Here is a 230,686-nt window from a genome sequence, read left to right on the forward strand (position 1 = left end):
ACACGGCTGCCGAAGGCGTTGCATTCGTGAAGGATGTTGGCAAGTCCAACGTCAAAGTCATGCTCGACACGTTCCACATGAACATCGAGGAAGACAGCTTTGGCGATGCCATCCGCACTGCGGGCCCTCTTCTCGGTCATTTTCACACCGGTGAGAGCAACCGCCGTGTCCCGGGCAAGGGCAGAATGCCATGGCATGAGATTGGCGCAGCGCTACGGGAGATCAACTATGCCGGCGCAGTCGTCATGGAGCCCTTCGTCAAAACCGGCGGCACGATCGGCTCCGACATCAAGGTCTGGCGCGATCTCACCGAAGGGGCCAGTCCTGCAAAAATGGACGAGGATGCAAGGAATTCCCTCGCCTTCTCACGCTTCGTGTTGGGTTAAACTCGCATACACAAAGCCAGCTTTGCCAAGAATTCTCGACGCATCTAGGCGTGGCTCTTCTGTATGCCTAGACGGCGCACGACGCCAAGCCAGTATATGTTCATGGCTTAGTGATCGCGATGAAGCCGACCAGATGTTTTCGGCTTCATCGACTGCTCTCAATTAAATTGCGGGTCTGAATCTGCCAAATGCACAGGATGCTGTCATTTCCCGATTTTGGGGCCCTTTAGGGGAGATATCACAATCACGTCAAATCCTAACGCGATGTCTTTAATATCTACTCACACAAACCAGAGATGCCCACCGCGGCTCCGGGGCTTTGCACTCCTTCTACTTCTCAAATAGCCGACAGTTGGAAACTATACAGCTGGACCGCGCTTATCCTTTCAAAAGCCACTGCGTTTCAACGCGATGCGACGGGTCCAACGGTGGCATCACCAAGAAGGCCGTGGCGCGATGTCTTCGATGGCTCGAAGCCAACGGGTTCATGACGCGCTCTGTTGTGAGCACGGCACCGTTGCGGTCGTTTACAAAAAACCTTAGACGCGCGTTTGCTACCACCGCATCTAAGGCCAATCCTAAACGGGGCAACGAGCATTCCGTTAGGTCTCAGCCCGAAACGAAGCTTTTGGGGCGAGAGCAGAGTTGTCCCGATTGTCTTCGCGTAGAATCATTGAGCAGAAGCTCTTGAGCGAAGGAGAAAGGATTTTGATCAAATTATAAAATTTTACTCAGGGGACCGCATCGTAATCTGAAAGAAAGTCCGAGACCGTCTTTAGGCAAAGCTCCTTTTCCTCGACATGCGGCATGTGGCTGGACTCCTCGAAGAGCACCCAGCGGATGTCCGCAACGCGCTCGCGATAGGGACGCACGACTTCCGGTGTGGCTTCATCATAGGCACCGGAAATCAAAAGTGTCGGGGCCTTGATCCGCTCAAGCCGGTCCTCGATCGTCCAGTCTTTCATCGTGCCTATCACGTGGAACTCGGTCGGGCCATTCATGTTGCGGTAGACGGTGTTGTCCTCCTCCATGGCAGCGAACGTACGCGCAACGTCTTCGGGCCAGGGTGTCACCCGGCAGACATGGTGGTCATAGAAAACGCGAGAGGCGGCAACGTAGTCTGGATGCGTCAGCGTGCCGGCCTCCTCATGGGCAAGCAGAATTTCCTGTACGTCGACCGGAAGATCGCGGCGCAGACGATTGGCTTCCGCGACCCAGGTATGCATGTTGGCCGGCGAGTTGGCGATGACCAGCGCCTTTAATCCCTGGGGCTGGCCCACCGCATGTTCCGCGCCAAGCATGCCGCCCCAGGACTGACCGAGGAAAGCGTATCGATCCGCGATGCCAAGATGGGCCAGTAACGCATCCAGCTCTTCGAGAAAGAGAGACACTGTCCAGAAATCAGCACCCTTTTCCGGCAGACGGGTCGATTTGCCATTGCCGAGCTGGTCGTAGTGGATCACAGCGCGCCCGTCGAGCGCCGCAATGTCTTTGAAACTATCAACGTAGTCGTGCGTGCAGCCGGGACCGCCATGCGCGACGACCAACGGCAGCCTGGCTGCTTTCAGGTCACCGGTAACGCGATACCAGGTCCGATAGTCGCGGAATGAAAGATAGCCTTCACGAGTTTGAACGGATGTCAGTTTAGCGCTCCCTAGATGCGATGATCATGGAGCAGTACGATAGGCGAATGACGCCCGGGGCGGCAGCTATCACAACTGATAGGGTTGGGGTGACCTACAGCATCGGCCCAAAATCGTAATCGATTTTCGGATTAGCACGATGCGTCGATTCAAAGAGCTAGAGCGCTGTGCATCCAAACCGACGCACAGCGCTCTATGCGCGCGGTTGGTCGAACATGCGAAGATGCGCCGCGCGAGCGACCGCCTGCGTGCGGTTCCGCGCGCCGAGCTTGCGGGTTGCGGCATTGAGATGCATGACCACAGTCGGCACGGCCCTGTCGATCAGGCGGGATATCTCCTTGGCCGAATACCCTTCCGCCGAATAGCGCAGGCATTCGCGCTCGCGCGCGGTCAGGCGCGGCAGGCTGGACAAAGCCCGTTCCCTGCCGATGCTTAGCGCCGCGGTGCGCTGAAAGAGATGTGCCACCAGATTGAAATCGCCCATACAAAGCTGTATGTCGCGCTCCAGCCGCACCGGGTCGCCTGCACGAATGCCGGTTACGGTGGCGTAATCGCCGCCCGGCAGATGGATCGGCACAGTCACTCCCGCCGTCAGTCCTCGTTCCCAGAGAAATTCAGCGACGGGCACGGTTTCTTCGTTCATGAAAGCGTGAATAAGCGTCTTCGCCTTTGGGTCATAGTTCCAAAAGAATGGCCCTGTCGTGCTAAGCGCCACATGCTGCACGGGGTCGTGACGGAAGTAGCCGCGTTGGCACCAATAATCACGCATCGTCTCGTCGACGTTGCGCAGTTCCAGCACAGTCGGGATTATCAGTTGGCCGCTAAGATCATAGCGACCGGGCGTATAATCGTAGATCAGCGTATCGAAGCCATAGTTCTGCATGGCTAGGAAAAGTTGATCGATCTGATCGTCTAGGCTCGTTGCCGCAGCAAACCGCCCTTCGACATCTTTAACGTCCATGCCGACCTCTCGTGGCTCCACGCCGAATTTTAAACCTGCCATTTGGACATCTTCACCCTATCACTTCTGATAGCTAGTGTAGAGCCCGAATTGCTCTAGAAATAATCCTGCATAAATGTTGTGCAGACGCGAGAAAAATCATGTGGCGCAAGATCGAACCGGACGAGAGACACGAGCTGACGATCCAGGGTTATCGCGTCGTAGCCTATGTCTTCGGCGGCGGTCCAGAAACCGTGCTTTGCTTGAACGGTGGACCGGGTCTACCTTGCGACTATCTGCGTGAGGCGCATTCCTGTCTGATCGACAGCGGCTTCCGCGTGGTCGCCTTCGACCAGCTCGGCACTGGCGCATCCGAGCGTCCAGAAGACAAAGGCCTCTGGACCATTGAACGCTACGTTGAGGAGACGGAAGCAGTGCGCCAGACGCTGGGGCTCGGGCGGGTCCACCTGCTCGGCCATTCCTGGGGCGGATGGCTTGCCATCGACTACACGCTGACCTTTCCGGACGCCGTCAAGAGCTTGATCCTGGCCGATACCGTTGCCGACATGCCGCATCTTGCCAGCGAATTGGAACGTTTGCGTGCTGCGCTCGGATCTGAGACCGTTGCGATGATGCAGGCGCATGAGGCAGCAGGGTCCTATGATCACCCGGAATATCTCGCGGCCATTACCCTTTTGAACTATCGCCATGTATGCCGCCTGTCCGAATGGCCAGCCCCTGTCAACCAGTCGCTGCAAGACTGGAATATGGAACCCTACATGGCCATGCAGGGGCCGAACGAATTCCTCTATATCGGCAATATGAAGGACTGGAACCGCATTCCGGACTTACCGAAGATCAAAGCGCCGGTGCTGATCGTCGTCGGCGAGCATGATGAGCTCACGCCGGCATGCGCGCTGCGTATGAAGAACGCCCTGCCCGACGGCGCTCGGATCAATGTCGTGCGCAATGCCAGCCATATGCCCTTCTACGAAAATCCGGAGGGTTACTACCCGCCGCTGCTCTCCTTCCTGGAGGATGTAAAAAGCTGATGCTACACCGCTATCGCTTCATTCTAGCAAGACCCTTGCAGTTCCTGCCGGTGATCTTCGGTGTTTCCATCATCACCTTCGTCCTGGTCCGGTTGATCCCTGGCGATCCGGCACGCGTTTTGCTCGGCACCAAGGCGACGCCGGAAGCCATAGCCAATATCCGCTCGCAATTCGGCCTCGATCAACCGATCTGGCAGCAATATTTCTACTTCATCAAAAACCTGATGCATGGAGAGATGGGCCGCTCGATCACCTTCAAGATCGATGTGCTGCAACTCATCGCCAATCGCATCGAGCCGACGCTTGCGCTTGTGTTCTCTTCGGTGCTCCTGTCTGTCCTGATTGCCGTGCCACTGGCAGCTGTCGCTGCGCGTAACGAAGGCCAGCTTGTCGACCACACGGTGCGCGTCGTATCCACTTTCGGGATCGGCCTTCCATCCTTCTGGCTGGCGCTGATGCTGATCCTGCTGTTTTCGGTGAGCATTCCGCTTCTGCCCGTTTCAGGCTACGGCAATACACTGTCAGACAAGCTCACACATCTTGTGCTGCCATCGCTGACTATCGCTTTATCGCTGTCCACAGTGCTGATGCGCTCGCTGCGCGCATCGATGATTGACTGGCTAAAATCTGATGTCGCAACCGCGGCCCGAGCCCGGGGCATGCCCGAGCATGTCGTTTTTTGGCGCCATGTCGTGCCGAATGCCGTGGTTCCGACGATCAATCTTCTGGCCGTCAATATCGGCTGGCTGATCGGCGGAACGGTCGTCGTCGAAAGCGTCTTCGCTTTGCCAGGCATGGGCCAGTTACTGGTGCGGGCTATATTCTCGCGCGATTACATGGTTGTCCAGGGCGTGGCGATGGTGTTCGCCTGTGCCACCGTCCTCGTCAACTTCCTGGCTGACATCGCCACCGTCGCTGCAGACCCGCGGGTGAAGCTATGAGCGGGGGCACGCTCACGGCCCGCAACGACACGCTCTACGCCGGGCTCGCCATCCTAGGCCTGTTCGTGCTGATGGCACTCTTTGCGCCGCTTGTCGCGCCCTACGATCCGATCTTTCAAGATGCTGGGGCACGGCTCATGGCCCCCGGCCTTGCTCACCCCTTCGGCACTGACAATTTTGGCCGCGATATCCTTTCGCGCGTCATCCATTCGGCACGTGTCGATCTCCAGATGGCGTTGATCGGGGTCGCCTTCCCTTTTGTCATCGGCACGGTCATCGGCGCTGTTTCCGGTTTCCTTGGCGGATTGGTCGATGCAGTCCTGATGCGGCTGATCGACGTGATCCTCGCCTTTCCTTTCCTGGTGCTTATGCTGTCCATCATCGCCATTCTCGGACCGGGCCTCGGCAGCTTCTATATCGCTATGGCGCTGGTCGGCTGGGTGTCATATGCGCGCCTCATCCGCGCGCAGATCCTTGTGCTCAAAAATAGCGATTACGCCATGGCTGCGGAGAGCCTTGGCTTCTCGCGCCCACGCATCCTTTTCCGCCACCTCCTACCTAATGCGATTGCGGGATCGATTGTCTTTTCCATGTCCGATGTGGTGCTGGTTCTGCTGTCTGGCGCAGCGATCAGCTATCTTGGCCTGGGCGTTCAGCCACCTACGGCCGAATGGGGGGTGATGGTTGCGGAAGGCCAGAGCTTCGTGACGCAGGCCTGGTGGATAACGCTCTTCCCTGGACTTTCCATCGTCGTACTGGCTTTCGGCTTCTCCCTCATCGGCGATGGGCTGGCCAGGCAACTGGGAGTGAACGGATGACCACACACGTGCTCACCCAACCCCCTCTCCTCTCCGTTTGTGACCTTTCGGTTGCGGTCGAGACGACCGAGGGAACACGCTCCCTTCTCGACCGGGTTTCCATCGATATCGCGCGTGGAGAGGTTCTAGGGCTCGTCGGGGAAAGTGGTTCGGGCAAGAGCCTGCTCTGTCGCACGCTTGTAGGTTTGATGCCATCGCGCACTATTCACCGCACCGGCGGCTCGATCCTGTTCGACGGACAGGAGCTCGCCGGCACAGACGAGAAGACGCTGCAAGCAGTCCGTGGCGCCCGGATCGGTATGATTTTCCAAAACCCGGCAAGCCATCTCGATCCGGTCATGCGCATCGGCGACCAGATACTTGAAGGCATAGTCTATCATCAACATCTTTCGCGTGAGGCGGCGAAGTCGCTGGCACTCGACATCATGGGCCAGGTTGGCTTTACCGATCCGCCCCGCCAGTTTGGCAGCTATGCGCACGAGTTCTCGGGCGGGATGCGGCAAAGGGCGATGATTGCGATTGCGCTTGCCTGCAACCCGGATATCCTGATCGCCGATGAGCCGACGACGGCACTTGACGTTACAATCCAGGCGCAGATCCTTCATCTTCTGCTGGACCTGCGCGATAAGCGTGGGCTCTCCATCATTCTTGTCACGCACGATCTCGGTGTCGTCGCCCAGACGTGCGACCGTGTCGCTGTGATGCGAAACGGTCGTATTGTCGAGACCGGCGAGAAGCGGCAAATCCTGAAGACACCGCAAGCCGAATACACCAAGATGCTGATATCCAGCCATCCGTCCATGCTGGTTGAAGCGGCCAAGGCTATGGATGACGTCGCACGACATGCAGACATTCGACCGCTGATCGAAATCGACGATCTTTCCGTGTGTTTTCCTGCCGGTAGCGGGCTGTTTTCGAAGCGCAAGCACTTCAGTGCCGTAGATGGCATATCGCTCCAAATCTGGCCGGGGGATACTGTCGGCATCGTCGGAGAAAGCGGATCAGGCAAGTCGACGCTGGCTCGGGCTATGCTCGGACTGACGCCTGCCTCGTCCGGCCATGTCAGCTTCGCCGGCGCAAGCCTCCGCCTCCATCGTACAGAGGCATTGCGCGCGCTTAGAACCCAGGCTGCGATGGTTTTCCAGGACCCTTACAATTCCCTCAATCCACGCATGACGATCGGTGAGACGCTTTCCGAAGTCTTTAAAGTCCAGAAGAAGATCCCCCCCGCCCAGATACCGGAGAGGATAAATGAACTTCTCGATCTCGTGGAACTAGACCGCAGCTTCGCGCAACGCAAGCCGCGCACGATGAGTGGTGGGCAGTGCCAGCGTGCCGGCATCGCTCGCGCACTCGCCATTGATCCGCGCGTCATCGTCGCCGACGAATGTATCGCCGCTCTAGACGTCACGATACAGGCCCAGATCGTCGCCCTTTTCCGCAAGCTGGTTGCGACGATGGATCTGACACTGGTGTTTATCGCACATGATCTGCCGGTCGTCCGCTCGCTCTGCCAGCGGGTCGTCGTCATGCACCGAGGCCGCATCGTAGAGGAAGGTTTGTCTGAAGATGTCTTCGCCAGACCATCCGGAGCCTATACGGCCGGTCTCATAGAGGCCATTCCCGATATCGACCCGGACAAGCCGCTGTCGAGACACTCCAAAATATAATAACCACCAGAGGATCGTTCACATGCAGTTTAAGATGACAAAAGCCAAAATCGCCGCCTTCGCCGCCATCCTCTCCTTGTCGGCCTCCTACGCAGAGGCCGCGGGTGTCCTGACCATCGGTCGCAATGAGGACTCCACCACTTTCGACCCGATCAAGTCGGCACAAAACGTCGATAACTGGGTCTTTTCCAACGTCTTTGACGTGCTCGTACGTGTCGATGCCTCGGGGACCAAACTGCTGCCCGGCCTTGCCGAAAGCTGGACTGTTTCCGACGATGGTCTGACCTACACGTTTAAACTGCGTGACGCGAAATTCTCCGATGGCAGCCCAGTTACGGCCGACGACGCTGCTTTCTCGCTGACACGCATCCGTGACGACAAGGGCTCGCTTTGGGCTGACAGTTTTAAGATCATTGATACCGCCACGGCTGCAGACAACAAGACACTGGTCGTCAAGCTGAAAAGCAAGTCGGTACCCTTTATCACCATGATGGCGCTGCCAAATGCTTCCGTCCTGCCGAAGAAGATCGTGGAAGCCAATCCCGACGCCTTTGCCGAAAAGCCAGTCGGCTCCGGTGCCTTCGCGGTTGAAGACTGGAAGCGAGGCGATCGCATCATCTTGAAGAAAAACCCGAACTATTGGGATGCAGGCCATGTCAGCCTCGACGGCGTCGAATGGATCGTTATTCCCGACGACAATACGCGCATGCTGAACGTCCAAACCGGTCAGATAGACGTGGCGATCACCGTTCCCTTCTCCCGCGTTGCGGAGATGAAGAAGAATCCGGACCTGACCGTGCGCATGGATCCGTCCACGCGTGAAGATCATCTGCTGATCAACCACGAGCACGGCGCACTTGCCAAGAAGGAAGTGCGCGAAGCGCTTGATCTTGCAATCGACAAGAAGGCGATTGTTGAAGCCGCCACGTTCGGCCTCGGCGAAGTCGCCAACTCCTATATTCCGAAGGGTGCGCTTTATCACTATGCCGACAATCTCCAGCGCCCGTATGATCCGGAAAAGGCCAAGCAGATGCTGAAAGCGGCAGGTGCCGAAGGCTTGACGCTGAACTACATTGTCAACGCCGGTAAGGAGACCGACGAGCAGATAGCGGTCCTCCTTCAACAGCAACTCGCCAAAGCGGGTGTGACGGCCAATCTGCAGAAGGTCGACTCCAGCCAGAGCTGGGATATGTTGATCGCGGGCGATTACGACATTTCAGTCATGTACTGGACAAATGACATTCTCGACCCTGACCAGAAGACGACCTTCGTACTCGGCCACGACACGAACATGAACTACATGACGCGCTACAAGAACGACAAAGTTAAGGATCTGGTCGCCGCCGCGCGTCTCGAAACGGACCCTGCCAAGCGCGAGGCCATGTATGTCGAGCTACAGAAGATGGCCAAGGCAGACGTGAACTGGATCGACCTCTATTACAGCCCCTATATCAACGTGATGCGCAAGAACGTTTCCAACTTCTACCAGAACCCACTCGGCCGCTTCTTCCTCGAAGACACAGTGAAGAACTGAGCAGATCACAGGTTTGTCCGCGGAGACTTACTTCTCCGCGGACGACAAATTATGTCCAAGACAATTAGGGCATCAGTATCTGCTCCGAAAAAGGCCCTTGATATTCCGATCGATGTCCTGCGAGCCCTGAGCGTGGCTTTCCAAGATCAACGTCGCAAGCAAGCAGATGGTGGCGACAATAGACGTGACATTGCGTCACGCGACGCCATGCGTCCTTGGAAGCTCTTGAGATGAGCTTACTATGCACTCCATCGACTCTATGAAGTGGTAATGCCTGCCCGGAACATCGGGCTACATTGCTAAGTTCGAGGGTCCTCAGTGATGGAGTCACCATGACCTTCCTCGGCCTCGAAGCAGAAATGCTGGCGCGAATACAGTTCGCGTTCACCGTCTCATTCCATTTTCTCTTTCCCGCGTTCTCGATCGGGACGGCGAGCTACCTCGCCGTTCTAAACGCACTATGGCTGTGGAAGCGGGACGAGGCCTACCTGAAGCTCTTCGAATACTGGAAGACTATCTTCGCAGTGACCTTCGCGATGGGCGTCGTGTCTGGGATCGTCATGAGCTATCAATTCGGCACGAACTGGTCCGCGTTTTCAGACAAAGCCGGACCAGTTATCGGACCGCTGATGGGTTACGAGGTCTTGACGGCGTTTTTCCTTGAGGCGGGCTTCCTCGGTATCGCGCTGTTTGGCCGCAAGCGTGTTGGCGACACCGCGCATATGGTGGCGGTCGCCATGGTAGCTGTAGGCACGCTGATTTCCGCAACGTGGATCACGTCGGCCAACAGTTGGATGCACACGCCAGCTGGCTTCAGCGTCGACGCGAACGGCATTTTCGTGCCTGAAGACTGGTGGAGGATCATCTTCAACCCTTCCTTCCCCTACAGAATGACCCATACCGTGCTGGCAGCCTTCCTGACCACGGCCTTTGCCGTGGGCGCGGTCGGCGCTTGGCATTTGCTGAAGGATCGGACGAACCGCCAGGCCCGCATCATGTTCTCGATGGCGATGTGGATGGCGGCGATTGTCACGCCCGTTCAGATTTTCGTCGGCGACCTGCATGGCCTGAACACGCTCGAAAATCAGCCAGCGAAGATCGCAGCTATGGAGGGACACTACGAGACTCATAAGGAAGGCGCCCCTCTTGTCCTCTTTGGCATACCGGACGACGAAGCAGAGACCACTCGCTACGCGATCAAGATTCCCAAGCTCGGCTCGCTGATCCTGACGCACTCGTTGGACGGCGAGATCAAGGGTCTGAAGGAATGGCCGCGCGACCAACGTCCCCCGGCGCTCATGCCGTTCATGACCTTCCGGATCATGGTCGGCCTCGGTTTCCTGATGCTCGGTGTCGGGCTCTGGTCGGTATGGGCCCGCTGGAAAGGAACGCTGTATGACACGCCATCGCTTCATCGTGTCGCGGTGGCCATGGGCGGCTCCGGTTTCGTGGCCGTCCTTGCCGGCTGGTACACGACTGAGGTCGGTCGTCAGCCTTGGACGGTCTATGGGCATCTGCGAACTGCCGAGAGCCTGTCGCCGGTTTCCGCTCCCGCAGTCGGGACCTCGCTGCTCATCTTCATCGCGGTGTATTTTGTCGTCTTCGGCGTGGGCGTCTACTACCTGCTGAAGCTTATGCGACGTCCGCCAACCCCGCTCGACACGGATCAGGAACTTGACGCCGGCCCGATCCGGACGGCAGGCATCGTGCCCGGCGCAACGCAGGATCATTCGCTTGGAGGCCGCCATGGACATTGATCTTTCCTTCGTATGGGCGGGGATCATCGCCTTCGCCGTCCTCGCCTATGTTGTATTGGACGGTTTCGACCTCGGGATCGGCATCGTCTTCCCGTTCTTCCGAAAGCGTCGCGACCGCGACGTCATGACGAATTCGATAGCTCCCGTCTGGGACGGCAACGAAACATGGCTGGTTCTCGGGGGCGGCGGCCTCATGGCCGTGTTCCCGCTCGCCTACGCAATCATCATGCCAGCGCTCTATATGCCGATCATACTGATGCTGGTCAGCCTTATCTTCCGAGGAGTCGCATTCGAGTTTCGGTGGCGAACCCACCATGAATCCCATCTCTGGGATTTTGGTTTCTGGATCGGATCTTCGGTAGCAGCTCTCATGCAAGGCATTTCTCTCGGCGCACTTGTGCAGGGCGTTGCGGTCACCGGTAGGCAATACGCAGGCGGCTGGTGGGACTGGCTCACACCCTTCTCAATCCTGACCGGCGTCGCCGTTCTCACAGGCTACGCGCTACTCGGCGTTACATGGCTCAATCTCAAGACTTCGGGCGATATACAGGCGCGGTCGGCCAAGCTCGCGCGTCCCCTAAGTCTGGCGCTTCTGGCTCTGATTGCCATCGTGTCGCTCTGGACACCGTTCATCAACCGGATTTACTTCGAACGCTGGTTCGCCTGGCCCACCGCCTTTTTCTCGGCCTTGGTACCATTGCTGTTAGCGGCTTGTGCTTTTGCGCTCTGGAGCGGGCTGACCCAAGGCAAGCACCTGCAGCCGTTCTTGTCGGCGCTCGGCGTGTTCGTGTTGAGCTTTGTCGGACTTGGGATCAGCTTCTATCCGTACATGATACCCGGTGTCCTGACGATCAAGGAAGCGGCCGCACCAGAGAGTTCGATGAAGTTCCTGCTCGTCGGCGCCATGATACTGGTCCCAATGATCCTTGCCTATACCGCTTACGCCTACTGGGTCTTCCGCGGCAAGATCAATCCAGAAGAAGGATATCACTGATGGCCGAGGCCCTTCGCAAGACGGCCTGGTTTATCGCCCTATGGCTGGCCGGCGTCGGTACTGTCGCGGTGATCGGGCTCGTCATCCGCCTGTTTTTGAAGTAGCTCAGCTGCCCTCTCAGTGAAGCATGCGGAAACAGGGGCGATGAGCCACGAGCGAGCTCTAAGGCGACCAGCCGTTTCTGAGAAACGCCGAAGCGCTCCGGCGCTCGACCTCTGCAATAATAGGTACATTGCAGCGGCGGCCTGGCTTAAAGCCCCCGGACCGAGCGCGATGGGGGATGGGATAACGTCGCTTGAGCGATCTTCTCACAAGAAACGTGATCTAGCGCTTTCACGTTTTAGCCTTACGCGCTCTGCAGCATCGGCGCTAAGATCTGAAGCGAGCTTCGAAAAATCGCGATGGGTACACTGAATTGATCACATCGCGCTTTCAGCGCCTTGAGGTGGCGCGAGGTTCGAGTGCATCCAGTGCATCAGCATTATCCCTCCCCCAGCCATAGAGCATCTCTACGGGCTCGACGAAACGATTGCCTAAATCGGTCAATCGATATTCGACGGCCGGTGGTCTTGTGGAATGCACATGGCGCGAGACCAGACCTGAACGCTCCATCTCCTTCAAAGTTTGCGTGAGCATTTTCTTTGAGATGCCCGGCAGGCTGCGTTCCAGCACGCCGGTCCTGGCTGCACCTTGGTGAAGCTTGTGCAGCGTATGCAGGATCATGCTCGTCCACTTCGTCGAGAAAAGTTCCAGCACCCGGCGGGGTGCGCAGTCCTCGCGCCACTCTTCCTCATCGCTGCCCGGCCTCATGTAGTCACCTCTTGGTATCTATGTCCCCAATCGGTGCCGTCTGGATGTCGAGCGACTGGATGCCCAACTCTAACGAGATCGCAAGTGGAGTATCATCATGGTTAGAACAGCATTGGTCGTTGGTGCAAGCGGGATCGTCGGCGGCGCGACCTCAGAGCTTTTGCTGAAAGAAGGCTGGAAAGTCTATGGTCTGGCAAGACGTCCAAAGGATCACGCGCAGATCATTCCCGTCGCTGCCGACCTGCAGGATGCGCGCGCAACAGCACAGGCGCTGAGCGATGTGGAGCCTGATGCCGTCTTCATCAGCACATGGGCGCGTCAGGAGACCGAGGCAGAAAATATCCGCGTGAACTCGTCCATGGTCCGGAATCTGCTGGATGGTCTGAGCCCGAGCAATCCCAACATGCACGTGGCGTTGGTCACCGGTCTCAAGCACTATCTCGGTCCCTTTGAGGCCTATGGCAATGGCACCTTGCCGCAAACCCCATTTCGTGAAGAACAAGGCCGGCTTGATGTCGACAACTTCTATTACGCGCAGGAAGATGAGCTTTTTGCTGCCGCCAACCGTGATGGGTTTACTTGGAGCGTGCACCGTCCGCATACAGTCATAGGGCAGGCCGTCGGCAATGCCATGAACATGGGAACAACCCTTGCCGTCTATGCTACCATCTGCCGAGAGACGGGACGTCCTTTCCGCTTTCCCGGGTCTTCGGCCCAATGGAACGGTCTGAGCGACATGACAGACGCCAACCTCTTGGCGAAGCATTTGCTGTGGACGGTAGAGACACCTCAGGCCCACAACGAGGCGTTCAATGTGGTCAATGGAGACATATTCCGCTGGAAGTGGATGTGGGAGCGGATCGCCAACTGGTTTGACATTGAGCCTGCCGAATTCGATGGCACCATGAGTCCTCTTCTAGAGCAGATGAGTGAGGATGCTGCGATCTGGAGCGACATCGCGAAACGCGAAAGCCTGGCGGAGTCCGACATCGACCGCCTCGCATCACCATGGCACACCGATGCGGATCTGGGTCGTCCCATCGAGGTGGTCACCGACATGGGAAAAAGCCGACGTCTGGGCTTCAGAGAATATCAACCCACAGACGATGCGTTTTTCGCCCTTTTCGAGAGCTTGCGTAAAAACCGGCTTATTCCGTGAAGGAGCGGATTGCGGCTAGAGCGCCGGGCGCCCTATTGGACGCCGAAGGGAGGCTTACCCTTTTTGAATCGACGCATCGTGGTTTCCGAACATCGAGTCCGATTTCCGGGCCGATGCTGTCGCTCGACCGCGAGGTTCTACCGCGCCTTCAAAACTCACGACAAATTAGTCGAGTGGAAAAGTAAGGCCGCGGTGACCAGCCATTGGGTGAAGGATAGATCGTGCCGAGGTTAAGCGGAATTGATGAAACTCCGGCAGTTGGAGCTGAACTTTCTTGACCTCTGGTGCTGCCGTCAGTTGTGGGACAGTGCCTGCTTCAACATAGATCATTTCCACCCAACAGGGGTGACGGGAACAAACCCGCGACGCCCGGTGTGATGGATCAATCTTTTCTCGCTGTCCTTCGTGCACACGAGCCTATCAAGACAAACGCGGTTTAGCCCGTGCTTAAATTTCCCGACGACAGGAACGAATGTTGGGGGTTCCAGTTAGGTCTTAGGGGAAACACGAAACGCAACCCCCACGAGAGGAAACCATCATGAAAAAGATCATCCTAGCAGTGGCGCTGCTGAGCGCCACGGCGATGTCTGTTGCTGCCCAGACGTCGGCTCCAGCAACCAGCACAGATGGTAACACGCCTGCAGTCGCGACTCCTGAAACCAAGAATCCGACTGCTCCTGTCGAGGGTGCTAACAGCTTCACCGAAGCGCAGGCAAAAAGCCGCATAGAAGAAGCCGGCTATTCCGACGTCAAGGACCTCAAGAAGGATGACAAGGGAATCTGGATGGCCGCTGGAATGAAGGACGGCAAGTCTGTCATGATCTCCATGGATTACCAGGGCAACATTGTCGCCAAGTAAAGCGGCGTGCATCCGGCGGTGATCTCAAGGCCAGACCTTGGATCACAACTATTTACGCAATCGAGGACAACCCGATGAAAACTGTAACTGGACTATTCGACGACAATGCGGATGCGCATTCGGCATTGACTCAACTAGAAGCAGCAGGCGTGCCATCGAATGACATCAGCATCGTCTCGAACAACGCTCATCACCACGATGGCAGCGAATCCAAGGCCGCAGAAGGCGCTGGAACGGGCGCTGGCATAGGTGCAGTTGTGGGCGGTGCAGGTGGCCTGCTGACCGGCCTCGGCCTCATGGCCATCCCGGGTGTCGGCCCCGTCGTGGCCGCCGGTTGGCTCGCAGCAACCGCTGCTGGCGTCGCCGCTGGTGCCGTGGCGGGTGGTGCGGCAGGTGGCATCGTAGGTGCCATGACGGACTCAGGTGTCTCTGAAGAAGACGCTCACGTTTATGCGGAAGGCGTACGCCGTGGCGGCACTATCGTGACCGCAAAGGTGGACGACGGCATGGTTCCGGAAGCGGAAGCTATTCTCAAGCGATCGAACTTGGTCGATCCAGCAGCGCGCCGTGACGCTTACAAGAAAGAGGGTTGGAACCGCTTCGACGACACGCTTGATCCCTATGACGCCGACCAGATCAAGACCGAGCGCGATCGTTATAACCGTCCCGCTCTCTGAACTGACATCGGTAGGGGCTCTTGCCGCTGCCCCCCTGGTTTGCGGGTACCTGCCGCACGCCGGAAATGATTTGGGCCGCTTTCGGGCGGCCTTTTTCCTTAGGGGGGGAACTCACCACTCCTAAAATGGGCGCCGTCCAAAACCACTCGTGCGACATTGGAATACGTTCGCGATGAGAGAAACTCAAACACTCAGACGCCTCGTTGTGATCAGCGACTTCCAGGACGGGGATGCCTTTTCGGGCGTCGTGCCGTCTATTGAAGAGTTCCAAATGCAATGGCAGAGCGGCGAACGCGGCAAACCCGCATCGCAATGCACAGAGTTGGCTGATGTTCGCGTCGAAGGCGGTTATATTGAACGCCTGCCCCTTGCTTGCGTAAAAGCGGGTCTGGTCGATGTCGTGGAAATTTGGACACATTGGCGCGGTGAGAGCCCTCCCTCGCCGGACATGCGCCAAGCGCCCCTTATCATCCGCCGTGCGTTTCAGATGAACGGACCGGATGCGCCGTTTCACTCCAATGATATGGTGGCCCATCTTGCCACTTTCGGCCCGCCGGAAATCCTTTGCATATGGGGCCTTGGCGTCTCACAGGACATATTGAACGCCTGCGGGCCAAGCTATAAAATATATAATTCCATTGATGCCCCTTCTCTACGCATTCCACCAGAGGTGAGTCAGTGCTTCGATCTGATTTTGACTGGAGCTGAATGGCAATCACAGGAGGTGAGGCAACGCCATCCGCAGATGGCAACCACGGTTTTGCCGATCGGACCTGAATTCGCATCAGAAACGCAGTTCTATCCCATTGTTGGACCGAAGCCCTACGACATCGTCTATGTCGCTGCTGCCCAAGCCTACAAACGTCACGACATCCTGTTCGACGCTTTGGAAAAGCTGCCGCGATCGATCCGCAGTCTGTGCGTTTTCGGCTATGGGGAACTGGGCGATGACTTGCGCCAACGTGCGCTTGACCTCGGTATTGACGTTGACTTCATCGGCCCGCCAGGTGTTCCCTTCGCAGAGGTCAACCAACTGATGAACCTCGCCAAGATCGGCGTCGTCTGTGGCATTGATGACGGTGCCCCCGCGATCCTCACTGAATATATGCTGGCCGGTCTTCCTGTTCTCGCCAACAGTCGGCTGCGCTGCGGATTGCAATACATCACTCCCAAGACGGGATGGGCCGCACCGGCAGAAAGCTTTCACGAAGCGATTTTGTTGATGCTGGAAAAACTCGATGATTTTTCTCCCCGGCAAGCCGTGATCGACAATTGGACGTGGCCGCACTCCGTTGAAAAACTGCGCAAAATCATGCGCAGGTCAAAGAGTTAGAAAGTTTCCCCTCGTCCGGAACAAAGCTAATTGCGTCCGGTTCGGTTACGTCCTCAAACCCGGATGCCTCAATGAACCTTTCTAGTTCGATCTCCTCGCAGTCACTTGCAATCAACGAGCGGGAAGCACCGCTCATCTGTTTTTCGCATTTGCGGTGGGATTTCGTCCTACAGCGTCCCCAGCATTTGATGGCCCGCTTTGCGAAGCAGAGAGCTGTCTTTTTCTTCGAAGAATATATACCTACAGACCACCATCTCGCTTACTTTGAAATCCATCCATTCGAGGGCACTACCGTCAAATCGATACGCCCGCGTGTTCCTCATTGGTGGAATGCAGCCGAGCGTAACCTGGCCTTAAGTCGACTTCTGGATGAGTTTCTAGCAATGTCAGGCGCACGACGGCCAATTCTCTGGTTCTACACGCCCGCGATGTACGAGTTTGCGCGTCATATCGATGCGGCCGCGGTCATTTATGATTGCATGGACGAGCTTGCGAACTTCAGGTTCGCACCGGACCGCATGAAGGACATGGAAGCTGCATTGATGGCGCGGGCCGATGTTGTCTTCACCGGCGGCTACAGCCTTTATGAGGCGAAATGCAAGCAGCATAGCAACATCCACCCGTTCCCATCTGGTGTCGATGTCGATCATTTTCACCAAGCCCGGCAAAGGGTTGTTGAGCCGACCGATCAGCAAGCCATCTCCGGCCCAAAGCTTGGTTATTACGGCGTCATCGATGAGCGTCTGGACCTCGAACTCATTGCATCCCTGGCTGCGGCAAGGCCGGATTATTCCTTCATTTTCATCGGACCGATCGCCAAGATTGCGCCGGAGGATTTGCCGAGGGCAAAGAATATCCACTATCTCGGACAGAAACATTACGGCGAATTGCCAGCCTACGTCTCAGGCTGGGACGCTGCCCTCATGCCTTTCGCATTGAACGGTTCCACCCAATTCATCAGCCCTACGAAGACACCAGAATATCTGGCCGCCGGTCGTCCTGTGATCAGCACGGCGATCAAGGATGTCATCCGTCATTATGGAGCGGTGGAAGGGGTTTTTATCGCCAGCGATCCGCAGCATTTTGCGCAAGCCTGCGACGATGCTCTGTTGCTGGCAAGAAGCAGCAACGCATGGTGGAAACCTGTCGATCAGATGCTGGAAGGTTCGTCCTGGGACAAGACATTCCTGGCGATGGAGGGGCTCGTGGACGGCGTCATTTCCAGCACCGGTTTTGCCCATATGCAGGCTGCTAAAGGCACCTCGCGGAAGACAGCTGCCAGCAAACCAATGATCCTCGGCGAAGTCGTAGGCGTGCCCGGTCTATGAGCGAAAAACCTCGCAGGATCGTCCTTGCAACCGATAGTCTCGATCCATCCGGCATGGGCGAGCACATGCTGACACTGGCCCGTGCTCTTGACGAGGAGTGGAGCGTAACCGTTGCGGCCTATGCCGACACCGAGGGCGATCTCCTGTCGCGAGCCGCACGCTCCGGGCTAGCCATCAAGGCCATCGATGATATCGAGACATTCGGGTATTGGCTGCATGCCACCGGCACATCGCTCCTGCACGTCCATGCGGGTATCGGCTGGGAGGGTCATCACATTGCAACGGCGGGTCTTGATGCCAACATAGCTGTCATCAGAACCGAACACCTGCCCTATCTTTTGACGGACACGGACCAACAGCAGAACTACGCCCGCCAGTGCGCATCGCTTTCCCACCGCATCGCCGTATCACAAGCCGCCCTCGACAGCTTCGAGGATAATGGTGTCGATCCAGAACATATCAGCCTTGTCCGCAACGGTATCTTCGCACTGAGACCGGATGGGGAGAGACAAGCGCCTCCAGTCAACGGACTTGACGGTAAAACCGTTCTTCTGTCCGTTGCTCGCTTTTCCAGGCAGAAAGACCATGCAAGCCTGATCGCGGCCATGCCAGCCGTTCTAGCTGCCCACCCGGATACTGTCCTCCTTCTGGTCGGCAGGGGCGAAGAACTGGAAACGATCAAGGGTCTGGTAGAGGCAGCGTCCCTCCAACAGCAGATCCTGTTCCTGGGCCACAGAACCGATATCGGCTATCTCATGGCGCTGGCCGATCTCTTCGTTCTTCCTTCCAAATTTGAAGGATTGCCGCTGGCCGTGCTGGAAGCCATGTCCATCGGGCTCCCGGTCGTCGCGACCAATATCGGTGGAAATATCGAAGCGCTCGGCTCCTGCCATCCCTTTCTCGCCGACCCCGGCAATCCTGCCTCGCTGGCGGAGGTCCTTATCAGCGCGCTTGAAGATCCCGCAGCGGCAAGGGTCGCCGGGCAATCCGGCGCGCAACGTTTTCAGACACTCTTTTCCGCCCAGCGCATGGCGGCCGAGACCGCCTCCGTTTACCAGCGCGTTCTTTCGCACGCCGCACCCCTCACACAAGGACACGCTTCCATGGAAAAAACGCGTATCGGCTTTATCGGCGCGGGCGGCATTGCCAACCGCCATCTGGATATTCTCAGCCGTTTCGAGGATGTCACGCTCGTCGCTTTTGCTGATCCGGATTTCGCCCGCGCCGAACAGGCCGCCAGCCGCTTCGGTGCGAGGGCCTTTGAGAGCCACCGCGACATGCTGGAAGCACAGCCGCTGGACGCCGTGTATATCTGCGTGCCACCATTTGCCCACGGTGAGGCCGAGCGGGATCTGATCGCCAAAGGCATCCCGTTCTTCGTTGAAAAGCCGATCACCCTGGATCTGGCATTGGCGGAAGAACTGAGCGCCGCCGTCACGGCTGCCGATCTGATTACCGGCGTCGGCTATCACTGGCGCTACCTCGATACAGTCGAGGAAGCTCGCAACCTGCTCCAGGATAATCCCGCCCAGCTTCTTTCGGGCTACTGGCTGGACCAAACCCCGCCGCCGCAATGGTGGTGGAAGTCGGAGATGTCCGGTGGACAGATTGTGGAGCAGACCACCCACATCATCGATCTGGCTCGCTATCTTGTCGGGGAAGTCACCGATGTCTATGGCCGTGTCGGTTTCAAGGATCGGAGTAATTTTCCCGGTTTCGACGTGCCCGGCGTCACCACCGCAAGTCTCACCTTTCAGTCCGGGGTCATCGCCAACATCTCATCCACATGCCTGCTTGGCTGGAGTCACCGCATCGGTCTCAACATTTTTGCGGATCGTTTGGCCATTGAGCTGACCGACCATGATATCATGGTCGACGTTGGTGCGGGGCGACCGACCCGCCGTGCGGATGGCGATCCCGTCTGGCGTGAAGACCGCGATTTCATCGACGCGGTACGTGGAGGTGAAAACCATATACGCTGCACCTATCAGGATGCGCTTGCCACACATCGCATCGCACTCGCCGTTGTGCAATCGGCCCGCAGCGGCGAGCCCGTGGCGGTCGACCAACCCACCGTCACTCGCAACCCTGCTTCACCGCTCCATCATGAGCCGCGAAATGACCCGCCACCTGGGCTGGCGCCTGGTCACCGCATCATCCGTTCGCTCGGCATCGAGGCACCGGGAAAGGCTTTTTTCTTTGATTACGAGGAGGGTCCTCCCGGCGACGGTCAAGTGCGGATGGACACGCTCTATACCGGTTTTTCGGCAGGTACCGAACTCACCTTCATGAAAAACACAAATCCTTACTTTCACTCCCGGTTTGATCCGGGACGCGGCGTATTCCTGCAAAACGAACCGGACCTGAATTATCCGGTCCCCTTCCTCGGCTATATGGAAGTAGCACGTGTTGCAGAATCCCGCGCCTCCGGTTTTGGTGAAGGCGATATTCTCGCGACCACCTATGCGCATAAATCCGGTCACACGGCGGACCCGTTTCACGATGTGCTGGTGCCGATGCCTGACGACATCGACCCCATGCTCGGCGTCTTCGTTGCGCAGATGGGCCCAATCGCTGCCAACGGCATTCTCCACGCGGATGCGGATGCGCTGGGACAGACGATATCCAACTTCGGTTCAGGAATTGCGGGTCGCCAAGTTGTCATTATTGGTGCAGGCACGGTCGGTCTGATGACGGCGCTATTTGCACAAAGGGCAGGTGCACTCGATGTCATCATCGCCGATCCCTCGGAATTTCGCCGCAACAAGGCGCAATCAATGGGATTGATGGCCATGACAGAGGATGCTGCCTGGCAGCACACCAAAGCCCGTTGGCACAATGGCGGAGGGGATCGCGGTGCAGACTTCGTGTTCCAGACCCGGGCGCACCCCCAAAGTCTGCACGTCGCGCTTAAAGCGCTTCGTCCGCAGGGCACGGTCATCGATCTCGCCTTCTATCAGGGTGGGGCTGACGCGCTGCGGCTTGGCGAGGAATTCCACCACAATGGCCTCAACATTCGCTGTGCCCAGATCAATCGCGTCCCGCGCGGACTGGATGGCCTGTGGACAAGGCGGCGCCTGGCGCACGAAACCATCGGGCTCCTCCAATCACACGGCAAGATCATTCGCGAGCACATGATCACGCATGTTGTCCCTTTCGCAGACGGCCCGCAATTCCTGGCAGACCTCGTCACGAACCGCCCGGATTTTCTGCAAATCATCTTCGCGGTCAACGAATGACGCTTCACGAACAACCCATTCGCATTCTATTCGTCTTCGCATGGCTGGTCGTGGGCGGCGAGGAGACGGAAGTCAGGCTTCTCGCCCGGCATCTGGATCGCAGCCGCTATCGTCTGGATGTCGTCGCCTGTTTCCACAAGCCGAACATGCCGCACCAGACGCACGAGCAACTGCGAGAACTTGGAGTAGAGGTGGATACCACCCCCTACCACCTTTCATTTGAAGACACTGTTGCCTATCTCGCCAACAAGATACCAGGTTATGACGTCGTCATATCCTGCCAGAACGTCGCCGATATCTATCCTGCGCTGGAACGGCTGCACTGGCGCCCGCCGCTTATCGAACATGGCGGGCTGGTCTCTGAGGCGCTTGCCGGACCGAAGCATTTCACCAGTCGCTATGTCGGCGTATGCCGCTCTATCCGAGACGCAGCCGCATCTGTCATGCCGGGGCGAGAAGGTGATGCCATCGAAATTCCGTCGATGGTAGAACTGTCGGATTTCGAAGTCCCTCAAAGGGCCGCCATAAGAACATCGCTTGGCGTGAACCCGGACGAGACCCTTATCGGCTGGGTCGGCAGGCTGGATCCCAAAAAAAACGTCGAGGATTTCATCGAAGCTGCGGCACTGGTTCATGCCCGCGATCCGAGAACCCGCTTCGTGATCATCGGCGGACCGGACGCCTTCCTTCCAGACTATGCTGTACACCTGCAGTCACTCACAACGAGCCGAAATTTGGACCGCGTGTTGCGCTTTCTGGGTGATCGAAAGGATATCCCGACCCTGCTATCGGCGATGGACATATTTGTTTGGTTGTCAAAGGGCGAAGGCATGCCACATGTCATCGCGGAAGCCGGCGCTGCCGCCCTCCCCGTCATTGCCACACCCGACAACGGCGCGATGCAGCAGATAGAAGGCGGTGTGAGCGGTATTTTCGTGCCGTATAACAATCCCTCCGTCGTTGCCGAAGCCATGGAACGTCTGGTCGCAAGCCCGGCTTTGCGTGAGACCCTAGGACAAGCGCTCCGACGGAAGGTGGAAGCCACATACAGCGTTACAGCTGTCCTTCCTCAATGGGAAAAGCTGTTTGCTGAGGTGCTGAGTGGGCGAAAGCCTTCCGGACCGACGGGTCTGTTCAAGTCTTTCTTACAAGGCGGCTTCGAATGCTCGACGCACCGGCTCCGCTCTACCGGCTCAGCTGAAGGTCGACGTCTCGACATGATTGCTGCGGTCGGTCACGACGTGCATGCGGCTCCAGATTACAACCAGCTTGCAGACTTCAACATTCGAACCGTTCGCGATGGCTTTCGTTGGCATCTTATCGAAAGACAAGGCGGCTATGACTGGTCAAGCATTCGTCCGATGCTAAGGGCGGCCCAATCAACCGGAACGCAGGTGATCTGGGACTTGCTGCACTATGGATGGCCGGACGATCTTGACATTTGGTCGCCGCAGTTTGTGGATCGATTTGCCCTGTTTGCCGGCGCATGTGCCCGATTGGTGCGTGAGGAGAGCGATGATGTCCCGTTCTATTGCCCCGTCAACGAAATCTCTTTCTTCTCCTGGGGCGGCGGAGATGCCGGCTATCTCAACCCCTTTGCGAATGGCCGCGGATACGAGCTCAAGGTACAGCTTGCCCGAGCGGCGATTGCTGCGATGGAAACGATCCTCATGATCGAGCCGCGAGCGCGTTTCGTTCACTGTGATCCGGTCATCAACGTCGTCACCGATCCCGCCCGACCGTGGGAAGCGGGTGCCAGCGAGGGCCACCGGCAAGCGCAGTTTCAAGGCTGGGACCTGATTGCCGGAAGAATGTGGCCCCAAATCGGTGGTAGGCCGGAGCTTCTCGATATCATCGGCGTCAATTACTATTTCAACAATCAGTGGATCCACGGCGGTCCTCCGATCGATATCGGCCATCCACTTTACAAGCCGCTGAGCAAGATACTGGCTGAAACCTATGCCCGATATGGCCGACCTATTCTGATTGCCGAGACGGGTATCGAAGACGAGCGGCGCGCGGAATGGTTCGAATATGTGGCTTCGCAAGGAGCGAAAGCGATGCAGGCAGGTGTGCCTCTCGAGGGCATCTGCCTTTATCCCATCATCAATCATCCCGGTTGGGACGATAACCGACCTTGCTTCAACGGACTTCTTTCCAGCGATATCACCGCGGAGAATGCCCGCTCGGTCTACCAGCCCCTCGCCGATGTATTGAGATCGAACCAGATGCCAGACGGAGGTCATCTTCACTCACACAGCCCTCTCCCATCTTTAGTATGCAATGGAAACGAAAAACGCCCCTAGGTCGCGCTCTCTCCGGGTTTTTTCTGAGCAGGAAGACGACGATCGTCGCCGGTTTCCCGGACGCCTGGACACTGGCCGCCAATCCAATCTGGTGGCGCTAATAACGCAATCGTGCCCAACCGAGCCGCTGGTTACGGTCATGCCAGTTTCCCTCTTCCAGTCGAGACGCTGGATGAGCGTCGCCATGCTCTGGGCTCCAGGATGGAGAGCGACCCTGCACATGCGTGGCTGGGCGAAAGAGGCATCTCCATTTGCGGCCCAGCGTCGGTAGCGTACGGAAAAACTTGAAGTTGAACGCAACAGTCGATATTGCGGCAGTTTCCAATCGATAAAACGAGGACAACATGGCAACTGGTACTGTTAAATTTTTCGCACAGGATAAGGGCTTCGGCTTCATTACTCCAGACAACGGCGGTCCGGACGTCTTTGTTCACATCTCCGCGGTGGGCTTCGGTGGCGCTTTGACCGACGGACAGAAGGTTAGCTATGATGTCGGCCAGGACCGTAAGACGGGCAAGGCAAAGGCAGAGAACGTAACTGTTCTGTAATTACGCTATGGCCCCGTCTCTATTGCCGGGGCCACGCACAACCTGACAAACCGCCGCAGCCTCGTTGTGATCGCAAAAATGGTAGCCTCAACGAGAGCGCATGTTTGGGCGTAAAATGCCCCCTCCACCCAGTCGCTGCATGCTGCCCGCGCCTCGCCGGATCACAAACTCCCGTCCCTGACCGCTTCACCAACAGTGTCAGCAACATAAGCCCCACGCTCCCCCATTGGCTTCGGTGAGCCGGTTGTCGAATCCTTGCGCGTTTGATGCTCGAGTTCGGCGTTGATCTCTGCTCCGACGATCAGGATAACGACCGAAATCCACACCCACACCATCAGCCCAATGAGGGCCCCGAGAGTGCCGTAGGTCGCATTATAGTTCGCGAAATTCTCAAGGTAGAACGAAAACAAGACGGAGGCGACCAGCCAGAGCACCGTGCTGAAGACGACGCCCCAGCTTAACCATTTGATCTTTGCTTCTTCGCGGCTCGGACCGTACCGGTAGATCATTGAAATTCCGCAGCCGAAGACAAGGATGATGAATGGCCAACGCGCTAGACGGGCAAGAAACTCCTGCCAATCATCAAGCCACAGATACTTCAGAACTGCGGGCAGCACGCCAATAGCTGCAATCAGAATGATTGCGACGACAAGCGCGCAAAAAGTGAACCCCAGGGATAGAAGGTTCAAACGAACAAGACTGCGCTTTTCATCTTCTTGATACGCGACATTCATCGCGTCGAACAATGCCTTCATACCGCTGTTGGCGCTCCAGATCGCTACGAGCAAGCCGCCAAAGAACGCCAGACTTCTTGTCGATGTCGCCTGCTGCGTGAGAGATGTCAGCTGGTTCATTATCAAATCGAACGATCCAGGTGGGAAGACACCTGCAAGGAAACCGATGTGGGCCATAATCGCCGTGGGATCTGCGACAAATCCGTAGAGTGCCACCAAGGCACCGAGTGCCGGAAACAGCGACAGCAACATGAAATAGGTGACGCCAGCAGCAATCAACGTCACGCGATCAGCCATGATCGCCTTGACGACGCGCCAGAACACATCCCTTAAACCCTTTGCCGGAATGTCCTGTGGTGCCTCGGCGTCACGGCCGCGATCGCCCCCAGTGTCGTCGCTCATTGATCTCTCCAGCATGCTCGTTCTGAAACCGCATCATAAACGAAATAGCTAACGTTTATCGCCTGTTAAGTTGCTTTTCCCCATGCCATTCCGAACAGAATTTGTCTCTTCTTCAAGAAAATCGGCACCGGCAATTGCATCACGGTTTGTTTCAGGGCATCATAATCCGGCAGTACCAGCTGCATATTCTTCATTTGCAAATCCCGAGGAGGTACAAATGGAAGGTGCACCCGTACGTTTTAGAGCAATAGAGGACTGTGAGGCTTCAGGAATTTCCATCCCGGCCGGTCCATACATCGGTCGAGAAAAAATCCAGGCGACGGATAACGATCCGGCTGGACGGGAATTTCTCTACAGCCTCGACATGGCTGACAAAGGTACAAGCCTAGACGTCACGCCGCTGGTTGAACTTGGCAAAATCACCGTTGTTCGGCAAAGCGCGCTCTAACCAAACAATCGAAGATCGCGTTTTCTGCGAAACCCTCCAAGTTGGAGGGTTTCCTTTATCCTCATCCGAACAGATCCGCGATCGCGCTGATTTCGTGCTTACAAGGTAACGTTTCTGGCTGAGAACGTTCCTCGCTCCGAAGGCCCTCAGCATACCCCTTGTCCGTGGCACCGAGAGCGTTGAACATACCTAGGCGGCTTCGCGGACCCTAAACGTGCTGATCGGTCGAGAGATATTTTTGACCTGCTGGAAACCAGCGTCTTCAAACTTTAGTTTTCTCTGCTTCCTGATGTGATCCCTGACGGACCGGGAGACACATATGCCTCCGGGCTCAGCGATGCCCTCAAGCCGAGCGGCGATGTTGACGGTGTCACCGAATATGTCTCCGTTATCTATGATGACGTCTCCGACATTCATACCTATTCTAAATAGAAGGCGATCGTCGTTTGGCCTGTCGGCATTGTGCGTCACCATAAATTTCTGGATCTGGAGCGCACAGTCGATCGCTGAGAGCGCGCTTGGAAATGCCGCAACGATGCTATCGCCCGCTGTCGTTATGATCACACCACTATTGTCTTCAATTATCGTGTCGATGACGTCTCTTGCCGCCTTTAAACGCTCGAGAGTGTCGGCCTCATTGTTTTCCATCAGCCTGCTGTAACCAACAAGGTCGGCTGCCATGACCGCCATCAGACGCCGATCCGCATGTAAAAGAAGTTCATCTCTCGTCCTTTCAGCCGCTTTCGCCCGCGTGACCGTGGCGCGCACGACCAGTATCGCCATACCGCCGACCATTATGGCGAACAACAAAAGGAGAAAGTGCATCCGCGTCTTCGCAGCGCTGGCTGCGTCGGAACGTTTCGCAAGCTGCTCCAGTCCATCCTTCTCCATCTGAGCCAAAACAGACCGGATCCCATCCATGAGGATTTTACCCTGCCCGGTTTTGACAAGCGCAATCGCGCCGCTGTCGTCCCCATTGCGGCGATATTCCACGCTTTGTTCGAGCTCGGACTTCTTCTGGGCAACCAGACTCCGCAGGGTCGGGATGCTCCCTGTTTCGACAGATACGTCTTCCGCCCCCGCAGCAAGCTTATCCAGCATCCCATCAAGCGACTCCATCGCGGTGGTATATGGCTTAAGGTAAAGCTGGTCGCCCGTGAGGAGGAACCCTCTCTGTCCGATTTCTGCGTCTTGAATGTGGGACATGAGGCTGGAGACATCTGTGAGATATGCGACGTTTCTCCGAACGGCCTCGTCTGCCTTTTTGTCTTCTGACGATATCCAGAACGACAGGTAAATGGTCATGCACACACCGATCGCAACGACTGAAAGCGCGATTGGCATTGCCTTCTTTGCGAGCTGTTTGGAAATACTGTTTTCTATAGATGAAGTTCGGCGCATGCGTGCGGCTCCGCCAAGATAAAGGACTTTGAAAAGCAATCGGGAGGTTCAATCCGCAGCTTGCGGAGACAAACGAACGATGACGAACATTGTTCAACGTCCCGCCCGTTAACATTCGCTTGGATTGACCTTTTGTGTCGCCCCAGCGGAAATGCCGATCCTTACGGGCTCGCACGCGCCCACCCATCTTTTGATCGAGGACTTTCAATACTATTAAAGCACCGGTTACATATTATTCGTAAAGTCTCGGCAGCGCGGTCCACTGCAGTGCTTGAACTTACCCCAGGAAATCCGATGATCGATGCTTTAGAGTCCGATATCTTCAATCTTGCGCCGATCGCCATGTGGATCGAAGATTTTAGCGGAGTGCAGGCGCTTTTCGATGACTGGCGCTCCAGGGGAGTGACCGATATCAAAGCCTTCCTGAGAGAGGATCGCAACCGGATTCATGCCTGTTCGACGCGGATCCGCGTTACCGCTGTCAACGCCAAAACTCTCGACCTTTTCGAAGCGGATAGCCTCGAGCACTTGGTCGCCAATATCACTTCCGTCTTCCGCGATGATATGCTGGACACTCATATCAATGAACTGTCCGCGCTCTTCGATGGCGAAATGTCTTTTTCGAGCACGACCGTCAATTACACAATTTCCGGGCGCAGGCTCGACATCCAGCTGCGAGGAACAGTTCTACCAGGTCATGAAGAGACGCTCGGCAGGGTTCTTTTGACTACCGAGGATATCACCGACCGCGAAAACGCCCGTCGTGCGGAAGCCGAACAAAGGCGTCAGGCGGAGGGCATTTTCCAGCATTCCCCGGTATCGCTATGGATTGAGGATTTCAGTCGCATCCGCACGCTGATTGAAGACATTCGTGACCGCGGCATTACCGACTTCCGCACATTCATGGACGTTCACCCGGAATTTGTGCGCCAATGTATGAGCGAGATCAGGGTTATAGACGTCAATCAGTCAACACTCGATCTGTTTGGCGCCAGAGATCAAAACGATCTTCTGCACCGGCTTGGCGAAATTTTCCGTGACGACATGGAGAAACCCTTTCGAGAACAACTGATGGAGCTTTGGAACGGCAATCTCTTTCATCACCGCGAAGTGGTGAATTACGCGCTAGATGGTTCAATGCGTCACATTTTGCTGCATTTCTCCGTGTTCCCGGGTCACGAAGGCGATTGGTCTCGCGTACAGGTGGCGCTCGCCGACATCACGGCACGCAAGAAGGCAGAAGCCTATCTCGAATATCTCGGAAAGCATGACGTCCTCACCAAACTCTACAATCGCGCCTTCTATGCCGACGAGATGAACCGCCTCGAGCGCAAATCGCTGCGCCCTGTCTCAGCCGTCATCATTGACCTTAATGGCTTGAAGGAGGCTAACGATCAACTTGGGCACGACGCAGGCGACGGACTCTTGCGCCGCTTCGGCGAGATCCTCAATGGCGCGGTGGCGGCGCCGAACCATGCCTGCCGGATAGGCGGGGATGAATTTGCGGTCCTGTTGCCCGGCGCAGATGCAAAATCCGCTGCCACAATGATGGAAACAATCCTTGAACTTCTGCGGATCAACAATCAGTTTTACTCGACTGCTCCTCTGAGCATGTCCTACGGCGTGGCGACCAGTGAAGCAGACGAGACAATCGAGTCTGTCGTCAAACGTGCTGACGCCCTCATGTATGAAAACAAGAAAGCGCATTACGCCTCTATCAATCTCGGTGGCGCGCTGACCCGAGCGGAAGCTCGGAGACGATAATCCGCGGCAGAATCGCACCCTGACTCCAGGCGGTCACGTGTCGAAGACGTTTGGGTACTAGTGATTGGTGCCTCTAGGCCACACCAAGCATCATCGGTTATTTAAGTCGCTAGAGTTGGCGCACTGATCGCGCAATTGACAGCCTGAGCGCCGCCGCCAAAACTTGCGCATGCTTTGAAAATCAAAGGCGCATGCTCTTAAAGCGAGCCGCATCGGATTGTCGTCCGACCATTCTCCTGCTCTTCTGGAAGAAATCATCGCTCGATGGCATGAGAACCTTCCATACAGCTCAAGAGTCACGTATGTTCAGTCTTTGTTCCTCATTCCTCCTTTGCAATCTGAGCATTAAGTAAGATCTTATGGCCGTCGCCTATCTCGAGAAACTAAATGAGCAACAGCGTAAGGCCGTCGAGCACGGCGTTGGATTGGCTGAGGGCGAGACGGGAGGACCACTGCTGATCATCGCCGGTGCAGGCTCCGGTAAGACAAACACGCTGGCGCACCGCGTCGCTCATCTCGTCGTCAATGGTGCCGACCCTCGGCGCATTCTTCTCATGACCTTCTCACGCAGAGCAGCATCGGAAATGTCCCGCCGCGTTGAGAGAATCTGCCGCAATGTGCTGGGCTCTAACTCTGCGATCTTGACGGACGCACTTGCGTGGTCCGGCACATTCCACGGTATCGGCGCAAGGCTGCTGAGAATGTATGCCGAGCAGATCGGTCTGAACGTGGACTTTACGATTCACGATCGAGAAGACAGTGCGGACCTGATCAACCTGGCGCGTCATGAGCTAGGCTTTTCAAAAACTGAAAGCCGATTTCCCACCAAGGGCACCTGTCTTGCGATCTATTCCCGTACGGTAAACTCCCAGACACCGTTGAGCGAGATACTGCGCCAGCACTATCCCTGGGTGGCTATGTGGGAAGAGCAGCTTAAGGAATTGTTTGCGGCCTATGTGGAGGCAAAGCAGAACCAGAACGTTCTCGACTACGACGATCTCCTCCTCTACTGGGCGCAAATGGTCGGCGATCCGGATCTAGCCGATGATATCGGCAAGCGGTTCGACCACGTTATGGTTGACGAATATCAAGACACCAACAGATTGCAGGCCTCCGTGTTGATGGCGCTGAAGCCGGGTGGTCGCGGTCTGACTGTGGTTGGCGACGATGCCCAGTCGATCTATTCCTTCCGCGCTGCGACGGTCCGTAACATTCTTGACTTCCCGACGTCGTTCACCCCAGCCGCTGACATCATCACGCTCGACCGCAATTACCGCTCGACGCAACCGATCTTGGCGGCAGCGAACAGTGTCATCGAACTTGCACGCGAGCGTTTCACCAAGAACCTGTGGACGGAGCGGGAGTCGCTCGAGCGCCCGAAACTTGTCACAGTCAAGGACGAGACCGAACAGGCTAACTTCATCATCGATCAGGTGCTTGCCAATCGCGAAACGGGAATGACGCTCAAGCAGCAGGCTGTTCTCTTTCGAACATCAAGCCATAGTGGTGCACTTGAGGTTGAGCTTACCCGACGCAACATTCCTTTCGTCAAATTTGGCGGTCTCAAGTTTCTCGACAGCGCCCATGTAAAGGACATGCTGTCCGTCCTGCGTTTCGCGCAAAACCCGCGCGATCGGGTTGCCGGATTTCGCCTGCTGCAGATGCTCCCAGGCATCGGTCCGAAGAAGGCTGGTGTTATTCTCGATACTATCTCGTCTGATCCTGAACCGATCATGGCACTTGCGGAAATCCCGCCGCCACCAAAGACGGGTGCAGATTGGACATCTTTTGTGACGCTCCTCGCTGGTCTCGGGAAAACGCAGCAAGGGTGGCCCTCGGACATAGCTCAGGCCCGTCTTTGGTACGAACCCCATCTTGAGCGGATGCATGAAGATGCCGATACGCGTAAAGCTGACCTTCTACAGCTTGAGCAAATCGCTGGCGGATACGCGTCCCGCGAACGGTTTTTGACCGAACTGACCCTTGATCCTCCAGATGCTACGAGCGACCAGGCAGCAGTCCCTTTGCTCGATGAGGACTACCTCATCCTCTCGACAATACATTCTGCGAAAGGCCAGGAATGGCGCTCAGTGTTCATGCTGAATGTTGTCGATGGCTGCATACCGTCTGATCTAGGCACGGGGACGACACAGGAACTCGAAGAAGAGCGGCGTCTGCTTTATGTAGGAATGACACGCGCGAAGGACAGCCTGGCGCTGATTACGCCGCAGCGATTTTTTACCCATGGGCAGAACTCGCAAGGCGATCGACACGTCTATGCATCACGTTCCAGGTTCATCCCAGCAACTCTGCTTCAATATTTCGAAACTATGACTTGGCCCAAAGTTTCGGCTGCGGCATCTGAGCGTAGTGCACAGCAAATTCGCATCGATGTCGGCGCGCGGATGCGCGAAATGTGGAAGTAGTATTGCCAGGGCGCGCCCTTTAAGCGACCGCGGACCCGTTACCGTTCGGAAAGTATGGATGCGCGCACACAGCATCTTGCCCGTAGACCGGCGATCGACCAGAAGGGTTAAAGGTCCTCAAGTCCATTAAGCAAAGCGATATGGTCTCGTCCACTGATTGCGTCTGCATCTGTTTGAACGACATACTCTATCACAGCCGAAATGCCACTGAGATGGCGTCTGAGCAAAGTCACGGCCTCATCCTCGTCACGGGCCTTTATGGCCGTAGAGAGTGCTACGTGCTCTGCGATCACCTCATCGAAGTAACCGATCTTTGGAAAGCCGCGACGGCGCACGCGATCAAGCTGACCGGTCGCATTGTGGATTGTCTGCCAGATGTCTGGAAAGCCTGAAATCCTGCACAAGAGACGATGAAATTCGTTATCGACGTTGAAGGCCTCATTCACATCGCGCCGCTTGGCCGCGTCATGCTGGCGGAAAATCAAAAGGTCAAGGTCGCGTTCATAAACCGGATCGAAGTTGCGCGCCGCAAGCCTTATTGTGCGCATCTCCAGGCTTGAGCGAACCAGATGGCCTTCGATGACCTTTTTCATGACGATCTTGTTGATGAAGGTGCCGCCGCTGGGAACGATGTTGACCAGACCTTCTTGAGCCAAACGCAAGACTGCTTCGCGCATCGGGGTGCGCGAGATACCCAACTCTGCACAGGTATCTTTTTCGCTAAGCGTCTCTCCAGGTGCCAGCTTCATGGTAATGATTGCGTCGCGGATGACATTATAGGCCCACAGTGCCTTGGGTAGGCCCGCGCCTTCGGTCACGCTCGTGTCACCTAATCCCAGTTTCGTGTGTAAGTTCACCCAATGCCTCTTTCGCGCAGTTCAATAAGTACAACATAGTATCACATCGCCCGTTTCCCGTACCATGGGATGATGTCTTGCCGCTGAGCGTCAGAGCTCGTTGCCGATCTTAAGGGTCATGTCGAGGAGAACTCTGGCACCCGCTGCAACTTGATATGGTTCACACCACTCTTTCTCACTGTGCGAGATGCCACCTTTGCAGGGGACGAAGATAATGGCGGTGGGGCATATCTGCGTCATCGATAGGGCGTCATGCGACGTCAGCGTCGGCAGCGTCATGGATGGATAGCCACGGTCCGCTGCTGCTTCCAGTGCCTGTCCGCAAAGCTCACTCGATAGATCCAGCCGTTGGCGATAATGCGAATTGGTGTTGTGTATAGATAGCCCAGTCTCATCCGCAATTCGTTTTACAGCAGACTCGATGCGATTGATAATCGCGGCCCGACCCGGCTCCGTCGCATGAACGACGACATATGATAGCTTGGTCAAGTGTGGAATGTTTACGCGGTTGTTCGGCCAATTCCGGATGACTGTGGCGCTCACCATCCCATCGGGCTCGTTCTCCGCGCCGATCGCCTCGATCTCTATAATGAGTTGAGCTGCCGCAACCAGAGCATTCCGACGCTTTGACATCGGTGCGGTCTGCGAATGGCCATTCTCGCCTTTGATATCGATGAATCCGCTGCAACCCCAGGAACTATTGGAAACGGCGGCGATCGTGACACCGGCCGCCTCCATCTCTGGTCCCTGCTCGATATGCAGTTCTAAATATTTATGCACTGGTCGACCACCGACTGGACGGGATCCCGCATACCCGATGCGAACAAGCTCGTCGCCGAGAAGCGTTCCTTCATCGTCCTTGCGTGACAAGGCTTCATCGAGCCGCGAGAGCCCGGCAAAAACGCTGGACCCCATGATGCCCGGCTGAAACCGCGCGCCTTCCTCGTTGGTAAAGTTGACGATCTCGATTGCCCGTCTTGTCGCAATGCCTCCGTCATTCAACGATCGGACAACAGCAAGTCCAGCGAGCACGCCGAGGACGCCATCGAACTTGCCGCCGGGCATCTGGGTGTCGAGATGGCTGCCAATCATCAGCGGCGGCAAAGACGGGTCTTCACCTTCCCGCCGTGCAAACATGTTGCCGATCTCGTCTACCGTGACTGTGAGGCCAGCCTCCTGCGCCCAGTAACGAAACAGGTTGCGGCCTTCCCTGTCCGCGTCAGAAAGGGCCGGGCGAAAGCTGCCGCCGCCCTCTGTGGCGCCGATTGCCCCCATCGTCATGATATCGGCCCACAAGCGTTCGGCGTTGATGTCAGGTGACGCTGTCATGGTCTATCCTTGGATGGTCTAAAAGCAATTCTCGAAATCAATTCGTTTCGTGCAGCACGGATTCGAGCGTATTGAGGAAGATATCGGCGTGTTCGCGCCCAAAGGGCAGCGGTGGACGGATCTTCAGCGTGTTGCCGTGAATGCCTGCAGCGCTGATGAGGACGCGATGTTCACGCATACGATTGACCACCGCCAGCGAGCGGGCACCATCCGGAGTGCGGCTCTTGCGATCGCTCACGAATTCGAGGCCGAGAAAGAGGCCCGCGCCCCGAACATCTCCGATGCAGTCAAATGTCTGCTGTAGCTGACGCATACTCTCCAGCATGTAGTTGCCCGTCGACAACGCATTGTCGGTCAGCCCCTCGTCTTCGATGATGTCCAGGACGGCATTGGCGGCGGCGATCGACACATGGTTGGCGCCAAAGGTGTTGAAATAGCGGATGTCGTGACCAAAACGCTCCTGCACCTCGCTCTTCATCACCGCAGCGGCGATAGGCATGCCGTTGCCCATCGGCTTACCCATCACAGTGATGTCCGGCACAATGCCATGGCGCATGAAGCCCCACATGTGAGAGCCTGTACGACCGAAGCCCGGTTGCACCTCGTCGGCGATGTAAAGCGCCCCGGCCTCATGCACAACCTCCAACGTCTTTCTCAAGAAGCCAGCTGGCTCCGAGAATATCCCGTCGGTCGAAAAGATACTGTCGGCGATGAAGGCGGCGGGCTTGATCCCACGGCGGCGCATGAAAGCAATCGCCTTGGAAACCTCCTGCGCAAACATATCGCCGACGTCTCCGCCATCGGCACGATAGGCATCGGGTGCCGGCACGGTGACCACATGCATGCCAAGCGGCATGTTGGGGCCCAGCGATGGAGAGATGGCGGCCGTTACAGCTGTCGTGCCGTGATAAGCGTTTTCGGTGATGATGATACCGGTTCCACCGGTTTGATAGCCGGCAATGCGTAGTGCCAGGTCAACAGCTTCGCTACCGGTGCAGCAATACATGACCCGGTTCAATTCCTCGGGGAATGTTGCAAGCAGTCTCGTCGAGTAAGCAAGGATCTTATCGTCGAGATAGCGCGTATGTGTGTTCAATACTGCAGCTTGTTCGGCAATCGCAGCAACCACGCGGGGATGGCAGTGGCCGACCGAGGGCACATTATTATACGCGTCAAGATAAGCATTTCCGTCAGGGTCATAGAGCCAGACACCGTCTCCGCGCACAAGGTGTAGAGGATTTTCGTAAAACAATCGGTATGACGGGCCGAGCAACGCCTGACGACGTTCGATCATCGAACGCTCCCGCTCCGGCAGACTGGCCAGACGCGACGCGTCGAAGCCGTTGATCATCGTCGTTGCTGGCTTGTTCATGCCGGTCTCTCCACGGACGTGCGGCAAGCCGCTGCTAGTCGCGCAATAGTATCATCCTTTGGCAATGCATCGAGGCGAGCAAATTGTGCCCAGACGGTGGGACTATTTCGGGTGTAACGTTCCTTATGTTCCGGAAATAGTTTGGCTTGCCATTCCTGTATCGCAAGTCGCATCAGCATGCGTGTCAAGATTGCCGGATACATCAGTTCGAGTTCCTGATCGGACAGCGGCTTTTCCGTCGCATATCCTTTGAGGAAATCGCACATCGCTTCGACGGGGTCCACAGCGTCCCCCATCTGGTAGGCCGCACCCACCGCAACATCGAATAGGACCGGTGCATGCACCATGTCACCGAAATCGATGATGCCGCTGATCGCGTCTGGATTCTCCTCTCTGACGAGAATGTTTTCCATGTTGAAATCATTATGGATAACCTGCGCGGGCAGTTGCGTTATGGGCGGCAGGATCAGGCTTTCGAAGTCGGTCATCGCCGCCTCCAGCCTCCTTCGTTGCGCCTCGTCGCCGAAGATGGACAGCAAGTCCCGCAGCCCCGCTGCGTGAGACATGTCCCAGGTGATGCGATGATGGGCGGCTTCATGTGTGAAACCTTGAAGAGCCTTCTGCATCCGACCCAACAACGCACCAATGCGATAGCGCTGGATCGCAGAATGCGGCTGCGATTTCTGGGATTTCCCCGGAACAAACGTAACCAGGCGCACCCCACGGGTGGCACCTTCATCATCGGTCATTCGGAAATCCGCCTCGCCGTCGAGCGTTCGAATGATCCTCTGGATTGGAATGCCAGGATCGGCAGCTTCGACATGCAAAAGCGCCTGACTGTGCATGCTGGTCATGGCAGGATTTTCGGCCGGGTTGAGGATCTTGAGGAGATATTCCGAACCGTCACCGAGCGTCAGGCGGTAATTGCTGTCTTTTTCGCCCCAGAGCCATTCCGCCCTTCCAACGAAGCCGTATTTCTCCCGCGCGATCTGCTCTGCCTGATCCGCAAGCACGGTGGTTGCGCTTGTCTTCAGCTCCGCGCCAAGCGCACTTGCCGCTTCCTGGTGTGCCGTGGAAGCCATGTTCCCGTTCCCCGATATTGCATTGAATGATAGGCACGGGGCCATCGTCGGTCCCCGCACATTGTCTGATGTCAGACGAGCCTCGGCGCGCTGATCGTCTCCTCCGGAAAGGCCGATTGGTAGGCCGCGGCCAGCGCGAGCACGATGTCATCGCGATAGCGCGGACCAACAAACTGCAAACCAATAGGCAGGCCGCCTTGATCGAAGCCGCAGGGTACCGACACGGCCGGTTGGCCGGTCATGTTGAACGGATAGGTGAATGGCGACCAGTCAGACCAGTCCTTGCCTTGGATGCCGCCTGGGAAATCCACACCTGCCTCAATTGCTGTCGTCGGCATGGTCGGCAGCATGAGCGCGTCATAGGTCTGATGAAACAGCGCCATCGTCACTTTAAGATCAGCCCTGACCTGCTCGGCCGCGACATAGTCCCGCGCGGTATAGGCACAGCCTTTCTCGTAAATGCGGATCAGGCCCGGATCCATAAGCGCTTTTTGCTCTTCCGTTGGATTGATCAACTCTACAGTTCTGGCTTCGGCGGCGTACCAAAGGGCGAGAAGAGCATCCTGCGGATTGGAGAACCCCGGATCGACCTCTTCGATAATGGCACCCATGTCGGCCAGCCGCTTGGCGGCGCGCTCGACGGCGGCGGCCACGTCCGGCTGGACCTCGGCGTAGCCAAGATTGCGACTGTAACCGATCTTCATGCCCTTGATGTTGGCAGCCTTGGTTCCTTCATGCCAGTTCGGCACGGGAGTGGGGCAGTAGCCATACATCGCCTTCGGGGTTGGACCCGTTGTTGCATTCATGAACAGCGCCGCGTCTTCAACCGTCCGAGTCAGCGGGCCGCGATGCGCAAGCTCGAAGAGCGGCGTCGGCGTGTCGGAAGGGATCCAGCCATAGGTCGGCTTGATACCGAATGTTCCGCAGAAAGAGGCCGGAATACGGATCGAGCCGGCGCCGTCAGACCCCTCATGCAGGACACCCATATTGAGCGCTGCTGCAACGGCTGCACCGCCAGACGAGCCTCCGGAGGCGCGATCTGTACGCCATGGATTGAGCGTATTTCCAAAGGCCGGGCCGTGGGTCACTCCCTTCCAGCCAAACTCCGGCGATGTTGTTGTGCCAAGGACGGTGACGCCAGCGCCACGCAGGCGTTCCATGATGAGAAACTCCTTCTCCGATGGCGTTGTCGAACCCAGTGCTGACCCTCGTCGCCAGGGAATACCCTTCACGGGGGTCAATTCCTTGATTGTTGTCGGCGCACCATCGATGGGGGAAAGTTGCTCTCCTTTCTTCCAGCGCGCTTCCGATGCTTTCGCTTCTGCCAGTGCCAGTTCCGGCACGACGTAAGCGAATGCATTTACGCTTGGGTTGAATTTCTCGATCCGTGCCAGCGATGCCTTGGCGGCCTCCACGGGGGACGCCTGGCCCGAGGCGAAGAGCTGCGAGAGCTGCACGGCCGTCATCTCGCCGAGGTCGGTTTTGTTCGTCACATCCATATCTCAATCCTCAATGCTTAGGCGCGCGTGGCTTAAACGGTGGCCAGTGCGCGACTGACGGCACCAAACATGTCGTCGATCTGCTCGGCAGTGATAATCAACGGTGGGCAGAAGCAGATCGCCTCTCCAATATTGCGGATGATCAGGCCTTCGTTCTGGCATGCCGCCGCAACCGCCGCAGCGGCGTCTCCGGCATTTGCATCCGCCCAGGGGTTGATCTCCAGCGCGCCAAGAAGGCCAATGCCGCGCGACGAATGCACAAGCGGATGTTCGGCAAGTGCCTCTAGTCCGTGGAGGAACTTTTCTTCGAGGCGCGCGACATTGCCGACAAGGTCGCGTTCCTGGATGATCTTCAGATTCTCGAGACCGACGGCTGTCGCGACGGGATGACCGGACGCGGTGAACCCGTGACCGAAGACGCCGATCCGATCCGATTCATCGGCGATCGGCTGATAAAAGCGATCGTTCATGATAATCGCGGAAAGCGGCATGTAGGACGAGGAGATCTGCTTCGACACGACCAGCACATCCGGCTCAATGCCGAGCGTTTCGCACGCAAACATCTTGCCAGTGCGGCCGAAGCCGCAGATCACTTCGTCAGCGACAAGAAGAATATCGTATTTCTTCAGGATCTCCTGAACGCCAGCCCAGTAACCATCCGGCGGCACCAGCACTCCGCCAGCGCCCATCACAGGCTCACCCCAGAAGGCGGCGATCGTTTCCGGACCTTCCTTCAGAATGAGCTCTTCCAAATCATTTAGAATGCGCTTGGTGAAATCGGTTTCACTCTCGCCGTCCAAGGCGAAATGCACGTAGGATGGACATGACGTGTGGATCATCCGGTCGAGCGGCAGATCGAAGCTTTCATGATTGCGAGGCAGACCCGTGATTGAACCGGAAGCGATTGTCACACCATGATAGCCCTTGATCCGGCCGATGATCTTCTTCTTGTCTTTCTTGCCAAGCGCATTGGAACGGTACCACACCATCTTGCAGGCAAGGTCGTTGGCTTCCGAACCCGAGGATGTAAAATGCACTTTCGACATCGGCACGGGAGCGAGCTTGATTAACATCTCCGCCAGATCGACCGAAGGTCCGTGAGTCTTGTAGGCGAAGCTATGATAATAGGGCAGCTTCTCCATCTGTGCCTTGGCCGCCTCCACCAGACGCTTTTCGCCGAAGCCCAGCGCCACCGACCACAGCCCGGCTAGTCCCTCGATGTAACGCTTTCCCGTATTGTCGGTGACATAGATCCCGTCGCCGCTCTCGATCACGAGACCGCCTGATTTTTCGTATTTTCGAAGATTGACCATCGGATGCATCTGATAGGCCATGTCGCGGGCTTCCACAGAATTCGGCATAATCGTCATGTACTGCTCCACAAACGGGCTCTTAAGCCCCCAACTTGGTTGATATCGACCGGACGAGTGGTCTGATTTTGACATTTCATCATCAAGGCCGGCTCACGTCGGCATAAAGTGTCAAATTCATTCCACTAGGCCGTCATGAGCGCTTCCTTCGCCCGACCGGGAATGGCCTCGATCAGGCTCTTCGTGTAGGGGTGCTGGGGTTTATCGAAGATCGTGTTCCCGTTGCCGAGTTCGACCACCTGGCCCTTCTGCATCACCATTACACGGTCGCAGATCTTTGCCGCTACTCGAAGGTCATGAGTGATGAAGACGAGAGAGAGATCGAGGTCTTTCTTGAGCTGGCCCAACAGTTCCAGGACCTGGGCCTGGATCGACACATCAAGGGCTGAAACGGCCTCATCGGCGATGATGATCTCAGGTTCGAGCGCCAGCGCCCGCGCAATGCCGATACGCTGGCGCTGACCGCCGGAAAACTCGTGCGGAAAACGGTTCGTCGCCTTCGGATCGAGACCGACCATCTCCATCAACTCGGCCGCGCGTGCCAACGCCTTCTTTTCATCTTCGCCGTAAGCAATAGGCCCTGAGGCAATGATGCGCCCGACTTTTTCGCGCGGATTGAGCGATGAGTAAGGATCTTGAAAAATCATTTGCATCCGCCGGCGCATGGTCCGCAGTTCTTCGCCTTTCAAATGCGCCATGTCTTGACCGCCAAGCAAGATGCGCCCGCTGCTGGGATCTTGCAGCCGTACGAGACAACGTCCCACTGAGGATTTACCGGATCCGCTTTCCCCCACAATGCCCAGCGTTTCGCCACGGCAAAGTGTGAAGGACACATTCTTGACCGCGTTCACCTCGCGCACCTTGGAGAACAGCCCCGTGCCCATACGATAAACCTTCGAAAGGTTCTCGACAGTGAGCAGTGGCTCCCGGTCGTCAACGTGCTTGACGCCCTCGCCAGCGCGGGGAATGGCAGCGATCAGCTTCTTCGTATAGGGGTGTCTCGGCGAGAAAAGGACTTCTTCCGCTGTCCCCTGTTCGACTATTCGACCGAGCTGCATGACGCTGACATAGTCGGCGATCTCGGCTACGACGCCGAAATCATGGGTAATGAACATGACCGCCATATTGCGCTCCTTCTGGAGCTTGGCGATCAGTTTCAAAATTTGCGCCTGCGTCGTCACATCGAGCGCGGTGGTCGGCTCGTCTGCGATCAGCACCTCCGGTTCCAACGCCAGCGCCATGGCAATCATAACGCGTTGGCGCTGACCGCCGGAAAGCTGGAACGGGTAGCTGGCTGCAACGCGCGGCGGATCTGGCAGGCCGACTTCCGTAAGAAGCGACAGTGCTTTTTCTTTTCGCTCCTTTGGTGTCAGCAACCCATGCGCTTCGAAAACCTCCTCGATCTGCGCCGAAACCTTCATCAGCGGGTTGAGCGCAGACATCGGTTCCTGAAAAATCATCGCAACGCGGCGCCCTCGAATGGCGTAGAGCGCGTCGGCTGGCATAGTAACGAGATCTGTTGTGCCTAGGAGGATGCGGCCCTGCGCCACGCGCACCGTATCCGGTAATAGTCCCATCAGCGCATTGGCAGACATCGATTTGCCTGAGCCACTTTCGCCGACCACGCAAAGCATTTCTCCAGGAAAGAGCTTGAAGCTGACACGGTCGACTGCAAAGGGCCGGTCTGCGCCATCCGGTAATGCGATGCTCAGCCGGTCGATATGGACGACCGGTTCCCCGCGCCCTTCTTTCTCCAGCGCTCCCGGATGAAGAACGGCCGCAGCAGTCCCTTCAAAGCTCACGTCATCGGTATCTATGGTGTCGGCCATATTTACTTCCCCTTTCGCGCAAGGCGAGGGTTGAGGGCATCGTTCAGCCCCTCCCCGACTAGGTTCAGCGCCAGCACAGTCAACAGGATTGCAAGGCCGGGGAAAAAGCTCACCCACCAGGCCTGACGGATCACGGTGCGACCGGCGCCGATGATGTAACCCCACGACATGATGTTACGATCGCCCAATCCGAGAAACGAAAGCGAACTTTCGATCAGGATCGCCGCAGCCACCATCATCGAGGCAAGCACGATGATCGGCGAAAGTGTATTCGGCAGAATTTGCCGCCAGATAATCGTGGAGTGCCTTTGGCCGGAAAGAACAGCTGCCTCGACAAATTCACGCGACCGGAGCGACATCACCTCGCCGCGCAAAAGGCGGGCGACAGGAGGCCAGGAGACGATGGCGATCGAGATCACGATCGAATAGATGCTCGGCTGAAAAATGGCCACCAGTACCACTGCAAGCGCGAAGCTCGGAACGCTTTGGAAGAACTCGGTGAACCTCATCAGCACATCATCGACCCAACCGCCGAAGTAACCGGCGATCGCACCGATCGGAATACCGATCAGCAGAGAGACCACGGTCGAGACAAGACCAACGAGAAGCGACACCCTGGCACCGTAAGCGAGACCTGCAGCGAGATCACGCCCCATCGGATCCGTACCGAGGAAGAAGGCATCCATGGTGAAAGGCGGAATGAACGGCCGCTGGACCATTGCCCAGGGGGATTTGGTGTAAAGGAAGGGAGCAACGATCGATACAATGACGACCAGGAGCAAAATAACGAGGCCGACGACAGCACCGCGATTCTGCGAAAAGCGTTTCCAGAAATCCTTCATGACGCCACCTTGATGCGCGGATCGACGAGGCGGTAAAGCACGTCGGTGATGAGGTTGAAGAGCAGGACCATCGCGGCGGAGACGACAAACACACCAAGCAAAAGATTATAGTCTCGTTGCGACAATGCATCGAACATCAGCCGGCCGATGCCCGGCCACGCGAAGACAGTCTCGATCAGCACGGCTCCACCGACCAACTGACCTGCCTGCAAACCGGCAAGGGTTACGACCGGCAAGAGAGCGTTGCGCAGCACATGGCGGCGCTGGATGATGCCTGGACGCAGACCCTTGGCCTTCGCAGTCTTGACGAAATCGAGCCTGCCAACCTCCAACATCGAGGCGCGGGTCATGCGGGCATAGACGGCCATGAAAAACAGGCCGAGCGTCATTGCGGGTAAAATAAGGTGCCGCAATATGTCCAGCATACGGGCAACGCCGGTGTAGTTGGCCCCGACCGTTTCGTAACCGAAGCCGGGTAGCCAGCCGAGTTCGACGGAGAACAATAAGACGCCCATCAGCGCCAGCCAGAACAGCGGTGTCGCGTAGAAGATCAGCGCCACCAGCGAGATAATCGTGTCGGCCCACTTTCCTTGCCTAGCAGAAGCAAAAGCGCCAGCCGCAACACCGAGACCGAGCGAGATCACAAAAGCGGAGAGTGAGAGAAGCAACGTCGCCGGCAAACGTTCGCTAATGAGCTGAAGCACCGGTAGCTGCTGACGGTAGGAGTAACCGAGATCAAGCCGAAGGACCGAAGACACATAGATCCAAAGCTGCACATAAAGTGGCTGATCGAGACCAAACCGTTCTCGGAGCTGTTGAAGGAAGGCGGGATCGGCATCACCTGCTTCTCCCGCCATCACCGAAGCCGGGTCTCCCGGCGCAGCATGAATGAGAAAGAAGTTGAGCACGGTGATACAGATCAAGATCACGGCTGCCTTTAACAGGCGCCCCGAGATGAATCTGAGCATGAGCGTGGCTCCGACTAGGGTTTTCGGTCTGAATGATTGGCGGAGACTGATCTCCGCCAAATATCGACTTACTTCTTGATCCAGGCGTCGCGCATGGATTCCGGAAGGCCTGACGCCGTCGTGACGATGTCTTGAACCTTGCAGTTATAGATCGTCGGGAAACCGAGCTCGAGCAGCCAGGCGACCGGCACGTCTTCCTGAAGCTTCTTCTGGACTTGATCGTAGAGTTCCTGACGCTTGGAGGCTGGATAGGCGACGGCCGCCTGTTCGAACAGCTTGTCGAGTTCCGGATTGGAATAGCCCTCGACATTGTTGAACGGATTGCCCTTTGCGATCTGAGAGGTCTTGTAGTTGCGATCCACGCCTATGGCCGGATCGCCATTCTGGTAAAGATATGTGAAGGCGATGTCGTAATCCCAGTTCGACGTGCGCTGATTCCAACCCGCAACGTCCGTCGCTTCGATCTCGATCGGAATACCGACTTCCTCAAGATTCTGCTTCACCGCTTCTGCCCAGCGCTGCCATGTTTCACCGTATGGGAGCGGGAGAAGCTTCAGAGGTTTGCCGTCATAGCCGGCCTCCTTAAGCAGTGCTTTGGCCTTATCAACGTCGTGTGGATAATGCGGTTCAACATCCTTGTAGAAGGGCAATTTTGACGACAGTGGACCGGTTGCAACCTTTCCATAGCCGTTCCACAAAACGTCTTTGGCAAACTCGCGATCGAGCGCGTACATAACTGCCTGGCGGAATTTCACATTATCCATCGGTGCCTTGCGGTTGTTCAACCATAGCCACGATAGCGGAGCGAAGTACTCCCAGCCTTTTTCCGTTATGCAGCTGTTGGGCAAATCCTTCAGTCTGGGAATGTCGAAATTCTCAACCGATCCGCCCGGTAAGACATCGACTTTGCCTGTCTCGAATGCAACGGACCGCGACGCACCGTCTGGAATGACCTGATAGTACAGCTCATCGAGGTAAGGCTTACCCTTAATGTAATAGTCATTGTTCTTGACGAGATGGATGTAGCTGCCACGCTTCCATTCGTCGAACTTGAAAGGGCCCGTTCCGATCGGCTTGTCGTTGGCTGGGTTCGTCGCGTAGTCGGTACCTTCATAAATGTGCTTGGGCACGATCGGCATCGTGTAGAAGGCCAAACCGCGGATAAAGGCTTCGAAAGGTTGCTTCAGCTTGAACACGACGGTCTTTTCGTCCGGCGCGGTCACGCTTTCCACATGGGTCATCAAGTTGCGATGACGCGGCTGCATCTTCATAAGATAGTCGTTGGCGGAGAACAGAACGTCAGCCGATGTCATCGGCTTGCCGTCGTGCCACTTCACGCCATCCTGCAACGTAAACGTATAGGTCAGGCCATCGTCGGAAATGGTCCAGGATTTGGCGAGCGATGGTTCGGGCTTGAGGTTTTCATCGTAGCGGAGCAAGCTTTCGTAGATATTGCCACCGACCAGTAGGGCCGGCCCATTTGTTGTGGTGCCGATCATAACGCTTGGCGGTTCGGGCTGAACGATCAGGTTCAGTTTACCCCCTGGAACAGCTTGCGCTGATGCAGCGGTTGTCATCATGAAAATGGCTAGGGATGCAGAAATCAGTCGTCGCATGAAGTTCCCCTTATGGATTTTCGTTTCTTGCAGACGTCACTTTGCGATCTCATCGCAGTAACAATATACCAATATATTGGTACATCATCTTGACTCCCTTGAGCGCGAGGTGTCAAGCAAGACCGCGCCATTTTTGCATAAAAGTTGAACTCACTAAAATGTGGATCAAAAATTAAGCGGATGGCACGCATTTGCGGCTTTGTGCCAAAAATGCGCTACCCCGGAACGGGCTTGGACAGGATTGAGACGATGAATGAGGCACTAAATCACAAGCCGCACATAGCTCTAATCAGTAGCACTCTCGACCTCAGCTTTCTGAAAGACGCCTTCAAAGCGTCCGGGCTGGGCGCGAGACTCAGCATTTATCCAGAGGCCGGATTTGAGACCGCCGACGTTGCGGTCGCCTGGAATCCGCCTCACGGGCTTCTTGCTACTATGCCCAACCTTAGATTGGTCCATAGTATCGCTGCCGGCCTGGACAACATTTTCGCCGATCCAGGCCTCCCTTCTCTCCCCGTTTGCCGTGTCGTGGACGACCGGCATGCGCTTGGCATGGCAGAATATGCCATCTGGTCGGTCCTGTTGTTTCATCGCGAGATGGACCGACATTTGCAAAATGCCACACTGAAATGCTGGGAACGCCCTTCGCAGATCCCAGCACGCGATTACTCGGTGGGCATACTAGGATTTGGTGCGATCGGACGGACGGTCGGACGCAGCCTTCTTGCCCTCAACTACAACGTCCGCGCATGGGCACGCTCACCCAAGGAAGAAGCGGGTATCATCACCTATTACGGCGACGAGCAACTGCCGGTGTTTCTCTCCGGTTGCAACGCGGTGATCTGCCTGCTTCCCCTCACCGGCGCCACGCGCGGAATTATGAATGCCAAACTGTTCGCCCAACTCCCGAAAGGTGCTGCAATCATCAACATGGGCCGCGGTGAGCACCTGGTCGAAGCTGATCTGATCGAAGCAATCGACAGCGGCCACCTTCGCGGAGCGATGCTGGATGTTTTCACGAAGGAGCCACTTGCCGAGGACAGCCCCCTGTGGGATCATCCCAAGATCTTCACAACGCCTCACATCGCGTCCATGCCAGATCCCAAAGATGTCGTCGCGCAGATCTTCGAGAATGCGACACGCGTGTTGGCGGGAATGCCGCCACTCAATGAAGGTAATCGAGACAGCGGATACTAAAAGGCACGCCTCAGCCGATGCATAGACTCTGAAAAGAGAGAGCGCTTATGCGTGTAGACTGACGCACGGAGCCTCAGTGCTGGCTGTTGCCGAAATTGCCCGAGAGGCGAACAGCGACACTCCCATGGCAAGAACGTTTCGCAACATCAGACGTGCTGTCCGCCGTTGATGTGGATTTCTGCGCCATTGATGTAGGATGACTGTTCGGTACAGAGAAAGTAGATGGTCCTGGCAACTTCGTCCGTCGTGCCGAGCCTCCCCAGCGGCACCTCGGCCTCAACTAGTTCGTCTGTGCCGGGAGATAGAATTGAGGTGGCAATCTCGCCCGGAGCAATCGCATTGGCTCGCACACCGCGGGGCCCGAATTCGTGCGCAAGTTCACGGGTAAGCGCGGCCAGCCCGGCCTTGGACGCGGCATAGGCAACCCCGGCGAAGGGATGGACGCGAGAGCCCGCAATCGATGTCACATTGACGATTGAACCCCGCGCAGCCTGGAGTTCAGGCAGTAGAGCGCGAGCGAGGAGAGCGGTGGAAACCAGGTTGACATTCAGAATTTTTGTCCAGGTCGCCGCATCGGTTTCGGCCACCCCAAGGCGGCTGCCTTCAGGCCCCTTCGGCGAAATACCTGCATTGTTTACCAGCGCCGCCAGCTTGCCATCAGGAAGACGGCTGCGCACCATTTGGACCAATTCGTCGATACCGGAAAGATCGGCGAGATCGGCCTGAATATGGCTTTCGCGAGCCGATGGCCAGCGGCACTCCTCCGAAAATGGCTGCCGCGACACCGTCAATACTCGCCAGCCGTGCTGCAAGAACAGCTTGACCGTAGCGTGCCCGATCCCGCGACTAGCACCCGTCAAAAGCATATAGGGTAAGTCTACCAAGGGCGGAACTCCAATCATTTCGCCGCATATGGCACGCGCGATATATCGCTAGGTTAACGTCTACCAAGAGGTTTGCAAGCGATTTGGGGACATAGATAGGCAAGCAACGGTCCACGGTCATCGAGACCTCCCATAGAGTTGTCTCCACTCTCATGCGACGGATGGCTAGCTAAAACTGGAGTTAGTACCTTGCTTGCCTATCCCGGCAACCGCCATCACGATTAGAAAAGGACGCTTTGCTCGCAGGGTAAACGGTCAGGCCATAGGGCCACTTCAGCCATTTTTTTCTCACCTTCACCCGCCCGTGTTTGACATAGGACGAGCAATTTTGGGGCGTTGACATTTGGTCGAGAACGAAGTCTTGGCCTCTCGGTTTGCTTCGGCCCATGTCTGTGTCCAACAGGTCTTGAACCGTAAGTTTCCAACGGCGCTGCCACCAACTCCATATTTGTTTGTGCAGGCGTTAGGCCGCTTTCGTTGCCTCATGTGAGGACGAAGTATTCTCCTGCAGCGCCAACTGACGGGCAAATGTCGTAAGAGGGGTTCGTGCTAAGGCACGTTCAAGGGCGCTGATGCAGATGGGATCATGTGATCGGCCCGCGCCGTCCCAAAGTATCGAGAATGCCTCCTGCAGTGGCATAGCCTGCCTGTAAGGTCGGTCTGCAGTCAGTGCATCAAAGACATCGGCGGTGGAAACGATCCGAACCTCCATCGGGATTTGCTCTGCGCTCAATCCTCGCGGATATCCTTTTCCGTCCAGACGCTCGTGGTGAGCGCCACCGATCAGGGCCGCGTTGGCAAACGCTCCAATCGCAGAAAGAATCTGCTCTGAAAATTCCGCGTGTCGCTTCATCTGGCTCCACTCTTCATCATCGAGTTTCCCAGCTTTGTCCAACACAGTACTGCTGACACCAAGCTTGCCGATGTCATGCAGCAAAGCCGCTCTTTTCAAAACCCGCCGGGTTTCGAAATCTATGTCCATTTCTTCCGCTATAAGATCGGAGTATAGCGCAACGCGCTCGCTATGGCCCGATGTGTACGGACTTTTGGCGTCGATCACCTTCGCAAAACCAGCGGCGATATCATCAAGATAATCATCGTCGGCCAAGACCCCGTGCTGCCCGGGCTCGGAATCAAGAACAATTCTCTCTAAGTCGGGCGAGGCCAGCTCCTCCCAGAATTCTCGCTGAGACGCGATCCTTACAAAGACATCAACGAGAGCAGGATCGAACCAATCTCCCTTGCGCTTTGCAACCTCGTCAAGAGCGGCTTGGGGGCCGCTGCTGGCCTGGAACACGTCGATCACCTGGGACAAGAGCGCTATTCTCGAAAAAAGCGGGATTTCTTCTCCGGCAAGTCCGCTCGGCTTTCCGCGCCCACTCCAATGCTCATCCAGACCAATGATGCCCTCCGCGACGTTTTCTGAAAATCGCATTTGTCGCGCAATGTCCGCGCCGCGCTGACACCGCGTCTGTATAAGATCCGTGGAAATCTCGCCCCCATTTTTAAGAATATTGAGGAGGCTGCGAAAACGTTCAGCAAGACCGGCCTTTGCCCCGGTGTGGCTGATCACGAACTTCAGGACCTGCCCCAGGCTTCCATCGACCAGCTTGAAATCATTCTTAAAGCTGATGTCGTCCGCCAGATAAAGCTCGCAAATACGCGAAGCGTTGCTGCTGCAGCCGAGATCCTTCAACAGAAGTGTGTAGTAGAGGTCGTGCAGCTCTAGCTCACTCAGGCCGATCTCTCGTCCAATGCTCGTTCCGATGTAACAGCAGCGGATACAATGCCCGTCTGGTTGGCCCTCGGTCATATCGAGCGCCTTGCTGAGGGCTTCGATAATCTCGGCCAAACGTATCTGTACTTGCATCATAACCGAACCCTGGTTGAAGGCTGACGCTATCAAATGAGGGTTTCAGAACAGTTATGAGCCCAAACGTTTTGTGACTGAAATTTCTTCGGAGCGTATGATGAGCGTCATCGATGAAGACAAACATGAGCGCGTGTGCCCATGCGGCCATCACTATGACCACGCGTCGCCGTCAGCTGGCGCACCCCGTACAGGTGCGCCATTTTTAAAATATCGTCGGCTAGACATGCTGCAAGGTCCGCATGCGGGTGATGGATAGAGCGGGTGCTCAGATCTCCCTGGAGAATTTTAGAAAAGCGTCTCATCACCTGGCCATCGCGGCCCGAGACCGAACCCTGTCGAAAGCCATACTCCGCTCACCTGCAGAGACGCGGCGATCGTCTCGAGGTACTCACGACCCGGCTCGCTCCGGTCATTTTCCCACGCGCTCCAAACGTCGCTCTCCACGCCGACCATCTTCGCAGCATTATCGAGTGACAGCGCAGATGCATCACGCGCCAACGAGATGCGTCCTCCGAGCGTGTCGGTATCGGTCAGCGCTTTGTGATTGGTTCCTTGCATCATATCCCCTACCCCGGCAATGAACCGGCCTCCTCGACTATCGTCTGAGGAGGCCGGATTTCATTAACTCTGTTCTCCAACCCAGGCCTTCACCTGATCTGGATGATCCTTAATGTATTTTTCGATCGCAGCCTCGTAAGAGGTCTCCTGGGCTGTGAACATTGCCGCTTCCAGGTCGTTGAGCGGCACCTTCATGCGTGAAAGAAACTCGGCAGCCTTGGGGTTTTCTTCCCTGAATTTCTTCGATGCGAGGATGTCGACATGCTCCGCCTGACCCAAGGATTCTTTCGGGTCTGTCAGATAGCGGAGCTTGTACTTTCCAAACATCCAGTGCGGGCTCCAGGACGTGGCGACGAACCACTTTTCACTTCTCATCGCCCGGTCAACTGTCGTTAGCATGCCTGCTTCGCTGGAAATCTGCAGCTTGTATTCGCCGAGGTCATAGTCCTTGACCGCCTGCTGTGAAAGGCGGGTCAAACCAGCACCCGGATCAATGCCCTGTATAGTGCCGGACAACTTCTTCTGAACGTCGGGTTTCTTCAGGTCCTCGATCGAAGAAATCTCTGCTTCAGGAACATAGGCCGGCACCACCCAACCCAGCTTCGCGCCGTCATAGACTGTGCCGAGCGTTTCGACCTTGTCCTTTACCTTCGCAAAGTAATCCGCATGGGTTGCCGGCAGCCACGCCATCATCATTGCATCGATGTCGCCACGGCTCACGCCCTGGTAAAGCGGGGCGACATCCGTCTGGACAAGCTCCACATCCTGGCCGAGCTTTTCCTTGATCAGCTTGGCAGCAAGTTTAGTGACGAACTCAGCGTCGGACCACGGGGCGAAGCCGAGCTTGACGGTTTTTGCATCTTGCGCCATCGCCGGCGCTGTCGAGCCAAAAAGCACAGCGGCAGCAAAGCCAATGGCGCCACCGAGTGCGGCCCGGCGGGTCGAGGAAAGTATCTTGAACATATGTTCTCCTTTTGGGAGGTTTGAATTTGCGGATTCAGCATCCGCATCATTGGGCGGCGCAGGCGCTCAGGCGGTTGCCGGAAACAATTCCTTGCGCTCGCTCTTTCTCTTGAAAAGCCCCGACCAAATGGCAGATTGAGGCTTTCCAAGGCTTTGGGTAAGGCGATCGAGGATCACCGCGAGGATGACGACAGCAAGACCGCCTTCGAAACCGGTTCCCACGTCGAGACGCTGAATACCGGTGAGAACCGTGTTCCCAATGCCGCCTGCGCCAATCATGGATGCGATGACAACCATGGAAAGCGACAGCATGATCGTCTGGTTGATGCCCGCCATGATCGAGGGCATGGCGTTCGGCAACTGAACCTTGAAGAGCAACTGCGCAGGAGTGCAGCCAAAGGCGTTTCCAGCTTCGATGAACTCAACATGCACCTGGCGAATACCAAGATTGGTGAGCCGCACCACCGGCGGCATTGCGAATATGACGGTCGCAATAGCACCGGGTACTGCACCAAGGCCAAAAAACATTGCCGCAGGAATGAGATAGACGAATGCGGGCATGGTTTGCATGAGGTCGAGGACCGGTCGGACGAGCGCAGCAACGGAATCCTTTCGCGCCATGGCGATCCCGAGCGGAAGACCGATGATCATAGCCATCAATGTTGAAGCTATGACAAGTGACAGCGTTTCCATCATCGCTGTCCAGAGTCCCATGTGGTCAACGAGCCAAAGCGCAAGTCCAGCTAACACACCACAAGCTGCGCCGACCCGCCAAAACGACAGAATGACAAAGATGAGAATGCCCACAGGCATGGGAATGGCAGTGAGCGTTTCCTGGATGGTACTTGTCACGAACCCGATCACAGTGGCGACGAAGTCCAAGAAGGGCGAAAAATTGTCCAGAACATAATTGACGACGGCATCGACGCCGTCCCCTATATCGAAATTCATAGTCAAACTCCGGTTGTTGGCCGGTTGGGGGAAATGCTGAAATCAGCTCGCGCGGTCGAGCGTTTCAAGCAGTGTCGATTTGCTGATGGAGCCGAGGTAGCGCCTGGAGTTGTCGACAACTGGAACCGGCCATGGGCTCGCAGCGACACGTCCGAGGACGTTCGACAACGGCTCGTCAGCTGGGATCGGTTCGATCTCGGATAGAAACGCTGCCCTATAGGGGTCCGAATGTCCGGAACGCATATTTTCGACGAGCGTGGTCTGGCTAACAACGCCGTGATAGGTTTTGTCACGCCCCAGGATAATTGCGTATTCGCGGTCGAATGTTTTCATTCGCTCGAGCGCTGCGGCAGCGGTTACACCTTGCCGATCGATGATCGTAACCTGCGTTTTTCGTGCGACGTCGCCGGCCTTGAAGACGTGTGTCACGTCAACGTTTCTAAAGAAGGAGCGCACATAGTCGTTTGCCGGGTTCATCACGATTTCGTCTGGCGTGCCGACCTGAACGACATCGCCGTTTTGCATGATGCAGATTCGGTCGCCGATGCGCATCGCCTCGTCGAGGTCGTGACTGACAAAAACGATGGTTCGGCTGTGCTCTGCCTGAAGGCGGACAAGTTCGTCCTGCATTTCCATGCGGATCAATGGATCGAGAGCGGAAAATGCCTCATCCATGAGCAGGATTGTGGGTTCACTGGCAAGCGCGCGAGCCAAGCCAACGCGTTGTTTCATCCCTCCTGAAAGCTGATCAGGCATGCTGTCTGCGTAACCGGCGAGACCGACAGCTTCCAGCGCCAACAGCGCCTTTGCGTTGCGTTCAGCTTCTCCCATACCGGCAACCTCAAGTCCGAAGGCGGCATTGTTGATCACTGTGCGGTTGGGCAGAAGCGCGAAGGATTGGAATACCATGCTGATATCGCGCCTGCGCACCTCGATCAGGTCGCGACGGGACATTTTAGTGATATCTTGGCCATCGATCTCGATCGAACCCGCCGTGGGCTCGATCAGCCGGTTGAGCAATCGCAGGAGGGTGGACTTGCCTGAGCCTGAAAGGCCCATGATAACGAAAATTTCGCCGGCTTGAATATCAAAGCTGGCCTTGTTGACGCCGACCGAACATCCAGTCGAGGAGTGGATTTCAGATTTCGTCTTCCCGGCGCGAACCATATCCAGCGCCTTGTCGGTGTCCTCACCGAATATCTTATAGACGTTATTGAGACTGATTTTGGTCGTAACCGGCGGAGCCAGTGCGTCATTTTCAGTTTGAGAATTCATAAATTTAATTCAGCCCAGCATAGAGCAAGGGCATTCTCCTTCTTTATCGCAGTGGGACCCCGACAACCTCACGGTTCGAGAGGATCGGGACATCGACAGGATTACAGCTTGTTTGCGACATCACCGCTACCGCAAGCTTTGGAACGAGGGCTCAGATCCGTGATGATGCTTTCGCATGCTCGTTATCTAACCCGAATGAAAATACGGAGTGGCGAGCGTGAAGCTTACCAAGGCGGACAATTTACGGCAATTTTTTTCCAATGTCCATAAAAAAACCTCAAATATTTTTCGCGAAGTGGTCGGTACTTGCGTTCAGACGCTGCATGAGACGCAAATGCACTGCCGTGTCGTACCAAAAAGGCACTTCGTAAAATCCACGTGATCGCGAGATTCGGGGGCAGACATCCCCAGCCAGAATCCGTCTATTTGCGACATGCCACACGTAAAAACGCACAGGGAGCTTAGTATGATCGCCGGACTCTCGCAAAGCTCCACCGACCACGAGCCCCTTGATCGCCCTGACATTTTTCAGGCGCATCGGATGCCACTCGGCTAGAGAGCTGTACCATCCTGCGAGCTGGCGACGCTTTAGAAGCACTGCTTGACTACTTCGACTTGATACAACATGCGTAAATTCAAATTATGAGCCGGAAACTTAAGCACCGCACCCAAAAGTCTTAAAATGCGACCGGTTCCTGCAGCGGCATTAAATAATTGTTACACATAACATAATACCGCAATCGAATAAGATTGAACACAACGAAACTTGAGGTAAGGCTTGGCAATCAAATTGGGGATGATCCATGCCAACTCGCCGACACGTTATTCGTTTCTTGACCGGGCTGATGCTTGCTGGTGTTGTTGGCGGTAATACTGCACATTCTTCAGAACCAATCTTGAAGATTCAGGGACTTGCTTCTGGGCAGCCAATTTCGATCGCTCTTGATCTGCCGGCAATGGACAAGATGCCCCAGACCAGCTTCTCGACCACGACGCCTTGGCATAATGGCGTGACGGAATTCAGTGGTGTGTCGCTGAAAGATTTCCTGTCTTCTACGCAGCTCAGCGGCACGAAGTTACAGATCATCGCTTTGAATGACTACGAAGTGGAAGCGGATATATCCGAGCTGCAAGAGGCCGGTGCGCTCCTAGCGACCCGCCAAAACGGCACGATTATGCCGGTCAGTGACAAGGGTCCGGTGTTTCTGGTTTTCCCATTCGATAGCCGCCCCGAATTGCAGCATCAGACCTATTACAGTCGTGCTGTGTGGCAAATTGCGGAAATCAACGTCCAGTGAGAGCGATCGGGGACACAATTGACCTTCCAGTCCGCTACCGGCGTACCAAGATAACGTTGACACTTGTCACGGCGGCACTTGCGTTGATCGCTGTTGCGAGTTCTTTCCTGGCTTTCAGTTACCAACGCCATATCGTCGAAGCATCCCGCTATAATCGCACCTTCGATCTAGGCCAAACCGCGGTCGAGTTGCTGCGCCTCCAGTTTGCTCTCCAGCAAAGTCAGACATCAGGCGAAATCGGTGATGTCGCGTTTCGGCTCAGCATCATCAATAACCGGTTGAAGATCCTGTCATCCAGTTCGTCTAGCAGCGACCCCAAGCAGAAGGCGATGCTGGAAGACCTGAAAACCGTTGTATCGACGCTTGCGCCGCTGGTCTCCGAGCCGCATTCTCCGACGGCCATGCGCGAAGGCGTATCAAAACTTCAGCCTTTCATCGCGCCCGTGCTGCGACTAGGTTCGCTTTCGCATGCGACTGTCGGAGACGAGATTCAACAGAACCAGAGCCAGCTCAGCATCATCTTTGCCACGATCTGTTTTGTCACGATGACATTCGTTGCCTTTGGCGCCGTTCTGCTGGTGTTTGTTTTCCGCCAAAATGCCAAGTTGGACCGCGTCGTACGAATAGACTCTTTGACGGGTATCGCAAACCGGATTGGCTTCCACGCTTCGATTTCGGGTAAACAGAATGTCGAACAGTCACTGATCATCCTCGACGTCGATCACTTCAAGATGATCAACGACACGCTGGGGCACGCCTCTGGCGATCGATTGCTTGTCGAATTGTCTAAGCGACTGAGCACATCGTGCATCGGCGCCAGCGTCATTGCACGAATTGGCGGTGACGAATTCGGCATTCTATACACTGGCTCGAACGCAGCAAATGAGGCCGTCGAATGCAGCAAGCGGATTTTGCAGGAAGTCCGTGCACCTTTCGACATCGATGGCAGGCTCGTCACCTCAAGCGTCAGCCTCGGTGTCAGCTCAAGCGACGTTAATTCCGATCGCGGCTCAACCCTGTTCAGACACGCCGATATCGCACTTTACGAAGCAAAGAAGGCTGGACGCAACCAGTTCATGATCTTTCACCCGGACATGAACCAACACCTGACACGTTGGCAATGTCTGCAAAACGATCTCGCGACTGCTACGGAAACAGGACAGCTATTTCTGCTTTTTCAGCCGATCGTCGATCTTGCCACCGACACGACGCGAGGCTTCGAGGCATTGTTACGCTGGCAACATCCTGAACTCGGTCTCATCTCCCCTGTGGAGTTCATTCCGATCGCTGAAGAGAGCGGCCAGATCGGCCCTATCGGATCTTGGGTTATCGAAGCCGCTTGCCAGCAGGCAGCCCTTCTTCCGACCAACACCTTTATTGCTGTCAACGTGTCCGCAGCTCAGCTGACGAATCCATCCCTTGTGCTCCATACGCGCGCATCTCTGACAAAAAATGGCGTTTCACCCGAGCGCCTCGAGATCGAGATCACGGAGAGCACGTTGATCGAGAATGACGAACGCGCGCTCTCCGTTCTTCATGAACTCCGGCTCATGGGTTGCCGAATTTCCCTTGATGACTTTGGCACCGGCTACGCTTCTCTCAGCTATTTACGTCGCTTCCCCTTCGATAAAATAAAGATCGACCAGTCATTCCTGCGCGGCGCATCACATTCCGAGGAAGCCGCCGCAATCATTGCCGGGACATGCGATCTTGCCCACCGGCTGAAGTTGACGATCGTCGCCGAAGGCATCGAAACCGAAGAACATCGTGAAATTGTGCGTTCCGCAGGATGCCACTTGGGTCAGGGCTATTTGTTCGACAAGCCGTTGACCGCCGAAGCATCCCTATCGAGGCTCACCTTCGAGGCAGGACCGGACGCTTTCAAGAAGCGCGGATAGAGGGGCGATCCTAGGCGGGCCTACGGTGCCTGATAAAACTGCTTAAGCGTCGACCTAGCTTCTGACACCGTAGGCACAACATTTCGTCGGCAATTTTCGCAGGAAACTCAAATCGAGTTGCCGTGGAAGGTCGTAAAATCATCCAAGATCGGCACCCTTGAAGCTATGGCGGGCAAAAAAGCGGTCGAGATCGCGCTGCTGGGGCGCGATACCGGTATACACCTCGACGTAGTGAGGAATGCGTTTCATGCGCAAAGAAATGTTCTCTTTCGTGCGCATCGAAACGTAGCCGATTTGAACGAGATAGGTCGTGCGGGCCCGAACATCCGCGTCCAGCTCGGCGTGGCCAAACCGCATGAACATATTCTGTAGCGCGGAGAGCCTTGCGCGGTCGGCATTTTCTATCTCTGTCGAAATGTCCTCAGACTGCAGGGCCCAACTCCGAACCGCAAATTCAAAGCGTGGATCGAACAGTTCGGGGCTAATCCAACAATCAAAGACGTTGAACATCGCCTCAACGATACTCTCAGCATAAGCCTCGCACTGCTTGACCAAATTGCCAGTGTTCTTCTCCCGCCAGCGGGTGAGAAGCGCCGACAGAAGCTCTTCCCGGTCCTTGAAGAACCAGTAGAAGCTCGTGCGGGACAAGTTCAACTTTTTTCCAAGCGGCAGGATTTTCACCGACTCGACGCCGGTTTCCAACAAGGCTTCATAGGCAGCCTGCAGCCACACCTCTTGCGATCCGCGCCAACCGCTGTCGTGAGAAATCTCTGTCATGGTCGGTTCCTATCAAACCGGTGGATCTCAAACAATTGCCTGATCACACATGCATCGAACCAATGTACTGCCATGCTCTTAATATTGACACCTATGTACATTTTTTTTAGTTTGACGACAACCCTCTTGCGGAGAAAGCCGATGTCGAACGATCCCCTCCTCCAGCCTTTTCAACTTAAGCACCTGACGCTCCGAAACCGCATCATCGTCACAGCGCACGAACCGGCCTATCCGGAAGACGGGATGCCAAAGGAGCGATATCGCGCATACACGGTGGAGCGGGCGAAAGGCGGAGTTGCACTGACGATGACGGCCGGATCAGCAGCCGTATCGAAAGACAGCCCTCCGGTTTTCAACAACCTGCTCGCTTATAAGGACGAGATTGTTCCCTGGATCCGGGAAATGACCGATGCCGTGCATGAGCAGGGTTCGGCGATCATGGTTCAACTCACCCATCTTGGCCGTCGCACGCGATGGGACAAGGGCGACTGGCTCCCGGTCGTCGCCCCATCCCATCATCGCGAAGTCGCGCACCGCGCTTTTCCCAAGAAGATAGAGGACTGGGATATCGAGCGGATCATCAAGGACTTCGCCGACGCCGCAGAGCGGATGCAGGCAGGCGGCATGGATGGCGTGGAACTGGAGGCATACGGCCATCTCCTCGAGCAGTTCACCTCGCCTCGAACCAATGAGCTGGATGCCCCGTATGGCGGCTCGCTCGACAACCGCATGCGGTTCTGTCTCGACGTGCTTGGCGCGATTAGAAAGCGCGTTGGCAACGAATTCATTCTCGGCATTCGTTACACGGCAGATGAGCGGGTAGCGAATGGCGCGGGCTCGGAAGAAGGTCTTGAAATATCGCGACGCCTCAAGAATAGCGGCCTTATCGACTACCTCAATGTCATCCGCGGCCATATCGATACAGACCCGGGACTGACGGATGTCATTCCGATCCAGGGGATGGCCAATTCGCCGCATCTCGATTTCGCCGGTCAGATCCGGTCAGCAACCAATTTCCCGACGTTCCACGCCGCAAAAATTCCCGATGTTGCAACGGCTCGGCACGCCATCGCTTCCGGCAAGGTCGATATGGTTGGAATGACGCGCGCCCATATGACAGACCCCCACATTGTCCGTAAGATCATGGAAAAGCGGGAGGATGACATACGACCCTGCGTCGGGGCGAATTACTGTCTCGATCGCATCTACCAGGGCGGCATGGCCTTCTGCATCCACAACGCCGCAACGGGACGAGAGGTCGACATCCCTCACACCATCCCCAAAGCCACGCGACGTAGAAAAGTGGTCATCGTTGGGGCGGGACCCGCGGGGCTTGAGGCGGCCCGGGTGTCTGCCGAACGCGGCCATTCGGTTGTCGTCTTCGAGGCCGCCAACAACGCCGGTGGGCAAATCCGTTTGACGGCTCAAAGCGAGCGCCGCCGGGAGATGATTAGTATTATCGACTGGCGGATGAGCCAGTGCGAAAAGCTCGGCGTTCAGTTTCACTTCAACACCTGGGCGGATGTGGAGACCGTAGAGGCTGAGATGCCAGACGTGGTGATCATCGCCACGGGCGGACTTCCCCATACCGATGTACTGGTGGCCGGCAACGAACTCGTGGTGTCTTCATGGGACATCATCTCGGGCGACGTCAAACCCGGCACGAACGTCCTGATCTACGACGATGCCGGCGACCACGCAGCCCTTCAAGCTGCCGAGATTGCCGCGAAGTCCGGAGCGAAGGTGGAGATCATGACACGCGACCGCGCCTTTGCGCCGGAGGTCATGGGCATGAATCTCGTCCCCTATATCAGAGCATTGCAGAAGCTCGAAACCACGTTCACGGTGACCTATACGTTGACGGCAGTGGAGCGAAGCGGAAACCAGTTGCTGGCCCACATCGGCAGCGATTATGGTGGTGTCGACAAGCGCAAGCTCTTCGACCAGGTAGTGGTCAACCACGGAACACGGCCGCTGGATGAACTCTACTTCGAGCTCAAGCCGCAATCGATCAACGGTGGTGAAGTCTCCCACGATCAGCTTATTGCAGGCGATTCCCAATCCGTGACGCGAAACGAGAATGGCACGTTTCAGCTTTTCAGGATTGGCGATGCAGTAGCGGCGCGTAACACCCACGCCGCAATCTACGAAGGTCTGCGTATTGCAAAGGATCTCTGATCGTTCAAATCCAATCGAAGCGAAAATGGACGCGTCCTCGACGGCTCGCTAAAGGGCCGTCACAATCGTTCATCCGCACGGGCTCACGCGCTGCAAAGATGACGTTGGCAAGGAACAAGCTGTTGGGAACTTTGTTCTCGATGGCTGGTGAAATTGCTTATGAAAGAAATGCGAATGGATGTGAGCGCGTCTAGACCTAATAAGAAAAGAGCCGCCGCATCTAACAACGCCCCTGAGCCGATCCAGCCACCAAAGCTACCGCCAGGATTCGTTGCAACGAGGCTTGCTGCTTTGCTTGCCCAATCCGAAACGTCACTCTGCTATGTTGCGGCGAGCGAGGGAGAGGCTGACCGGATAGCAGAGGCCATCACTGCTCTTTTCCCAGAGATAAACCATATTGTCTTTCCTCCATGGGATTGCCTTCCATACGACCGTGTTCTCCCGTCTCGTCACTGCATGGGCCGGAGAATGGACGCGCTGCGACTATGGATTAGTGGGCGTTCCAGCCGCCGCCTGATGCTAACGTCATTGGAAGCAATCCTTCAACGCGTCCCGCCAGCGGACGCGATCTCCGAGAGCGTTTTCCAACTTGCGGTAGGGACATCGTTCAACCGCGATGCGTTCATGAATTTCATCGCACGCACGGGATATACAGAAGAAGGCGTTGCCGACGATCCGGGGGAATTGGCTGTCCGTGACTGCGTCATCGACATCTACCCCGCCGGTGCTCCGGGGCCCATGCGGATTGTCCTTGATGAGAATGACAACCTTCTGGAGTTGCACGGCTTCGACCGCCTATCGCAGCGCACGGAAAGTTCTTTGGAGCACGTATCGATTGGCCCCGCTTCGGAACTTATTAAGGGTGATGACGCTTCTCAAGACGCCGGTCCATCTACAAGTACCATCGAGAACTTTCTCATTCGCCAGTACGATCTCATGCCGAGCGTGTTTGATCTCCTCGGTGATACGACCCTGATCCTGGGACAGGGCATCAATCAGCGGCTCGAACACTATCTGGATATCATCGACGACGCGCAGCAGGCCCATGTTGATTTCGGCGCAGCGGATGCAGCGTCGCGTCAGTCGCTCTATCTCGACCGCGGCGAATGGGACGAGCAGACCGGTCGTATGGGGTTGGAGACCCTAAAAATCGACGATGGTGAGGATCTGCCGACGAAGCCCTATGACGCCGATTACCGAAAGTCGATCACCAGATTCGCGCAGGACGCCCTTCAAGAGCATAAGAAGGTTCTGATCGCGGGTAACGGCAAGCGCGCCGAGGCCCTTTATCGGCGACTGGAGAAGGGAGCGGACGCTCCCAACGGTACGGTCGCCCGATGGGATGATATCTTGAGAGCGACGCCTGGCAGTCTCATGAAGATTGCCAGCAATCTCCAGGAAGGTTTTGTCGATACGAGTGAGGGTATCGTCGTCGTTGCTGCACCCGATGCACCGATGGCCGACACCAACTCTCATCAATTGCTAACCGAGCCCGAGCTTCGGATCGGTGATGTGGTTGTGCACGAAGATCATGGCATTGGCGTCCTCAAAAATCTCGAGACGATCCTTGTCGAAAACGTCGCGCGCGACGCAGCCCGATTGCAGTATCGCGATGGAGATTCCATCCTCGTTCCCATGCGAGAGTTCGACAAGCTCTGGCGTTATGGTTCCGAGCCTGACGCTGTTTCGCTCGATCGTCTCCACACCGAGGCATGGAGCAAAAAGAGCCAGAAGATTGCGCAGGACATCGTTTCAACCGCCTGTCACCTTTCGAAGATTGCCAAGCAGAGGCAATCCTCACAGGCGCAGACATTCATCCCTCCTCGCACTCAATTTGCAGCCTTCACGCGCCGTTTTCCTTTTGCCGAGACTCGCGATCAATCAAAAGCGATCAACGATGTTTTGTCTGATCTCGCATCGGGAAAGGCAATGAACCGCCTCGTGTGCGGAGATGTCGGCTTCGGCAAGACGGAGGTCGCGCTGCGCGCCGCGGCGGCGGTGGCCCTCTCTGGGGGACAGGTTGCCGTCATCGCGCCCACCACCGTTTTAGCGCGTCAGCACTTCCAAACCTTCCAGCAACGCTTCGAAGGGACAGACGTCTCTGTCGGGATGATGTCGCGGCTGGTTAAGCCAACCGAAAGCAAGCAAACCAAAGCGGCTCTGGCTGAGGGCAAAATCGGGGTCATCCTGGCGACGCAGGCGATCTTCGCAAAAGATGTGCGTTTCGCGCGCTTGGGGCTGTTGATCGTGGATGAGGAGCATCGTTTCGGGTTGAAAGAGAAGACTGCGATGACCAAGCTCGCGCCTTCCCTTCACACGCTTATGATGTCGGCGACGCCAATTCCGCGAACACTGCAATCGGCTATGGTTGGCGTTCAGGAGGTTAGCCTTCTCACCACGCCGCCATCGCGAAGGCGTCCGGTGCGTACCTCACTCGCTGCTTTCGACCGCGCATCGATGCGAACGGGTTTGATGCGGGAGCATCGCCGAGGCGGACAGAGCTTCGTCGTCGTTCCTCGTATTGAAGACATCGAAGGTGTCGAAACCATACTGAAGGACATCGTTCCAGAACTGTCGGTCAAGGTGGCGCATGGCAGGATGCCGGCGGCAAAAATCGACGAGACGATTGTCGGTTTTGCGGGAGGCGATGGAGATGTCCTGCTCGCCACCAACATCATCGAGAATGGGCTGGACGTGCCGCGGGCTAATACCATGTTCATATGGCACCCAGAGCGCTTCGGGCTTGCTCAACTTCATCAACTGCGCGGACGCGTCGGCCGTTCTGGCGCGCAGGGCAGAGCGACCCTCTTGTTGGAAGAGGGGGCAGATCTGGGCGAAGACGCTTTGTCGCGGCTTTCCACGCTTGTAGAGAGTGACCGGTTGGGGTCCGGTTTGGCGATCAGTGTGCGAGATCTCGATCTGCGTGGCGGTGGCGACATCGCCGGTGATGATCAGGCTGGGCATATGAGGGTGATCGGCGTCGGACTGTACCAGAAGCTTTTGGCTGGGGCTGTCGCGGAACTGGGCAAGAAGCCATCACCTTTCCCGCAACAGACGATCCTTCAGCTCGACACAGCGGCGACGATACCGGCGAACTATGTGTCCGATCCCGCCACCAGACTCAATCTCTATGCCAAGCTCTCCCGTGCCTCCAGCCTCCTCGAGATAGATGATCTGAAAGAAGAGTTTGAGGACAGGTTCGGTGAATTGCCTTCGGAGGTACTCATCCTGCTGCGAACAAGCCGCGTTCAACTAAGCGCGGCGCGATTGGGCATCTCAAAGCTCGAGGCGGGACCGAAGGCGCTCGCCTTGACCTTCACACCAAAGACCCCTGCCAAGGTGCTCGCACAGCTCACGAAAAAGGCAGGGGCAGTGCGACGGGATGACAGGCTGATCTTCCAGGTTTCAAGCGGTACAGGCGAAAAGCAACTGGAACAGTTCGAACAGATTCTGGCGAAAGCCAACACGAGCACGAGGTAGCAGCGAAACGCTTTATGACCGACCTAGAGTCGAGCAGCCATATCGGGTTAGGTTACGCGGAGAACCTCATGATTATGAAACTGAAACCGGCTTCGACCTTATCATGCTGGCCGTCGCAGGATCAGCACGACGGCAAAGCCTCGGTGGAAGCCCTTTCATGATGAGTTCAGCATCCGCGACGGCCATCGAACCCAAAGCATAGAAGGCATCGCGTGTACCGCCAGTCCTGTGAGCAGAGAGAAGGATGCCAGGCGTGCTCCTGACCGGATCGTCTGCCTTGACTGGTTCCTCCGGAAACACGTCGGTTGCCACCCTAATATGGCCTGATGCCGCAGCCTCAAGCATCGCCGGGAAGTCTACGACGGCGGCACGGCTCATCAACAGGAAAGCCGCACCCGGTTTCATCGAGGCGAATTCCTTCTTGCCGAGGAAACCTTCGTTCTCGCTTGTGACACTGGCAAAGACGAAGACGACCTGGCTTTCTCGCAGGAGCTCATCAAGCGTCGATGGCAGGCAATCGAGCCGCTCGACGATCTCCTTCGGTAGCCAGGGATCGAACACGCGGACCGTGTTTCGGAACGGCCGAATGAGCTCACGCAGTTCACGACCAAGATCGCCGAAACCGATGATGCCCACCGGGGCTCCGGCAAAGCGGAATGTCTCCGAATTCCCTTCCAGTCCATAACGCTCGGTGCCCTGCCTGAACTCACGATCCGCTGCGGTAATGCCGCGTGCGAGGTCCAGCGCCATGGCAAGCGACGCTTCCGCAACCGGTGACGCGAAAGCGGACGCCGGTGTGATCACCCATATGCCTCGCTCGACGCAGGCCTGGTAATCGACATTGGGCAGAAAATTCGATTCAACATTGATGATCGCCTTCAATCGCGGCGCGCGATCCAAACGCTCTCTTGGCATGTCAGTCTGGCCGAAAATCAAAACCGTGTCGGGAAGGTAGCGCTCCACCTCTTCGGCGGGCATCTGGCGGTCTTCGGATACGACCACCTCGCCGAGCGCCTCCAGACGGGCTCGAACGGAAGGCTCCATGATCAGGTCCAGCGTTCTCGGCAATGGATCGACCAGAATGATGTTGCGGCTCATCGTTTCCTCCCTCGAGAATCGCGTGAGCGGCAGATTAGCGTGAATACCCCCTCGCCGGGCAAGCTCAATTCGGCAATGATGACAGTCAAGAGACGCAAGTACCCGGCGTCACGCTCCACAGTCTACGAGATGGATGGAGGCAGTCGGCGTCGGCCGCCTGCCTCCTCGTTCCTTACATCGTCGGCAGAACGGCGATATCTCTCACTTCATTCTCCACGCCGGTGATCGCGCCGACTTCGGTCGCCTTGCCGGTCTCGAGATTGACCGTATAGAGCATCTTGTTTGCAGCAAGGTAGGCCGTGTTCTTGCCACCTTCCATGCCCTGAATATCGAAGGCGTAGGTCGCCGGCTTATCCTTGAGGCCAAGCTTACCGATCGCCTTCAGCGTCCCATCATTCGGCTTCGTTTGCTGGATCAACGCGCCAATGGTGGCGTCGATATTGTACATCGCCGTCTTTTCCGGCTTTCCGATCGAGTTCGTATAGGCGGCCGCGACGATATTCGGCGTTTCGCCCTTGTGCATATCGCCCTCTTCGAAGGCGAGCGTACCGTCAACCGTTACCGCACCCGTGTCAGGGTGAACCCGGTGGTTGGTGGTTCCGCTCATGAAACGCAGACGATCCGCCATCGGGTTGAAGTCGACCACCACCGGAGCATCGGTGATCGTCAGCATCTTGTCCATTTTCGCTATATCGCTTGCAGCGCCCGTTTCCAGATTAATGCTGACGATGCGATGATCGGGCGTAACGCCAACAACGGTCTTGTTGCCGGGGCGATAATCGATGCCGACAAGCTTATCGACGCCTGTGACCTCCATCGTCTTCGACACCGCGGGCTTTTCCGTGTCGAACATGACGAGTGTCTTGTCGCCGCTCAATCCCAATACCGGCGCTGCCAGCGCGGATGTCGCCGTAGCGATGACGGATATGGAGGCTGCCAAAGCAAAACGAATGGTCTGCATATTCTTCTCCCGTGCGTTTAAAATCGAAGAAGGTTTCGCCACATGGCTTTCAACCCTCCATCTTCAGACACCACGGGGGATGCGATTGGATGCAGCCGGTGAAAATTTTTTTGAAAGCTGCATCTAAGTGCCCGCGACCCGGGTATAGATGGCAAAGACAGCGGATTTCCCTTTCCGGTCCGAGGAGATGAGTTTGACAGCGATGGGCTCTTTGCCGGTTGATCTAGAAAAAGCGCTCAATGGCTGCGCCAACGGCGACCGGCTGGCCTTGCGTCAGATATTCGATCAGGAGGCAGGCAAGCTAATCGCCGTGGCCCAACGTATCGTTCGGCGTCGTGAGCTTGCAGAAGAGGTGGTGCAGGACGCCTTCATCCGCATCTGGACGCACGCCCATCAGTACCGCTCCGATAGCGGTTCGGCACGCGGCTGGATTTATGCCATTGTTCGCAACAGAGCGCTCAATCTGCTTCGTGACGGCAGACGAGAGCATGTGGTCGAAGACGTTGAGACGCTTCGCGACGATCAGCAGGCAGATGAGATCATGGCGGCCTGGCATCGCTTGGACCGCAACTCCCGACTCTATGAATGCCTCGGCTCTCTTGAGGACACGAAGCGGCAAGGCATTCTGATGGCGTATGTCGGCGGTTACTCACACGGCGAAATAGCCGGTCGCCTGAGAATTCCGCTCGGTACTGCCAAATCATGGATCCGGCGTGGACTGTCGGCACTGCGGGAGTGCCTGGCATGAACTATGACCGCAAGGACGTGCCTCATCTTGCCGACGAGTATGTACTGGGATTGCTCGACGCGGTTGAAGCCAGAGAGATCGAGGATGCCATGAAACGTGATCCTGAACTCAAGGCCGCGATCGCGGCAAGCAGGGATCGGTTCCTGCCACTCGATACGAGCCTGGCTCCTCAATCGGTCAGCGAAGACCTCTGGCGGCGCATCGAGTCTGCTCTGCCCCGTCAAGACCATCGCGCCCCTGACCGGCCAGTCGCAAACGACAACAGTCTAAGGCGCTGGAAGTTCGCAGCGCTCACCTCTCTCGCCGCGTCACTGCTTCTGGCCGTTGGGCTCGTCTACAGCCTGACCAGAACGGTAGAACCGCTGGTCATCGCGGTGCTGGTCAATGATGCCGGCGAAGTCCAGGCGGTCGTGGAGGATTTCGGCAATGACGAAGCCTCTGTCCGGCTGCTGGCCGATTTCACCGTTCCGCGCGACAAGACGATCCAGGTCTGGACCCTGCCATCGCGCGATGTGGGGCCTATCTCGCTTGGTCTACTTGACGGTGTGCATTCGGCTCGCCTTCAAGGACCAGCCCTTCCGAAACCACGCGCAGATCAGCTTTACGAGCTGACGCTTGAGCAAGCGGGCGGTTCGCCAACAGGGCGTCCAACGGGACCGATCCTGGCGAAGGGATTTGCACGCATGCCGCGCTAGCTTTCACTCTTTGAGGGCACGCTCAACAACTGTCATCTGTATGACCTCGTGCGCCTGCGTCACAACGGTGTAGGTTGAACACCTCGTACCGCGCAAGATCATAAGAGCGAAACCCCATCATTGGGAAGGCCATGAAAAGCAGCACATTTCCTTCTAAAGCAGATTGCTGCGTCGAACCGCCAAGCCGCTGCGGTCGATCTAGGCAGATGGAGTGACAATGCGCAGATGGTCGTTCTGGCTCTGGCTCGCGGCGCTTGCCGTTCCGGTTTCCGTACTGATCTCGCTTCAGATTGATCTGTCTGCCGGGCCTTCCATCGGCGGGGGCGGATACGATCTCGGACCCTTCATCTACTCATGGCTGTTAATGCTGACGACGGGTATCTGGACAGTGTGCACGTTCATTGCGGCGCTGGCATATCGAGACAAGGAGGCCTGGAAGAAAGCACTGATCTTGACGGCGATTGGCTGTCTGACGTTTCTAATAGCGTTGCAGGTCTACGGCAGAAACCTCTCCTAAGGGCAGGTGTACCACCATGCATCTAGGCCGCAGGTGCCGCTCACCAGCTTGTCTTGTCCAAGCCTGATTTCCGCGTAGATGCCTTGTCGGCCTGTGAAAGCCCGCGTTCTTCACGCGTGACGTGTTGCAACGCAGCATCCACAAACAATTCTATTTTCCCTAATCAAAGGCGCAGAACGTCCAGCGCTTGCTATCACCCGCAAGTTTGACCAAGACGTCTTCATGATTTCCATTTCTGATCTTTCCACCCGTATCGCCGGACGCCTCCTCCTTGATAAAGCCAACGTTACGCTTCCAAGCGGCACCAAGGCAGGCCTTGTCGGCCGCAATGGTGCCGGCAAGTCCACGTTGTTCAAAGTCATCACAGGCGATCACGGCGCCGAAACCGGGTCGGTCTCGATCCCAAAGAATGCCAGGATTGGTCAGGTGGCTCAGGAAGCTCCAGGCACTGAAGATAGTCTCATCGAGATTGTCATGGCTGCCGACAAGGAGCGTGCTGCGCTGATGCTGGAATCGGAAACAGCGACCGATCCGGAACGCATCTCTGACATCCAGATGCGGCTCGTTGATATCGACGCGCATTCGGCCGAGGCGCGCGCATCCAGCATCTTGGCAGGCCTTGGGTTCGATCAGGAGGCCCAGCTTCGCCCCGCATCATCCTTTTCCGGTGGATGGCGTATGCGCGTGGCGCTGGCATCGGTGCTGTTCGCCGAACCTGACTTGCTACTACTCGACGAGCCGACAAACTATCTCGATCTGGAAGGCTCGCTTTGGCTTGAGGATTACATTCGCCGCTATCCTTACACAGTCATCATCATTAGCCATGACCGCGACCTGTTGAACAACGCCGTCAATGCGATTGTCCACCTAGACCAGAAGAAGTTGACCTTCTACCGTGGTGGATACGACCAGTTCGAACGCCAGAAGGCCGAAAACGACGAGCTGCAAAACAAGGCCAAGGTCAAGAACGAAGCAGCGCGCAAGCACCTGCAGAGCTTCATCGACCGCTTCAAGGCCAAGGCATCGAAGGCCAAGCAGGCACAATCGCGCGTCAAGGCGCTGGAGCGGATGGGTACCGTGTCTTCTGTAATCGAAGACCACGTTCAACCCATGACATTTCCTACCCCGGAAAAGCAGCCTGCTTCGCCGATCATTGCCATCGATGGTGGTTCGGTTGGCTATGAGCCGGGAAATCCAATCCTCAAGGGTATCGATCTGCGCATCGACAATGATGACCGCATCGCGCTGCTGGGATCGAACGGCAACGGCAAATCGACGTTCGCCAAATTCATCTCCGGCCGTCTCGCGCAGGAGACTGGAGATCTGCGCACAGCGCCTTCGCTGAAGGTCGGTTTTTTTGCTCAGCACCAGATGGATGACCTGGTGCCTGAGGACTCCGCAGTCGATCATGTGCGCAAGCTGATGCCGCAGGCGCCTGAGTCCAAGGTGCGTGCACGCGTCGCGCAAATGGGTCTTGCCACCGAAAAGATGGCAACCGCGGCCAAGGATCTATCCGGTGGAGAAAAGGCGCGTCTGCTGATGGGGCTTGCGGCATTCCATGCGCCCAATCTGCTCATCCTCGACGAACCCACGAACCATCTGGACATCGATAGTCGTCGAGCTCTGATCGAGGCTCTCAACGACTATGATGGTGCGGTCATCCTGATTTCGCATGATCGTCATCTCATCGAAGCGACTGCAGACCGCCTGTGGCTTGTAAACAATGGCACTGTCACCACCTTCGAGGGGGATATGGACGAGTACCGGGATATCGTCGTCTCGTCCGGCAAAAAGAAAAAGAAGAAGAAAAACTAAGGTCCAATCGCCTTCATATCCGAGCGACCCCAGCTTGTGCCATCGGACAAGATATCGACGCGCTATCGAGTATCGAGTGACGCGGCGGTTTTGCACGTCGTATTTTAGGGTGCTGCCTGATAGACAGGTAGTTCCAAGAGCAATTTCGCCTGAGCGAAGGAACGCCGATGGGTTTTAGAACGCCGAAATTTGAGTACGTGAATGGCTACAAGATCGCTGAGGTCGATGGTCCAACGTTCAAGGTGCTCGATGGCGATCGTCAATTGGGCGAAGATTTCCCTTACTCCGGAGAAGCCGCCGCTTATGCAAGATCTCTGCCGAGCCGCGATCCCCAGAAGTAGGCGAGACAACAGTTCATGACGACTGCGATAACCCCGTCTCTCGAGCAACTCGGTTGGTCCCCTTTCTTTGCCGATCAAGTGAGCGAGAAAGACTCCGGCTTGGCGCCAAGACGCATATCATCGGTTCACCGCTCACGCGTGGAGGCAATCGATGTAGCGGGGTCTGCTGCGTTGGAACTACCAGCCAACAGCAACACGGCAGACTTTGCAGTCGGCGACTGGATCCTCGCCGATCCGCTGACCGGAATGTTTGTCGCCAGACTTGCCAGAAAAAGCCTGTTTCAAAGACGCCAGGAGGGCGGACGTGGCCAGCAACTGGTTGCCGCCAACATCGATACATTGTTGATTGTGACCTCATGCAATGCGGACTTCCATCCCGCCCGGCTGGAGCGTTATCTGATCATGGCAGACCAGGCCGGAAGCAAGCCCGTGATCGTGCTGACCAAGGCGGATACGACGGCAGACGTTGGCGATTTTCAGTCAAAAGCAGAGGCATTGCAGCGCGATCTCCCTGTGATTGCGCTGAATGGGCGTTCTGCAGATGCTGTCGTCTCGTTGATGCCATGGTTAGGCATGGGTCAAACCGTTGCACTGGTGGGATCATCCGGTGTTGGAAAGTCAACGCTGGTGAACACACTGACCGCCTCCGATTCTATGCAGAAAACCGGAACCATCCGTGAGTACGATGCACAGGGCCGGCACACCACGACGGCGCGGTCCCTGCATGGGGTTCAAGGCGGTGGCTGGGTCATCGATACGCCGGGCATAAGGACGCTCTACGTCAGCGACATCACCGATGGAATAGATACGCTCTTCGCCGAGATCACAGAGTTAGCGCCTCTGTGTCGGTTTCGCGACTGTACCCATGCGCATGAGCCTGGATGCGCGGTACGAGACGCGATAGCAAAAGGCGATGTCGATGCCGATCGCCTCGAACGTTGGAGAAGCCTGTCTGCCGAAAACAGCAGCCGTACTCCAGTGCTGAGCGGACCGCGCGGCAACAAGACGATCAAGAAAAAGCGTTAAAGCATGGTCCACACAAAAGTGTGCAGCGGTTTTGCGATAACGACATACGAAACAAGAACGACCTGAAGCGGGGGGGAGGCTCACGCATCAACGGGAAAAGAGGCCAATGGCGGATCCGCATTTGGACCCGCCATCATTTTTACGTCGTGGTCAGACAGGCCGAGCCTACCTTGTCACATAGCGCTTCCAGGGATGCTCTTCCTTGAATCCCAAAACTTCTCGCGCCTTACGATTGGACAGCGGTGCTTCGTCCCTTCCCATTTCGCGCGTCACCGGCGTATTGGGGGCATATTTGGCGAGGAATTCGGCGGTCGGAAGATCGGCCGTGATCGTGTCGTTGACCGCGTTGAACACCTGAAAGCCCAAGCCGTCCTTCTCGATACACAGATGAACAATCTCGCCGAGATCGCGCGCGTCGATATAGCTCCAGGCATTGCGTTTGCGAGACATGGGGTCATCAATGAAGGCCGGGAAGTTTCCGTATTCGTGCGGTTCGATCACGTTGCCGATGCGCAGGGCGTATATATCGGCTTTGTATCGCATGGCGAAGGCACGTGCCGTCTTCTCATTTACGAGCTTGGAAAGACCATAGCTATCCATTGGGTCGCTATCGTAATCCTCTTCGAGAGGAAACGAATGGAAGTCCTTGTCTCCTTCCGCAAAGCACACACCGTAGGTGGTCTCGCTTGAGGCGATGATGACCTTACGGACGCCGAGCTTCATCGCAGCTTCAATGACATTGTATGTGCCGACGACATTGGCCTGGAATGTTTCATTGTCCGGCTCGATCAACACCCGAGGGATCGCCGCGAAGTGCACGACGGCGTCGGGCGCAGAAGGCGGAGCGCCGTTTTCGAAACCATCGAAACCGAAATGGGTCGTCAGGGCATTGAAGACCTGACCACTGTCGGTGATATCCGCGATCAGCGTATTCACTCCGGGCAAGTCCAAGGGCTTCAAATCGATGTTCAGGACGGAGTATCCCTTGTCCAGAAGCTTGGGAACGGCATGGCGCCCAGCCTTGCCTGTGCCCCCGGTGAAAACGATACGTTTGCTCATGTCTTGCCTCCTCTTGAAACGCGCGCGCTTGGTGATGGTCGATCGTTCTGAATTGATCGCTGACACCACTTGCGCCTCCTTATCCATACGACAGCAAATCCATCATTGACGCAACGAAGGAAATGATAACGAGACTGTATCTCACGTTTTTCAGTCGTTTAAAAAACTTTATGAAAGTAAATCATAAAGTTCCCAATGCGCTTCTGTTCAGCAGCTTTGCCACCCAATCAACGAAAACACGAACCTTGTTCGTCACATGTCTGGTCTGTGGGTAGACGATGTAGATCGGCATGGGCTCGCTTTTCCATTCGGGAAGAACACGCACCAGCTTTCCCTCCTTGATCTCGTCCCTTATCGAGAACGGTACCAATTGTCCGACGCCCATTCCGGCAACAACGGCATGCTGATAGGTCCTCGCATCGTTCGCCGATACGATGTATCGCGGGCTAATTTCAACGGAACGGGTACCGTCGTCGAAGGCCATGCTCATTACTTGTCCCGCATTGGCATTCAGGTAACCGACACAGTGATGATCGACTTCCAGATCTTCCGGCGTCTTTGGCATGCCGAAGCGCTCGATGTAAGCGGGTGAGGCAACCGTAAGAAAGTCGAGTTCCGAGACCTTTCGCGCGATAAGCGACTGGTCACGCAGTGTGCCCACGCGCAAGGCACAATCCACGTTTTCGGCGATGTAATCGACAAGACGGTCTCCGACACCGATGTCGAGCCGGATTTGCGGAAAGCGCTGGTAAAAATCACAAAGATTCGGAATAATGATCTTATCGGCGAACATCCCGGCCATCTCCACACGCAGGCGACCGGAAGGCTGGACGTTGGCGCTCGAAACGCTACCATCCAACTCGTCGATTTCCGCCAGGATTTGCGTTGCACGCTCATAGTAAAGTGCACCGTCTGTGGTCACCATGACGCGGCGCGTCGTTCGGTTCAGTAGCGTCGTACGCAGATGCGCCTCTAAACCCTGCACCATATTGGTCACGGTCGTCTTGGGGATATTCAGGGCATTGGCAGCCTTGGTGAAGTTTCCTGTCTCAACGACCCGTGCGAAGACGCGCATCGCCGCTAGCTGGTCCATCTGTCAACCTCGCTCGATTGTCCGTGAATTTGGAATAGTGTTTTCGAATTTGGATGCTTGCGCAACTTATCCCGAACAATATATCCATATTAGAAAGCACTACAAGAGACGTAGACAGAGTCTCTCGAGGAAATGATGATGGACACCCAGTGGCACGAGATCGAGACGAGCGGCACAATGTGCACGCCCCTGTCCGTGCGTGTCTACAGCAACGAAGGCAAAGTGCGGACGCCTCCGCTGGTCCTTTATCTTAGGGGTGGCTCTTTTCTGGCAGAAGGGGCTCAGTGCGAGGAGCTACCGGTCGCGAAAGCGCTTGCCGAAAGTGGAGCGGTGGTCATCGAGGCGGATTACAGCACCGGCTCCTGCAATGAGTTTCCGGCGGTGATTGATCGGGCTTTCGATGCGCTCGATTGTCTGAGCAATAGCCGCAAGCAGTATGGTAGCGCCAAATCCTTGCTGTTCGTGGCAGGAGAAGAGGCTGGCGGGAATGTTGCCGCAGGCCTGGCGCTAAAGGCGCGTGATCGGATGCCTGGGAAACTGGCAGGACAAATCTTGCTATCACCAATGATCGATCCGCTGATGGCATCGACCTCCTTTCGGGATGCCGACAAGATCGGCATGCGGCAGCGTTGGGCCGAAGGCTGGAGCCGGTATCTGGCAAAGGCCTGTGGGGTAGCGCACCCTTACGCGGCACCGTGCCAGTGTACACGGCTCGACCGTGTGGCCCCAGCTTTGATTTTTACCGCCGAGGACGACCCTCTGCGTGACGAGACAGTGAATTATGCCGCGCGCCTGCGTGATGCAGGAATACAGGTTCGGCTGCATGTTTTCCCTGCCGGCTCCGGCTGGACAGGGCTTTATCGAGGTGAAGGTGGCAAGTGGCTTTCGGCTGTTTGCGACGAGTTTTCGGGTTTTGTTCAAGACCTCAAGAATTAGCATTTTAGACAATCACTGATCGGCTTCCTTACGAAGCCAAGGAGTATCCCATGACGCTCAAGAACAAGCGCCGTGCCCTTGCGGGTGCCGGCATAGGACTTGCCATGTCCGTAGCAGCCGCAGCGCTGCTATTCGATCTTCCCATGACGACGGGCGCCGTTGCTGCGGCTCCGCAGGCGGAGGCGCCTGCGGTTCCAGTGACGGTCGCAGTTGTGCAAAGCAAAGACATCACCCACTGGGAGCAATTTTCCGGCAGGCTCGAAGCTGTCGAGCGTGTTCAGGTCCGCTCCCGCGTTGCTGGCCAGATTCAAGCGGTTCACTTCCGTGAAGGCGCACTGGTAAAGGCTGGTGATCTGCTCTTCACCATCGATCCAGCTCCCTACCAGGCAGCGGTTGCGGGTGCGGAGGCACAGGTTGCCTCGGCGGACGCAAAGATCGGCCTTGCCAAAACCGAACTGGAGCGCGGTCGGCGACTTTCCGACAACCGCACTATTTCGCAAAGCGATCTTGATCAACGCCAAAGCAATGTGGCGGAGGCCGAAGCGCAACTGCGGGCCGCCCGCGCAGCACTGACGACGGCACAGCTCGATCTCAGCTACACGGAGCTGCGCGCACCGATTTCAGGACGCGTCGGCAAGCTTGATGTGACGGTCGGCAATCTGGTTGCCGCCGGCTCCGCATCCCCTGCTCTCACCACGCTTGTGTCTGTCGATCCGATCTATGCAAGCTTCAATGCCAGCGAGGAGATCGTCGCCAAGGCGCTGTCGCAACTGCCCACCTCAAACGGGGCACTTCAGGCGCTGGAGCAGATCCCCGTTGAAGTCGGCACGCTCGCCGATGAGGGCACGCCCATCAAGGGTACCCTGCATCTGATCGACAATCAGGTAGACGGTGCGAGCGGCACCATCGGCGTCCGCGCGGTATTCGCCAACACCAATGGGCATCTCATTCCCGGTCAGTTCGTTCGCGTCCGACTGGGCGAGCCGAAGTCGGAAAAGCGCATCGTGATCACCGACCGCGCGATTGGCACCGATCAGGACAAGAAGTTCGTTTTTGTCGTCGATAAGGACAACAAGGTGAACTACCGCCAGATCAAACCCGGCCCATCGGCCGAGGGAATGCGCGTCGTCGAAAGCGGCCTTGAGGTCGGAGACAAGATCGTCGTCAGCGGCTTGCAGCGCATCCGCCCCGGTGCGGTCGTGGCTCCGCAGACCGACGACAAGCTCGCCGCAGCCCAATAATTGATCCGACGGGCCTTCCTCGGCCCTTCCTATTCCCAATCGATGCAGAAAGATCCCTGCCGGTGGCGACACGCCACCGGGGTGGTCTCCCGCGTTCAGAATTCACCCGGAGAGGGCTAATCCATGAACATCTCCAGATTTTTCGTAGACCGGCCAGTTTTTGCTGGCGTCCTATCGGTTCTTATTGTCGTGGCAGGCCTGATTGGCATGCGCGCCTTGCCGATTTCCGAGTATCCGGAAGTCGTGCCACCTTCCATCGTCGTTCGTGCCACCTATCCCGGCGCGAACCCGAAGGTGATTGCCGAGACGGTGGCGACACCGCTCGAGGAACAGATCAACGGCGTCGAGAACATGCTCTACATGTCCAGCCAGGCGACCTCCGACGGTGTCATGACGCTGACTGTCACCTTCAAGCTGGGGACCGATCCGGACAAAGCGCAGCAGCTTGTGCAGAACCGCGTTTCGCAAGCCGAGCCGCGTCTTCCCGCTGAAGTCAGAAGCCTCGGCGTTTCCACCGTCAAGAGTTCTCCCGACCTGATGATGGTCGTGCATCTCGTCTCTCCCGGCAATCGGTACGACCTCACCTACCTGCGCAACTACGCCGTCCTCAACATCAAGGACCGGCTGGCGCGCATCGAGGGTGTGGGCCAGGTACAGATCTTCGGTGCCGGCGATTACTCCATGCGTATCTGGATCGACCCGCAGAAGGCCGCCGAGCACGACCTTGCCGCCAGCGATATCAGCAACGCCATTCGCGAACAGAACGTACAGGCGGCAGCCGGCACGATCGGCGCTTCGCCAAGCCCGAATGGCGTCGACTTGCAGCTCAACGTCAACGCACAAGGTCGGCTTTCCACTCCGGAAGAATTCGGCAACATCATCGTCAAAAGCGGCTCGAATGGCGAGATCACCCGCCTGCGTGACGTGGCGCGTGTCGAACTCGGCGCAGCCGATTACGCCTTGCGCTCGCTGCTTGACGGCGAATCCGCTGTGGCTATCCCGGTCTTCCAGGCTCCCGGTTCAAACGCCATCACCATTTCAGACCAGGTCGCTGCGACCATGCAGGACCTGCAGAAAGCGATGCCCGATGGCGTGAAATACGAAATCGTCTACGACACCACCGAGTTTGTCCGCGCCTCGATCGACAAGGTCATCGACACACTGCTGGAAGCCATCGCTCTCGTCGTCATCGTCGTCATCCTGTTCCTCCAGACATGGCGCGCCTCGATCATCCCGCTGATTGCCGTTCCGGTGTCGATCATCGGCACATTCGCCGTCATGTATGTCTTCGGCTTTTCCATCAATGCGCTCAGCCTGTTCGGGCTTGTGCTGGCGATCGGCATCGTCGTGGATGACGCGATCGTCGTTGTCGAAAATGTCGAGCGCAACATCGAGAACGGTCTTTCTCCGCGCGAGGCGACCTATCGCGCCATGAAGGAAGTCTCGGGTCCGATCATCGCGATCGCCCTGGTACTCGTGGCCGTCTTTGTGCCGCTTGCTTTCATCTCCGGGCTCTCGGGACAGTTCTACCGTCAGTTTGCATTGACGATCGCGATTTCGACGGTCATCTCCGCCATTAACTCGCTGACATTGTCTCCTGCACTGGCAGCCCTGCTTCTCAAGGATCACCACGCGCCGAAGGATTGGCTGACCCGCGGCATGGACAAGGTGCTGGGTGGCTTCTTCAGGGGTTTCAACCGCGCCTTCGGAGCAGCCTCAAACGGGTATGGCAAGGGCGTCGGCGGATTGCTCAATCGTAAGAGCATCGTCATGGTCGTCTATATGCTGCTCGCAGGCGCAACCTATGCCATGTTTAATGCGGTGCCCGGCGGCTTCGTGCCTGCGCAGGACAAGCAGTATCTGATCGGCTTTGCGCAGTTGCCGGATGCTGCAAGTCTCGACCGGACGGAAGACGTCATCAAGCGCATGAGTGATATTGCCATGCAGCAGCCAGGCGTCGAACATGCAATCGCGTTTCCGGGTCTCTCCATCAACGGCTTCACCAACAGCTCGAACGCGGGCGTCGTTTTCGTCGCCTTGAGCCCATTTGAAGAGCGCACCACACCGGAGCTTTCTGGCGGCGCTATTGCCATGGCGCTCAACCAGAAATTCGGCGCGGTTCAGGATGCCTTCATCGCCATGTTCCCGCCGCCGCCCGTCAACGGACTTGGCACCACAGGCGGCTTCAAAATGCAGATCGAAGACCGCGCAGGCTTCGGTTACCAGACGCTCGACGAGGTCACCAAGGCCTTCCTCGGCAAAGCCTATCAGACGCCCGAACTGGCTGGCCTGTTCTCAAGCTTCCAGATCAATGTGCCGCAGCTCTACGCCGATCTCGATCGTGCCAAGGCAGAGCAACTGGGTGTCTCGGTAACGGACGTGTTCGAGACGCTGCAAATCTATCTTGGCTCTCTTTACGTGAACGACTTCAACGCCTTCGGTCGCACCTACAGCGTGCGTGTGCAGGCCGATGCCAAGTTCCGCTCCCAGGCGGAAGATATCGGTCAGTTGAAAGTTCGCTCATCGAATGGACAGATGATACCCCTGTCCGCATTGTTGAAGGTGAATGCCACGACCGGCCCGGAGCGCACAACGCGGTACAATGGCTTCCTGTCGGCTGATATCAATGGCGGCCCAGCGCCCGGCTTCTCTTCCGGCGAAGCCCAGGCAGCCATCGAACGCATTGCCAGTGAGACCTTGCCATCGGGCATCTCTTTTGAGTGGACGGATTTGACCTATCAGCAGATCCTTGCCGGAAGCTCAGGTTTGCTGGTGTTCCCGTTGGCGCTGCTGCTGGTCTATCTGGTTTTGGCCGCACAGTATGAGAGCCTCACTCTGCCGCTCGCGATCATCATGATCGTGCCGATGGGCGTGCTCGCCGCCATGACCGGCGTCTGGCTGACGGGCGGAGACAACAACATCTTCACCCAGATCGGCCTCATCGTCCTTGTCGGGCTATCGGCGAAGAATGCCATCCTGATCGTGGAGTTTGCTCGGGAACTGGAGTTTGAAGGCCGCTCACCGGTTGCCGCGGCCATCGAAGCCAGCCGCCTTCGCCTGCGTCCGATCCTGATGACATCGCTTGCCTTCATCATGGGCGTGGTGCCGCTGGTCATCTCTACGGGCGCCGGAGCCGAGATGCGTGCAGCCATGGGCGTCGCGGTCTTCTCAGGCATGATCGGGGTCACGATCTTCGGCATCTTCATGACGCCGGTTTTCTATGTGCTCGTTCGCAAACTCTCCGGCAACCGCCCGCTGATCCAGCACAAGCAAGAGCCTGCAAACACCGACTACAAAATGAGCGAAGCGGTGTGACGGCGATCACAATATCGTCAAACCACAAGCCCCGAGGACGATTGTCTTCGGGGCTTCTCTACATTGTCTGGAGTGTTCCAGGCCTCAGCCAGCGGCCCATCGATGTTCTCAGCCTTTGGTTTTGCACAACCCGCGAAAACCAACTGTCATAATTTCGTTGCACGTTCACTTGTTTTCGTTTTCTATATGACACGCTTCGAATGAAGCGAGTTGCCGCTGGTTCTGGGAGGTTCCGGCGCAAAAAAAATCCTGGACAGCTTGTTGCTGGACCATGCGTAAAACTAGGGAGGCATCATGTCCACGAAACGTCTCGCTGCATCCGCGGCGGCATTTGCTATTTCGCTTTCTTTTGGCACCTCTGCCTTTGCCGCGACCGAGCTGCAATGGTGGCACGCCATGACCGGTGCGAACAACGAGGTGGTCGATCAGCTCGCCAAGGAGTTCAATGAGAGCCAGAGCGAGTACAAGATCACACCGGTGTTCAAGGGCACCTATCCAGAAACCCTGAATGCGGGGATCGCAGCCTTCCGGTCGAAGCAGCCTCCAGCCATCATTCAGGTTTTCGATGCTGGCTCTGGTGTCATGATGGGTGCAGAAGGCGCCATCATGCCGGTCGCCGATGTTCTCAAGAAGGGTGGATTCGATTTTAACAAGGCCGACTATCTGGCGGGAATCGTTGCCTATTATTCCAAGCCGGATGGCACGATGCTGTCCTTCCCCTACAACTCGTCTTCGCCGATCCTCTACTACAATAAGGATGCCTTCAAGAAAGCGGGCCTCGACACGGAGAACCCTCCAAAGACCTGGCCCGCAGTCTTCGAAGCGGCTCGCAAGATCAAGGAAAGCGGTGCGGCACCCTGTGGCTTCACCTCGACCTGGCTGACCTGGATCCAGACCGAGAACTTCGCCGCCTGGAACAACGTCTCCTACGGAACGAACGAGAACGGCCTCGGCGGCGGCAAAGTGGAGTTGAAGATCAACGCGCCTCTCTTTGTCGAGCATTTCCAGTCGATAGCCGATATGGCCAAGGACGGGACCTTCCGTTACGGCGGCCGCACGTCAGAAGCGAAACAGCTTTTCCTGTCGGGTGAATGCGCGATCCTGACCGAGTCTTCCGGCGGTCTTGGCGACATCGTAAAGTCGGGAATGAATTACGGCATCGGCCAGCTTCCCTATTACGAAGGTCACGGACCACAGAACACCATTCCAGGCGGCGCGAGCCTCTGGGTCTTTGGCGGAAAGTCTGATGAAGAATATAAGGGCATTGCCCAGTTCTTCCACTTCCTGTCGCAAACGCCGATCCAGGCACGCCTGCATCAGGTTTCCGGATATCTGCCTGTAACCAATGCCGCTTACGAAGCCACGAAGGCTTCCGGCTTCTACGAAAAGAATCCGGCGCGTGAAACGCCGATCCTTCAGATGATGGGCAAGGCACCGACGGAAAACTCCAAGGGTGTTCGCCTGCCGAACCTGCCACAGGTCCGCGACATCATGAACGAGCAGTTCGAAGCCATGCTGGCTGGTAAGCAGGATGCCAAGACGACGCTCAACCAGATCGTCGAGCGCGGCAATGCAGCCATCGCGGCTGCCTCCAAGTAATCACCATAAGCTGAAGCCGCTGCCCGCATCTTTGGATGCGGGCAATGCTTTTTCCCTGGCCGGCTGAGGAGCATCACCCTTGCACACGGTTCACTTCCCGAACAAAATCCTGCCCTACCTCCTGTTGGCACCCCAGATCATCCTGACCGCGATTTTCTTCTTCTGGCCCGCAAGCCAGGCGATCTATCAATCGGTGCTGCAGGAAGATGCATTCGGGCTTAAAACGACGTTCGTCGGTCTCGCCAATTTTTCCGATACACTTTCGGACCCGAATTATCTCCACGCGCTTCAGGTCACGATCGTCTTCAGTGCGTTGACGGCCCTGGTTTCCATGGCCATAGCATTGCTGCTTGCAACGGCCGCCGACAAGGTCGTGCGCGGACAGACCTTTTATCGCACGCTGCTTATCTGGCCTTATGCCGTGGCACCAGCGGTTGCCGGCATGCTGTGGCTCTTCATGTTCAACCCTGCCATGGGAACGCTCGCCTATCTGCTACGCTCGACCGGCTTCCAGTGGGACCCGTTGCTCAAGGGAGACCAGGCGATGGCGCTGATTGTCGTCGCAGCCGCCTGGAAGCAGATCAGCTACAATTTCCTCTTCTTCGTGGCCGGTCTTCAGGCAATCCCCAAATCGCTCATTGAGGCCGCAGCCATCGACGGTGCTCGTGGGAGCCGGCGCTTCTGGACCATCATCTTCCCGCTTCTGGCCCCCACCACCTTCTTCCTCTTGGTGGTCAATACCGTCTACGCCTTTTTCGACACGTTCGGCATCATCCATGCCGTAACCGGAGGCGGTCCCGCCAAGGCGACCGAAACGCTGGTCTACAAGGTCTACAATGATGGCTTCGTCAATTTGAACCTTGGCTCATCCGCGGCCCAGTCCGTGATCCTGATGATCATCGTGATCGGCCTGACTGCCTTCCAGTTCCGCTTCGTCGAGAAGCGGGTCCATTACGGATGAGGACCGGACATGATTGAAAAACGCCCCATCGCAAATGGCATTGGCCATCTCATCCTCATCATCGGCATCATCATTGTCGCCTTCCCGATCTACTACACGTTCATTGCTTCCTCGATGACGTCGCAAGACATCATCCGCCCGCCCATGTCGCTGCTCCCGGGCGGACATCTGATAGAAAATTATCGGGAAGCCGTGGCGGGTGGCGTCGAACGTGTGGTCGGCGTCAGTCTTGAACGCCTGCTCTTCAACTCCTTCGTCGTGGCAATGGCGATTGCCGTCGGCAAGATCATCATCTCGTTCCTCTCCGCCTTCGCCATCGTCTTTTTCCGCTTCCGCTTCCGGATGTTCTTCTTCTGGATGATCTTCATCACGCTGATGCTTCCGGTCGAGGTGCGCATCCTGCCAACCTATAAGGTGATCGTTGATCTCGGTTTGATCGACACCTATGCGGGCCTGACCCTGCCTCTGATGGCATCAGCGACGGCAACCTTCCTGTTTCGGCAGTTCTTCTTGACCATCCCGGGAGAACTGGTCGAAGCAGCGCGCATCGATAATGCCGGACCCTTCCGCTTCATGAAGGACATCCTTCTTCCGCTCTCGACCACCAACATTGCGGCGCTCTTCGTGATCCTGTTCATTTATGGCTGGACCCAATATCTCTGGCCGCTTCTGGTCACGAACGATGCCAAGATGAACACGATCATCATCGGCCTGCGCCGCATGGTCGATTTCACTGACGCCTCCACCCCCTGGAACTACGTCATGGTAACCGCGATCCTCGCTATCATCCCACCTATCATCGTCGTTGTTTTGATGCAGCGATGGTTCGTTAAAGGTCTTGTGGAGACAGAAAAGTAATGGCCCAGATTGTTTTGAACGATGTCCGCAAGATGTATGGCAATATCGAAGCCATCAAAGGTGTATCCCTGCAGATCGCCGATGGGGAACTGGTTGTACTCGTAGGCCCATCCGGCTGCGGCAAGTCCACCTTGCTTCGCATGATCGCGGGCCTTGAGAGCATCTCAGGCGGTGAAATCTCGATCGGCAATCGGGTGGTCAACGACTTGGAGCCGTCCGAGCGCGATATCGCCATGGTGTTCCAGAACTACGCGCTCTACCCGCATATGACGGTGCGGCAGAACCTTGCTTACGGGTTGAAGAACCGCAATACGCCGAAAGACGAGATCGATCGCCGTATCGAGCAGGCAGCCAAGGCGCTTGAGATCGAACAGTTTCTGGAGCGCAAGCCGAGGCAACTGTCCGGCGGCCAGCGCCAGCGTGTGGCGATGGGCCGCGCCATCGTGCGCGAACCCGCCGCATATCTCTTCGACGAGCCTCTATCGAACCTCGATGCCAAGCTTCGCGTCCAGATGCGCGTCGAGATCAAGCGGCTTCAGCGCTCGCTTGCGACGACAAGCGTCTATGTCACGCATGATCAGATGGAAGCGATGACGCTGGCCGACAGGCTGGTGGTTTTGAATGCAGGGCGCATCGAACAGGTCGGCACGCCGATCGAACTCTATGAGCGCCCGGCAACGACCTTTGTCGCGACCTTCATCGGCTCGCCATCAATGAACTTGCTTGCGATCCCGACATCTTCCGGCAATTGGTCGATGACGCAGACCGCGGCAATTCCGGCCACAGCAGCCACTCTCGGCATCCGTCCGGAAGACCTCCACCTGATCGCAGACGCTCACCAGGACGAGGCTTTTACCGCCTCCGTCAAGGTTGCTGCGGTGGAACTGGTCGGCGCGGAAAGCTACGTGCATGGCATATTGGCAGATGGCAGCGCCATCGTCTTTCGTGTGGCCGGACGCTCGCGCATCGAGATGGACGACGTCGTGCAGATCGGCGCAAAGGCGGCAGATTTGCACTTCTTCAACGCCAGCGGCGCTCGTATCGACTGACTGCAAGAATGAAGCGGGACCTCCGAAGGTCCCGCTTCAACCATTCGGTAGACCGAAACACCGCCTAAAGACCGAAGCGCTCGATGTCACGGCGTATGTCTTCCATCCCCAACCCGGATCCGAGAAGCAACGCCAGAAGAACGCGCGCCTTTTGCGAACTGAGATCCCCTGCAAAGATAACACCGCCTTCCGCAAGGGTCTTGCCGCCACCATTTCCGTAGATTGGCTTGACGCGACCGCGTTGGCACCGGCTCGTCATGATGACCGGAACACCGCTCTTGACGAGATCGATAGCGGCAGCCGTGACGGCAGGTGTGGCGTTGCCACGGCCAAAGCCCTCGATCACGATGCCACGCATTCCCTCCGAGGCGGCGAAGCGCAGGAACCTGTCGCTCGTGCCGATTCCGAGCTTGACGATCTCGATATCCGTCTCGACACGTGTCGCAGGAATTTTGCCCGGGGCCACCGGGCGCCGGTGCACGATGACCAAGTCACCATCGACTTCACCCAGCTTCCCATGTTCGGCAGAGATGAACGTGTCGGTGCGAGAGGTGTGGGACTTAGTCACGTCGCGGGCTGCATGAAACTCCTGCTCAAAACACAAGAGGACGCCCAGACCGCGGGCGGTCTCAGATGCAGCGATGCGAACCGCGTCGGCAATGTTGCGTGGACCATCGCCATCCGGTTCATCGGCTGCGCGCTGCGCACCGGTAAAGACGACCGGCTTCCCGCTATCGATGAGAAGATCGGCCATATAGGCGCTCTCCTCCATCGTGTCGGTTCCGTGCGTCACGACGACACCGTCGATCTTGGGGTCGGCGAGATGGTCTCTTATCCTGCAGGCGAGAGCAAAAGCGTCTTCGAGCGAGAGGGCAAAGCTCCCGACCGTCATGAATTCATCGACCACCAGCTCGACACCGGTGAGACGGCTTCCCAACGACGCCCGAAGCTCGCTTCCGCCAAGCTTCGCCGTCACATGGCCTGTGCTCGCATTTTTCTGCGACGCAATCGTACCGCCCGTGGTGATGAGGCAAACAGTTTTCGTCATGATCTTTCCCCTAAATCTTTACGTCAGCTAACTTGGTCTGACCAAGATTGTCAAATGGCGAAGAATTGGGCACCAAATGCCTATTCTTTGACGTTGACGGCCTGACCGAAATCCGATCTTCTGCATTGAATGGAACTCTTGGTCAGACCAAGATGGAGCGCACACTTGGTTGAAACAGCGATCGGGAAAAAAGCAGAAGCGGGAAGCGCAGGCGGAAGCGCTGTCGCGGCAACGGTGAGAGCACTCGCCTCGATGATCGCTGAAGGCCACTGGTCGCAGGGATCCGCGCTGCCACCGCAGCGGGAGCTCGCAAGGCTGCTCGACATCAGCAGAGCGACGCTTCGTGAGGCCATCTCCGTTTTGTTGACCACCGGCAAAATCAAAGCTCAAGACAATGGTCGCGGTTTCGTTATCGCCGATGGTAACGATGAGACGAACGGTGCCTGGCCGCAAGGCGCACCCTATTCTCTTCGCGAGGTTTACCAGTTGCGGCATGTCGTCGAAAGTTATGCTGCGCAACTTGCTGCGATGTCTCGCACGGAGCACGATCTTGCTGCGTTGCGAAGCGCGCTAGCCGCCTTTCGCTGCGCGGCACAGGACGCAGATCTGGGCGGTTACGTGGAGGCTGATACCGAGTTTCACCGCCAGATCCTGGCGATCTCCGGCAACCGCCTCCTCGTCGATATGCATCGAACATTCGCCGGCGTCATGCAGGAGAGCCAGCGCATGCCGGTCCTGCACCCTGGCGATCTTTGGCCTGCGGTCAAGGAGCATGAGTTGATCTTGGAGGCGATCGAACGCGGCGATCCGGACGGTGCGCTTTATTACATGCGCAAACATATCAGCATGGGGGGCAGCCGCTCGGGCCTCTCTCCAACCGAACTGCCCTGAATTCAATCAGGCCGACCCGGCCATTACAGAAGGAAGCGATCATGGCGAAGGAAATACTGGTGTCCTATGGTGTCGACGTCGATGCCGTCGCGGGCTGGCTTGGCTCTTACGGTGGCGAAGACAGCCCCTGCGATATTTCCCGCGGCGTCTTTGCAGGCAAGGTCGGCTCTGTGCGTTTGCTCCGTCTCTTCGAAAAGTGGGGCATCAAGACCACCTGGTTCATTCCCGGGCACTCGATCGAGACATTCTGGGATGAGATGAAGCAGGTTGCCGATGCCGGTCACGAAATCGGCATGCACGGCTATAGCCATGAAAACCCGATTGCCATGACGCCCGAACAGGAAGAAGCGATCTTCGACAAATGCGTCGATCTCATCACCAAGCTTTCCGGCAAGCCGCCGCGCGGTTATGTGGCCCCCTGGTGGGAGTTCGGCTCCAAGACCAACGAACTGCTGAAGCAAAAGGGTATTCTCTACGATCACTCCCTGATGCACAACGACCACCACCCCTATTATGTCACCGTCGGTGACGAATGGACGAAGATCGATTATTCCAAGCATCCGTCGCACTGGATGAAACCCTTTACCCAAGGTCCCGAAACCGACCTGATCGAAATCCCTGCGTCCTGGAACCTCGACGACCTCCCGCCGATGATGTTCATCAAGGCCGCGCCCAATAGCCACGGCTTCGTCAACCCGCGCGACCTCGAGCAAATGTGGATCGACCAGTTCGAGTGGGTCTATGAAAATTATGACTATGCCGTCTTCCCGCTCACCATCCACCCGGATGTTTCCGGCAAACCCCACGTCCTCAAGATGCACGAGCGCATCTTCGACCACATCCGTCAGTTTGAGGGCGTGAAGTTCGTCACCATGGAAGAAATCGCCGCTGACTTTGCCAAGCGTTACCCGCGCAGCGGCACGGCGCGTCCCCAATCATAAGTCTCAAGGCATAAGGGAGAAAGCGAATGTGCGGCCTGTGCGGTGCGCTTGGCGCGGCGGATCATTGGAGCAGCGGCGGCAAAGGCGTTGCGTCGATGACGCCCGCCGCCGAGCGTTACCGACAGGCCAGCGCCGTCAATGCAGTCCTTGGTCATTATGGGCTGCGGTTGAAGGTCTGGAATGATCGATATGTTCTCTCCGGCCGCACGGGAAAGAGTGCGGTCGTAGACCATCTGGGCCAATTGTGGCCATTGGCTGAGGCTTTTGCCGGCAAGGTGATCGACCCTCTCGATCCAACGCTTCTGTCGAAAATGCGGGAGGCGTGATGCCATCTGGCGCTCAACCACCCATCGTCGTCAACGTCCTCACAGGCTTTCTGGGCTCAGGCAAGACGACCCTGCTTAACGCGTTGCTGTCGGGTCCCGATCTTTCCAACACCGCCGTGATCATCAACGAATTCGGCAGCATCGGCCTCGATCACCTGCTGGTTGAGACAATCGAAGACGATACTGTCCTTCTGCAGAGTGGGTGCATCTGCTGTACAATCCGCGGCGATCTGAAGCAGGCGATCCTGTCGCTCTTCGAAAAGCGCAAGGCAGGTCGTATAGGGTCTTTCACCCGGCTCATCATCGAGACAACAGGACTTGCCGACCCAGCACCGATCGTCGCCACGCTGACGGCTGATCTGATGTTGAAATATCATTTTTCGATGGGCAACATCGTCACCGTCGTCGAGGTTCCGAATGGCCAACACAACATTGAGACCTATACCGAAAGCGCGCGGCAGGTCGCCGTCGCCGATCGACTTGTCATCACCAAGACGGACATTGCCGAGCCCGATGCGGTAGCTGCGCTCATCGCCAAGCTGTCGACCATGAATCCGACGGCCAGCATTGAAATCAGTGATCCTGCCAATCCTGCTGCGAGCCTGATCCTGACGGAGGACATCCACGACCTTTCAGCCCGGCCAGCCGAAGCACGGCGTTGGGTCGCAGCGGAGCGCTACCATGACCATGCGCATGCACCGTCGCAGGACGTCAACGCGCATGGGGCGATCCGCGCCATATCCCTAACCACGCCCAACGCCGTCTCATGGCCGCGGTTTTCGACATGGCTCTCCTTGCTGGTCAACAGGCATGGCGAGAAGCTCCTGCGCGTAAAGGGTATCATCGGCGTCGACGGACACGAGACACCGGTGGTGATCCACGGCGTTCAACATCTCATCCACCAGCCCGTCCACATGGCCGCCTGGCCCGCAGAGGATCGCACAAGCGTTCTCGTGTTTATTGTCGATGGCGACATCGGGAATATCGCCCAATCCTTTGCCGCCTTCGTCGAGGCCGATCCGCTTGCAATAACAGACTCTCCGAAGCAGGCGGAGCAATAGTCGCGCCTCGCTCATAGAACGCCAAGCGCGCGGCTTCGCTGCGGATCAGCTTCGCAAAACCGCCGATCAAACAGCGAGGAAGCCACCGTCGATCGGCAGTATGGCACCGGTAATCATCTTGCTGTCGTCGGACAGCAGAAGTGCGATGCTCTCCGCCACTTCCTCCGCTTCTGCGAAGCGATTAAGCGGATGGCGAACCATCATCGGCTGGCTCTTCACCGGATCGTTCCATGCTTCCGCAGCAAGTTCGGTCAGCGTGATGGTGGGGGCGACCGCGTTGACGCGGATGCCATGTGGACCAAGCTCCTTGGCGAGCACGCGTGTCGCGCCCTCAAGCCCCGCCTTGGACGCGGCATAGCAAAGATGATCCTGAAACCCGCGGTGACCGGCAATCGACGTGATGTTGACGATCGCACCACCACCGCCTTTTGCGACGCGTGCCCGGGCAAACTCCTGGCAGGTGATGATAGCGGCGCGCAGATTGATGCCGAGCACAGCTTCATAGCCTGCATCGGTCATATTCAATACGCTTTCCAACACATTGATCCCGGCGCTGTTGATCAGAAAATCGCAGGTGCCTGCCTCTGCCATCGCAGCACGAGTGGCGACGGCATCGGCGAGATCGGCACGGATCGAACGTCCACCAATTTCGGCTTTCAGGCTGTCGAGATCGGACTGCGTCCGGCTGATAGCCACAACCTCTGCACCGCGTGCCGCCATGAGGCGGGCGCAGGCGCGTCCAATCCCTTTGCCGGCTCCGGTGATGATGACGGACTTTCCAGAAAACTGCATGATATCCTCGCGTAATGCGGCCGCGTTGGCCTGCTGATCTTTGACTTCGACGGTATTCAGGAATGGGTATTGGAGCGAATGGCGCGGGCTGCCTTCTGCAACGCCAGGAACGCTTCGTAGCGCACGTCATGCACCTCGCGAAACGCGGCCTCTGGCGAGGCAAGGTTTTTAACCCGAGACATCTTCGTCATGGCCGACGAAAGATCCGGGAAAGTTCCCGCCGCAACTGCGCCAAGCATAGCCGAACCAAGAAGAACCGGCTCTTCGCATTCCGTCAACTCGACGGGCATGCCGGTTGCGTCAGCCAGCAATTGCTGGGCAAGCGGATGGGCACCGGCGCCGCCGCTGACGCTGATGGTTTCCACCGGGGCACCGTGTCGGGCCTGCGTCTCGATGATCTGGCGAAGCCCGTATCCGAGGCCAAGAAGTCCAGCGACATAAAGCGCAACGAGCGAATCCACCCCTGTCTCCATACCGTAACCAGCGATGACCGCGCGCGCGTGAGGATCGGCGAACGGTGCGCGGTTACCGAGAAATTCCGGCACCACATGAAAATCCCTGGCGATATCCACTGCGGCAGAAGCCGACGTAGCTAAGCTCAACGCGCGATCGGCGAGCCAGACCGGCAAGGCCTTGCCATCATTGTTTGCGCGCTCTTTCGCCTCCGTAAACGCCGGGTGCAGTTGCACCAGATAATCAATGGCAGCACCTGCGGCGGACTGGCCGCCCTCATTCAACCAGGCGCCTGGAACCATGGCAGAATAATACGGACCCCAGACACCTGGTACAAAAGCGGGTTCGGCGGTGGTCGTCATGGTGCAGGATGAGGTGCCAAACACATAACCGAGGCATCGCGAGGCGTCTCCGCCTGCCGCGACCGTCCCCACCCCGCCAGCATGCGCGTCGATCAGACCGGCGGCGACAGCGGTGCCGGGGCGTAACCCCATTGCCTTCGCGGACTCATCCGTCAGCCCAGCGCCGAGCGCAGTGCCTGGATGGACGACGTTTTGACCAATGCGACGGAAGCCCTGCTCCGCCAAGTCCCCGAGACCGATGGCATTGAAATAATCAGCGTCCCACCGATCCTCATGGGCAAGATAGGTCCATTTGCAGGTCACGGTGCAGGCAGAACGTTCGAGCGATCCGGTGGCCTTCCATGTCAGGAAATCCGTCAGATCGAAAAAGTGCGCAGCGCGAGCGTAAACACGGGGGCTGTTTTCTTTGAGCCATAGGAGCTTGGGCGTCTGCATCTCCGGCGAAATGCGCCCGCCGACATATTGCAAGACGGCATGGTGGCCGGCATTGATCCGCTCAGCCTGCCCAACCGCGCGGTGGTCCATCCAAACGATGATGTCCCGCTCAGGATGGTCGGGGTCGCCAACCGGAAGCGTCTCACCGTCCGGACCGCAGACCACAAGCGAACACGTTGCGTCAAAACCGAGACCCGTCACGTCAGCCGGGTCGATACCGGCACGCGAAACGCTTTCCCGGATGCTCTCGCAAACCGCTTGCCACACCTCACCGCTTGTTTGCTCGGCAATACCGCCATCTTGCCGGTGCATTGAGATCGGCCGTTTGGCCGTTGCGAGAAGCTTACCTTCCACATCGAAGACACCTGCCCGAGCAGATCCGGTGCCGACATCGACGCCAATCAGGTAGGAAGCCATTTGCAATACTCCTCGAGCGGATCACACAACACATGAGAGAAGCGGCTGAACCCATTGATGGGCCAGCCGCCACTCGATTATCAGACGCGATCGAAGTTGGTCGGCAGAACCAGCATGTCGCGGATGGTGACGGTGCGCTTGCGCGTTAGCATGTAAACGATGGCATCGGCCACTTCGCTCGCGTCGATGAGGCTACCCGATTCCTTGGCCTTGCGAAGGTTTTCCTCCGGCCAGTCTGCCAACAGCGCGGAGACAACCGGACCGGGCGAGACCTGGGCGACACGTACGCCGTGCGGGATCATCTGGCGGCGCATGCCCTGGACGAAGCTGGTAATCGCCCACTTGGAACCGGAATAGACAGGCTCCCAATAGGTGGGGAAGTGTCCGGCAATCGAGCAGGTGACGATGATATCGCCAGTCTTGCGCTCAGACATATGCGGCACGACGGCGTGGACATTCTTCATGACGGCGTTGACGTTGAGGTTCAACATCTTGTCGATGGCTTCCGGTGTGGTCTCCGTCAGGTCACCGCCGATGTAAGTCCCGGCATTGCAATAGAGAATGTCGATGTGATCGACCTTTGCCAGGATTTCGGGGATCATGGCATTGCAGCTGTCGGTATCCAGAAGATTGGTGACCTGCGCAATGGCACGCTCGCCAAGCTTTGCGACGAGCTCATTCAAGGCCTTCTCGTTCCAGTCGACCATGACCACGGTGGCGCCCTGCTCCAAGAGCGCTTCGGTGGTAGCAAGCCCGATACCGGAGGCGGCACCGGTGATGACCGCGATCTTGCCTTGCAGCGATTCAGACATTTAGTTCTCCTGCGTTTATGAAGATGTTCCGGATGACCTAGCGCCACTCGCGCCCGATATAGATGGCCAGCAGAATGATGAAGCCCTTGATGACGTCCTGCAGATAGGGGTTGATGCCCATCAGGTTGAGGCCGTTATTAAGAATGCCAAGCAGCACGGCGCCGATCAAAGTGCCGAGGATAAGTCCCCGGCCACCGGCGATCGCCGTCCCCCCAAGCACCACCGCAGCGATCGCATCCAGCTCGAAGCCAACCCCGGCATTGGGCTGACCGCTCATCAGGCGGCCGGTCAGAATGAGTGCGGCAAGTGCTGCGGTGACACCTGAAATGCCATAGACGGCGAGCTTGACGCGCTGCGTTTTCACTCCCGAAAGCCGGGCTGCAAGTTCGTTGCCACCAAGGGCGTAGACGTGGCGACCAAAGGCGGTTCGCTGGAGAAGGACCCAGGCGATGGCGTAGATGACGACCATGATGACAACGGGGACTGGGACGACACCGATGCGACCGACACCGAACCAGGAAATCCAGCTCGGAATGCCGCTGACCGGATATCCGCCTGAATAGATGAGGCCAAGACCACGCGCCATTCCCATTGTCGCCAGCGTGACGATGATGGCTGGCATTTTTCCCCAGGCGACGAGTGCGCCATTGAATATGCCGATACCGAGCCCGATGAACAGCCCGGCAGGCAGCGCGATCGAAGCCGGCAATCCGGTATTGACCATCAATCCCGCCGAGAGCGTTCCCACAAGCGCCATGACCGCGCCGACGGACAAGTCGATGCCACCGGTCAGGATGACGAAAGTCATGCCGACGGCAAGAATGCCAACGACGGACACCTGCCGAAGCACGTTCATGATGTTGTTGACGCTGAAGAAATTGTCGCTTGCAAGACCCATCAGGATCGAGACGACGATCAGACCGGCGAGCGGCAATACCAGCGGCGAATACAGCAGGCCGCTCAGTTTGAAGCCGCCCGTCTTCGCGGCAACGCCGGTGTTAGCATCAAGCGACATGTTCAACTCTCCCGGTGGTAGCGTTTGTCATTATTGTTTCGGAATTGATATCTTCGCCCTCAAGCGTGGCGACGATGCCGCCGGAGCGGAAGACGCAGACCCTGTCGGACATGCCGATCACCTCAGGCAGTTCCGACGAGATCATGATGATGGAGTGGCCGCTTGCCGCGAATGCCCGCATCAGCGCGTAGATCTCGGCCTTCGCACCAACGTCGATGCCGCGCGTAGGCTCGTCGAAGATCAGCACCCGCATGTCATGGTTCAGCCAGCGGGCAATCACGATCTTCTGCTGATTGCCACCGGATAGGGTGTCAACGCGGGCATAGGGTCCCTGCGCCTTGACCTGAACCTGCGCCATTGCTTTCTTCGTGTGTTCCAGCTCCTTCTTCAGGTCTAGGAACCAGTGGGCTTTCCGATATTTGCGGTAGTTGTTCAGCGAAATGTTCTGCAGGATGGAGAAGCTGGTAATCAGCCCCTCTTCCTTTCGGCTTTCCGGCAGCAAACCGATGCCGCGGATCAGCGCATCATCAGGACCGGAAAACCGTGTTTCCGAGCCATCAAGTTTTATTCTGCGCCGTGAAGCCGAGTGCGCGCCAAGCATAGCGAGCACCGTTTCCGAGCGACCCGAGCCAACCAGCCCCGCAAAGCCGAGGATCTCTCCTTTGCGCAGTGAAAACCGCGAGACAGGCCCGCCCTTCTTCAGCTGGAGTTCTTCAACATCGATCACCACCTCGGCCGATGGATCAAGCTTCGGCTTTTGCGGGAAACTCGCCTCGATGCGCCGGCCCACCATCATTTCAACCAGGCGGTCGTTGTCCACCTCGGATGTCATGCAAGACCCGATGAGCTCGCCGTCACGCAGAACGGTGATGCGGTCACAGATTTCAAAAATTTCCTCGAGATGGTGCGAAATGAAGATGATCGCCACACCCTGACGACGCAGCTCTCGCATGACATTGAAGAGGTGTTCGGTCTCGGACGGAGTGAGCGTGGCGGTCGGCTCGTCGAGCACCAGAATGCGCGCATCCAGAGAAAGCGCCTTTGCAATTTCGACGAATTGCTGCTGGGCGACCGAGAGCCGATTGACCGGCACGTCGAGTGGAACATCCACCATCAAGCGGCTCATGATCTCGGCCGCCCGCTTGCGCATTGCGCCCTTGTTCAACAGGCGAAGCGGCCCGCGGATCTCACGGGCAAGGAACATGTTCTCGACAGCGTTGAGATAGGGGATCAGGCTGAATTCCTGAAAGACGATGCCAATCCCGGAAGCAATCGCCTCGTCATAATTGGCGAATTGCCGCTCTCTTCCGTCGATGCGGATCGTGCCCTCGGAGGGCTGCAAAATGCCGCAGAGAATTTTCATCAAGGTCGACTTGCCAGCACCGTTTTCGCCGAGAAGCGCGTGCACCTCACCGGGGCGTGCCTGGAGGTCGACGCCGCGAAGGACCTCGATCTTGCCGAAGCTTTTTCTTATTCCGTTCAGTTCGAGCACTCTACCCTCCTCAATGGTCGGGATTTAGAGCGCCGTGCGTCTTTCAGGACGCACAAAGGACGCTCTAATGTCTTTAATTCCAAGCGTCCCGCCCCCGCCTAAGCGGGGACGGAGCCTGGGAGGAGTTATTACCAGCTGAACTCGCCGGCGTTCTTGCTGTCCACGACCATGACGTCGATCGGCACTTCCTTCGGCACAACGCGTGCACCCCATTTCTGAGCAAGCGCCATGGCAAGTCCAACGCGGACCTGGTCACGTGGGAACTGCGCCGTGGTTTCGATGAAAGGCGTACCATCGGCGATGGCCTTCACCGCTTCGGGAGCGCCGTCCACGGAGGTCAGCTTGATGTCCTTGCCGGAACCCTGGATAGCCGAAAGCGCACCCATCGCACCGCCGTCATTTACGGAGAAGATACCCACGAGGTTCGGGTGCGACTGGATCATGTTCTCGACCACGCCAAGAGCAACGGAACGATCCTGACGACCGTTCTGCGTGTCCACGAGCTTGATGTCCTTGAATTCCGCCAGTGCGGCCTTGCAGCCCTCGACGCGTTGCAGGATCGGCACGACCGGAATACCGTCGAGGATCGCAACCTCGCCCTTGCCGCCAACGGCTTCACCGAGATGTTTGCAGGACATGTAGCCCGCATCGCGGTTCTTCGAACCCACGAAGGTATCGACCGGACCGTTTGCATTTGCATCCACGGCGACGACGATGACACCTGCGGCTTTGGCTGCATGAACGGCGGCTTCGATGCCCGCGCTGTCGGTTGGGTTCAGAAGAAGGATGTCGATCTTCTGCTGAAGCATATCTTCGACGTCGGAAATCTGCTTTGCAACATCATGGCCGGCGTCGGTTACGACGACATCGGCTCCGATGCTCGCTGCGGCTTCCTTGAGCGCTTCCTGCATGGACACGAAGTAAGGGTTGTTCAACTCCTGAAACGTCATGCCGATCTTCAGCTTTTCCTGTGCCAGAGCCGGAGCGGCCATCAGTGCAAGGGCGGCTGTCGCCATCAGAAACTTCGACTTCATTTTCATATTACTCTTCCTCCCGTTGGAATTTGGGCAGCAACTACCCGTTTCCGGACAGTCGTCTGTCCGAATTGATGAAATCTGCGATGTGCCGGTGGGTTAATCCGCCATGACTGCCGCCTTTTGGGCCGCGAATATGGTTCGGAACCTCGACGGCGACATTCCCTTCAGTTTCAGGAAATGCCGGTTGAAATTCGAAAGGTTGGAGAAGCCCACGTCGTAGCAGACTTCGGCAACCTTGACGTCCTGATCCGCCAGCAGCATCTGACAGGCGAGATCGATCCTCAGTTGATTGCGGTAACGAACAAGCGTCGTGCCTGTGTGGCGCTTGAAGGCGCGTGAAAATGTGCTGGGGCTCTGGCCAACGATCTCAGCCAGGTCAATTTCATCCACCTGCGCGGTCAGATGCTGGCGCAGATGCGACAGGGCGCGATTGATGCCGCTATCGCCAGTTCCTGCCAAGTCCAGCTCATAGCTGAGACTGGCCAGAACCTCGGGAGAAGGCGCTTTGACCAGAAGGTCAAGAATTTCCCAGAAGAGCGCGAGGCGCGTAAGCCCCTGCGCTTCGATCAACCTTTCGATCAAAGGTCGGACGCGATTGCTCGTATCGTCGTCAAAGAGAATGCCACGGCGGCTGCGTTCCAGCAGGCTGCGGACCGGCTCCATCTCCGACATGCATGCACTGGCTTCTTCTATGAACGCTTCCGGAAACTGGATCACGAGAGAGCGCGTCGGAACGATTTCCTCGGGCTCTATCTCGCTGATCCAGTTCTGGGGGAGATTGGGGCCGGTCATGATCAGCTGGCCGGGGTCGAAGCGTCCGACAAAGTCGCCAATATAGAAGGTGCCGGACGTGGCCACGACGAGGTGGATTTCGTATTCAGGGTGGTAATGCCAGCGAACCGTACGGAACGGGTAGCCATGCCGCCAAGCAGCGAAAGACTCGCCCTTGCGAATGTGGACCAGTTCCAGATCGGGCTGCATCATGGTTCCTCCCTCACGCAAGTCCGCCTCAAGTCGAAACGAGACCATTCCTCTTATGGCTCGTCCCAGGCGTTGAGGTGGAGCATAGGCGCGACCGGAGCTATTGCTCCACCTCACGCCGTAGAAATTGCTGATACTTTTTTGACTGCTCTATGCTGAAAAAGGAATAGCAGTGCATTGGGCCTAACAATGAATACCAATCCTGCATCGATTTTAGCCAACAACTTCGCGTGATATGTTCACAACCCGTGCAACGGCACGCTGAAAGGTTAAAATTTTCACGCTTGGAGAGGCGGCTACAGTGGCGCCTGGCTTATACTTTTTCGCGCATCCGGTGATGGATAATGATCAGAAAAGCATCGGCGGTAAAATGCCGGACTATCATCGGAGGGGGCCATCCGCCGTCGTGCACCCGTCATCAGTCAGAGTGGACAGGCTGTGACACAGTCCTCATAGTGTGACCAAATCGTTTTGCGGTGGACCCACATGGGCTCGCGGGGTGTCGCGTCCCACTGCCATTGGTCGTCTTGCCACTTAGAAGGATAGGACAAATGCAACCGAGACTTCTCAGCCGAACTTTTCTAGCCCTTACACTCTGCACCTCCGTGGCCTCGGCACAGCAGGCGTCCGACACCGTTGCTCCGGAAAAAGCGACGGCGGTTGCAACGGCTCAACGCGTGGAAGCCAAAAACTTTATGGTCGCGGCTGCCAATCCGCTCGCGGCTGAGGCAGGGCGTGATGTGATTGCCAATGGCGGGAACGCGATTGATGCGATGGTTGCGGTGCAGGCCGTGCTTGGTCTCGTCGAACCGCAGAGCTCCGGTCTCGGCGGCGGTGCGTTTCTCATCTACTACGACGCCAAAAGCGGGAAGCTGACCACCTTCGATGGCCGGGAGACGGCGCCCATGGAGGCCAACCCGACACTCTTTCTCGACGCGAAAGGCCAGCCCCTGAAGTTCATGGACGCCGTGGTGGGGGGCCGCTCGGTTGGTACGCCTGGAACCGTCCGCCTTCTTGAGGACGTCCACAAACGCTTCGGCAAAGCGGAATGGGCAAGCCTGTTGAAGCCGGCCCAGACCTTGGCAACAGAAGGCTTCCGGGTATCGCCACGCCTCGCCTCACTGGTCGCCTCCGAGGGTGACCGGTTGAAGACCTACAAGGAGACCACGTCCTATTTCTTCGATAGCTCGGGCGCGGCTTTGAAGGCAGGCACCGTATTAAAAAATCCGTCTTACGCAGACACGCTTACGCTTCTTGCGAAAGGTGGCGCCGACGCATTCTACAAGGGGAAAATCGCCGAGGACATCGTCAAGACCGTGCGTGAAGCACCGGGCAATCCGGGTGTCTTATCGCTGGCAGACCTCTCCAACTATCGCATCATCGAGCGAGAGCCAGTCTGCTTCACCTATCGCGCTCTCGATGTCTGCGGCATGGGTCCGCCTTCGTCAGGAGCAGTCGCCGTCAGCCAAATCCTCGGCCTTTCGGAAAATTTCGATCTCAAGGCTTTGGGGCCACAGAATGTGGAAAGCTGGCGCATCATCGGCGATGCCCAACGTCTTGCATTTGCCGACCGTGAACGTTACGTGGCCGATCCAAACTTCGTGCCGTTGCCGATCAAGGGCTTGCTCGACAAATCCTATCTGGGCGAGCGCTCAAGGCTGCTGGATGGCGACAAGGCCTTGAGCAAGGATGCGGTCAAAGCTGGCGAACCCGGCTGGGACCATGCGCTCCTCTTCGGCCGGGATGCGGCACTGGAATTGCCATCCACCAGTCACTTCGTCATCGTCGACAAGGAGGGCAACGTCGTTTCCATGACGACGACGATCGAAAACGGCTTTGGCTCACGTCTGATGACCAACGGCTTTCTTCTCAACAATGAGTTGACGGACTTTTCCTTCAAGACCCATGATGGCGGCCTGCCGATTGCCAATCGGGTCGAGCCTGGAAAGCGGCCGCGCTCCTCGATGGCACCAACCATCGTGATGAAGGACGAAAAACCACTGCTCGCCATCGGCTCGCCAGGTGGCAGCCAGATCATCGGATATGTGGCGCAGGCGCTGATTGCCTATATCGACTGGGGTATGCCCGTTGAGGAGATCGTGGCTCAGCCGCATCTCATCAATCGCTTCGGGACCTACGATATCGAGGCCGGCACCAAGGCGGAAGACATGGCCGAACCTCTCAAATCACTCGGGTACGATGTGAAGCCGGGCGAGATGAATTCCGGCTTGCACGCTATCGAGATTACCGGCAAAGGCTTGGCTGGAAGCGCCGATCCACGCCGAGAGGGCGTTGCTCTGGGAGAATAAGAGCGACCTCGAGGGCGCATTTCATCTGGCCAAAAGCACCAGTGGCAAACTGAAGGGCACTCATCCTGCGGTGCCGAAAACAATCGAGCGAACAGTGCGCTCAGCACCGTTCGCTCTTGCTGGTCATCCGATATTGGGCTCAGATCAGATCGCGGTCAAAGCGCTCGTCCCATTGGCGCGTCTTGACCAGCGTTCCATTCTCGAATGCTGACAACTCTCCGCACAGATAGAATTTGTTCTCGTCCGAGCGCATTTCTGTTCGGCTTTCGATTTTTATCCGCCAGCCGTCACGCCCCATTTCATAGCTCTGCGTGAGCACGTACTTCGCCGAGAGCGGGTCGTCGTCCTTGATGGTCAACTCACGGCGAAGGCTGTGACTGAGTTGAGTATCGATCTCGTCGAAGCGGATGACGCCCTCTCCGAACAAGCCGCCCACGCCTTCCGTGATGTAGGTGTTGACCCCGGTTTCATGGTCCTGTTCGGTCCAGCGCCTGACGGTGCCGGCATCGACCTGCGTCATCGGAGTCGACGGCCCGTGAGCGGGTGAATCGAAACGCACTTTCGTCTCATGTGATGGCGCACGAACAGGGAGCTCAAGTCTGCTCTCCGCCACGGAGATGCTGAGCGTCGCATTGTATGGTGACGTCCAGACCATTGGCCAATAGGCGGTTGCGATGGCGAGTTGAACGCGATGACCTCTGGCAAATCGATAGCCGCAATCGTTGAGCTTGATCGCTACATCGTAAAACTTGCCCGCTTCCAATGCTTCCGGCTCTTCATGGCTATCACGATGGTTCAGGTTGAAGACCTGATAGCTTACCCGCGTCACGCGGCCATCCGGCAGAACATCGTTCAACCGCAGCGATATTTGCGCTACCGGGCAATCTGCAGCAACGCGAAGGCGGACCGAAGGTGCACCCAACACATCGAGATCCTGTTCCAGTATCTCCGTTTCGAAAACGAGCGCGCCCCCATTATCAAGCCGCTGGTCTGTCGGGTGTTCGCCTGGGCAACCCGTTGCCATCCATTCGCCACCTGCTTTTCCGTGGCTCTGCGGAGAACGGATTTGCAGGATCGCTGCCTGCGATGCGTTTCCGCCAAGGCGACGATCAGCGCCAAGATCGAACTGCTTTGCAGTTATCTCAGTCGATGGCCATTCTGCTTCACCAACCCACCGACCCTCCGTCGTGGTGCGCGTGCCCGTGGGTCCGATCGTGTCACAGACAAAGGCACGCAGCATGGGCTCGTCCATGACGCCAGTCTCTTGACCCTTGAGCCACTGATCCCACCAGCGGGTTGCCTCCTGAAGGAAGCCGATGGCAGGACCTGGAACACCATCCTGAGGGTAAATGTGCCCCCAGGGGCCGATGATCCCGCGACGTGGAACTTGAAGGTTTTCCAATAGTCGGGACACCGGATTGGTATAGCTGTCGGCCCATGCCCCGATTGCCAGCACCGGGCACTCAATGGCGCTCCAGTCTTCACAAACGGATCCGTGTTTCCAATAGTCGTCATAACGCTGATGTTCGAGCCAAAGAGCGGGGAAGAAAGGGAGCTTGTCGAGCCGTTCCAGCCACTGCTCTCTCCACACGTCGCCGACGATCTTTGGATCAAGAGGCCGGCTCTGGTAAGCCAGCATGATCGTGCCCCACCACAAATTATCATTGAGCAGCAAACCGCCCATGTAATGGATGTCGTCCGTATAACGGTTATCTGTCGAGTAGGCGGTGATGATCGCTTTCAGCGCGGGAGGTCTGCGCGCCGCCACCTGCAAACTGTTGAAGCCGCCCCAGCTTTTTCCCATCATTCCAACGTTGCCGCTGCACCAGGCTTGGCGGGAAATCCAGTCGATCACTTCAAGCGCGTCATCCTGCTCCTGCTTCAGATATTCATCCGCCATATGTCCATCGGATTCGCCTGTCCCGCGCATATCGACGCGAATGGCCGCGTAGCCCTGGCTTGCGAAATAGCCATGCATCGGCTCGTCGCGCCCACGCGTACCGTCGCGCTTGCGGTAGGGAATATATTCAAGGATTGCCGGGACCGGCGATTGTTCTGCGTCTTCCGGCAACCAGAGCCGCGCACCAAGGCGCGTACCATCGCTCAACGGAATCCAGATGTGTTCTTGGACATGCACTGTCATTTCAAATATTCCAGTCAGATTATGCGCCTTACTGGCACTCCAGTAGCGACGATAGGATTTCGAACGGCGATCCGAGATCGCCATCGTCCTCAAGCGGCGGGGATTGCGCGTTTTGCCAGCACCCCATCAAGCCAGTCTCGTCGCAGTTCCGGCACTGAGGTGATGAGCTGCTCGGTGTAGGGCTTGTAAGGCGGGGCAAAAACATCTGCGGTTATGCCCGTTTCAACGATCACGCCATGCTGCATCACCATCGTCCGGTCCGCCAGTCTGCGAACGACACCCAGATCATGGGTTATGAACAGATAGGAGACAGACAATTCATCCTGCAACGAGCGCAGCAATCGCAAGATCTCTTCTGCCACGAGGGGGTCGAGCGCAGACGTGACCTCATCGCAGATGATGAGATCGGGACGCGCTGCAAGAGCGCGGGCGATACAGACGCGCTGCTTCTGACCGCCCGAAAGCGCCTTTGGAAGTCGCTCGGCAAAGTCTCGCGGTAGTCCGACAAGATCGAGCAACCGTCCGACCTCGGAGGAGCGCTGATCGTCTTTCATATTGAAATAAAATGACATGGGACGACCGATGATGTCGCCAACCGTCTGTCGCGGATTGAGGGCCACATCCGGTAGCTGGTAGACGAGTTGTATACGGCGCAGCTCTTCCCGGCTGCGCTTCTTGTAGCTATCGGCCAGCCTGTGTCCGGCGAGTGAGATCACTCCCGACGAATGAGGCGGTAGACCCGCGATAACGCGTGCGAGCGTGGACTTGCCCGATCCGGATTCACCGACAATGGCCAGCGTTTCACCGCGGCGTAGCGTCAGATGGACACTGTCCAATACCTTTTTGCGGCCGTAATGAGCCGTCACGTCACGCACATCCAGCAAGACCTCGCCACTTTCGTGGTGAACCCCTTGCCCCGCCATGCTCGTTTCGCGTTCCGAGACAAGACGCTTGGTGTACTCTTCCTGAGGATGCTCGAGGATTTGCTCGGCGCTCCCCTCCTCTACCCGCTTTCCATGGCGCAAGACCGTGATGCTATCGGCCACCTGCGCCACCACCGCCAGGTCGTGCGTGATATAAAGGGCTGCAGTCCTGTACCGCTGGATAAGATCGCGCAGCAGTGCGAGAACCTCGATCTGCGTCGTGACGTCCAGAGCCGTGGTCGGCTCATCCAGCACGAGGATGTCTGGGCGGCATGACATCGCCATGGCAACCATGGCGCGCTGCAACTGACCACCGGAAACCTGATGCGGGTAGCGATTGCCGAAATTGCGAAAATCCGGCAGTTGCAGCGCCTCAAGCAGCTCCAGCATCCAGGCTTGTGCCTCCTGCCGGTTCATGATGCCGTGATAGAGAGGCCCCTCGATGATCTGATCGCCGATTTTCATCGCCGGATTGAAAGCCGCAGCAGCACTCTGTGCGACATAGGCAATACGCGCGCCACGCACCGCTTCACGTCCAGCGCGGCCGATCTTCATCAAAGAGATGCCATCGACGACGATCTCGCCGTCAACGATGCGGCAGCCATTTCGACCGTAGCCCATGGCGGCGAGGCCGATGGTGGATTTCCCCGCCCCCGATTCACCAATGAGGCCTTTGACCTCACCGCGGGACAGGTCGAGATCAATGCCATCGACCAGAATGGCGCCGTTGGGGGCTGCGACCTTCAGGCCACGGATTTGAAGGACCTTGTCTTCGCTCATCGATCCGCTCCTTGAATTGCACTACGGCCCGCCAGCAACCAGTCCACCACAAGATTGATGCCGATGGTCAGGATGGCGATTGCGGCAGCGGGATAAAGCGGCGCATAAAGGCCGTAAAGAATAGCCTGCTGGTTATCTTTCACCATACCGCCCCAGTCTGCGAAAGGCGGCTGGATACCGAGGCCAAGAAACGACACGCCGGCAACGAAAAGAAAGGTGAAGCAGAAACGCAGACCGAATTCCGCAATCAGCGGCGGCAGCGCATTTGGCAGGATTTCCTTGAAAACCAGCCACGAAAGACCTTCGCCCCGCAGACGTGCGGTTTCGGCATATTCGAGAACATTGATCCCTTGCGCAACGATGCGTGCCAGACGAAACACGCGGGTCGAGTCCAGCAGTGCGATGGTGACGATAAGAACCGGGATTGACGATCCCAACGCTTGCAAGACGACCAAGGCCGAGATTAACACCGGAATGCACATGACGGTATCAACGATGCGCGAGAGGATGGTGTCGAGCCAGCCGCCGAAAATAGCGGCGATGAAACCAAGCGTGATGCCGATGGTAAACGACAACAAAGATGCGGCGAGCGAAACGCCGATGGACATCTGCGCGCCAGCGAGAATGCGCGACAGCATGTCCCGGCCATTCTGATCGAGACCGAACCAGTGGGCAGCCGAAGGCGGATCGAAGGGCGATCCAACGATCTCCTCCTGCCCGAAAGGCGCGATATGGGGGCCGGCCAAGAACAGGATAATGTTGAGTGAAATGATGAACAGACCGATCCATGCCGTCGGTGAAACAGTGCGCAGGAATTTCATCGGGCATGCCTCAGGCGCGGATTGAGCGCGATGGCCGTAACGTCGGCAATAATGTTCAAGATGACGTAGGCGGTGCCGAACACGAGCGCCGCCGCTTGCACCAGCGGTAGATCGCGTTTCGAAACGGCATCGACCATGAAGCGACCAAGCCCGTTGTAATTGAACACCGCCTCGACCAGAACGACGCCGGTGATGAGGTAGGCGATATTGAAGGATACGACATTGACGATCGGGGCCGCGGCATTGGGAAGCGCGTGGCGGAGAACGGCGCGCTTCGTGCGTAGACCCTTCAGATAAGCGGTCTCCACATAGGCCTGATCCATGACGGCCAAGACCGCCGTCCGGGTCATTCGCAGCATCTGGGCAACCGTTACCAGAACAAGCGTCAGAGCCGGAAGCGTCGTCGCCTTCAGCCAGTCTCCCATGCTCATTCCCGGATAGGTATCCGCAAGGCTCGGCAGGAGATTGTATTGCACGGAAACGAACAGGATCAGCAGCAGGCCGAGGAAGTACTCGGGAAGCGACACAAAGGCGAGGGCAGCGATATTGACGGCCCGGTCAAAGAGAGTGCCTCTCCAGATCGCGCTCAACAGCCCCAGGAGAACGGCAACCGGCACCGAGATCACGGCAGCGTAGAACGCAAGTGCCATGGTGTTCCAGAACCGTGGCCACAGAAGATCCGCGACGGGCTGCCGGTTGGCGAGAGAATTGCCCAGGTCACCGGTTACAAACCCGCCGAGCCAGGCAAAATATCTATGCAGCAGCGGTTGGTCGAGACCGAGGTCCGTGCGCAGCACTGCTAGAGACTCGGGCGTTGCATTCTGTCCGAGTATTGCTGACGCCACGTCACCAGGAAGAAGCTGCGTGCCGGCGAAAATAAGCGCCGACACGAGCAGTAGCGTCAGAATACCCAAAGCAATGCGCTTCAGGATAAGAATAGTCATTACGCGTCCAACCATACCTTTTCAGCAAGACGAGCACCCATGAAGTTGAACATCGGGTGCGTGGTGACGCCTTTGAGCTTTTTGGAGGTGGCGTCGAGATAATCGCCGAACATCGGGATCATTGCGCCGCCCTCGTTCGAGATCAGCGCCTGAAGCTCGGCATAGATTTCCTTACGCTTGGCATCGTCCAGAAGTGCGCGGGCTTCAATCAGCTTCTTGTCGAAGGTCTCGTTTTTCCAGTGCGTATCGTTCTGTGCCGAGGTGGACTGGTATGCAATGGTCAGCATCTGGTCGGCAGTCGGACGTCCGCCCCAATAGGACATGCAGAACGGCGCCTTCATCCAGACATTGTCCCAGTATCCATCCGCTGGCTCGCGCTTGATCGACACATCGATCCCGCTTTTGGCAGCGCTGGTGCGGAAAATCGCTGCTGCGTCGACCGCGCCGGAGAACGCCGCGTCCGAGGCCGAAATCTCAACCTTCAACGTATCGAGCCCAGCCTGCTTCAAATAGAACTTGGACTTCTCGGGGTCGTAAGGGCGCTGCGGCAGGTCGGCTGCATAAAAGCGATCGGAACTCGGGATCGGATGATCGTTGCCGAGGCGGCCATAGCCACGCAGGGCGGTCTTCAAAAGCTGTTCGCGATCGATTGCATGCTTGATAGCGAGGCGGACATTGTTGTCCTTATAGGGCGCCTGCGTGCAATCCATCAGGAATGTGAAATGCTGGCCACCAGCCGACTGGACGATGTTGAGGTTGGGGTTACGACGCAGGAGATCGACGGTCTTGAAATCGAGCTGGTTGATCGCATGAACCTGACCCGACATCATGGCATTGGTGCGCGCAGCGATATCATTGATGACGATCACTTCGACGGCGTCGACATGCGCGGCGTTCGGCTTCCAATAGTTGGGGTTACGCGTGAAACGCGACCGGACGCCGGGATCGTAGCTTTCGAACACGAACGGCCCCGTACCGACGGGTTTGTTGAAATCCGTCCATCCTTCGGGAACGACAAGGAAGTGGTAGTCGGAGAGAATGTAGGGAAGGTCGGCGTTGCCGCTTTCAAGGACGATCTTGATTTCGCTGTCCGAGACTTTCTCGACGCTTTTCAGCGCAGACGCGATCGAACGCGCTGCAGAGGTGGTCTCGCCGCGGTGGAGATTGATCGAATAGATCACATCTTCGACCGTCAGCGCCTTGCCGTTATGGAAGGTCACCCCTTGGCGCAGCTTGAACACCCACTCCTTGGCACCCGGCTGCGCTTCCCAGCTTTCGAGCAATTCTGGAACCGCGTGATTGTTGGCGTCAATCTCGACAAGACCATTCATGATCATGAAGGCCTGATTGACGGGTACCCAGTCCTTCAAGATGCGCGGATCGAGATTGTCTGTGGTGCTACCGCCGCCGATACCAAGTTTCAGCACGCCCCCTTTCTTCGGAGTTTGAGCGTCTTGCGCGCTGGCCTGTGTGATGAAGCCAGCAGAAAGCGCCGTCAGACCGGCGGCGCCGATGAGGAAGCTACGTCGGTCGAGCGAAAAGGAAGAAGGAGGGTGTGTCATGGTGCAGTTCCCTGTTTTTATCGTCGCCGTTCATGGGACGGCTCTCGGGGGCTTGGCCTATCGTACTCAGCGGTTCGGCACTAGAGACGCAGCCATAAGCTGGGGTATGATTTTTGCGCATGGGGTCATGAAATCAAAGCGTATCCGCTTGTTTGCGAAGCGGAGTACACGAGCGTCGCCGGAATGAGCCGGCGTGGCCAGGCGTCTATACTAGGCGGTTACGGAGTGCGTATAAATGGGGCTTGCGGACATTGTTGGCCTTGCAGGAGCAATTTTCTATCTCATCGCATATGCCCTGCTGCAATTGCGCATTCTGAGCGTTGAAGACGGTCGTTACACCATTCTCAACATCCTCGGTGGCGTTCTCCTGATCTATTCGCTGATATGGAATTTCAATCTTGGCTCCCTGATTTCGCAGGTGGCGTGGCTGATATTCACTTTGATCGGTTACGCACGTTTCATGCTGGATCGTCGGCGCAGAGCGCGCCTCGTACAAGCGTAATGATAATCAGCGAGCGGTCTGCTTGTTGTTTGCAATCAGCCAGTCGGCCACTTCGCGCACGATCTTTCGCTGATGTCGGTCAGCAGGCCGCATGAGATAAAATCGTCCTTCGGATCGCATCGTGTGGCTATGCACCGGAACGAGGACACCGCTGTCCAGTTGATCGCGGATGAGCCATGTCCAGCCGAGCGTCGTGCCGAGACTCTGGGAGGCAGCCGCGACGCACAGACCGTAATCTCCGAGTTTCCAGTGCACTGCATCCTGCGGCGGGGACATCTTTGATGACCGCCACCAATCTCCCCAATCCTGCCACTCCCGCATGGAGTCTTCAATGGAAATGAGGACCGGTGCCTTCTGCTCTTCCAGCAACAATGCGCCAGCGCCAGAGACCGGGACCACTTCTTCCTGGCCAAGCTCAGAGAGCCAAACCCCAATCGGTCTTTCTTTGCGGTAGAAGATTGCAAGATCGAATTCGTCGAGCCGCAAATGTGCAACATCGTCGGTAACGCGCAGCCTGAGTTCAAGCCCTGCAATATCGTTCTTCAGTTTCTTGAGGCGAGGCATAAACCACTGATCGGCGATCCCTCTGGAACAGGCAATTGTGATTTGGCTGGCACCCGTCCAGGAGCGAACACCATCTGTGACACTCGCGATATCGAGGATCAGTCGGGAGACATCGATCGAATAATTCTCGCCAACCGTCGTCAATCGCACGCCTGTCGGCACCCGTTCGAACAGTTTCGAGCCGATGAATGCTTCCAGCTTGCCGATCTGGCGACTGACCGCACTTTGGGTCAGGCCGAGTTCGACGCCTGCACGGGAAAAGCTACCGAGACGCGATGCCGCTTCGAAAACAACGAGCGCTTCAAGTGGCGGCAATCTAGAAAAGGTCTGCATTTTGATCCCTGACGTTGCCGGATCAAATACATCCACAACGCGGGATCATCAACGTCGTTATTGACTTAGGCGGCAAGCTCACTTGCAAGAACGCATGGCTTGCCACCTACGCTTGACGGTTTGCTTCAACGGCCTGAAACGCGGATCGCACCGGCGTCACCAAAACTGCGCTGAACGGCCTGCAGTTGGTCGGCTGCGATATCGACCGAAACTTCGATCTCACCTTCGTGGGGAGCGTCGGCGCGCTTCACGTCGCCGCGTGACGATTCCGTTCCTGTGGTGTTTTCGTCGGAAGCCGACTGGATGAAGATATCCGGGCGAGCAATGCCGTGCTGCTGCACCAAATGTTCGACAGCAAGGTCGGCGGCCTCGCGGGTTTCGAATGTCGCGCGAATGGTACTGGTGGCGTTGTCGGCCATAACGGATCTCCTCAGACATAGTGAGTAGGTCAAACTCTCCATCGGTCCGCTGGTTTCATCAACGCAACAAACTTCTGGCCGCGATGTCTTGGCGCATGCCACCACACATGCTACGTTCTTCTTTTGTTCGAAACAGCTTCTCTGGCCTCCATGAGCTTCAACGACCCCTCGCCGCTTCGCAAGATCATCCATGTGGACATGGACGCATTCTACGCGTCCGTCGAGCAGCGTGATAATCCTGATCTTCGCGGAAAGCCTCTTGCCGTGGGTGGCGCTGCGGCGCGTGGCGTCGTGGCAGCAGCGAGCTATGAGGCGCGCGCCTTTGGCGTGCATTCAGCCATGCCTTCCGTGACCGCAGCACGAAAGTGCCCCGACCTGATTTTCGTCAGACCACGCTTCGAAGTCTACCGCGCCGTCTCGCAGCAGATCAGAGAGATATTTGCCGAATACACGCCATTGATAGAACCGCTATCGCTGGATGAAGCCTATCTGGATGTCACTGAAAATTTGAAGGACATGCCGATCGCGACTGAGATTGCGCTGGAAATCCGCGAAAAGATCAAAAAGGTGACTGGCCTCAACGCATCCGCCGGAATTTCCTATAACAAATTTCTCGCCAAGATGGCGTCGGACCTCAACAAGCCCAACGGTCAGGCAGTGATTACGCCCAAACGCGGGCCTGCTTTCGTCGAGGGCCTCGCGGTAAAGAAGTTTCACGGCGTTGGGCCGGCAACTGCCGAGAAGATGCGCAGATTGGGGATCGAAACTGGTGCCGATCTCAAGGCGCAGACCCTGCAGTTTCTGACACATCACTTCGGCAAGTCGGGGCCATATTTCTATGGCATCGCGCGTGGCATCGACGAGCGCCGGGTCAGACCCGACCGTGTACGAAAATCAGTCGGTGCTGAAGACACTTTCATGCAGGATATTGATGACCTCAGTCTGGCCACCGACGAGTTGAAGCCACTTGCCGAGAAGGTCTGGAGCTACTGCCAGGCCAAAGGTTTCAGCGGCAAGACCGTCACCGTGAAGATCAAGTACTCCGACTTCACGCAAGCGACGCGCAGCAGAAGCAGCGCTGTGCCCCTCGCCAACGGCAACGCGATCCTCGAAACCGCTGCGGGACTGCTTGCGACCGTCTATCCGTTCAAACGGTCCGTTCGCTTGCTCGGAGTCACTCTTTCCTCCCTCACCAACGAGAGCATTTCAGACGATGGGGAACAACCTCAGCTCGGCTTCGATTTATAATCGATGAAAGAGCCTAGGGAAGAGCTGAAGGTATCAGCGCAACGCATCCGCGTGATTGATCTGGAGACCGCCGGTAACGGCGCCAATGATGTTTGCGAAATCGGCTGGCAGGATGTCGCACTCGTAGAAGGGGGACGTTGGGCGCTGACGAATGAGCGCGGCGCCCTCTTCGTCAATCCCGGTCGCCCGATCACGCCCGACACCATGGCCATCCATCATATTCTTGACGAGCAGGTCGCGGACGCCCCATTTTGGAAGGAAGTCGCGCCAAGCGTCTTGCGCCCCGAGGGAGGCGTGGTGGCCTTTGCAGCCCACCGCGCAGCCTTCGAACAGAGATATTGCACGGCTCGGCTGACGGGAGGATTGCCATGGATCTGCACGTGGAAATGTGCGCTGCGGGTTTGGCCCGAATTGCCGCGTTTTTCCAATCAGATGTTACGCTATCTGCGCATGCCGGAAGGCCTGGTGCATGAGATTGGCCTGCCGGCACACCGCGCCATGCCAGACGCCTATGTGACCGCCCATCACCTGCGCGATATGCTGAACGCCGCCTCGCTAGAAGAGCTCTTGGCTTGGAGCGCCGAGCCAGGGCTCCTGCCGCGCGTGCCCGCCGGTCCGGATCGCGGCAAAGGTTGGGACAGCCTGAGCACCGAAACGCTGATCGGTTATCTTCAAGACCGGGATAGCGACGTGCGCTTCAGCGCGCAAACCGAGCTGACAAAGCGCGGTGAAATGGAAACGCAGCAGGACTTGGAACCGGCGCAGGGGTCGTTGCTGTGAGCAGTGGTGAAAAGCCCTTCTCTTACCCTGACACGCCGGATGGTCGGTACTTCGTGCTCCGCGGGCGCCTCTGGCGCAAAAGCGATCCCGCTCTGGATGAAGAGACCAGGATACGGTTGGTCAAGGAACTGATGGCCGCGAGGCGAGCGGTTCGGCAAGCCAAAGGCGATCGTGTAGCGCTGGCGCAAGCGAGAGCGCGGGTCGACGAAGCCAAGATCGCTCTCGGCGAGAGGGGAAAGGTGTGGTGGGACGATGGGGAGCCGGATCTTAATCGGCATCTCGTGAAGAACACAGCCTATGCGGCCTGGTTTTCGCAGCTTGCCGAAGAAGACCGTGACAACGGTGACTGAGCAGATCCAGTCCCTCCATGTTACTCCCGTCGAGCGATCGCGTTCCGCTTCTTCATCCGCGCCCGGCGGCATCCGCTTGAGATGCCTCGAACCTCAAAAGTTCGGCCGAACCGCATCCAGTTTCAAACCGCGTGATCATGCCATGCTACGCAGTGCCCATCGCGTGCACCTCTCGCCCAATGCAAAAGCATGTGACTATTTGTAGGGCAATATGCAAAAATTGTTCAACAGGATGGACAGGATTGTTCGCCTTTGTTAGCGTCGACCTGTATTGTGGAGGAAACCAGTACGATGCTGCTCATCGGCCCCAAAAGCGACCTTGTGACCAATTTTAGCGCCTGCGCAGCCGGCGTGGACGATGCTTATGTCCTTCAACTTTGCGACACTGGCACGGTCCTTGCACCAAGAGTGCTGGTATGAGCATGACGAAGGACATTACTTTTATGGACAACAGCAAGCCGCTCCTTTCCGTCCAAGGTCTGAGTGTTGAGTTTGGCGAAAGCCGCGTCGTGGACGATCTGTCTTTTACGGTGCAGGCGGGTCGGACTGTTGCAGTTGTCGGTGAATCAGGATCGGGCAAGTCCGTCACCTCACTCTCGACGATGCGTCTGGCAGATATGATGGGTGCGACCTATCCGACGGGGAAAATTCTATTTGAAAACAAGGATCTGTTGAAAACTTCTCAGAAGGAGATGCGGTCGATCCGCGGCAAGGAGATCGCCATGATCTTCCAGGAGCCGATGACCTCCCTAAACCCGGTTTTCACCATCGGCGATCAGATCTGCGAAGTGCTGATTTTACATGAGAAACTGAGCAAACAGGCTGCGATGGCACAAGCTCGCTCGCTTCTGGACATGGTGCGTCTGCCGGATGCGGCCGAATTGTTAAATCGCTATCCCCACCAACTCTCCGGTGGCATGCGCCAGCGCGTGATGATCGCCATGGCGCTCGCTTGCCGACCGAAGCTGTTGATTGCCGACGAACCGACGACCGCGCTCGATGTCACCATTCAAGCACAGATCCTCAACATCATGCGCGACCTGCAGAAGAAGCTCGGTATGGGCATGGTCTTCATCACCCACGATATGGGCGTGGTGGCAGAGATGGCCGATGATGTCGTCGTGATGTGGAAGGGCAAAAAGGTCGAGGAAGGTCCGGTCAGGGAGGTCTTTGCCAATCCGAAACATCCTTATACGCGCGCCCTGCTCTCCGCTGTTCCCCGCCTTGGCAGCATGGAAGGCGAAGACTATCCCAAACGCTTGCCGCTGACCGTATTGCAGAATGGCGAGCCCGTCACCGTCGGTGAGGAGCGCGTCCAGGACACGGCGAAATACGATCAAAAGCCGCTTCTCTCCGTCAAAGATCTCTTCGTGCGTTTCGACATCCGCAAGAACCTGTTCGGCAAGACGACCCATCGTCTGAGTGCAGTCCAGAAGGTGAGTTTCGACATTCATGCAGGGGAAACGTTGGCGCTGGTCGGTGAATCCGGTTCCGGCAAGTCCACCATTGGACGCACCATCCAGCAATTGCAAAACGCAGTATCTGGCGAGATCTCCTTCAATGGCCGCAGCTTTTCGCAGATGTCCGCCTCCGAGCGCTTCCGCATGCGCCAGGAAGTTCAATACATCTTCCAGGATCCTTTCGCCTCGCTCGATCCGCGCAAGACAGTCGGCTTTTCGATTGCCGAGCCGATCAACACTCACGGATTGATCAACGATAACAAGGCTGTGAAACGACGTGTGGATGAGTTGCTGGAGCGCGTTGGACTAACGTCCGAACACGCCTCGCGCTATCCTCACGAGTTTTCCGGCGGCCAGCGGCAGCGTGTGTGTATCGCCCGTGCCCTCGCATCCGATCCAAAGCTGATCATTGCCGATGAAGCTCTTTCGGCGCTCGACGTTTCCATTCAGGCCCAGATCATCAATCTCTTCATGGATCTGCAGGCCGAACGCGGGCTGGCCTATCTCTTCATCAGCCATGACATGGCCGTAGTTGAGAAGATGAGCCACCGCGTGGCGGTGCTCTATCTCGGCCAGATCATGGAGATGGGAAGCCGTCGCCAGGTGTTCGAAACCCCGACGCATGATTACACCCGCAGGCTGCTCTCCGCCGTGCCGGTCGCCGACCCGACTATCGAGCGTCGCATCGCCATGATCGAAGGTGAGATCCCCAATCCGGTGCGCCGCGTGGGCGACGAACCACCAATCCTTATCCATCGGGAAATAAACCCAGGCCACTTCATCGCTCAAAGTGCCTGACCGATCCAACGTTCACACCATCTGAAGAGGAAACAGAAGATGAGAATAATCAAAAGGGGAATATCCGCTGCTGTGACATCGCTGGCTTTGGCCAGCGTTGCGTTCGTGGCATCGCCCGCTCTTGCCGCCGGCAAAATGACCATTTCCAGCCCGCAGGATCCGGGTAGCTGGGACCCGATCGACACCTTTCTGGTTCAGTGGGCGGCGGTGGCCACCAACATCTTTGACGGTCTCACCTATCGTGGCCCGGATTTGAAACTGGTACCGGGCCTTGCCGAATCCTGGGAAGAACTGGATGAGGGCAAGCGTATCCGCTTCAAGCTTCGCCAGAACGTCAAGTTCCACAACGGCGAGCCATTTAACGCAGCCGCGGTCAAGTTCACCTTCGAGCGCCTTCTAGGCGAACAGGGTGCCAAGGGCCCACAGCGCTCCAACTATGTGTCGATCGAAAGCGTCGATGTTATTGACGACTACACCGTGGACATGAAGCTGAAGGCGCCCGATCCAGTGCTGCTGACCAAGCTGGCAGGCTATGGCGCCATGATCGTGCCGCCGAAATACATCCAGGAAAAGGGCGAGGACAACTTCAACCTCAATCCTGTCGGCACCGGCGCGTTCAAGTTCGTGTCCTACGCGCCGAAAAACAACATCAAGCTGGAAGCCAACCCGGATTACTGGGGCGGCGCTCCCAAGCTCTCGGAACTGGAATACCGCTTCATCGCCGAACCGGCGACCGCAGTGGCGGAACTTCAGGCTGGCCGTGTGGATCTGGTCATCCCGCCGACCATTCCAATCGGCATGATCCCTGTTATCGAAGGCGACTCCAAACTTGAGATCGTCAGCGTTCCAGGGCCCACGGTCGATGCGCTGCGTTTCAACACGCGCGACGGCGTCACGGCCGATCCGAAGGTCCGCAAGGCGATCATCATGGCGGTCGATCGCGGCACGATCGTGAAGTCGATCCTTGCCGGGCAGGCCTCGGAAATCGCAAGCTTCCAGAGCGCACTGTCCTTTGGCTACGATCCTGAACTGAAGCCGCTGCCATACGATCCGGAAGCTGCCAAGAAGCTCTTGGCCGAAGCCGGTGTGAAGCCGGGCACGACGCTCCAGATCGACATTCGCGGCAATGACGCAACGATGAACGAAGTGGCTCAGGTCATTTCCAGTTACCTCTCGATGGTGGGCATCACTGCGACGATCAAGCCCTACGAAACAAACGTGCTGTTGAACGACATCATCCCGCAGGGCAAGACCGGCGCCATGTTCCAGCAGAAATGGGGCGGCTGGACCTTCGACTACGACAACACGGCCTACTCCATGTACCACTCCGGCGAGAAGTGGAACCCTTACGACAAGGACGAGAAGCTGGACAAGCTGCTGGAATCCCAGCGCCCGCTGACCGACCGTGCCGAACGGGAAAAGATCCTGAAGGAGATCGGCAGTTACACCGCTGATCGCGCACTCGAACTTCCGCTTTACAACACCAATGCCATCTACGGCATGAACAAGCGGGTCAAGGGTTTCGTCGCACCACCGGACAACCGGTTGAAGCTCACCGACGTCACCGTCGAATAAGTCTTTCGACCCTTTGACGCATCGCCTTGCCCGTTTTGTGCGGGCAAGGCAGGACATTTCTCAAGGAAAAGCTCGTGGCCGGTTTTCTCATCAAGCGATTGCTGCAGGCGATTTTTGTCGTCATCGCCATCACCCTTCTCGTCTCCTTCGCAATTCGTCTGACGGGCGATCCCGCGGTCACCATGTTCCAGGGCGGCGGCAGCATGACGGAGGACGATCTTGCGCGCATCCGTGCGGCGCTTGGCACCGACCGGCCATTCTTCGTCCAGTATTTCAGCTTCCTGAAGGGGCTCGTGACGCTTGATTTCGGACGCAGCTTTACCGGCAGCACCCCTGTTTCGCGACTGATTGCAGACGCACTCCCAGCCACACTGGCGCTCGCCTTCATCTCTATGGCTGTGTCGATTGCGCTTTCCATTCCGCTTGGGATCAAGGCTGCTACGTCACGCGGCAAGACGGCGGATCAGGTGATCCGCATCTTCTCGCTCGTCGGCCTGTCGTTTCCGAACTTCTGGCTCGCAACCATGCTGGTTCTACTCTTCTCGATCACGCTCGGCTGGTTGCCACCGAGCGGCATGGGCGGATTTGCAAGCTATATCATGCCGGCCGTGACAATGGGTGTCATCCTGACAGCGACCAATGTTCGCCTAGTCCGCACCGCAATGCTCGACACCTTGCGCTCGCAATATGTGATGGTGGCACGCGCCAAGGGCTTGAGCGAAAACAAGGTGCTCTACAAGCATGCCCTGCGCAACTGCGCCATTCCGCTCATCACCTATTTTGGCCTTCAGTTCGGTGGTCTGCTCGGCGGCATCGTCGTCATCGAGCGCGTCTTCAACTGGCCTGGGCTCGGTACGCTTGCCTTCGATGCGGTCGGCGCTCGTGATTATCCGGTTCTCCAAGCCGTCATCACTGTCCTGTCGCTGATGATCGTCGGCATCAACCTTCTGGTCGATATTGCCTATGGGCTTGTCGATCCGCGCATCCGCACGGAGTAAGAGACGATGGCTGCCAACACCTCGCGCCTCTCGCGCTTCAACAGTCTTGAATTCATCCTTGGCGCAACGCTGACGGTCGTGATCTGCCTTGCCGTCGTTTTCTCTGATGTCCTCTTTCCAGGTGGCGCGGAGAAAATCGATCTGATGGCGCGGCTCGCAAAGCCGTTTGCGAATGCCGCCCATCCATTCGGCACCGACCCGCTTGGCCGTGACGTGCTGGCCCGCGTCGTCGCCGGCGGCAAAATCTCACTCCTCGTTGGCTTCACCTCTGTCATCGGCGCGGTGATCTTCGGCGTGGCGGTCGGGCTTGTGGCGGGTTACTACCGCGGCTTCTGGGACATGCTGGTGATGCGCTTTGCAGACATCCAGCTTGCCATGCCCTTCATCCTGCTCGCGATCACCTTTATCGCGATCGTTGGGGGCAGCCTCGCCAATACCATCATCCTGCTGATCGTCTCGCAGTGGGTGCAATATGCCCGCCTCGTGCGCGGCTCGGTGCTGACACTCAGGGAGCGCGAATTCATCCTGTCGGCCCGTGCTATCGGCGTGAAGGACTGGCGCATCATCCTCCAGCACCTGCTGCCAAACCTGATCGGTCCCGTCATCGTACTGATGACACTGAATGTTGCCAACAACATCCTGCTCGAAAGCAGCCTCACCTTCCTCGGCCTCGGCGTCGATCCCACTATCCCAAGCTGGGGCGGCATGCTGGCGGACGGGCGGACCTATCTTCAGACCGCATGGTGGGTCAGCGTCTTTCCAGGCTTGGCGATCCTTCTGACCGTTCTCGGTCTCAACCTCCTCGGCGACTGGCTGCGCGATAGCCTCGATCCGACCGGCAGAACCTCGAGGTAATCGCCATGAGCCCGCTTTTAAACCAGACTTTCACGCGAACGCTGGACGCTATTGTCGAGCTCGCCATTCCGGGCCAGCCGCTGGAAGCCTGGACCTACGACGACACGGAAAGCCGGAGAGAGGCGGAAAGACGGTTGCAGGAGAAGGGCGTAACTGCCCGCATTCGCAGCGCTTACAAACCTCTTCTCTTTGCCTTCCTGGAAGAGATCGACCTCGATAGTGTCGAGGCGATCGAAGTGCACTATCCCGTCCATGCCAACGCCCCGGCGAACCGCTTCCGCCTGGAGGCCTATCCGCTCGCGGCTCTGGTTGGTGAGGCGAAGATTGACTTCATTGCCCGTAACGACGGTGACTTTCATTATGATGTCTCGCTGAAGCGTGGGGAGCGGATCGAGAGCGTGACCGTCCTCGCGCCGAACCGGGTGCATACGGACATCGTCGGCGAAATCAATGTCTCGCCCACAGGCTGGTTGAAGCTTGGCGGGAAGCCGGGCGAGCGACTGGCGACGGATTACGAGGAGCTCTTCGAAGCCGGTATCAAAGCCGTAGCCGATCATGCCTGGGGTGATCAGGAGCCCTATTTCGAAGAGCTGAACATCCGCGTTGTTCACCCCGCGAAAGACATCTCGTTGCCGGCCGGCGATGAGGTCGTCAGCCTTCGCGAGGCGCTGCACGAGGATTTCTATTTTTCGCTTCTCGAATTTTTCCAGAAAAAGTCAGGCCGCCCATTGGGTGATCGAGGTCTGAGACCGGGACAGATCGTGCCTGAAATCGCCAAGAGCAATGGCGAAATTTCTGTTGTCATCGAGACGCGGGCGCTTACCACAGGTTTCTCAGACGGGGATGAGCAGCCGATCGACACCGCTCAAGAGCCGATTGCGGAAAGCCAGGTCAGGAAGCTCCTGGCCGAAGTCGGCGGAGACGCTTTCGAAGCACGGTCCCGTTCCGGACGCATCCTATCTGCCCGCTACAAATTCGGCGACGATGCCGCGGTGATGATCAGCGGCGGGCAACATCCGAACGAAACGACGGGCATTGTCGGCGCTCTTCGCGCGGCCCGGAAGCTCGGCGAGAGGAAGCAGGCCCACTTTACGATATCGCCGCTGGAGAACCCCGACGGATATGCCGTGCACCAGCGTCTTCGCCTCGACAACCCGCGCCACATGCACCATGCCGCACGTTACACCGCACTCGGCGACGATCTCGAATATCGGACCTCCGAGAATGCAGGTACCAACCTGTTCGAGAAGGAAATCCGTTTCAAGGCTGAGGAAAGGAGCGATGCCAAGCTGCATGTGAACCTGCATGGCTATCCCTCGCATGAATGGACGCGACCGCTTTCCGGCTATGTGCCGCGCAACTTCGCCATGTGGACATTGCCGAAGGGCTTCTTCCTCATCATCCGCCATCACCCGGACTGGGAACGTCAGGCCGAAGCGTTACTGGACAGGGTGACCCGTCATCTCGGTGCTATCCCCGGGCTTCTCGATTACAACAACCGCCAGATCGCGCTCTATGAAATCCACGCTGGCGAAACCGGTTTTCGGATCATCAACGGCTTCCCCTGCCTCTCATCCGTCGATGATCGGCATACCGTCCCGATGACCCTGATCACGGAGTACCCGGACGAAACGATCTATGGCGACGATTTTATCACCGGCCATACAGCGCAGATGGAAACAGTTCTCTCGGCCTATGATGCCTGGCAGGATATCATGCGCGAACGCGCATCCGCCTGATGCAGGCAGGCGCGCCTTTCTCAGGGCGCGCCACTGAAGGTGTCGATCAGAGTTTGGCGAAGCGTGCTCATCGGTTGCTCCTTCGTCGTGTCAGCGGGCATCATACCGCTGGCAAATCCCTCGGCTTCGAAGCGCGCAACAAGGTCTGCATCATCGCTGACTATATGCACCGGCACCGCGCGTGACGCACCCTGCCCCGTGATGATCGACGCCGGCTGGTGATCACCGAGGATGACGTAGACCACATCTCGGCGCTGCCTTTCCATGAACTCCCCAAGCGTCGCCAGAGAATAATCGATGGTCTGTATATATTGGCGACGCACCCGGTCTGGGACGGCCCAGACGACGGACGGCGGGTCGCCGCTGACAGCCTGGTCGTTAAAGGCAGAGCCATCGCCGACCTTGTCCCAATCGATGAGCGTCGGCACCGGGGTCCAGGGCGCGTGGCTGGATATGAGCGCAATCTCGGCCATGACCCGTTGTCCGCGCTCATGGGCAGGCTTTAGCGCCAACCGATCGAAGGCAGACAGGGTGTATTGATCCGGCATCGTGACCCAGTTGAATGGCTTGCCACGATATTGAAGGCCGGATGCCGACAGGATCTGGTCGTAGCCAAAATAGTCCGCTTCCGGCCACGCCATGGTGATCGCCGGCATGACCGCCACACTGTGCCATCCGGCTTGAGAAAACAGCCGGTTCAAGCTCGGCTGGTGACTGATCATCAGCCTATCGTAGCGTGCCTGACTATCGACCCACAGCCCGGACAGCAAGGTGCCGTGAGCAAGCCAACTCAGACCTCCAACCGTTGGAGACGTGACCCAGCCACTGGCCGCGTGTAAGCCCGCGGCTCCGAGCTGCTGATCGATGGCACCGAGCCGCCGACCTGTGACATCGGCGTAAAGAGGATCTTCGACTGCGGACCGCCCGTAGGATTCCACGAAGACCAGAATGACATCCTTGCCCTTGGCCCTCTGGAAAAGGTCGCCTCCACTCGTCGGGCCGAGCCCGGTCGCCAGCTCCTTTTCGAAAGCTTGCATATCCTCCGCGGAGCGGACAACGAGGCTCAGTCTGTTCGACAAATAGACGGGCGTGCGAAGATCGACCCAAGGCAAGCCGAGCCACATCAGCCCCGCCCCGATCACAAGGATTGCCGCAAACGCCGCAGTCAAAATCCGCCGCGTCGATCCCGGTGCGCTGGCCATCCATTTGAGCGACCTCAGAAAGATGCTTGCGACAAGAAGGAAAAGCAGACCGCCGCCGATCAGCGCTGCGAGCGCTGCCGGTGTGCCGATCGTACCTGAAATCAGGTTCCAGCCATCCTTCAGCATCTTCAGATCGAGATAGGGATTGAATGGGCGCTGGAAGGCGGACTGGACGCCGATGTCAGCCAGCTTCAGGAAAAGGACGAGAAAGACAATAAAGCCGCATAAGAAAATCACGATGCGCCGCAGCCAGCCCCTCGTCAAAAGCGTGAGAAGGCCGATGAGTGCCCATTCGAGCGGTAGCCTCGCGAACGCTCCCATACCGAACGCGTCGGGGTGATCAGGCAGGTTGAAAGCGAGCAGTGCAGCAAAAGAGAAAAGCAATGCGCCGATCATGGCTTTCAAGTTAATGTGTTTTCGGCTGAACCCGATTTTCCCGTTCACTTCAATCCACTCTCAATGCAGTGCGTATCACTGAGCTGGAAAAGCAGCCAAAATGCAAAGGTCTTCCGCTTGAACAAACTGCGAATAGTCGTCTCTTTCATCACGCTTGCTTTTCTGGCGGCGATCGTCCTGAGAACAGATTTGAATGCTCTTGGACACTCGCTCTCCCACACCTCGTGGATCGTTGTCGCAGTGTGCCTTGCGCTCGTCCAGCTGCAAATCGTTCTGTCTGCACTTCGCTGGCGTTTCACCTCCCGCCGTCTTGGGCAGGACATCGCCCCGTTGAAGGCAATACGCGAATATTATGTCGCAAGTTTTCTCAACCAGACGCTCCCTGGCGGCGTGGGTGGAGATGCGATCAGAGCGTGGCGCATGCGGGGTGACGAACCCGGCGGCTGGCGGCAACCTGCCAAGGCAGTGATATTCGAGAGACTATCCGGACAGATCGCATTCTTCATTCTTGCGATCGTCGGCCTCAGCGTCTGGCCGTTGGTGACGCAAACGGATTTCGACCAACAGCTGCGGCACTACCTCTTGTTCGCCGGCGCATTGCTTCTGGCCGCGATCGCTGCTCTTTATGTCGCCAAGCCCAAGTGGGCCACGCAAAACGCGTTGCGTGAAGGCCTCGCCGAAGCCTTCGTGCGGCGGCGAGCCTGGATCGTGCAATCCACGACAAGTGCGGGCGTGCTTTCGACCTATGTGATCATATTCTTTATTGCCGCTGGCGCGACGGGCGCGCAGCTGCCCTGGGTCGCCTGTCTGACCATTATTCCCTTCTGTCTCGTGGCAATGCTCATCCCGACAGGCTTTGGCGGCTGGGGCACGCGTGAGGCTGCGGCAATGGCGCTCTGGCCGTTGTTGGGAGCCGCACCGCTCGATGGACTGGCGGCGAGCATCACCTATGGCTGGCTGTCGCTCCTTGGCACGGCGCCCGGCGTGATCTTTCTTGCCGCGAGCGCCTTGAAGAGACGACCGAGCCACGCCTGACCACTGCCTCACCGACGATCGATCCGCGCATAGACGTCGCCCGATTTGGCATCGGCCGGTATGGCAGCAAGTTCCGTCAACATCTGGCTTCCCGTTTTCCACCCTTGCGAAACGAAGCGATGCGTTTCGCCCTCGACGCGATTGAAACGATAGTCGCCGATCGAGGCAAGCTTTGCGATTGCGTCATTGGCAACCGACGGCATGGCGGGAATATACTCGAACGCAATCAGGTCGATGGGCTGGCTCAGGCCTGCCAGAACCGCGGCTTCGGCGCCTTCCACATCGATCTTGATGAAGGCGGGCACCCCGTATTTTTCGATGAGATCATCCAGTCGCACCATGGGCACGGTGACCTTCCCATCCCACTTGACGTGGGAGAACCCTGCATTTTTCTTAACCGCCTCGACAAAGCTGGACGAAACGCTTGTGACCGTTGGGTGACGGCTGGAGATCAGCAGATCGACGCTTCCTCGCTTTGCACCGACAGCCACCCTTTCGAAGCCTTCAAGCTCATTGCCAAGATGCTTTTCGACGAAGTCCGCAAACAAAGGCTGGGGCTCGATTGCGACGACCCTCGCTCCGATCTCGATCAGCGTTCGGCTGCGGCTTCCCACGTGAGCGCCGATGTCGAAGACAAGCTGTCCGGGAGAGACGAGAGATCGGTAGAAGCGCTTCAATCCAAATCGCCGCCACGGCTGGCCGTAATAAACGACGAGAGAGCGAGCAAGACCGAGCGATGACGATAGCGTCCTGGCCACCGTCATGCGCTCACCCGGTTGCGCACGAGATAAACGATGTCTGCTGCAAATGAGTAGACGAGCGCCAAGAGTGCCGCCTCCGCCAGATAGTTCGAGACTGGAGCAACCACGGCTGGAACGAGGATGAGGCACAGGATCGACACCTGGACCACACAGACGAACTTGCGCCTGATCGATGAAGGAAGGTCAGCCGCGAGCGCCGGAAGAAGCCAACCGGCCGTGACGAAGAAATACCGCATCAGTCCGATCAGCAGCACCCAGGCACCCGCCTTGTCCAAAAGAGCGGCCGCGACCGAGAGGATGAGGATCAGGAAGGCATCGACTTCCATATCGAAGCGAGCGCCAAGCTCAGATTCTTGACGATACCGCCGTGCGAGATAGCCATCTATTCCGTCAAGCGCCAGCGCCACCACAACGACACCAACAAGAATCCATAAGACCGTGTCCGCTTGCTGCAGACTTTCGAAACAGAGCACAGTTGCTGCAGTCAAACTCACGAGCGAGGCTCGAATGGCCGTCACCGTATTGGCATAGCCGAACCGCCGATGCGGATATTGCGGAAGCAGGTAGAGCACGAAGGCAAATATTGCCGAAAGGGACAGCGTTGCGGCAACAACAAAATCCCACCCCAGCGACATTTCCACACGCACCAAAACCGCGACGGCGATGGTGCCGAGCAGCAGGCAGGCGAGATTTGCCAACGTGTTTTTCACGAGAGGCCTTCGGTCTCTCAAGGTCGCGAGCGACTCGCCCTGTATTAGTGCCATTTTTATCCTCCCGGGATCATGGACTTATTCGGCTGCGACCAGCGTTTCAAGGTCCATCAGATGCCCGGCACGAACGGTCTTGGTGCGGAGGTAGTTCTGGTTCTCGGCGGTGACGGTGCCCGTTACCGGAGCACGCGCCTCCACCTCAATACCTCCGGCACGAAGGCCGTTGATCTTGGTTGGATTGTTCGTATAGACGGCGACCTTCTTGATGTTCATGTGACCCAACATCGCAACAGCCGCTTCATAACGACGGTGGTCCTCGGAAAGACCAAGTTCGGCGTCAGCGTCGATCGTGTCGAGGCCGAGATGCTGATAGCCATAGGCACGCATTTTCGCCCCGATACCGGTACCGCGACCTTCCTGGTCAAGATAAAGCAGCACCCCACCGCCAGCCTGCTTCAACAGCGCGAGACCATTGCGCAACTGATCCCCACAGTCGCATTTCAGCGAGTTGCAGAGGTCGCCCGTAATGCAGGACGAATGGATGCGGATCGGCACGGTGCGCGACACGTCCGGATTGCCAACGACAATCGCAACCTGATCTTTTTGCGCAAGACCGCCGCGAAAAACGACGAACTCGGAATTGCCCAGGTCTTTGAGTGGAACGCGCGTTCTTACCACCTTCTCGAAGCGCTGGAGCGCCATTTCTGTATTCAGCAGGCGTGAAGCAGAGAGCTCGCAGCATCCGGCAAAACGCTCAGGTGAGGAAGAAACATCGGCCATGACCATAGCAGGCAGAAGAAGCGCGACACGCGCCAATTCTGCCGTCTGCGATGCAAGTTCGTCGGCTGTCGTCCAACTCTGGGGACGGTCTGCGCCAAGAACGTAGGACAGCCGCGACGCCTCCTCGAAGCTGACGCCCGAAAGCGGCGTGAGTACGTCTCCACCACCCGCAATGCCCAGGCGCGTTGCGCGCGGTGCAGTGAGAAGGAGAGAATGGTTGTTTTCGGTCGCCATCGCAAACTGGTCGTAAATAGAAGGCGCAACGGCATCCAGTGCAAGAACAGCGAGGCGTCGCTCGTTTGAGGAGAAGAGGATTGGGCGACCGTAGCGGAGTTCTGAGACGGCGCGCTCGACTTCGATCTCTGGGGTGGAAAACTGAAAAGCAGCATGGGTGGCAGACGACATGTGACATACTCTCCCTAGACGGTTTTTGTTTTCTACGGAGAAGATCATGGTTGGATTTCTCGCAGATACGGAATTTATTTTAGCAATCCGTACGGAACAAAACGCGTGTCTCGGCAATACGCTCCATTGGAATTCGCATTTATTAGGATCACCATTTTGGCATCAGCATCGGCCGAAACTTTGAGTAACAAGACCACACTATGCAGGGCGCTGTGGATTGAGACGGCAAACCGTTGCGCCATCAGGCAAGAGAGCATCGAACCTCTTCAGGCAGATCAGGTTCTTGTCCGCACACTCTACAGTGGGATCAGCCGTGGTACCGAATCTCTGGTGCTTGCTGGCAAGGTGCCGCAGAGCGAGTTCGACAGAATGCGTGGCCCTCACATGGAAGGCAGCTTCTCATTTCCGGTAAAGTACGGCTATTCCACAATCGGGAGAATTGAAACCGGCCCGGCTGATCTGATCGGCAAGACGGTATTCTGCCTCCATCCGCATCAGGATCGCTTCGTCACCACGAAGGACATGATCGCTGTATTGCCGGAAGGTCTTCCCCCGGAGCGTGGCGTTCTCGCAGCAAATATGGAGACGGCACTCAATATCGTCTGGGATGCCATGATCCAACCCGGTGACCGCGTCGCTGTCTTTGGCGCCGGCGTCATAGGAACCTTGATCGCCAACATTTCTCGCCGAATTGCGGGCACCGATACGGTATTGGTGGATACCAATACCGATCGCCGCGCGCATGCTGAGGCCATGGGTATTTCCTTCGCGGAGGCCGGCACGCTCAAGGGCGAATTTGACGTACTGATCAACGCTTCAGCGGCCGGCGCCGCGCTTTCCGAAGCCATCGAACATGCTGGCACCGAGGCGCGTATCATCGAGGCAAGCTGGTATGGCGACAAGCTCATTTCCATTCCGCTCGGCGGCGCGTTCCACTCAAAGCGCCTGCAGTTGATAAGTTCGCAGGTCGGATCTGTTCCTCCCTCGCGGCAAGCGCGCTGGAGTTTTGGCCGACGCATGGCGAAAGCTTTGGAGCTGTTGGCGGACGATAGCCTCGATCGCCTCATTTCCGGCGAGACAGACTTTGCTGATCTGCCCGACGACTATCCCCGTATCCTTTCATCGCAGACGACGCTCTGCCACCGCATCCGCTACTAACGAAAGAGAGACCATGTTCGCAGTCGAAGTCCGAGACCACATCATGATCGCCCACAGCCTTCCGCGTCCGGTATTCGGACCGGCGCAGGGCATGCATGGCGCCACCTTCGTCGTCGATGCAGCTTTCTTCACAAAGGACGTGGACGAAGACGGTCTTGCAGTCGACATCGGGGCGGCAACGACTGTTCTCTCCGAAACCCTGAAGCCATTGAATTATCGGAACCTCGATGAACTCGATATCTTCAAGGGCAAGGTCAGCACTACTGAAGTCATCGCAAAACACATTTTCGATCAGTTGGCTGAAGCCGTTGCCGTCAAGCGCCTTGGCCCGGGCAGCCATCGGATTTGCCGCATCCGGGTGCTGCTGCATGAATCGCATGCCGCGCGCGGCTGGTATGAGGCCGACCTTTGATATCAAGGCTTGCCTTTGCCTACCCCGGTGATCTCAAGCTGAAAACCGGGGGCTACGGCTATGATCGCGAAATCATAGCAGGGCTCGAGCGGCTTGGATGGGCGATCGATCTCATTCCCCTCGGGGAGGGTTTCCCCTCCCCGTCTTCAAACGTTCTGAGAGAGGCTGAAAGGCGGCTTTCTGGGTTGCCTGACGGCATGCTCGTGATGATCGACGGGCTTGCTTTTGGCGTGATGGACGAATGGGCAAAGCGGGAGAAAACGCGCCTCAACATCGTAGCGCTCGTTCATCATCCCTTGGCGCTCGAGACCGGCGTCGGCGAGAGCGATCAAATGCGCTTGCGGCACACCGAAACAAACGCGCTTGCCGCTACGCAGCATGTTTTCGTCACCTCACCGATGACGGCGCGCGAATTGATCGAGAACTTTGGTGTGCCGGAATCCAAGATTAGCGTCGCGGTGCCCGGCACAGCAAAACCGCCGCAAGGTCATAAGACACACAACGAGATCCCGCAGATCCTCTCCGTCGGCTCCCTTACGAGACGAAAAGGCCACGATGTTCTGATCGCATCGCTTGCAACGATCGTCGATCTTTCGTGGCAGGCCAAGATCATCGGCAGCCCAAATCTCGATCCTTCCGTCGCATCGGCTCTGGAGGAGCAGATCAGAGCTCTTGGCCTCAACGACCGCATCACGCTTGCGGGCGAATGCGACGATCTTTCGGCTGCCTATGCCGGTGCCGATATATTCGCTCTTGCCAGCCGGTATGAAGGCTACGGCATGGTGTTTGCGGAAGCACTCTCGTACGGCCTACCGATCGTTGCATGTCATTCGGGCGCCGTGCCGGATGTCGTCCCAAGCGATGCCGGTTTCCTGGTCCCGGTGGATGATGTCGAGGCTGTGGCCTTTGCACTGAGACGCCTCTTGATCGATCCCCACGAGCGAGCTCGCCGGGCCGAGGCTGCCGCATTCGCGGGCGCAGAGCTTCCGACCTGGACCGATACGTCCACCATCATTTCCAACAGATTGAAAGGTTTGATATGAGCGGCTTTGACAAGGAATGGCTTCACCTTCGTGAACCGGCCGATCGCGCGGCACGATCGTCGTCTCTTGTTGAGACGGTGAAAGCGTACATCGAGTCTCACTCCCCGCGTGTCGTCATGGATATCGGTTGCGGCACGGGATCGACCTTCCGTACCCTCTCGCCGCTTCTGGCCGATGTGGACTGGAAGTTACTGGATTACGAGGCGGTGTTGCTTGACGAAGCAAAACGCCAGATCGGACCGCGGGACGATGTATCATTTCATTGCGCCGACCTGAACACGCTGGACGAGAGTTTGCTCGAGAATGTCGCGGTCGTTACCGCTTCTGCCTTGTTCGACCTCTGCTCGGAGGATTTCTGCCGCCGATTTATCGAGCGATTGGCACGCAAAAAGATCGGACTTTATGCGGCGCTCAACTACGACGGCGTCATGGAATGGTCGATCAAGCACCCTTTGGATAAGGCCGTTGTGGCCGATTTCAACGCGCATCAGCGCACAGACAAGGGTTTCGGACCCGCTCTGGGACCAGACGCCTCCGATTATCTATCGGGCTTGTGCGAGGACGCAGGATTCACCATTGAGACAGCCTCCAGCCCATGGGAGCTTGGACCGGAATCCGAGGCGCTTCAGATCGAGTTTCTCGCGGGGCTTTCCACGCCGATCGAGGAAATCGGAAACATCGACCTCACAGAGTTCAAGCAGTGGCTCGACTTTCGCCTGTCACGCGTTGGCGTAGATGGAAGCCGGTGCATCGTCGGCCACACGGATTTCCTGGCCCTTCCGAACACTTGAATCTGCCTGCGGCGTCAGACAGCAGTCGAAAAGCACATCGCTTCCAAGGCCGTAAATATCGGCCTGAGGGCGGTGAGCATTGCAAAGCTGTGCGATCGGCGGAAGCGAAATGCCGCACGGGCCTGAACCGATGATCAGGGGCGCAATCGCGACATGCAGCCGGTCGACCAGTCCCGCGTCGATGAAGCGGGCGATTGTGCGCGCGCCGCCTTCAACAAGAATGCGCTTGAGGCCGCGCTCTGCGAGACAATCAAGAATGTCGCGCGGATCAAGACCGCGGCCGCTGCGCTGAAGCTTTACCACCTCGGCGCGATAAGAAGGCGCGGGGGCGTCATGTCCTTGAATGACGATCACCGGCGCACCGTCATCATTGAACAGTCCTTCATTCCCCGTCAGTTCACCTTTGCAGTCGATGATGACACGCGTCGGGCTTGGTCCCTTGACTTCGCGGACGGAAAGCCGGGGATTGTCGTTCTGCACCGTGCCGACACCGACGATGACCGCGTCTACAAGCGCGCGGCACCGATGCAGATGCGCCAGACCGTCAGGTCCGGAAATGTCGCGGGCATCGCCTGTCGGCGTTGCGACGCGCCCATCGAGCGACTGACCGACCTGCGCGATGACGAAACCGTCCCTTCCCGCTGCAATCGGACCATAAAGCATCAGCGCCGGGTCGGCTTCCTTACGGCGGAGCGTGTCCTTCCCATCGCGAATGGAAAGAAGCTTCGTCCAGAGCCTGTCGGTCATGTGAAGGTTGCGCATCGACGTCCCTTTAAAGAATGCGGTAAAGCGTGGCGTCCCGGCGGATCAAATGGTGGAAGATCACAGCCAGCATGTGTAACGCGACCAACGCCAAAATGATCCACGCGCTCCATTCATGGATCGCTGAAAATGTCGGCGCGATGTCTGGAGATTTTCCGATCGGGCTCCAGATGGGCACCAGTCCAAACCACTGCAGGGGAAAGCCATGCGCATTCGTGGCGAGAAAACCCGACACCGGCATGATGATGAGGAAGAGGTAGAGCAGACCATGGACTGAGTGGGCGGCAATCCGCTCCAGCGTCGGTCCCTCCATCGGTGGCGCCAATTTATACAGCCTGACTCCCACCCTCAGCACCAGGACCCAAAGAATGAGAAAGCCGAGGCTTTCATGGACGAGGTAGAAGTCGAGCTTCACTTCATCCTTGACGAAGCCAATCATCAGCCCCAGCGGCCATGTCAGAAAAACCAGGATGGCAACGATCCAGTGCAGCACCCGCGAAGCGGCACTGTATCTTGGAATATCTGGCAGCGATCGATCACTCATCCTCATGACTCCTCCAGGATTGAGCATCATCATGCCACAACGGACCGAGCCAAGGATAGTTCTCGGCATGGATGGAAATCGGTGTGGTACGTTTGCGAGGCACCGAGTGACCCTAACGTGACCCGATGTCAGGTCACGCTGTCGATCACATTCGTCGTCGCCCGATCAGGCCAGCACGAGATGTCCCGGCGAAACTTCACGATACTCCCTCTTGGGCGCGACATAGCCGACATTGCGGACAGGGCTTTTCAGTTCTTCGATACCGGCATTGCGCCGAATGCCGCGGCGGGCTGGGTCTGGCACGGGCACCGCTGCCATCAGCTTTTTCGTGTAGGCGTGCTGTGGATTGGCAAAGATTTGCGTACGCGGGCCGATTTCGACGATCTCTCCGAGATACATCACCGCCACCCGGTGGCTGACGCGCTCGACAACCGCCATATCATGGCTGATGAAAAGGAAGGCGATTTTGAACTGTTCCTGCAGATCCATCAGCAGATTGCAGACCTGCGCCTTGATCGAAACATCAAGGGCGGAGACGCTCTCGTCGGCAACGATGACTTTCGGATTGAGCGCCAGAGCCCGAGCAATCGCCACGCGCTGCCGCTGGCCGCCGGAAAACTCGTGCGGGTAGCGATCCATCATCGTGGAGGACAATCCGACCCGCTCCAGAAGATCAGCCGCTTTTCGACGCGCATCCGATGGTGATGCGACGCGGTGCTTGATCATCGGCTCGGCCACAGCCGACCCAACTGTCATGCGCGGATTGAGACTTGAGAACGGATCCTGGAAGATCATCTGCACGCTTCGCCGTAAAGAACGCAGGTCCGTTGGGCCGAGCTTCAGCACATCGTAACCGTCGAGAGAGACTTCACCGGACTCCGGCTCCACGAGCCTGGTGATCGACCGGCCCGTTGTGGACTTCCCGCAGCCGGACTCACCCACCAGGGAAAGCGTCTCGCCTTGAAAGAGATCGAAGCTGATATTCTCGACAGCATGCACCGCACCCGTCACCCGGCCGAAGAGACCGGAGCGGATGGCAAAGCGCGTGACAAGGTTCTTGACCGAAAGAACCGGCGTCAGGCCGCCCTCCACGGTGTCCGCGACCTCGACGCTCTCGCCCACCTCTCCCGTCTGCATATCGACCTTGGGGAAGCGCAGGGGTCTGCCATGTCCATCCATCGAACCAAGTTTCGGCACTGCTGCCAGAAGCGCACGCGTGTAGGGATGCTTTCCACGGTGAAAGATATCCGCGGTGTCACCGGTCTCGACCTGGTCGCCGCGGAACATCACGATGGTGCGGTCGGCAATCTCGGCGACGACACCCATATCATGGGTGATGAAGAGGACTGCCATGCCCTCCTCTTCCTGCAAGGTCTTGATCAGGTCGAGGATTTGCCCTTGGATCGTCACGTCGAGCGCGGTCGTCGGTTCATCGGCGATCAGAAGCTTCGGTTTAGAGGCCAGCGCCATGGCGATCATGACACGCTGGCGCATGCCGCCGGAAAATTGATGCGGATACTCGTCGAAACGACCAGCCGCATTGGGAATGCGTACCTTTTCCAGCAGCCGTATCGTTTCGTCCCTGGCTTGACCCTTGGTCATCCCCTTATGCCGGATCAGCACCTCAGAAATCTGCCGCCCGATGGTAAAGACCGGATTGAGCGATGTCATCGGCTCCTGAAAGATCATCGCAACATCATTGCCGCGCACATGGCGCATCTCATGTTCTGAGAGCGAGAGAATGGCCTTGCCGTTCAGTTCCACCTCACCTTCGATCCGGCTGACCAGGGGATCGAGAAGCCGCATCAGCGATAGCGAGGTGACGCTTTTGCCCGAACCACTTTCACCCACAATCGCGACCGTCTCACCGGCTTTCACCTCGAAGGAAAGTCCGCGGACCACCGTCTTCCATTCGTCATCGACCTTGAACGAGGTCGTCAGGTTTTTGACACGCAGAACTGTTTCGCTAGACGTCTGCCCATTGGCGGTCATGGCTCATCTCCCCACAGCATAGGCCTGCATCAGGCGTGGTGTTGCCGCTGCGCGCAGCAGACCATCGTGATCGCGTCGCGCTGCCGTCAGGCGGCCGACGGTCCAAGGTTCGGCGGCCGTGACGTCATGACCACGGCTGCGCAATTCGCGCAGAGTGTCGTCACCGACGCTCGTCTCGATCATGACATTGCCGGGCTGGCGGGTCCGTGGATAGAAAGACCCCGGGAAGTGCGACGTATGGAAGAGCGGCAGATCAATTGCTTCCTGCAAGTTCAGTCCAAAATGGGCATAGCGCAGGAAGAAGGACAGTTGCCACTGGTCCTGCTGGTCGCCACCTGGCGTCCCGAAGGCCAATGTCGGGCGCCCCTCGAAAAGCGCCAGCGACGGCGTCAATGTCGTGCGGGGACGCTTGCCCGGCGCAAGAGAGGTCGGAAGACCGGGCTTCAACCAGAACATCTGCGCGCGGGAATTCAGGCAAAAGCCGAGGCCAGGAACGATGGGCGAGCTTTGCAGCCAGCCACCGGACGGCGTGACCGAGACCATGTTGCCTTCTCGGTCGATGACATCGATGTGGACGGTGTCACCCCGCTTTTCGGTCAGATGCGACATGGTCGGCTCATAAACCGCCCCGGTGCCTTGCATCGAGTCCAGCATGGAGAGTGTCAGATCGCGCTGGTTTTCGAAGCCATGCACAAGTCCCGGCCGCAGGTCCATCGATGCTTGGTCCGAGATAAGCTTGCGGCGCTCGTCATTGTAAGCGTCCGAAAGCAAGGTCTGCACCGGCACCTGCGCAAAGTCCGGGTCTCCGTAGTAAACCTCGCGGTCAGCATAGGCGAGCTTCATCGCCTCGACGACGGTGTGGACGAAATCCGGACCTGCCGGATCCATCTTGCCGATATCGAGGCCCTTTAACAGCGCAAGCGATTGCAAAAGCACCGGCCCCTGCCCCCACGGACCTGTCTTGGCAACCGTCCAGCCGTGATAATCATAGGTGGTCGGTGCATCGATGGTGGCCTGATAGCCCGCCATGTCATCGGCTGTCAGAACACCCTTGTGGCGCGAACCGCTGGCATCCATCACCTCAGCTCCAGCGAGATAGTCGGCAATCTTCTCAGCGACAAAGCCGCGGTAGAAGGCATCGCGTGCCGCTTCAATGCCAGCTTCACGACCAGGCTTGGCTTCAGACTCCTTGACGATCCGCGTCCAGGTTTCGGCAAGAACCGGGTTCTTGAAGTTTGACAGTGGCTGCGGAACGTGACCGCCCGGCACCCATGTCTCGTAGGATGTCGGCCATTCCGTCTGGAAGAAATGCGCAAGTCCCGCAATCGAGGCGGAAACGCGAGCCAGCAACGGATGACCGTTTTCCAGATAATGGATGGTGGGCTCCAGCACGTCCCGGACACTCATCGTGCCGTAATCGCGCAGCATCAGCATCCAGCCGTCGAAGGCGCCCGGAATCACGGTTGCCAGCAGACCGTCGCCGGGGATGATGTCGATGCCTTCGCCCTTGTAGTGCTCGATAGTGGCGCCAGCAGGGGCCGGACCCTGTGCGCAAATCACCTCGACCTTGTCCTTCTTTTTCGAATAGATCACCGCGGGCATGTCGCCGCCTGGACCATTCAGATGCGGTTCGAGAACCTGGAGCACGAAGCCGGTCGCCACGGCAGCGTCAAAAGCGTTTCCGCCCTTTTCGAGAATGCTCATGCCGACCGAGGATGCAATCCAGTGCGTGGAGGTCACGACACCGAAGGTGCCGAGGATTTCAGGGCGAGTTGTGAATGCAGTCATAAGATCAGTCCTTCGGGATTATCAGTGTTCACGCGGATCGAGCGCATCCCGCAGGCCATCGCCCAGGAGATTGAAACCGATCACCACGAGGAAGATGGCTGCACCCGGCCAGATGGCCATCCAGGGTGCCTGTGAAAGATAGTTCTTCGCCACATTGAGCATTGAGCCCCAGCTTGCCGCCGGCGCCTGCTGTCCAAGGCCAAGGAAGGAGAGGCTTGCCTCGGCAATGATTGCGGTTGCCACCGTCAATGTCGCCTGAACGATGATAGGCGGCACGATGTTGGGAAGGATGTAGCGAAGCATGATATCGTGATGACCGAGCCCGATCGAGAGCGCCCCTTCGATATAGTCCTCCGTCTTGACTGCAAGCACCTGTGCACGTGTCAACCGGATGAAGATCGGCATGGCAGAAAGACCGATCGCGATCATCGCATTTGTGAGGCTTGGGCCAAGAAAGGCGGCAAGCGCGATCGCCATGATCAGGAATGGCATTGCCAGAAAAGCTTCCGTGATGCGCGAGATCACTTGGTCGAGCCAGCCGCCGAAATAGCCGGAGATAAGACCGAGCGGAACACCCGTGATGACCGCGATGAACACGGAGACGACGCCCGCCATCAGTGAGGCCTGTGCGCCCCAGATCATACGCGAGAGGATGTCACGACCGATATCGTCCGTGCCAAGCCAATGTGCCGCCGACGGCGCCTTGCGGATGGCGCTCCAGCTTGTGGCATAGGGATCGGCGATCGGCAGAACGGGTGCGAGCAGAGCAATAACTGCAAAGAAAACGATGATGATGAGACCGGCGATGGCGCTTTTGTTGCGCTTCATCTTTTTCCATGCGCGATTTTGCGAGCGCTTGGCGACCGGGGCGGCTATCTGAACGGTCACACTCATATGGTAGCCCTCATGCGTGGATTGAGCAGAACCGTGACGACATCAGCTAATAGGTTCATCAGGATGAAGCCAATCGCGGTGCACAGCACCACACCCTGGACGACGGCATAATCACGCGTGAAGACGGCATCGACGATGAGCTTCCCGAAGCCTGGAATGGTGAAGATCTGCTCGGTCAGAACCGCACCGGCCAGCAATTCTCCGAAGAGCAGCGCCGACAAAGTGATGATGGGCAGGAGAGCGTTTCTGAAGGAGTGGCTGAGCACCACCTGCCAGCTGGATAGTCCCTTGGCTCTCGCGGTACGGATATAGTCGGACTTCATCACCGAGAGCATGGCAGATCGCGTGTGACGCATCAGCGTCGCGGCCAGCGCATTACCCAGAACGAAGGACGGCATGATCATGGTCTGGATCGAGCGAACAGGATCAACGAAAATAGATTCGTAGCCTGATGCCGGAAGCCAACCGAGATGGACCGACACCAGCAGGATCAGCATGATACCAAGCCAGAAATTCGGGATAGAGAGACCGGACAGCGCCACGATGTTCGAAAGATAATCGATCCACGTATTCTGTTTGACGGCAGCAAGAATACCGATCGGCACACCGATGATCAGCGCGAAGAACATCGACATCACGGCAAGCTGGATGGTGACCGGCAGCTTCTGGCCGATCAGTTCAAGAACCGGCTGATTGGTCCTCAGCGATATGCCGAAATCCCCCTGAAGCACCGAGCCAAGCCAGTAGAAATACTGGTACACGACCGGGTCGTTCAATCGATACCGCTCGCGCAGGAGTTCGATGACGGCAGGATCGCGCTCCTCGCCCGCCATGGCGAGAATAGGATCGCCCGGCAGAAGCTTTTGCAGCGAGAAAACAAAAATGGAAATGATAAGCAGCGTCGGTATGGCAACCAAGAGCCGCTTGCCGATATAGATGTGCATTGGATCGATCCTTGAAACACCGGTGTGCCGGAGATTGGCACAGGCGCTGTTGCCAGCGCCTGCGACGGAACATCAAGGGCTTATGAGCCTTTCTTCACACCGGTCAGGCGGATCATGCCATCGGATGAAGGGGTAAAGCCGGTCACGGCTTTGGACGTCGCGTAGAGATAGGCTTGATGGCCGAGATAGATCAGCGGCAAATCGTCATCGAGGATTTTGGTCGCCGCATCATACTTCTCCTTGCGAACTGCATCGTCAGTCGAGGCACGCGCCTCGTCGAGCAGCTTGTCCACTTCCGGATTGCAATATTTGGTGTCGTTGATGCCACCCTTGCAGGTGACGAACTGGTGGATATTGCCGTCGGGATCGGAACGACCAGACCAGTCTGAGCGTGAAAGCACGTAGTTGCCCGCCGTCTGCTCGGAAAGCAGTGTCGCAAATTCGGTTGCCTTCAGTTTCACATCGAAGCCAGCCTCCGCCACCATGGCCTGGATGACCTGCATCATCTGCGTCTGGGTGGTGTTGTTGGCATGCTGCAACTCGATTTCGTAGCGGTCGAAGCCAGCTTCCTTCATGAGCGCCTTGGCTTTTTCCACGTCGCGCGCCGGCACGGGAACGTCCTTGTTGTACCAGGGGCTGGTCGGTGGCCATGCCTGGTTACCGGCCATTGCCGTCCCCGCAAAGACGACCTGGTTGATCGCCTCGCGGTCGATGGCAAGCGAGAAAGCCTGGCGCAGACGCTTGTCCTTGCCGAAAGGATTATCGGCCTTCGGACCGTTGCCGATATTGACATACATGGCCATGTAGCCGGGCCCCACGACTTCGCCATAGGTCAGCTTCGGATCGTCTTTGACCGATGCCGCATCCGAAGCAGAAATGCGTTCCGCCATGTCGAGATCCCCGGCGCGCAGGTTTGCCAGACGTACGGTGGTGTCCGGAATCGGCAGGAAGGTCACCTTGTCGAGGAAGATGTTGTCTTTGTTCCAATAATCGGCAAACTTCTCCAGCACGATACGGTCCTGCTGAATGCGCTCGACGAACTTGAAGGGTCCGGCGCAAACCGGCTTGGAACCGAAGTTCGCGCCGAGTTCCTTGCCGGCCTTCGGCGAAATCATCATGCCGGCGCGGTCAGAGAGCTGGGCCAGCAGGCTGGCATCAGGCTTCTTCAACGTGAACTTGATCTGATACTCGCCGGTCGCTTCCACCTTCGCCACGGAGGCGAGCTCGCTCTTGCGGCGCGATTCCGGCATCGTCATGTTGCGCTCGATCGTATAGACGGCCGCCTCGGCATTGAACGGCGTGCCATCATGAAAGACGACGCCTTCACGCAGGTCCATCGTCAGCGTGTTGCCATTGTCGCCCCAGGCCCATTTGGTGGCCAGTTGCGGAACGACGGACAGATTGTTGTCGAGGTCCACCAGCTTGTCGCACATGCTGGTATAGACGAGGCGCCCCACGAAGGTTCGCGATTGGGCGGGATCGAGCACGTCGGCGTCGTCCTGCAAGCCGATGCGAATATCCGCGGCAAAGGCCGAGGTGGAGAGCAATGCTGCGGTCAGCAGAGTGGCGGAAAATTTGGTGATCTGTCTCATGTCGTTCTTCCTCTGGATGGTGTTCAGGCAGCCGGTGTTCCGGTTCTTGCCGCGGTGATGGCTGTCAGATCTCTCCCTTCGATCCGTGATCGAGATGATCCATCGATGTCTGGCGGATAAGGCGTTCCTGCAATGTCAGGAGGTGATTGCGCATGGCTTCACCGGCCTTGGACGGATCGCGTGCCGCAATCGCGTCGATGATTTCGGCATGCTGGTCGCGCGATTCCTTCAGCGTGTCATCGAGTCGGCGTGCACGTTCGCGAACCGCCTGCCAGGACGGGTCTTGGCGCACGCGATTGACGACGTCGAAGAGCGACAGAAAAAGCTGATTGCCCGCGCTCTGCGCAATCAGACGATGGAGCGAACCATCCCAAAGCTCTCGCCAATCCGCATCGGTGCGCTCATAGATCTTGGCGCAGGTTTCGCGCATGCGCAGAATGTCGGAAGGTTTGGCTCGCATGGCGGCAAGCTGCGCCAGTTGCGGTTCGATGCGAAGACGCACCTCCATGATTTCCATGAAGTTCGTGCCGGGGACGAGGCTTGCCGCATGGTCGCCCCAGCTATCGGGCTTCTGACCAAGGAACGTGCCTGCCCCTTGGCGACGCCAGATCAAACCTTCCGCTTCAAGCACTTCCAGTGCTCGGCGGATTTCACGGCGGCCCGCACCAAGGCGCTCGCTCAATGTGCGCTCAGTTGGCAATTTTCCATCGCGGCCAAAAGCACTTACAGCGATAAGTTCGCGCAGACGTTCAAGCGCGTAGTTCGCATTGTCGAGACCAGAGATGTTGGATTTCTCATTCATTGGTGCGTACCAATTTCACATTGGTTCAATGAATGCGGAACGAGCCCATTCGTCAAGCTCAAATTTTATCCACGCAGAAATTTTATGCAGAAAACGCACCACCGAGCGAATATGCTTGCCTGAGATATATGAAAAAGCAGCGGCCATTGTACGGACCGCTGCTTTCTAAAATCGCTAAAGATGATTTTTAAATTAGAGCAAGTTCAAGCTGCCAAACCGGTTTGATGAATTTCCACAAGCTCCTGATAGCATGATGTATTTCCTGCAAGAACAGGCTGACCCTCGAAGAGCTTTTCGCCCTCCAGCGAGAATGGCATGACCTGCCCACCGGCTTCTTTCACTAGGCAGAAACCGGCCATGCAGTCCCAGGCCCGCATATGGGGTTCATAGTAACCGACTAGCCGGCCTGCAGCCACATAGGCCAGCATTAGCGCGCCGGAGCCGTTGCGGATGAAATTGCCGCCACGCGCCATGACATCGCTGATGATCCGACCGACTCGTTCCGGCGTTACGTAGTTGTTGGAACCGATGCCGGTCAGAGCGTTTTGAATGTTTCTGGAAGGATCGAGCGTCAAACGCCTGCCGTTCAGGGTCGCGCCATGTCCTTCAGCAGATGCGTAAGTCTCGTCGGCACATGGCACGCGGATCACGCCGATGACTGGCTTTCCTTCCCGGACCACGGCGATCGAGACGCACCAACTCGGCATGCCGTTGACGAAAGGCGCGGTCCCATCGATCGGGTCTACCACCCAGGTGTAGCCAGAGACACCGTCGTCATAGCCATGCTCCTCGCCAAGAAATCCGTCGCCGGAGAAGGTCGCAGCGACGCGCTCGCGCAGCATGGTTTCGACGTTGCGATCGGCGATCGAGACGACGTCCTGAAGATCTCTCTTCGTCTCGATCACCAGGCTGTCGCGCTTGTTGAAGTAGTCGAGCGCCATCGCACCGGCCTCGGCCGCCAATTCCTGTGCAAGCGCAAAGCGCTGTTCGAGGGCGCCATTCCGTTCTGTCATTTCCAATGTCCTTGATTGAATTCACTAAGGTCACGCATCGATGAGCGCTATGCCACGATTTTTAAAACTGAGTGTGACATCGCTGGTCTCGTTCACAGTCTGGTTCATGTCGTGATCAACGATGAACAGCGTGCCGACTTCCGTTTCGACTTCATATTCCAGGTGCCCGCCGAGATAGGCGGTGTGCAGCACGCGTCCCGGCATCCCGGCCTCGCCCGGCCCGCCGATACGGATAGACCCTGGACGAACGGCAAGTTTTGCTGCGCCAGCGCGCGGATGCCTGCTTGGAATGCGATGCTCGGTCTTGCCGATCCGAACGATCGCTTCCTCACCTGACTGTGAGATGACTTCGCACGGCACGACATTCGCCTCGCCCATGAAGTCCGCAATGAAGGACGATGCCGGTGCTTCGTAAAGCTCGCGCGGTGCTCCCGATTGGGCAATCTCGCCCTCCTTCATGACAATGATGCGATCGGAGACCGCCAGCGCCTCATCCTGGTCGTGCGTGACGTAGACAGCCGTAAAGCCGATGCGCTGTTGCAGTTCACGAATGTCGGTTCGGACCCTTCGGCGCAGACGTGCGTCGAGGTTCGACAAGGGCTCGTCGAGCAGGAGCACCTGCGGCTCCAGCACAAGGGCTCGTGCAACTGCCACGCGCTGCTGCTGCCCGCCGGAAAGTTCGGCAGGTAGACGATGGCCCATGCCGGCGAGACCGACAAGGCGCAGCCCTTCCTCCGCCTTGTCACGCGCCTCGTTCTTCTTTAGCCCGGAGGATCGAAGGCCATAGGCCACATTGTCCAGCGCACTCATATGCGGAAACAGCGCATAGGACTGGAACACCATCGACACGTCGCGCTCATTGGCGGGTAGCATGGTGACATCCTTGTCGCCGATCAGGATACGGCCGGAGTTCGGATGCTCGAGGCCAGCAAGCATTCGAAGGGTCGTCGTCTTTCCGCAACCGGATGGACCGAGGAGCGTCACGAGCGTGCCCGGTTCGATCGTCAAGGAGAGATCCGGTATGGCAGTAAACGCGCCGAAGGTCTTGCGAACATTCTGGAAAACGACTGAGCCGGGTTTGACGGTAATCATGCGGCTTTCTCCTGAGGATTGGATGGGGATGTAGCTAGGGAAACGCCGGCAACCCGGTTTTCACGGCGAAGGCGTCTTTCTCCAACCGCGAGTTGGAAGCCGGCAATGACGGTGATCATGACGACGATCAGCATGGACGAGTAGGCGATCGCCACCCCGTATTCCCCATTTTCAACGAGACCGACAATGTAGGATGTCGCCATGTTGTACTGGGCGCTGACGAGAAAGATCACAGCACTGATGGACGTGATGGCGCGCACGAAGGAATAGACGAGTGCCGCGCGGATCGCAGGACGAAGCAGCGGCAGCACCACCAGCCTTATGGTGCGGAAGCTGTTTGCGCGCAGCGTCATGGAAGCTTCATCCAGGCTCTTGTCCAGCTGGCTCATGGCAGCGATGCCGCCGCGTACGCCAACCGGCATGTTGCGGAACACGAAGCACAGGATCAGGATGAGGGCCGAGCCCGTCATTTCAAGCGGTGGCAGGTTGAATGCCATGATGTAGCTCACGCCGATGACCGTGCCCGGAATAGCAAAGCTCATCATCAATGCGAATTCAAAGAGATTGCGCCCGGCAAATTTCTGCCTGACGATGATGTAGGCAGTGAGCAACCCGACGGCCGCCGTCAGTGGCGCAGCGATGAGCGCGATTTCCATCGTCGTCCAGAAGGAGTTCCAGGCAACGCCGGTCCAGGCGATGGAGCCGTTGCTGATGCTGACGGAGAAGGCGCGAACGTAGTGATCGATCGTCAGCGTGTTGTCCAAGCCCCAGGTCTTCACAAACCCACCGACAAGGATCATGCCATAGACGACGACGGTAAAGATCATCCACGGAACCACCAGCGCGTGGACTGCAATGGACATCGACTTCGGCAGCGCGATATGCGCGCCGCTGTCTCCTTTGCCCGTCACCGTGGCAAAGTTCTTTCCCGCCAGCCAGAAGCGCTGCGCAATAAAGGCAGAGAGCGTGAAACAAAGCAGGACGATAGCGAGCACGGCCGCTCGCGAAGGGTCGTTCTGAGAACCAACCACTGCAAAAAAGATTTCGGTCGAGAGAACGCCATGGCTTCCACCCAGCACCAGCGGGTTGCCGAAGTCGGCCATACTTTCGATGAAGCCGATCAGGAACGCGTTTGCGAGGCCAGGCTTCATCAGCGGCAGGGATACGCGCCAGAAGGTCCGCCAGCGGTCGGCACGAAGCGTCTGAGATGCCTCTTCCATGGAAGGGCTCACCCCTTCGACAACGCCGATGAGGACGAGGAAGGAGATGGGCGTGAACGAAAGGACCTGGGCGATCCAGATACCCGGAAGACCATAGAGCCAGCGACCTGGTTCGACGCCAAAGACGCCAGACATGAATTCGGTCACGACACCTGCGCGCCCGAAAAGCAGTGTGAGTGCAAGGCCAATCACGAATGGAGGCGTGATAATCGGCAACACCGTCAACAAACGCAAACCCTTCTTGAAAGGAAAGCGTGTTCTCGTCGCCACCAGTGCGAAGGCAAGACCGAGGACGGTGGAACCTGCTGCCGTCATGATCGCCAGAAACAGGGTTCTCCATGCCACGCCGCAACGACCACCGCCCATGACACAGTCAAGGCTCCAGATGCCTGGATCGCGCATGTTGCGGATGAAGCCGTCAGGATTGAAGGAACCGTCGAAGTCCTGAAGCGCGCCGACCATCATGCTGCCGATCGGATAAAAGACGAAAACGCTCACAAGAAAAATCAGCAGCGAGATGCATGAGACGATAAAGGCATCGCCCTTCATGAAGCCTCGCTCGGCAAGCCCGAAGGAGATGAAAAGGACAAAGACGAAGGCCATCGTCACCGCGCCTGCACCCATGGAAGGCTGACCATCCGCCAAGGCGCCAAAGAGACCTTCGGTCGCCTGCCAAGTCCAGCCGGAAAACCCGATTGCCAATCCCTGAAGGACGAGGAACCCAAGACCGAGGCTGCCCGCTATCACCAGCAAGGCGCCGCGCTTTTCGGTGTCCGGTACGATCCGTGCTGTCGCCCCCAGCAGAAAAAACCCAAGAACGCCAAACAGCCAGACGCGACCTTCAGACACCATCTGAAGAATTCCGGGAGCGACCGCCTTGGATAGCGGAAATTCCGACAGCCAGCCGAGGCCATAGAAACCGCCTTCAATGCGGTACCAGGGAACAAGCACAAGGGCCGCTAGTCCCACGGCCAGAACAATGTCCAGCCGGCGATTGCCATGTGTCATGGTCAACCTCACAAATTTGAGTGTATCGGAAAGGGGCCGCCTTCATCCCTCAACCAGTCGAAGACTTGAAGACGAAGGCGGCAGGAGGGAGCTATCAGTTGGCGGCTGCGCCGACGTCCTTGTCCCAACGTTCCAGCAAGGCCTTGCGCTTTGCGGGGTCGCCATAGGTCTTGAAGTCGTAGTTGATCAGCTTGATATCTTCAAAGCGTGGAGCTTCTTTTGGTATTTCAGCATTCTTGTTGGATGGAAGCTGGAACGACTTGGCATCCTTCATCCGTGACTGCACATCGGCCTGCAGCGCCCAGTCGTACCAGATCTTGGCGTTTTCCATATTGCGCGCGCCCTTGACGATCGACATGGAGCCGATCTCGTAGCCCGTGCCTTCGCAAGGGGCGACCGACTTCACAGGGAAGCCTTCCGCTGTCTGAGCGACGGCATCGTGCATGAAGACGATTCCGAGCGCCGTCTCCCCGCGGGCAGCAGCCTTCACGGGTGCCGAACCGGACTTGGTGTATTGTGAGATGTTGGCGTTCAGCTTCTTCAGATAATCGAAGGCCTGATCTTCACCCATGATCTGCGCAAGCGACGCGAGTGCCGTGTAAGCCGTCCCCGAAGAGTTCGGATTGGCGATCTGGATTTCGCCCTTCAGCTCTGGGTCAAGCAGGTCTGCCCAGCACTTCGGCTCCTTGAAACCCTTCCTCTTGAAGATGTCGGTATTGTAGCCCCAGCCGAGAGCACCGGCATAGACGCCAACCGTCTTGTAGCCGGCACTCTCTGCCTGGTTCTTTGCCCAATCCTGCAGCTGGTCCAACATCTTGGATTTGTATTCGAGCGTCAGGTTTTCAGATGCTGCCTGCAGGTGCGGATCGCCGGTACCAGCCCACCAGACATCGGTCTTCGGATTGCGCGCTTCCGCGCGGATCTTGGCGTATGCCTCGCCGGACGACATGCGCACCATGTTGACCTTGATGTCGTGGCTCTTTTCGAAGTCGCCCTTCATTTGTTCGCAGATGACCACATCTGCAGCGCAGATGAGGTTGAGGTCACCGGCCGCATGGGCGGGTAAGCTCATCAAAGTTGTTCCTGCCAGAAGCAGGCTGGAAATAAGTGTCAGTCGCATGTTTTCCTCCATGATGTGCGTCTGAATGCTGATCTCAGGACATGGCTTCGCCATTCGGCATGCCGTCGCTGCCGTCTGTCCCGTTCAAGGTTGCTCGCTTACTGGCTAGGCGGATGGACTTCCGTATCGAACCTTAGAAGAAGTCTGCCTCTTTCCTCTGGATTGCCAAATGTCGCAAAATCATAATCGACCATCTTGATAAGCGAGAGATCGGGTGCTCCCGGTGGCAGGACGGCCTTCGCGTTGGAAGGAACCTGGTTCTGCCCGGCAGCAGCACCTGTCGCCTGCCCTTCTGGGCTCAGTGCAAAATCCACGAAACGCCTTGCCTCGTCCCTGTTTTTCGCGCCACGAACGATGCTGACCGCGCCGATCTCATATCCTGTGCCCTCGCAAGGGGCGACGATGACAAGCGGCGCGCCCGCCTCCTTCTGCGTCACCGCATCGTGCATGAAGGATATCCCGATCAGCGCTTCTCCACGAGCGGCAGCCTTTACCGGAGCAGAACCGGCTCTGGTATAATCGGTGACATTGCGATTAAGCGCCGCCATGTAGCTGAATGCCTCGTCCTCACCGAAGAGTTGCACGAGCGTCGCAAGCATAGTGAAGGCCGTACCCGAATAGTTGGGATTGGGCGTGACGATCTTACCGCGGTAGGCCTCGCTGATCAGATCCTTCCAGCACGTTGGCGCCGGAAGACCTTGTTTTTGCAGAAGCTCGCTATTGTAGGCAAAGCCGAGCGCACCGGCGTAAATCCCCGCCGCCTGCCCACCCGACATGGCAAAGAAATTCTGAGCCCAGGGAAGAACCTCGGCTTCATGTACGGAAGCGTAGGCCTCAAGCAAATCTTCGGACGCCGCCTGCAGATGCGTGTCGCCGGTGCCGCCCCACCAGACATCAACGCTCGGTGCATTCTTTTCTCGTCTGATCTGATCGAGAACTTCACCCGTGCTCTTGCGCACCATCACGGTCTGGACGCCGCTTTTCAGCTCGTAGGCGCGTTGCATTGCCCCACACCAGGCTTCGTCCGCCGCGCAGAGCACGCTTAGCTTCCCGCCGTCCTGTGCAAAGGCCGCGCCGCCAACCCACAGGATCAGCCCGGCGCTCAATGCCGCAAGCAGTGATTTCAATCGATCCTCCCTGGAACCTCCCCGTTCCATTCTTGCCGCAGAGAATGCCAGAACCGACCGCTTGCGCAATCGCTGAATGGTTACCGATTTTTCAACGATTGGATCATGCAAGGACATTCCGTTACGAATGTTACAAATCTGACAGGGCCGGTCATCATCGACCTTTTGAATAATCCCGCGCTCTTGCCTATGATCGACGCTGGGAGGACTTCATTTTGCAAAACCAGAGGATCAAGATTCTGATCGTCGAGGACGATCCGGATATGGCAGAATTGATTGCGGATCTTGTCGAAGCCGAGGGCTGGTCACCGACGGTCGTCCATTCTGCCGAAGACGCTACCGCGATTTTAGCGCGCGAGCAGTTCCATATCGTTCTGCTCGACCACAATCTGCCCGGGATTTCCGGGAGGACATTTGCTCAACGCATCCGCACGAACCTCGGGCTCAATGTCGGCATCCTGATGGTCACGGCCGCCGGCAGTGCCACCGAACGTGTCCTCGGGCTGGAAACAGCGGCCGACGACTACGTCGTGAAACCCTTCGAGCCGATCGAACTGACGGCTCGCATCAAGGCGGTCCTTCGCCGCATCGCGCCATCGCTCAAGGTGGAGAAGGAGCCAGAGCGCGAGCACGAGGCGAGTTCTTTGCGGCTTGGTGACTGGGCGGTCGATCTGTCCGCGCGACGCGCGCTCTGCCTTGCCGATCGCAGCAAGACGCTGACCAGCGCCGAGTTCGCTCTCCTGGAAATACTGGCGCAGACACCGAACAAACCGGTCAGCCGGTCCCAGATCCTCGATCGCCTCGGTGCGGAGAGTGATCGGTTCATCGATCGCAATGTCGATGTGCTGGTCTTACGCCTGCGCCGCAAGATCGAGCGCAATCCAGACCTGCCGCAGCATATCCAGACACGCAGGGGCAAGGGATATGTCCTGCACACCGAAACCGCAGAGCCGCCATTGTGATCGACCGGCGCGTCCTACAGTCCATCGCGTTTCGGCTTCCCTTCGCCATCGTGTTCATCTGTTCGTCGGTCTTTATTCTCTCGACCGTTGCGATCTACGGTTTGCATAAGGCCAAGACGGAGATGGCGGCCTATAGCCTGCAGGCCTTTTCCAGCCTTGCTCGCGCCTCGCTGGTTTCCCGCCAGGTTGCCGATCTGGTTTCCAGCGCGCCTCTGCTGATGAACGCCACGTCCCCATACCGCGTCTCCAGCGAGAGCCGAGCGGTCGTGGCGCAGGTCGATGGGCTTCTACAGACGATCGCGCAGTACAAGCACGCAGACAACCAGAACGCTCTTCCCAATGACGATATCGTCAGCCTTCTGCAGACCATTCGTCAGCAAACCATATCGCTTGCAGCGGATGCAGACGCGGCACAGCAACACAAGGCGGAGGCTGCTGCAGCGCTTGGCCAGATTGCGACCCAGCAGACGGTAAACCAAGATGCGCTTCGCCAGCGTCTCAATGCCCTTGTCCAGGCCGCCGCCAATTCTGCAAGCCTATTCCAACTGGGCGAACTACAGCGCCGCTTCACCGCAGAGACCGGCTATTTCTTGAATGACCCGGCAGCGGCTCCGCAGGTCGGCAAAGAAGGGCTTGCGCTTTACAAGAGCGTGTTCGACGCGCAGACGCAGTATCTTCTGGAAATGTTTGCCATCCAGTCGTCGGTGTCGAAACTCCACACCGTGTCCCGCACCCTGTCTCGCACGACTGAAACGCAAAGCGGAGCGGTCGCCGAGAGGCTGACCAAAGGACTTGATTCGGCATCGGCCGCGCTGACGCGACTGATCGTCATGGTGGCGATTGCTTTTTTCATCGTCGTCATTCTCTCCACCCTGTCGATCCGTTCCGTCATGCGGGTATCGAGAGGCATTACGGCACTGTCCACCGGCATGAACTCGCTTGCCAAGGGTGAGCAGGATGTCACCCTTCCCGCCTATAGAGGCTCGGAAACCGAGCTTGTGCGTCTGTCGGATGCATTCCACGCTTTCAAGGACAGCGTCGATCGAGTCTCGCGTCTGCGCCGCACGGCTGAAGCTGCTGCGAGAACGATCCGCTCGACGTTCCGGACCATGAACGAGGGAATCGCGCTCTTCGACGCGACGGGCCATCCCATCACCATGAACCGGCGCGTCATCGAGCTTGTCGGCCGACGGGGTGGATCGTCAAGAAAGCTGTCCCTTCGCAAGTTCATCGACACGATCCCTGCAATAGACCCCGAATTATTACCGCGCGACGGAGCTCCTGGAACGCTTGCAAATCGGATCACCGTGCGTCATCGCACCGATGATCAGCAGGTCACGGAAATTGCCATTTCACGCCAGCCAGATGGCGGCATTGTCATCCTGGCGCGCGATGTCACCGCGTTTGATCGGCAGGAGGCCGAAGCGGCGAAAGCCCAAAGGCTCGATGGGATCATGCGCATGACCCATCAACTGAGCCACGAGGTCGGCAACATGATCGGCATCATCACGGGAAGTCTTGGACTTCTGGAGCGCGAGACGGGGTTTAGCGAGCGCCAGCAGCGCAACATCAATCGGATTCGCAAGGCAGCCAATCGCGGGCGCGAACTTGCCAGCAGCATGCTCTCAATCGGCAGTCAGCAACCCATTCACCCAGCCTCCGTCGACATCGGCGCGCTCTTGCGCGCAATGATGGATGTGCTTGAGATTGCGGTTGGGCCTAACAACGAGATCGCGCTGGAAATTGACGACAGTTTGCCCAGGCTCGCACTGGATGCCGCCCTGTTCGAACAATCCATTCTCAACCTTTGCCTCAACGCCGCAGCCGCGTTACCGACTGGCGGCTCTATCCTCATTTCGGCACGGCTACTGGAGCAAGAGGTGGAAGTGTCGGTTGAAGACAACGGGCACGGCATGGATCAGGACGCGATAGACCGGGCTTTTGAACCTTACTTCACCACGCGCACCCAGCAGGGCGGCACGGGCCTTGGCCTTGCCATGGTTTATGGCTTCATGCGCCAGAGCGGCGGCGATGCAAAGATCACGTCAAGGCCTGAGCAAGGTGTCCGTGTTGCACTGACATTTCCGACCCGCGGCGATGAGCAAGGCGGTAATTCGACGTTTTGATTTGCTGCTTCGCCGAAGACGCGAAGAACCCTGCAATATGTTGTGCCGGTCGGGGATTGTCCCCTTGCCTCGCTACTTTGCCGTGCCTAAGAAGTCCTGGATCGTAATTTGCGCCGGAGAGGACAGGCATCGTGGAAGAAGCAAACACCAAGACCGGCAGCGGAGCGAAAAAGGCCCTTTTGGCCGCAACGGCGATAATCGTCATCATTGGCGCAGGCGCGGTCGGCGCGAAAGTGTACTACCAGAAGCAGGTCGAAAAACTCATTTCCGAAAGAGGCGCGACCGCGGCTTCGGTCGATGTCGACTTTCTGGGACAGGTTCACATCAAAGACCTGACTTTGCCTCTGAAGACAGGCGAGAAAATCAGCGTTGCCTCGGTTGACGGACGCCCGAAACTCCCCTTTGCCGACGGCGTGTTGGAGCTTAAGAACATCTCCATGGAGGATGCGAGAACCAAGTTCGTTATTCCCAATGCCCGGATTGAGAACGCCGAGATCGAACGACCCGCTTCATTGGAAGCAACCGGAACAGGCGCGGACGATCCGCTTGCCAAACGCATCGAACGCCTTTCGGCGAAGCGAATTTCCATTCCGGAAATGACGGTGTCGTATGCGATGCGCACAAGACAGCAGAAAGTCGTTTATACGAATGCGATTCTTTCAAACGTCGCGCATGGCAAGATCGCTGATTACTCGATCGACAAGGTGAACGCCGACGCCACCAGAGAAGTAAAAGACCACACTGGGGCTGCTCGAACCAAGCGTCTGCTCACGTCGACTGGCGAGATCAAAGGCAAGGATGTCGATGTTGCATATATTGTAAGGCTTAACACCGAAACCGCGGGGCCGGACGACAAAGAACCAAAACAGGTCTTTGGTCCTCTTTCTATAAGTAAGGTTTCCACCTCCGACCACGACGGGCAAGTGACCTACGACGAATTGCGCAGCAGTGGCTTGAGCGCACGAATGCCCGCTGAACCGCTGGCCCAGACGCTGGCGTCCATCACTGAGGTCGCAGATATAGACGACCTGACAACCGAACAACGTCAGGCATACTTCAAGAGGGTGCTTTCGATTTTCGACATCATCGGCGAGAGCAATATCCAGTTCCTCGGCCTCAAGATGGAAGACCTGGACAAGGGTCAAGATTCGACGGAAGGGCGGACGACGATCACCATCGACCGGACTGACATGCGGATTGAAGGCTACAAGACCGATTTTGGCTTTCACGGCCTGTCCATCCTCAAGGGTCAAGACAGGGTGTCGATGGCGGAAGCAAGCATCGTGGGATTTGATTGGACCTTGCCCGCCAAGGGTCTCACCCAGGCCGCCGCTCTGGAAGTAGACGAACTGGCGACCTTCCCCTACAGACAGTTCCTGCCGACCTTCGAACGCTTCCGCATCAGCGGCCTAGATTTCGATACCTCGGCACCAAAAAAGACCGATGAACCCGCGACCGGCAAGCCTGAGCGCATCAAGTTCGCGCTCAAGAACTTTGAAACGGTGCTGAAGAATCCTGTTAACGGCATTCCGACCGATTTCGAAAACAAGATGGAAGATCTCGTTATCCCGATCCCGGAGGATTCCTCTGAATTTGCCGAGGCGCGCGCTCTCGGCTTGAAGGAGTTGACACTCTCTTACGCGCTCTCAAGCGCATGGGATGAAAAAAACAGCAGCCTGGCAATTCGCCAAATCTCTGTCAGCGGCAAGGATTTTGGCCGAATCGAACTCTCAGGCCTGTTGAGCGGGATCACAAAGGAGTTCTTCTCGTTCGACGTCGCCAATGCTTACGCAGCGCTTTTCAGCGTGATGGGTCGGGAGATCAAGTTCACCTGGAAGGATGAAGGTGGGGTAGCACTCCTGACCAAGCTCTATGCTTTGCAGAACAACATCAGCGAAGCACAAGCGCGCACAACGTTGACGCTGGGCGCAAGCTTCCTGATGCAGCAACTCGCCGCCGAGCGGCCACAGTTGAGAGGCGCGACCGATGCACTTGCCGCCTTCGTCCTCAAGCCCGGCACCCTCACCGTCACCGTCAAGGCGAAGAACCCGAACGGACTTGGGATCTTCGATCTCGCGGCCGCATCGCAGGACCCGCTCATTCTCCTCGACAAGGTCGATATTCAGGCTGCGGCTGAGTAACGAACATCAAGCGCGCGTCGGCAGCGGCGCGCGCTTGATGCACAAGCTTTACCAGAGGGCTTCGTAAGACAGGCGGAACTCGGTCAATCGAGCCATGGCCAGTTGTCGACCCGGCATATCAGTCCGCGGCGGCTGGGACATTTTTGGCTTGCAGGTGCCACCGGTCCTTCCCGGCAGCTTTCGCCTTGTAAAGCAAGGCATCGGCATCGGCCAGAAGCTCGTCGAGCGATGTCTTGGCAGGTATCCAGACCCCGCCGATCGTGGCACGAACCTCGACAGTTGGTGCACCAACAGCGATGGGTGCGCGCATACCTTCAACGATGCGGGCTGCGACTTGATCCGCGACGGTGAGATCGCCTGCAACGACGATCACGAACTCGTCGCCGCCCGTTCGACAGACCAGGTCTTCGGCGCGGACTTCCTGCTCCAGACGTCTGGCTGTCTCCAGCAGCACCTTGTCGCCGGCGGAGTGACCGTGAACGTCATTCACGGTCTTGAAGCCATCGAGGTCCATCAGCAACACCGTCCATCCGGAAGATGATGGCAGCAGCGGATAGCGCATGGCAAGACCACGCCGGTTGAGAAGGCCAGTCAGAGCGTCGGTTTCCGAGCGACGCTCGAATTCCTTGAGACGCATATGCTCGTCCGTGAAATCGATAGCGACCCCGACGATCCGGCGCGGAGTTCCATCCGGGTTGCGAAGGAGACGACGGTCGCAGCGCATCCATCTCTCGCCGAACACGGTGTTGAGCCGATACTCGGCACAGGAGTGATCGACTTCGCCCAAAAGCAGAGGCGTGAGATCAGCGGAGGCCATGTCGCTGGGATTGACCCGCGCCAGATAGAGTTCGAGATCGAGCCGCCCAGCGCCCGGTCCACTAATAAACTGCGCCAGCCGTTCGGAGGTCTCGAAGCGGCCGGCCGCCACATCCATGTGCCAGAACCCTCCACGCACGGCTTCCATGGCGAGCTCGAGTTGCGCCGCCTTCTCCGCGAGTTGGCGCTCGCTCTCCTTCTGCGCGGAGATATCCTGCACCTGTGACAGCAGCTGCACGATATTTCCCACCGCATCCCGCATTGCTGTCAGATGGATCACCACATGAACGATAGCGCCCTGGTGATTGATATACCGCTTCTCGATGGAGTAGCCATCGCGTGTACCCTCAATGACGGCATTGAAGAGCGTCTCGTCCCTGTCGAGATCGTCAGGATGGGCAAAGTTCTTGAATGACATGCCCTGAAGCGCATCGAGGGGAATTCCGACAAGTCTGGAGAAGGCCTGGTTCGCCCGGCGAATGCGACCGGCGACATCGTGAAACACGATGCCGACAGGGGCATGTTCGAAAGCAAAGTCAAAAAGCGCTAAACGGGCTTGCGCATTTTCTCTCAGCCACTGCGCTCCTCTATGCAAAATCTTCTCCTAGAACCAAGTACACTGCCTATTAATTAGTAGGCACGAATGTAATTGATTCAAGCACAAGAAATCATGGTCTAGTCTCATCCCATTCCTGGGACGAACGACTTAACGACGCGCAGCGCGCGGCATCTTCGTTGGAATGCCGCTTGTTGCGCTAGAACGTCAGACCCGGCACAGCGAGGGGATTGTCCGTCATCGCCTGCCGATCCGGCCTGTCGATCGTCGCCGTCCCGGTAAAGGCCGCGAACAGATCCTTGACAAAATCCTCGCTCAAATCCTTGGTGATGAGAACCATGCGGGTGCGACGATCTTGAGGGTCGGGCCAGGCTTGCAAGCGCTGTGGCGGATGGAAGATGGACTGCACGCCATGCAGAACGAGCGGTCGATCTAAATTGTCTGAGAGCGCAACGATCGCCTTCATGCGCAAAAGCTTTTCCCCATGAGCCGAGCGCAGCAAATCCACAAACATCTCAATCGCCATCGGATCGATGGGGCGATCATGCATGATGGAGAAAGACCGGATTGACGCGTTGTGCCGGTTCACATTGTGATGGTGATGATGGTGGTCGTGGTGATGATCATGGCCGTGGTCATGGTGATGATGATCGCCATGTTGATGATGTTTGTCATGCGCGGCTTCTTCACCCAGCCAACGGCTGACGTCTGCGCTCTTGCTGGCAAAATCATAAAGACCGTTGTCCAGAAGAACGGCGGCGCTCCAGGTCTCCTGATCGCCATCCTCAACCGCAGCACGGGGATTGAGGTTACCGAGGCGGGAAGCAAGTGCGGCGACGGCGTCTGCAGAGGCGAGCTTCCGTTTCGTCAGCACCAGCCGGTCGGCAACGGCCACCTGCTTTAAGGCTTCCTCATGATGATCAAGCGTCGAGGCGCCGTTGACCGCGTCGACAACCGTGATGACGCCGTTCAACATGAAGTTCTGCGCAATGACAGGATTGCCCATGATCGACTGCATGACGGGTGCAGGATCGGCAAGCCCGGTGGTTTCGATCACCACCCGCTTTACCGGCTTCAAACGTCCCGTCTGGATGCCATCCATCAGCTCGGCCAGCGTATCCACCAATTCGCCGCGCACCGTGCAGCATAGGCAGCCCTCGGCAAGCTCGATGATGCCATCGCCCGAACGCTCCACGAGCAGGTGATCGATACTCACATCACCGAACTCGTTGATGATGATCGCCGCATCGGCCATGTCCGGATCTTTCAACAGCCGATTGAGCAGGGTCGATTTGCCGGCGCCAAGAAAGCCGGTGAGAATGGACACGGGAATCCGTTCGAATGCCATAAGGCACCTTTTCGTTACAATGTTACAATAGACCGCTTATAGCATCAAACGCGGGTTGGGAAAGCCGCAACGCGTCTCAACGGATTTGCCACTTCTCCGCAGATGCAAAGCGTCAGAAAGCCGGACGCGGGATGGGGATCGGCACATTGGCCATTTCGCTTCCGCCCTTGCCCTTGGTCTCCGCCACCGCCACGGGTTCCGTGCCGGGTATCAGGCCGGCAAAGGAGTAGACCGGCGGACGCGTCATTTCGCGAACATAGGGCGACTTGATGATCATGCGGCCCGCCTCGTCACGGCTTTCGCTACGCACCTTGGCGGCCTTCGGATTGCAAATTTCCTTGCTGATGTCATTCACCGCAAGCGTATCGCCATAGGGTGCCAGAGAGGCAAGCGATACCCCCTGACCGGCTGGCGACGTCAGCCCAAGCTGTAACAGCTCGGCGGATTCATCGGTGCGCCCGGCAAGACTGTCGGAGCCGAGAACCACGGAAATGACTTGCCGTCCGTCCCGCTTTGCAGAAGACACCTGGTTGAAACCGGAGGCACAGATGAAGCCCGTCTTCATGCCATCGGCACCCTCGAAGCGGCCGACCAGCATGTTGTAATTGGCGTAGTTCTTCTTGCCCGTGGTCACACCCTCGAGGGAGAAGTAGCTCGCATAGTCCGGGAACTCACGCTTGATGATGAGCGCGAGCAGCGCCAGATCGCGCGCGGTCGTGTATTGCCCAGCGCCTGGAAGGCCGTTCGGATTGATGAAATGCGTCGACGACATGCCCAAACGCGCGGCTTGAGCGTTCATTTGCGCGACAAAATTGCCTTCGGTGCCGCCGATGGTTTCGGCAATCGCCACAGCAACATCGTTGGCCGACTTGATCAACAACAGCTTCAGCGCGCTATCGAGCGTAAGCTGCGAGCCCGGCTTGAAATACATCTTGCTGGCTGGCTGATCGGAGGCGTGTTTGCTGAAGACGACAGGCGTATCGGGGCTGAGCTTTCCGGACTTCATGGCGCTGAAGGCGATATAGGCCGTCATCAATTTTGTCAGCGATGCCGGATACCATTTGCGGAAGGCCTCCTGATGCGCGATCACCCTGCCTGTCTTGACATCGACCACCATCTTGGGATTGGCCGCAGCAACCGATGTCAGCGCCATTATGCTGGCGGCCACAGCGGCAACAGTTTTCGAAAGTCGTCCAGCGGCGCGGCGTGTTCTGCGATCGTCTTGCAAGGCCTGTCCTCAAATTCCCGTCTTCTTTGCGGGATTGGCATTAGTCACCATATATGGCCTAGCAATGGCATAAAGCATTGCTAGTTTTACAACATTCCTAAACGCTTTGCGCTGTAAGATTGCCGCATAGGAAACATAAGCCTCAGCGCGTAGTGCCGTGCAAGAGGAAAGGTTTGGGAATGACAGATTTTGATGCGAGGCCGGTGGCGTACTCGTACATTCGAATGAGTTCGAAACGCCAGATCAAGGGTGACAGCCTTAGACGGCAACTTGACCTTTCCCGGCAGTACGCAGATCGGCACAATCTCAAGCTTGATGAGGAAACAACCTTTGCTGACAAGGGCGTAAGTGCCTGGACCGGTGCGAACCTAACCGAGGGGCAATTCGGTCAGTTTCTTGCGGCAGCGAAGGAGGGCCGCATAAAGCCGCGTAGTTACCTGCTCGTTGAAAGCCTTGACCGCCTAAGTCGTCAACAGGTTAGAACCGCGTTGGTCCCGTTCATGGAACTGATCAACGGCGGTATCGTCATTGTCACCCTCAACGACAACCAAGTGTACTCGAAGGCTACGGTTGACGCCAATTTCACCCAATTGATCATCTCGCTGACCGTCATGGCACGCGCTCATGAGGAAAGTGAAACGAAGAGCAAGCGGTTGAAGGCTGTGGCCGAAAATCGACGTAACAATGCCGCGAAGGGAATTGGTCGTTTTCACCCAATGGCTCACGGCTGGATTGATCCAGTCAAGGTTGGTCACGAAAAATGGGAGTTCAGGCTAAACTCCCACTCCGTGGCCGTAGAGCGTATTTTTCAACTTTCTGAAAGCGGCATTGGACAGGTAACAATTGCAAAACTTCTAAATCGCGAAGGCATTCCGACCTTTCGCGGCAAAGGCCAGTGGTATCAAGCAAACGTCGGGCGGATCATCTGTGACGAAGCCTGCATCGGGACTTACCAGCCAACGCACGTTGTGGAGGGTGAAAGACGGCCTTTCGGTGAACCGATCAAAAACTATTACCCTGCTGCGGTAAGTGAAGAACTGTTTTGGCGAGTGCAGCGCGGTCTCCGCATTTCTTTTGGTCGAGGGCGACACAAAGGCAACCGGATAACCAATCTCTTTTCGGGGCAGATCACTTGCCAGCACTGCGGGAGTTCTCTTCGACTGCGCACCGGTGGCAAACACTTCTACCTCTATTGCGACAACTTTTCGCGAACTGGAACGTGCGAGAAATCAAGCGGCCTGTATCGGTACGATATGTTAGAGGAAGCAATATTCGAGCACCTGACAATCCTCGACCCCGACATCGATCGCGGTGGTGCTCAAGACCAGAACCGCGAGCAGATACTGCGGGATATCGCTCTGACCGAGCAGAGCGCGAAAAAGGCATCGCGCCAGTACGACAACCTCATGGCATTCATCGAAATGGCCGATGACGATGAAGACCGGAAAAATGTCATGGCACGCCTCAAGCCGGTTCGACAGGAGAGAGAACAAGCGACTGCCCGATTGCGTGAGTTGAATGAAGACCTTGCAGCTCTGGATGGTCGTCAAAAGGAGATGTCAACTGCTGTGGAGCGCATGAATGCGGAACGCAAGAAATGGTCTTCTGCTGACGCTGACCTCGTCTATGAAAGCCGCGCCAGGGTTGCTCGACTGCTGAAGCGGTTCATCTCCACGATGTCCATCAACTTTGAACAGAAAACGGTAATGGTTGGTGTCGCGGGCGGCTTACGTGGGTACATGTTTGATCGTAAGGGAAATGTGATTGACCAGTACGACATGTCCGCGCAAATCAACAAAGTTGGCCGACCCGTAATGTTCGCCGAACATGGTCTCGAGGGCAGGCCGGATTTCGAAAACGCTATTGAGATTAGGCCGCGAGGGCCGAGTTTGGAGCCGTTCATCAACATCAGCGGCAAAGATCACTTTGATGATGTCGTCGAGCGCAGGCAAATTGTCGATGCGGTCATGAACGATAAAAACTCCCCTGCCCCCCGGAAAATCTAAGGGGGCAAAATCCCCCTGAATTCTTAGGGCTGCTTGTCCAAACACTTAGAACCCTGCCCGGAAACGCAAAGCCCAATTTGCAGAAGGAGCGACGACATTACCGCCACCGTTCTTGTCTAAGATTAGGATGCCGTTCACGGCAACTTTCCAATTGATAGTGATTGGAGTCGCCCAATATAGAAGGCCGAAGTGCCCCTGTCCCGACCAAGGCTGCGCGGCGGAGGCGAGGTCAATCGTGTCTCCAACCGCCCATCCATTATTAGCGACTGTGCACACAAGTTCTGCTGCGTAGAAGTTCGGCTTTGTTCCAAGGCCGTGGTCGACCGATCTAACGCTGTTGGTAACGTAGTCTTGGTTTCCACTTTGGAAAATACTGTTCTGTTTGTACGCCGATGCGGGAAGACCACCCAACTGCGCAGCGTTCTTAACCGAGATGTTGCTCGGGCTGAAAACGTACATGTTCGTGCCGTCATAACCGCCCCATAGCCAGTCCGGCGTACCGGATTGACCGTTCCAATTGAACGTCATCGCTCGACCGGTCGGCGAGCCAGCGTCTCGAAGTTGTCCCGCGCTTAGATTGATGCTGATGTTGTGCATCTGACCGTTTGGGGAAACGTACTCAGTGCCATTTTTGAATGTGCCGCCCTTAGTGTCCCATTTGCCAAGGCGGAAATCGTAGTAGCCATTGACGGAATTGTCGTATGTCGCCATCCCCATTCCCCACCAACCCTTCATCACTAGGTTGTGGCTCGTGTAACTGGCAGCATCTGCATTGCCTTGTCTGAAGGAACTATCGCTCACCGACGGTAGGCCGAGCGTACCAGTCATAGTGCCACCGCTTTTCAACAGACGTTGGTCAAGTGCGTGTCCGAGATTAGGTCCGAAAAGCGAGGCGGTCCCACCTGTAAACGCGACATTGCCATCGGTCTCCAAAAACGATCCAGCGGAACCAACGTAGACGCGGCCTTTGGTTACGAGGTCTTTCTGGACATACACCGTCCCTTCTTTGCGATTGATGCTCAACGGCGCATCGATGTAATCGCCGTTGTCGGCATAACCGAGCGACAGCGAAGTCCGACCCGGCATTTGCGCCGCTCTCGGCACTGGCATTCGCAAAAACGGCCCAGCGCTGCTTATCCGCCGTTTTCCAACCAACAAGGCGATCTGTTCCTGCCGCACCACTCACGGTGACCAAGGGAGACGTAATACTCCCACTTGAGGTAAGGCTGAGAACTGAAGTATCCCCGGCAGACATTGTCCCTGTGGTCGACAATGCGTCTACCGTAAGTGTTCCTGAGAATTTCGGATTGCTGATGTAGTTCTCAAGACGGAAGTTCGTGCCATCGTAGATAACTGCGGTCGCCGTTCCTGCGACGACCTGTCCCGCCTTTAGGGCTGCTCCATCCTGTTGCAGGATCGACTTAGCGCCCAGCCCGTTCACGTTGAGCGTCATCGCCCCGGTAGAGATCAACTTCGACAAACATGGTATATGGCATGTTTTTCCTCACTGCTTGTGTGAGGTATTTATTCGTCCTTGTCGGATTTCTCGTCCTTCTGCTCGGACATATCCAGCGCTTAGCGGGCATCTGCAAGAACACCAACCCGAGGGATTTTAGGATTGAGCGCCCATCGCTGCACAGCCCTAACTAGACCCTCAGCAATCGAAAGCCCGACCATCCCAAGTACAAATGCAAGCCCGCCATTCGCCGCCGCGTCAATTGGGTCCAGGTGCATCCAACGTGCGACAAGCGGGGCCAAATAGACCGCGCATAGTGATCCCGCGAACGCACCAGTCATGATGTCTAGGGTTAGTTTCTTGCCCTGGATGGCAATGCGAACGATTGCACCGGCAAGGCCAGCGAAGAAGTGGGCGGGGTTGATACCGATTGCGGTAAGGAGCGCTGCGAAGCTTTCAAACATGATGGGTCTGCCTGTTGTGAACCCATCGATCCTGCGAGTTCTGCTCAACTATTTAATGGGATCGAGCGGCATGAGGCGTCTTAGAGCGGCGCTCCGGGGGTCTGGCGACAAGAAACTGTTAATGCGCGTTAACTATACTAGCCCTAGTATCCTTGGGGTGTACAGAACAACCATTCGAGGACCATATTCGCCCCAACGGCAAGAAAATCGAGGCCCCCAATGAAATGGATTTACTCAAAGGGAAGAGGGTTCAGACTTGAACTGTCTGATCGCATGATCGTGTGGGTGATGTCTCTGGCTATCTTTGCTGCAAAGGGTGACGAAGCCATCGCGGGACTAGCCGTGTTGATCCGTTTTCTGGCACCGGGGGCTTCCTTGCTGAAATGACGGCCAAAGATACATTTCCAGTGAAAAGCGGAGATTGAAGTCGGATTAGGCATTCACGTCAGACGTGTTCCATCGTAGACTCATCGTATCGATCTGGGGGATTGAAAATGTTCTTTACGAAATGCGCGATGGTTATCGCAGTTCTCGGCCTGCTTGGGGCGGTCGGGCAAATCTACCTTGGCTTCCAATACGTGCATATGGACATGCAGCAGCAAGTTGCCGCCGGTGTGAGCAGCGCCAAGCATTTTGATCGCGGCTCCAACATGCTGCTGTTCTCGTTCGCGCTCGGCACGCTGGCTGAAATCTCCTTCAACACTCGTAACAGTGTTTCAAAAGACGCGTCGTGACTGCCGATCCCACACGACGAAGACCATGAACCGCGGATCAAAGTTATCTGCCGAACTAAATCTGTGGATGCTTCTCGATTTATCTGCTACCTATGAGAGTAAATAAATCAGTTCTGAGGGGCAGCATGACACGACGTCCAGAGGTGAAATCCAGCATTATTCAAGTGCTAAGCAGTCGTCAGTTGAAGCGCGTTGCCGCGTTAGGTTTGTCAGAATTGATGCTGAATGGCTTCGGGCGCGAAGAACTAGTGAATGCGCTGCTCTCGCTACAAAAAGATCAGGTTATCGAAATACTGCCGGATAACAGATTGCGCTTGTTGAAGCCGTCCCTAGAATGAACCGGCTTCCCTTTTTTTCTTAGCCGCTTCGCACTTCGCTTCATTGGTGAAAGCGAACTCCGCTATAGGATAACCCTCATTTTTACTGGACGCTTTGGCAGACACGAAGATCGTGGCCACGTTATTAATTCGCTTTGGCCCGTCCAAATTCCACTGAAAATAGTAGAGTAGTTCCTGCTTAAGACTAGCCATCGTCCAGTCTTCATACGCATCCCAAATGCTGCCAAGCGTCACTCTATCAGATGAGTCAGTATGACTTCCGTACGTCGTAGCTATCTGAGAAGCAATTTCCTCGGCTTCACTTTTCAGTGCAACTCCGCTGCCTGATGTGGGAATGGTCAAACCAATCCCCTTTACCCAGCAGATACCAACACCCTCTTCAGCTTGAACCGCGTACTTTTCGAATGCCGGGTGAGGCTTCGGGGCTTCGCAAAAATAGACCCCTTCTGTCTTGGATTTGACGCAGCCATAGTCGGCTGGTGACGCCCCTTGTTCAAAACCAAAAGGCCCGGCTGCAAATGATGGAGTAACGAGTGCAAAGGAGATAAGCGCAGCAGAGAAAACCGTCTTCATTTTGAATTCCCAGGATTCGAATTGTGGCAACATAGCGGCACCATTCTCAGTCCACAAGGTGCTAATATATCTCTGTTTGAAGGTGCATCAGCCCTGCCGCCACTTGATGCCGTTTGCTTCGCACCAATCCGCGTAGGTGGTCTTGCTGTCCTTGGAGATCGTCTTCTGCGCATTCTGAAAAATGATGGTTACGTCCCAATCCGGGTGTTGGGATTTGATCGCCTTGTGCTTGGCTCTGTCCTCTGCCGTGAAACAACCTTTTGCTTCCACGATCTTCTTGCCGTCCACGTCGATGAAGTCGGGCAGATACTTCTTTTGGACCGTGTATGTGAGCCGCATCGCCTCATAAGCGTATTCGGGACCAAGCGACTTTGCTACCCTTTGTTCGAACCTGTTCCTCATGGCGTGGCGAACAACTTTGTTTCGGCTGCACGACGACGCGTCAGACCGGCAAGCACTCTGCCCCCGGCCTTGTCCCATCTTGCGAACTCGGCCTGTGCTGCTTTGAAATCGCCAGCGTTCACCTTCTTGAGCAGCGTGGATGAACCGAAATTGCCTTCGCCCAGGTTGTAGGTGAAACTGACCAATGCGCCGCGTTGGTTCTCGGTCAATTTGACCTTCACCAATTTGTCTACGGCCTTCTCGAAACGGGCCACGTCTTCGAGCAGCAAACGTGTTGCTTCTGCCTCGGTGATCGTTTTCTTGCCTACATCGGCGCGTGTCAGCCCCTTTGTGGTGCCATAGCCAATCGTCGGCACGTTGGCGGGGCAAAGGTATGCGGTAAGTTTAAGTCCTTCAAAGGACTTGATGAGATCGATGGAAGCCTTGTTCAACATCGACTATTTAAGCCGACGACGCTGAAACTCCCGCGGTTTGACCATCCATCATCGAAAACGCCATTTCTCTCGAACGGGTTTTACAGAGTGAACTAGTGAGCGACGTTCGCCAAGTAATCTCAAAAAGCGTCGCAGCAAACGTAGCTGCATACCTTCACTTTGAGTGAAGTATCTCATCTTCACTCAAAGTGAAGGTATCCCCAAGTGCAAACTAATAAAATTTGGGATAATACATTAATCAATTTGAAAAAATATTGACACTTCACTCGCGAGTGAGGTTAATATATTGTAATAGATCACTTTTTCCATTTTTATACTTGACGGATGAAAGCAATATGATAAACCGGGCTTGTCTGGCTGAGAAATCAAATAGACTGCTTTTTGATATCTATGTTTTTGCGCGCAAGGGAAATACACCAATTCCTTCGCCTTTCACCATATGTGACATTGCCGCTCACAACGGCACGGTTGCCGCCGAGTGGATATGGTCGAACTCGTTGTGAAACGAGGGAAATACGCTCCGGTCTAAGCCCCCATTGATCACTCGTCACTTGTGACAGCCCCGATCAGCGGGAAGCGGCGTAGGCATATTGCCTATTGGGCCGCTTGTTCAGCGAAGCAAAGGAGCGCGCAATGACTACTGTTAAAGAAACCACCAACACCACCCATCTCGTAATTGCGAATGCAAATTCGCTTTTGCAACAGGCAAAAGAAGCCATCGTCGCGATGAACGCCGCCGAGGCCCGTAGCCGCAAATCTATGGCCAAGATGGTCGCTTCGTTTGTTGAAATGGGCGAAGCCTACCTCAATATCGAGCAGGTCACTTCCGCAATTGATGCCGAATTCGTCAAGCATGGCATCGAGCCGGTAAATCTGGACGATGAGAAGTGGAAGGGTAAGAATCCGAACGTTTACCTACCTATGATGAGCATCATCGACGATACGTGGCGCGACGTGACGAACTCCACCACTGGTAAGCCGGTCAAGAACGCAGATGGCAGCGTAAAACAGAAATAGGCGCGCAATCGCTCTTTCGAAAAGTACGCAAGCGTTATCCGCGTACGAATTCGTCACGGAACTTTACAAGGACAAGATCAACAATCGGAACGACATTAGCGAGGCACAAGCGCGTCAGTTGGTCAAACCCATCGACCTGCTATCCAGCAGCGGCTTCAAACTCCGTGGCTGTGGCTCCTTGGACTTTGTTGATGAGAATGGGCAGGTGCTTTGATGAACAATCGTCAGCAATCGCCCAGCGACTTGAACCACGCTATTGCAAAATACGATGCGGCCCAAAATGCGCCGTTGGCTGCCTTGGGTAATTTCCTGAACATCCTCAATGGTGGAAATTACTCCAATCTGACCCTACACGTATCTAAGTTGTACGTGAGATATCCCGAACCACGCAAAGTGTGGGCAAAACATCTTCTGATCTTCACTCGTCGTTATGTGGAGGTACGGATTGATGCGGTCCAGCGCTTAACACAACAAGAGTTCGACCAAGACGCTTCGGCGTGGCTCATACAGGCTAAGGAATACGCGACGTTTCTCGAACCGCTCGCCTACGACCGTGACATGGACCAATGGGTGTTTGCGTTCCGAAGCAAGAGCGACGCGATGCTGTTCAAACTCGCCCATGGAGGTGCAACATGACACCTTTTCCCAACAGAGTAAGTACCAAAATACCTTTCATGCCAGAGTTCCAGGTCGCTAAGCGGTTGTTTCCATCGAATAGCGCGGATCGAGCGATAGAAGTAGGTCGACAGATTAGGCATCAGTTACTTGAACGTTTCAAAACATTCGATGGCCACGGAGAGCAACCCCGCTTGGTCGATATCAAATTTGATATCGACCACGATGTCATAGAAGTCACCGCTGCTTTTGATGATCGCAATGCAGCGATTCTTTGGAAACTAACTCATGGAGGTGCAGCATGAGCGCTTACGAACCAATCATCATCAACGGTAAGACCGTGTTCGTCCCGGTCCAGCAGCAACCGCAACCAGTAGCGCTGCAAGCTGCACCCAAGCCGAAAGCCCCATACGCGAAGCACGTAGGCAAGAAATACTGCGAACGTAAAAACTGGTGGTAATCACTTCGAAGGCGGTCCCATCGATAAATACAGCGGACGGATAAGAAAAATAAAAACAACCGTTTGGCTGCTCAGCGGAGAGAACAAGACGTTCTCTCCGTAGTCATTTCCTGGGCCGGTAGATGATGCGCCAAAGACCGAAGGCGTTCAATATCACCATCGCAGCCGCGAATAACATCAATAACCCCGCCTCCATAGCAGCCCCAAAAGCCACCGGCCCCTCGATGGCATCGGAGTTGATAGCCTCGGTGACTTTAGCCTCGTACCAAGCGGTCCACAGCACCAAGGCAACGACTTCGGCGCAGTAGAGAACAATCGCCCCTAGCGGGCCTACTAGCCATTTCACGAATACCATCAGGCAATAAACGGCAAAAGCGAAAGGGCTTGCAGCAAGGAAGACGATGAAGAGCGTAACGGCGGGCGACACTATGAATTTCAGCACCTCGTTCAAACTCTTCTCCGCTCTTCACGACAAGGGCAACCACAGCCCAGGAACGACGCTTACAGTCCCGGTTGTCTCAAGAAAAGTGGCCCTGGAGATAAATAAACGGCAGAAGACTTGCTCATAAATTTTTCTGTTCCTCCTGTAACCCTCTCGACTAGCCATAGGTCGAGAGGGTTTTTCTTGCCCTTTGACATCAACGGCAATAGCGCTGGCTTTTTACTGGAGGCTTGCAGATGGAAACTTGGCAATACGTTGTAATCAGCTTGTTCGTGATCGTTTTGATCCGCGCTTGGTTCCTCATGGGAAAGATCAGCCGCTACATCACAGACACCGAATACCCGGACATTGAGCGGTTCAAAGAGCGCAAAATCGCCAATTACTAATCAGTCACAAAGAAGCCCGGTCAGTGCCGGGCTTTTCCATGTCAATCGATCTCAATAATCTTGCGTTCCCGACGTGCGGCGGCAGTGTAAGCGGATAGCGGCTTCGTCGGTCGGAAATGCTCATCACGTTCGACCAGCAGACCATGCGGGCCTTTCACGCTCATCAATTCCGTCACGCTGACATAACCAAGTTCGGGTTCACCAACTCCAAGATCACAAAGGCCAAAGCAGGTATCACCGTCCTGCTCCATCTCCGTAATCAGCCACGTTGCTGCACCCCACGGCGTGAACCATTTCACGACTGGTACTAAGTCGGTATCGCGGGCTTCCTTGTTGTTTTGAAGAAGTTTAGCGCGGAATTCATCTGGAAGCAGTTGGCTCATGCTGCCACCTCAACGCTTGCCATTCCCATCACCACAACCGCTGCAACCCGTTCGATCAGTTTGCGCTCTGCGCGCCATTCTGCCACATCAGCGAACACCTGTTCGAAACGCTTGCCATCGATCTTTCCCCAAACCTTAAACTGCATCTGCTTAACTCCTATAAGTTGTATCTACAACTCAGAGTTAAAGCCATTGGTTTATCAGGGCGAGCAAAGATTGCTTTGCCGAGCAAATCTTTTCAGGCTATCAAAGAAAAGAAAAAGCAACGGGCGCAAGCATTTAGTGTGGGTTTGCGAATGTTGTAAAATAAGTATCTTGCAACTAGATTGATTGCGTCAATTATGCGGCGCAATATCTGGGCAAGCCGAAGCACGATTCACGCATGCCGTTTTTCTAAAGTCAGGACCCAAGAGAATGCCCATCTTGAATAGAGCCGCCGAGTTGCAGGAAGAAGCGACGCAATGGCGCCGCCATCTTCATCAGAACCCGGAAATTCTCTATGATGTGGAGGAGACCGCGCGCTTCGTCACCGAAAAGCTGACCGCCTTTGGCGTTGATGAAATCGTCAATGGCATCGGCCGCACCGGCGTTGTCGGCGTCATCCACGGCCGCAGCAAGAACGGCCGAACGATCGGCCTCCGCTCCGATATGGATGCCCTGCCGATCCTTGAGGAAACCGGGAAGCCCTGGGCCTCTCTCACGCCCGGCAACATGCACGCCTGCGGCCATGATGGACATATGGCCATGCTGCTGGGTGCCGCCAAATATCTTTGCGAGACCCGCAACTTCGACGGCTCGGTGGTTGTCATCTTCCAGCCTGCCGAAGAAGGAGGTGCTGGCGCGCTCGCCATGGTGGAAGACCGGTTGATGGATCGTTTCGGGGTGGACGAGGTCTATGGCATGCACAACATGCCGGGCATTCCGCTTGGCCAGTTCGCCATTCGCAAGGGCGGCATCATGGCCGCGCCAGACAAGTTCACCATCACCGTCAAAGGCCGTGGTGGCCATGCCGCTCAGCCACACCGGACCGCAGATCCGATCGCCATCGGCGCGCAGATCGTCACCAATCTACAATTGATCGCCTCCCGCAATGCCGATCCCCTGCGCTCGATCGTCGTTTCGGTCACGCGCTTCCAGGCCGGCACCAGCCACAACATCATTCCCAACGAGGCGCTGATCGCCGGCACGGTGCGGACACTCGATGAAGACGTGCGCGATATGGCGGAAGCGCGGATCCGCCAGATTGCCGAAGGCATCGCTCTTGCCAACGGCGCGGAAGCGGAAGCGGAGTATCACCGCTACTGTCCTGTAACCGTCAACCATCCGGCAGAAACCGACTATGCAGCGGAAGTTGCCCGCGACGTGGTCGGCGCCAATAATGTCGATGCCGATGTCGATCCTTCCATGGCGGGCGAGGATTTCTCCTACATGCTGAAGGAACGCCCCGGCGCCTTCATCTTCATCGGCAATGGCGACACCGCAGGACTGCATAACCCAAGCTACGACTTCAACGACGAGGCACTTGCCTATGGCATCTCCTACTGGGTGAAGCTTGCGGAACAGCGGCTGCAGGGGTGATATCTCAAAATTTCTGGGCACATCACAAATGTGCCTCAGAACGCGGTTGATCCCGAAAGACCAGTGGTTTAAAAGCGCCACTGTGTGTCCACGTAGCTCAGCAGGATAGAGCACAGGATTCCTAAGTGAAATTGGGGGTCGCGCCCGGAAACGACGCGATCGATCTGCTCAAAGTCGGGGAACGCTTCGCTGGGCTTCCAGCATGCCAATCCCGAGCCAAGCTTCGGAGAAATCCGTTGAAGGTGTAGAGACTGGATGGGCAGCACCTAAAGGCGTTTACGCCCATGGTGAAGGGACAGTCCAGACCACGAACGCGCCCACCTAACGGCGGGACGGCGGCGAAAGCCGAAGTGGTATGAATCCTGGGGTCGGAGGTTCGAATCCTCTCGTGGACACCAAAATCATGCTGTCCGAGCGAACCGAAAACATAGGTAAATCTCGGCCGGACGGATTGTTAATCATCTCCTTACTATCGTTTCCACGTCAACGTGGTTCGAACTCGATTCTTTAATCGATCGAAGAAGTGGATAAAAGGGTCAAGGCGGAGGATCGATTATGGAGTCAATCGTCTCGTACATAACATTCAGATAACGTTTCAAATTGGACATTCTGTGTCGGCGGTGCCTGATCCTAAGCAATTGTCCTGGCGTGATAGAGAAAAGACGCTCAGTTGCCAGCAGATTCCGCTGCACGACGCCAAAATCTGTGGCAGATTCAGTTGAAAGATGGGCTATCCTATTTCGAATACGCTCACAGTCAGATAGCTCCTGCGTCTTAGTAGCCATCATGTCGACAAGTGGCCAACCATTCTCAAGATAAAGCTGCGCAGTTAGGCTGGTGTTGCTAGGCTTAGCCCAACTCAAGAACTTGAAGCCCGCCTTCACGATTTTACGGGCAATTTCCTCATTACTCGGTTTAAGATGGCTTGCCGCCGCGACTCCGTTAGCAGAGAGGCCACCAGTCACGTAATGGAAAAAAAGCTTTTCGATATGTGACTCGTAAGTCGTAAAGCCACGCAGAAAAATCGCCTCTGCAACTGAATCCGCATGATGATCCTCAGATTCAACGTCGTCTCCAGCAACAGGCAGATCATCGGCAAACCCGACAAGGACGAGGTGCTTTTCAGAAATGTTCTGTCGATAATCTGCCAGCTCTTCAGGTGTCATCTTCGATCTTCGAAAGTACGAACCGCGCTCTTTCTACGCGGGCCTCAGTATCCGTCGTCCGACGCTGGGCATAATTAATGAACCTCAGCCACGGGTTAGGGACCTCCGCGTCTTCGTCTTCGGTATACTCCGTGTAAAGTGCACTTAGTTCATCGAGACTGGATCGCCACTGCAGAACCGTTTGGGCAGAAAGTTTCGGTCTCGGACAGGCTTCCAGCCCCTTAATTGGCTCAAGGGCATGCGCAACGCACGTAAACAACGTGTAAAACCAATGTGGCCTAGACCAGTTTGTAGACGCAAGCTCTTCAGCCTTATAAAGGGCGCCTACAAACTTCATGGCTTTATGATAGCGGACCACGCCTTCCTCAACCTGAGCGGGAGCAACTTCAAAGCTCTCGAACTTTTTGTAAAGACGCTCGATGTTCTTTATGGTTTGTACGCCATCCACCATCGCCACCAGAAGATCTGAGGCCAATTGGGCCTCACCCATGCGACTGATTTGCTTCTCGGTAAGGATTCCGCCGTCGAGAATGTAACTGATATATGCATGACCCAGTTCGTAAGCGCTAATTTTGAAGACGCCTAGATACTTCGCGTTAAGTTGTTCCTGACGATTCAGAGTCACAGAATATGTATTGATGCGAGCAAATATATCGAGCATCTCGGAAAGACTAACATTGTATAGAAGATCGACACCGACCTCATATTGCAATATAGTCGTCTTAATATCTTCATCCAAGTCAGCGAAATGCACGCCTGCGAACTGAGCATTGTGCGCCTTTAAAACGGTAAATCCACCGGCAACGAATTCAATGATTGTACGGATTCTCTGCTGCCCGTCTATGACCGTCCTGACGTTTTTCTTATCCAGCAGCTCCTGCGTTAAAAGAACCTTAGGCATAGGCTTGCCTCGGATAATCGTATCGATCAGATAAGACTTCGCCGCTCGCGTCCAAACTCCTCGGCGTTGAAACTTTGGCGATAGGTCGAGCAGCCCATTATTGCTCCACTCGAGAAAATCGGCAATGCTGTAAGCGCGCGCATCAAATGTCTTCATACTAAAACCCTCTTTCGACCAGATCAGTATCACGTCATATAGCTTGCAGTCGATAACTCGCTTGGAAGCTTCCGACCAATTGCAAATCTTCCATTTCAATAGGGCACTTGCTCTTCGGCCCGATGCTACGGTGGCGGATCGACGGACGCCAACCCAATGCCGGAGATACTGGCCGCTTATCACTCAGAACCTCTCGGTACGGAGCTTGCGAAACAATCAAAACTGGCTGCCTCAAAAGTTGTATCTCAAGGGCAATCTACTACCGCTCAGCCTCTTCCACGGCATCAAAAGCTCGAGACCCATTTCAAGGGCTTAAGAAAAAGTTGAGTCTAAGATTGGATTCTTTTGGCGACCCCTGCAGGACTCGAACCTGCGACCTACTGCTTAGAAGGCAGTTGCTCTATCCAGTTGAGCTAAGGGGCCACTCGCGGCGCCGTGGAGGCGCCGAAAACGGTTAGTGTGTCCAGGGCTGCGTGCGCGTGTAGCGGAAGTTGTCCGTGTAGGAAACCGTCTGGCGCTCTGCTTCCTTTGGCTGGATCACGCGATACTCGATGCCCTTGCGCTGTGCGTAGGCTTCGGCCTGTTCCTGTGTGTCGAAATTGAGCTTGACCTGCTGCTTCATGTCCGATGAGGACGTGTAGCCCATGATCGGATCGATCTTTCGCGGAACCTCAGCGTCGAATTCCAGCACCCAGATATTCGTCTTGGCCTTGCCGGACTGCATGGCGGTCTTTGCCGGACGATAAATTTTTGCAGACATTTCAACTGCTCCAGTCTTGCGATCAAGCGCGATGACGCTCTTTCTACGCGGCTTCCCGTAACCATTTTATTACGGTCGGCATCAGAATTTCACTTGGACTGACTCCCGCGCGAAGTCAAGCCGCTTGCTTTGTAGATGCTACAGCATCGGCCTGAAAATCCTAACCGAATTTCAGAAAGCACGACGCCTCAATTAAAGAGGATAGAGCGGCCGTTATACCTCCGTAAAGAGGCCGGCGCGCTCCGAAACATAAGAGCCTTCACCAACAGAAAAAGCGAAAGCCACGCTTGAATGGGACGCGCGAAGCATATTCTATCGCGACACCTAAGAGGAGACACGCATCATGAGCGATAACGTCATCAAGTTTCGCAAGCCACAACCGCCGAAGAAGCCCCGTCCCGGCCAGAGCAAGCTGCTCGCCGTTATTATCGGCGGCGTCGCGCTCTGCGCTTTGATCTGGGTGCACTTCCAATACGGGGTATGAGGCTTAAGGCTTCAAAGTGCGCGGCAGGAGTCCATCCATCTTCCTGCAGGACAGCCTTCAGAGGCGACCGACAATACCAAGGCTTGAGACGACAGCTAAAAAACGCAATCCATCGGCGCCTCGACATCACACTGCGAGACGTCGTTCATAGAAACAGCAAGCGCAGCAGAAAAACGCTTAACGTTCACACACGCTCACCAGAGCAATTTCAATGATGAATGGGGAAATATAAAATCCAGACAAATCAAGGATTTGTCGAATGGTCGGAGTGGAGAGATTCGAACTCCCGACCCTCTGGTCCCAAACCAGATGCGCTACCAGACTGCGCTACACTCCGCCGATGTCGTGAGCGGGGAGATACACGGTTACCGCAGACCCTGCAACAGCTAAAATCACCTTTTCGTTTGTTTTTTCTCAATCGGCTTAGCCGTCCCTGATTGTGGGATGGGATGCACGTAGCGGGAAGATTACGAAGTTTTCACTTCACCCACCCTTCCAGCCGTGCGATCCAGCAGACGTATTTTAGCAGTTGCAGTAGCTTCCTCAGATAGCCACCTATCAAGGCACAACTTCTGCAATCTCTCAGACAATGGGAATGAACCACTTGGACGCCAGTAGCGAGAAAACGACCAGCCAGGAAGCGAAGCCCGATCTTCGCGACATTCTGGTGTCTTCGAAAACCGGAAGAAAGAAATCCAGGCGTTCGCTCTATATCATTCTCGCGCTGCTGATGGTTGCTGGTGCGGCGACCTACTATTTTGCCTTTGCCGGTGCTCGGGTCGCCTACACCTACACAACGCAGGAAGCAAAGCGCGGCGATCTCTCCGTGATCGTCACCTCCACCGGTTCGGTGCAGCCCACCGACCAGGTGGATATATCGAGCGAGCTCTCCGGCACGATCCGCAAGGTCAACGTCACCTTTAACAGTCCGGTGAAAGCGGGCGACATTCTGGCTGAACTCGACACCAACAAACTTGAGGCCGATGTGCAGAGCGCGCGCGCCAAGCTTGCCTCCGCCAGAGCCAATGTCGCAAAAGCGAAAGCCGATCTCGGCTCGGCCAACACATCGCTGGAGCGGCTGAGATCGCTGGTGCAGAACCGCGTCTCCAGCCAGCAGGATCTCGATGCGGCGCAGTTCAACCGCGATGCGGCTGCGGCAACGCTGGAGGTCAATGAAGCGACGGTGCTTTCCTCCGAGGCGGATCTGCGGCTTGCGGAAGTCAATCTCAGCAAGGCGAAGATTGTGTCTCCCATCGATGGCGTGATCCTGACGCGCGATGTCGATCCCGGCGCGACCGTGGCTTCGTCCTTGAATGCGCCGGTGCTCTTCACCATCGCCGGGGATCTGCGCCGCATGGAGCTTCAGGTCTCGATCGATGAGGCGGATGTCGGCAAGGTAGAGGCTGGTCAGGAGGCCACCTTCAATGTGGATGCCTATCCCGAGCGCCGTTTCCCGGCGAAAATCGAAACCGTTCGTTTTGCCTCAGAAACCGTCTCCAACGTCGTGACCTACAAGGGTATTCTGACGGTGGACAATGCAGAACTCCTGCTGCGCCCCGGCATGACGGCGACCGCAAATATCGTGGTCGAACATGTGAAAGATGCGCTGCTCGTTCCTAATGCCGCCTTGCGCTACACCCCACCGCGGGAGAACGCTTCGCGCGGCGGCGGGCTGATGGGCCTTTTCCGCCCTCCGCGCATGAACCGCTCGCGCGGCAGCGGTGCCGAGCAGGCAGCGGCGGGCAAGCGTCAGGTTTGGGTTCTGCGCAACGGCACGCCTGTCAGTGTATCGGTCCAGACGAGCTCCACCGACGGCCAGTTCACCGCCGTGACCTCGGACGAGTTGAAGCCCGGCGACCAGGTGATCACCGACGCAACCCAACGCAGCAGCTAGGCGGGAGTGGAAGCATGAGCGCACCGCCTCTGATCGAATTCCGCGATGTCGTGAAGCAATATGGTAAAGGCGAAGCGGCCATTCGGGCGCTGGACGGCGTCAGCTTGTCAATCAATGAACACGACTTCGTCGCCATCATGGGACCATCCGGCTCTGGCAAGTCCACTTCGATGAACATCATCGGCTGCCTGGATACGCCCACATCGGGAGAATATCTGTTTCAGGGCGTGCCCACCAGCGGCTTCGACAATGAGCACCTGACGCTGCTTCGCCGCCACATGCTGGGCTTTGTGTTTCAGGGCTTCAACCTGCTTTCGCGTACATCGGCCGTCGAGAATGTCGAGCTGCCATTGATCTATCGCGGCATGAAATCCGCAGAGCGGCGAGCGCTTGCCATGGAGGCCTTGGCACAGGTCGGGCTGAAGGGGCGTGAACACCACACCACGCAGGAGCTGTCCGGCGGGCAGCAGCAGCGCGTGGCAATTGCCCGTGCCATCGTCACCAAGCCGGCCTTGCTTCTTGCCGACGAGCCGACAGGCAATCTCGACACCAAAACCAGCATCGAGATCATGGACCTGATCACCTCGCTCAATCGCGATCGCGGCATCACCGTCGTGATGGTGACCCATGAAGAAGATATCGCCGCCCATGCCAAGCGCCTGCTGCGCTTCGTCGATGGCCGTCTGGGTTCGGACAGCGCCGTCAAGCATGGAATGGAGGCCACCGATGTTCTTTGAGACCGTCAGGCTCGCCATGCGTGCCATCAGCCGCAACATGCTGCGCTCCTTCCTCACCGTGCTCGGCGTCGTTATCGGTGTGGCAGCGGTCATCGCCATGGTCACCATCGGCAATGGCACGACGGAGCAGGTAAAGTCTGAGCTCTCGCGCCTCGGCACCAACATGCTTTTTGTCAGGCCCGGACAATTCGGCCCCGGTCGCGCCAGTGTCGATGCCAAACGCTTTACTGATAGCGACGTACAGGCCATCCGCGACCAGATCAGCGGTGTGCGGGCTGTCGCGCCGTTAAACCGGTCATCTGCGGCAACGGTCATTTATGGCGGCAAGAACCACCAGACGAGCGTCGTCGGCACAACCAACGACTATCTGATCGCGCAGGACTGGACGATAGCGCTAGGCCGCGAGTTTCTGCCCGCTGAAGATCGCGGGGGACAGATCGGCTGCATCATCGGTGAAACCGTTCGACAGGAACTGTTCGGATCGTCCGATCCGGTGGGACAGACGATCCGTGTGAGCAACATCTCCTGCCCGGTCATCGCTGTTCTGGGGCGCAAAGGGCAATCAGGTCTCGGCGATGATCAGGATGACACCGTGATCATGCCGCTGAAAATTCATCAGCGTCGCATTGGCGGCACGACGACGATCTCCTCCATCATGGTCTCCGCCCAAGACGGAGTCTCGACTGCAAAAGTGCAGTCCGACCTGGAAAATCTGCTGCGCGAGCGCCGGCGCATCGGGCTTGGCCGCCAGGACGATTTCACTGTCAACGACATGGCGCAGATCGCGTCTGCCATGACCGGTACCACCACCCTTTTGACGGGGTTGCTCGGCGCTGTCGCCGCCGTCAGTCTTCTGGTCGGCGGGATCGGCATCATGAACATCATGCTGGTGTCGGTGACGGAACGAACGCGCGAGATCGGCATCCGGCTTGCCATCGGCGCTCTGGAAAAGCAGGTTCTGACACAGTTCCTCGTCGAGGCCGTCATGCTTTCGGCCTTCGGCGGGACCGCGGGAATTTTGACAGGCCTTGGCCTGGCCTATGCGGTCGTCAGCTTCCTTGGCGTGCCCTTCGTCACCAGCCCGGTGATCATCGCCGTCGCCTTCGCCTTCTCGGCCGCTATCGGCGTGGTGTTCGGCTATTTTCCGGCTCGCCGTGCCGCAAGCCTCAGCCCTATCGAGGCATTGCGCCACGAGTAACGAGGCTGTCGAACTTGCTGAAGCGCCCTGCGCTCCCCATATGAAAACGAGCGAGAGTTGAGGGAGTTGGACCGTGAGCGTTGCGTTTGTGAAAGAAGAGAGTGCGGAAACTGCAGCGGAAACCCAGCTGCCGGATCGCCCTGTCTCGCAACATCCCAACCTCGTCACCGAAGCAGGTCTCAAGCTCCTTGAAGAACAGATGAAAGCTGCCCGCGCCGCGCATGAGATTGCCAATGCGGTGGAGGACGTGAACGAACGCCGGCGCCAGATCGCGCCACATCTGCGCGATATCCGCTATCTGGCGGAGCGGCTGCGCACCGCGCAGGTTATGCCCGCACCCGAGGCAAACGATGTTGTCTCCTTCGGAAGTACCGTCACCTTCACGCGTGAAGATGGCCGCGTGCAATCCTACCGTATCGTCGGCGAAGATGAGGCCGACCCGAAGGCCGGGTCCATTTCCTATGTTTCCCCCGTCGCTCGCGCTCTCAACGGCAAGGCCGTTGGTGATATTGTCACGGTGGGCGAGCAAGAGTTGGAAATTACAGCCATTCAATAAGCCGCCAGTTGCAGCAGGTCGAAATAACGGGTAACTGCCCGGTTACTTGACTTTCAGCAAAAGGTTTACTGCGCCATGGCGGTGGAATTCCTCGTCACTCATTCCGGCGGCTTCCATGCCGATGAATTGCTCTCCAGCGTCATTCTCACCCGGCTTTATCCGACGGCCAAGATCGTTCGCAGCCGCGCGCCGGAGTGGATCACCCCTGCGCAAGACCGGGTCATCTATGATGTTGGCGGGGCCTATGATGCCGAGGCGCAGATCTTCGATCACCACCAGCGCGGCGCCCCGCTGCGTGAGGATGGTCAGCCCTACAGTTCATTTGGCCTTGTGTGGAAACATTACGGTCGAGATTATCTCACCGCGCTTGGCGTTGCTGGCGCCGATATCGAAAACGTCCACGCGTCTTTCGACAAGAGCTTTGTGCTACCGATTGACCTTACCGACAATGGGGCGCTGAGCCCGGCCATTGCCGGCGAGCTTGCCGGTCTCACCTTGCCGTCTCTTTTGGAAACCTTGAAACCTTCATTCGACAACCGTGAACCAGGAGCTGACGACGAAGCCTTCCAGAGCGCGCTTGCGATCGCTCGCGCCTTTGTCGAAGCCGGCATCGAGAAGAAGGCCGCAAAGCTGCGGGCAGAGACGCTGGTTCTCAAAGCCATAGAGCGCACCGGCGAAAGACGCATCTTGGAATTGCCGATCGGAATGCCTTTCAGGCCAGCCATCGTCAAGGCCGGTGCCGATCATCTGCTCTTCGTCGTTCATCCTCGCGACAAGGACTGGTGCGTCACAGGCATCCGCCGCGCGGAAGAAGGTTTCGAGCTTCGCGCCGATCTGCCCGTCTCCTGGGCTGGCTTGACCAATGGCGATCTGGAGCAGGCGAGCGGCGTTGAAGGCGCAACCTTCTGTCACAATGGGCGCTTTATCGCGGCTGCAAAGACGCGAGAAGCCGCAATGACGATGGCCGAGATTGCCACACAGGAAGCCCTGCTAGAGGGGCAATCCGCTTAAGTACCGTCTTTGGAAAATGAAGTGTCGCGGTGCTTGGGAACAAGCACCGCAATGCCAACCGGCATTTCTCAGACGCTTGCCTCGGCCTCACGCTGCTTGGCGAGCATGGCAAGATCTGCGGCCTTCAGTTCGACGGATTCGCCGCAGCCGCATGCCGATGTCTGGTTCGGATTGTTAAAGGTAAAGCCGGAGCGCATCTTGGTGACTTCGAAATCCATCTGCGTGCCAAGCAGGTAGAGCACGGCGGATGGCTGAATCCAGACCTTTGCACCATCATGCTCGATCAGGTCGTCCTTGGAATCAGGCTCGGTTACGAGATCGATGGTGTATTCCATCCCGGCGCAGCCGCCCTTCTTGATCCCGACCCGCACGCCCTTGGCCTCAGCGCCCGAATTATCAACGATCGCCTTGACGCGAGAGGCCGCAGCCTCCGTCATTGTCATCACTGCAAAGCCCATGGGCTCACCACTCCTTCGACAGTCGGGTTCAAGGCCCGATGTTTATGGACTTAAATCTAGTCTTGCGTCGCGACGGTATCAAGTGTTGTCGATTGTGCAATCGACCGCGCTCAGTACCAGCCCACCGCAACCTGCGCTTCTTCCGACATGCGATCCGGCGTCCAGGGCGGATCGAAGGTCATTTCAACCGTCACGCCGGATACGCCCTCGACGGCGCCAACCGCGTTTTCCACCCAACCCGGCATTTCTCCGGCAACGGGGCAACCGGGTGCAGTCAGCGTCATGACGATCTTGACCATCCGGTCGTCTTCGATGTCGATCTTGTAGATGAGACCAAGTTCGAAAATATCGGCTGGAATTTCCGGATCGTAGACGGTCTTCAGCGCGGCCACGACGTCGTCGCTGAGCCGCGCCAGCTCATCCGGGGCGATGCTGGAGGTCTTGGCAGGGGCTTGCACAGCCTCTTCTGCAGGCGATTGTGCCAGATCCTGCAGCTGTTCTGTCGTATCGGTGCTCATGGTCCTGATCCTCAATTCCGATGTCAGGCGAAAAATTTGCGGGCGTAATCGAGTGCTTCGGCCAGCGCATCCACTTCCGCGCGGGTATTGTAAAGCCCGAATGATGCTCGGCATGTGGAGGTCACGCCGAAGCGTTTCAAGAGCGGCATGGCGCAATGTGTACCGGCGCGCACGGCGACGCCGCGGCGGTCGATGACCATCGAGACATCATGGGCATGGATGCCTTCAAGCTCGAAGGAGAAGATGCCACCCTTCCCCGGCGCATTGCCGATGATGCGCAGAGAGTTGATGTCTCGCAGACGTTCGGTGGCATAGGCGGCAAGATCCGCCTCATGTGCAGCGATCGCCGCGCGTCCGAGATTATCCATATAGTCCAGTGCATAGCCGAGACCGATCGCTTGGACGATCGGCGGCGTGCCCGCCTCGAAACGATGCGGCGGCTCGTTATAGGTGATCTCGTCCTCAGAGACGTCGAGGATCATTTCCCCGCCGCCCTGGAAGGGACGCATCTCTTTCAACCGGTCGGCCTTGCCGTAGAGAACGCCGATACCCGATGGGCCATAGAGCTTGTGACCCGTCATCACGTACCAGTCACAATCGATATCGCGGACATCGACCGGCATGTGAACCGCACCCTGGCTGCCATCGATCAGCACCGGGATCCCGCGCTCGTGGGCAATGCGGCAAATTTCCTTGACGGGCACGATGGTGCCGAGCGCGTTGGACATATGGGTGATGGCGACGAGCTTGGTGCGCTCCGTCAGACTTTTTTCGAAAGCCTCGATATGAAACGCGCCTTCGTCATCCACCGGCACCCAGACGAGCTTGGCACCCTGCCGCTCGCGGATAAAATGCCAAGGCACGATATTGGAATGGTGCTCCATGATCGAGAGGACGATCTCATCGCCCTCGCCGATCTTCGGCATGCCGTAGCCATAGGCGACCGTGTTGATCGCCTCGGTAGAAGACTTGGTGAAGACGATTTCATCCACCGAGCCGGCATTCAAAAAGCGTCGCACCTTTTCGCGCGATGCTTCATAGGCATCCGTTGCCGCATTGGAGAGAAAATGCAGGCCGCGATGCACATTGGCATATTCGTTGGAATAGGCATGCGACACCGCATCGATGACCACCTGCGGCTTCTGCGCGGACGCGCCATTGTCCAGGTAGACAAGCGGCTTGCCATAGACCTCACGCGAAAGGATTGGAAAATCCTTGCGCACGGCCTCGACATCGTAGGGAGCCGCTCTGACGGCGCGTTCGCTATTATCAGGCATGATCTTCCAGCCAGCTGGAGATGATACCTTCCAGCGCCTCTACCAGATTGTCGTCTTCCAACTCTTCGACGATTGCCGCGACGAATGCGTTCACCAGCATGGCACGCGCCTTCGCCCGCGGCACGCCACGCGCCATCAGGTAATAAAGGTGTTCGTCGCTGATATCGGCAACAGTTGCGCCATGGCCGCACTGAACGTCGTCTGCGAAGATTTCAAGTTCAGGCTTTGCCGAAAATTCGCCATCGTCGGACATCAGCAGGGTGTTGCAGGACATCTTGGCGTCTGTCTTCTGGGCATCGGGCGCGACCCGGATCATACCCTGGAAGATACCCTTGGCACGATCGAAGACGACGTTGCGGAAGATTTCCGTCGAGGTCGTGTTCGGCACGTTGTGGCCGAGAACCATCGTCACATCCGTATGGGTTTCGCCGCCCAGCAGGTTGACGCCACGCACGGAGAGATCGGTGCCCTCACCCTCCACATCGATGCGCAGTTCCTGGCGCACGAGCTTGCCGCCTGCATTGATGATGAAGAGGCGAAGATTGGCGTCCGCGCCAAGCTTGATGCGCAATTGAGCCAGATGCGTATCGGCCACACCCTGCTGCTGCAAAAGGATATAGGTGGCTTCCGCTCCGTCTTGAACCTCAAGATCGGTGACATGCGTGACAAGTGCTGCTTCCGCAGCAATCGACAGGTGACGCTCGATGATCGTGGCCTTGGAGCCCTTGCCGAAGCGAACTGGAGAGCGGGTGTGAACCTGCCCGGCGCCATGGATCACCTGAAGCTCAAGCGGACGCTCGATCTGGGCCTCATCCGGCACGGTTACCGAGTAACCATCACGCACGAAGCTGCCATTCAGGCGGCCGATCATGTCGTCCTTGTCAGCCGCCACAAGCGAGCCGGCAGCCGTGCCATCCAGCAGGCTTTCGGCAAAGCTTACAACTTCGAAATCGACGATCTCGGTATCTGCCGACTTGCCGTGGCGTAGATAGACAACCTGCGATCCGGCAACGGCTGAATCACGCTTCTCGATCACCGGCGCAGAGGCATCCTCGGGGATGCTGCGCAGCAGGGTTTTCATATCGGTATAGTGCCAGGCCTCGATGCGACGCGTCGGAAGACCGGCGGTCTTCAAGTCGTCGAACAGCACGTCGCGCGCAGCGACGACATCGCCATTGCCGGGAAGCTCGGTGAACTTGGCTGTGAAGGCTTCCACCAGTGCGGTTTCCGCAGGTGTCAGCCTGTTTGTCGTTTGAATATTCATGGACATGGTCTCCTGGCCCGCTGATTAGGCCGCTTCACCGATGATGTCGGCGTAACCATTGTTTTCCAGTTCCAGCGCCAGTGCCTTGTCGCCCGAACGGATGATCTTGCCCTTATAAAGAACATGGACGCTGTCCGGCACGATGTAATCGAGCAGGCGCTGATAGTGGGTGATGACGACGGTCGCACGATCCGGAGACTTCAACGCGTTGACGCCATCGGCAACGATTTTCAGCGCATCAATGTCGAGACCGGAGTCCGTTTCGTCCAGAACGCAGAGCTTCGGCTCAAGCAGCGCCATCTGCAGGATTTCCGCGCGCTTCTTCTCACCGCCGGAGAAGCCGACATTGAGCGGACGCTTCAGCATGTCCATGTCGATCTTCAGATCGCCAGCCGCTTCCTTCACCTTCTTGATGAAGTCAGGCGTTGTAAGTTCAGCTTCGCCGCGTGCCTTGCGCTGCTCGTTCATCGCAACCTTCAGGAACTGCATGGTCGCAACGCCTGGAATTTCGACCGGGTACTGGAAAGCGAGGAAGATGCCCTTGGCAGCACGTTCTGCCGCGTCCAGCTCCAGAATGCTCTCGCCATTATAGAGAATATCGCCAGAGGTTACTTCGTAATCTTCGCGGCCCGAAAGAATATAGGACAGCGTGGACTTGCCGGAGCCGTTAGGACCCATGATGGCCGCCACTTCGCCAGCGGCAACCTTCAGGTTCAGACCCTTGATGATCTCGGTTTCGGTATCGGCGATCTTTGCGTGCAGGTCGATGATTTCAAGCATGTTTCAATTCCTGTTCGTAGTGCGGCTTCAAGGACCGCCTCGTTGGCCAGTGCAGGCCGTTCTCAATTCTCACATCCGTCATCCTCGGGCTTGACCCGAGGATCCAACCGATCAATTCGATATGCGACGCCGCGTCAGTGGATCCTCGGGCCAAGCCCGAGGATGACGCGGAGCAAGGCCTTAGCCCACGGAGCCTTCCAGCGAGATGCCGATCAGCTTCTGCGCTTCGACAGCAAATTCCATCGGCAGTTCCTGAATGACGTCCCTGACGAAGCCGTTGACGATCAACGCGATCGCGGCTTCTTCAGGAATGCCACGCTGCAAGCAGTAGAACAGCTGATCCTCGGAAATCTTGGATGTCGTTGCTTCATGCTCGAAATGCGCCGAGGCATTCTTTGCTTCGATGTAAGGCACGGTATGCGCCCCGCACTTGTCGCCAATCAGAAGGCTGTCGCACTGCGTGAAATTGCGCGCATTGGTCGCCTTGCGATGGGCCGAGACCTGACCGCGATAGACGTTTTCCGAGAAGCCTGCTGCGATGCCCTTGGCAATGATGCGGCTCGACGTGTTCTTGCCGAGATGGATCATCTTGGTGCCGGAATCGACCTGCTGGTAACCGTTGGAGACAGCGATCGAGTAGAACTCGCCGCGGCTGTCATCACCGCGCAGAATGCAGGATGGGTACTTCCACGTGATGGCAGAACCTGTTTCAACCTGCGTCCAGGAGATTTTCGAGCGGTGACCGCGGCAATCGCCGCGCTTGGTCACGAAGTTGTAGATGCCGCCCTTGCCTTCCTTGTCGCCCGGATACCAGTTCTGGACGGTGGAGTACTTGATCTCGGCATCGTCGAGCGCCACGAGTTCGACAACAGCAGCGTGAAGCTGGTTTTCATCGCGCTGCGGTGCGGTGCAGCCTTCCAGATAGGAAACGTAGGCGCCTTCTTCCGCAATGATCAGCGTGCGCTCGAACTGGCCCGTGTTCTTCTCATTGATGCGGAAATAGGTGGAAAGCTCCATCGGGCAACGCACGCCCTTTGGAATGAAAACGAATGAACCGTCTGTAAAGACCGCCGAGTTCAACGTCGCATAGAAGTTGTCGGTCGTCGGAACGACGGAGCCCAGATACTTCTTCACCAGGTCCGGATGTTCGCGAACAGCTTCCGAAATGGACATGAAGATCACGCCCGCCTTCTTCAGTTCTTCCTTGAAGGTCGTGACGACGGAAACCGAGTCGAACACGGCATCCACGGCCACGCGACGGTTCTCGACGCCGGCCAGGATTTCCTGTTCCTTCAGCGGAATGCCGAGCTTCTCATAGACCTTCAGCAGCTCAGGATCGACATCTTCAAGCGACTTGGGACCTGGCGTGCTCTTTGGCGCAGCGTAGTAATAAAGGTCGTTAAAGTCGATCTTCGGATAGTTGACGCGCGCCCAGGTGGGCTCTTCCATCGTCAACCAGCGCTGATAAGCGTCGAGACGCCATTGGAGCAGCCACTCCGGCTCCTGCTTCTTGGCGGAAATGAACCGGATAACCTCTTCCGACAGACCCTTAGGCGCCTTGTCGACTTCGATCTCGGTTTCGAAACCGTATTTATACTGGTCCACGTCGATCTGGCGAACCTGATCGATTGTTTCCTGAACCGCTGCCATTGTCGTTCTCCAATCTCGCCGGATACAAGGTCCGGTGGCTTGTCAACGTATCAAGACGGAACCCCCGCCTTCATTCGCGCTTCACATAAATGCGGGAGCCATCTGAGGCCAGCGCTTTCATGCGTTTATTTAAGAGCGGGTTGGCGTTTTTCCCACCGCACCGCAAGCGAAATTTTGACATTTCGCAATTTATCCCAGCCCTCAGGCTGCCTGACCGGAAAGCTTGCGCCGTCCTGCAATCTTGCTAAAGGCGCGGACCGCCTTCTCTATATCATCTACCGTTGTCGCGTGCCCGAGTGAAATGCGCAGAGCACCGAGCTTCGGATCCTGCCCCATCGCCGTCAGCACATGGCTCTCTCCGACTTTACCCGAAGAGCAGGCCGACCCGGCTGAGAGAGCAACACCTTCGATATCGAAGGCGATCTGCCCCGTTTCCGACTTCAAGCCGGGAAGCGTGAAGAAGGTGGTGTTGCCGACGCGCGCGACATCCGCACCGTGGATGATGACATCCGGCGCGGAGACGCGCATTCCGTCTTCCAGCCGCTTCCTTAACGAGGCCAAACGCGGGCTTTCCGCCTTTTGCATTCGTGCCGCTTCTTTTGCGGCCACACCAAAACCGAGAATAGCGTGCGTGTTCTCGGTGCCCGAACGATGACCCTTTTCCTGCCCGCCACCATGGATCAGCGGCAAAGGCATCATCACTTTACCGCGGGAGATCAGGGCGCCAACACCTTTCGGGCCACCAATCTTGTGTGACGACACGATCAGGAAATCCGCGTCTAGCGCTTCGATCTCCACCGGGATGCGCCCAACGGCCTGGACGGCATCGACCACGAGCAAGCCACCGGCAGCATGAACGAGCCGCGCCGCATCTTTCACTGGCTGTATGATGCCTGTCTCATTGTTGACCAGCATCAACGCCACCATCGGCAGGCCCGATGCCCGGTCGTGTCGCGAAAGCAGGCTTTCCAATGCTTCGATATCGAGCAGCCCCTGCTCCGTCACCGGAACTTCCGTGACTGCGGACCGACTAAACCTTCCGCCCTCGCGAACTGCCGGATGCTCGATCGCGGATACGTAGAGATGGCTTATATTTAAGGGTGAACGGCCCATTTTAAAGTGCGGGCACAGAACAAGGTTTGCAGCTTCCGTCGCGCCGCTGGTGAAAACGACGTGCGATGCATCAGCGCCGACCAGCGCAGCCACATCCCGACGCGCAGCCTCAACGCCCGCGCGAACAGCACGTCCTTCCTTGTGAACAGACGAGGGATTGCCGGATAGATCGAGAGCAGAAACAAGCGCATCACGGACGGCCGGCAGCAAAGGTGCTGTCGCATTCCAGTCCAGATATGTGCGCTCCGCTGTGCCCATGGCGCAAATCGTGCCTTTATCCCGATCATTCGCGCCTCAGAGCGCATTTTCCTTGAAATTTCCGTCACCCTTGCCTTATGACACCACCAACAGCGCCACGGAACGCAAGTTTCGAACAGTTCTAAACTAGGTTTTAGAAAAGCTGACCATCCACGTCAAGTCTTCTTGCGCGGGGAAAGAGTCAGAAACATAAAAACCGACCGGAGTACCTATGCCTGAAGTCATTTTCAACGGCCCCGCAGGTCGTCTCGAAGGCCGCTACCAGCCCTCCAAGGAAAAAAGCGCACCGATCGCCATCATTCTTCATCCGCATCCGCAGTTCGGCGGCACGATGAACAATCAGATCGTCTACCAGCTCTTCTACATGTTCCAGAAGCGCGGTTTTACGACGTTGCGTTTCAACTTCCGCTCCATCGGCCGCAGCCAGGGTGAGTTCGATCATGGCGCTGGCGAATTGTCGGACGCTGCGTCCGCGCTCGACTGGGTGCAGAGCCTGCATCCTGATTCCAAGAGCTGTTGGGTCGCCGGCTACTCCTTCGGTTCATGGATCGGCATGCAGCTCCTGATGCGCCGTCCGGAAATCGAAGGTTTCATGTCGATTGCCCCGCAGCCCAACACTTACGACTTCTCCTTCCTGGCCCCCTGCCCGTCATCCGGCCTGATCATCAATGGCGATGCGGACAAGGTTGCACCTGAAAAGGATGTCAACGGGCTGGTGGAAAAGCTGAAGACCCAGAAGGGTATTCTCATCACCCACCGTACCGTACCTGGCGCAAACCACTTCTTCAGCGGCAAGGTGGACGAGTTGATGAGCGAATGCGGCGACTATCTCGACCGCCGCCTGAATGGCGAACTGGTGCCGGAGCCCGCGGCCAAGCGCATCCGCTAAAAGATCCAAAGAACTTTCAGAGCCGCCGGTCACTCCGGCGGTTTTTTGTTGGAACAGTGCTTAATCTCAAGCCTGATGCTCTGTCCGGACCGGACTCACATCAACTCCATCGCGTTGCGATCTGGTCATGCATGGCAGCAGTATACTCAAATGTCGGACACACGAGCCCCTCGACGGTCATCGACCGGCACGGTCGCATGCCGATCTTGGTCAGCACTTTCTGTGACGCTATGTTGTCCGGGTGGGTGAAGGCGATGAACTTGTCCGCGATCTTTCGGTCGAAGAACCAGTTTCGCAATGCCATGCCGATCTCTGTCGCATAGCCCCTGCCCCACTCCGTCTGGCAAAGCGAATAGCCCAATTCGAAATTGGGTCTCTCGCCTCCAAAGAATGAGAAACCTGCCCTTCCGAGAAAACGACCCTCGTCACGTGACAGGAGCTTGTACTTCGTGGTGCCATAACTGTGGTGATCATCGATCCAGCGCGACAATCGTTCTTCGCATTTCTCGTTGCTCCACGGTGCCGATCCCGTGAGGTAGCGAGTCGTCTCGATTGTTGAATGAAGTTGATGGACAAGCGTGACGTCACCGGGCGCCCACATTGTCACTTTCAGCCTCTCAGTCTCGAGTATGACTTGCTCGCGCATTTTTCCTACCTTTCCATTGCCGTACCGCTATCGCCCAACCCGTAGCGAGTAAGCGTCCATCGAAGCGAACATTCATGGCCGAAACGGGTGTAATTTCCAAAAAACAATGATAAAGCCGCTGCCATTCACTGAAATGCAGTGAAGGTCACGACTAATCCCAGAAAGAAAAAGGTTATGTCCAGGTTCAAGTCCGATTTCCTCCGCACGCTCGATGAGCGCGGCTTCATTCACCAGATCTCCGATGAGGCAGGTCTCGACGAACTGTTCGCCAAGGAAACCGTGACTGCCTATATCGGCTATGACCCGACTGCGCCCAGCCTTCACGCAGGTAGCCTCATTCAGATCATGATGCTGCACTGGATGCAGAAGACAGGCCATCAGCCAATTTCGCTGATGGGCGGCGGCACCGGCATGGTGGGCGATCCGTCTTTCAAGGACGAAGCGCGTCAGTTGATGACCATCGATACGATCGAGAGCAACATCGCCTCGATCAAGCGGGTGTTTTCGAACTACCTCGACTACGATCGCGCGGATAAGCCAGCCTTGATGATCAACAACGCCGACTGGCTGCGTGACATCAACTATCTCGAGTTCCTGCGCGATGTCGGTCGGCATTTCTCAGTCAACCGCATGTTGTCCTTCGAAAGCGTCAAGACACGCCTAGACCGCGAGCAGTCGTTGTCGTTCCTTGAGTTTAACTACATGATCCTCCAGGCCTACGACTATGTAGAGCTGAACAAGCGCACCGGCTGCAGGCTGCAGATGGGCGGTTCGGACCAGTGGGGCAACATCATCAACGGGATCGATCTCGGCCATCGCATGGGAACGCCGCAGCTTTACGCGCTGACCTCGCCACTTCTGACCACATCCTCAGGTGCGAAGATGGGCAAGTCGGCCAACGGCGCTGTCTGGCTTAACCCAGACATGCTGTCGGCCTACGACTTCTGGCAGTACTGGCGCAACACGGAAGATGCGGATGTTTCCCGCTTCCTCAAGCTCTACACCACACTGCCAATGGACGAGATCGCTCGGCTTTCAGCGCTCGGCGGCTCGGAAATCAACGAGGTCAAGAAGATCTTGGCGACCGAGATCACCGCCATGCTTCATGGTCGGGAAAACGCAGAACAGGCTGCCGAAACCGCTCGCAAGACTTTTGAGGAAGGGGCGCTTTCCGACAACTTGCCGTCGATCGAAGTGGCGAAGACAGACTTGGAAGCAGGCATCGGTCTTCTCTCGCTGATCGTGCGTGCCGGTCTTGCCGCGTCCAACGGCGAAGCCCGTCGGCACGTTCAGGGTGGTGCGGTGCGCATCAACGACGAGAGCGTTTCGGATGAGCGCAAACTTATCGGCGCGGGCGAAGTGACAGCAGATGGCATCATCAAGCTTTCGCTTGGCAAGAAGAAGCACATTCTGGTGCGCCCGGCCTAATCCATTTGCCAAAGTCTAAGGGCCGCGAAAGCGGCCCTTAGATCATCCCAAGCTGCAGTGCAACGCGGCCCCACAATTCGCGACATCAAAACTCGGGAAACTCGAGCTTCGAGGTATCGTAGCCGAGTTCCTTTGCCTTCCTGACCATCACAGCCAGCTTGGCTTTAGACGGAACGGAGCGAGAATAAATCCACAGATTCTCCATGTCCGGCGTTGCGCTGATAAACCACGTCTTGTCAGGCGAATTGTAGAGCACCCAGTAATTGAAGGTGATGAAGAGCGGATAGCGAACCCGCATCTTCGCCTTGGTCGTTTTCGCGTCCGTTATAGTCCCAATACCCTCGACCGTCTTGAGCTTTCCGGTCGGCGATCCTTCGCGGCATCCATCTTCAACCAGCACCTGCCCGGGCGAGGAACCGGGCTTATAGATCGAATAGCCCGCCACGCAGCCATCGGTCAGCCACATGGGCGTCCTGCCAATTTCGAGCCACTTCCCGCGGTAGTGCGACATGTCGGTCTGCGCAACCGCTGGCGCTTTCGCCATCTCGGCCTGCGCTGGGGAAAAGACGCTAATACCCAAGGCGCACGAGACGAGGCCTGCGCTGGCCCATCGAAGCAGTGTGTTCATGCTGGTTCTCCGCAAAGGTGTTGCCGGAAACGCTTGGCTTGCAGAGCGGTTGCATCAACAAGATGGTGATGAGGATTAGGCGGTCACAGCGCGCCCATCCGGATATTCTGCCGGTCCCTTCACCTCCAACAAATTACCGAAAGGATCGCGGATATAAAAGGAATGCCCCATTCCACGTGCACCGCCATGCATCGCCTCACGCTCGATGATCACGCCATGATGTTCCAGGTGCGCTCGCAACGCATCGTGCTCGAACGGTCCCGTCGCAATGCAGATATGATCGACATTTCGTCCACCGGCCACCGGTGGCGCAGCCTTCTGGCCGCCTGGGTGAGTGATATCCCACAAAACGATCAGCGACGCGCCGCACCAAACCTGCTCCATGCCGAGTGCCGGATAGGAATAGCCGGGCCGGCATCCCAGCACCTCATGGTAGAATGTGAGCGCCTTTTCCATGTCGTCGACCAGCAGCACGACGTGATCTATTCCCACAAGCGAAAACGGTACATTCGATGTCACGAAAAATCCTCCCAGAATGACGCTCACAAACATCACGCAATGGCGGATAGGGTCAACTGCAAACCTTACCTGGGTTCTTCCAGGCAAAGCTGGAGCAGTTCGTTGACCGAGGTCTCGCGACCCACCTCAATCTTTTGCAGGGAGAGACGTGATGCCTCCTCGCCGACGAAGCGATTGAACGCGACCGCCCGTTGAGCAAACTTGTCGATCAGAAACCGAGCATGGGGATCGCGCGAACCGTAATTGCTCTCTGCTGTGATCCGGCGCTCCAGCACGCCCTCGGCAGCAACGAGCCAAATTGCCCGCACATGCTGCATATCCAACTGTGAAACGAGTTCCGGCAAGAGCGCCGAGCCCTCTAAAACAAGACGCTCTCCGCTCTCGATCAGTGGCAGCACGAGTGGGCTCCACATGGAGCGATAATGGGCGAGCACGGATTGCATCATCTGATCCAGCGCCAGATCGCGATAATGTTCAACGACATGCGGTGGCGGTAGCTCAGGCGGATCGCGCCAGGGCCGTCCAGGATGCTGCGCCAGACTGTCGGTTGAAATGCAACGACAACCGAGATGGTTGGCGACGGCCTCGGCCAGAGTCGATTTCCCGGCATGGGAAGATCCGCCGATGAGAAACAAGCGGGCAGTCATTAGCGTCCTCGTGCAGGCAACAAGAAACGCGAGGAATAGATGTTGGAAAAGGCAATTTTGAGGGGGAGTACAAAGCCAAGTGGCACGCCCTAGGGGAGTCGAACCCCTCTTTTCAGAATGAAAATCTGACGTCCTAACCGATAGACGAAGGGCGCGTGCGCTTGGTTTGTGGCGCCCTTATAGTCAGAGGTTTTCGATACCGCAAGCGGTAAAATGCAGGATTTGACAAAAAAATGACATCGCAGTCGCAACGCTCTGAATAACAAGGATTACCTATTCAAAACAAAAGCTTGTTCGATAGCAAAAAGCCCGCTGCACCGGTTGGGACAGGTGCTGCGGGCTTCTCATCTCGATGCATATCCGCATCGAGAAGCAGGTCCTCAGAGAAAACGCGTCCAGCTCAATGTGAACGCCTTTCGGGTCTCCTCATAGGCTTCCGTCCGGGACAGCCCGATATCTGCGAGTTGTTCAGGGGAAAGATCGTGGAGGCTCAGCCGGCTTTGCCGTTTGACATACCAGAATGCGAGGCGCTGCAACACGCGGGCAAGAACGCTTTGCGTTTCCGTCGGCACAAAAAGCCTGGCGGGTGTCATCTGATCTCGGACGAACCTTGCCGGTGTCGGCTCAACGCTCTCCTGTTCCGCTAGTGCTAGATATTCTTCCATCCTGCGCATGATTGTACCTGCCTGGCGTTCTGCCCTTCTGCTTGATCTTCGAGACAATCAATACAATTGACATATATAGGGGTACAATGCTTATATTGTCACCATGACAAATTGGCTTCCAAACCTCGCCGAGGGCTCCGGCCCAATCTATGTCCGCCTTGCCGACCATATCGAATCTGCGATTGAAGATGGCGTTCTGGCTCCAGGGACAAAATTGCCGCCGCAACGAAATCTCGCCTTCGACCTGGGGGTTACGATCGGCACCATTAGCCGAGCCTACTCGCTGATTCACGAGCGTGGCCTCGTCAGCGGCGAAGTTGGTCGCGGAACCTATGTGAATGACCGCAAGCCTGCAGAGGCGGCACAGAAGGCGGTCGAGAGCCCCTTCGGCGGCACAAGGATGTCATTGGCGGCGCCCGGCCAGATCGCCTTCAACGGCACCGCAGCGCCAGATAATGGCCAGCAGGAGGTCATTGCATCGCATGTGACCGAGATCGTCAGAGAGAAGCCGTCCGAGATCATGGACTACACCCGCTCCTTCCCATCCTTCTGGGCGGAAGCGGGGGCAAGGTGGCTTTCCCATCAAGGCTGGTCTCCCAGGCCGGAACATGTCGTCACAACGCTTGGCGCCCATGCGGGCGTGATGAGCATCATCACCGCCATGACCGCGCCTGGGGACCGTATCGTCTTCGAACCCGTCACCTATTCGCAAATCAGCCGCGCCGCTTCGCTTTCCGGTCGACGGATATCAATCGTAGATATTGATGCCGATGGCATCATCCCGGACGAGTTCGAACGGATCTGCGCACAGCAGCACCCGAAGATCGTTTTTCTGATGCCTGCCGGTCAAAATCCAACCTGCTCAACACTCCCGCTTGAGCGCCGCAAGGCAATCGTCGAGATCGCCCATCGCCACAATGTCTGGATCGTCGAAGACAATCTCTACGGTGCGATGACCGGCAACCCCCTGCCGCTGATCGCCGAACTTGCGCCGGACAGAACGTTCCTGGTGAACGGCCTTTCAAAATCGGTCAGCGCGGGTTTGCGTGGCGGCTGGGTGGCCTGCCCGCCCGCCTTCGTCACACGCATTCGCGTGGCTCACAAGATGCTGACCGGTGGCATTCCCTTCCTGATGGCCGAGCTCTCCGCGCGACTGGTGATCAGCGGCGATGCGGAGGACATCCGAAAGGGGTGCATAGAGGAGATCGAGGCGCGAAAAGCCATCGTCAGCGAAACCTTGAAGGGGGTGGATTTCAATAGCGCACCGGGCATCGCTTTCGTCTGGGTGAAACTTCCCGAACCCTGGCTTTCCGGCACCTTCCGAAATGCGGCGATGAACGAGAATGTCCTGATCGACGATGAAGACGAATTCAAGCCAGCCAGAACCGACCGGATCTTCCATCGGGTCCGGATCAGCTTTTCGCTGCCCAAGACCCATGACGAATTAAAACGCGGGCTCGGCGTCCTCAGAAGGCTGCTCGACAACGGTTCTGCGGGCTATGACAGCATTGAATAGAGGCGACGAAGACGCTGAATTGAAGGCCTGCCGAGGCATTTTCCTATCGCAAGAATGCATGTCTTAGGGTAAAGAACCGGAAATTCCCGTACCGGCTCGAACCCCGTGAGACCTATGACACTTCCAAATCATATTCAGATCACCCCGGAACTCGTTGCATCCCACGGGCTGAAGCCCGATGAATATCAGCGCATTCTCGACCTGATCGGACGCGAGCCGACCTTTACCGAACTTGGCATCTTCTCCGCCATGTGGAACGAGCACTGCTCCTACAAGTCGTCGAAGAAGTGGCTGAAGACGTTGCCGACCAAAGGTCCGCGCGTCATCCAAGGGCCCGGCGAGAATGCCGGCGTGGTGGACATCGACGATGGCGACTGCGTCGTCTTCAAGATGGAGAGCCACAATCACCCTTCCTATATCGAGCCTTATCAGGGTGCGGCAACCGGCGTCGGCGGCATTCTGCGTGACGTCTTCACCATGGGTGCGCGCCCGATTGCCGCGATGAACGCGCTGCGTTTCGGCGCTCCCGACCACCCGAAGACCCGCCACCTTGTGGCAGGCGTCGTTGCAGGCGTTGGTGGCTATGGTAACTCCTTCGGCGTTCCGACGGTCGGCGGCGAAGTGGAGTTCGATCAGCGTTACAACGGCAACATCCTCGTCAACGCCTTCGCAGCCGGTCTGGCGAAGTCCGATGCCATCTTCCTGTCGGAAGCCAAGGGCGTTGGCCTTCCTGTCGTCTATCTTGGCGCCAAGACCGGTCGTGACGGCGTCGGTGGTGCGACGATGGCCTCTGCCGAGTTCGACGAGTCTATCGAAGAGAAGCGTCCGACTGTTCAGGTTGGCGATCCCTTCACCGAGAAGTGCCTGCTGGAAGCCTGCCTGGAACTGATGAAGACGGGCGCCGTCATCGCCATTCAGGACATGGGTGCTGCTGGTCTCACCTGCTCGGCAGTAGAAATGGGCGCAAAGGGTGATCTCGGCATTGAGCTAAACCTCGATCAGGTTCCGGTTCGCGAAGAGCGTATGACCGCCTACGAAATGATGCTGTCCGAAAGCCAGGAGCGTATGCTCATGGTTCTCGAGCCCTCCAAGGAAGAGGTCGCCAAGGCGATCTTCGTCAAGTGGGGCCTGGACTTCGCCATCGTCGGCAAGACCACCGACGATCTGCGCTTCCGCGTTCTGCACAATGGCGAGGAAGTCGCCAACCTGCCGATCAAGGAACTGGGCGATCAGGCGCCGGAATATGACCGTCCTTGGACACCGGCAAAGGTCTCCGCGCCGCTTTCCGAAAACGACATTCCGGAAACCGATATTGCAGATGCGCTCATCAAGCTTGTCGGCTCGGCCAACAATTCATCGCGCCGCTGGGTTTACGAACAATATGACACGCTGATCCAGGGCAACTCGCTGCAGTTGCCGGGCGGCGACGCAGGCGTTGTGCGCGTCGAGGGCCATGAGACAAAAGCGCTTGCCTTCTCCTCCGACGTCACTCCGCGTTACGTGGAAGCCGACGCCTTCGAAGGCGGCAAGCAGGCAGTGGCTGAATGCTGGCGCAACATCACCGCTACCGGCGCACTGCCACTGGCGGCAACCGATAACCTGAACTTCGGCAATCCCGAAAAGCCGGAGATCATGAGCCAGCTCGTCCATGCCATCAAGGGTATCGGCGAAGCCTGCAAGGTGCTGGAATTCCCGATCGTATCGGGCAACGTCTCGCTCTATAACGAGACCAACGGCCAGGCTATCCTGCCGACCCCGACCATCGGCGGCGTGGGCCTTCTGAAGGACTGGTCGAAAATGGCGCGTATTCGCTTTGCTGCAGCTAACGAGGTCATTCTGCTCGCTGGCGCGCCTGAGGGACTTGGTACCCACATTGCCCAGTCGGTTTACATGCGCGACATTCATGGCCGCATCGACGGCCCTGCCCCGCATGTCGATCTGGACAACGAAAAGAAGACCGGTGACTTTGTTCGCACCATCATCACAGCGGGCCTGACGAGTGCAGTTCACGATTGCTCCTCCGGTGGCCTCGCTCTAGCGATTGCCGAAATGGCGATGGCATCGGAGATCGGCGCGACGATCGAAACGGTATCCGGCAACAACCCGATCCTGGCGTTCTACGGCGAAGATCAGGGCCGTTATGTCCTGACCGTCAAGCAGTCCGATCTCGAAACCGTCAAGGCGCAGGCTGCTTCGGCAGGCGTTTCGCTCGCCGTTATCGGCAAGACCGGCGGCTCTTCGGTAAAGCTGGGTACGGCGCGCGCGGTCGAGATTAAAGAATTGCGCAATGCCCATGAATCGTGGTTCCCTCAGTTCATGGACGGCGAGACACTCGTCGCAGCAGAATAAGAATTGAGGAGTAGACACCATGCCCATGAAGCCCGGCGACATTGAAGACATGATTAAGGCTGGAATTCCCGGAGCAAAGGTCACCATCCGCGATCTGGCCGGTGACGGCGATCACTACGCCGCTGAAGTCGTGGCAGACGCCTTCAAGGGCAAGACGCGCGTGCAGCAGCACCAGATGGTCTATGACGCGTTGAAGGGCAATATGGGTGGCGTTCTGCATGCATTGGCCCTGCAGACCTCCGCGCCTGAATAAGGCTCTTTCACTGATCAACAAAAAGGCCCGCGTGATGCTCGTCACGCGGGCCTTTCTGTTACGGCATTGCGTTTACTGAAACGCTGGCGGCGGCACGTCGGACTTCAGGCCGACAAAGGATGCGGCCGGCAGCGGACCGGCTGTCAGCAGCGTGAAATCGAAGCCGGACTTTCGGTCCGAACCCAGCACATATTGACGATGCATGCGCAGAAAGTTCATCTTGTTCTTGCGATAACGGTCATCCGAAAGCGAATGCTTGAACTTGATCCTCACGATCTTGGGCTGGCCAGCATCGCCATGCCCCGTCAGGTGCGCCGTATTGCATTTGTAGAGATGGATCGGATCGGACAGACACTGGATATCGAACCATGTCACCTCGCCGTGGCGCGCAAGCGTCCCGATGCTGTCGCGAAGGCGCGTGGCTTTGGCAATGAAAGCGCATTGAAGTGCTGCACCGCCCAGAGTGACGAAAGAGACATTGCGTCCATCGAACGCATCCGGTTTCAATTCCAAAACACGCCCCGCCACCGCCAGCGCCAGGCTTGCGCCCATGCTATGCGATACAAACAGCACCTCATCTGAGGATGTTTGGAGAGCGAGCAGGATCTTCTGCGCCTTGTCCTCGATCCAGGCACGTGCGACCGGCTCGTCGCGGCCCACCATCAGCGCAAATCGCCAGTCGGCAAAGAGATGCAAGGTGTGAAATCGCCCGGAGAACGCAATGACGCCCTTGTCGAAGAACAGCCATGCCGCTGGCACACTCAAAAGACAGAGGAACGGCGAAACATCGAGCAGCAGCGGCAAGACGGCGATCAACGCCGCGAGCAAAAGGCCCGTGAAGATGAGTAGATAGGGAAAAAGGAAAAACAGGCCAAAACGCCAGGCGTGACGAAAGTATCGGAATGCCGCGCCGCTGGTGATGATCTCGGCCCCGGCCTTGAAACCGAGAAGGATCTGTTTCCAGATTGGAGGCGCTCTTAAGTCCGAGATGATGCTGTTATGATCATGAATGTAGATGGTGCTCTTCGTCTCCTGGCCGTCGGAGATCGAGACCGCCTCCACTCGGCTACCAGCTTCAACCTCTCGAACCGGACCGACCTCATAGTCGAGACCAAAGGTCTTGCCGGATTGAGCAGCACTGCGCTCATAGCGACGGTGATGGGCGGCAGCATCCAAAGGATCGAAGCCGGGGAAGTAGAAAACGAGACGTGAGGAGACAGACGCCATAAAACGAGCCAAGGGTTCAAAACCTGAAGGTTGCGAAGAGCCCAAAAGGATCGCTTGATACAATGGGTGTCGCCCATATAGTAAACACCGTGGCTTAATTATGTTTTATATCATAAGCGGGCCAGAGGATTTTGTTGCGGAGCGGAGAAGATCTTGTCGAAAATCGTTGATCAGATCATCGGGAGTGTCGTGAAAGGCGCCATGTCGGAGATCCTGTCGAAAACAGGTGTCCGGAAGACACGACGGGCAAGAGGAAAGGCGAAAGCCGGCACATCGCTTGGCGGCGGTATCCTTGGCGGCATTCTGGAGGCAGCCCTCGGTGAAAAACCCGCGCGAAAGAAAAAGCGGACGCCCGCCAAAAGGCAGGTCAGCAAACGCCGGACCGCTGCCGCGCGCAGCAAGCAACGCGCGAGATAGCCGCAATTCAGGTCACTTCTGTTGCTGCTTCATCAGCTCCGACACGGTGACAAACTGGAAGCCACGCTCCCGCAAACCATCGATGATCTTGGGTAGAGCCTGGCGGGACGCTTCGCGGCTTCGATACATGACATGCAGCAGAATGATCGAGCCGTTCTGGGCGTTCTGGATCACATACTCCGCGATCGCATCTGCATCTTCAGCGATGTCCGGGTAGGATTCCGGCTCGACATCCCAGGTGATCGAGGTTCGCCCGGTCTGGGATAAGTACCACGGCAGGGTCAGCAGCTTCTTGCCGTAGGGTGGCCGAAAATAGATTTCGCCCTGATAGCCCGCCGCACGAATGGCGCGATCCGTTCGCTCGATCTCGTCGCGTACCTTGTCTGAACCCATCAAGCTCATATTGGAGTGGGAGAAGGAGTGATTGCCGATCTCGTGACCGCGCCGGACGATATCGGCCGCGAGCGCCGGCGTTTCCTCCATTTCCCGACCTGTGAGAAAGAATGTCGCCTTGACGTTTTTTCCATCCAGCAGGTTCAAGACGTCGCGCGTATAGCGAAGTGTGGGGCCATCATCGAGAGTGAGCGCCACGAGGGGCTCGCTCGTCTCCACCCGCGGCACGATCGTTCCAAACAGCTGATAGCCACGCGCCTTGCTCAGTTGGAACAGCCCAAACACTAAGAGCAGGATCACCACCAGCGCGATGATCCAAACACCAAATTTGCGCATGTCCGGCCTCGGCTTTGGTTGAATGAAGCATCAGGGCACCACACCTTCGGGGCAGCATCATGACTGTCTGTTCCAATTCCGACCGCCATTGGTTTTTTCGCCTTTGCGACTGGAAATAACGATATTCCATGTTATTTAAGAGCGAACGAAGCAGCGGCCTTGACCCGCATGTGAAAGGAATACAGCCATGAGCGGCATTCACGACCTGATCGACAACGAAGTGAAGAGCAACGACATCGTTCTTTTCATGAAGGGCACGCCCCAGTTTCCGCAGTGCGGTTTCTCCGGACAGGTGGTCCAGATTCTCGATTATCTCGGCGTGGACTATAAGGGCGTCAACGTCCTTGCCGATGCCGACATCCGTCAGGGCATCAAGGACTATTCCAACTGGCCGACGATCCCTCAGCTCTACGTCAAGGGTGAATTCCTCGGCGGCTGCGATATCGTAAGAGAAATGTTCCAGTCCGGCGAACTTCAAAGCCAATTCCAAGAGCAGGGTATCAGCGTCCGCGGCGCGGCCTGATTTCGGCCGGTTCATCCGGCCCACCCTGATTGTCAGAAAACTATGCCAGGCGTTGCGTCATGCAACGCCTTTGCCGTTCTTTTTGAGGCAATCCTGTGACACATCCACCACAAACGACCGCTTCGCCCGCAGGGACCATGGGGCGCGCGGAATTCATCGGGCTGGCTGCCATGCTGATGGCGCTTAATGCTCTTGCCATCGACATCATGCTTCCTGGCCTGCAGGAAATCGGCGCATCGCTTGGCGTCGATAACGAGAACCATCGACAATATGTCGTCTCTGCCTACCTGCTCGGCTTCGGTATCGCCCAGCTCTTCTACGGCCCGCTTGCGGATCGCTTCGGGCGCCGCAAGCCGATGCTGTTTGGCCTTGGCATCTACATCCTGTCGTCCATCGCCGTGATCTTTGTGCCGAGCTTTGCCGGCCTTCTGGCCCTTCGGTTTATCCAGGGGATCGGCTCTGCGGCGACACGTGTCATCACCGTTTCCATCGTTCGCGATATCTATGGCGGGCGTCAGATGGCCGAAGTCATGTCGCTGATCATGATGGTGTTCATGGTGGTCCCGGTCATCGCACCCGGCACAGGACAGATCGTGCTGTTCTTTGGCGACTGGCACCTCATCTTCGGCTTCATGGCCGCGATCGCTGCCGTCGTGACGGTCTGGATGTACATTCGGCTTCCCGAAACGCTACGACCCGAGGACGTGCGCCCGCTGACTGTCTCATCCGTCCTCACCGGCTTCAAGATCGTTCTCACCAACCGTGTCGCGCTCTGTTACACGATCGCCAGCATGATCATCTTCGGTGCACTGTTCGGCTTCATCAACTCCGCCGAACAAGTCTATAAGGGCATCTACGATCTCGGCGCCTGGTTTGCCGCCGCCTTTGCCGCAGTCGCGCTGTTCATGTCGCTGTCGTCCTTCCTAAACTCCAAGCTCGTCGGGCGTTACGGAATGCGCAAGCTGTCGCACGGCTCCCTGCTGGGCTTCATCGGCATCAACTTCATCTGGCTGCTGATGATGATCCTCGGTCCGCAGCCAATGCCATTTGCGCTGTTCATCGTGATGTTCGGTCTGTCGATGTTCCAGTTTGGTTTAATTGGCTCGAACTTCAACTCACTTGCCATGGAGCCGCTTGGTCACGTGGCCGGAACCGCATCGTCCGTGATCGGCTTTCTCGGAACGGTGGGTGGCTCGCTGATCGGCGCCGGCATCGGTCAGGCTTTCAATGGCACGGCGCTGCCCATGGTCAGCGGCTTCTTCATCGTCTCGATCATTGGTCTCGTGTTCGTTTTGATCGGCGAAAAGGGCACGCTGTTCCAAGCTCACAACAAGCCGACGCACTGACACAAGCCTTCAAAGTAAAGCAAAGGCGCGGCTGCCATGACAACCGCGCCTTTTTTGTGCCGTCGTTCAGTCGATCAGACCGTGAAGATCTTCTCGCGCAACACGGTCCATGTCTCTTTGTCCGGGGCCAGCAGCAAGCCGCCGCTGACATGGTTTGGCAGATAGGGAGATCCGTCGAAGCGTGCCGCGTAGGCACCCGCCTCCTGTGAGATCAGCGTGCCAGCTAGGTGATCCCAAGGCATCAGCTTGTTGTACATCAGAAAGTGCATGTGGCCGCCGCAGAAGATGCGGTACTCATGCGCTGCGCAACGGTAACTGGTGAAGAGCCTGACATCGGCAAGATTGTTCAAGAGGCGACGGCGCGTCTCGACCTCAAAGTAGCCGGTATTGGCGATACCGACCATCTGCGAGAGTTCCGGCGCCGGAACCACCTGCAACTGCGTCTGGGAGCCATCGGCGCTGCAAAGCCAGGCACCGGAGCCCTTCTCCGCGATCACCCAGTCATTGCCCATCGGATCGAAGATGATGCCTGCGACCGTCTCACCCTTGGAGACGACGCTCAGCATCACGCCAAACAGCGGCAATCCGGCAGCAAAGTTATAGGTGCCGTCAATTGGGTCCACGACCACCGCAAGGTCAGCGTCGCCAAGCTTCTCCAGCAGCGACGGATCTGCAGCGACCGCTTCCTCTCCGACGAACAGCGCGTCGGGCATAAACTCGGCGACACGGGCGCGGATCAAGCGCTCTGCCGCCTCGTCTGCCTCCGTCACAAGGTCGATCGCCTCGGTTTTCACCCGCACGTCACCCTCGCCGAGATTTCGGAACCGCGGGAGGATTTCCACCGCCGCCGCTTCCTGTAGGGCATTGGCAAGCGAGGCGATGTCGAGTTCGACGGACATGGGAGGTTCCTTTACATGTTCAGATCAAAGACCGAGAATGTCCCGGCGCAGCATCTTCCAGCTTTCCTTGTCTGGTGCAGAAAGGATGCCACCCTCGGTATCTCCTGGGCGGTAGGGCGTGCCATCGAGCTTCACCGTGTAGCCGCCCGCCTCCTGATGGGTTAGCACGCCTGCCAGATGGTCCCAAGGCATAAGCTTCTCATGACCGATGAAATGCAGCTTGCCTGTCGCCACCAGCCAATATTCGTGCGCAGAGCAATTCAGGGACAGCGCCATTTTCGTCTTGGCCATATTTGCAGCGATCACCGGTCGGCGGTCGGGATGGCTATGACCCCAGGAGAAGATACCCACCATGTCCGAAAGACCGACGGGCTCGGCGACGCGCAGTTTCGCTTCGCTGCCGTTTGCGCGCTTCAGCACGGCGCCTGCGCCTTTGACCGAGACGATGCTGTCGCCCATCACCGGATCATGAATGATTCCAGCGACCGTTTCACCTTTGACGGTCACGGCGAGCAGCGTTCCAAAGGCTGGAAAACCGGAGGCGAAGTTGAATGTGCCGTCTACGGGATCGATCACGAAGGCAAGCGGCGCGTCGCGAAGTGCCGGAATAACGGAGCGGTCGGCATCATAGGCTTCTTCGCCAACGATGTGCGCGGTGGGGAAACGCTGCAGCAAGGCTGCAGTGATCTGCTTTTCCGCAAGGACATCCGCTTCCGTGACCAGGTCGACAGCCGATGTCTTCTCGGAAATGGCCGAAGCGCTGAGATTGCGAAAGCGCGGCATGATTTCGCTGGTGCCGGCATGGGCAACGGTTGCAACGAGGAAGTCGATATCTGAATCGGAAAGGGTCATGGAAAACAATCTGAATAGGTGAGGAATGCGCCTCACCTATTCCTCTAGGATGACGGATCCGTGACAGTCAGGCCGGAAAAATCGAACAGCTTTGTATCCAGCAGATGCGAGGGATTGACGTGTGCGAGTGCCCGCAACATCACATCCTTGCGACCGGGCATACGCCGTTCGATATCGGCCAGCATGTCCTTCATGGCATTCCTTTGCAAACCGTCCTGGGAACCGCAAAGATCGCAGGGAATGATGGGGAACTGCATTGCCGCTGCGAATTTCGCCAGGTCGTCTTCTGCGCAGTAGGCAAGCGGGCGCAGCACCATCAGGTTGCCTTCGTCATTCATCAGCTTCGCCGGCATGCCAGCAAGCCGGCCGCCATGGAAGAAATTCATGAAGAAGGTTTCCAGAATGTCTTCGCGGTGATGGCCCAGAAGTAGCGCGTCGCAGCCCTCTTCGCGTGCGATACGATAGAGATTGCCACGGCGAAGACGCGAACAGAGCGAGCAGTAGGTGGCTCCTTCCGGGACCTTTTCCTTCACGATGGAATAGGTATCGCGGTATTCGATGCGGTGCGGCATGCCGATCTTCGTCAGATAGTCCGGCAGGATGTGCTTGGGAAAGTTCGGCTGACCCTGGTCGAGATTGCAGGCAATCAGTTCGACGGGCAGAAGGCCGCGCCATTTCAGATCGAGCAGCAGCGCCAGAAGACCATAGCTGTCCTTGCCGCCTGAAAGGCCCACCAGCCAGCGCTTCTGTCCCTTCAACATGCCGAAATCGTCGAAGGCCTGTCGCACGTTTCGCAACAGACGCTTGCGCAGCTTGTTGAAGGAGACGGAGCGCGGCGCATCGGCAAAGAGAGGATGCGAGCCACCAGCCTCTTCGACCTCGCCGGCATTCTGAATGTCATCGATCTGTGCGGCAATGGTCATGGTCATCTCGCTGTCTGATCCGCTTGAAAGCGGTTAACGACAGGCAATGCCCTCATATAGGCGTAAGATCAAGCCCCGAATACGGACCAGCCCATGCGGTTCGCCAGCATTTCAAGCGCGTCGGACCCGAGCGCGGAGTTCCCGACCTTGTTGAGGCCCGGCGACCAGACGGCAATCGACGCCTTGCCCGGCGCCACTGCCAGAATGCCCCCGCCGACGCCGCTCTTGCCGGGAAGACCGACGTGATAGGCAAAGTCGCCCGACCCATCATAATGGCCGCAGGTCAGCATCAGAGCATTGATACGGCGCGCCCGGCGATCCGACACCACCGTGTGCCCCGTCAGCGGATTACGTCCGCGATTGGCGAGGAAGAGCCCTGCCCGTGCTAGCTGCACGCAGTTCATGGAGAGCGCGCACTGGTGGAAATAGACACCAAGCGTATGGTCGACAGGATGGTGAATATTGCCGAAGCTGCGCATGAAGTTCGCGAGCGCGAAATTGCGAAAACCGGTGGCCTGCTCGGATTTGGCGACGGTGTTGTCGATCGAGACCGTATCATCGTTGGAGAGGTACCGTACAAAACGCAGCAACTCGCCTATGGCCTCTCGCGGCTGGTGTCCCGCGAGCACCATGTCGGTCACAACGATTGCACCCGCATTGACGAAAGGGTTGCGGGGAATGCCGTGTTCATGTTCGAGCTGAACGATGGAATTGAACGATGAGCCAGAAGGCTCGCGTCCAACACGCTTCCAGACGGACTCACCGGCTTTGCCGAGCGCAAGCGTCAGCATGAAGACTTTGGAAATACTTTGAATCGAAAAAGGAACGGCGGCATCGCCCGCAACGAAAGTCTCGCCTTCGACGGTGGTGACGGCAATGCCGAACTGTTTCGAATCGATCTTGGCAAGCTCGGGAATATAATCCGCGACCTTCCCCTCTCCGAGGTGGTTCTTCATCTCGTCATAGATGGAGTCGATGACCGTCTGAATGTTCTGCATGCCCTGCCCCGATACAGCAAAAGCGCCCGTAGGGCGCTTTTGTCAGATGTTTCAGCCGCCTCAGATGGAGGTTGAGCGCGCCTTGGTGGTGGTGGCGAACGCCTTCATCACATAGCTGTCGCGATCATAAACGTCGTCGAAATACTGCACCTTACCGTCCTTGTCCGGCCATGCGGTAAAGTAGGCGACATAGACCGGAATCTTCACCGGCACGGACACTGCACGGTTTTCACCGGCTGCAATCTGCTTGTTGACGTTGTCAATCGTCGTGCCGAGAACGGCCGCTGCCATGCGGCGCGGATCGACAAGACGGATACAGCCGTGGCTCAGAGCGCGCATATCACGGTTGAAGAAACTCTTCGATGGCGTGTCATGCATGTAGATTGCATGGCTGTTCGGGAAGAGGATTTTCAGATCGCCCAATGCATTGTCGCTGCTTGGCGGCTGGCGAACCGAGATCGCGTTGGTCGAACCGTACCAGTTTACGCTCGACGACGAAACGGCCCGGCCATTGACCGAAACCTCGTAGCCAAGGCGATCGAGATAGGATGGATCATTGCGCAGCTTTGGCAGCATTTCGTTGACGATGATGGACTGCGGAACGCCCCAATAGGGGTTGAACTCGACAGTCTCGATTTCATCCTGGAAGAAATAGGTCTGGTTGGTCTTCGAACCGATGACCACCTTCATGCCGAACTGCTCTTTGCCCTGGTCATGGTAATAGGCCATGAAGGCCGGCTGATTGATGAACACATAGCGGTCGCCGAGATCTGCCGGCAGCCAGCGAACCTGTTCCATAGCAACTTCAAGCTTGGCAATCTTCGCCTCGTTGCTATCCCCCGTCATTGCACGAACGGTGGCGCGACCAATCACGCCATCAGCCTTCAAACCGTTTTCGCTCTGGAAAGCCTTGACCAGATCAACCAGTTCCGGCGTGTATTGCGTCGTGTGCTGATAGCCTGTCAGGGCCGGTGCATGCTGCGACTTCAGCGCCTCGGACGAGCGATGCTCGATCGCCTTCACCACATTGGCGAGTTCAGCGTTATCTTCGCCAGGCTTCAGCACCAGATCGGCGCGGACAGCGATCTTGTTTTCACCGGACTTGTCCTCATCAAGAAGCTTGACCAGTTCGGCCTTCAGCGCCTGATATTCCGGGCTGGAAGGCTCACGCGACTTCAGATAGGCCGTCACATCCGGGCTCAATGCTGCAAGCTTAAGAACCGGCGAAAGATTGACCGTCTTGCGCTTGAAATCGTGATAGCCGGAAAGCTTGTTTGGATCGATACGACCGCGGGTGGTGTCCTGCACATAGCCAAGAACCTTTGCGGAGAGGGCAAGCTCGAACTGCATCATCGCGCGGTTGACCGGCTTGTCCTCGTTTTCCGTGGCACTCACCGTTTGAACTTCCGCCTGCGGCTCACTGGCGATGCTGGCCGTGACGTCGGAAGAGGGAGCCGAGATGCTGTAATCGGCCGGGTCCAGGCCGCTGTCGCCTACGGTTTCGAAGAAGGCGAGAACGGCAGACGCGCGCTCGTTGATATCGCCATTGGAAACCCAGATCGGTTTTGCGCCGCCCGCATAGTAAGCTTCGAGCGCCTTGGCGATCTCAGGCGTTGCCGAGACTTTTACGCCGGCATAGTCCGGGCCGAACTTCGACGTATCAACCGCACGGGTGCCATCTGCCTTGTAGGTGTAATAGCGAGGACCGGAAATGCGCGGTGTCGGCTCGGGATCGATATCGCCACCGACCGGAGCGTTTTGCTGGACGACGCCTGGAAGGCCACGGTCTTGGCGTTCGCGCTCGATCTTACCAGGACCGCCACGAAGCAGATCCATAAGGGTGATGGCGCTGGCTGGAGCTGGAATGCCCGCTGAGACGGAAACACCGAGAGCCAGTATGAACGCCGCCGATTTTTTTCCTGAAGTGATCTGCAATTTGGTCCTCATTGCGTCCAGCGCCATCATCCATCGAAGCGCGAATAAAACATTGTCTGTCTAGCTGATTGGTCTTCGCTTGAAAAGGAAACGCGCAAAGCCCGATCTCGTGCCAGAATTGTCCTGCCGTTCGTCAAAAAAGCTCTGGCAATCTCCTTAATTTTTGGCAGGAATAGTTAAATTTCTCTTTAATTTCGAAGCATTGCAGAAAGATGTTTTTTCATCTGTTAAGCCTGAAGCGCCATGGAATTGTCTCTTTTGCGAACGTTACCCAAAAGTCACGTCAATTGACTTTCGAATCTGCGGCAAAATCTGACGCCCTGCGGCGCGTGAGGCTTTCCAGAGTTGCGGGATGGCTCTATATGTCGGCCCGCGCGCAAGACGGGCTTGAAACGCCGCCTTGCCACCGGAACACAATGGAGAGGCACCAACGATGACAGCCACACGCACGGAAACTGATACTTTTGGCCCGATCGAAGTCGCCAGCGATCGCTACTGGGGCGCGCAGGCCCAGCGCTCGCTCGGCAACTTCAAGATCGGCTGGGAAAAGCAGCCCACATCCGTCATCCGTGCGCTCGGCATCGTCAAGCAGGCAGCCGCACGCGCTAATATGGCGCTCGGTGGCCTCGACGCTCAACTCGCCGAGACGATCGTCAAGGCGGCTCAGGAAGTCATCGATGGCAAGCTGAACGAGCATTTTCCGCTCGTTGTCTGGCAGACGGGTTCGGGCACCCAGTCCAACATGAATGCCAATGAAGTGATCTCCAACCGCGCCATTGAAATGCTCGGCGGCGTGATGGGCTCGAAGAAGCCGGTTCACCCGAACGATCACGTCAACATGAGCCAGTCGTCCAACGACACCTATCCGACGGCCATGCATATCGCCTGCGCCGAGCAGATCGTTCATCACCTGCTGCCGAGCCTGAAGCACCTGCATGCCGCGCTTGACAAGAAGGCGAAGGACTTTGCCCACATCATCAAGATTGGCCGCACCCATACTCAGGATGCAACGCCTCTGACGCTCGGCCAGGAGTTTTCCGGCTATGCGGCGCAGGTAGCATCATCGATCAAGCGCATCGAACTGACGCTGCCCGGCCTTTGCGAACTGGCACAGGGCGGCACTGCCGTCGGCACCGGCCTCAACGCGCCTGTCGGCTTTGCCGAAAAGGTTGCCGAAGAGATTGCCACCATCACCGGCCTGCCCTTCGTCACCGCTCCGAACAAGTTCGAAGCACTGGCCGCTCATGATTCGATGGTCTTCGCCCATGGCGCGATCAACGCGGCGGCAGCAGCGCTCTTCAAGATCGCCAACGATATCCGTTTCCTGGGTTCCGGCCCACGCGCCGGTCTCGGCGAACTTGCATTGCCGGAAAATGAACCAGGTTCCTCGATTATGCCAGGCAAGGTCAACCCGACCCAGTCCGAGGCGCTGACCCAGGTCTGCGCCCACATCTTCGGCAACCAGGCTGCCATTACTTTCGCAGGATCGCAGGGCCACTTCGAGCTCAACGTCTATAACCCGATGATGGCCTACAACTTCCTGCAGTCCGTCCAGCTTCTTGGCGATGCAGCCGTTTCCTTCACCGACAATTGCGTGGTCGGCATCGAAGCGCGCGAAGACAACATCCGCAAGGGCGTGGAGAACTCGCTCATGCTCGTGACTGCACTGAACACCAAGCTCGGCTATGACGCCTGCGCCAAGATTGCCAAGACCGCGCACAAGAACGGCACGACGCTGCGCGAAGAGGCTGTCGGTGGCGGATATCTGTCGAACGAGGAATTCGATCAGTATGTCCGTCCGGAAAACATGATCGGCCCCAAGTAATGACAAAGGTCAGGCAACGGGTCGCACTCGTTGTCTGACCACCCTTCCCATCTCAGGCTTTTCTGAAATACTATTTACAGCCATTAATTTTCGTAGATAAAATCTTTGCGAGACTGTAACTGGATTCCGTGTTCACGTGCGATTCTCGGAGAAGGCTACGCCTAAGAACACGCCGACTTTCCATGCAGCATCAACAATCGGTTGGGGAACCGTCGTTGAGGCGTGTCGGTCAGAACAAAAACGGGACGATCTGGGGACACATCATGAGTACGGGGCCGACACAAAATTTTCCCGGAGCAGACGTGGCGAGCCAAATCTTGCACGCCATGCGCAGCATGGGTATCTCGCCCATCCCCCGCAATTACAATCTTTTCTACGAAGCCTTCATCGGCTCCAACCCCGCTCTGTCCAAGGAACTGCTGCAGCTTGGCAGCAAGGCGACCCAGGAAGAATTGGACGAACTGGGCACCCGCTACTTCAACCACAGCCACAGCAAGATCATCGAGACGGTTCACGAGAAGCTGCATCTCGAGCTGGACGCCTTGCTCACTGTTCTGAAGCACGAGCAGTCAAGCCTTGAGAAATACAATCGGCTGCTGGATGAAACGCGCGAGCGGATCACGGTCAAAAGCGCGACAAGCACCTCGCTCGTTGGCGCGGCCATCGCGATCCTTTCAGAGGCAACCGGCACCAAGATCGCCCAAGGCGAGAGCAGTTCCAAAGACTTGGACAGACATGCTGAAGAGATGCAGCAGGTTCGTCTTGAACTGGATGAATACAAGCGCATCGCCAATACAGACTCGCTCACGCGTCTGTCGAACCGCCGAGCCTTTGATGAAAGGCTCGCATCGACCTACGATACGAGCTTCGGGCTCCATCTGTCGTCCCTGATCCTGCTGGACATCGATAACTTCAAGCGTGTCAACGATACTTACGGCCACCCAGTCGGAGACAAGATTCTTGCAAGCGTTGCATCGGTCATCCGTAAGTCGGTCCGTAAGGATATCTTTGTGGCCAGAAATGGCGGCGAGGAATTCGCGATCATCGTCGACAACATGAATGCCGACGAAGTGCGGGAGATGTGCGAGCGCATTCGCCTCTCGCTTGAGAAGACCCCGTTCCGAAACTCGAAGACCGGCGTGGATTACGGGCAGATTACTGTTTCCATCGGTTACGCCATGGCCTCTCAGGCGCAAAATCCTGTCGAACTCTACGCCCGTTCAGACGTCGCGCTCTACAATGCCAAGACGTCCGGGCGAAACCGCACCATCATGTTTGAAGACGGGATGCAGAAAAACTACTCCGGGAAAAGCTGGCTGATCTACCGGACGTAAGGATCGGGCTCAGCGGCGGGCCGCAGAGCTCATGGGAATCGCACTTTTCACCACATGGTTTTCGCCGCGCGCTCCGGCCACTCCCTGTCGTACGTCTCCTTGTCGAAATCTGCTTTTGCCGCTTTCAACAATGCGCCGGGTGTCGGCAGCGACGTCGGATCGATGAAGTTCTCAGGATCCCACAGCTCAGAGCGGATCAGCGCACGGGCACATTGGAAGTAGACTTCGTCGATGGTGACCACAGTCACCGTGCGCGGGTTCTTCCCATCCATTGAGAAGCTCGCGAGCAGCGCGGGTTCTGCCGATACCACCGCCTTGCCGTTGATGCGCATCGTCGTTGTCGAACCGGGGACGAGGAACATCAGGGCTACACGCGGGTCGCGCACGATGTTCATGAGAGAATCGACGCGATTGTTGCCGCGCCAGTCTGGCAGCAGAACGGTTTTCTCATCCTGAACCCGAACGACACCGCCCTTGTCGCCGCGCGGCGAACAGTCCATTCCCTCCGGCCCGACGGTTGCCAGCGCCAGAAAGGGTGCCGCCTCGATCATCTTGCGGTATTCGGGCGTGAGAGATGATGTGACTTTGACCAGTGAAGCCTCGGAGCAACCGTCATAGATTGCCTTCAACTCCTCTACAGAACGAATAATTCCCATAACCCCTCACTCCCGATTAAGCTGTCTTTCCACAACGCGTCAGCCGCTGGCCTCTGCCTCTTCACGTGCTTCGCGTTGCGCGCGCTCGCGCGCTGTCCTGGCAGCCACGAGATCGGCGGGCGAAGCATTGCCGCGTATCAGCGACCGGCCCGCATAAATACCGCCCACGACCTCGATCGCAAAGCGCTCGACATCCACATCTCGAAACTCTTCCACGAGGCGCTCGGCGGTATCCCGTTCTTCACCGACGGAGGTCAGGGCCTTCTGCGAGAAATCCAGCGCCGATTCATAGGTTTCGCGGATCTGATAATCGACGCCGGCCTTGACCAGATCGATGGCGTGACCGCGATCGAAAGCGCGGGCCAGAACCGGTACGAGTGGAAACTCGTGCTTGACGATCTCGGCAATGCGGATCGCAGCCTCCTTGTCATCGACGCAGATCAGCACCGCGCGCGCGGTTGCGGCGCCAGCTGCATGCAGGATCTCCGAACGGGCGCCATCGCCATAATAGACCTTGAAACCGAAATCGGCCGCATCGCGGACGAAATCCGCGTCCTTGTCGATCAGCGACAGCGTATAGCCACGCGCAAGCAGCGGTTGGCTGACGATCTGACCGAAGCGACCGAAGCCAATGATCAGAATGCTGCCCTCGACATTTTCGGGAAGCTCCAGACCATCCGTGTTGGGCTTTGCCGCAGGCATGATCCGGTCATGGGCAATGACCATCAAGGGCGTCAGTATCATCGAGATGATGATCATCGCGGTCAGCACCGCATTGGTTTCGGCATCGAGAATGCCTGCAGTGGATGCGGCGGAATAGAGGACGAAGGCAAATTCGCCGCCCTGCGCCATCAGCACGGCACGCTCGATCGCCTCACGCTGGCAGGTACCGACGAGGCGGGCCACGCTGTAGATCAACAGCGCCTTGACGAACATATAGGCAATGACGCCGATGACCACGATCTTCCAGTTGGCAGCAATTACCGAAAGATCGATCGCCATGCCGACACCAAGGAAGAAAAGCCCAAGCAGGATGCCGCGAAACGGCTCGATATCGGCTTCCAATTGATGGCGAAAAGCGGATTCGGAGAGAAGCACGCCAGCAAGAAAGGCGCCCATCGCCATGGACAAGCCGCTGACCTGCATCAGCAGGGCTGATCCGAGAACGACGAGCAGAGCCGCAGCAGTCATGACCTCTCGCGCACCGGAAGATGCCAGCAACCGGAAGAGAGGGTTGAGCAGATAGCGACCGGCAAAGATCAGGGCAACGGTCGCAGCCAAAGCAATACCGATCGAGGAAAGCCGCTCCGCCATCGTGACTTCTTCGCCGCCACTGCCGAGGAATGTGACGAGCACCAGAAGTGGCACGATTGCCAGATCCTCGAAGAGAAGGATGGCGATGATACGCTGCCCTTTCAACGTCGAGAGGCTGTTGCGCTCTTGAAGCATCTGCATGACGATGGCGGTGGATGTCAGAACGAAACCCGTTCCTGCGACGAAGGAGGGAATGACAGCATAGCCGAAAGCCGCGCCGATCATCGTCAGGCCGCCGATACAGACCATCACCTGAAGCGCGCCGAGACCGAAGATGTCCTTACGCATGGACCACAGCCTTGAGGGCTGCATCTCAAGACCGATGATGAAGAGGAACATCACCACGCCGAGTTCGGCGATATGGATGATGGCCTGCGGATCGGAAAAGGCACCTAAGCCGAAAGGGCCGATGACGAGACCGGCCGCGAGATAACCAAGAACCGAGCCGAGACCAATGCGCTTGAAGATGGGTGCTGCCACCACACCGGCGGCCAGCAGGACGACCACTTGGGCCAGATCATTCGCATTTCCCTCGACGGCCAAGTGTCACCTCCATATTGAAATCACATGCAACTTCCCTAACGGAACCGCGGCTCCCTGCTCAAGCCTTTTTCCGTAAGTTCCTGTTCGTAAGTCTGGAACAGTGCGTCTCCCTTTTCACCCAACTCCTGGAGATAGCGCCAGGTAAAGATGCCGCTGTCATGCCCGTCATCGAATGCGATGCGCACGGCATAGTTGCCGGTGGCGACCACGTTGCGGATCGCCACATCGCGCTTGCCCGGCACCGTGACTTTCTGCCCGGGCCCATGTCCCTGAACTTCCGCCGAAGGGGATAGGACGCGCAGCATTTCGGCGGGGAGCGTGTGAGAGACACCATTATCGAACACCACAGTCAGGTGTTTGCGATCTTTGGAAACCCGCAATTCGGTGGGCCATGCCTGATTGTCGCTGCTGCTCATGATTTCTGATCGTTCTATCGAGGTGTGAAGATTTGGCTGTTCGTCATAGCAGTCCCCAGCGACGATGGCTATTGCGTCAGCCCCCACTATGCAGAAGGCTAAAGACGTTGCTCGGCTTCATCCAAAATGACAGCCACTGGGTATCTACAGAGAGAATAAATCCGGCTCTTTCCACTTTTGTAGACAGCTTGACGAATCGAGGGTCACTGGACATCTTGATCTCGGCGTGGCCTGCGCCCAACCTCTCAGACCTTCCCCAGCATGGTCTTCAACCGAGGCAAAGGGACTTTCGTCTCGGGTCGCTCATCTTGGTCCGATCGTGCCGGATGGTTGCTGGGGAACCCTGTCCGGGACGTGAAAGGCTAGATCATGACCCAGAATGGAAATCTCAAACGCCGCGTGCGTGCCCGTGCCGCAAAAACCGGCGAATCCTACACCGCCGCACTTCGTAATATCCGCCAGCAGCCAGGCCGTCCCGAACTCCGGTCGCTGCGGTTGGCTGTGGCACAAACGTCTCTCTTCGACGATCCTCGCGATGTATCGGCACTTCGCGCCAGTGGAGCGGAGATGCGTCGCCTCATGCGTGATGCCCATCAAGCAGGGTCTCGCCTGCTCCATTTTCCGGAGGGCACAACCTGCTGGCCCGGCAAGCGCATCATGTCCGAAACGGGGCCGCGCTCCATCGGGCCTTCCGATTGGACACGCTTCCAATGGGACGTGCTGCGCGAGGAACTGGAGGAAACCAGGAGACTGGCCGGCGCACTCAAGCTTTGGATCGTGTTTGGGTCCGTTCATCGCCTGACTTCGCCGCATCGACCACACAACAGCCTATATGTCGTTTCCGATCATGGAGAGTTGGTGACGCGCTATGACGAGCGCCTTCTCTCGAACACGAAAATCTCCTTCATGTATTCACCCGGCAGGAACCCCGTGACGTTTGAGGTCGATGGCGTGCGCATCGGGTGCGCGCTGGGCATGGAGGTGCATTACCCGGAAATCTTCGTTGAGTACGAAACGCTTGGGGTCGACTGTGTCCTGTTCTCCACCGCAGGAGGAACACCGTCCGGAGCTCCCGCATTCGCGGCAGAGGCTCTAGGCCATGCTGCGAGCAACAGCTACTGGATCAGCTTCTCCACGCTCGTGCCTCAAAGTCCGGGTGCTCCCTCCGGTATCGCTTCGCCGGACGGGCAATGGGCGGTTCAATGCCCCATCGATGGTCAACCTGCCTTTGCGGTCACAGAAATCCAGACGAACCCTGAAGGTCTTGCGCGGTCATGGCGGAAACAGGTTCGCAACAACCTTTACGCGCCGCACCAGATCGAAGGTGATCTAAGGAGCGATGAGCGAAGCTTGTTTTGATTGAACAGTGGCTCGGGGACGGTCGGTCAGCGATCGCTTTCAAAACGGGCAGATTCGTCAACGGACACTGCATCCGGGCTCTCTGTGTTAGATGATCACAGACTTTCGAGTGGATGGCCGGAGCGTGAAGGTGCCCTCGATCAAGCCCGCGCGCTCGGCCTTTTCCAAGTGGGCGTGGCGGGACAGCAATCGATTGTGATCCAACAACGGTCAATCCAAGCGCAATTACGGAGTTTCGACTTGACGTTAGCCAGTCGCATCCCCAGACTCTGGACATGAACAGCGTCACCGGTTTTCCCTCAACGGCAAGTCCGCTCTCTGAAGTCAGGGCTCCCATGATCGACCCCTTCGGTCGGGCGGTCACCTATTTGCGCGTCTCGGTGACGGATCGCTGTGATTTTCGCTGTACCTATTGCATGTCGGAGCACATGACCTTTCTGCCGAAGAAGGATCTGCTGACGCTCGAAGAACTCGACCGGCTCTGTTCCGCCTTCATCGCCAAGGGCGTGCGCAAGCTGCGCCTGACGGGCGGTGAACCCCTTGTGCGCAAGAACATCATGCATCTCATCCGCAATCTCGGTCGCCACGTAGAAGCGGGCCGGCTGGATGAGTTGACGCTGACCACCAATGGCTCGCAGCTTGCCGCTCATGCTGCCGAACTTTACGATTGCGGCGTGCGCCGGATCAATGTGTCGCTTGATACGCTCGATGCGGAGAAGTTCCGACAGATCACCCGTTGGGGTGATTTCTCCAAGGTGATGGCCGGTATTGACGCGGCTCTTGCGGCAGGCATCAAGATCAAGCTCAATGCAGTAGCGCTGAAAGACTTCAACGAGCACGAAATTCCTGAACTCATGCGTTTTGCCCATGCGCGGGGCATGGATCTTACGGTCATTGAAACCATGCCGATGGGCGAGATCGAGGAGGACCGCACCGATCGCTATTTACCGCTATCGGACCTTCGTGCTTCGCTCGAAGAGCGCTTCACGCTCATCGATATTCCGTTCAAGACGGGCGGACCCGCACGCTACGTGGAAGTGAAGGAAACTGGTGGACGGCTCGGCTTCATCACGCCGATGACGCATAATTTCTGCGAGAGCTGCAACCGCGTCCGCATTACCTGCACCGGCACGCTCTATATGTGCCTCGGTCAGGACGATGCGGCGGATCTGAGAACGCCGCTTCGCGCCTCCGACAGCGACGCGCTTTTGTCTCAGGCGATCGACGACGCGATCCTGCGCAAACCCAAGGGTCACGACTTCATCATCGATCGGAATCGCAAGCGTCCCGCTGTCGCCCGCCACATGAGCGTCACCGGCGGCTGATTCTTCCGCTAGCTTATTATTTGATACCCTTACATTAAATGGATTGAATTCGTCCGCTCACCATGCCACGACTTTGGGACAGGAGGAGTGAACGGAGTCGCCTCGCTGCGGAAGGCCCGCATCGCGACCTCGTTCTTGGGATGGCATCATGGCATTGACGGACAATACGCGCGGAGCGCTGCTCATGGCTCTGGCGATGGCCAGCTTTACGGTCAACGACGCCTTCACCAAGTCCGTCACGCCCTACATCAATATCGGACAGATCCTCTTCGTTCGCGGCGTTATGACCTGCGTTCTGGTTTACGTGATTGCGCGCCATATGGGCGCGCTGCGCCCGCTCAAGACCATGTTGCGCCCCGTCATCCTGATGCGTTGTCTCTGCGAGATTTCGGCCTCCATCCTTTACCTCAAGGCGCTCAGCATGATGCAGTTCGCCAATGTGGCGGCCATCATGCAGTCCCTCCCCCTTGCGGTGACGCTCGGTGCAGCACTTTTCTTGAAGGAGCCTGTGGGCTGGCGACGCTGGACGGCGATTTTGGTCGGCTTTCTTGGAGTCCTTGTTATTCTTAGACCCGGCCCGGAAGGTTTTACCTCCGGCGCACTCCTGGTGCTGGGTGCGATGTTCGTCACCGCCGGACGCGACCTCTTGACCCGGCGCATGTATGCAGATGTTCCCTCCATGGCCGTCACCATGACAACCACCGTCGTCAACACCTTGTTTGGTGCGGCGCTGATCATGCCTTTCGGTGGCTGGCAGCCAATGGACACCTACGTCTGGTCGCATCTCGTGGCAGCCGCCTTGCTGGTCGTGATTGGTTATCAGGCGGTCATCACGGCAATGCGCAGCGGTGACATCTCCTTCGTCGCACCCTTCCGCTACACCAGCATGATCTGGGCCTTCTCGATCGGCTTTTTCTTCTTCGGCGATCATCTGGATGTCTGGACGCTGTCGGGCACGGCCATCATCGTCGCCTCCGGTCTCTACACATTCTACCGCGAAAGCCGGCGTCACCGTGCGCCGATCGCCAAGCAAGCGATAGGTATCGAATGAACAAGGCGCGCTTTCTCGATCGCTCGACCCCACCGCATGTGATGACACTCGTTCTGGTGGCCGGTGTTGCAGCACTCAGCATGAATGTCTTCCTGCCGTCGCTTGCGGCAATGTCGGTCTATTTCGGCACTGATTATGCCGTCATGCAGTTTGCCGTCTCAGGCTATCTCGCCGCCACTGCCGTGCTTCAACTCGTGATCGGACCGCTGTCCGATCTCTTCGGTCGCAGACCGGTTATGCTCGTCAGCATCGTGCTGATGATTGTCGCCACGCTGATCTGCACATTCGCGCCGAACATCACCGTCTTCATGATTGGCCGCGTTCTGCAGGCGGCTATTGCCTCGGGTTTCGTGCTGGCAAGAGCCATCGTTCGCGACATGGTGCCTGCCGAGCAGGCAGCCTCGATGATCGGCTACGTCACCATGGGCATGTCGGTGGTGCCTATGGTCGGGCCCACCGTCGGTGGCTTTCTCAATGATCTCGCCGGCTGGCAGGCAAGCTTTGCCTTTGTCGGCCTGTCGGCGGTGGCGGTTCTGCTGCTCGTCTTTTTCGATATGGGCGAAACCAACCGGCAGAAATCTGCAAGTTTCGCAGCCCAGTTCCAGGCCTGGCCGCAGCTTCTTCGCTCCACCCGTTTCTGGGGCTATGCACTGACCTGCACGCTCTCCTCCGGCCTGTTTTTCGCCTTCCTCGGCGGCGCGCCTTTCGTCGGCAGCGTGCTCTACGGGCTGACGCCAGCGGTGCTGGGCATGCAGTTCTTCTTCATGGCGACAGGATATATGCTGGGCAACTTCGTTTCCGGCCGCTACGCCAGCCGCATCGGCATCCCGGTGATGATGCTGGCTGGCAATGTGATCGCGCTTGTCGGCATCGTCGTTGCATACCTGCTCCTTCATCTTGATCTCGGCAGCCACTATGAGTTCTTCATTCCGCTCGCGCTCATCGGCGTCGGCAACGGCGTGACACTGCCGAGCGCCAATGCCGGCATGGTTAGCGCCCAGCCCCATCTGGCAGGCTCCGCCTCCGGACTTGGAGGCGCGCTGACGATTGGCGGTGGAGCGATGCTTTCCGTTGTCGCCTCGTCTCTGCTATCGGAGGAAGCTGGAACGACGCATCTGCTCCTCGTCATGCTGGTGAATGGCGTGCTTGCCGTGGCGACAAGCGCTTATGCGGGCAGACAGGAGCGCCGCCACGCGCAGCGTCTGCTAAGAGGTGAGGCATGATGAAAACCGCACGCTCCCTTCCTGGCCTGATTCTGGCCGGCGGTCTTTCGCGACGCATGGGCTCCAACAAGGCTCTCTGTCCCTTCGGCGAGCGACACCTCCTGCACCACGTCATTGATAGACTGGCGCCACAGATTTCGACGCTGGCGCTCAATGCCACCGGCGAGTGGGGCAAGGCCTTTGACCTGCCTCTCGTGCCAGATACCAAGATGGGTCATGCAGGACCTCTTGCCGGCGTTCTCGCAGGCTTGCAGCACTTTAGAGACCACCCATCTGGCGCGAGCCACATGTTGACGGCACCTTCAGACAGCCCGTTTTTTCCGGACGATCTTGCCTCGAAGCTTTTGGATCACCTACCGGACGAGAACACCATTGTCATCGCCGCATCCAAGGGACAGGTTCATCCCGTCTTTGCTCTCTGGCCGTTTGCTATCGTCGAGGATCTGGAGAACTGGCTTGCGGAGGACGACAACCGTCGCATCCGCAGCTTTCTGGCGCGCCACCCCACGATCGGCGTGTCCTTTCCACCAGTGGAAAGCGCCACCAGTTCCATCGATCCGTTTTTCAACATCAACACCCCGGAAGAGCTGTCGCAAGCGCAAACCTTCCTGAAGAGTCTCACTCCATGACGCGTCAAAAAGTGTTTGGCATTTCCGGCTGGAAAAACTCGGGCAAGACTGGGCTGGCAGTGCGCATCGTCACGGAGCTTACCGCGCGCGGCTACCGAGTTTCCACGATCAAGCACGCCCATCATGATTTCGACATCGACAAGGTGGGTGCGGATAGCTGGCGGCACAGACAGGCTGGCGCGCATGAGGTGACGATCGTTTCCGGCACGCGCTTTGCCATCATGCATGAGCTGCGCGGCGCGGCTGAACCCTCTTTCGAGGAAATCCTCGCGCGCATCGCGCCCTGCGATCTGGTTCTGATCGAAGGCTATAAATACGAGCCCGTGCCGAAAATAGAGGCCCGTCGGAAGGACGCCGCAAAGACGGACCCGCTGGCGCCGAGCGATCCGCATATCATTGCAATCGCTGCCGATCACTTGATCCCGGAAAGTACTCTCCCCGTTTTCGATCTCGATGACACAGGCGGTATCGCCGACTTCATCGAGGCGACGGTCGGACTTGAACGTCCATCAAAATGAAAAAGCCGGGCCTTCCGACCCGGCTTTTCCTTTACCTTGATACGCAAAACACTATTCAAGGAAAGAGGATGGGTTCACTGGCGTTGCGTCCTTACGGACTTCGAAGTGAACCTGAGGACGCTTGGCACTGCCAGTCATGCCGGAGGTGGCAATTGTCTGGCCGCGCTGAACCTTCTGGCCGCGCTGAACATCGAGGTTGGCAGCGTTGCCGTAAACCGTGACCTTGCCGTCGTCGTGACGCACCAGGACCGTGTTGCCGAGCTGCTTCAGGCCGTTGCCGGCATAGATGACAACACCGTTTTCGGCAGCCTTGATCGGCGTGCCTTCCGGAACGGAGATATTGATGCCGTCATTGCGGTTGCCATCGACATTCTCGCCGAAGCCGGAAATCACGGCACCGCGAACCGGCCAGCGATATTTGCCGATTCCGGTGGATTCCGGCGCGATCGACGCGACATCGGACTTCTTCTCGACATCGCTGACACTTGCTTCGGCAGCCGGCGCCTTCGGCACTTCTGTCTTGGCAACAGGTGTCTCGACAGCCTTTGCAGCCGCCGCGGGCGCAGCAGTCTCATGCGGCTTGACTGAGGCGGTCTTGATACCGTCTGTTCCAGCGGCTGGAATGGCGAGCGTCTGACCAATGCGAATACTGCCATCTGCAATGTTGTTGGCAGATTTCAGCTCGGCAACGGAGACGCCGTTTTCACGAGCGATCTTGGCAAGGCTGTCGCCCGGCTTGACCTTGTAGCCACCGGTTGGGGGCAGCGGCTTGCCACCTGGAGGGGTCAGCTTGCCGTTCTCAGCCGAAACCTTGTCGCGAGCAGCGCCCTGTGCGGGTAGGACAGCGAGGTTTTGTTCCTGACCACGGGTTGGAGCCGGGGCGTTGTTCTTGCTCAAATCGATATTGTTGGACGCAGCACGGGCAGCATTGGGTGTCTGACCAAAGCGCGGAATGACGATCGACTGACCAGGACGCGCAGCCGATGCACTCTTCAGGCCATTTGCCTGCAGGATTGCCTTCTCCGGCACGCCGTAGCGTCTGGAGAGCGTTGCGACGGTCTCGCCGGAATTCAGCGTGACCGAAGACGCGCCTTCCGTGTGCCAGCCATTATTGTCGCGCTTGACGGAGCCGGTCGACAGCGTATCGGCGCTGTTGTTCGCTGGCAGCCGCGCCGACGCCATGGAGGGCGCGCCGTTTGCGGTCGCAGATGGGAATGGCTGTGCCATGGCTTCGCGTCTCGTCGCAGGATCGCGGCTTGCTACCGGCGATGGAGCGGAGAGCTCGGCGCGCTGAACAGGTGCGGCAGAGGATGCCGAACGGGCCGTTGATGGCTGGACCGAACCATAGCCGCCATTCGAAGCCGGATAAGGCTGGTTCATGGCCGCGTTCTGGTTGCCATAACCGCCCTGCGGGGCGGCAGCATAACCGCCACCATTCATGTCAGCCTGGGGAACGGGCGCCTGACCATAGGCACCGGCACCGTTGCGCTGAGGAATGGACGCGGTCGTCATCTGGTCCGTATTGTTGCTGGAAAAGAGTCCGCTAAAGCGTGTCGCGTCCGAGCTGCAACCCGTTGCGACGCTTGCCAGCAATGCCGCTGCGAACATCTTTGCGATTGATTTTCCGGTTTTAGGCGAATGACTCATACGCATGACTCGATCTACACTGACGCAAACGCCGCATCGGAATCGATCCGGCTGAACAAACACTTGCAAGGCCCCTCTTCCGAAACGGAAAAACCATGCGTCGATGAGATGATTAAAGCGCGTTAGTGTTACCACGCCGTTAAAACGTTAAGCTCTTCGCATATTTTTTGATAATTCGATAACCATGCCGGCCTCGGCGATATCCAGCATGGGGCTCATCCGTCGCCAATGCATGGCCCTGCTTGATTCCCACCAGTTGACCGCGACCCCTCATCCGCGCCAAACCGGAATGGAGGGGAGGAACCACGATGATCGACAAGCTGGAATTTTTCATTGCTCTGGCCCGCGCGGAACATTTCGGTCGGGCAGCCGAAGAATGCCGCATCTCGCAGCCGACACTTTCGGCAGCAATCCGCCAGCTTGAGGATCAGTTGGGCGTCGTGCTGGTCGTGCGCGGGTCGCGCTATCAGGGGCTGACCCCGGAGGGCCAACGCGTTCTCGAATGGGCAAGGCGGATCGTCGGCGATGCTCGCACCATGCGCGAAGAGATGCGCGCAGCCCGAAAGGGTCTCGCGGGGCATATCAGGATCGCCGTTATCCCCACAGCGCTGGCCATGGTGCCAAAGCTGACCGAGCCTTTTCAGGCACGTCACCCCGATGTTACTTTCTCGGTCACCTCGCGGACGTCTCTGCAGGTTCTCAGTCAGCTGGAAAATCTCGAGATCGACGCGGGAATCACCTACCTGGACAATGAACCGCTGGGCCGGGTCACGACCGTTCCTCTTTATTCGGAACGCTACCACCTCATTACAGCAGCCGGAACGCCGCTTGCCGATCGCGAAGTTGTGACGTGGAAGGAGGTCTCCGGTCTTCGGCTTTGTCTATTAACACCGGACATGCAAAACCGTCGTATCATCAATGCGCATATGGCTGAAGCTGGCGTCCAAGCCAAGCCGACACTTGAATCGAATTCGATGATCGTGCTGTTTTCCCACATACGAACCGGTCATTGGGCTTCCATCATGCCACGTAACGTGGCGGAATCATTCGGTTTTCCGGAGCAGATCCGGATGATACCGATCTCCGAGCCGGATGCTGAACACTTGGTGGGATTGGTCGCAACCCATCGTGAGCCTCACACACCTCTCGTTTCGGCGCTTCTCCATGAAGCCAGATCCCGCGCGGCGGCATCCGCTTTTGATAGAAATTTTCTATCGCACAACGGGACGTCTTTATTGACCTGACGGATGCATTCTCGCCATCCTTCCCGAAAGCCAGATTGGAACACGCGCAACCTACGAGCACTCGGCTCCTCGGTATCGCGGGTTTCACGGAGATAAGTCTCTGTCTGTCTGGCGTCGGTTTGGGAGGACTGACCATGAACATTCGAGCGGTTGCCAGTACCGAGGCAAGCCGGATATCCGAAATCATCGATCACTGTCGCCACTTGGAAGGTCCGATGTTGCCTATCCTGCACCAGGTGCAGGTGGAGTTCGGCTATATTCCGGAAAGTGCCAAGCAGTTGATCGCCTCTGCGCTCAATGTCTCGCGCGCCGAAGTGCATGGTGTCATCACCTTCTACCACGATTTTCGCGACCACCCCGCCGGGCGCCACACCCTGAAACTCTGTCGCGCCGAGGCCTGTCAGTCGATGGGCGGCGACAGGCTTGCCGAACGCGCGAAAGCGAGGCTTGGCCTCGACTGGCACGAAACCGCACCCGATGGCTCCGTCACGCTTGAGCCCGTCTTCTGTCTCGGCCTCTGCGCCTCCGCTCCGGCGGCTATGCTGGATGGCGAGCTTTATGGTCGCGTGGATGAGCACTGTCTGAACGACATCGTGGCGGAGGTCAGCAAATGACCATCACCGTCTTCGTTCCCCGTGATGCGGCAGCCCTTGCTGTCGGTGCCGACAAGGTGGCAGCAGCCATCGAGCGAGAAGCCGTTTCCCGCGGCCATGATGTCCACATTGTCCGCAACGGCTCTCGCGGGATGCTCTGGCTGGAAGTGCTGGTCGAAGTACGGACGGACGCGGGTCGTGTCGCCTATGGTCCGGTCAAGGCATCTGATGTCCCGTCTCTTTTCGAAGCGGGTTTCCTCAATGGCGGCGAGCACCCGCTCGGCCATGGCCTGACAGAGGATATCCCATTCTTTAAAGGCCAGACACGCCTCACCTTTTCCCGCTGTGGCGTCACCGATCCTCTGTCGCTCGATGACTATCGCCAGTATCAGGGCCTGACCGGCCTGGAGAAGGCGATCGGGATGCCTCCTGCGGGCATCGTCCGACAGGTCACCGACAGCGGCCTTCGTGGACGCGGTGGTGCAGGCTTCCCGACAGGCATCAAATGGAAGACCGTCGCAGACGCTTCCGCTGACCAGAAATACATTGTCTGCAACGCCGATGAGGGCGACAGCGGTACCTTCGCAGATCGCATGATCATGGAAGGCGATCCCTTCGTCCTGATCGAGGGCATGGCGATCGCCGCAATCGCAGTCGGTGCGACCAAGGGCTACATCTACACCCGCTCCGAGTACCCGCATGCGATCGCCGTCATGGACGAGGCGATAAAGATTGCCCGCTCTGCTAGCATCCTCGGCCCTTCAGTGATGGGCTCGCCTCACGCCTTCGATATGGAAGTGCGCGTGGGTGCTGGTGCCTATGTCTGCGGCGAGGAAACCTCCCTCCTCAACAGCCTGGAAGGCAAGCGCGGTATCGTTCGGGCCAAGCCGCCACTTCCCGCCCTCCAGGGCCTGTTCGGCAAGCCGACCGTCGTCAACAACGTCATGTCGCTGGCTTCCATTCCGGTGATCATGGATTGCGGCGCGCAGTTCTATCGCGACTACGGCGTCGGTCGGTCCAATGGCACGATCCCGATCCAGCTCGCCGGCAACCTGAAACATGGCGGTCTGTACGAAGCCGCATTCGGCATGACGCTCGGCCAACTCGTCAACGAGATCGGCGGCGGCACCATTTCCGGTCGCCCGGTCAAGGCGGTGCAGGTGGGCGGTCCACTCGGTGCCTATTTCCCGCCATCGCTCTTCGACACGGTTTTCGACTATGAAGCCTTCACCGCCGCCGGCGGCCTGATCGGTCATGCTGGCATCGTCGTCTTCGACGACACCGTCGATATGCTGAACCAGGCGCGGTTTGCGATGGAATTCTGCGCGGTCGAGAGCTGCGGGAAATGCACGCCTTGCCGCATCGGCTCGACACGCGGTGTCGAGACTGCCGACAAGATCGCGCAAGGGATCGAGCCTGAAAAGAACCGCCAGCTTCTGGCCGATCTCTGCAACACCATGAAGTTCGGCTCGCTCTGCGCGCTGGGCGGCTTCACCCCCTATCCGGTGATGAGCGCGATGACGCACTTCCCGGAGGATTTCGCACCCAACCCACTTGTTGAAGCGGCGGAGTGATACCATGACCCTTGTTCACGAAATCGATTACGGCACTCCGGCCTCCAAATCCACGGACGTGGTGACGCTGACCATCGATGGTCGCGAAATTACTGTGCCTGCCGGCACTTCCATCATGCGCGCCTCCATGGAAGCGGGTATCCAGGTTCCGAAACTCTGCGCCACCGATATGGTCGACGCATTCGGCTCCTGCCGCCTCTGTCTGGTGGAGGTGGAGGGTCGAAACGGCACCCCCGCCTCCTGCACCACGCCGGTTGCCCCAGGCCTTGTCGTCCACACACAAACGGAACGGTTGAAGCAGATCCGCAAGGGGGTGATGGAACTCTACATCTCCGACCACCCGCTCGACTGTCTGACCTGTGCGGCCAATGGCGATTGCGAGTTGCAGGACATGGCAGGTGCGGTTGGCCTGCGTGATGTGCGCTATGGCTATGAGGGCGACAACCACGTCAAGGCGCGCTCGACTGATGGCGGCATCAACGCGCAGTGGATGCCGAAGGACGAGTCGAACCCCTACTTCACCTACGATCCGTCAAAGTGCATCGTCTGCTCACGCTGCGTCCGCGCCTGCGAAGACGTACAGGGAACCTTCGCGCTGACCATCGAAGGGCGCGGCTTCGACAGCCGCGTGTCGCCCGGTGCGCATGAAGCCTTCCTCGATTCCGAATGCGTCTCCTGTGGCGCCTGTGTTCAGGCCTGTCCGACGGCGACACTGACGGAAAAATCCGTGATCGCCATTGGTCAGCCAGAACATTCACTGGTCACCACCTGCGCCTATTGTGGCGTGGGCTGCTCCTTCAAGGCGGAAATGCGCGGCGAAGAGCTGGTCCGTATGGTGCCGTGGAAGGATGGACAGGCAAATCGTGGCCATTCCTGCGTCAAGGGCCGCTTTGCCTATGGCTATGCCAGCCACAAGGACCGCATCCTCAATCCGATGGTCCGCGAAAAAATCACCGATCCCTGGCGCGAGGTGACGTGGGAAGAGGCATACTCCCATGTGGCGTCCGAATTCCGTCGCATCCAGAACCAGTACGGGAAGGACTCGATTGGCGGCATCACCTCCTCGCGCTGCACCAATGAAGAGACCTATCTGGTGCAGAAGCTGATCCGCGCTGGCTTCGGCAACAACAATGTCGATACCTGCGCCCGCGTCTGCCATTCGCCAACCGGCTATGGCCTCGGCCAGGCCTTCGGCACATCTGCCGGCACGCAGAACTTCGATAGTGTCGAACAGTCTGACGTCGTGCTTGTCATTGGCGCGAACCCCACGGACGGCCACCCGGTCTTCGGCTCCCGGCTGAAGAAGCGGCTGCGCCAGGGCGCCAAGCTGATCGTCATCGATCCGCGCCGCATCGACCTTGTGCGCACGCCGCATGTGGAGGCTGCCTTCCATCTGCCGCTGAAGCCCGGCACCAACGTTGCGGTGCTGACCGCACTTGCCCACGTCATCGTCACCGAAGGTCTCTTCAACGAAGCCTTCATTCGCGAACGTTGCGATTGGTCCGAATTCGAGGACTGGGCAGCCTTCGTATCGGAAGAGGAGCACAGCCCGGAAGAGACGGAAAAGTTCACCGGCGTTCCGGCAGCAGAGCTTCGCGGTGCGGCGCGTCTTTATGCCCGCGGCGGCAACGGCGCCATCTATTATGGTCTTGGAGTCACCGAACACAGCCAAGGCTCGACGACCGTCATGGCAATTGCCAATCTGGCCATGGCGACCGGCAATATCGGTCGTCCGGGCGTTGGGGTGAACCCGCTGCGCGGTCAAAACAATGTCCAGGGCTCCTGCGACATGGGCTCTTTCCCCCACGAACTGCCGGGCTATCGTCACATCTCGGACGACGCCACGCGCGAGACTTTCGAGAAGCTATGGGGCGTGACGCTCAACAATGAGCCGGGCTTGCGCATCCCCAACATGCTGGATGCCGCAGTCGAAGGGTCGTTCAAGGGCATCTACATTCAGGGTGAGGACATTCTGCAGTCCGATCCTGACACCAAGCATGTGTCTGCAGGACTCGCTGCCATGGAATGCGTCGTCGTGCACGACCTCTTCCTCAACGAGACGGCAAACTACGCCCATGTCTTCTTGCCGGGATCGACGTTCCTCGAAAAGGACGGCACCTTCACCAATGCCGAACGCCGCATCAATCGCGTGCGCAAGGTGATGAGCCCGAAAAATGGCTATGCTGATTGGGAGGTAACGCAGAAGCTTGCCCAGGCGATGGGGCTCGATTGGAACTACACCCATCCATCGCAGATCATGGATGAGATCGCAGCGACAACGCCAAGCTTTGCCAGTGTTTCCTACGACTATCTGGAGAAGCATGGCTCGGTCCAATGGCCTTGCAACGAGAAATTCCCGCTCGGCTCGCCGATAATGCATGTCGACGGCTTCGTCCGCGGCAAGGGCAAGTTCATCCGCACCGAGTACGTCGCGACCGACGAGCGCACTGGCCCTCGCTTCCCGCTGCTGCTGACGACAGGTCGTATCCTGTCTCAGTACAATGTTGGCGCGCAGACGCGACGGACGGAAAACGTCGTCTGGCACGAGGAGGACCGGCTGGAAATTCATCCTCACGACGCCGAACAGCGCGGCATCAAGGAAGGTGACTGGATCAAGCTCGCAAGCCGTTCAGGCGACACAACGCTTCGGGCGCTGATCACCGACCGCGTAGCGCCCGGCGTCGTCTATACGACCTTCCACCATCCGGACACGCAGGCCAATGTCATCACCACGGACTTCTCCGACTGGGCGACCAACTGTCCGGAATACAAGGTGACGGCCGTTCAGGTTTCGCCGTCCAACGGTCCGACGGAGTGGCAGGAAGATTATGAAGAATTCTCCCGCCAGTCGCGCCGAATCGTGGCGAAACTCGACGCGGCGGAATAGGATCGGAGAATGCAGCAGAAAGAACCGAGCCGAACGATCGACGAATGGCGCTTCCGACAGGGGCGAATGGAGGCGGGCCACCGCATCGTCCCGGAGGAGGTACCGGTCGCCTTCTCCTATGGAGGCTCCACCCATGCGGTGATGATGGCAACGCCGACAGACCTCATCGACTTCGCCTATGGTTTTTCGCTGGCGGAGGAAATCGTGACGTCGGCGGAGGATATCCTCGAGGTCGATCTGGTTGAAGCCGGTCGCGGGATCGACGTGCAGATCACGCTGAAGGATACGACAGCCGACGCGCTGGTGGCCCGCCGCCGGCGCATGGCGGGGCCGGTCGGCTGTGGTCTTTGTGGTATTGAATCGATCGAGCAGGCAACTCGCATGGTCGCAACGGTCAAGGATCCGGCGGCCCGCCTCATGCCGAGGCAAATCAGCGAAGCCATTCGCCTGCTTGGCGATGGGCAAACCCTCAATCGCGAAACACGAGCGGTACACGGCGCGGGTTTCTACCGGCCAGATAACGGCATCGTCGCGGTGCGAGAAGATGTTGGGCGGCACAATGCTCTGGACAAGCTCTCCGGTGCGATCCTCCGCTCCGGGCGTCCGGCAACCGATGGCATCGTGGTCGTCACGAGCCGTCTTTCCGTCGAAATGGTGCAGAAAACGGCCCTTCTCGGATGCCCGGTCCTCGTCGCGATTTCGGCACCGACCGCACTTGCCATTGAGACGGCAGAAGAAGCCGGCATCAGCCTGATCGGGATCGCGCGCGGCGATGAATTCGAGGTGTTTACCAGACCCGACCGTCTGGCTTCCGGGGAGAACAGTCATGTCGCTTAGCCACACAGATGAGAAGCTGATCCGCATGGCAAACCAGATCGCCACATTCTTCACATCACAGCCGCAGGACGTGCAGGTGGATGGGGTGGCGACACACATCAACAAGTTCTGGGAGCCGCGCATGCGGCGGCGGTTCTTCGAAATGATCGACAGTGGTGCAGACGGCTTCCTGCCGCTCGTCATGACGGCATCGGCAAAGATCAAGCGTCCGGGAGACCCAACCACGCAGGCGGTCGGCCTGGGGGAAGACGCAGCAAAGGGTGCGCCGGGCGGCAAAGGTCCGATTGCTGGAGAATCTCTTTCGGAACCCAGCGTTCCTTCCGGCGCGGCGTGAAGGTGGACCGAAAGCGCACGGTCTCTCACGCACGCCAATATGACGAGGTCGAAACCTACATCCTGGAAGACGGGTCTCTGATTAGCCCGGCTTCCCCTTTTTCATCGATGCCCGCTCATCACGTATGAGCGAGAGCATTTGACGTTGTCCTGACATTCCAAAGAGGGAGGTATTGTCGATGGCAGTTGCAGGCGTAAGCGGAGGAGGCATGGCGGGGACCGGTCTTCTTGATCGAGAGCGAATTATCGCCAAACCCGGTTTCAATCGCTGGCTGGTTCCACCAGCCGCACTGGCGATCCATCTGTGCATCGGCATGGCCTATGGCTTCAGCGTGTTCTGGCTGCCTTTGTCGCGAGCGCTTCCGGCGACCGATCCGAGCTGCTCAAGCCTGACGCTCGTCGGCGCTCTCTTCACCACCGCCTGCAACTGGCGCGTGGCGGACCTTGGATGGATCTACACGCTCTTCTTCGTTCTGCTCGGCTGCTCGGCTGCCATCTGGGGCGGCTGGCTGGAGCGTGTCGGTCCACGCAAGGCCGGCTTCGTTTCCGCCTGCTGCTGGTGCGGCGGTATTCTGGTGGCAGCGCTCGGCGTTATGACCCATCAGTTGTGGCTGATGTGGCTTGGTGCTGGCGTGATTGGCGGCGTGGGTCTTGGTCTTGGTTACATCTCTCCCGTCTCGACCCTGATCAAGTGGTTCCCGGATCGCCGCGGCATGGCAACCGGCATGGCCATCATGGGTTTCGGTGGCGGCGCAATGATCGGCGCTCCACTTGCCAACCTGCTGATGGGCTATTTCAAGACCGACACGACGGTCGGCGTGTGGCAGACCTTCGTCGTGATGGCATTGATCTATTTCGTCTTCATGATGGCAGGTGCTTTCGGCTATCGCATACCACCGGCCGGCTGGCGCCCCGAAGGCTGGACTCCGCCCGCTGCCAAAAGCGCGATGATCACGACGCGTCATGTGCATCTGCGTGATGCTCACAAGACCAAACAGTTCTGGTTGATCTGGGCAGTTCTCTGCCTCAACGTCTCTGCCGGTATCGGCGTCATCGGCATGGCCTCGCCCATGCTGCAGGAAATCTTCGCTGGTTCCTTGATCGGCCAGCCAGGCGTTGCCTTTGCCGATCTTGACGCCGCGCAGAAGGCACAGATTGCGGCAATCGCCGCTGGCTTCACCGGGCTTCTGTCACTCTTCAACATTGGTGGCCGCTTCTTCTGGGCTTCGATGTCTGATAAGATCGGCAGAAAGAACACCTATTTCTGCTTCTTCATCCTCGGCATCATCCTCTATGCGCTGGCACCCACGCTTGCCCTGATGGGCTCCAAGGCTCTCTTCGTCCTCGCCTTCGGCATCATCCTGTCCATGTATGGCGGCGGTTTCGCCACCATTCCGGCCTATCTGGCAGACATCTTCGGCACGCAATTCGTTGGTGCCATCCACGGTCGTTTGCTGACAGCCTGGGCAACGGCCGGCATCGTCGGTCCGGTCGTGGTCAACTATATCCGTGAGGCGCAGATCGCCGCCGGTGTAGCGCCCGGGCCGGCCCTCTATACCAGCACGATGTATATTCTTGCCGGTATGCTGGCGCTTGGCCTCATCGCCAACGCCTTCGTCAAGCCGCTCTCCGACAAGTGGTTCATGTCGGATGAGGAAGTCGCCTCGCTCCAGGCCAAGACCGCAGCCGCCAATGCCGGCCCGACCGGTTCCTTCGGCATCGGCAAGGGCGGTTTTGACGGCAAGGCAGCTCTTGCCTGGGCCGCCGTCGGCCTTCCGCTTCTGTGGGGCGTGTGGGTGACGCTGAAGAGCAGCTTCGCGCTCTTTGGATAAGTTGCCCAAGGATCTCAAAGACCATCAAGAGCCGGCGAAAGTCGGCTCTTTTTTTGCCAGGTTAGCTCTACTTTTTACAGATAGGTCGCGATATGGGATTCGATCGGCAAATAAGGCGTCTCGAAGAGCTCTTCGCGCTCGAAACGGCTGCCAGTCTTAGAGAAACGGGTCATCACGCAGCGACCGTCTTCCAGAATGATCGGTGCAATCATCATGCCGCCGGACACGATCTGCTCGGTGAAGAAGCGCGGCATGGCGGAAAAGGCTGCGGTTGAGACGATACGGTCGAAGGTCCCCTCGCCGACGAGACCGTTGGAGCCGTCGGCCTGACGGATCACAACGTTACGAATGCTGAGATCATCCATCCGGTTCTGTGCCGCTTGAACCAACGTCTTGTAGCGCTCAACCGAGAGCACGCGCTCGACTCTGCGCCCAAGCACGGCCGTCATGAAGCCGCTTCCGGTGCCGATTTCAAGCACGCGCTGGCCTGGCTTAACCTGAAGCCGGGAGACGATCTTCACCGCCATATCGGCACCTTCCATGAAGGCTCCGCAGTCGATCGGGATGGTGCGGCTGGAATAAGCATCCGCCGCAAGCGGTGCCGGGACGAAGAGAGAGCGGGGCGTCTGCTCGACAGCGGTAAGGAGATCGAGATCGGAAATGCCTTCGGCCCGCAGCCTCAGGACGAGAGCGGCAAAGCCTTCTTTCTCCACCATGGGGGATTTCAATCGTTCGCTCCGAATCCAAGTGCCTTGGCGATCCGATCCTTGACCGTGTAGTCGGTAAGGTCAAGCTTGAGCGGTGTTACGGAAATCTTGTTGTTCTTGACGGCATGAATATCCGTGCCTTCCATGAAGGTGCCGAGCCGCTCACCGAAGCGCAGCCAGTAATAGGGAAGTCCGCGGCCGTCCTGGCGCTGCTCTACCGTCAGCCCGAAATCGAGCTTGCCTTGCCCTGTGACGCTGACGCCCTGCACATCTTTCGGTGCGCAATTGGGGAAGTTGAGATTGAGGAATGTGCCATCCGGCAAATCGATCTCGCTCAACTTGCGGATGAGATCCGGCGCATAGGTTTCAGCGACCTCCCAGGGAACGATCCGCTCGGCATTGCCCGTATACGCATAGGCCTGGCTAAGCGCAAAGGAACGCACGCCTTGCAGCGTACCTTCGATAGCGCCGGCAATCGTACCCGAATAGGTCACATCATCGGCCATGTTGGCGCCGGAATTGACACCGGAGAGAACGAGATCGGGCTTGCCGGGAAGAACTTCACGAATGCCCATGATCACGCAGTCTGTCGGCGTTCCGCGAAGCGCGTAGTGCTTGTCGGAGATCTTGCGCAGCCGAAGCGGCTCAGAAAGCGTCAGGGAGTGTGCAAGACCGCTCTGGTCGGTTTCCGGTGCGACGATCCAGACATCGTCCGAGAGCGTGCGGGCAATGCGCTCGAGCGCTGCCAGCCCCTCGGCATGGATGCCATCATCATTGGTCAGCAAAATCCGCATGGTCTTCTCCCTCATCGGTTCGTTCTACAACACACAACGCCCGTCTCCGCTCAACCAAATGTCTTGCTGGACAGACGCTCTCCTCCGGGCAGAGATGAAGTACTCCTGCGCCGTCGACGCAGGAGCCGGTATCGAAGCTCAGGCTGCCTTCTCGATCCGAGTCAGGCCACCCATGTAAGGCAACAACACGTCCGGAATGGTCACCGAGCCATCGTCGTTGAGATAGTTTTCCAAGACCGCGATCAGGCAACGTCCGACGGCCGTGCCCGAACCGTTCAGCGTGTGAACGAACTTCGTAGCCTTGTCGCCCTTACCGCGATAGCGCGCATCCATGCGCCGTGCCTGGAAGTCACCACAGACGGAGCAAGAGGAGATTTCGCGATAGGTGTTCTGGCCTGGAAGCCAGACTTCGAGGTCATAGGTCTTGCGCGCGCCAAAGCCCATATCGCCAGTGCACAGCGTCATTGTGCGGAAATGCAGGCCAAGGCGCTTCAGCACTTCTTCGGCACAGGCCGTCATGCGCTCATGCTCGGCGATCGAGCTTTCCGCATCGGTGATCGAGACGAGTTCGCACTTCCAGAACTGGTGCTGGCGCAACATGCCGCGCGTATCGCGACCGGCAGAGCCCGCTTCCGAACGGAACGATGGGGTGAGCGCCGTGAAACGAAGCGGCAATTTCTCCTGATCGAGGATTTCGCCAGCGACCAGATTTGTCAACGTCACTTCAGCGGTCGGGATCAGGTATCGTCCATCCGTCGTCTTGAAGAGGTCTTCTTCGAACTTCGGAAGATTGCCCGTTCCATACAGCGTTTCGGCGCGTACCATCAGCGGCGACGACACTTCCGTATAGCCATGCTCGCTTGTATGTAGATCGATCATGAACTGACCAAGCGCACGCTCCAGTCTAGCAATCTGGCTCGTGAGAACCGTGAAGCGCGAGCCGGAAAGCTTTGCCGCACGGTCGAAATCCATGTAGCCAAGCGCTTCGCCGATCTCGAAATGCTCCTTGGCTTCGTGGTTCCAGCCGGGTTTCTGGCCGACGACGCGGGTCACGACGTTGTCGTTCTCATCCTTGCCGACCGGCACATCGTCCAGCGGGATATTGGGGATGCGCGACAGGGCATCGTTCAACTGGCTGGTAACCTGACGGTCCTCGTCTTCCAGCTTCGGCATGCTGTCCTTGATGTCGGCAACTTCTGCCTTCAGCTTCTCCACAAGCTCAGCATTCTTCTGCGCCATCGCCGCACCGATTTCCTTGGAGGCGGTGTTGCGGCGGGATTGCATATCCTGCAACGTCTGGATAACGGAGCGGCGCTTCTCGTCGAGCGCAATCAGGCTCGCGGACTGAGGTTCGGCTCCGCGCTTTGCCAGCGCCGCATCGAAAGCTTCAGGGTTGTCGCGTATCCATTTAATATCGTGCATCGTGGTTCCAGACCGTGGTTTTACGTCTTTGCTTGTTGAAAAACAAAACGCCGGGACAAATGACCCGGCGTCTGAAGAAAGAACTCAAGAAGCCGTCACGCCTCTTCGGGACCGTCAAGCTCCCGGCCAGCGTTTTCGGCAGCGCGTTTCTTCTCCACGAGTCGAGCCATATAGATGGAAACCTCGTAGAGAAGGATCGCTGGCAAGGCAAGACCGATCTGGGACATCGGATCGGGTGGCGTCAGAACGGCGGCCACGACGAAGGCAGCGACGATCGCGAATTTGCGCTTCTCTCTCAGCCAGTCGCTGGTCAGCAATCCGACACGCGCCAGAAGCGTGGTGACGACCGGCAGCTGGAACACGAGACCGAAGGACAGAACCAGCGTCATGATGAGGCTGAGATACTCAGAAACCTTCGGCATCAGTGAAATTGCGACCTCGCCGTCTTCCGGCAGCTGCTGCATGGCGAGGAAGAACCACATGACCATGGGCGTGAAGAAAAAGTAGACCAGCGCGCCACCAAGCAGAAACAGCAGGGGCGATGCGATCAGGAACGGCAGGAAGGCAGCGCGCTCGTTCTTGTAGAGACCGGGCGCGACAAACTTGTAAAGCTGCGACGCCACCACCGGGAAGGAAATCACCATGGCGCCGAACATGGCAACCTTGATCTGAGTGAAGAAGAATTCCTGGGGGGCCGTATAGATCAGCGAGGACTTGGCGACGTCCAGCCCTGCCCAGATCACCGCCCATTTGTAGGGGATGACGAGGAGGTTGAACAGGTGCTTGGCCATGGCGAAGCAGGCCAGAAAGGCCACGAAAAATGCCCCCAGCGACCAGATCAGCCGCGTGCGCAATTCCATGAGGTGTTCGATAAGCGGCTGCGGCTTATCCTCGATATCCTCACTCATACTTCATCCTTCTTGGCCTTGGCCGTTCTTGCTTTCTTGGCTGGCTCGGCAGCCATGGTGGCGTCGGGCTTGGTGCGCGCCGCCTTCGGCTTTGGCGCGGTAGCGAATGCGACCTTTTTATCCGCAGCCTTTGCTGACGTCTGTTTCGCAGCTTTGGCCGCAACGTCCGTCAACGCAGGGGAAATTGCGGGCTCCGCCTGCATTTCAGCGACGGACGAGAGCTTCGGCTTCGTCGCATCGGCCTTGGCAGAAATCGTACGCGGCGCGCGTTTCGGCTTCGCAGCGACCGCCTCGGCTTCGACTTCCTGCGTGGTTTTCGCGGCAGCCTTGCGGCTCCGCTTCGGCTTCTCAGCAACCGGTTCTACAACCGGCGTTGCTTGCGCAACAACGGGCGCTGGAGCCATCGGTGCGGCGGCGATCGGCGCAGGCGTCAAAGAAGGAGGCGGTGCGTCAGGCAACGTCATCTCCGGGCGGGACAGGGTGACATCCGGCGCATCAACCGGGGCGCTGGTTGCCGGTCCGGACGGCGTTGCCGCCTTCTGCAGATCGGAGCGGATGTCATTGCCGAGCTGACGCAAAGGGTTCATCGCATCGCGCAGGGAATTTGTCGGGTTGAGATTGCGCACATCGGCGATCGTCTGGCGCACGTCGTCCATGTCGGCCTCTTTCATGGCCTCATCGAACTGCGCGCGAAAATCACCCGCCATCTTGCGGAAGCCGGCCATCGTCTTGCCGAAGGCACGGATCATGGGCGGCAAGTCTTTCGGGCCAACAACCACGATCAGGACGATCGCAATCACCAGCAGCTCGCTCCAGCCGATATCAAACATCAAAAAGCTCCCGACACGCGCAACAACGCGCCATGATCCTCAAGTCACTACGACCAGGGCAAAGACGTAACCGTCCTACCCCGGATCAATTACTTGATCTCGTCAGCCTTGTGATCGACCGTCTTGGCATTGACATTGGTGTCGGCAGGCGGTGGCGTGGCATCGTCATCAGCCATGCCCTTCTTGAAGCTCTTGATGCCCTTTGCAACATCGCCCATCAATTCTGGAATCTTGCCCCGGCCGAACAGAACCAGCACGATCACCAGAACGATCAGCCAGTGCCAAACACTAAAAGAACCCATAACGCAAACTCCCTGAATTTTGCTTTGAAACGATGTAAGCCGTTTGAATGGCTTTTTCAAACAACAAAATGGCTATTCAACAAAGTAAGCCAGCGAGAAATGCTGTGATGCAGCAGCATATCGACACATCTACGTGATCGCCCCGCAGCCGCAACAAAATCAATCGTCTACGTCGCCACCGCGGGGGGCAAGCAGCCCCAGTTCTTCGAGATCGAGCTGCGTGATCGGGTCCTCGTCCTCGGTCAATTCGTCACTCATCGACGGCACGGGAATGCCGAAATTCGGCGGAATGCGGCCGGACAGCAGCCCCGCTCCCTTCAGTTCATCGAGGCCCGGCAAGTCGCGCAACTCCTCAAGGCCGAAGTGATCCAGAAACTCCACCGTCGTTCCCATGGTCACCGGACGTCCAGGGGTGCGGCGGCGTCCTCGAAAGCGCACCCACCCCGCCTCCATCAGCACATCCAAAGTCCCGCGCGAGGTCTGAACACCGCGTATATCCTCGATCTCGGCGCGCGTGACGGGCTGATGATAGGCGATGATCGCCAATACTTCGAGTGCGGCACGCGAAAGCTTCTTCGGTTCCTTTTCATCGACATGGATGACGAAGGAAAGATCGCCCGCCGTGCGGAAGGCCCAGTTGCCGCCGACCTGCACGAGATTGACGCCACGTGTTGCGTAGACCTGCTTCAGCCGGTTCATCAAAAGCGGCACATCGACACCGCGCGGGATGCGCTCAGCGATGAAGGCTTCCGACACGGGCTGCGCTGAGGCGAAGACCAGGGCTTCAGCAATGCGCTCCGCCTCTCTTTCAAGACGCTCCGCAACCGTGCCGCCGCCGATCTCTGCACCCTCGTCAGAAACGCCGCCGTCCATATCCACATCATTCGACATCATCGGCCCTTTCAGAACGTTCCCGCGCTCTACCAGAGCCTTTACGCATGAAGATCGGTTGAAACGCTCCATCCTGCCGAATCTCCAGCGATCCTTCCCGCACCAGTTCCAGCGACGCTGCAAAGGCACTGGCTATGGCCGTCGCGCGCATCGAGGGATCGGGAACATATTGCAGGAGATACCGGTCAAGCTCCGTCCATTCGCCGATTTCACCGAGCATAGAGGTCAGCAACTCACGCGCTTCCACCAGAGACCAGACCTGGCGTTTCTCGATTGTCACCTGCGTGATCGCCTGGCGCTGGCGAAGCATCGCATAGGCGCTCAGCAGGTCGTAAAGGCTCGCCTCGAATGCGGAACGACTGCGATGGGGAATATGCTCCGGCGCACCACGGGCGAAGATATCGCGGCCGAGTTGATTGCGGTTCACCAGCCTCTCGGCGGCGTCGCGCATGGCTTCCAGACGCTTGAGGCGGAAGGCCAGCGTCGCCGCCATTTCCTCGCCCGTTGGGCCTTCATCCTTGCTCTGTTGCGGGATCAGCAGCTTGGATTTGAGAAAGGCGAGCCAGGCCGCCATGACCAGGTAATCGGCAGCAAGTTCGATGCGGACCCGGCGCGCGGTTTCGACGAATTGTAGATATTGCTCCGCCAGCGCCAAAACGGAAATGCGGGAGAGATCGACCTTCTGAACGCGAGCCAGGTGCAGCAACAGATCGAGCGGGCCCTCAAAGCCCGCCACATCGATCATCAATGCTGCCTCGCCTGTCGCACGCTCTGGCGTCACATCCTGCCAGAGCTTGTCCATCGGCGTGCCGCCGCGCGATTTCTCTGCTGCCATCGTCTCGTCTGTCGGGCCTTTCGCTGGCGCTCTGCCCGCTCAGCGGATCAGGCAACCGCCAGCATGGCGTTGAATTCGTCTCTCAAGCTTGCCTCATCGGCATCGTCTGCAGCGGGGAAACCCGCTTCGACGGCCTTGGCGCGTTCCAGTGACCGGCCTCTGAGAGGGGGAACTTCCTTCACGACCTGAAGCATTTCACTCATCACGCCGTTGCAATGCAAGACTATATCGCAACCGCCCGCAACAATATTGGCAGCGCGCTCGCCAAGCGTCCCCTTCAATGCGTTCATCGAACTATCATCCGACATCAGCAGTCCGTCAAAACCGATGCGTCCGCGAATGATCTCCTCGATCACCTTGCGGGACGTCGTGGCGGGGCGCTCGGGATCAATGGCATTGAAAACCAGATGCGCGCTCATGCCCATCAGTTCCTTGTTCAAGGCACGGAACGGGACGAAGTCATGCGCATCGAGATCATCCAGCGGCACGTCCACCACCGGTAGTTCATGATGCGAATCCACCATGCCGCGTCCATGGCCTGGAATGTGCTTCATCACCGGCAGCATCCCGCCGGCCTTCAGACCGTCAGCAGCCGCCTGCCCCATGTCCGAGACCATCTTCGGATCGAAGCCGTAAGCGCGGTTGCCGATGACATTGCTCGCGCCTTCCACCGGAACATCGAGAACGGGCAGGCAATCCACATTGATGCCAAAGCGCATGAGATCGAAGGCGTGCAGGCGAGACATCAGCCAGGCGGCGCGCAGACCCTGCTCACGATCGCGCAGATAGATCGCGCCCAAGGCCTGGGCGTTCGGGTAGGACTGAAGGATCGGCGGGCGAATGCGTTGGACCCTCCCACCTTCCTGATCGATCAGGACCGGCGCGTCCGGGCGACCGACCGCCTCACGCATGGAGGCCACCAGATCGGTAATCTGCTGCGCGTCACCGATATTACGACCGAAGAGAATGAAACCCCAAGGCTGCTCCGCCTTGTAGAGGGCGATCTCCTCCTGTGTCAGCGTCAAGCCGCTGCAGCCAAGGATCATAGCTTTCGATTCAGTCATGGTATGGGTCCTGTCGATGAGGGCACGTGCAATCGATATCAGTTACGAAAAAAGCCGGGACGGCGTGACCATCCCGGCTTTTGGATTTGAGTTTCGCGATCAGCGGGCGACGAGGCAGCTGCCGCCAGCAGAGCGGAAGCGTTCGCACAATGCCGCCGCTTCGTTCTTGTCACCAGCGGGGATGCGAACACGGTAGAACGTGCCCTTGCCGGCAATTTCGGCAGCCTTGATGTCTACACCACGTCCACCGATGACAGAGCCGAACTTCGCCGACATGTTCTGATAGGACTTCTGCGCTTCTGCCTGGCTCGGCAGAGATGCGATCTGGATGTAATAGCCACCCGAAGACGGCGTGCTGGTTGCCGCTGCAGGAGCAGCGGACGCCGTCTGCTGAGCAGGCTGGGCCGGTGCCGCAGGACGGACGTTACCCTGATTGGTTACGGTGGCAACCACGTTTGCGGGCTGGCTGGACGGACGGGCCGCTGGAAGCGGTGCAGCCGTTTGGGTCTGGGCCGGCTGAGCCGCGGCAGGTGCCGGACGAGCCGAGGTCTGCGCTGCCTGGGCAGGCTGCTCAGGCGTCACGGGCACACGAGAGGTGGCGAGTACCGATGGTGCCTTTTCCGTGGTTGCCGGAGCCGCCAGTTCTTCGACCTTATCCTGCTGTGGTGTTTCAGCCGCAGGTGCCGGCACTTCCTGTGCAACAAGCGTACCGTCCGGCTTGACGATCATGGTGCGCACCTTGCGGGGCGAAACATTCACGCCGGACTGACCGTTATGGTCTGCGGTCTGGGTGTTCTCGCCACGGGAGAGCAGACGCGGATCTTCCGTTTCGCCAACCGGTGTGGACGTACCGTCCTGCATCTGGTCGGCTTCGTCTTCCATCGGAAGCTGCTCAGGAATGAGCGTGCGCTGCACGACATCCACAGGCTCTTCATTGGTCGAGATCAGCGATGGCTGCTTGGGGTCAGACGGTGCGGCACCGGCAACGCGATCATAAACCGCCTTGTCCTGGTTCGGTACGACGCGACCACCCGGATTTTCCGGCACAACCTTCGTTGGCTCACTATCGGCGGAGATAATCACCGGCGCGCCGTTCGAACCCATGTGGGAGGAACCGCCACCAATCAGCGCGTAGGTGCCGCCACCGACGAGAAGGAGACCGACAGCCGCTGCCATTGGGACGAACCAACGACGGGCACCGCCTTCGCGCTCATCCTCGGCATAACGAACCTGCTGCTCTGGAGCGGCATCTTCGCGTGTCTGCGACCCGAGGCGGCCTTCTGCCGCCTCCTGCATGCTGCGGCGGAAGTCCTGCTCCAGCGCACGCTCGAACTCGTCTACCTCTTCCTGTGTCGGCTGAGGCTGTGCCTGACGCGGCGCTCCATTCTTGTGACGATCAAGACCACCGGAAGCAGGCGAGGCAAACAGCGAGGCAAGCTCGGTGTCGAGATCGAGATCTTCTTCCTGACGGCGCGGAACCGGCTTCGGCTCGAAAACGCCAACGGGCAATTCCGGAACGTCCAACTCGGTGATGGTTTCAGGCGCATCCTCGGTCTCACCGATCTGGCTCGGATCGAAAGGCAGGCTTTCCAGCGACGCGACAGGTGCAACTGGTTGCTGCGCTGCAGGACGACGTTCCTCGTAGCGCGCACGCTCAACGACCGGCTGAGGCTGCGAGCGGGAAGCGACAGGTGCAGCGGCGACAATCGGTGCCGCAGCTGGCTTCGGCTGCATGACTGGCGCCGACTTTGGGGCAGGCGCAGGTTGGGCGGCAGGCGCAGCCGGGGCGACGGGTGCAGGTGCCACTTCGATATTGGCGATCTCGGACAAATCGATGTCAAAATCGATATCCTCAAGCGCAAGCTCGAAATCAGAGTCGTTGAAAGCGTCGAAGTCATCGGCAGCAGAAGGGGCTGCGATGGGAGCCGGTGCTTCAGCGCGAGGCGCTGGCGCGACCGGTGCAGAGATACGCTGGGCTGGAGCGACAGGGGCAGCAGCGACCGGCGCAGGCGCGGCAGGTGCCGAGACAACCGGTTGCGGTGCGACTGGCTTTGGTGCCGCAACAGGCGTTTCGAAAACAGGCTCTGCGCGGACGGGTGCAGGCGCTGGCTTGACGGCCTGGGCTTTGATCACCGGCTCGACGGCTGGCAAGATCGGGGCAGCCGTGACGACCGGCTCCATTCTGGCAACAGGCGCAGCAGCATCGACGCTCTTGTTGCTGATCTCGTAGCGTGCAACGTCATAGATCAGCTCGTCCATGGCGGACATCTTCTGACCTGCGAGCACATCGGCGGTCAATTCATCGGCGACAGACGCGCGTGGTTCAACGGCTGGGATCGCCGCTGGAGCAGGCTGCGGCTGAGCCTTCGGAGCGACAGGCGTCGCCCGGGTCGTGCCGAAATTGGCAAGCGGCAACCGCAGGCTGGAGAAATCGAGCGAGGACTTGCGCAGCGATGGCGCGGTCGGCTGGAGAGAGGGCACGTCATCGGCGACCGACATTTCCAGTTCGCTGGCGAGATCGATCGCCGTCTCTCCGGACGTCTCCGCCATGCGCTCCCAATCCGGCTCCTGAACAGGGGCTGGCTGGTACTGCGTGGCTGGCTGCGGCGCAGCGACCGGCTGCTGCATCTGGACCGGCTGTTCGTAAGCGCGGGGCTCAGGTGAAAGAGCAGCAGGGACCGGAGCTTCTACGACGGCCTCGGGTGCAGCGGCATAGTCCGGTTCAAGGGGTTCTGGTGCTTGGTCGCGATGATTGACATCAAACACAGCGGCCACCGAGTGGGGGTCGTCGCTGAAATCGTCTCTCAGATCGGAACGGGGTGCTGGTGCAGCGTGCTCTGCGACCAGATAGTCTTCATGGCCCGCAGGGACTTGTGGCGCAACCGGCTCGAGCTCAGGCTCGCGGCGGGAGAACACCGATTCAACCCGCTGCATGAACTCGTTGACCGGAACAGGCGCGCGCACATCGTTGGCGGGATCCAGCGCGATGGGCTCGTGGCGCGGCGCGTCATAGACGGCGAACTCGCGAAGCAGCTCATCCTCGAGGTTGAATTCCGGCTCCCGGCGCGTGGCAGGCGGCGCAGCGTTCTGCGCAGCCAGGGGAGCGACATGGGGAGGACGATCCTCTTGCGCGACGAGTTGCGCCAATTGAGCCAGGGGATCGTTGTCAGCGAATTCCTGCGACCGAGTGTCTCGGTTATACGCGACATTTTTTTCGACCATTACGTGTTCCACCATCTACGCATCACAGCACTTGCCAGCGTATTGTGAGCAAATAATGGTGAGGGATGTCATCGCATCTCGTCAGGCGCATCCGCTCCCAAAAGCGTCAATCCGGACTTCAGCACATTTGCGACAGCACTCACCAGCCCTAGTCTGGCAACGCTCAATTCTCGGTTTTTATCGTTAACAAAACGTAATTCCGGCTGATCTTTACCTTTGTTCCAGTGTCCGTGGAAGGAACTGGCCAGATCGTAGAGGTAAAATGCCAAGCGATGCGGCTCATGATTCTGTGCCGCAGACTCGATCAGACGCGGATATTCCGCCAGCTTTGCGATCAACTGCAACTCATTGACATCGTTAATCAAAACCGATCCGGAAGAAAGAGCGGAAACCTCCAGATCCAGCCCCGGAAACGCCTCGTTCGCCTGCCGGAAAACCGACTTGCAACGGGCATGAGCATATTGCACATAAAATACCGGATTGTCTTTAGATTGCTCGGTCACCTTGGCAAAATCGAAGTCCAGGGGCTCCGAATTCTTCCGGTAGAGCATCATGAATCGCACCGGATCGCGTCCGACTTCGTCGACGACGTCCCGCAATGTAACGAAATCGCCGGAGCGTTTCGACATCTTGACGGGCTCGCCATCACGGAAAAGTTTGACGAGCTGGCAGAGCAGAACGGTGAGCTTCGACTTGCCTTCGGAAACGGCGCGCGCAACCGCCTCCAGACGCTTGACGTAACCGCCGTGGTCGGCACCGAGCACATAAATCATCTCGGAGAAGCCACGATCGTACTTGTCCTTGAAGTAGGCGACGTCGGCTGCAAAGTAAGTGTAGGTGCCGTCTGACTTCATCAGCGGGCGATCCATATCATCACCCACCTCCGTCGAGCGGAAGAGCGTCTGTTCGCGGTCTTCCCAATCTTCCGAAACCTCGCCCTTCGGCGGCGGCAGCGTGCCCTTATAGACATGACCCTTGAAGGTCAGGTCGTTGATGGCAGAAAGAATCGGGCCGGCATTGCCAGCATGAAGAGTCCGCTCGGAATAGAACACATCGTGCTTGACGTTCAATGCCGCGAGATCCTCACGGATCATCGCCATCATCGCATCGATTGCCTTGTCCTTAACAATCGGCAGCCACTGTTCTTCCGGCATCGTCCGAAGCTTGATGCCGTACTCATCCGCCAGTGCCTTTCCAACGGGAACGAGATAGTCGCCCGGGTAAAGACCGGGCGGAATCGTGCCGACATCTTCACCGAGTGCTTCGCGGTAACGCAGGAACACCGACTTCGCCAGCACATCGATCTGCGAGCCAGCATCGTTGATGTAGTACTCCTTGGTCACGTCATAGCCGGCAAAGGAGAGCACGTTCGCCAGCGTATCGCCGACGACAGCGCCGCGGCAGTGACCGACATGCATCGGACCTGTCGGATTGGCGGACACATATTCGACGTTGATCTTCTTACCCGTTCCTACCTTGGACCGGCCAAAATCCAGACCTTGCGAAATCATGCCGGCCAGGAGCCGCTGCCAGTAACCGACCGATACGCGAATGTTGATGAAACCGGGACCGGCAACATTGACGCTATCGACATCGGCATCCTGCTCAAGGGCCGGAACGATCAGTTCAGCCAGCGCGCGCGGATTGGTGCCGAGTGGCTTTGCCAGCACCATGGCCGCGTTGGTCGCGACATCGCCATGGCTTGGATCGCGTGGCGATTCCACGGTGACACGGCCAAAATCGACAGCATCGCGATGGGCTTTGACGAGATCGATCGTCTCGAGAGCTTTTTTGATTCGTGCGTCAAAATCGGCAAAAAGGTTCATGATCATCTACCTGCGCGAAGGGCTTTCATTCATCGGGTATCGGCTTCGCAGTTGCGCGCTGCCTATCGCAAATCGGGTGTATGGTCAAACAGCCGCTGGTGTGTTCTCAGGGCATAACTGTCTGTCATGCCGGCCAGATAATCGCCCACATGGCGGGCTCTGGCAGCCTCGGTCATGCCGGGAATGCTGTCCACCCAGTAGTGGCTTTGCATCTCCGCTGGCGTTTCCATGTAGCGATGGAAAAGATCGGTGACGATCTGTGTCGCGCCTGCGCGTATGCGCATGATGTCCGGGTGGCGATAGATATGTCCGAAGAGCAGCTTCTTGATCTGCTTGTCGGTCTGAGCCATCGGCGGCGAAAAGGTCGCGATGGTGC

General features: G+C 57.5%; 204 protein-coding genes, 3 tRNA genes and 2 pseudogenes (2 of these 209 only partly in view). 98 read left to right on the forward strand and 111 right to left on the reverse strand.

The genetic code is table 11. The annotated features are described in order from the left end of the window. On the forward strand, nucleotides 1–386 hold the 3' portion of the coding sequence (locus PVA19_RS03545; protein WP_274101196.1) for a D-psicose 3-epimerase. It extends 481 nt beyond the left edge of the window; only the last 386 of its 867 coding nucleotides appear in the window; its start codon lies off the left edge, out of view; the stop codon is at nucleotides 384–386. 731 nt (nucleotides 387–1,117) lie between these two features. Here the strand turns inward: PVA19_RS03545 and PVA19_RS03550 are convergent. Further along, nucleotides 1,118–2,029 carry a proline iminopeptidase-family hydrolase gene (locus PVA19_RS03550; RefSeq protein ID WP_274101827.1) on the reverse strand — a complete coding sequence of 304 codons (912 nt, stop codon included), beginning with the start codon at nucleotides 2,027–2,029 and terminating at the stop codon, nucleotides 1,118–1,120. Between the two features lie 193 nt (nucleotides 2,030–2,222). Next, the gene (locus tag PVA19_RS03555; RefSeq protein WP_443111618.1) at nucleotides 2,223–3,032 is read right to left on the reverse strand and encodes a LuxR family transcriptional regulator; all 810 of its coding nucleotides are present in this window, start codon (nucleotides 3,030–3,032) and stop codon (nucleotides 2,223–2,225) included. A 98-nt stretch (nucleotides 3,033–3,130) separates the two neighbouring features. Here PVA19_RS03555 and PVA19_RS03560 point away from each other — a divergent pair, with 98 nt between their 5' ends. From PVA19_RS03560 to cydB, 7 genes are all read left to right on the forward strand, one after another. Continuing rightward, nucleotides 3,131–4,021, forward strand: coding sequence for a proline iminopeptidase-family hydrolase (locus PVA19_RS03560; RefSeq protein ID WP_274101197.1), 891 nt, complete (start codon nucleotides 3,131–3,133; stop codon nucleotides 4,019–4,021). Beyond that, nucleotides 4,021–4,962 (forward strand): ABC transporter permease, encoded by a 942-nt coding sequence (locus PVA19_RS03565; RefSeq protein ID WP_274101198.1) that lies wholly within the window; start codon nucleotides 4,021–4,023, stop codon nucleotides 4,960–4,962. The genes PVA19_RS03560 and PVA19_RS03565 overlap by 1 nt, the downstream gene beginning before the upstream one ends. Beyond that, a complete protein-coding gene (locus tag PVA19_RS03570; protein ID WP_274101199.1) occupies nucleotides 4,959–5,780 on the forward strand; it encodes an ABC transporter permease in 822 nt (273 codons plus the stop codon). Before PVA19_RS03565 ends, PVA19_RS03570 begins: the two co-directional genes overlap by 4 nt. After that, complete coding sequence (locus PVA19_RS03575) at nucleotides 5,777–7,450, forward strand: dipeptide ABC transporter ATP-binding protein (protein ID WP_274101200.1); 1,674 nt, start codon at nucleotides 5,777–5,779, stop codon at nucleotides 7,448–7,450. The genes PVA19_RS03570 and PVA19_RS03575 overlap by 4 nt, the downstream gene beginning before the upstream one ends. A 34-nt stretch (nucleotides 7,451–7,484) precedes the next feature. Further along, nucleotides 7,485–8,984, forward strand: coding sequence for an ABC transporter substrate-binding protein (locus PVA19_RS03580; protein ID WP_274101201.1), 1,500 nt, complete (start codon nucleotides 7,485–7,487; stop codon nucleotides 8,982–8,984). Between the two features lie 332 nt (nucleotides 8,985–9,316). After that, a complete protein-coding gene (locus tag PVA19_RS03585; protein ID WP_274101202.1) occupies nucleotides 9,317–10,741 on the forward strand; it encodes a cytochrome ubiquinol oxidase subunit I in 1,425 nt (474 codons plus the stop codon). Beyond that, complete coding sequence (gene cydB / locus PVA19_RS03590) at nucleotides 10,731–11,735, forward strand: cytochrome d ubiquinol oxidase subunit II (protein ID WP_274101204.1); 1,005 nt, start codon at nucleotides 10,731–10,733, stop codon at nucleotides 11,733–11,735. The genes PVA19_RS03585 and cydB overlap by 11 nt, the downstream gene beginning before the upstream one ends. A gap of 432 nt (nucleotides 11,736–12,167) precedes the next feature. Here the strand turns inward: cydB and PVA19_RS03595 are convergent, their stop codons facing one another. Continuing rightward, nucleotides 12,168–12,545: a winged helix-turn-helix transcriptional regulator gene (locus PVA19_RS03595; protein ID WP_274101205.1), complete on the reverse strand. Its 378-nt coding sequence runs from the start codon at nucleotides 12,543–12,545 to the stop codon at nucleotides 12,168–12,170. 97 nt (nucleotides 12,546–12,642) lie between these two features. On the opposite strand from PVA19_RS03595, the gene PVA19_RS03600 reads away from it, so the two are divergent. From PVA19_RS03600 to PVA19_RS03635, 8 genes and pseudogenes are all read left to right on the forward strand, one after another. After that, nucleotides 12,643–13,704, forward strand: coding sequence for an SDR family oxidoreductase (locus tag PVA19_RS03600; protein ID WP_274101207.1), 1,062 nt, complete (start codon nucleotides 12,643–12,645; stop codon nucleotides 13,702–13,704). A gap of 538 nt (nucleotides 13,705–14,242) precedes the next feature. Further along, nucleotides 14,243–14,563 carry a PepSY domain-containing protein gene (locus PVA19_RS03605; protein WP_062441223.1) on the forward strand — a complete coding sequence of 107 codons (321 nt, stop codon included), beginning with the start codon at nucleotides 14,243–14,245 and terminating at the stop codon, nucleotides 14,561–14,563. A 74-nt stretch (nucleotides 14,564–14,637) separates the two neighbouring features. After that, a complete protein-coding gene (locus PVA19_RS03610) occupies nucleotides 14,638–15,240 on the forward strand; it encodes a hypothetical protein (protein WP_274101209.1) in 603 nt (200 codons plus the stop codon). A 172-nt stretch (nucleotides 15,241–15,412) separates the two neighbouring features. After that, nucleotides 15,413–16,573, forward strand: coding sequence for a glycosyltransferase family 4 protein (locus PVA19_RS03615; protein ID WP_153310437.1), 1,161 nt, complete (start codon nucleotides 15,413–15,415; stop codon nucleotides 16,571–16,573). A gap of 71 nt (nucleotides 16,574–16,644) precedes the next feature. Further along, nucleotides 16,645–17,784: pseudogene (locus PVA19_RS03620) on the forward strand (glycosyltransferase family 1 protein); the annotation flags it as partial. Nucleotides 17,785–17,897: 113 nt separating this feature from the next. Then, nucleotides 17,898–21,140, forward strand: a complete 3,243-nt coding sequence (locus tag PVA19_RS03625) for a glycosyltransferase (RefSeq protein ID WP_274101210.1) — start codon at nucleotides 17,898–17,900, stop codon at nucleotides 21,138–21,140. Then, nucleotides 21,137–23,446: a glycosyltransferase gene (locus tag PVA19_RS03630; RefSeq protein WP_274101211.1), complete on the forward strand. Its 2,310-nt coding sequence runs from the start codon at nucleotides 21,137–21,139 to the stop codon at nucleotides 23,444–23,446. The genes PVA19_RS03625 and PVA19_RS03630 overlap by 4 nt, the downstream gene beginning before the upstream one ends. A 344-nt stretch (nucleotides 23,447–23,790) precedes the next feature. Then, nucleotides 23,791–23,994 (forward strand): cold-shock protein, encoded by a 204-nt coding sequence (locus tag PVA19_RS03635; protein WP_062424416.1) that lies wholly within the window; start codon nucleotides 23,791–23,793, stop codon nucleotides 23,992–23,994. Between the two features lie 161 nt (nucleotides 23,995–24,155). On the opposite strand, the gene PVA19_RS03640 is transcribed toward PVA19_RS03635, so the two are convergent. Beyond that, complete coding sequence (locus tag PVA19_RS03640) at nucleotides 24,156–25,130, reverse strand: YihY/virulence factor BrkB family protein (protein ID WP_207773900.1); 975 nt, start codon at nucleotides 25,128–25,130, stop codon at nucleotides 24,156–24,158. A gap of 65 nt (nucleotides 25,131–25,195) precedes the next feature. Then, nucleotides 25,196–25,324, reverse strand: coding sequence for a hypothetical protein (locus PVA19_RS03645; RefSeq protein ID WP_272865801.1), 129 nt, complete (start codon nucleotides 25,322–25,324; stop codon nucleotides 25,196–25,198). Between the two features lie 23 nt (nucleotides 25,325–25,347). Here PVA19_RS03645 and PVA19_RS03650 point away from each other — a divergent pair, with 23 nt between their 5' ends. Next, a complete protein-coding gene (locus PVA19_RS03650) occupies nucleotides 25,348–25,578 on the forward strand; it encodes a hypothetical protein (protein WP_062424414.1) in 231 nt (76 codons plus the stop codon). A gap of 189 nt (nucleotides 25,579–25,767) precedes the next feature. Here the strand turns inward: PVA19_RS03650 and PVA19_RS03655 are convergent, their stop codons facing one another. Continuing rightward, a complete protein-coding gene (locus PVA19_RS03655; protein WP_082546347.1) occupies nucleotides 25,768–26,979 on the reverse strand; it encodes a CHASE3 domain-containing protein in 1,212 nt (403 codons plus the stop codon). A gap of 294 nt (nucleotides 26,980–27,273) precedes the next feature. Here PVA19_RS03655 and PVA19_RS03660 point away from each other — a divergent pair, with 294 nt between their 5' ends. Beyond that, nucleotides 27,274–28,743 (forward strand): sensor domain-containing diguanylate cyclase, encoded by a 1,470-nt coding sequence (locus PVA19_RS03660; protein WP_111846611.1) that lies wholly within the window; start codon nucleotides 27,274–27,276, stop codon nucleotides 28,741–28,743. A 359-nt stretch (nucleotides 28,744–29,102) separates the two neighbouring features. Then, nucleotides 29,103–31,169, forward strand: coding sequence for an ATP-dependent helicase (locus PVA19_RS03665; RefSeq protein WP_274101212.1), 2,067 nt, complete (start codon nucleotides 29,103–29,105; stop codon nucleotides 31,167–31,169). Nucleotides 31,170–31,276: 107 nt separating this feature from the next. Here PVA19_RS03665 and PVA19_RS03670 read toward each other — a convergent pair whose 3' ends face one another. From PVA19_RS03670 to PVA19_RS03715, 10 genes are all read right to left on the reverse strand, one after another. After that, the gene (locus PVA19_RS03670) at nucleotides 31,277–31,987 is read right to left on the reverse strand and encodes a GntR family transcriptional regulator (protein WP_246666297.1); all 711 of its coding nucleotides are present in this window, start codon (nucleotides 31,985–31,987) and stop codon (nucleotides 31,277–31,279) included. Nucleotides 31,988–32,116: 129 nt separating this feature from the next. Continuing rightward, nucleotides 32,117–33,355 carry a Zn-dependent hydrolase gene (locus tag PVA19_RS03675; RefSeq protein ID WP_274101213.1) on the reverse strand — a complete coding sequence of 413 codons (1,239 nt, stop codon included), beginning with the start codon at nucleotides 33,353–33,355 and terminating at the stop codon, nucleotides 32,117–32,119. Nucleotides 33,356–33,392: 37 nt separating this feature from the next. Further along, entirely contained in the window at nucleotides 33,393–34,727 is a 1,335-nt protein-coding gene (locus PVA19_RS03680; protein ID WP_274101214.1) for an aspartate aminotransferase family protein, read from the reverse strand. Further along, entirely contained in the window at nucleotides 34,724–35,809 is a 1,086-nt protein-coding gene (locus PVA19_RS03685) for a phosphotransferase (RefSeq protein WP_274101215.1), read from the reverse strand. Before PVA19_RS03685 ends, PVA19_RS03680 begins: the two co-directional genes overlap by 4 nt. A gap of 71 nt (nucleotides 35,810–35,880) precedes the next feature. After that, nucleotides 35,881–37,308 carry an amidase gene (locus PVA19_RS03690; protein ID WP_113180388.1) on the reverse strand — a complete coding sequence of 476 codons (1,428 nt, stop codon included), beginning with the start codon at nucleotides 37,306–37,308 and terminating at the stop codon, nucleotides 35,881–35,883. Between the two features lie 32 nt (nucleotides 37,309–37,340). Then, the gene (locus PVA19_RS03695) at nucleotides 37,341–38,678 is read right to left on the reverse strand and encodes an aspartate aminotransferase family protein (protein WP_274101217.1); all 1,338 of its coding nucleotides are present in this window, start codon (nucleotides 38,676–38,678) and stop codon (nucleotides 37,341–37,343) included. A gap of 125 nt (nucleotides 38,679–38,803) precedes the next feature. Beyond that, on the reverse strand, nucleotides 38,804–40,507 hold the full coding sequence (locus PVA19_RS03700; RefSeq protein ID WP_274101218.1) for an ABC transporter ATP-binding protein: 1,704 nt from the start codon (nucleotides 40,505–40,507) through the stop codon (nucleotides 38,804–38,806). 2 nt (nucleotides 40,508–40,509) lie between these two features. Then, nucleotides 40,510–41,349 carry an ABC transporter permease gene (locus tag PVA19_RS03705; RefSeq protein WP_062599833.1) on the reverse strand — a complete coding sequence of 280 codons (840 nt, stop codon included), beginning with the start codon at nucleotides 41,347–41,349 and terminating at the stop codon, nucleotides 40,510–40,512. Then, nucleotides 41,346–42,317 carry an ABC transporter permease gene (locus tag PVA19_RS03710; protein WP_062424405.1) on the reverse strand — a complete coding sequence of 324 codons (972 nt, stop codon included), beginning with the start codon at nucleotides 42,315–42,317 and terminating at the stop codon, nucleotides 41,346–41,348. The genes PVA19_RS03705 and PVA19_RS03710 overlap by 4 nt, the downstream gene beginning before the upstream one ends. A 68-nt stretch (nucleotides 42,318–42,385) precedes the next feature. After that, nucleotides 42,386–43,933, reverse strand: a complete 1,548-nt coding sequence (locus tag PVA19_RS03715; RefSeq protein WP_062424404.1) for an ABC transporter substrate-binding protein — start codon at nucleotides 43,931–43,933, stop codon at nucleotides 42,386–42,388. Nucleotides 43,934–44,182: 249 nt separating this feature from the next. On the opposite strand from PVA19_RS03715, the gene PVA19_RS03720 reads away from it, so the two are divergent. Further along, nucleotides 44,183–45,130, forward strand: a complete 948-nt coding sequence (locus tag PVA19_RS03720; RefSeq protein ID WP_274101220.1) for a 2-hydroxyacid dehydrogenase — start codon at nucleotides 44,183–44,185, stop codon at nucleotides 45,128–45,130. Between the two features lie 146 nt (nucleotides 45,131–45,276). Here the strand turns inward: PVA19_RS03720 and PVA19_RS03725 are convergent, their stop codons facing one another. The 6 genes from PVA19_RS03725 to proV form a co-directional block, all read right to left on the reverse strand. Next, nucleotides 45,277–45,996 (reverse strand): SDR family NAD(P)-dependent oxidoreductase, encoded by a 720-nt coding sequence (locus PVA19_RS03725; protein ID WP_062424401.1) that lies wholly within the window; start codon nucleotides 45,994–45,996, stop codon nucleotides 45,277–45,279. A 481-nt stretch (nucleotides 45,997–46,477) separates the two neighbouring features. Continuing rightward, nucleotides 46,478–47,884 (reverse strand): HD-GYP domain-containing protein, encoded by a 1,407-nt coding sequence (locus tag PVA19_RS03730; protein WP_113180499.1) that lies wholly within the window; start codon nucleotides 47,882–47,884, stop codon nucleotides 46,478–46,480. 288 nt (nucleotides 47,885–48,172) lie between these two features. After that, a complete protein-coding gene (locus tag PVA19_RS03735) occupies nucleotides 48,173–48,445 on the reverse strand; it encodes a transcriptional regulator (protein WP_274101221.1) in 273 nt (90 codons plus the stop codon). A gap of 63 nt (nucleotides 48,446–48,508) precedes the next feature. Next, entirely contained in the window at nucleotides 48,509–49,408 is a 900-nt protein-coding gene (locus PVA19_RS03740) for a glycine betaine ABC transporter substrate-binding protein (RefSeq protein WP_236769460.1), read from the reverse strand. Between the two features lie 66 nt (nucleotides 49,409–49,474). Further along, nucleotides 49,475–50,365 (reverse strand): ABC transporter permease, encoded by an 891-nt coding sequence (locus PVA19_RS03745; protein ID WP_274101223.1) that lies wholly within the window; start codon nucleotides 50,363–50,365, stop codon nucleotides 49,475–49,477. Between the two features lie 36 nt (nucleotides 50,366–50,401). Continuing rightward, complete coding sequence (proV, locus tag PVA19_RS03750) at nucleotides 50,402–51,634, reverse strand: glycine betaine/L-proline ABC transporter ATP-binding protein ProV (RefSeq protein ID WP_062424387.1); 1,233 nt, start codon at nucleotides 51,632–51,634, stop codon at nucleotides 50,402–50,404. Nucleotides 51,635–52,437: 803 nt separating this feature from the next. Here proV and PVA19_RS03755 point away from each other — a divergent pair. Together PVA19_RS03755 and PVA19_RS03760 are read left to right on the forward strand one after the other, a co-directional pair. Next, complete coding sequence (locus tag PVA19_RS03755; RefSeq protein ID WP_162692977.1) at nucleotides 52,438–52,932, forward strand: oxidoreductase; 495 nt, start codon at nucleotides 52,438–52,440, stop codon at nucleotides 52,930–52,932. 56 nt (nucleotides 52,933–52,988) lie between these two features. Further along, complete coding sequence (locus tag PVA19_RS03760; protein ID WP_112519711.1) at nucleotides 52,989–54,830, forward strand: putative bifunctional diguanylate cyclase/phosphodiesterase; 1,842 nt, start codon at nucleotides 52,989–52,991, stop codon at nucleotides 54,828–54,830. Nucleotides 54,831–54,968: 138 nt separating this feature from the next. Here the strand turns inward: PVA19_RS03760 and PVA19_RS03765 are convergent, their stop codons facing one another. Beyond that, nucleotides 54,969–55,607, reverse strand: coding sequence for a TetR/AcrR family transcriptional regulator (locus tag PVA19_RS03765; RefSeq protein ID WP_274101226.1), 639 nt, complete (start codon nucleotides 55,605–55,607; stop codon nucleotides 54,969–54,971). Between the two features lie 141 nt (nucleotides 55,608–55,748). Here PVA19_RS03765 and PVA19_RS03770 point away from each other — a divergent pair, with 141 nt between their 5' ends. Together PVA19_RS03770 and PVA19_RS03775 are read left to right on the forward strand one after the other, a co-directional pair. Further along, the gene (locus PVA19_RS03770; protein ID WP_274101228.1) at nucleotides 55,749–57,785 is read left to right on the forward strand and encodes an NADH:flavin oxidoreductase; all 2,037 of its coding nucleotides are present in this window, start codon (nucleotides 55,749–55,751) and stop codon (nucleotides 57,783–57,785) included. 291 nt (nucleotides 57,786–58,076) lie between these two features. Next, a complete protein-coding gene (locus PVA19_RS03775) occupies nucleotides 58,077–61,265 on the forward strand; it encodes a DEAD/DEAH box helicase (protein ID WP_274101230.1) in 3,189 nt (1,062 codons plus the stop codon). 72 nt (nucleotides 61,266–61,337) lie between these two features. On the opposite strand, the gene PVA19_RS03780 is transcribed toward PVA19_RS03775, so the two are convergent. Together PVA19_RS03780 and PVA19_RS03785 are read right to left on the reverse strand one after the other, a co-directional pair. Next, nucleotides 61,338–62,363 (reverse strand): hydroxyacid dehydrogenase, encoded by a 1,026-nt coding sequence (locus PVA19_RS03780; protein ID WP_274101232.1) that lies wholly within the window; start codon nucleotides 62,361–62,363, stop codon nucleotides 61,338–61,340. Nucleotides 62,364–62,535: 172 nt separating this feature from the next. Then, nucleotides 62,536–63,324 (reverse strand): DUF4394 domain-containing protein, encoded by a 789-nt coding sequence (locus PVA19_RS03785; protein ID WP_274101233.1) that lies wholly within the window; start codon nucleotides 63,322–63,324, stop codon nucleotides 62,536–62,538. A 202-nt stretch (nucleotides 63,325–63,526) separates the two neighbouring features. Between PVA19_RS03785 and PVA19_RS03790 the strand changes: the two genes are divergently transcribed. From PVA19_RS03790 to rsgA, 6 genes and pseudogenes are all read left to right on the forward strand, one after another. Beyond that, nucleotides 63,527–64,072 (forward strand): sigma-70 family RNA polymerase sigma factor, encoded by a 546-nt coding sequence (locus tag PVA19_RS03790; protein ID WP_062424375.1) that lies wholly within the window; start codon nucleotides 63,527–63,529, stop codon nucleotides 64,070–64,072. Next, on the forward strand, nucleotides 64,069–64,767 hold the full coding sequence (locus PVA19_RS03795; protein ID WP_112519706.1) for an anti-sigma factor: 699 nt from the start codon (nucleotides 64,069–64,071) through the stop codon (nucleotides 64,765–64,767). Before PVA19_RS03790 ends, PVA19_RS03795 begins: the two co-directional genes overlap by 4 nt. A gap of 217 nt (nucleotides 64,768–64,984) precedes the next feature. Next, nucleotides 64,985–65,284 carry a hypothetical protein gene (locus tag PVA19_RS03800; protein ID WP_274101234.1) on the forward strand — a complete coding sequence of 100 codons (300 nt, stop codon included), beginning with the start codon at nucleotides 64,985–64,987 and terminating at the stop codon, nucleotides 65,282–65,284. Between the two features lie 222 nt (nucleotides 65,285–65,506). Continuing rightward, nucleotides 65,507–67,090: pseudogene (locus PVA19_RS03805) on the forward strand (ABC-F family ATP-binding cassette domain-containing protein); the annotation flags it as partial. A 176-nt stretch (nucleotides 67,091–67,266) separates the two neighbouring features. Then, nucleotides 67,267–67,440 carry a hypothetical protein gene (locus PVA19_RS03810; protein WP_165456979.1) on the forward strand — a complete coding sequence of 58 codons (174 nt, stop codon included), beginning with the start codon at nucleotides 67,267–67,269 and terminating at the stop codon, nucleotides 67,438–67,440. Between the two features lie 15 nt (nucleotides 67,441–67,455). Further along, complete coding sequence (gene rsgA / locus PVA19_RS03815) at nucleotides 67,456–68,466, forward strand: ribosome small subunit-dependent GTPase A (RefSeq protein WP_112519704.1); 1,011 nt, start codon at nucleotides 67,456–67,458, stop codon at nucleotides 68,464–68,466. Nucleotides 68,467–68,631: 165 nt separating this feature from the next. Here the strand turns inward: rsgA and PVA19_RS03820 are convergent, their stop codons facing one another. Together PVA19_RS03820 and PVA19_RS03825 are read right to left on the reverse strand one after the other, a co-directional pair. Beyond that, nucleotides 68,632–69,525 carry an NAD-dependent epimerase/dehydratase family protein gene (locus PVA19_RS03820; protein ID WP_274101235.1) on the reverse strand — a complete coding sequence of 298 codons (894 nt, stop codon included), beginning with the start codon at nucleotides 69,523–69,525 and terminating at the stop codon, nucleotides 68,632–68,634. 181 nt (nucleotides 69,526–69,706) lie between these two features. Further along, nucleotides 69,707–70,618: a LysR family transcriptional regulator gene (locus PVA19_RS03825; protein WP_112519703.1), complete on the reverse strand. Its 912-nt coding sequence runs from the start codon at nucleotides 70,616–70,618 to the stop codon at nucleotides 69,707–69,709. Between the two features lie 138 nt (nucleotides 70,619–70,756). On the opposite strand from PVA19_RS03825, the gene PVA19_RS03830 reads away from it, so the two are divergent. From PVA19_RS03830 to PVA19_RS03860, 7 genes are all read left to right on the forward strand, one after another. Continuing rightward, nucleotides 70,757–71,554, forward strand: coding sequence for an alpha/beta hydrolase (locus PVA19_RS03830; RefSeq protein ID WP_162692974.1), 798 nt, complete (start codon nucleotides 70,757–70,759; stop codon nucleotides 71,552–71,554). Nucleotides 71,555–71,604: 50 nt separating this feature from the next. After that, the gene (locus PVA19_RS03835; protein ID WP_062441324.1) at nucleotides 71,605–72,795 is read left to right on the forward strand and encodes an efflux RND transporter periplasmic adaptor subunit; all 1,191 of its coding nucleotides are present in this window, start codon (nucleotides 71,605–71,607) and stop codon (nucleotides 72,793–72,795) included. 123 nt (nucleotides 72,796–72,918) lie between these two features. Then, nucleotides 72,919–76,110: an efflux RND transporter permease subunit gene (locus tag PVA19_RS03840; RefSeq protein ID WP_062424367.1), complete on the forward strand. Its 3,192-nt coding sequence runs from the start codon at nucleotides 72,919–72,921 to the stop codon at nucleotides 76,108–76,110. 294 nt (nucleotides 76,111–76,404) lie between these two features. Then, a complete protein-coding gene (ugpB, locus tag PVA19_RS03845) occupies nucleotides 76,405–77,709 on the forward strand; it encodes a sn-glycerol-3-phosphate ABC transporter substrate-binding protein UgpB (RefSeq protein ID WP_112519702.1) in 1,305 nt (434 codons plus the stop codon). Between the two features lie 79 nt (nucleotides 77,710–77,788). Continuing rightward, nucleotides 77,789–78,670, forward strand: a complete 882-nt coding sequence (gene ugpA / locus PVA19_RS03850; protein ID WP_274101237.1) for a sn-glycerol-3-phosphate ABC transporter permease UgpA — start codon at nucleotides 77,789–77,791, stop codon at nucleotides 78,668–78,670. A 9-nt stretch (nucleotides 78,671–78,679) separates the two neighbouring features. Then, nucleotides 78,680–79,528, forward strand: coding sequence for a sn-glycerol-3-phosphate ABC transporter permease UgpE (gene ugpE / locus PVA19_RS03855; RefSeq protein WP_062424364.1), 849 nt, complete (start codon nucleotides 78,680–78,682; stop codon nucleotides 79,526–79,528). Continuing rightward, entirely contained in the window at nucleotides 79,528–80,577 is a 1,050-nt protein-coding gene (locus tag PVA19_RS03860) for a sn-glycerol-3-phosphate import ATP-binding protein UgpC (RefSeq protein ID WP_274101238.1), read from the forward strand. Before ugpE ends, PVA19_RS03860 begins: the two co-directional genes overlap by 1 nt. A 64-nt stretch (nucleotides 80,578–80,641) precedes the next feature. Here PVA19_RS03860 and PVA19_RS03865 read toward each other — a convergent pair whose 3' ends face one another. Beyond that, the gene (locus tag PVA19_RS03865) at nucleotides 80,642–81,625 is read right to left on the reverse strand and encodes an asparaginase (protein WP_274101240.1); all 984 of its coding nucleotides are present in this window, start codon (nucleotides 81,623–81,625) and stop codon (nucleotides 80,642–80,644) included. A gap of 165 nt (nucleotides 81,626–81,790) precedes the next feature. Here PVA19_RS03865 and PVA19_RS03870 point away from each other — a divergent pair, with 165 nt between their 5' ends. From PVA19_RS03870 to PVA19_RS03885, 4 genes are read left to right on the forward strand one after another with little or no spacing between them, the layout of a single operon-like run. Then, a complete protein-coding gene (locus PVA19_RS03870) occupies nucleotides 81,791–82,516 on the forward strand; it encodes a FadR/GntR family transcriptional regulator (protein ID WP_194286661.1) in 726 nt (241 codons plus the stop codon). A 41-nt stretch (nucleotides 82,517–82,557) separates the two neighbouring features. Further along, the gene (locus PVA19_RS03875; protein ID WP_062599858.1) at nucleotides 82,558–83,457 is read left to right on the forward strand and encodes a polysaccharide deacetylase family protein; all 900 of its coding nucleotides are present in this window, start codon (nucleotides 82,558–82,560) and stop codon (nucleotides 83,455–83,457) included. Nucleotides 83,458–83,483: 26 nt separating this feature from the next. Continuing rightward, nucleotides 83,484–83,783, forward strand: coding sequence for a hypothetical protein (locus PVA19_RS03880; protein WP_274101242.1), 300 nt, complete (start codon nucleotides 83,484–83,486; stop codon nucleotides 83,781–83,783). Next, nucleotides 83,783–84,844, forward strand: a complete 1,062-nt coding sequence (locus PVA19_RS03885) for a CobW family GTP-binding protein (RefSeq protein WP_274101243.1) — start codon at nucleotides 83,783–83,785, stop codon at nucleotides 84,842–84,844. Before PVA19_RS03880 ends, PVA19_RS03885 begins: the two co-directional genes overlap by 1 nt. A gap of 66 nt (nucleotides 84,845–84,910) precedes the next feature. On the opposite strand, the gene PVA19_RS03890 is transcribed toward PVA19_RS03885, so the two are convergent. The 7 genes from PVA19_RS03890 to PVA19_RS03920 form a co-directional block, all read right to left on the reverse strand. After that, on the reverse strand, nucleotides 84,911–85,636 hold the full coding sequence (locus PVA19_RS03890; RefSeq protein ID WP_274101245.1) for an SDR family oxidoreductase: 726 nt from the start codon (nucleotides 85,634–85,636) through the stop codon (nucleotides 84,911–84,913). Nucleotides 85,637–85,692: 56 nt separating this feature from the next. Next, the gene (locus tag PVA19_RS03895) at nucleotides 85,693–87,303 is read right to left on the reverse strand and encodes an FGGY-family carbohydrate kinase (protein WP_274101246.1); all 1,611 of its coding nucleotides are present in this window, start codon (nucleotides 87,301–87,303) and stop codon (nucleotides 85,693–85,695) included. A gap of 80 nt (nucleotides 87,304–87,383) precedes the next feature. Then, nucleotides 87,384–88,115: an SDR family oxidoreductase gene (locus PVA19_RS03900; RefSeq protein ID WP_062424355.1), complete on the reverse strand. Its 732-nt coding sequence runs from the start codon at nucleotides 88,113–88,115 to the stop codon at nucleotides 87,384–87,386. 37 nt (nucleotides 88,116–88,152) lie between these two features. Next, nucleotides 88,153–89,130 carry an ABC transporter permease gene (locus tag PVA19_RS03905; RefSeq protein ID WP_274101247.1) on the reverse strand — a complete coding sequence of 326 codons (978 nt, stop codon included), beginning with the start codon at nucleotides 89,128–89,130 and terminating at the stop codon, nucleotides 88,153–88,155. Beyond that, nucleotides 89,120–90,622 (reverse strand): sugar ABC transporter ATP-binding protein, encoded by a 1,503-nt coding sequence (locus tag PVA19_RS03910; protein ID WP_274101248.1) that lies wholly within the window; start codon nucleotides 90,620–90,622, stop codon nucleotides 89,120–89,122. Before PVA19_RS03910 ends, PVA19_RS03905 begins: the two co-directional genes overlap by 11 nt. Before the next feature lie 128 nt (nucleotides 90,623–90,750). Next, nucleotides 90,751–91,662 (reverse strand): ABC transporter substrate-binding protein, encoded by a 912-nt coding sequence (locus tag PVA19_RS03915; RefSeq protein WP_082479273.1) that lies wholly within the window; start codon nucleotides 91,660–91,662, stop codon nucleotides 90,751–90,753. A 93-nt stretch (nucleotides 91,663–91,755) separates the two neighbouring features. Beyond that, complete coding sequence (locus PVA19_RS03920) at nucleotides 91,756–92,640, reverse strand: AraC family transcriptional regulator (RefSeq protein ID WP_274101830.1); 885 nt, start codon at nucleotides 92,638–92,640, stop codon at nucleotides 91,756–91,758. 551 nt (nucleotides 92,641–93,191) lie between these two features. Here PVA19_RS03920 and ggt point away from each other — a divergent pair. Next, entirely contained in the window at nucleotides 93,192–94,949 is a 1,758-nt protein-coding gene (ggt, locus tag PVA19_RS03925) for a gamma-glutamyltransferase (protein WP_274101250.1), read from the forward strand. A 139-nt stretch (nucleotides 94,950–95,088) separates the two neighbouring features. Here ggt and PVA19_RS03930 read toward each other — a convergent pair whose 3' ends face one another. From PVA19_RS03930 to PVA19_RS03950, 5 genes are all read right to left on the reverse strand, one after another. Beyond that, nucleotides 95,089–97,092, reverse strand: a complete 2,004-nt coding sequence (locus PVA19_RS03930) for a CocE/NonD family hydrolase (protein WP_274101252.1) — start codon at nucleotides 97,090–97,092, stop codon at nucleotides 95,089–95,091. An 89-nt stretch (nucleotides 97,093–97,181) separates the two neighbouring features. Beyond that, nucleotides 97,182–98,795 (reverse strand): ABC transporter ATP-binding protein, encoded by a 1,614-nt coding sequence (locus PVA19_RS03935; RefSeq protein WP_274101253.1) that lies wholly within the window; start codon nucleotides 98,793–98,795, stop codon nucleotides 97,182–97,184. Beyond that, nucleotides 98,792–99,616 (reverse strand): ABC transporter permease, encoded by an 825-nt coding sequence (locus PVA19_RS03940; protein WP_274101254.1) that lies wholly within the window; start codon nucleotides 99,614–99,616, stop codon nucleotides 98,792–98,794. Before PVA19_RS03940 ends, PVA19_RS03935 begins: the two co-directional genes overlap by 4 nt. Beyond that, nucleotides 99,613–100,560 (reverse strand): ABC transporter permease, encoded by a 948-nt coding sequence (locus PVA19_RS03945; RefSeq protein ID WP_274101255.1) that lies wholly within the window; start codon nucleotides 100,558–100,560, stop codon nucleotides 99,613–99,615. The genes PVA19_RS03940 and PVA19_RS03945 overlap by 4 nt, the downstream gene beginning before the upstream one ends. Then, entirely contained in the window at nucleotides 100,560–102,122 is a 1,563-nt protein-coding gene (locus PVA19_RS03950; RefSeq protein ID WP_062599868.1) for an ABC transporter substrate-binding protein, read from the reverse strand. Before PVA19_RS03950 ends, PVA19_RS03945 begins: the two co-directional genes overlap by 1 nt. 235 nt (nucleotides 102,123–102,357) lie before the next feature. On the opposite strand from PVA19_RS03950, the gene PVA19_RS03955 reads away from it, so the two are divergent. Then, complete coding sequence (locus tag PVA19_RS03955; RefSeq protein ID WP_062424346.1) at nucleotides 102,358–102,624, forward strand: CBU_0592 family membrane protein; 267 nt, start codon at nucleotides 102,358–102,360, stop codon at nucleotides 102,622–102,624. Nucleotides 102,625–102,630: 6 nt separating this feature from the next. Here the strand turns inward: PVA19_RS03955 and PVA19_RS03960 are convergent, their stop codons facing one another. Together PVA19_RS03960 and PVA19_RS03965 are read right to left on the reverse strand one after the other, a co-directional pair. Next, nucleotides 102,631–103,521 (reverse strand): LysR substrate-binding domain-containing protein, encoded by an 891-nt coding sequence (locus tag PVA19_RS03960; RefSeq protein WP_062424345.1) that lies wholly within the window; start codon nucleotides 103,519–103,521, stop codon nucleotides 102,631–102,633. A 125-nt stretch (nucleotides 103,522–103,646) separates the two neighbouring features. Next, complete coding sequence (locus PVA19_RS03965; RefSeq protein ID WP_062441378.1) at nucleotides 103,647–103,940, reverse strand: hypothetical protein; 294 nt, start codon at nucleotides 103,938–103,940, stop codon at nucleotides 103,647–103,649. 150 nt (nucleotides 103,941–104,090) lie between these two features. Between PVA19_RS03965 and dinB the strand changes: the two genes are divergently transcribed. The 8 genes from dinB to PVA19_RS04005 all read left to right on the forward strand — a co-directional run bounded on the left by dinB (nucleotide 104,091) and on the right by PVA19_RS04005 (nucleotide 113,743). Next, on the forward strand, nucleotides 104,091–105,188 hold the full coding sequence (dinB, locus tag PVA19_RS03970) for a DNA polymerase IV (protein ID WP_274101832.1): 1,098 nt from the start codon (nucleotides 104,091–104,093) through the stop codon (nucleotides 105,186–105,188). A 3-nt stretch (nucleotides 105,189–105,191) separates the two neighbouring features. After that, a complete protein-coding gene (locus PVA19_RS03975; RefSeq protein WP_274101256.1) occupies nucleotides 105,192–105,968 on the forward strand; it encodes an exonuclease domain-containing protein in 777 nt (258 codons plus the stop codon). Then, the gene (locus PVA19_RS03980; protein ID WP_274101257.1) at nucleotides 105,965–106,318 is read left to right on the forward strand and encodes a hypothetical protein; all 354 of its coding nucleotides are present in this window, start codon (nucleotides 105,965–105,967) and stop codon (nucleotides 106,316–106,318) included. Before PVA19_RS03975 ends, PVA19_RS03980 begins: the two co-directional genes overlap by 4 nt. Nucleotides 106,319–106,740: 422 nt before the next feature. Next, entirely contained in the window at nucleotides 106,741–108,576 is a 1,836-nt protein-coding gene (locus tag PVA19_RS03985; protein ID WP_062600563.1) for an ABC transporter ATP-binding protein, read from the forward strand. 39 nt (nucleotides 108,577–108,615) lie between these two features. Then, nucleotides 108,616–110,151 carry an ABC transporter substrate-binding protein gene (locus tag PVA19_RS03990; RefSeq protein WP_062424340.1) on the forward strand — a complete coding sequence of 512 codons (1,536 nt, stop codon included), beginning with the start codon at nucleotides 108,616–108,618 and terminating at the stop codon, nucleotides 110,149–110,151. 74 nt (nucleotides 110,152–110,225) lie between these two features. Then, on the forward strand, nucleotides 110,226–111,149 hold the full coding sequence (locus PVA19_RS03995; protein ID WP_062424339.1) for an ABC transporter permease: 924 nt from the start codon (nucleotides 110,226–110,228) through the stop codon (nucleotides 111,147–111,149). 6 nt (nucleotides 111,150–111,155) lie between these two features. Beyond that, complete coding sequence (locus tag PVA19_RS04000; protein WP_274101258.1) at nucleotides 111,156–112,004, forward strand: ABC transporter permease; 849 nt, start codon at nucleotides 111,156–111,158, stop codon at nucleotides 112,002–112,004. Nucleotides 112,005–112,009: 5 nt separating this feature from the next. Continuing rightward, a complete protein-coding gene (locus tag PVA19_RS04005) occupies nucleotides 112,010–113,743 on the forward strand; it encodes a M14 family metallopeptidase (protein WP_274101259.1) in 1,734 nt (577 codons plus the stop codon). 20 nt (nucleotides 113,744–113,763) lie between these two features. Here the strand turns inward: PVA19_RS04005 and PVA19_RS04010 are convergent, their stop codons facing one another. Beyond that, nucleotides 113,764–115,341, reverse strand: coding sequence for a sulfatase (locus PVA19_RS04010; protein ID WP_274101260.1), 1,578 nt, complete (start codon nucleotides 115,339–115,341; stop codon nucleotides 113,764–113,766). Between the two features lie 117 nt (nucleotides 115,342–115,458). Here PVA19_RS04010 and PVA19_RS04015 point away from each other — a divergent pair, with 117 nt between their 5' ends. Further along, the gene (locus tag PVA19_RS04015) at nucleotides 115,459–116,376 is read left to right on the forward strand and encodes a lysylphosphatidylglycerol synthase transmembrane domain-containing protein (RefSeq protein WP_274101261.1); all 918 of its coding nucleotides are present in this window, start codon (nucleotides 115,459–115,461) and stop codon (nucleotides 116,374–116,376) included. Between the two features lie 8 nt (nucleotides 116,377–116,384). Here PVA19_RS04015 and PVA19_RS04020 read toward each other — a convergent pair whose 3' ends face one another. Genes PVA19_RS04020 through ribA form a run of 3 tightly spaced genes read right to left on the reverse strand, consistent with a single transcriptional unit; the run spans nucleotide 116,385 to nucleotide 119,032 of the window. Continuing rightward, a complete protein-coding gene (locus PVA19_RS04020) occupies nucleotides 116,385–117,140 on the reverse strand; it encodes an FkbM family methyltransferase (protein ID WP_274101262.1) in 756 nt (251 codons plus the stop codon). Further along, on the reverse strand, nucleotides 117,137–117,901 hold the full coding sequence (locus PVA19_RS04025; RefSeq protein ID WP_274101263.1) for a CDP-alcohol phosphatidyltransferase family protein: 765 nt from the start codon (nucleotides 117,899–117,901) through the stop codon (nucleotides 117,137–117,139). Before PVA19_RS04025 ends, PVA19_RS04020 begins: the two co-directional genes overlap by 4 nt. A gap of 24 nt (nucleotides 117,902–117,925) precedes the next feature. Continuing rightward, nucleotides 117,926–119,032 carry a GTP cyclohydrolase II RibA gene (gene ribA, locus PVA19_RS04030; protein ID WP_274101264.1) on the reverse strand — a complete coding sequence of 369 codons (1,107 nt, stop codon included), beginning with the start codon at nucleotides 119,030–119,032 and terminating at the stop codon, nucleotides 117,926–117,928. A gap of 156 nt (nucleotides 119,033–119,188) precedes the next feature. Here ribA and PVA19_RS04035 point away from each other — a divergent pair, with 156 nt between their 5' ends. Genes PVA19_RS04035 through PVA19_RS04050 form a run of 4 tightly spaced genes read left to right on the forward strand, consistent with a single transcriptional unit; the run spans nucleotide 119,189 to nucleotide 122,436 of the window. Further along, nucleotides 119,189–120,190 (forward strand): zinc-dependent alcohol dehydrogenase, encoded by a 1,002-nt coding sequence (locus PVA19_RS04035; protein ID WP_274101265.1) that lies wholly within the window; start codon nucleotides 119,189–119,191, stop codon nucleotides 120,188–120,190. Between the two features lie 13 nt (nucleotides 120,191–120,203). Then, the gene (locus tag PVA19_RS04040) at nucleotides 120,204–120,602 is read left to right on the forward strand and encodes a 6-pyruvoyl trahydropterin synthase family protein (RefSeq protein WP_274101266.1); all 399 of its coding nucleotides are present in this window, start codon (nucleotides 120,204–120,206) and stop codon (nucleotides 120,600–120,602) included. Beyond that, the gene (locus PVA19_RS04045; RefSeq protein WP_274101267.1) at nucleotides 120,599–121,645 is read left to right on the forward strand and encodes a glycosyltransferase family 4 protein; all 1,047 of its coding nucleotides are present in this window, start codon (nucleotides 120,599–120,601) and stop codon (nucleotides 121,643–121,645) included. Before PVA19_RS04040 ends, PVA19_RS04045 begins: the two co-directional genes overlap by 4 nt. After that, nucleotides 121,642–122,436, forward strand: a complete 795-nt coding sequence (locus tag PVA19_RS04050) for a class I SAM-dependent methyltransferase (protein WP_274101269.1) — start codon at nucleotides 121,642–121,644, stop codon at nucleotides 122,434–122,436. Before PVA19_RS04045 ends, PVA19_RS04050 begins: the two co-directional genes overlap by 4 nt. On the opposite strand, the gene PVA19_RS04055 is transcribed toward PVA19_RS04050, so the two are convergent. From PVA19_RS04055 to PVA19_RS04115, 13 genes are all read right to left on the reverse strand, one after another. After that, entirely contained in the window at nucleotides 122,365–123,198 is an 834-nt protein-coding gene (locus tag PVA19_RS04055; protein WP_274101270.1) for a RibD family protein, read from the reverse strand. The two genes, PVA19_RS04050 and PVA19_RS04055, sit on opposite strands and share 72 nt — an antisense overlap. A gap of 10 nt (nucleotides 123,199–123,208) precedes the next feature. After that, nucleotides 123,209–123,772 carry a cytochrome b gene (locus PVA19_RS04060; protein WP_274101833.1) on the reverse strand — a complete coding sequence of 188 codons (564 nt, stop codon included), beginning with the start codon at nucleotides 123,770–123,772 and terminating at the stop codon, nucleotides 123,209–123,211. A gap of 135 nt (nucleotides 123,773–123,907) precedes the next feature. Next, nucleotides 123,908–125,734, reverse strand: a complete 1,827-nt coding sequence (locus PVA19_RS04065) for an ABC transporter ATP-binding protein (RefSeq protein ID WP_274101271.1) — start codon at nucleotides 125,732–125,734, stop codon at nucleotides 123,908–123,910. Between the two features lie 3 nt (nucleotides 125,735–125,737). Further along, a complete protein-coding gene (locus PVA19_RS04070) occupies nucleotides 125,738–127,522 on the reverse strand; it encodes a gamma-glutamyltransferase family protein (protein ID WP_274101273.1) in 1,785 nt (594 codons plus the stop codon). A 21-nt stretch (nucleotides 127,523–127,543) separates the two neighbouring features. Next, complete coding sequence (locus PVA19_RS04075; protein WP_274101275.1) at nucleotides 127,544–128,416, reverse strand: ABC transporter permease; 873 nt, start codon at nucleotides 128,414–128,416, stop codon at nucleotides 127,544–127,546. Next, a complete protein-coding gene (locus PVA19_RS04080) occupies nucleotides 128,413–129,360 on the reverse strand; it encodes an ABC transporter permease (protein ID WP_112519677.1) in 948 nt (315 codons plus the stop codon). The genes PVA19_RS04075 and PVA19_RS04080 overlap by 4 nt, the downstream gene beginning before the upstream one ends. Nucleotides 129,361–129,440: 80 nt before the next feature. Next, on the reverse strand, nucleotides 129,441–130,952 hold the full coding sequence (locus tag PVA19_RS04085) for an ABC transporter substrate-binding protein (RefSeq protein ID WP_274101276.1): 1,512 nt from the start codon (nucleotides 130,950–130,952) through the stop codon (nucleotides 129,441–129,443). Nucleotides 130,953–131,016: 64 nt separating this feature from the next. Continuing rightward, the gene (locus tag PVA19_RS04090) at nucleotides 131,017–131,754 is read right to left on the reverse strand and encodes a FadR/GntR family transcriptional regulator (protein WP_274101277.1); all 738 of its coding nucleotides are present in this window, start codon (nucleotides 131,752–131,754) and stop codon (nucleotides 131,017–131,019) included. A gap of 203 nt (nucleotides 131,755–131,957) precedes the next feature. Next, nucleotides 131,958–132,767 carry an inositol monophosphatase family protein gene (locus PVA19_RS04095; protein ID WP_274101278.1) on the reverse strand — a complete coding sequence of 270 codons (810 nt, stop codon included), beginning with the start codon at nucleotides 132,765–132,767 and terminating at the stop codon, nucleotides 131,958–131,960. 30 nt (nucleotides 132,768–132,797) lie between these two features. Next, nucleotides 132,798–133,859, reverse strand: a complete 1,062-nt coding sequence (locus PVA19_RS04100) for an ABC transporter ATP-binding protein (protein WP_062599889.1) — start codon at nucleotides 133,857–133,859, stop codon at nucleotides 132,798–132,800. Next, entirely contained in the window at nucleotides 133,856–136,087 is a 2,232-nt protein-coding gene (locus tag PVA19_RS04105; protein ID WP_274101279.1) for an ABC transporter permease, read from the reverse strand. The genes PVA19_RS04100 and PVA19_RS04105 overlap by 4 nt, the downstream gene beginning before the upstream one ends. 94 nt (nucleotides 136,088–136,181) lie before the next feature. Further along, entirely contained in the window at nucleotides 136,182–137,207 is a 1,026-nt protein-coding gene (locus PVA19_RS04110; protein WP_111846798.1) for an ABC transporter substrate-binding protein, read from the reverse strand. A gap of 98 nt (nucleotides 137,208–137,305) precedes the next feature. Next, nucleotides 137,306–138,334 (reverse strand): ABC transporter substrate-binding protein, encoded by a 1,029-nt coding sequence (locus PVA19_RS04115; protein ID WP_113175964.1) that lies wholly within the window; start codon nucleotides 138,332–138,334, stop codon nucleotides 137,306–137,308. A 215-nt stretch (nucleotides 138,335–138,549) separates the two neighbouring features. On the opposite strand from PVA19_RS04115, the gene PVA19_RS04120 reads away from it, so the two are divergent. The 3 genes from PVA19_RS04120 to PVA19_RS04130 all read left to right on the forward strand — a co-directional run bounded on the left by PVA19_RS04120 (nucleotide 138,550) and on the right by PVA19_RS04130 (nucleotide 143,563). Further along, complete coding sequence (locus tag PVA19_RS04120) at nucleotides 138,550–139,296, forward strand: response regulator transcription factor (protein ID WP_111846676.1); 747 nt, start codon at nucleotides 138,550–138,552, stop codon at nucleotides 139,294–139,296. Further along, the gene (locus PVA19_RS04125) at nucleotides 139,293–141,422 is read left to right on the forward strand and encodes a sensor histidine kinase (RefSeq protein WP_113175963.1); all 2,130 of its coding nucleotides are present in this window, start codon (nucleotides 139,293–139,295) and stop codon (nucleotides 141,420–141,422) included. The genes PVA19_RS04120 and PVA19_RS04125 overlap by 4 nt, the downstream gene beginning before the upstream one ends. A gap of 131 nt (nucleotides 141,423–141,553) precedes the next feature. After that, nucleotides 141,554–143,563 (forward strand): hypothetical protein, encoded by a 2,010-nt coding sequence (locus PVA19_RS04130; RefSeq protein ID WP_274101281.1) that lies wholly within the window; start codon nucleotides 141,554–141,556, stop codon nucleotides 143,561–143,563. 118 nt (nucleotides 143,564–143,681) lie between these two features. Here PVA19_RS04130 and PVA19_RS04135 read toward each other — a convergent pair whose 3' ends face one another. The 3 genes from PVA19_RS04135 to PVA19_RS04145 all read right to left on the reverse strand — a co-directional run bounded on the left by PVA19_RS04135 (nucleotide 143,682) and on the right by PVA19_RS04145 (nucleotide 147,436). Next, nucleotides 143,682–144,974, reverse strand: coding sequence for a sensor domain-containing diguanylate cyclase (locus tag PVA19_RS04135; protein ID WP_274101283.1), 1,293 nt, complete (start codon nucleotides 144,972–144,974; stop codon nucleotides 143,682–143,684). A 160-nt stretch (nucleotides 144,975–145,134) separates the two neighbouring features. Continuing rightward, nucleotides 145,135–146,283, reverse strand: coding sequence for a CobW family GTP-binding protein (locus PVA19_RS04140; protein ID WP_274101285.1), 1,149 nt, complete (start codon nucleotides 146,281–146,283; stop codon nucleotides 145,135–145,137). A gap of 112 nt (nucleotides 146,284–146,395) precedes the next feature. Further along, nucleotides 146,396–147,436, reverse strand: a complete 1,041-nt coding sequence (locus PVA19_RS04145) for a D-alanyl-D-alanine carboxypeptidase family protein (RefSeq protein WP_443111628.1) — start codon at nucleotides 147,434–147,436, stop codon at nucleotides 146,396–146,398. Nucleotides 147,437–147,690: 254 nt separating this feature from the next. Here PVA19_RS04145 and PVA19_RS04150 point away from each other — a divergent pair, with 254 nt between their 5' ends. Continuing rightward, nucleotides 147,691–149,517, forward strand: coding sequence for a recombinase family protein (locus PVA19_RS04150; RefSeq protein ID WP_274101287.1), 1,827 nt, complete (start codon nucleotides 147,691–147,693; stop codon nucleotides 149,515–149,517). Nucleotides 149,518–149,562: 45 nt separating this feature from the next. Here PVA19_RS04150 and PVA19_RS04155 read toward each other — a convergent pair whose 3' ends face one another. Both PVA19_RS04155 and PVA19_RS04160 read right to left on the reverse strand, forming a co-directional pair. Next, nucleotides 149,563–150,675 carry a hypothetical protein gene (locus PVA19_RS04155; RefSeq protein WP_274101288.1) on the reverse strand — a complete coding sequence of 371 codons (1,113 nt, stop codon included), beginning with the start codon at nucleotides 150,673–150,675 and terminating at the stop codon, nucleotides 149,563–149,565. Between the two features lie 417 nt (nucleotides 150,676–151,092). Continuing rightward, the gene (locus tag PVA19_RS04160) at nucleotides 151,093–151,437 is read right to left on the reverse strand and encodes a hypothetical protein (protein WP_274101289.1); all 345 of its coding nucleotides are present in this window, start codon (nucleotides 151,435–151,437) and stop codon (nucleotides 151,093–151,095) included. A 219-nt stretch (nucleotides 151,438–151,656) separates the two neighbouring features. On the opposite strand from PVA19_RS04160, the gene PVA19_RS04165 reads away from it, so the two are divergent. The 3 genes from PVA19_RS04165 (at nucleotide 151,657) to PVA19_RS04175 (ending at nucleotide 152,509) form a co-directional block, all read left to right on the forward strand. Beyond that, complete coding sequence (locus PVA19_RS04165; protein ID WP_162741025.1) at nucleotides 151,657–151,824, forward strand: hypothetical protein; 168 nt, start codon at nucleotides 151,657–151,659, stop codon at nucleotides 151,822–151,824. A 107-nt stretch (nucleotides 151,825–151,931) separates the two neighbouring features. Continuing rightward, on the forward strand, nucleotides 151,932–152,171 hold the full coding sequence (locus PVA19_RS04170; RefSeq protein ID WP_274101291.1) for a hypothetical protein: 240 nt from the start codon (nucleotides 151,932–151,934) through the stop codon (nucleotides 152,169–152,171). Nucleotides 152,172–152,296: 125 nt separating this feature from the next. Continuing rightward, nucleotides 152,297–152,509, forward strand: coding sequence for a hypothetical protein (locus tag PVA19_RS04175; RefSeq protein WP_274101293.1), 213 nt, complete (start codon nucleotides 152,297–152,299; stop codon nucleotides 152,507–152,509). On the opposite strand, the gene PVA19_RS04180 is transcribed toward PVA19_RS04175, so the two are convergent. From PVA19_RS04180 to PVA19_RS04190, 3 genes are all read right to left on the reverse strand, one after another. Beyond that, on the reverse strand, nucleotides 152,501–153,082 hold the full coding sequence (locus PVA19_RS04180; protein WP_274101294.1) for a hypothetical protein: 582 nt from the start codon (nucleotides 153,080–153,082) through the stop codon (nucleotides 152,501–152,503). The genes PVA19_RS04175 and PVA19_RS04180 overlap by 9 nt on opposite strands. Before the next feature lie 87 nt (nucleotides 153,083–153,169). Continuing rightward, nucleotides 153,170–153,562, reverse strand: a complete 393-nt coding sequence (locus PVA19_RS04185) for an endodeoxyribonuclease (RefSeq protein WP_337993144.1) — start codon at nucleotides 153,560–153,562, stop codon at nucleotides 153,170–153,172. Beyond that, a complete protein-coding gene (locus PVA19_RS04190) occupies nucleotides 153,481–153,918 on the reverse strand; it encodes a lysozyme (RefSeq protein ID WP_274101296.1) in 438 nt (145 codons plus the stop codon). The genes PVA19_RS04185 and PVA19_RS04190 overlap by 82 nt, the downstream gene beginning before the upstream one ends. 633 nt (nucleotides 153,919–154,551) lie before the next feature. On the opposite strand from PVA19_RS04190, the gene PVA19_RS04195 reads away from it, so the two are divergent. The 4 genes from PVA19_RS04195 (at nucleotide 154,552) to PVA19_RS04210 (ending at nucleotide 156,010) form a co-directional block, all read left to right on the forward strand. Continuing rightward, the gene (locus tag PVA19_RS04195) at nucleotides 154,552–154,935 is read left to right on the forward strand and encodes a hypothetical protein (RefSeq protein WP_274101298.1); all 384 of its coding nucleotides are present in this window, start codon (nucleotides 154,552–154,554) and stop codon (nucleotides 154,933–154,935) included. Between the two features lie 213 nt (nucleotides 154,936–155,148). Then, nucleotides 155,149–155,571, forward strand: a complete 423-nt coding sequence (locus tag PVA19_RS04200) for a hypothetical protein (protein WP_274101299.1) — start codon at nucleotides 155,149–155,151, stop codon at nucleotides 155,569–155,571. Continuing rightward, on the forward strand, nucleotides 155,568–155,855 hold the full coding sequence (locus tag PVA19_RS04205) for a hypothetical protein (protein WP_274101300.1): 288 nt from the start codon (nucleotides 155,568–155,570) through the stop codon (nucleotides 155,853–155,855). Before PVA19_RS04200 ends, PVA19_RS04205 begins: the two co-directional genes overlap by 4 nt. Then, the gene (locus PVA19_RS04210; RefSeq protein WP_274101301.1) at nucleotides 155,852–156,010 is read left to right on the forward strand and encodes a hypothetical protein; all 159 of its coding nucleotides are present in this window, start codon (nucleotides 155,852–155,854) and stop codon (nucleotides 156,008–156,010) included. Before PVA19_RS04205 ends, PVA19_RS04210 begins: the two co-directional genes overlap by 4 nt. Before the next feature lie 103 nt (nucleotides 156,011–156,113). Here the strand turns inward: PVA19_RS04210 and PVA19_RS04215 are convergent, their stop codons facing one another. After that, nucleotides 156,114–156,461: a hypothetical protein gene (locus tag PVA19_RS04215; protein WP_274101302.1), complete on the reverse strand. Its 348-nt coding sequence runs from the start codon at nucleotides 156,459–156,461 to the stop codon at nucleotides 156,114–156,116. A 227-nt stretch (nucleotides 156,462–156,688) separates the two neighbouring features. Here PVA19_RS04215 and PVA19_RS04220 point away from each other — a divergent pair, with 227 nt between their 5' ends. After that, complete coding sequence (locus PVA19_RS04220; RefSeq protein ID WP_274101303.1) at nucleotides 156,689–156,838, forward strand: hypothetical protein; 150 nt, start codon at nucleotides 156,689–156,691, stop codon at nucleotides 156,836–156,838. Between the two features lie 41 nt (nucleotides 156,839–156,879). On the opposite strand, the gene PVA19_RS04225 is transcribed toward PVA19_RS04220, so the two are convergent. After that, the gene (locus PVA19_RS04225) at nucleotides 156,880–157,221 is read right to left on the reverse strand and encodes a DUF2958 domain-containing protein (protein WP_274101304.1); all 342 of its coding nucleotides are present in this window, start codon (nucleotides 157,219–157,221) and stop codon (nucleotides 156,880–156,882) included. Beyond that, nucleotides 157,218–157,367, reverse strand: coding sequence for a hypothetical protein (locus tag PVA19_RS04230; RefSeq protein WP_274101305.1), 150 nt, complete (start codon nucleotides 157,365–157,367; stop codon nucleotides 157,218–157,220). Before PVA19_RS04230 ends, PVA19_RS04225 begins: the two co-directional genes overlap by 4 nt. 268 nt (nucleotides 157,368–157,635) lie before the next feature. Here PVA19_RS04230 and PVA19_RS04235 point away from each other — a divergent pair, with 268 nt between their 5' ends. Further along, a complete protein-coding gene (locus PVA19_RS04235; protein WP_274101306.1) occupies nucleotides 157,636–158,799 on the forward strand; it encodes a M20 aminoacylase family protein in 1,164 nt (387 codons plus the stop codon). Nucleotides 158,800–159,335: 536 nt separating this feature from the next. On the opposite strand, the gene PVA19_RS04240 is transcribed toward PVA19_RS04235, so the two are convergent. From PVA19_RS04240 to PVA19_RS04255, 4 genes are all read right to left on the reverse strand, one after another. After that, the gene (locus PVA19_RS04240) at nucleotides 159,336–159,965 is read right to left on the reverse strand and encodes a hypothetical protein (RefSeq protein WP_274101307.1); all 630 of its coding nucleotides are present in this window, start codon (nucleotides 159,963–159,965) and stop codon (nucleotides 159,336–159,338) included. Beyond that, nucleotides 159,955–161,022, reverse strand: a complete 1,068-nt coding sequence (locus PVA19_RS04245; RefSeq protein WP_274101308.1) for a DUF262 domain-containing protein — start codon at nucleotides 161,020–161,022, stop codon at nucleotides 159,955–159,957. Before PVA19_RS04245 ends, PVA19_RS04240 begins: the two co-directional genes overlap by 11 nt. A gap of 346 nt (nucleotides 161,023–161,368) precedes the next feature. Beyond that, nucleotides 161,369–161,445: transfer RNA gene (locus PVA19_RS04250), tRNA-Arg, on the reverse strand. Between the two features lie 31 nt (nucleotides 161,446–161,476). Then, on the reverse strand, nucleotides 161,477–161,782 hold the full coding sequence (locus tag PVA19_RS04255) for an ETC complex I subunit (RefSeq protein ID WP_062424309.1): 306 nt from the start codon (nucleotides 161,780–161,782) through the stop codon (nucleotides 161,477–161,479). A 343-nt stretch (nucleotides 161,783–162,125) separates the two neighbouring features. On the opposite strand from PVA19_RS04255, the gene PVA19_RS04260 reads away from it, so the two are divergent. Then, the gene (locus PVA19_RS04260) at nucleotides 162,126–162,266 is read left to right on the forward strand and encodes a hypothetical protein (RefSeq protein ID WP_274101310.1); all 141 of its coding nucleotides are present in this window, start codon (nucleotides 162,126–162,128) and stop codon (nucleotides 162,264–162,266) included. 260 nt (nucleotides 162,267–162,526) lie between these two features. Here the strand turns inward: PVA19_RS04260 and PVA19_RS04265 are convergent. Then, nucleotides 162,527–162,603: transfer RNA gene (locus PVA19_RS04265), tRNA-Pro, on the reverse strand. A gap of 258 nt (nucleotides 162,604–162,861) precedes the next feature. Between PVA19_RS04265 and PVA19_RS04270 the strand changes: the two genes are divergently transcribed. The 5 genes from PVA19_RS04270 to PVA19_RS04290 all read left to right on the forward strand — a co-directional run bounded on the left by PVA19_RS04270 (nucleotide 162,862) and on the right by PVA19_RS04290 (nucleotide 167,662). Beyond that, nucleotides 162,862–164,160, forward strand: coding sequence for an efflux RND transporter periplasmic adaptor subunit (locus PVA19_RS04270; protein ID WP_274101311.1), 1,299 nt, complete (start codon nucleotides 162,862–162,864; stop codon nucleotides 164,158–164,160). A 14-nt stretch (nucleotides 164,161–164,174) separates the two neighbouring features. After that, nucleotides 164,175–164,897, forward strand: coding sequence for an ABC transporter ATP-binding protein (locus PVA19_RS04275; RefSeq protein WP_062441459.1), 723 nt, complete (start codon nucleotides 164,175–164,177; stop codon nucleotides 164,895–164,897). Continuing rightward, nucleotides 164,887–166,095, forward strand: coding sequence for an ABC transporter permease (locus tag PVA19_RS04280; protein ID WP_062424306.1), 1,209 nt, complete (start codon nucleotides 164,887–164,889; stop codon nucleotides 166,093–166,095). The genes PVA19_RS04275 and PVA19_RS04280 overlap by 11 nt, the downstream gene beginning before the upstream one ends. 73 nt (nucleotides 166,096–166,168) lie before the next feature. Then, nucleotides 166,169–166,651: a transcription elongation factor GreA gene (greA, locus tag PVA19_RS04285; RefSeq protein ID WP_062599944.1), complete on the forward strand. Its 483-nt coding sequence runs from the start codon at nucleotides 166,169–166,171 to the stop codon at nucleotides 166,649–166,651. A 75-nt stretch (nucleotides 166,652–166,726) separates the two neighbouring features. Beyond that, nucleotides 166,727–167,662, forward strand: a complete 936-nt coding sequence (locus tag PVA19_RS04290; RefSeq protein ID WP_062599945.1) for an MYG1 family protein — start codon at nucleotides 166,727–166,729, stop codon at nucleotides 167,660–167,662. Nucleotides 167,663–167,730: 68 nt separating this feature from the next. Here the strand turns inward: PVA19_RS04290 and sufA are convergent, their stop codons facing one another. The 7 genes from sufA to PVA19_RS04325 all read right to left on the reverse strand — a co-directional run bounded on the left by sufA (nucleotide 167,731) and on the right by PVA19_RS04325 (nucleotide 174,980). Further along, complete coding sequence (gene sufA, locus PVA19_RS04295; protein WP_062599946.1) at nucleotides 167,731–168,120, reverse strand: Fe-S cluster assembly scaffold SufA; 390 nt, start codon at nucleotides 168,118–168,120, stop codon at nucleotides 167,731–167,733. A gap of 110 nt (nucleotides 168,121–168,230) precedes the next feature. Continuing rightward, nucleotides 168,231–168,638 carry an SUF system Fe-S cluster assembly protein gene (locus PVA19_RS04300; RefSeq protein WP_082447347.1) on the reverse strand — a complete coding sequence of 136 codons (408 nt, stop codon included), beginning with the start codon at nucleotides 168,636–168,638 and terminating at the stop codon, nucleotides 168,231–168,233. A 23-nt stretch (nucleotides 168,639–168,661) separates the two neighbouring features. After that, complete coding sequence (locus PVA19_RS04305) at nucleotides 168,662–169,915, reverse strand: cysteine desulfurase (RefSeq protein WP_112519657.1); 1,254 nt, start codon at nucleotides 169,913–169,915, stop codon at nucleotides 168,662–168,664. Continuing rightward, complete coding sequence (gene sufD, locus PVA19_RS04310) at nucleotides 169,908–171,179, reverse strand: Fe-S cluster assembly protein SufD (protein WP_274101312.1); 1,272 nt, start codon at nucleotides 171,177–171,179, stop codon at nucleotides 169,908–169,910. Before sufD ends, PVA19_RS04305 begins: the two co-directional genes overlap by 8 nt. Before the next feature lie 24 nt (nucleotides 171,180–171,203). Next, nucleotides 171,204–171,959 (reverse strand): Fe-S cluster assembly ATPase SufC, encoded by a 756-nt coding sequence (sufC, locus tag PVA19_RS04315; protein ID WP_062424300.1) that lies wholly within the window; start codon nucleotides 171,957–171,959, stop codon nucleotides 171,204–171,206. Between the two features lie 180 nt (nucleotides 171,960–172,139). Next, nucleotides 172,140–173,609: a Fe-S cluster assembly protein SufB gene (sufB, locus tag PVA19_RS04320; RefSeq protein WP_112953879.1), complete on the reverse strand. Its 1,470-nt coding sequence runs from the start codon at nucleotides 173,607–173,609 to the stop codon at nucleotides 172,140–172,142. A gap of 201 nt (nucleotides 173,610–173,810) precedes the next feature. Then, on the reverse strand, nucleotides 173,811–174,980 hold the full coding sequence (locus PVA19_RS04325; RefSeq protein WP_274101313.1) for a cysteine desulfurase family protein: 1,170 nt from the start codon (nucleotides 174,978–174,980) through the stop codon (nucleotides 173,811–173,813). Between the two features lie 211 nt (nucleotides 174,981–175,191). Here PVA19_RS04325 and PVA19_RS04330 point away from each other — a divergent pair, with 211 nt between their 5' ends. Then, nucleotides 175,192–175,869, forward strand: a complete 678-nt coding sequence (locus PVA19_RS04330; protein WP_062441481.1) for an alpha/beta hydrolase — start codon at nucleotides 175,192–175,194, stop codon at nucleotides 175,867–175,869. A 100-nt stretch (nucleotides 175,870–175,969) separates the two neighbouring features. On the opposite strand, the gene PVA19_RS04335 is transcribed toward PVA19_RS04330, so the two are convergent. After that, nucleotides 175,970–176,515 (reverse strand): GNAT family N-acetyltransferase, encoded by a 546-nt coding sequence (locus PVA19_RS04335; RefSeq protein ID WP_112953883.1) that lies wholly within the window; start codon nucleotides 176,513–176,515, stop codon nucleotides 175,970–175,972. A gap of 174 nt (nucleotides 176,516–176,689) precedes the next feature. On the opposite strand from PVA19_RS04335, the gene tyrS reads away from it, so the two are divergent. Then, complete coding sequence (gene tyrS / locus PVA19_RS04340; protein ID WP_274101315.1) at nucleotides 176,690–177,943, forward strand: tyrosine--tRNA ligase; 1,254 nt, start codon at nucleotides 176,690–176,692, stop codon at nucleotides 177,941–177,943. Between the two features lie 85 nt (nucleotides 177,944–178,028). On the opposite strand, the gene PVA19_RS04345 is transcribed toward tyrS, so the two are convergent. From PVA19_RS04345 to PVA19_RS22380, 5 genes are all read right to left on the reverse strand, one after another. After that, nucleotides 178,029–178,487, reverse strand: a complete 459-nt coding sequence (locus PVA19_RS04345; RefSeq protein ID WP_376782042.1) for a lipocalin family protein — start codon at nucleotides 178,485–178,487, stop codon at nucleotides 178,029–178,031. A 159-nt stretch (nucleotides 178,488–178,646) separates the two neighbouring features. Next, nucleotides 178,647–179,090: a VOC family protein gene (locus tag PVA19_RS04350; RefSeq protein ID WP_274101316.1), complete on the reverse strand. Its 444-nt coding sequence runs from the start codon at nucleotides 179,088–179,090 to the stop codon at nucleotides 178,647–178,649. 65 nt (nucleotides 179,091–179,155) lie between these two features. After that, on the reverse strand, nucleotides 179,156–179,737 hold the full coding sequence (locus PVA19_RS04355; RefSeq protein WP_274101317.1) for a hypothetical protein: 582 nt from the start codon (nucleotides 179,735–179,737) through the stop codon (nucleotides 179,156–179,158). Between the two features lie 80 nt (nucleotides 179,738–179,817). Continuing rightward, a tRNA-Glu gene (locus PVA19_RS04360) sits at nucleotides 179,818–179,892 on the reverse strand. Nucleotides 179,893–180,117: 225 nt separating this feature from the next. Beyond that, nucleotides 180,118–180,411, reverse strand: coding sequence for a DUF1127 domain-containing protein (locus tag PVA19_RS22380; RefSeq protein ID WP_440599082.1), 294 nt, complete (start codon nucleotides 180,409–180,411; stop codon nucleotides 180,118–180,120). 94 nt (nucleotides 180,412–180,505) lie between these two features. Between PVA19_RS22380 and PVA19_RS04365 the strand changes: the two genes are divergently transcribed. The 3 genes from PVA19_RS04365 (at nucleotide 180,506) to PVA19_RS04375 (ending at nucleotide 184,520) form a co-directional block, all read left to right on the forward strand. Beyond that, nucleotides 180,506–181,918: an aminotransferase-like domain-containing protein gene (locus PVA19_RS04365; protein WP_274101318.1), complete on the forward strand. Its 1,413-nt coding sequence runs from the start codon at nucleotides 180,506–180,508 to the stop codon at nucleotides 181,916–181,918. A gap of 114 nt (nucleotides 181,919–182,032) precedes the next feature. Then, nucleotides 182,033–184,267 carry a phosphoribosylformylglycinamidine synthase subunit PurL gene (purL, locus tag PVA19_RS04370; protein WP_274101319.1) on the forward strand — a complete coding sequence of 745 codons (2,235 nt, stop codon included), beginning with the start codon at nucleotides 182,033–182,035 and terminating at the stop codon, nucleotides 184,265–184,267. A gap of 19 nt (nucleotides 184,268–184,286) precedes the next feature. Beyond that, a complete protein-coding gene (locus tag PVA19_RS04375; RefSeq protein WP_003516012.1) occupies nucleotides 184,287–184,520 on the forward strand; it encodes a BolA family protein in 234 nt (77 codons plus the stop codon). 72 nt (nucleotides 184,521–184,592) lie between these two features. Here the strand turns inward: PVA19_RS04375 and PVA19_RS04380 are convergent, their stop codons facing one another. Then, nucleotides 184,593–185,747, reverse strand: coding sequence for a hypothetical protein (locus PVA19_RS04380; RefSeq protein ID WP_274101323.1), 1,155 nt, complete (start codon nucleotides 185,745–185,747; stop codon nucleotides 184,593–184,595). Between the two features lie 153 nt (nucleotides 185,748–185,900). Between PVA19_RS04380 and PVA19_RS04385 the strand changes: the two genes are divergently transcribed. Then, a complete protein-coding gene (locus PVA19_RS04385) occupies nucleotides 185,901–186,164 on the forward strand; it encodes a hypothetical protein (RefSeq protein WP_062424288.1) in 264 nt (87 codons plus the stop codon). Between the two features lie 12 nt (nucleotides 186,165–186,176). Here the strand turns inward: PVA19_RS04385 and PVA19_RS04390 are convergent, their stop codons facing one another. Then, a complete protein-coding gene (locus tag PVA19_RS04390) occupies nucleotides 186,177–186,893 on the reverse strand; it encodes a polysaccharide deacetylase family protein (RefSeq protein ID WP_274101325.1) in 717 nt (238 codons plus the stop codon). Nucleotides 186,894–187,080: 187 nt separating this feature from the next. Between PVA19_RS04390 and grxD the strand changes: the two genes are divergently transcribed. Together grxD and PVA19_RS04400 are read left to right on the forward strand one after the other, a co-directional pair. Further along, entirely contained in the window at nucleotides 187,081–187,416 is a 336-nt protein-coding gene (gene grxD / locus PVA19_RS04395) for a Grx4 family monothiol glutaredoxin (protein ID WP_062424286.1), read from the forward strand. Between the two features lie 137 nt (nucleotides 187,417–187,553). Continuing rightward, on the forward strand, nucleotides 187,554–188,762 hold the full coding sequence (locus PVA19_RS04400) for a multidrug effflux MFS transporter (RefSeq protein WP_113265257.1): 1,209 nt from the start codon (nucleotides 187,554–187,556) through the stop codon (nucleotides 188,760–188,762). A gap of 74 nt (nucleotides 188,763–188,836) precedes the next feature. On the opposite strand, the gene PVA19_RS04405 is transcribed toward PVA19_RS04400, so the two are convergent. The 5 genes from PVA19_RS04405 to PVA19_RS04425 all read right to left on the reverse strand — a co-directional run bounded on the left by PVA19_RS04405 (nucleotide 188,837) and on the right by PVA19_RS04425 (nucleotide 194,381). Further along, nucleotides 188,837–189,661 carry an inositol monophosphatase family protein gene (locus tag PVA19_RS04405; RefSeq protein ID WP_112357961.1) on the reverse strand — a complete coding sequence of 275 codons (825 nt, stop codon included), beginning with the start codon at nucleotides 189,659–189,661 and terminating at the stop codon, nucleotides 188,837–188,839. Between the two features lie 24 nt (nucleotides 189,662–189,685). Next, a complete protein-coding gene (locus PVA19_RS04410) occupies nucleotides 189,686–190,513 on the reverse strand; it encodes an inositol monophosphatase family protein (RefSeq protein ID WP_062424283.1) in 828 nt (275 codons plus the stop codon). Between the two features lie 44 nt (nucleotides 190,514–190,557). Further along, nucleotides 190,558–191,436 (reverse strand): tRNA 2-thiocytidine(32) synthetase TtcA, encoded by an 879-nt coding sequence (gene ttcA / locus PVA19_RS04415; RefSeq protein WP_144620455.1) that lies wholly within the window; start codon nucleotides 191,434–191,436, stop codon nucleotides 190,558–190,560. A gap of 68 nt (nucleotides 191,437–191,504) precedes the next feature. After that, the gene (locus tag PVA19_RS04420; RefSeq protein WP_274101326.1) at nucleotides 191,505–192,434 is read right to left on the reverse strand and encodes a glutaminase; all 930 of its coding nucleotides are present in this window, start codon (nucleotides 192,432–192,434) and stop codon (nucleotides 191,505–191,507) included. 60 nt (nucleotides 192,435–192,494) lie between these two features. Beyond that, the gene (locus PVA19_RS04425; protein ID WP_443111619.1) at nucleotides 192,495–194,381 is read right to left on the reverse strand and encodes a L,D-transpeptidase family protein; all 1,887 of its coding nucleotides are present in this window, start codon (nucleotides 194,379–194,381) and stop codon (nucleotides 192,495–192,497) included. A gap of 421 nt (nucleotides 194,382–194,802) precedes the next feature. On the opposite strand from PVA19_RS04425, the gene fumC reads away from it, so the two are divergent. Continuing rightward, on the forward strand, nucleotides 194,803–196,194 hold the full coding sequence (gene fumC, locus PVA19_RS04430) for a class II fumarate hydratase (RefSeq protein WP_062424281.1): 1,392 nt from the start codon (nucleotides 194,803–194,805) through the stop codon (nucleotides 196,192–196,194). 263 nt (nucleotides 196,195–196,457) lie between these two features. Then, nucleotides 196,458–197,528: a GGDEF domain-containing protein gene (locus PVA19_RS04435; RefSeq protein ID WP_116493582.1), complete on the forward strand. Its 1,071-nt coding sequence runs from the start codon at nucleotides 196,458–196,460 to the stop codon at nucleotides 197,526–197,528. A gap of 47 nt (nucleotides 197,529–197,575) precedes the next feature. Here the strand turns inward: PVA19_RS04435 and PVA19_RS04440 are convergent, their stop codons facing one another. From PVA19_RS04440 to PVA19_RS04450, 3 genes are read right to left on the reverse strand one after another with little or no spacing between them, the layout of a single operon-like run. Continuing rightward, the gene (locus PVA19_RS04440; RefSeq protein WP_274101329.1) at nucleotides 197,576–198,184 is read right to left on the reverse strand and encodes a pyridoxamine 5'-phosphate oxidase family protein; all 609 of its coding nucleotides are present in this window, start codon (nucleotides 198,182–198,184) and stop codon (nucleotides 197,576–197,578) included. Nucleotides 198,185–198,223: 39 nt separating this feature from the next. Further along, nucleotides 198,224–200,041 carry a monovalent cation:proton antiporter-2 (CPA2) family protein gene (locus tag PVA19_RS04445; RefSeq protein ID WP_274101330.1) on the reverse strand — a complete coding sequence of 606 codons (1,818 nt, stop codon included), beginning with the start codon at nucleotides 200,039–200,041 and terminating at the stop codon, nucleotides 198,224–198,226. Nucleotides 200,042–200,076: 35 nt separating this feature from the next. Continuing rightward, complete coding sequence (locus PVA19_RS04450; RefSeq protein ID WP_111847146.1) at nucleotides 200,077–200,457, reverse strand: gamma-butyrobetaine hydroxylase-like domain-containing protein; 381 nt, start codon at nucleotides 200,455–200,457, stop codon at nucleotides 200,077–200,079. 369 nt (nucleotides 200,458–200,826) lie between these two features. On the opposite strand from PVA19_RS04450, the gene PVA19_RS04455 reads away from it, so the two are divergent. From PVA19_RS04455 to mobB, 6 genes are all read left to right on the forward strand, one after another. Then, the gene (locus PVA19_RS04455) at nucleotides 200,827–201,816 is read left to right on the forward strand and encodes a carbon-nitrogen hydrolase family protein (RefSeq protein ID WP_274101332.1); all 990 of its coding nucleotides are present in this window, start codon (nucleotides 200,827–200,829) and stop codon (nucleotides 201,814–201,816) included. Nucleotides 201,817–202,091: 275 nt separating this feature from the next. After that, nucleotides 202,092–203,141: a GTP 3',8-cyclase MoaA gene (gene moaA, locus PVA19_RS04460; RefSeq protein ID WP_113225846.1), complete on the forward strand. Its 1,050-nt coding sequence runs from the start codon at nucleotides 202,092–202,094 to the stop codon at nucleotides 203,139–203,141. A 148-nt stretch (nucleotides 203,142–203,289) separates the two neighbouring features. Continuing rightward, a complete protein-coding gene (locus PVA19_RS04465) occupies nucleotides 203,290–204,192 on the forward strand; it encodes a DMT family transporter (protein ID WP_062424276.1) in 903 nt (300 codons plus the stop codon). After that, entirely contained in the window at nucleotides 204,189–205,415 is a 1,227-nt protein-coding gene (locus tag PVA19_RS04470) for a multidrug effflux MFS transporter (RefSeq protein WP_274101336.1), read from the forward strand. Before PVA19_RS04465 ends, PVA19_RS04470 begins: the two co-directional genes overlap by 4 nt. Further along, nucleotides 205,412–206,044: a molybdenum cofactor guanylyltransferase MobA gene (mobA, locus tag PVA19_RS04475; RefSeq protein ID WP_274101337.1), complete on the forward strand. Its 633-nt coding sequence runs from the start codon at nucleotides 205,412–205,414 to the stop codon at nucleotides 206,042–206,044. Before PVA19_RS04470 ends, mobA begins: the two co-directional genes overlap by 4 nt. Next, nucleotides 206,041–206,562, forward strand: coding sequence for a molybdopterin-guanine dinucleotide biosynthesis protein B (gene mobB, locus PVA19_RS04480; RefSeq protein ID WP_112519640.1), 522 nt, complete (start codon nucleotides 206,041–206,043; stop codon nucleotides 206,560–206,562). The genes mobA and mobB overlap by 4 nt, the downstream gene beginning before the upstream one ends. A gap of 51 nt (nucleotides 206,563–206,613) precedes the next feature. On the opposite strand, the gene PVA19_RS04485 is transcribed toward mobB, so the two are convergent. Beyond that, complete coding sequence (locus PVA19_RS04485; RefSeq protein WP_274101339.1) at nucleotides 206,614–208,170, reverse strand: peptidoglycan DD-metalloendopeptidase family protein; 1,557 nt, start codon at nucleotides 208,168–208,170, stop codon at nucleotides 206,614–206,616. A gap of 347 nt (nucleotides 208,171–208,517) precedes the next feature. Between PVA19_RS04485 and PVA19_RS04490 the strand changes: the two genes are divergently transcribed. From PVA19_RS04490 to PVA19_RS04520, 7 genes are all read left to right on the forward strand, one after another. Beyond that, nucleotides 208,518–209,453, forward strand: coding sequence for a LysR family transcriptional regulator (locus tag PVA19_RS04490; protein WP_274101340.1), 936 nt, complete (start codon nucleotides 208,518–208,520; stop codon nucleotides 209,451–209,453). A 134-nt stretch (nucleotides 209,454–209,587) separates the two neighbouring features. Continuing rightward, nucleotides 209,588–210,067 (forward strand): formate dehydrogenase subunit gamma, encoded by a 480-nt coding sequence (locus PVA19_RS04495; RefSeq protein WP_274101341.1) that lies wholly within the window; start codon nucleotides 209,588–209,590, stop codon nucleotides 210,065–210,067. Then, complete coding sequence (locus tag PVA19_RS04500) at nucleotides 210,064–211,620, forward strand: formate dehydrogenase beta subunit (protein ID WP_274101342.1); 1,557 nt, start codon at nucleotides 210,064–210,066, stop codon at nucleotides 211,618–211,620. Before PVA19_RS04495 ends, PVA19_RS04500 begins: the two co-directional genes overlap by 4 nt. A gap of 4 nt (nucleotides 211,621–211,624) precedes the next feature. Beyond that, complete coding sequence (fdhF, locus tag PVA19_RS04505) at nucleotides 211,625–214,507, forward strand: formate dehydrogenase subunit alpha (protein ID WP_274101343.1); 2,883 nt, start codon at nucleotides 211,625–211,627, stop codon at nucleotides 214,505–214,507. Between the two features lie 9 nt (nucleotides 214,508–214,516). Then, nucleotides 214,517–215,344, forward strand: coding sequence for a formate dehydrogenase accessory sulfurtransferase FdhD (gene fdhD, locus PVA19_RS04510; protein ID WP_274101345.1), 828 nt, complete (start codon nucleotides 214,517–214,519; stop codon nucleotides 215,342–215,344). Next, entirely contained in the window at nucleotides 215,334–215,678 is a 345-nt protein-coding gene (locus tag PVA19_RS04515) for a formate dehydrogenase subunit delta (RefSeq protein WP_274101346.1), read from the forward strand. Before fdhD ends, PVA19_RS04515 begins: the two co-directional genes overlap by 11 nt. 178 nt (nucleotides 215,679–215,856) lie before the next feature. Then, a complete protein-coding gene (locus PVA19_RS04520) occupies nucleotides 215,857–217,509 on the forward strand; it encodes an OFA family MFS transporter (protein WP_153310526.1) in 1,653 nt (550 codons plus the stop codon). Nucleotides 217,510–217,583: 74 nt separating this feature from the next. On the opposite strand, the gene PVA19_RS04525 is transcribed toward PVA19_RS04520, so the two are convergent. From PVA19_RS04525 to PVA19_RS04580, 12 genes are all read right to left on the reverse strand, one after another. Then, nucleotides 217,584–218,237, reverse strand: a complete 654-nt coding sequence (locus PVA19_RS04525; RefSeq protein WP_162744222.1) for a protein-L-isoaspartate(D-aspartate) O-methyltransferase — start codon at nucleotides 218,235–218,237, stop codon at nucleotides 217,584–217,586. Further along, the gene (gene surE, locus PVA19_RS04530) at nucleotides 218,234–219,010 is read right to left on the reverse strand and encodes a 5'/3'-nucleotidase SurE (RefSeq protein ID WP_112357941.1); all 777 of its coding nucleotides are present in this window, start codon (nucleotides 219,008–219,010) and stop codon (nucleotides 218,234–218,236) included. Before surE ends, PVA19_RS04525 begins: the two co-directional genes overlap by 4 nt. A gap of 138 nt (nucleotides 219,011–219,148) precedes the next feature. After that, complete coding sequence (gene serS / locus PVA19_RS04535) at nucleotides 219,149–220,432, reverse strand: serine--tRNA ligase (protein WP_274101347.1); 1,284 nt, start codon at nucleotides 220,430–220,432, stop codon at nucleotides 219,149–219,151. A 95-nt stretch (nucleotides 220,433–220,527) separates the two neighbouring features. After that, nucleotides 220,528–221,340, reverse strand: coding sequence for a twin-arginine translocase subunit TatC (gene tatC / locus PVA19_RS04540; RefSeq protein WP_062424262.1), 813 nt, complete (start codon nucleotides 221,338–221,340; stop codon nucleotides 220,528–220,530). Further along, nucleotides 221,337–222,170: a Sec-independent protein translocase protein TatB gene (tatB, locus tag PVA19_RS04545; protein ID WP_274101348.1), complete on the reverse strand. Its 834-nt coding sequence runs from the start codon at nucleotides 222,168–222,170 to the stop codon at nucleotides 221,337–221,339. Before tatB ends, tatC begins: the two co-directional genes overlap by 4 nt. 89 nt (nucleotides 222,171–222,259) lie before the next feature. Continuing rightward, on the reverse strand, nucleotides 222,260–222,472 hold the full coding sequence (locus PVA19_RS04550) for a twin-arginine translocase TatA/TatE family subunit (protein WP_062424260.1): 213 nt from the start codon (nucleotides 222,470–222,472) through the stop codon (nucleotides 222,260–222,262). Nucleotides 222,473–222,631: 159 nt separating this feature from the next. Beyond that, entirely contained in the window at nucleotides 222,632–223,345 is a 714-nt protein-coding gene (scpB, locus tag PVA19_RS04555; protein WP_274101836.1) for an SMC-Scp complex subunit ScpB, read from the reverse strand. Nucleotides 223,346–223,352: 7 nt separating this feature from the next. Beyond that, nucleotides 223,353–224,198 (reverse strand): segregation and condensation protein A, encoded by an 846-nt coding sequence (locus tag PVA19_RS04560; protein WP_274101351.1) that lies wholly within the window; start codon nucleotides 224,196–224,198, stop codon nucleotides 223,353–223,355. A 47-nt stretch (nucleotides 224,199–224,245) separates the two neighbouring features. Then, nucleotides 224,246–225,262, reverse strand: coding sequence for a beta-N-acetylhexosaminidase (gene nagZ / locus PVA19_RS04565; RefSeq protein WP_274101353.1), 1,017 nt, complete (start codon nucleotides 225,260–225,262; stop codon nucleotides 224,246–224,248). A gap of 99 nt (nucleotides 225,263–225,361) precedes the next feature. After that, nucleotides 225,362–228,484, reverse strand: coding sequence for an SPOR domain-containing protein (locus tag PVA19_RS04570; protein ID WP_274101355.1), 3,123 nt, complete (start codon nucleotides 228,482–228,484; stop codon nucleotides 225,362–225,364). A 68-nt stretch (nucleotides 228,485–228,552) separates the two neighbouring features. Beyond that, on the reverse strand, nucleotides 228,553–230,310 hold the full coding sequence (gene argS, locus PVA19_RS04575; protein WP_274101356.1) for an arginine--tRNA ligase: 1,758 nt from the start codon (nucleotides 230,308–230,310) through the stop codon (nucleotides 228,553–228,555). A gap of 62 nt (nucleotides 230,311–230,372) precedes the next feature. Beyond that, on the reverse strand, nucleotides 230,373–230,686 hold the 3' end of the coding sequence (locus tag PVA19_RS04580; protein WP_274101358.1) for a deoxyguanosinetriphosphate triphosphohydrolase. 904 nt of this gene lie beyond the right edge of the window; the window shows 314 of its 1,218 coding nt (coding positions 905–1,218); its start codon lies beyond the right edge, outside the window; its stop codon occupies nucleotides 230,373–230,375.

It is taken from the genome of Agrobacterium sp. CNPSo 3708 (assembly GCF_028674915.1).
Taxonomy (GTDB): domain Bacteria; phylum Pseudomonadota; class Alphaproteobacteria; order Rhizobiales; family Rhizobiaceae; genus Agrobacterium; species Agrobacterium cavarae.

Excerpts from the sequence above, each read along its gene's own strand:
- PVA19_RS04100 (WP_062599889.1), bottom strand. The coding sequence starts at position 133,859 with ATGATTACCGTCAAACCCGGCTCAGTCGTTTTCCAGAATGTTCGCAAG.
- PVA19_RS03730 (WP_113180499.1), bottom strand. The coding sequence starts at position 47,884 with ATGCAAGTACAGATACGTTTGGCCGAGATTATCGAAGCCCTCAGCAAG.
- PVA19_RS04410 (WP_062424283.1), bottom strand. The coding sequence starts at position 190,513 with ATGACCCTTTCCGATTCAGATATCGACTTCCTCGTTGCAACCGTTGCC.
- PVA19_RS04040 (WP_274101266.1), top strand. The coding sequence starts at position 120,204 with ATGTTCGCAGTCGAAGTCCGAGACCACATCATGATCGCCCACAGCCTT.
- PVA19_RS04450 (WP_111847146.1), bottom strand. The coding sequence starts at position 200,457 with ATGAGCAGCAGCGACAATCAGGCATGGCCCACCGAATTGCGGGTTTCC.
- PVA19_RS04050 (WP_274101269.1), top strand. The coding sequence starts at position 121,642 with ATGAGCGGCTTTGACAAGGAATGGCTTCACCTTCGTGAACCGGCCGAT.
- PVA19_RS03860 (WP_274101238.1), top strand. The coding sequence starts at position 79,528 with ATGGCCCAGATTGTTTTGAACGATGTCCGCAAGATGTATGGCAATATC.
- PVA19_RS03915 (WP_082479273.1), bottom strand. The coding sequence starts at position 91,662 with ATGAAAATGAAGTCGAAGTTTCTGATGGCGACAGCCGCCCTTGCACTG.
- PVA19_RS04495 (WP_274101341.1), top strand. The coding sequence starts at position 209,588 with ATGAACATTCGAGCGGTTGCCAGTACCGAGGCAAGCCGGATATCCGAA.
- PVA19_RS03720 (WP_274101220.1), top strand. The coding sequence starts at position 44,183 with ATGAATGAGGCACTAAATCACAAGCCGCACATAGCTCTAATCAGTAGC.
- sufC (WP_062424300.1), bottom strand. The coding sequence starts at position 171,959 with ATGCTTGAAATCATCGACCTGCACGCAAAGATCGCCGATACCGAAACC.
- PVA19_RS04025 (WP_274101263.1), bottom strand. The coding sequence starts at position 117,901 with ATGGCACTAATACAGGGCGAGTCGCTCGCGACCTTGAGAGACCGAAGG.
- PVA19_RS03965 (WP_062441378.1), bottom strand. The coding sequence starts at position 103,940 with ATGGCCGACAACGCCACCAGTACCATTCGCGCGACATTCGAAACCCGC.
- PVA19_RS04440 (WP_274101329.1), bottom strand. The coding sequence starts at position 198,184 with ATGGGAATTATTCGTTCTGTAGAGGAGTTGAAGGCAATCTATGACGGT.
- PVA19_RS04240 (WP_274101307.1), bottom strand. The coding sequence starts at position 159,965 with ATGACACCTGAAGAGCTGGCAGATTATCGACAGAACATTTCTGAAAAG.
- PVA19_RS04435 (WP_116493582.1), top strand. The coding sequence starts at position 196,458 with ATGAGTACGGGGCCGACACAAAATTTTCCCGGAGCAGACGTGGCGAGC.
- PVA19_RS04325 (WP_274101313.1), bottom strand. The coding sequence starts at position 174,980 with ATGGGCACAGCGGAGCGCACATATCTGGACTGGAATGCGACAGCACCT.
- PVA19_RS03575 (WP_274101200.1), top strand. The coding sequence starts at position 5,777 with ATGACCACACACGTGCTCACCCAACCCCCTCTCCTCTCCGTTTGTGAC.
- PVA19_RS04150 (WP_274101287.1), top strand. The coding sequence starts at position 147,691 with ATGACAGATTTTGATGCGAGGCCGGTGGCGTACTCGTACATTCGAATG.
- PVA19_RS04095 (WP_274101278.1), bottom strand. The coding sequence starts at position 132,767 with ATGACAGAACGGAATGGCGCCCTCGAACAGCGCTTTGCGCTTGCACAG.
- scpB (WP_274101836.1), bottom strand. The coding sequence starts at position 223,345 with ATGGACGGCGGCGTTTCTGACGAGGGTGCAGAGATCGGCGGCGGCACG.
- PVA19_RS03700 (WP_274101218.1), bottom strand. The coding sequence starts at position 40,507 with ATGGCCGACACCATAGATACCGATGACGTGAGCTTTGAAGGGACTGCT.
- mobA (WP_274101337.1), top strand. The coding sequence starts at position 205,412 with ATGATGAAAACCGCACGCTCCCTTCCTGGCCTGATTCTGGCCGGCGGT.
- PVA19_RS03950 (WP_062599868.1), bottom strand. The coding sequence starts at position 102,122 with ATGACACACCCTCCTTCTTCCTTTTCGCTCGACCGACGTAGCTTCCTC.
- PVA19_RS03705 (WP_062599833.1), bottom strand. The coding sequence starts at position 41,349 with ATGAAGGATTTCTGGAAACGCTTTTCGCAGAATCGCGGTGCTGTCGTC.
- PVA19_RS03795 (WP_112519706.1), top strand. The coding sequence starts at position 64,069 with ATGAACTATGACCGCAAGGACGTGCCTCATCTTGCCGACGAGTATGTA.
- PVA19_RS03885 (WP_274101243.1), top strand. The coding sequence starts at position 83,783 with ATGCCATCTGGCGCTCAACCACCCATCGTCGTCAACGTCCTCACAGGC.
- PVA19_RS04405 (WP_112357961.1), bottom strand. The coding sequence starts at position 189,661 with ATGTCCGTCGAACTCGACATCGCCTCGCTTGCCAATGCCCTACAGGAA.
- PVA19_RS03735 (WP_274101221.1), bottom strand. The coding sequence starts at position 48,445 with ATGCAAGGAACCAATCACAAAGCGCTGACCGATACCGACACGCTCGGA.
- PVA19_RS04010 (WP_274101260.1), bottom strand. The coding sequence starts at position 115,341 with ATGATCGGCGCATTGCTTTTCTCTTTTGCTGCACTGCTCGCTTTCAAC.
- PVA19_RS03770 (WP_274101228.1), top strand. The coding sequence starts at position 55,749 with ATGTCGAACGATCCCCTCCTCCAGCCTTTTCAACTTAAGCACCTGACG.
- PVA19_RS04220 (WP_274101303.1), top strand. The coding sequence starts at position 156,689 with ATGGAAACTTGGCAATACGTTGTAATCAGCTTGTTCGTGATCGTTTTG.
- PVA19_RS04075 (WP_274101275.1), bottom strand. The coding sequence starts at position 128,416 with ATGAGTGTGACCGTTCAGATAGCCGCCCCGGTCGCCAAGCGCTCGCAA.
- PVA19_RS04560 (WP_274101351.1), bottom strand. The coding sequence starts at position 224,198 with ATGGCAGCAGAGAAATCGCGCGGCGGCACGCCGATGGACAAGCTCTGG.
- PVA19_RS04060 (WP_274101833.1), bottom strand. The coding sequence starts at position 123,772 with ATGATGCTCAATCCTGGAGGAGTCATGAGGATGAGTGATCGATCGCTG.
- PVA19_RS03840 (WP_062424367.1), top strand. The coding sequence starts at position 72,919 with ATGAACATCTCCAGATTTTTCGTAGACCGGCCAGTTTTTGCTGGCGTC.
- PVA19_RS04485 (WP_274101339.1), bottom strand. The coding sequence starts at position 208,170 with ATGTTCGCAGCGGCATTGCTGGCAAGCGTCGCAACGGGTTGCAGCTCG.
- PVA19_RS04185 (WP_337993144.1), bottom strand. The coding sequence starts at position 153,562 with ATGGGACAAGGCCGGGGGCAGAGTGCTTGCCGGTCTGACGCGTCGTCG.
- PVA19_RS03820 (WP_274101235.1), bottom strand. The coding sequence starts at position 69,525 with ATGAGCAAACGTATCGTTTTCACCGGGGGCACAGGCAAGGCTGGGCGC.
- PVA19_RS04085 (WP_274101276.1), bottom strand. The coding sequence starts at position 130,952 with ATGAGACAGATCACCAAATTTTCCGCCACTCTGCTGACCGCAGCATTG.
- PVA19_RS03865 (WP_274101240.1), bottom strand. The coding sequence starts at position 81,625 with ATGACGAAAACTGTTTGCCTCATCACCACGGGCGGTACGATTGCGTCG.
- PVA19_RS04210 (WP_274101301.1), top strand. The coding sequence starts at position 155,852 with ATGAGCGCTTACGAACCAATCATCATCAACGGTAAGACCGTGTTCGTC.
- PVA19_RS03785 (WP_274101233.1), bottom strand. The coding sequence starts at position 63,324 with ATGCAGACCATTCGTTTTGCTTTGGCAGCCTCCATATCCGTCATCGCT.
- PVA19_RS03695 (WP_274101217.1), bottom strand. The coding sequence starts at position 38,678 with ATGACGATTATGCCGAATTCTGTGGAAGCCCGCGACATGGCCTATCAG.
- PVA19_RS03645 (WP_272865801.1), bottom strand. The coding sequence starts at position 25,324 with ATGAAGAATATGCAGCTGGTACTGCCGGATTATGATGCCCTGAAACAA.
- PVA19_RS03810 (WP_165456979.1), top strand. The coding sequence starts at position 67,267 with ATGGGTTTTAGAACGCCGAAATTTGAGTACGTGAATGGCTACAAGATC.
- PVA19_RS03880 (WP_274101242.1), top strand. The coding sequence starts at position 83,484 with ATGTGCGGCCTGTGCGGTGCGCTTGGCGCGGCGGATCATTGGAGCAGC.
- PVA19_RS03605 (WP_062441223.1), top strand. The coding sequence starts at position 14,243 with ATGAAAAAGATCATCCTAGCAGTGGCGCTGCTGAGCGCCACGGCGATG.
- moaA (WP_113225846.1), top strand. The coding sequence starts at position 202,092 with ATGAACAGCGTCACCGGTTTTCCCTCAACGGCAAGTCCGCTCTCTGAA.
- PVA19_RS03755 (WP_162692977.1), top strand. The coding sequence starts at position 52,438 with ATGCCAACTCGCCGACACGTTATTCGTTTCTTGACCGGGCTGATGCTT.
- PVA19_RS03990 (WP_062424340.1), top strand. The coding sequence starts at position 108,616 with ATGAGAATAATCAAAAGGGGAATATCCGCTGCTGTGACATCGCTGGCT.
- PVA19_RS04455 (WP_274101332.1), top strand. The coding sequence starts at position 200,827 with ATGACCCAGAATGGAAATCTCAAACGCCGCGTGCGTGCCCGTGCCGCA.
- PVA19_RS04335 (WP_112953883.1), bottom strand. The coding sequence starts at position 176,515 with ATGCGCGAGCAAGTCATACTCGAGACTGAGAGGCTGAAAGTGACAATG.
- PVA19_RS03895 (WP_274101246.1), bottom strand. The coding sequence starts at position 87,303 with ATGGCTTCCTACCTGATTGGCGTCGATGTCGGCACCGGATCTGCTCGG.
- PVA19_RS03625 (WP_274101210.1), top strand. The coding sequence starts at position 17,898 with ATGAGCGAAAAACCTCGCAGGATCGTCCTTGCAACCGATAGTCTCGAT.
- PVA19_RS04275 (WP_062441459.1), top strand. The coding sequence starts at position 164,175 with ATGAGCGCACCGCCTCTGATCGAATTCCGCGATGTCGTGAAGCAATAT.
- tatC (WP_062424262.1), bottom strand. The coding sequence starts at position 221,340 with ATGAGTGAGGATATCGAGGATAAGCCGCAGCCGCTTATCGAACACCTC.
- ribA (WP_274101264.1), bottom strand. The coding sequence starts at position 119,032 with ATGTCGTCTGCCACCCATGCTGCTTTTCAGTTTTCCACCCCAGAGATC.
- PVA19_RS04190 (WP_274101296.1), bottom strand. The coding sequence starts at position 153,918 with ATGTTGAACAAGGCTTCCATCGATCTCATCAAGTCCTTTGAAGGACTT.
- surE (WP_112357941.1), bottom strand. The coding sequence starts at position 219,010 with ATGCGGATTTTGCTGACCAATGATGATGGCATCCATGCCGAGGGGCTG.
- PVA19_RS04365 (WP_274101318.1), top strand. The coding sequence starts at position 180,506 with ATGACAAATTGGCTTCCAAACCTCGCCGAGGGCTCCGGCCCAATCTAT.
- PVA19_RS04520 (WP_153310526.1), top strand. The coding sequence starts at position 215,857 with ATGGCAGTTGCAGGCGTAAGCGGAGGAGGCATGGCGGGGACCGGTCTT.
- fdhD (WP_274101345.1), top strand. The coding sequence starts at position 214,517 with ATGCAGCAGAAAGAACCGAGCCGAACGATCGACGAATGGCGCTTCCGA.
- PVA19_RS04145 (WP_443111628.1), bottom strand. The coding sequence starts at position 147,436 with ATGGCGCTGACATCGGTTGCTGCGGCCAATCCCAAGATGGTGGTCGAT.
- PVA19_RS04005 (WP_274101259.1), top strand. The coding sequence starts at position 112,010 with ATGAGCCCGCTTTTAAACCAGACTTTCACGCGAACGCTGGACGCTATT.
- nagZ (WP_274101353.1), bottom strand. The coding sequence starts at position 225,262 with ATGACTGAATCGAAAGCTATGATCCTTGGCTGCAGCGGCTTGACGCTG.
- PVA19_RS03960 (WP_062424345.1), bottom strand. The coding sequence starts at position 103,521 with ATGCAGACCTTTTCTAGATTGCCGCCACTTGAAGCGCTCGTTGTTTTC.
- tyrS (WP_274101315.1), top strand. The coding sequence starts at position 176,690 with ATGTCCAGGTTCAAGTCCGATTTCCTCCGCACGCTCGATGAGCGCGGC.
- PVA19_RS03830 (WP_162692974.1), top strand. The coding sequence starts at position 70,757 with ATGGACACCCAGTGGCACGAGATCGAGACGAGCGGCACAATGTGCACG.
- PVA19_RS03615 (WP_153310437.1), top strand. The coding sequence starts at position 15,413 with ATGAGAGAAACTCAAACACTCAGACGCCTCGTTGTGATCAGCGACTTC.
- ugpB (WP_112519702.1), top strand. The coding sequence starts at position 76,405 with ATGTCCACGAAACGTCTCGCTGCATCCGCGGCGGCATTTGCTATTTCG.
- PVA19_RS04020 (WP_274101262.1), bottom strand. The coding sequence starts at position 117,140 with ATGACGGTGGCCAGGACGCTATCGTCATCGCTCGGTCTTGCTCGCTCT.
- PVA19_RS04245 (WP_274101308.1), bottom strand. The coding sequence starts at position 161,022 with ATGAAGACATTTGATGCGCGCGCTTACAGCATTGCCGATTTTCTCGAG.
- PVA19_RS04420 (WP_274101326.1), bottom strand. The coding sequence starts at position 192,434 with ATGCAGAACATTCAGACGGTCATCGACTCCATCTATGACGAGATGAAG.
- PVA19_RS04230 (WP_274101305.1), bottom strand. The coding sequence starts at position 157,367 with ATGCAGTTTAAGGTTTGGGGAAAGATCGATGGCAAGCGTTTCGAACAG.
- dinB (WP_274101832.1), top strand. The coding sequence starts at position 104,091 with ATGAGCTTCAACGACCCCTCGCCGCTTCGCAAGATCATCCATGTGGAC.
- PVA19_RS03940 (WP_274101254.1), bottom strand. The coding sequence starts at position 99,616 with ATGAAATTCCTGCGCACTGTTTCACCGACGGCATGGATCGGTCTGTTC.
- PVA19_RS04390 (WP_274101325.1), bottom strand. The coding sequence starts at position 186,893 with ATGCGCAAATTTGGTGTTTGGATCATCGCGCTGGTGGTGATCCTGCTC.
- PVA19_RS03610 (WP_274101209.1), top strand. The coding sequence starts at position 14,638 with ATGAAAACTGTAACTGGACTATTCGACGACAATGCGGATGCGCATTCG.
- purL (WP_274101319.1), top strand. The coding sequence starts at position 182,033 with ATGACACTTCCAAATCATATTCAGATCACCCCGGAACTCGTTGCATCC.
- PVA19_RS04425 (WP_443111619.1), bottom strand. The coding sequence starts at position 194,381 with ATGAGGACCAAATTGCAGATCACTTCAGGAAAAAAATCGGCGGCGTTC.
- PVA19_RS04465 (WP_062424276.1), top strand. The coding sequence starts at position 203,290 with ATGGCATTGACGGACAATACGCGCGGAGCGCTGCTCATGGCTCTGGCG.
- PVA19_RS03890 (WP_274101245.1), bottom strand. The coding sequence starts at position 85,636 with ATGCAGTTTTCTGGAAAGTCCGTCATCATCACCGGAGCCGGCAAAGGG.
- PVA19_RS04200 (WP_274101299.1), top strand. The coding sequence starts at position 155,149 with ATGAACAATCGTCAGCAATCGCCCAGCGACTTGAACCACGCTATTGCA.
- PVA19_RS04205 (WP_274101300.1), top strand. The coding sequence starts at position 155,568 with ATGACACCTTTTCCCAACAGAGTAAGTACCAAAATACCTTTCATGCCA.
- PVA19_RS03580 (WP_274101201.1), top strand. The coding sequence starts at position 7,485 with ATGACAAAAGCCAAAATCGCCGCCTTCGCCGCCATCCTCTCCTTGTCG.
- mobB (WP_112519640.1), top strand. The coding sequence starts at position 206,041 with ATGACGCGTCAAAAAGTGTTTGGCATTTCCGGCTGGAAAAACTCGGGC.
- PVA19_RS04195 (WP_274101298.1), top strand. The coding sequence starts at position 154,552 with ATGACTACTGTTAAAGAAACCACCAACACCACCCATCTCGTAATTGCG.
- PVA19_RS03710 (WP_062424405.1), bottom strand. The coding sequence starts at position 42,317 with ATGCTCAGATTCATCTCGGGGCGCCTGTTAAAGGCAGCCGTGATCTTG.
- PVA19_RS04225 (WP_274101304.1), bottom strand. The coding sequence starts at position 157,221 with ATGAGCCAACTGCTTCCAGATGAATTCCGCGCTAAACTTCTTCAAAAC.
- PVA19_RS03725 (WP_062424401.1), bottom strand. The coding sequence starts at position 45,996 with ATGCTTTTGACGGGTGCTAGTCGCGGGATCGGGCACGCTACGGTCAAG.
- PVA19_RS04105 (WP_274101279.1), bottom strand. The coding sequence starts at position 136,087 with ATGACACATGGCAATCGCCGGCTGGACATTGTTCTGGCCGTGGGACTA.
- PVA19_RS04235 (WP_274101306.1), top strand. The coding sequence starts at position 157,636 with ATGCCCATCTTGAATAGAGCCGCCGAGTTGCAGGAAGAAGCGACGCAA.
- PVA19_RS03800 (WP_274101234.1), top strand. The coding sequence starts at position 64,985 with ATGCGCAGATGGTCGTTCTGGCTCTGGCTCGCGGCGCTTGCCGTTCCG.
- PVA19_RS04300 (WP_082447347.1), bottom strand. The coding sequence starts at position 168,638 with ATGAGCACCGATACGACAGAACAGCTGCAGGATCTGGCACAATCGCCT.
- PVA19_RS03640 (WP_207773900.1), bottom strand. The coding sequence starts at position 25,130 with ATGAGCGACGACACTGGGGGCGATCGCGGCCGTGACGCCGAGGCACCA.
- PVA19_RS04165 (WP_162741025.1), top strand. The coding sequence starts at position 151,657 with ATGAAATGGATTTACTCAAAGGGAAGAGGGTTCAGACTTGAACTGTCT.
- PVA19_RS03690 (WP_113180388.1), bottom strand. The coding sequence starts at position 37,308 with ATGGATGTGACGAACAAAACCGACCTCGGCGAGATGACGGCCGTGCAG.
- PVA19_RS03945 (WP_274101255.1), bottom strand. The coding sequence starts at position 100,560 with ATGACTATTCTTATCCTGAAGCGCATTGCTTTGGGTATTCTGACGCTA.
- PVA19_RS04260 (WP_274101310.1), top strand. The coding sequence starts at position 162,126 with ATGAGCGATAACGTCATCAAGTTTCGCAAGCCACAACCGCCGAAGAAG.
- PVA19_RS04500 (WP_274101342.1), top strand. The coding sequence starts at position 210,064 with ATGACCATCACCGTCTTCGTTCCCCGTGATGCGGCAGCCCTTGCTGTC.
- fdhF (WP_274101343.1), top strand. The coding sequence starts at position 211,625 with ATGACCCTTGTTCACGAAATCGATTACGGCACTCCGGCCTCCAAATCC.
- PVA19_RS04055 (WP_274101270.1), bottom strand. The coding sequence starts at position 123,198 with ATGCGCAACCTTCACATGACCGACAGGCTCTGGACGAAGCTTCTTTCC.
- PVA19_RS04400 (WP_113265257.1), top strand. The coding sequence starts at position 187,554 with ATGGGGCGCGCGGAATTCATCGGGCTGGCTGCCATGCTGATGGCGCTT.
- PVA19_RS04000 (WP_274101258.1), top strand. The coding sequence starts at position 111,156 with ATGGCTGCCAACACCTCGCGCCTCTCGCGCTTCAACAGTCTTGAATTC.
- serS (WP_274101347.1), bottom strand. The coding sequence starts at position 220,432 with ATGCACGATATTAAATGGATACGCGACAACCCTGAAGCTTTCGATGCG.
- PVA19_RS03975 (WP_274101256.1), top strand. The coding sequence starts at position 105,192 with ATGAAAGAGCCTAGGGAAGAGCTGAAGGTATCAGCGCAACGCATCCGC.
- PVA19_RS03665 (WP_274101212.1), top strand. The coding sequence starts at position 29,103 with ATGGCCGTCGCCTATCTCGAGAAACTAAATGAGCAACAGCGTAAGGCC.
- PVA19_RS03565 (WP_274101198.1), top strand. The coding sequence starts at position 4,021 with ATGCTACACCGCTATCGCTTCATTCTAGCAAGACCCTTGCAGTTCCTG.
- PVA19_RS03985 (WP_062600563.1), top strand. The coding sequence starts at position 106,741 with ATGACGAAGGACATTACTTTTATGGACAACAGCAAGCCGCTCCTTTCC.
- PVA19_RS03685 (WP_274101215.1), bottom strand. The coding sequence starts at position 35,809 with ATGGCTTCCACGGCACACCAGGAAGCGGCAAGTGCGCTTGGCGCGGAG.
- rsgA (WP_112519704.1), top strand. The coding sequence starts at position 67,456 with ATGACGACTGCGATAACCCCGTCTCTCGAGCAACTCGGTTGGTCCCCT.
- PVA19_RS04490 (WP_274101340.1), top strand. The coding sequence starts at position 208,518 with ATGATCGACAAGCTGGAATTTTTCATTGCTCTGGCCCGCGCGGAACAT.
- PVA19_RS03900 (WP_062424355.1), bottom strand. The coding sequence starts at position 88,115 with ATGTCTGAATCGCTGCAAGGCAAGATCGCGGTCATCACCGGTGCCGCC.
- PVA19_RS04280 (WP_062424306.1), top strand. The coding sequence starts at position 164,887 with ATGTTCTTTGAGACCGTCAGGCTCGCCATGCGTGCCATCAGCCGCAAC.
- PVA19_RS03920 (WP_274101830.1), bottom strand. The coding sequence starts at position 92,640 with ATGCAGCCCGATCTGGAACTGGTCCACATTCGCAAGGGCGAGTCTTTC.
- PVA19_RS03740 (WP_236769460.1), bottom strand. The coding sequence starts at position 49,408 with ATGTTCAAGATACTTTCCTCGACCCGCCGGGCCGCACTCGGTGGCGCC.
- PVA19_RS03680 (WP_274101214.1), bottom strand. The coding sequence starts at position 34,727 with ATGAACAAGCCAGCAACGACGATGATCAACGGCTTCGACGCGTCGCGT.
- sufA (WP_062599946.1), bottom strand. The coding sequence starts at position 168,120 with ATGGGCTTTGCAGTGATGACAATGACGGAGGCTGCGGCCTCTCGCGTC.
- PVA19_RS03765 (WP_274101226.1), bottom strand. The coding sequence starts at position 55,607 with ATGACAGAGATTTCTCACGACAGCGGTTGGCGCGGATCGCAAGAGGTG.
- PVA19_RS04170 (WP_274101291.1), top strand. The coding sequence starts at position 151,932 with ATGTTCTTTACGAAATGCGCGATGGTTATCGCAGTTCTCGGCCTGCTT.
- ttcA (WP_144620455.1), bottom strand. The coding sequence starts at position 191,436 with ATGACCATTGCCGCACAGATCGATGACATTCAGAATGCCGGCGAGGTC.
- PVA19_RS03835 (WP_062441324.1), top strand. The coding sequence starts at position 71,605 with ATGACGCTCAAGAACAAGCGCCGTGCCCTTGCGGGTGCCGGCATAGGA.
- PVA19_RS04270 (WP_274101311.1), top strand. The coding sequence starts at position 162,862 with ATGAACCACTTGGACGCCAGTAGCGAGAAAACGACCAGCCAGGAAGCG.
- PVA19_RS03675 (WP_274101213.1), bottom strand. The coding sequence starts at position 33,355 with ATGACAGCGTCACCTGACATCAACGCCGAACGCTTGTGGGCCGATATC.
- PVA19_RS04290 (WP_062599945.1), top strand. The coding sequence starts at position 166,727 with ATGGCGGTGGAATTCCTCGTCACTCATTCCGGCGGCTTCCATGCCGAT.
- PVA19_RS03630 (WP_274101211.1), top strand. The coding sequence starts at position 21,137 with ATGACGCTTCACGAACAACCCATTCGCATTCTATTCGTCTTCGCATGG.
- PVA19_RS04160 (WP_274101289.1), bottom strand. The coding sequence starts at position 151,437 with ATGTTTGAAAGCTTCGCAGCGCTCCTTACCGCAATCGGTATCAACCCC.
- PVA19_RS03715 (WP_062424404.1), bottom strand. The coding sequence starts at position 43,933 with ATGCGACGACTGATTTCTGCATCCCTAGCCATTTTCATGATGACAACC.
- ugpE (WP_062424364.1), top strand. The coding sequence starts at position 78,680 with ATGATTGAAAAACGCCCCATCGCAAATGGCATTGGCCATCTCATCCTC.
- PVA19_RS03650 (WP_062424414.1), top strand. The coding sequence starts at position 25,348 with ATGGAAGGTGCACCCGTACGTTTTAGAGCAATAGAGGACTGTGAGGCT.
- PVA19_RS03660 (WP_111846611.1), top strand. The coding sequence starts at position 27,274 with ATGATCGATGCTTTAGAGTCCGATATCTTCAATCTTGCGCCGATCGCC.
- PVA19_RS03555 (WP_443111618.1), bottom strand. The coding sequence starts at position 3,032 with ATGGCAGGTTTAAAATTCGGCGTGGAGCCACGAGAGGTCGGCATGGAC.
- PVA19_RS03635 (WP_062424416.1), top strand. The coding sequence starts at position 23,791 with ATGGCAACTGGTACTGTTAAATTTTTCGCACAGGATAAGGGCTTCGGC.
- PVA19_RS04330 (WP_062441481.1), top strand. The coding sequence starts at position 175,192 with ATGCCTGAAGTCATTTTCAACGGCCCCGCAGGTCGTCTCGAAGGCCGC.
- cydB (WP_274101204.1), top strand. The coding sequence starts at position 10,731 with ATGGACATTGATCTTTCCTTCGTATGGGCGGGGATCATCGCCTTCGCC.
- PVA19_RS03935 (WP_274101253.1), bottom strand. The coding sequence starts at position 98,795 with ATGAGCGAAGACAAGGTCCTTCAAATCCGTGGCCTGAAGGTCGCAGCC.
- PVA19_RS03955 (WP_062424346.1), top strand. The coding sequence starts at position 102,358 with ATGGGGCTTGCGGACATTGTTGGCCTTGCAGGAGCAATTTTCTATCTC.
- PVA19_RS04550 (WP_062424260.1), bottom strand. The coding sequence starts at position 222,472 with ATGGGTTCTTTTAGTGTTTGGCACTGGCTGATCGTTCTGGTGATCGTG.
- sufB (WP_112953879.1), bottom strand. The coding sequence starts at position 173,609 with ATGGCAGCGGTTCAGGAAACAATCGATCAGGTTCGCCAGATCGACGTG.
- fumC (WP_062424281.1), top strand. The coding sequence starts at position 194,803 with ATGACAGCCACACGCACGGAAACTGATACTTTTGGCCCGATCGAAGTC.
- grxD (WP_062424286.1), top strand. The coding sequence starts at position 187,081 with ATGAGCGGCATTCACGACCTGATCGACAACGAAGTGAAGAGCAACGAC.
- PVA19_RS04570 (WP_274101355.1), bottom strand. The coding sequence starts at position 228,484 with ATGGTCGAAAAAAATGTCGCGTATAACCGAGACACTCGGTCGCAGGAA.
- PVA19_RS03600 (WP_274101207.1), top strand. The coding sequence starts at position 12,643 with ATGGTTAGAACAGCATTGGTCGTTGGTGCAAGCGGGATCGTCGGCGGC.
- PVA19_RS03875 (WP_062599858.1), top strand. The coding sequence starts at position 82,558 with ATGGCGAAGGAAATACTGGTGTCCTATGGTGTCGACGTCGATGCCGTC.
- PVA19_RS03905 (WP_274101247.1), bottom strand. The coding sequence starts at position 89,130 with ATGTCGCTTGATGCTAACACCGGCGTTGCCGCGAAGACGGGCGGCTTC.
- argS (WP_274101356.1), bottom strand. The coding sequence starts at position 230,310 with ATGAACCTTTTTGCCGATTTTGACGCACGAATCAAAAAAGCTCTCGAG.
- PVA19_RS03595 (WP_274101205.1), bottom strand. The coding sequence starts at position 12,545 with ATGAGGCCGGGCAGCGATGAGGAAGAGTGGCGCGAGGACTGCGCACCC.
- PVA19_RS04080 (WP_112519677.1), bottom strand. The coding sequence starts at position 129,360 with ATGCACATCTATATCGGCAAGCGGCTCTTGGTTGCCATACCGACGCTG.
- PVA19_RS04110 (WP_111846798.1), bottom strand. The coding sequence starts at position 137,207 with ATGCGACTGACACTTATTTCCAGCCTGCTTCTGGCAGGAACAACTTTG.
- PVA19_RS04515 (WP_274101346.1), top strand. The coding sequence starts at position 215,334 with ATGTCGCTTAGCCACACAGATGAGAAGCTGATCCGCATGGCAAACCAG.
- PVA19_RS03825 (WP_112519703.1), bottom strand. The coding sequence starts at position 70,618 with ATGGACCAGCTAGCGGCGATGCGCGTCTTCGCACGGGTCGTTGAGACA.
- PVA19_RS03790 (WP_062424375.1), top strand. The coding sequence starts at position 63,527 with ATGGGCTCTTTGCCGGTTGATCTAGAAAAAGCGCTCAATGGCTGCGCC.
- sufD (WP_274101312.1), bottom strand. The coding sequence starts at position 171,179 with ATGAATATTCAAACGACAAACAGGCTGACACCTGCGGAAACCGCACTG.
- PVA19_RS04305 (WP_112519657.1), bottom strand. The coding sequence starts at position 169,915 with ATGCCTGATAATAGCGAACGCGCCGTCAGAGCGGCTCCCTACGATGTC.
- ggt (WP_274101250.1), top strand. The coding sequence starts at position 93,192 with ATGCAACCGAGACTTCTCAGCCGAACTTTTCTAGCCCTTACACTCTGC.
- PVA19_RS04355 (WP_274101317.1), bottom strand. The coding sequence starts at position 179,737 with ATGACTGCCCGCTTGTTTCTCATCGGCGGATCTTCCCATGCCGGGAAA.
- PVA19_RS04175 (WP_274101293.1), top strand. The coding sequence starts at position 152,297 with ATGACACGACGTCCAGAGGTGAAATCCAGCATTATTCAAGTGCTAAGC.
- PVA19_RS03930 (WP_274101252.1), bottom strand. The coding sequence starts at position 97,092 with ATGACAGTGCATGTCCAAGAACACATCTGGATTCCGTTGAGCGATGGT.
- PVA19_RS04345 (WP_376782042.1), bottom strand. The coding sequence starts at position 178,487 with ATGGCGAAAGCGCCAGCGGTTGCGCAGACCGACATGTCGCACTACCGC.
- PVA19_RS04375 (WP_003516012.1), top strand. The coding sequence starts at position 184,287 with ATGCCCATGAAGCCCGGCGACATTGAAGACATGATTAAGGCTGGAATT.
- PVA19_RS03560 (WP_274101197.1), top strand. The coding sequence starts at position 3,131 with ATGTGGCGCAAGATCGAACCGGACGAGAGACACGAGCTGACGATCCAG.
- tatB (WP_274101348.1), bottom strand. The coding sequence starts at position 222,170 with ATGTTTGATATCGGCTGGAGCGAGCTGCTGGTGATTGCGATCGTCCTG.
- PVA19_RS04380 (WP_274101323.1), bottom strand. The coding sequence starts at position 185,747 with ATGGCGTCTGTCTCCTCACGTCTCGTTTTCTACTTCCCCGGCTTCGAT.
- PVA19_RS03570 (WP_274101199.1), top strand. The coding sequence starts at position 4,959 with ATGAGCGGGGGCACGCTCACGGCCCGCAACGACACGCTCTACGCCGGG.
- PVA19_RS04065 (WP_274101271.1), bottom strand. The coding sequence starts at position 125,734 with ATGACCGCCAATGGGCAGACGTCTAGCGAAACAGTTCTGCGTGTCAAA.
- PVA19_RS22380 (WP_440599082.1), bottom strand. The coding sequence starts at position 180,411 with ATGCGCAGGATGGAAGAATATCTAGCACTAGCGGAACAGGAGAGCGTT.
- PVA19_RS03585 (WP_274101202.1), top strand. The coding sequence starts at position 9,317 with ATGACCTTCCTCGGCCTCGAAGCAGAAATGCTGGCGCGAATACAGTTC.
- PVA19_RS04090 (WP_274101277.1), bottom strand. The coding sequence starts at position 131,754 with ATGAATGAGAAATCCAACATCTCTGGTCTCGACAATGCGAACTACGCG.
- PVA19_RS04140 (WP_274101285.1), bottom strand. The coding sequence starts at position 146,283 with ATGGCATTCGAACGGATTCCCGTGTCCATTCTCACCGGCTTTCTTGGC.
- PVA19_RS04180 (WP_274101294.1), bottom strand. The coding sequence starts at position 153,082 with ATGAAGACGGTTTTCTCTGCTGCGCTTATCTCCTTTGCACTCGTTACT.
- PVA19_RS03655 (WP_082546347.1), bottom strand. The coding sequence starts at position 26,979 with ATGCGCCGAACTTCATCTATAGAAAACAGTATTTCCAAACAGCTCGCA.
- PVA19_RS03780 (WP_274101232.1), bottom strand. The coding sequence starts at position 62,363 with ATGAGCCGCAACATCATTCTGGTCGATCCATTGCCGAGAACGCTGGAC.
- proV (WP_062424387.1), bottom strand. The coding sequence starts at position 51,634 with ATGAATTCTCAAACTGAAAATGACGCACTGGCTCCGCCGGTTACGACC.
- PVA19_RS04470 (WP_274101336.1), top strand. The coding sequence starts at position 204,189 with ATGAACAAGGCGCGCTTTCTCGATCGCTCGACCCCACCGCATGTGATG.
- PVA19_RS04255 (WP_062424309.1), bottom strand. The coding sequence starts at position 161,782 with ATGTCTGCAAAAATTTATCGTCCGGCAAAGACCGCCATGCAGTCCGGC.
- PVA19_RS04070 (WP_274101273.1), bottom strand. The coding sequence starts at position 127,522 with ATGACTGCATTCACAACTCGCCCTGAAATCCTCGGCACCTTCGGTGTC.